At 37.7% G+C, this 230,686-nt stretch carries 201 protein-coding genes and 2 tRNA genes (1 of these 203 cut by a window edge); 138 read left to right on the forward strand and 65 right to left on the reverse strand.

Features of this window, described 5'->3' with window-relative positions; translation table 11 throughout:
- Window positions 1–408 precede the first annotated feature (408 nt).
- Window positions 409–1,131, forward strand: a complete 723-nt coding sequence (locus GAB14E_RS20175) for a class I SAM-dependent methyltransferase (RefSeq protein WP_033080631.1) — start codon at window positions 409–411, stop codon at window positions 1,129–1,131.
- Window positions 1,132–1,202: 71 nt separating this feature from the next.
- Here the strand turns inward: GAB14E_RS20175 and GAB14E_RS20170 are convergent, their stop codons facing one another.
- Window positions 1,203–2,156: a transporter substrate-binding domain-containing protein gene (locus GAB14E_RS20170; protein WP_231561965.1), complete on the reverse strand. Its 954-nt coding sequence runs from the start codon at window positions 2,154–2,156 to the stop codon at window positions 1,203–1,205.
- Between the two features lie 565 nt (window positions 2,157–2,721).
- Between GAB14E_RS20170 and GAB14E_RS20165 the strand changes: the two genes are divergently transcribed.
- From GAB14E_RS20165 to GAB14E_RS20155, 3 genes are all read left to right on the forward strand, one after another.
- A complete protein-coding gene (locus GAB14E_RS20165) occupies window positions 2,722–3,306 on the forward strand; it encodes a chalcone isomerase family protein (RefSeq protein ID WP_033080633.1) in 585 nt (194 codons plus the stop codon).
- A 138-nt stretch (window positions 3,307–3,444) separates the two neighbouring features.
- Entirely contained in the window at window positions 3,445–4,062 is a 618-nt protein-coding gene (locus tag GAB14E_RS20160) for a DUF5610 domain-containing protein (protein WP_033080634.1), read from the forward strand.
- Window positions 4,063–4,488: 426 nt separating this feature from the next.
- Window positions 4,489–6,987 carry a PilZ domain-containing protein gene (locus tag GAB14E_RS20155; protein ID WP_033080635.1) on the forward strand — a complete coding sequence of 833 codons (2,499 nt, stop codon included), beginning with the start codon at window positions 4,489–4,491 and terminating at the stop codon, window positions 6,985–6,987.
- Between the two features lie 104 nt (window positions 6,988–7,091).
- Here the strand turns inward: GAB14E_RS20155 and GAB14E_RS20150 are convergent, their stop codons facing one another.
- Window positions 7,092–8,201 carry a c-type cytochrome gene (locus GAB14E_RS20150; protein ID WP_033080636.1) on the reverse strand — a complete coding sequence of 370 codons (1,110 nt, stop codon included), beginning with the start codon at window positions 8,199–8,201 and terminating at the stop codon, window positions 7,092–7,094.
- A 468-nt stretch (window positions 8,202–8,669) separates the two neighbouring features.
- Between GAB14E_RS20150 and GAB14E_RS20145 the strand changes: the two genes are divergently transcribed.
- The 3 genes from GAB14E_RS20145 to GAB14E_RS20135 all read left to right on the forward strand — a co-directional run bounded on the left by GAB14E_RS20145 (window position 8,670) and on the right by GAB14E_RS20135 (window position 11,566).
- Complete coding sequence (locus GAB14E_RS20145) at window positions 8,670–10,232, forward strand: DEAD/DEAH box helicase (protein WP_033080637.1); 1,563 nt, start codon at window positions 8,670–8,672, stop codon at window positions 10,230–10,232.
- Window positions 10,233–10,502: 270 nt separating this feature from the next.
- Window positions 10,503–10,835, forward strand: coding sequence for a zinc ribbon domain-containing protein YjdM (locus GAB14E_RS20140; RefSeq protein ID WP_033080638.1), 333 nt, complete (start codon window positions 10,503–10,505; stop codon window positions 10,833–10,835).
- An 86-nt stretch (window positions 10,836–10,921) separates the two neighbouring features.
- Window positions 10,922–11,566, forward strand: coding sequence for a LysE family translocator (locus GAB14E_RS20135; RefSeq protein WP_033080639.1), 645 nt, complete (start codon window positions 10,922–10,924; stop codon window positions 11,564–11,566).
- Between the two features lie 48 nt (window positions 11,567–11,614).
- On the opposite strand, the gene GAB14E_RS20130 is transcribed toward GAB14E_RS20135, so the two are convergent.
- The 3 genes from GAB14E_RS20130 to GAB14E_RS20120 form a co-directional block, all read right to left on the reverse strand.
- The gene (locus tag GAB14E_RS20130) at window positions 11,615–12,763 is read right to left on the reverse strand and encodes an endonuclease/exonuclease/phosphatase family protein (RefSeq protein ID WP_081967685.1); all 1,149 of its coding nucleotides are present in this window, start codon (window positions 12,761–12,763) and stop codon (window positions 11,615–11,617) included.
- 117 nt (window positions 12,764–12,880) lie between these two features.
- On the reverse strand, window positions 12,881–14,164 hold the full coding sequence (locus tag GAB14E_RS20125; protein ID WP_033080640.1) for a lytic murein transglycosylase: 1,284 nt from the start codon (window positions 14,162–14,164) through the stop codon (window positions 12,881–12,883).
- Between the two features lie 256 nt (window positions 14,165–14,420).
- Window positions 14,421–15,095, reverse strand: a complete 675-nt coding sequence (locus GAB14E_RS20120; RefSeq protein ID WP_033080641.1) for a peptidylprolyl isomerase — start codon at window positions 15,093–15,095, stop codon at window positions 14,421–14,423.
- Between the two features lie 285 nt (window positions 15,096–15,380).
- Between GAB14E_RS20120 and GAB14E_RS20115 the strand changes: the two genes are divergently transcribed.
- Both GAB14E_RS20115 and GAB14E_RS20110 read left to right on the forward strand, forming a co-directional pair.
- On the forward strand, window positions 15,381–16,685 hold the full coding sequence (locus GAB14E_RS20115) for an inosine/guanosine kinase (protein WP_033080642.1): 1,305 nt from the start codon (window positions 15,381–15,383) through the stop codon (window positions 16,683–16,685).
- Between the two features lie 377 nt (window positions 16,686–17,062).
- Window positions 17,063–19,114, forward strand: a complete 2,052-nt coding sequence (locus GAB14E_RS20110; protein ID WP_033080643.1) for a tetratricopeptide repeat-containing sensor histidine kinase — start codon at window positions 17,063–17,065, stop codon at window positions 19,112–19,114.
- 73 nt (window positions 19,115–19,187) lie between these two features.
- Here the strand turns inward: GAB14E_RS20110 and GAB14E_RS20105 are convergent, their stop codons facing one another.
- Window positions 19,188–20,087 (reverse strand): LysR family transcriptional regulator, encoded by a 900-nt coding sequence (locus GAB14E_RS20105; RefSeq protein ID WP_033080644.1) that lies wholly within the window; start codon window positions 20,085–20,087, stop codon window positions 19,188–19,190.
- A 123-nt stretch (window positions 20,088–20,210) separates the two neighbouring features.
- On the opposite strand from GAB14E_RS20105, the gene GAB14E_RS20100 reads away from it, so the two are divergent.
- Window positions 20,211–20,696 carry a GNAT family N-acetyltransferase gene (locus GAB14E_RS20100; RefSeq protein ID WP_033080645.1) on the forward strand — a complete coding sequence of 162 codons (486 nt, stop codon included), beginning with the start codon at window positions 20,211–20,213 and terminating at the stop codon, window positions 20,694–20,696.
- 105 nt (window positions 20,697–20,801) lie between these two features.
- Window positions 20,802–21,416, forward strand: a complete 615-nt coding sequence (locus GAB14E_RS20095) for a LysE family translocator (protein WP_033080646.1) — start codon at window positions 20,802–20,804, stop codon at window positions 21,414–21,416.
- Between the two features lie 313 nt (window positions 21,417–21,729).
- Here GAB14E_RS20095 and katG read toward each other — a convergent pair whose 3' ends face one another.
- Window positions 21,730–23,952 (reverse strand): catalase/peroxidase HPI, encoded by a 2,223-nt coding sequence (gene katG / locus GAB14E_RS20090; protein WP_033080647.1) that lies wholly within the window; start codon window positions 23,950–23,952, stop codon window positions 21,730–21,732.
- Between the two features lie 203 nt (window positions 23,953–24,155).
- Here katG and GAB14E_RS20085 point away from each other — a divergent pair, with 203 nt between their 5' ends.
- Window positions 24,156–25,064: a hydrogen peroxide-inducible genes activator gene (locus tag GAB14E_RS20085; protein WP_033080648.1), complete on the forward strand. Its 909-nt coding sequence runs from the start codon at window positions 24,156–24,158 to the stop codon at window positions 25,062–25,064.
- Between the two features lie 351 nt (window positions 25,065–25,415).
- Here the strand turns inward: GAB14E_RS20085 and GAB14E_RS20080 are convergent, their stop codons facing one another.
- Both GAB14E_RS20080 and GAB14E_RS0122480 read right to left on the reverse strand, forming a co-directional pair.
- Entirely contained in the window at window positions 25,416–26,705 is a 1,290-nt protein-coding gene (locus GAB14E_RS20080; RefSeq protein WP_052093452.1) for a metal-dependent hydrolase family protein, read from the reverse strand.
- Window positions 26,706–26,978: 273 nt separating this feature from the next.
- Window positions 26,979–29,348 (reverse strand): CocE/NonD family hydrolase, encoded by a 2,370-nt coding sequence (locus GAB14E_RS0122480; RefSeq protein WP_052093419.1) that lies wholly within the window; start codon window positions 29,346–29,348, stop codon window positions 26,979–26,981.
- A gap of 168 nt (window positions 29,349–29,516) precedes the next feature.
- Here GAB14E_RS0122480 and GAB14E_RS20075 point away from each other — a divergent pair, with 168 nt between their 5' ends.
- Window positions 29,517–31,652 carry a winged helix-turn-helix domain-containing protein gene (locus GAB14E_RS20075; RefSeq protein WP_033080649.1) on the forward strand — a complete coding sequence of 712 codons (2,136 nt, stop codon included), beginning with the start codon at window positions 29,517–29,519 and terminating at the stop codon, window positions 31,650–31,652.
- Between the two features lie 72 nt (window positions 31,653–31,724).
- Here the strand turns inward: GAB14E_RS20075 and GAB14E_RS20070 are convergent, their stop codons facing one another.
- Both GAB14E_RS20070 and GAB14E_RS20065 read right to left on the reverse strand, forming a co-directional pair.
- Window positions 31,725–32,627 carry a radical SAM protein gene (locus GAB14E_RS20070; RefSeq protein ID WP_033080650.1) on the reverse strand — a complete coding sequence of 301 codons (903 nt, stop codon included), beginning with the start codon at window positions 32,625–32,627 and terminating at the stop codon, window positions 31,725–31,727.
- 254 nt (window positions 32,628–32,881) lie between these two features.
- Window positions 32,882–33,490, reverse strand: a complete 609-nt coding sequence (locus GAB14E_RS20065) for an acyl carrier protein phosphodiesterase (protein WP_033080651.1) — start codon at window positions 33,488–33,490, stop codon at window positions 32,882–32,884.
- 253 nt (window positions 33,491–33,743) lie between these two features.
- Between GAB14E_RS20065 and ribA the strand changes: the two genes are divergently transcribed.
- The gene (ribA, locus tag GAB14E_RS20060) at window positions 33,744–34,343 is read left to right on the forward strand and encodes a GTP cyclohydrolase II (protein WP_033080652.1); all 600 of its coding nucleotides are present in this window, start codon (window positions 33,744–33,746) and stop codon (window positions 34,341–34,343) included.
- 254 nt (window positions 34,344–34,597) lie between these two features.
- On the opposite strand, the gene GAB14E_RS20055 is transcribed toward ribA, so the two are convergent.
- On the reverse strand, window positions 34,598–35,806 hold the full coding sequence (locus tag GAB14E_RS20055; protein WP_033080653.1) for an acyltransferase family protein: 1,209 nt from the start codon (window positions 35,804–35,806) through the stop codon (window positions 34,598–34,600).
- 113 nt (window positions 35,807–35,919) lie between these two features.
- On the opposite strand from GAB14E_RS20055, the gene GAB14E_RS20050 reads away from it, so the two are divergent.
- Window positions 35,920–36,786 (forward strand): LytR/AlgR family response regulator transcription factor, encoded by an 867-nt coding sequence (locus GAB14E_RS20050; protein WP_033080654.1) that lies wholly within the window; start codon window positions 35,920–35,922, stop codon window positions 36,784–36,786.
- 122 nt (window positions 36,787–36,908) lie between these two features.
- Here the strand turns inward: GAB14E_RS20050 and GAB14E_RS20045 are convergent, their stop codons facing one another.
- The 3 genes from GAB14E_RS20045 to GAB14E_RS20035 form a co-directional block, all read right to left on the reverse strand.
- Window positions 36,909–37,985, reverse strand: a complete 1,077-nt coding sequence (locus GAB14E_RS20045) for a WD40/YVTN/BNR-like repeat-containing protein (RefSeq protein WP_156115647.1) — start codon at window positions 37,983–37,985, stop codon at window positions 36,909–36,911.
- 26 nt (window positions 37,986–38,011) lie between these two features.
- Window positions 38,012–38,938 carry a hypothetical protein gene (locus GAB14E_RS20040; protein WP_033080655.1) on the reverse strand — a complete coding sequence of 309 codons (927 nt, stop codon included), beginning with the start codon at window positions 38,936–38,938 and terminating at the stop codon, window positions 38,012–38,014.
- Between the two features lie 327 nt (window positions 38,939–39,265).
- On the reverse strand, window positions 39,266–40,774 hold the full coding sequence (locus GAB14E_RS20035; protein ID WP_231561966.1) for a dipeptidase: 1,509 nt from the start codon (window positions 40,772–40,774) through the stop codon (window positions 39,266–39,268).
- 455 nt (window positions 40,775–41,229) lie between these two features.
- On the opposite strand from GAB14E_RS20035, the gene GAB14E_RS20030 reads away from it, so the two are divergent.
- Both GAB14E_RS20030 and GAB14E_RS20025 read left to right on the forward strand, forming a co-directional pair.
- Entirely contained in the window at window positions 41,230–42,174 is a 945-nt protein-coding gene (locus GAB14E_RS20030; RefSeq protein WP_033080657.1) for a LysR substrate-binding domain-containing protein, read from the forward strand.
- Window positions 42,175–42,526: 352 nt separating this feature from the next.
- On the forward strand, window positions 42,527–44,131 hold the full coding sequence (locus GAB14E_RS20025) for an ABC-F family ATPase (protein WP_033080658.1): 1,605 nt from the start codon (window positions 42,527–42,529) through the stop codon (window positions 44,129–44,131).
- 199 nt (window positions 44,132–44,330) lie between these two features.
- Here the strand turns inward: GAB14E_RS20025 and GAB14E_RS20020 are convergent, their stop codons facing one another.
- Window positions 44,331–45,083, reverse strand: a complete 753-nt coding sequence (locus GAB14E_RS20020) for a substrate-binding periplasmic protein (protein ID WP_033080659.1) — start codon at window positions 45,081–45,083, stop codon at window positions 44,331–44,333.
- A 156-nt stretch (window positions 45,084–45,239) separates the two neighbouring features.
- On the opposite strand from GAB14E_RS20020, the gene GAB14E_RS20015 reads away from it, so the two are divergent.
- The gene (locus tag GAB14E_RS20015; RefSeq protein ID WP_033080660.1) at window positions 45,240–47,537 is read left to right on the forward strand and encodes a response regulator; all 2,298 of its coding nucleotides are present in this window, start codon (window positions 45,240–45,242) and stop codon (window positions 47,535–47,537) included.
- A 59-nt stretch (window positions 47,538–47,596) separates the two neighbouring features.
- Here GAB14E_RS20015 and GAB14E_RS20010 read toward each other — a convergent pair whose 3' ends face one another.
- The 5 genes from GAB14E_RS20010 to GAB14E_RS19990 form a co-directional block, all read right to left on the reverse strand.
- Window positions 47,597–48,265, reverse strand: coding sequence for a substrate-binding periplasmic protein (locus GAB14E_RS20010; RefSeq protein ID WP_052093420.1), 669 nt, complete (start codon window positions 48,263–48,265; stop codon window positions 47,597–47,599).
- Between the two features lie 248 nt (window positions 48,266–48,513).
- The gene (locus GAB14E_RS20005; protein ID WP_033080661.1) at window positions 48,514–49,119 is read right to left on the reverse strand and encodes a TetR/AcrR family transcriptional regulator; all 606 of its coding nucleotides are present in this window, start codon (window positions 49,117–49,119) and stop codon (window positions 48,514–48,516) included.
- On the reverse strand, window positions 49,116–49,982 hold the full coding sequence (locus GAB14E_RS20000; RefSeq protein WP_033080662.1) for an alpha/beta hydrolase: 867 nt from the start codon (window positions 49,980–49,982) through the stop codon (window positions 49,116–49,118). The genes GAB14E_RS20005 and GAB14E_RS20000 overlap by 4 nt, the downstream gene beginning before the upstream one ends.
- 287 nt (window positions 49,983–50,269) lie before the next feature.
- Window positions 50,270–51,655 carry an MATE family efflux transporter gene (locus GAB14E_RS19995; protein ID WP_033080663.1) on the reverse strand — a complete coding sequence of 462 codons (1,386 nt, stop codon included), beginning with the start codon at window positions 51,653–51,655 and terminating at the stop codon, window positions 50,270–50,272.
- 285 nt (window positions 51,656–51,940) lie between these two features.
- Window positions 51,941–52,693, reverse strand: a complete 753-nt coding sequence (locus GAB14E_RS19990; RefSeq protein ID WP_033080664.1) for an SDR family NAD(P)-dependent oxidoreductase — start codon at window positions 52,691–52,693, stop codon at window positions 51,941–51,943.
- 128 nt (window positions 52,694–52,821) lie between these two features.
- Here GAB14E_RS19990 and GAB14E_RS19985 point away from each other — a divergent pair, with 128 nt between their 5' ends.
- Entirely contained in the window at window positions 52,822–53,418 is a 597-nt protein-coding gene (locus tag GAB14E_RS19985) for a TetR/AcrR family transcriptional regulator (protein ID WP_033080665.1), read from the forward strand.
- Here the strand turns inward: GAB14E_RS19985 and GAB14E_RS19980 are convergent.
- The gene (locus GAB14E_RS19980) at window positions 53,320–54,336 is read right to left on the reverse strand and encodes a choice-of-anchor H family protein (protein WP_231561967.1); all 1,017 of its coding nucleotides are present in this window, start codon (window positions 54,334–54,336) and stop codon (window positions 53,320–53,322) included. The two genes, GAB14E_RS19985 and GAB14E_RS19980, sit on opposite strands and share 99 nt — an antisense overlap.
- Window positions 54,337–54,544: 208 nt before the next feature.
- Here GAB14E_RS19980 and GAB14E_RS19975 point away from each other — a divergent pair, with 208 nt between their 5' ends.
- The 8 genes from GAB14E_RS19975 to GAB14E_RS19945 all read left to right on the forward strand — a co-directional run bounded on the left by GAB14E_RS19975 (window position 54,545) and on the right by GAB14E_RS19945 (window position 63,709).
- Window positions 54,545–54,814, forward strand: coding sequence for a PepSY domain-containing protein (locus GAB14E_RS19975; protein WP_033080666.1), 270 nt, complete (start codon window positions 54,545–54,547; stop codon window positions 54,812–54,814).
- A gap of 31 nt (window positions 54,815–54,845) precedes the next feature.
- On the forward strand, window positions 54,846–55,523 hold the full coding sequence (locus tag GAB14E_RS19970) for a response regulator transcription factor (RefSeq protein ID WP_033080667.1): 678 nt from the start codon (window positions 54,846–54,848) through the stop codon (window positions 55,521–55,523).
- Window positions 55,524–55,609: 86 nt separating this feature from the next.
- Window positions 55,610–56,899 (forward strand): ATP-binding protein, encoded by a 1,290-nt coding sequence (locus tag GAB14E_RS19965; protein WP_156115648.1) that lies wholly within the window; start codon window positions 55,610–55,612, stop codon window positions 56,897–56,899.
- A 173-nt stretch (window positions 56,900–57,072) separates the two neighbouring features.
- On the forward strand, window positions 57,073–57,489 hold the full coding sequence (locus GAB14E_RS23850; RefSeq protein WP_052093422.1) for a hypothetical protein: 417 nt from the start codon (window positions 57,073–57,075) through the stop codon (window positions 57,487–57,489).
- Window positions 57,490–58,008: 519 nt separating this feature from the next.
- Window positions 58,009–59,907 carry a protein translocase subunit SecD gene (secD, locus tag GAB14E_RS19960; RefSeq protein ID WP_033080668.1) on the forward strand — a complete coding sequence of 633 codons (1,899 nt, stop codon included), beginning with the start codon at window positions 58,009–58,011 and terminating at the stop codon, window positions 59,905–59,907.
- Window positions 59,904–60,824 carry a protein translocase subunit SecF gene (gene secF / locus GAB14E_RS19955; protein WP_033080669.1) on the forward strand — a complete coding sequence of 307 codons (921 nt, stop codon included), beginning with the start codon at window positions 59,904–59,906 and terminating at the stop codon, window positions 60,822–60,824. The genes secD and secF overlap by 4 nt, the downstream gene beginning before the upstream one ends.
- Window positions 60,825–61,055: 231 nt before the next feature.
- On the forward strand, window positions 61,056–62,390 hold the full coding sequence (locus GAB14E_RS19950) for a DUF3300 domain-containing protein (RefSeq protein ID WP_081967689.1): 1,335 nt from the start codon (window positions 61,056–61,058) through the stop codon (window positions 62,388–62,390).
- Between the two features lie 194 nt (window positions 62,391–62,584).
- Window positions 62,585–63,709 carry a DUF3083 family protein gene (locus tag GAB14E_RS19945; protein WP_033080670.1) on the forward strand — a complete coding sequence of 375 codons (1,125 nt, stop codon included), beginning with the start codon at window positions 62,585–62,587 and terminating at the stop codon, window positions 63,707–63,709.
- Window positions 63,710–63,795: 86 nt separating this feature from the next.
- Here GAB14E_RS19945 and GAB14E_RS19940 read toward each other — a convergent pair whose 3' ends face one another.
- On the reverse strand, window positions 63,796–64,263 hold the full coding sequence (locus GAB14E_RS19940) for a DUF4442 domain-containing protein (protein WP_033080671.1): 468 nt from the start codon (window positions 64,261–64,263) through the stop codon (window positions 63,796–63,798).
- 215 nt (window positions 64,264–64,478) lie between these two features.
- Window positions 64,479–65,390, reverse strand: coding sequence for a LysR substrate-binding domain-containing protein (locus GAB14E_RS19935; RefSeq protein ID WP_052093423.1), 912 nt, complete (start codon window positions 65,388–65,390; stop codon window positions 64,479–64,481).
- A 174-nt stretch (window positions 65,391–65,564) separates the two neighbouring features.
- Here GAB14E_RS19935 and GAB14E_RS19930 point away from each other — a divergent pair, with 174 nt between their 5' ends.
- A complete protein-coding gene (locus GAB14E_RS19930; protein ID WP_033080672.1) occupies window positions 65,565–66,350 on the forward strand; it encodes an isocitrate lyase/PEP mutase family protein in 786 nt (261 codons plus the stop codon).
- 216 nt (window positions 66,351–66,566) lie between these two features.
- Entirely contained in the window at window positions 66,567–69,419 is a 2,853-nt protein-coding gene (locus tag GAB14E_RS19925; protein ID WP_033080673.1) for a DUF2339 domain-containing protein, read from the forward strand.
- 279 nt (window positions 69,420–69,698) lie between these two features.
- Here the strand turns inward: GAB14E_RS19925 and GAB14E_RS19920 are convergent, their stop codons facing one another.
- Together GAB14E_RS19920 and rtcR are read right to left on the reverse strand one after the other, a co-directional pair.
- Window positions 69,699–71,828: a di-heme-cytochrome C peroxidase gene (locus tag GAB14E_RS19920; protein ID WP_033080674.1), complete on the reverse strand. Its 2,130-nt coding sequence runs from the start codon at window positions 71,826–71,828 to the stop codon at window positions 69,699–69,701.
- 401 nt (window positions 71,829–72,229) lie between these two features.
- On the reverse strand, window positions 72,230–73,837 hold the full coding sequence (rtcR, locus tag GAB14E_RS19915; RefSeq protein WP_033080675.1) for an RNA repair transcriptional activator RtcR: 1,608 nt from the start codon (window positions 73,835–73,837) through the stop codon (window positions 72,230–72,232).
- A 255-nt stretch (window positions 73,838–74,092) separates the two neighbouring features.
- On the opposite strand from rtcR, the gene GAB14E_RS19910 reads away from it, so the two are divergent.
- The 10 genes from GAB14E_RS19910 to GAB14E_RS19865 all read left to right on the forward strand — a co-directional run bounded on the left by GAB14E_RS19910 (window position 74,093) and on the right by GAB14E_RS19865 (window position 84,116).
- Window positions 74,093–74,167 (forward strand) — tRNA-OTHER (locus GAB14E_RS19910).
- Window positions 74,167–74,236: transfer RNA gene (locus GAB14E_RS19905), tRNA-Pro, on the forward strand. The genes GAB14E_RS19910 and GAB14E_RS19905 overlap by 1 nt, the downstream gene beginning before the upstream one ends.
- Window positions 74,237–74,496: 260 nt before the next feature.
- Window positions 74,497–75,651 (forward strand): slipin family protein, encoded by a 1,155-nt coding sequence (locus tag GAB14E_RS19900; protein WP_033080676.1) that lies wholly within the window; start codon window positions 74,497–74,499, stop codon window positions 75,649–75,651.
- A 92-nt stretch (window positions 75,652–75,743) separates the two neighbouring features.
- Complete coding sequence (locus GAB14E_RS19895; protein WP_033080677.1) at window positions 75,744–76,967, forward strand: RtcB family protein; 1,224 nt, start codon at window positions 75,744–75,746, stop codon at window positions 76,965–76,967.
- A gap of 35 nt (window positions 76,968–77,002) precedes the next feature.
- A complete protein-coding gene (gene rtcA / locus GAB14E_RS19890) occupies window positions 77,003–78,037 on the forward strand; it encodes an RNA 3'-terminal phosphate cyclase (RefSeq protein ID WP_033080678.1) in 1,035 nt (344 codons plus the stop codon).
- A 32-nt stretch (window positions 78,038–78,069) separates the two neighbouring features.
- The gene (locus GAB14E_RS19885; RefSeq protein ID WP_033080679.1) at window positions 78,070–79,338 is read left to right on the forward strand and encodes a multifunctional CCA addition/repair protein; all 1,269 of its coding nucleotides are present in this window, start codon (window positions 78,070–78,072) and stop codon (window positions 79,336–79,338) included.
- 6 nt (window positions 79,339–79,344) lie between these two features.
- Complete coding sequence (locus tag GAB14E_RS19880) at window positions 79,345–80,160, forward strand: nucleotidyltransferase domain-containing protein (protein WP_052093424.1); 816 nt, start codon at window positions 79,345–79,347, stop codon at window positions 80,158–80,160.
- A 79-nt stretch (window positions 80,161–80,239) separates the two neighbouring features.
- Window positions 80,240–80,707, forward strand: coding sequence for a hypothetical protein (locus GAB14E_RS19875; RefSeq protein WP_033080680.1), 468 nt, complete (start codon window positions 80,240–80,242; stop codon window positions 80,705–80,707).
- Between the two features lie 43 nt (window positions 80,708–80,750).
- Entirely contained in the window at window positions 80,751–81,341 is a 591-nt protein-coding gene (locus tag GAB14E_RS19870) for a TrmH family RNA methyltransferase (protein ID WP_033080681.1), read from the forward strand.
- A gap of 198 nt (window positions 81,342–81,539) precedes the next feature.
- Complete coding sequence (locus GAB14E_RS19865; protein ID WP_033080682.1) at window positions 81,540–84,116, forward strand: AAA family ATPase; 2,577 nt, start codon at window positions 81,540–81,542, stop codon at window positions 84,114–84,116.
- A 234-nt stretch (window positions 84,117–84,350) separates the two neighbouring features.
- On the opposite strand, the gene GAB14E_RS25230 is transcribed toward GAB14E_RS19865, so the two are convergent.
- The 3 genes from GAB14E_RS25230 to GAB14E_RS19855 form a co-directional block, all read right to left on the reverse strand.
- A complete protein-coding gene (locus GAB14E_RS25230) occupies window positions 84,351–84,902 on the reverse strand; it encodes a low molecular weight protein tyrosine phosphatase family protein (protein ID WP_231561968.1) in 552 nt (183 codons plus the stop codon).
- Between the two features lie 81 nt (window positions 84,903–84,983).
- The gene (prfH, locus tag GAB14E_RS19860) at window positions 84,984–85,610 is read right to left on the reverse strand and encodes a peptide chain release factor H (RefSeq protein WP_033080683.1); all 627 of its coding nucleotides are present in this window, start codon (window positions 85,608–85,610) and stop codon (window positions 84,984–84,986) included.
- On the reverse strand, window positions 85,607–86,797 hold the full coding sequence (locus GAB14E_RS19855) for an RNA ligase RtcB family protein (RefSeq protein ID WP_033080684.1): 1,191 nt from the start codon (window positions 86,795–86,797) through the stop codon (window positions 85,607–85,609). Before GAB14E_RS19855 ends, prfH begins: the two co-directional genes overlap by 4 nt.
- Window positions 86,798–87,207: 410 nt before the next feature.
- Here GAB14E_RS19855 and GAB14E_RS19850 point away from each other — a divergent pair, with 410 nt between their 5' ends.
- The 18 genes from GAB14E_RS19850 (at window position 87,208) to GAB14E_RS19785 (ending at window position 100,543) form a co-directional block, all read left to right on the forward strand.
- The gene (locus tag GAB14E_RS19850; protein WP_033080685.1) at window positions 87,208–88,287 is read left to right on the forward strand and encodes a DUF2157 domain-containing protein; all 1,080 of its coding nucleotides are present in this window, start codon (window positions 87,208–87,210) and stop codon (window positions 88,285–88,287) included.
- Complete coding sequence (locus GAB14E_RS19845) at window positions 88,284–89,084, forward strand: DUF4824 family protein (RefSeq protein ID WP_033080686.1); 801 nt, start codon at window positions 88,284–88,286, stop codon at window positions 89,082–89,084. Before GAB14E_RS19850 ends, GAB14E_RS19845 begins: the two co-directional genes overlap by 4 nt.
- A gap of 9 nt (window positions 89,085–89,093) precedes the next feature.
- Window positions 89,094–89,999 (forward strand): DUF2199 domain-containing protein, encoded by a 906-nt coding sequence (locus GAB14E_RS23855; protein ID WP_081967691.1) that lies wholly within the window; start codon window positions 89,094–89,096, stop codon window positions 89,997–89,999.
- Between the two features lie 14 nt (window positions 90,000–90,013).
- Window positions 90,014–90,517 carry a metal-dependent hydrolase gene (locus GAB14E_RS19840; RefSeq protein WP_033080687.1) on the forward strand — a complete coding sequence of 168 codons (504 nt, stop codon included), beginning with the start codon at window positions 90,014–90,016 and terminating at the stop codon, window positions 90,515–90,517.
- On the forward strand, window positions 90,514–91,668 hold the full coding sequence (locus tag GAB14E_RS19835; RefSeq protein WP_033080688.1) for a saccharopine dehydrogenase family protein: 1,155 nt from the start codon (window positions 90,514–90,516) through the stop codon (window positions 91,666–91,668). Before GAB14E_RS19840 ends, GAB14E_RS19835 begins: the two co-directional genes overlap by 4 nt.
- The gene (locus GAB14E_RS19830) at window positions 91,668–92,141 is read left to right on the forward strand and encodes a DUF2269 family protein (RefSeq protein ID WP_033080689.1); all 474 of its coding nucleotides are present in this window, start codon (window positions 91,668–91,670) and stop codon (window positions 92,139–92,141) included. Before GAB14E_RS19835 ends, GAB14E_RS19830 begins: the two co-directional genes overlap by 1 nt.
- 25 nt (window positions 92,142–92,166) lie before the next feature.
- Complete coding sequence (locus tag GAB14E_RS19825; RefSeq protein ID WP_231561969.1) at window positions 92,167–92,595, forward strand: DoxX-like family protein; 429 nt, start codon at window positions 92,167–92,169, stop codon at window positions 92,593–92,595.
- Window positions 92,596–92,625: 30 nt separating this feature from the next.
- Window positions 92,626–93,012: a DoxX-like family protein gene (locus tag GAB14E_RS19820; protein WP_033080690.1), complete on the forward strand. Its 387-nt coding sequence runs from the start codon at window positions 92,626–92,628 to the stop codon at window positions 93,010–93,012.
- Complete coding sequence (locus GAB14E_RS19815) at window positions 93,009–93,449, forward strand: thiol-disulfide oxidoreductase DCC family protein (protein ID WP_033080691.1); 441 nt, start codon at window positions 93,009–93,011, stop codon at window positions 93,447–93,449. The genes GAB14E_RS19820 and GAB14E_RS19815 overlap by 4 nt, the downstream gene beginning before the upstream one ends.
- Window positions 93,450–93,715: 266 nt before the next feature.
- Complete coding sequence (locus tag GAB14E_RS19810) at window positions 93,716–94,369, forward strand: hypothetical protein (protein WP_033080692.1); 654 nt, start codon at window positions 93,716–93,718, stop codon at window positions 94,367–94,369.
- Window positions 94,370–94,378: 9 nt separating this feature from the next.
- Window positions 94,379–94,654, forward strand: coding sequence for a hypothetical protein (locus GAB14E_RS19805; RefSeq protein ID WP_033080693.1), 276 nt, complete (start codon window positions 94,379–94,381; stop codon window positions 94,652–94,654).
- Between the two features lie 276 nt (window positions 94,655–94,930).
- Window positions 94,931–95,521 carry a TetR/AcrR family transcriptional regulator gene (locus tag GAB14E_RS19800; RefSeq protein ID WP_033080694.1) on the forward strand — a complete coding sequence of 197 codons (591 nt, stop codon included), beginning with the start codon at window positions 94,931–94,933 and terminating at the stop codon, window positions 95,519–95,521.
- Window positions 95,522–95,818: 297 nt separating this feature from the next.
- Window positions 95,819–96,481 (forward strand): MlaC/ttg2D family ABC transporter substrate-binding protein, encoded by a 663-nt coding sequence (locus GAB14E_RS19795; protein WP_033080695.1) that lies wholly within the window; start codon window positions 95,819–95,821, stop codon window positions 96,479–96,481.
- Between the two features lie 39 nt (window positions 96,482–96,520).
- Window positions 96,521–97,156, forward strand: a complete 636-nt coding sequence (locus GAB14E_RS19790) for a hypothetical protein (RefSeq protein ID WP_052093427.1) — start codon at window positions 96,521–96,523, stop codon at window positions 97,154–97,156.
- 197 nt (window positions 97,157–97,353) lie between these two features.
- The gene (locus tag GAB14E_RS0122505; RefSeq protein WP_052093428.1) at window positions 97,354–97,908 is read left to right on the forward strand and encodes a DUF6795 domain-containing protein; all 555 of its coding nucleotides are present in this window, start codon (window positions 97,354–97,356) and stop codon (window positions 97,906–97,908) included.
- A gap of 42 nt (window positions 97,909–97,950) precedes the next feature.
- Window positions 97,951–99,114: a lipase family protein gene (locus GAB14E_RS23860; protein ID WP_052093429.1), complete on the forward strand. Its 1,164-nt coding sequence runs from the start codon at window positions 97,951–97,953 to the stop codon at window positions 99,112–99,114.
- A 48-nt stretch (window positions 99,115–99,162) separates the two neighbouring features.
- On the forward strand, window positions 99,163–99,336 hold the full coding sequence (locus GAB14E_RS24695; RefSeq protein ID WP_156115649.1) for a hypothetical protein: 174 nt from the start codon (window positions 99,163–99,165) through the stop codon (window positions 99,334–99,336).
- A 55-nt stretch (window positions 99,337–99,391) separates the two neighbouring features.
- Complete coding sequence (locus GAB14E_RS19785) at window positions 99,392–100,543, forward strand: helix-turn-helix domain-containing protein (RefSeq protein ID WP_033080696.1); 1,152 nt, start codon at window positions 99,392–99,394, stop codon at window positions 100,541–100,543.
- Between the two features lie 246 nt (window positions 100,544–100,789).
- Here GAB14E_RS19785 and GAB14E_RS19780 read toward each other — a convergent pair whose 3' ends face one another.
- Both GAB14E_RS19780 and GAB14E_RS19775 read right to left on the reverse strand, forming a co-directional pair.
- Window positions 100,790–101,521: a hypothetical protein gene (locus GAB14E_RS19780; protein WP_033080697.1), complete on the reverse strand. Its 732-nt coding sequence runs from the start codon at window positions 101,519–101,521 to the stop codon at window positions 100,790–100,792.
- A gap of 177 nt (window positions 101,522–101,698) precedes the next feature.
- The gene (locus tag GAB14E_RS19775) at window positions 101,699–102,625 is read right to left on the reverse strand and encodes a CE1 family esterase (RefSeq protein ID WP_033080698.1); all 927 of its coding nucleotides are present in this window, start codon (window positions 102,623–102,625) and stop codon (window positions 101,699–101,701) included.
- Window positions 102,626–102,751: 126 nt separating this feature from the next.
- On the opposite strand from GAB14E_RS19775, the gene GAB14E_RS19770 reads away from it, so the two are divergent.
- The gene (locus tag GAB14E_RS19770) at window positions 102,752–104,875 is read left to right on the forward strand and encodes a winged helix-turn-helix domain-containing protein (protein ID WP_033080699.1); all 2,124 of its coding nucleotides are present in this window, start codon (window positions 102,752–102,754) and stop codon (window positions 104,873–104,875) included.
- Window positions 104,876–104,910: 35 nt separating this feature from the next.
- A complete protein-coding gene (locus tag GAB14E_RS19765) occupies window positions 104,911–105,552 on the forward strand; it encodes a DsbA family protein (RefSeq protein ID WP_033080700.1) in 642 nt (213 codons plus the stop codon).
- Window positions 105,553–105,607: 55 nt separating this feature from the next.
- On the opposite strand, the gene GAB14E_RS19760 is transcribed toward GAB14E_RS19765, so the two are convergent.
- Both GAB14E_RS19760 and GAB14E_RS19755 read right to left on the reverse strand, forming a co-directional pair.
- Window positions 105,608–107,869: a carbohydrate binding family 9 domain-containing protein gene (locus GAB14E_RS19760; protein ID WP_033080701.1), complete on the reverse strand. Its 2,262-nt coding sequence runs from the start codon at window positions 107,867–107,869 to the stop codon at window positions 105,608–105,610.
- Window positions 107,870–108,205: 336 nt separating this feature from the next.
- Complete coding sequence (locus tag GAB14E_RS19755) at window positions 108,206–109,489, reverse strand: serine hydrolase domain-containing protein (RefSeq protein ID WP_231561970.1); 1,284 nt, start codon at window positions 109,487–109,489, stop codon at window positions 108,206–108,208.
- Window positions 109,490–109,549: 60 nt separating this feature from the next.
- Here GAB14E_RS19755 and GAB14E_RS19750 point away from each other — a divergent pair, with 60 nt between their 5' ends.
- Entirely contained in the window at window positions 109,550–109,912 is a 363-nt protein-coding gene (locus tag GAB14E_RS19750) for a DUF2750 domain-containing protein (RefSeq protein ID WP_033080702.1), read from the forward strand.
- A 51-nt stretch (window positions 109,913–109,963) separates the two neighbouring features.
- Here the strand turns inward: GAB14E_RS19750 and GAB14E_RS19745 are convergent, their stop codons facing one another.
- Window positions 109,964–110,305, reverse strand: a complete 342-nt coding sequence (locus GAB14E_RS19745) for a GIY-YIG nuclease family protein (protein ID WP_033080703.1) — start codon at window positions 110,303–110,305, stop codon at window positions 109,964–109,966.
- Between the two features lie 307 nt (window positions 110,306–110,612).
- Here GAB14E_RS19745 and GAB14E_RS19740 point away from each other — a divergent pair, with 307 nt between their 5' ends.
- The 4 genes from GAB14E_RS19740 (at window position 110,613) to GAB14E_RS19725 (ending at window position 115,657) form a co-directional block, all read left to right on the forward strand.
- Complete coding sequence (locus GAB14E_RS19740) at window positions 110,613–111,179, forward strand: type II secretion system protein (RefSeq protein WP_033080704.1); 567 nt, start codon at window positions 110,613–110,615, stop codon at window positions 111,177–111,179.
- A gap of 151 nt (window positions 111,180–111,330) precedes the next feature.
- Window positions 111,331–112,266 (forward strand): ABC transporter substrate-binding protein, encoded by a 936-nt coding sequence (locus tag GAB14E_RS19735; protein ID WP_052093430.1) that lies wholly within the window; start codon window positions 111,331–111,333, stop codon window positions 112,264–112,266.
- A 333-nt stretch (window positions 112,267–112,599) separates the two neighbouring features.
- Window positions 112,600–114,153, forward strand: a complete 1,554-nt coding sequence (locus tag GAB14E_RS19730) for a glutamate synthase-related protein (protein ID WP_033080705.1) — start codon at window positions 112,600–112,602, stop codon at window positions 114,151–114,153.
- 178 nt (window positions 114,154–114,331) lie between these two features.
- Window positions 114,332–115,657, forward strand: a complete 1,326-nt coding sequence (locus tag GAB14E_RS19725) for a DEAD/DEAH box helicase (protein ID WP_033080706.1) — start codon at window positions 114,332–114,334, stop codon at window positions 115,655–115,657.
- Between the two features lie 148 nt (window positions 115,658–115,805).
- Here GAB14E_RS19725 and GAB14E_RS19720 read toward each other — a convergent pair whose 3' ends face one another.
- A complete protein-coding gene (locus GAB14E_RS19720; protein ID WP_033080707.1) occupies window positions 115,806–116,642 on the reverse strand; it encodes a mechanosensitive ion channel family protein in 837 nt (278 codons plus the stop codon).
- 255 nt (window positions 116,643–116,897) lie between these two features.
- Here GAB14E_RS19720 and GAB14E_RS19715 point away from each other — a divergent pair, with 255 nt between their 5' ends.
- Both GAB14E_RS19715 and GAB14E_RS19710 read left to right on the forward strand, forming a co-directional pair.
- Window positions 116,898–117,353: a YehS family protein gene (locus GAB14E_RS19715; RefSeq protein ID WP_033080708.1), complete on the forward strand. Its 456-nt coding sequence runs from the start codon at window positions 116,898–116,900 to the stop codon at window positions 117,351–117,353.
- A gap of 107 nt (window positions 117,354–117,460) precedes the next feature.
- Entirely contained in the window at window positions 117,461–117,643 is a 183-nt protein-coding gene (locus tag GAB14E_RS19710; protein WP_033080709.1) for a DUF3545 family protein, read from the forward strand.
- 214 nt (window positions 117,644–117,857) lie between these two features.
- Here the strand turns inward: GAB14E_RS19710 and GAB14E_RS19705 are convergent, their stop codons facing one another.
- Window positions 117,858–120,749 (reverse strand): M14 family metallopeptidase, encoded by a 2,892-nt coding sequence (locus tag GAB14E_RS19705; RefSeq protein ID WP_052093431.1) that lies wholly within the window; start codon window positions 120,747–120,749, stop codon window positions 117,858–117,860.
- 348 nt (window positions 120,750–121,097) lie between these two features.
- Here GAB14E_RS19705 and GAB14E_RS19700 point away from each other — a divergent pair, with 348 nt between their 5' ends.
- The 7 genes from GAB14E_RS19700 to GAB14E_RS24700 all read left to right on the forward strand — a co-directional run bounded on the left by GAB14E_RS19700 (window position 121,098) and on the right by GAB14E_RS24700 (window position 127,038).
- Window positions 121,098–122,207, forward strand: a complete 1,110-nt coding sequence (locus tag GAB14E_RS19700; protein ID WP_033080711.1) for a MipA/OmpV family protein — start codon at window positions 121,098–121,100, stop codon at window positions 122,205–122,207.
- Between the two features lie 12 nt (window positions 122,208–122,219).
- Window positions 122,220–122,651 (forward strand): DUF3019 domain-containing protein, encoded by a 432-nt coding sequence (locus tag GAB14E_RS19695; protein WP_033080712.1) that lies wholly within the window; start codon window positions 122,220–122,222, stop codon window positions 122,649–122,651.
- Window positions 122,652–122,739: 88 nt separating this feature from the next.
- On the forward strand, window positions 122,740–123,480 hold the full coding sequence (locus GAB14E_RS19690; protein WP_033080713.1) for a response regulator: 741 nt from the start codon (window positions 122,740–122,742) through the stop codon (window positions 123,478–123,480).
- 47 nt (window positions 123,481–123,527) lie between these two features.
- The gene (locus tag GAB14E_RS19685) at window positions 123,528–124,841 is read left to right on the forward strand and encodes a HAMP domain-containing sensor histidine kinase (RefSeq protein ID WP_033080714.1); all 1,314 of its coding nucleotides are present in this window, start codon (window positions 123,528–123,530) and stop codon (window positions 124,839–124,841) included.
- 65 nt (window positions 124,842–124,906) lie between these two features.
- Window positions 124,907–125,467 (forward strand): class I SAM-dependent methyltransferase, encoded by a 561-nt coding sequence (locus GAB14E_RS19680; protein ID WP_033080715.1) that lies wholly within the window; start codon window positions 124,907–124,909, stop codon window positions 125,465–125,467.
- A gap of 15 nt (window positions 125,468–125,482) precedes the next feature.
- Window positions 125,483–126,577, forward strand: a complete 1,095-nt coding sequence (locus tag GAB14E_RS19675) for a sugar-transfer associated ATP-grasp domain-containing protein (protein WP_033080716.1) — start codon at window positions 125,483–125,485, stop codon at window positions 126,575–126,577.
- 323 nt (window positions 126,578–126,900) lie between these two features.
- Complete coding sequence (locus GAB14E_RS24700; RefSeq protein WP_156115650.1) at window positions 126,901–127,038, forward strand: HAMP domain-containing histidine kinase; 138 nt, start codon at window positions 126,901–126,903, stop codon at window positions 127,036–127,038.
- A gap of 21 nt (window positions 127,039–127,059) precedes the next feature.
- Here GAB14E_RS24700 and GAB14E_RS19670 read toward each other — a convergent pair whose 3' ends face one another.
- The gene (locus tag GAB14E_RS19670) at window positions 127,060–127,557 is read right to left on the reverse strand and encodes a CreA family protein (RefSeq protein ID WP_033080717.1); all 498 of its coding nucleotides are present in this window, start codon (window positions 127,555–127,557) and stop codon (window positions 127,060–127,062) included.
- Between the two features lie 576 nt (window positions 127,558–128,133).
- Between GAB14E_RS19670 and GAB14E_RS19665 the strand changes: the two genes are divergently transcribed.
- Window positions 128,134–130,110 carry a S9 family peptidase gene (locus GAB14E_RS19665; RefSeq protein ID WP_414734052.1) on the forward strand — a complete coding sequence of 659 codons (1,977 nt, stop codon included), beginning with the start codon at window positions 128,134–128,136 and terminating at the stop codon, window positions 130,108–130,110.
- A 371-nt stretch (window positions 130,111–130,481) separates the two neighbouring features.
- Window positions 130,482–132,407, forward strand: coding sequence for a methyl-accepting chemotaxis protein (locus GAB14E_RS19660; RefSeq protein WP_033080718.1), 1,926 nt, complete (start codon window positions 130,482–130,484; stop codon window positions 132,405–132,407).
- Window positions 132,408–132,552: 145 nt separating this feature from the next.
- Here the strand turns inward: GAB14E_RS19660 and GAB14E_RS19655 are convergent, their stop codons facing one another.
- Window positions 132,553–134,556: a M13 family metallopeptidase gene (locus tag GAB14E_RS19655; RefSeq protein ID WP_414734053.1), complete on the reverse strand. Its 2,004-nt coding sequence runs from the start codon at window positions 134,554–134,556 to the stop codon at window positions 132,553–132,555.
- A gap of 472 nt (window positions 134,557–135,028) precedes the next feature.
- Between GAB14E_RS19655 and GAB14E_RS19650 the strand changes: the two genes are divergently transcribed.
- From GAB14E_RS19650 to GAB14E_RS19635, 4 genes are all read left to right on the forward strand, one after another.
- Complete coding sequence (locus GAB14E_RS19650) at window positions 135,029–135,565, forward strand: phosphatase PAP2 family protein (protein ID WP_033080720.1); 537 nt, start codon at window positions 135,029–135,031, stop codon at window positions 135,563–135,565.
- Window positions 135,566–135,605: 40 nt separating this feature from the next.
- A complete protein-coding gene (locus tag GAB14E_RS19645) occupies window positions 135,606–135,959 on the forward strand; it encodes a DUF2956 family protein (protein ID WP_033080885.1) in 354 nt (117 codons plus the stop codon).
- 76 nt (window positions 135,960–136,035) lie between these two features.
- Window positions 136,036–136,665, forward strand: a complete 630-nt coding sequence (locus tag GAB14E_RS19640; RefSeq protein ID WP_033080721.1) for a pseudouridine synthase — start codon at window positions 136,036–136,038, stop codon at window positions 136,663–136,665.
- Between the two features lie 592 nt (window positions 136,666–137,257).
- Complete coding sequence (locus GAB14E_RS19635; protein ID WP_033080722.1) at window positions 137,258–138,304, forward strand: PLP-dependent cysteine synthase family protein; 1,047 nt, start codon at window positions 137,258–137,260, stop codon at window positions 138,302–138,304.
- A gap of 257 nt (window positions 138,305–138,561) precedes the next feature.
- Here GAB14E_RS19635 and GAB14E_RS19630 read toward each other — a convergent pair whose 3' ends face one another.
- Window positions 138,562–139,041: an Lrp/AsnC family transcriptional regulator gene (locus GAB14E_RS19630; protein ID WP_033080723.1), complete on the reverse strand. Its 480-nt coding sequence runs from the start codon at window positions 139,039–139,041 to the stop codon at window positions 138,562–138,564.
- Window positions 139,042–139,218: 177 nt separating this feature from the next.
- Here GAB14E_RS19630 and GAB14E_RS19625 point away from each other — a divergent pair, with 177 nt between their 5' ends.
- Window positions 139,219–141,087, forward strand: coding sequence for an MOSC domain-containing protein (locus GAB14E_RS19625; RefSeq protein ID WP_033080724.1), 1,869 nt, complete (start codon window positions 139,219–139,221; stop codon window positions 141,085–141,087).
- Between the two features lie 52 nt (window positions 141,088–141,139).
- The gene (locus GAB14E_RS19620; RefSeq protein WP_269429095.1) at window positions 141,140–142,189 is read left to right on the forward strand and encodes a diaminopropionate ammonia-lyase; all 1,050 of its coding nucleotides are present in this window, start codon (window positions 141,140–141,142) and stop codon (window positions 142,187–142,189) included.
- A gap of 321 nt (window positions 142,190–142,510) precedes the next feature.
- Here the strand turns inward: GAB14E_RS19620 and GAB14E_RS19615 are convergent, their stop codons facing one another.
- The 4 genes from GAB14E_RS19615 to GAB14E_RS19605 form a co-directional block, all read right to left on the reverse strand.
- Window positions 142,511–143,119: a hypothetical protein gene (locus GAB14E_RS19615; RefSeq protein WP_033080726.1), complete on the reverse strand. Its 609-nt coding sequence runs from the start codon at window positions 143,117–143,119 to the stop codon at window positions 142,511–142,513.
- Between the two features lie 77 nt (window positions 143,120–143,196).
- Complete coding sequence (locus tag GAB14E_RS23865) at window positions 143,197–143,595, reverse strand: NAD(P)/FAD-dependent oxidoreductase (protein ID WP_052093433.1); 399 nt, start codon at window positions 143,593–143,595, stop codon at window positions 143,197–143,199.
- A gap of 405 nt (window positions 143,596–144,000) precedes the next feature.
- On the reverse strand, window positions 144,001–144,969 hold the full coding sequence (locus GAB14E_RS19610; RefSeq protein WP_033080727.1) for a dihydrodipicolinate synthase family protein: 969 nt from the start codon (window positions 144,967–144,969) through the stop codon (window positions 144,001–144,003).
- Window positions 144,970–145,770: 801 nt separating this feature from the next.
- Window positions 145,771–147,072 (reverse strand): NAD(P)/FAD-dependent oxidoreductase, encoded by a 1,302-nt coding sequence (locus tag GAB14E_RS19605; protein WP_033080728.1) that lies wholly within the window; start codon window positions 147,070–147,072, stop codon window positions 145,771–145,773.
- Between the two features lie 375 nt (window positions 147,073–147,447).
- Here GAB14E_RS19605 and GAB14E_RS19600 point away from each other — a divergent pair, with 375 nt between their 5' ends.
- The 7 genes from GAB14E_RS19600 to GAB14E_RS19570 all read left to right on the forward strand — a co-directional run bounded on the left by GAB14E_RS19600 (window position 147,448) and on the right by GAB14E_RS19570 (window position 156,510).
- Window positions 147,448–148,461 carry a 4-hydroxyproline epimerase gene (locus GAB14E_RS19600; RefSeq protein ID WP_033080729.1) on the forward strand — a complete coding sequence of 338 codons (1,014 nt, stop codon included), beginning with the start codon at window positions 147,448–147,450 and terminating at the stop codon, window positions 148,459–148,461.
- Between the two features lie 123 nt (window positions 148,462–148,584).
- Window positions 148,585–150,117 carry an aldehyde dehydrogenase (NADP(+)) gene (locus GAB14E_RS19595; RefSeq protein ID WP_033080730.1) on the forward strand — a complete coding sequence of 511 codons (1,533 nt, stop codon included), beginning with the start codon at window positions 148,585–148,587 and terminating at the stop codon, window positions 150,115–150,117.
- A 180-nt stretch (window positions 150,118–150,297) separates the two neighbouring features.
- Window positions 150,298–152,142, forward strand: a complete 1,845-nt coding sequence (locus GAB14E_RS19590; RefSeq protein WP_033080731.1) for an MFS transporter — start codon at window positions 150,298–150,300, stop codon at window positions 152,140–152,142.
- Window positions 152,143–152,241: 99 nt separating this feature from the next.
- Window positions 152,242–153,321, forward strand: a complete 1,080-nt coding sequence (locus GAB14E_RS19585; RefSeq protein ID WP_033080732.1) for a proline racemase family protein — start codon at window positions 152,242–152,244, stop codon at window positions 153,319–153,321.
- A gap of 73 nt (window positions 153,322–153,394) precedes the next feature.
- Window positions 153,395–154,546 (forward strand): M24 family metallopeptidase, encoded by a 1,152-nt coding sequence (locus GAB14E_RS19580; RefSeq protein ID WP_052093434.1) that lies wholly within the window; start codon window positions 153,395–153,397, stop codon window positions 154,544–154,546.
- A gap of 27 nt (window positions 154,547–154,573) precedes the next feature.
- On the forward strand, window positions 154,574–155,524 hold the full coding sequence (gene lhpI, locus GAB14E_RS19575; protein ID WP_033080733.1) for a bifunctional Delta(1)-pyrroline-2-carboxylate/Delta(1)-piperideine-2-carboxylate reductase: 951 nt from the start codon (window positions 154,574–154,576) through the stop codon (window positions 155,522–155,524).
- Window positions 155,525–156,000: 476 nt separating this feature from the next.
- Window positions 156,001–156,510: a putative adhesin gene (locus GAB14E_RS19570; protein WP_156115651.1), complete on the forward strand. Its 510-nt coding sequence runs from the start codon at window positions 156,001–156,003 to the stop codon at window positions 156,508–156,510.
- Between the two features lie 685 nt (window positions 156,511–157,195).
- On the opposite strand, the gene GAB14E_RS19565 is transcribed toward GAB14E_RS19570, so the two are convergent.
- The 4 genes from GAB14E_RS19565 to GAB14E_RS19550 all read right to left on the reverse strand — a co-directional run bounded on the left by GAB14E_RS19565 (window position 157,196) and on the right by GAB14E_RS19550 (window position 162,326).
- Window positions 157,196–158,161 (reverse strand): collagenase, encoded by a 966-nt coding sequence (locus tag GAB14E_RS19565; protein ID WP_033080735.1) that lies wholly within the window; start codon window positions 158,159–158,161, stop codon window positions 157,196–157,198.
- Between the two features lie 81 nt (window positions 158,162–158,242).
- The gene (locus tag GAB14E_RS19560; RefSeq protein WP_033080736.1) at window positions 158,243–159,472 is read right to left on the reverse strand and encodes a M24 family metallopeptidase; all 1,230 of its coding nucleotides are present in this window, start codon (window positions 159,470–159,472) and stop codon (window positions 158,243–158,245) included.
- 216 nt (window positions 159,473–159,688) lie between these two features.
- Window positions 159,689–161,068, reverse strand: a complete 1,380-nt coding sequence (locus GAB14E_RS19555; protein ID WP_033080737.1) for an NAD(P)/FAD-dependent oxidoreductase — start codon at window positions 161,066–161,068, stop codon at window positions 159,689–159,691.
- 235 nt (window positions 161,069–161,303) lie between these two features.
- Window positions 161,304–162,326, reverse strand: coding sequence for a lipid A deacylase LpxR family protein (locus GAB14E_RS19550; protein ID WP_052093435.1), 1,023 nt, complete (start codon window positions 162,324–162,326; stop codon window positions 161,304–161,306).
- Window positions 162,327–162,681: 355 nt separating this feature from the next.
- Here GAB14E_RS19550 and GAB14E_RS25060 point away from each other — a divergent pair, with 355 nt between their 5' ends.
- The 3 genes from GAB14E_RS25060 to GAB14E_RS19540 all read left to right on the forward strand — a co-directional run bounded on the left by GAB14E_RS25060 (window position 162,682) and on the right by GAB14E_RS19540 (window position 164,715).
- Entirely contained in the window at window positions 162,682–162,819 is a 138-nt protein-coding gene (locus GAB14E_RS25060; protein ID WP_197061152.1) for a hypothetical protein, read from the forward strand.
- A gap of 284 nt (window positions 162,820–163,103) precedes the next feature.
- Complete coding sequence (gene efpL, locus GAB14E_RS19545; protein WP_033080738.1) at window positions 163,104–163,679, forward strand: elongation factor P-like protein EfpL; 576 nt, start codon at window positions 163,104–163,106, stop codon at window positions 163,677–163,679.
- Between the two features lie 130 nt (window positions 163,680–163,809).
- Complete coding sequence (locus GAB14E_RS19540) at window positions 163,810–164,715, forward strand: M14 family metallopeptidase (protein ID WP_033080739.1); 906 nt, start codon at window positions 163,810–163,812, stop codon at window positions 164,713–164,715.
- A gap of 152 nt (window positions 164,716–164,867) precedes the next feature.
- On the opposite strand, the gene GAB14E_RS19535 is transcribed toward GAB14E_RS19540, so the two are convergent.
- Window positions 164,868–166,043: a flagella assembly protein FlgT gene (locus GAB14E_RS19535; RefSeq protein ID WP_033080740.1), complete on the reverse strand. Its 1,176-nt coding sequence runs from the start codon at window positions 166,041–166,043 to the stop codon at window positions 164,868–164,870.
- Between the two features lie 242 nt (window positions 166,044–166,285).
- On the opposite strand from GAB14E_RS19535, the gene GAB14E_RS19530 reads away from it, so the two are divergent.
- Together GAB14E_RS19530 and GAB14E_RS19525 are read left to right on the forward strand one after the other, a co-directional pair.
- Window positions 166,286–166,930 (forward strand): FlgO family outer membrane protein, encoded by a 645-nt coding sequence (locus tag GAB14E_RS19530; RefSeq protein ID WP_033080741.1) that lies wholly within the window; start codon window positions 166,286–166,288, stop codon window positions 166,928–166,930.
- Window positions 166,931–167,023: 93 nt separating this feature from the next.
- The gene (locus GAB14E_RS19525; RefSeq protein WP_033080742.1) at window positions 167,024–167,491 is read left to right on the forward strand and encodes an LPP20 family lipoprotein; all 468 of its coding nucleotides are present in this window, start codon (window positions 167,024–167,026) and stop codon (window positions 167,489–167,491) included.
- Between the two features lie 104 nt (window positions 167,492–167,595).
- On the opposite strand, the gene flgN is transcribed toward GAB14E_RS19525, so the two are convergent.
- From flgN to flgA, 3 genes are all read right to left on the reverse strand, one after another.
- Window positions 167,596–168,042, reverse strand: coding sequence for a flagellar export chaperone FlgN (flgN, locus tag GAB14E_RS19520; protein WP_033080743.1), 447 nt, complete (start codon window positions 168,040–168,042; stop codon window positions 167,596–167,598).
- A gap of 49 nt (window positions 168,043–168,091) precedes the next feature.
- Window positions 168,092–168,400 carry a flagellar biosynthesis anti-sigma factor FlgM gene (gene flgM, locus GAB14E_RS19515; RefSeq protein WP_033080744.1) on the reverse strand — a complete coding sequence of 103 codons (309 nt, stop codon included), beginning with the start codon at window positions 168,398–168,400 and terminating at the stop codon, window positions 168,092–168,094.
- Between the two features lie 163 nt (window positions 168,401–168,563).
- A complete protein-coding gene (gene flgA / locus GAB14E_RS19510) occupies window positions 168,564–169,256 on the reverse strand; it encodes a flagellar basal body P-ring formation chaperone FlgA (protein WP_033080745.1) in 693 nt (230 codons plus the stop codon).
- A 206-nt stretch (window positions 169,257–169,462) separates the two neighbouring features.
- Here flgA and GAB14E_RS19505 point away from each other — a divergent pair, with 206 nt between their 5' ends.
- The 20 genes from GAB14E_RS19505 (at window position 169,463) to GAB14E_RS19415 (ending at window position 191,381) form a co-directional block, all read left to right on the forward strand.
- Window positions 169,463–170,392, forward strand: a complete 930-nt coding sequence (locus GAB14E_RS19505; RefSeq protein WP_033080746.1) for a chemotaxis protein — start codon at window positions 169,463–169,465, stop codon at window positions 170,390–170,392.
- Between the two features lie 97 nt (window positions 170,393–170,489).
- Window positions 170,490–171,320: a CheR family methyltransferase gene (locus tag GAB14E_RS19500; protein ID WP_033080747.1), complete on the forward strand. Its 831-nt coding sequence runs from the start codon at window positions 170,490–170,492 to the stop codon at window positions 171,318–171,320.
- 148 nt (window positions 171,321–171,468) lie between these two features.
- A complete protein-coding gene (flgB, locus tag GAB14E_RS19495; RefSeq protein WP_033080748.1) occupies window positions 171,469–171,867 on the forward strand; it encodes a flagellar basal body rod protein FlgB in 399 nt (132 codons plus the stop codon).
- Between the two features lie 2 nt (window positions 171,868–171,869).
- Entirely contained in the window at window positions 171,870–172,301 is a 432-nt protein-coding gene (gene flgC / locus GAB14E_RS19490; protein ID WP_033080749.1) for a flagellar basal body rod protein FlgC, read from the forward strand.
- On the forward strand, window positions 172,301–172,441 hold the full coding sequence (locus GAB14E_RS24705) for a flagellar basal body rod protein FlgC (RefSeq protein WP_414734051.1): 141 nt from the start codon (window positions 172,301–172,303) through the stop codon (window positions 172,439–172,441). The genes flgC and GAB14E_RS24705 overlap by 1 nt, the downstream gene beginning before the upstream one ends.
- Window positions 172,442–172,492: 51 nt before the next feature.
- Window positions 172,493–173,185 carry a flagellar hook assembly protein FlgD gene (locus GAB14E_RS19485; RefSeq protein WP_033080750.1) on the forward strand — a complete coding sequence of 231 codons (693 nt, stop codon included), beginning with the start codon at window positions 172,493–172,495 and terminating at the stop codon, window positions 173,183–173,185.
- A 156-nt stretch (window positions 173,186–173,341) separates the two neighbouring features.
- A complete protein-coding gene (gene flgE / locus GAB14E_RS19480; protein WP_033080751.1) occupies window positions 173,342–174,646 on the forward strand; it encodes a flagellar hook protein FlgE in 1,305 nt (434 codons plus the stop codon).
- A gap of 232 nt (window positions 174,647–174,878) precedes the next feature.
- A complete protein-coding gene (gene flgF / locus GAB14E_RS19475) occupies window positions 174,879–175,622 on the forward strand; it encodes a flagellar basal-body rod protein FlgF (RefSeq protein ID WP_033080752.1) in 744 nt (247 codons plus the stop codon).
- A 68-nt stretch (window positions 175,623–175,690) separates the two neighbouring features.
- Window positions 175,691–176,479 (forward strand): flagellar basal-body rod protein FlgG, encoded by a 789-nt coding sequence (gene flgG, locus GAB14E_RS19470; protein WP_033080753.1) that lies wholly within the window; start codon window positions 175,691–175,693, stop codon window positions 176,477–176,479.
- A 39-nt stretch (window positions 176,480–176,518) separates the two neighbouring features.
- Window positions 176,519–177,229 (forward strand): flagellar basal body L-ring protein FlgH, encoded by a 711-nt coding sequence (gene flgH, locus GAB14E_RS19465; RefSeq protein WP_033080754.1) that lies wholly within the window; start codon window positions 176,519–176,521, stop codon window positions 177,227–177,229.
- 131 nt (window positions 177,230–177,360) lie between these two features.
- Window positions 177,361–178,452: a flagellar basal body P-ring protein FlgI gene (locus GAB14E_RS19460; protein ID WP_033080755.1), complete on the forward strand. Its 1,092-nt coding sequence runs from the start codon at window positions 177,361–177,363 to the stop codon at window positions 178,450–178,452.
- A 145-nt stretch (window positions 178,453–178,597) separates the two neighbouring features.
- Window positions 178,598–179,737, forward strand: coding sequence for a flagellar assembly peptidoglycan hydrolase FlgJ (gene flgJ / locus GAB14E_RS19455; RefSeq protein WP_033080756.1), 1,140 nt, complete (start codon window positions 178,598–178,600; stop codon window positions 179,735–179,737).
- 138 nt (window positions 179,738–179,875) lie between these two features.
- Complete coding sequence (gene flgK / locus GAB14E_RS19450) at window positions 179,876–181,870, forward strand: flagellar hook-associated protein FlgK (RefSeq protein WP_033080757.1); 1,995 nt, start codon at window positions 179,876–179,878, stop codon at window positions 181,868–181,870.
- Between the two features lie 10 nt (window positions 181,871–181,880).
- The gene (gene flgL / locus GAB14E_RS19445) at window positions 181,881–183,089 is read left to right on the forward strand and encodes a flagellar hook-associated protein FlgL (RefSeq protein WP_033080758.1); all 1,209 of its coding nucleotides are present in this window, start codon (window positions 181,881–181,883) and stop codon (window positions 183,087–183,089) included.
- Between the two features lie 310 nt (window positions 183,090–183,399).
- A complete protein-coding gene (locus GAB14E_RS19440) occupies window positions 183,400–184,581 on the forward strand; it encodes a flagellin (RefSeq protein WP_033080759.1) in 1,182 nt (393 codons plus the stop codon).
- A gap of 364 nt (window positions 184,582–184,945) precedes the next feature.
- A complete protein-coding gene (locus tag GAB14E_RS19435) occupies window positions 184,946–186,124 on the forward strand; it encodes a flagellin (RefSeq protein ID WP_033080760.1) in 1,179 nt (392 codons plus the stop codon).
- 126 nt (window positions 186,125–186,250) lie between these two features.
- Window positions 186,251–186,673, forward strand: coding sequence for a flagellar protein FlaG (locus GAB14E_RS24400; protein ID WP_033080761.1), 423 nt, complete (start codon window positions 186,251–186,253; stop codon window positions 186,671–186,673).
- 62 nt (window positions 186,674–186,735) lie between these two features.
- Window positions 186,736–188,121: a flagellar filament capping protein FliD gene (gene fliD / locus GAB14E_RS19425; protein ID WP_331386592.1), complete on the forward strand. Its 1,386-nt coding sequence runs from the start codon at window positions 186,736–186,738 to the stop codon at window positions 188,119–188,121.
- 178 nt (window positions 188,122–188,299) lie between these two features.
- Window positions 188,300–190,309, forward strand: a complete 2,010-nt coding sequence (locus GAB14E_RS19420; protein ID WP_052093436.1) for a motility associated factor glycosyltransferase family protein — start codon at window positions 188,300–188,302, stop codon at window positions 190,307–190,309.
- A 163-nt stretch (window positions 190,310–190,472) separates the two neighbouring features.
- A complete protein-coding gene (locus GAB14E_RS19415; protein ID WP_033080762.1) occupies window positions 190,473–191,381 on the forward strand; it encodes a hypothetical protein in 909 nt (302 codons plus the stop codon).
- A gap of 204 nt (window positions 191,382–191,585) precedes the next feature.
- On the opposite strand, the gene GAB14E_RS19410 is transcribed toward GAB14E_RS19415, so the two are convergent.
- The 14 genes from GAB14E_RS19410 to GAB14E_RS19345 all read right to left on the reverse strand — a co-directional run bounded on the left by GAB14E_RS19410 (window position 191,586) and on the right by GAB14E_RS19345 (window position 203,999).
- A complete protein-coding gene (locus GAB14E_RS19410) occupies window positions 191,586–192,755 on the reverse strand; it encodes a DUF4915 domain-containing protein (RefSeq protein ID WP_033080763.1) in 1,170 nt (389 codons plus the stop codon).
- Window positions 192,756–192,988: 233 nt separating this feature from the next.
- A complete protein-coding gene (locus GAB14E_RS19405; RefSeq protein WP_033080764.1) occupies window positions 192,989–194,164 on the reverse strand; it encodes an N-acetyl sugar amidotransferase in 1,176 nt (391 codons plus the stop codon).
- Window positions 194,157–194,864, reverse strand: a complete 708-nt coding sequence (locus tag GAB14E_RS19400; RefSeq protein WP_033080765.1) for a HisA/HisF-related TIM barrel protein — start codon at window positions 194,862–194,864, stop codon at window positions 194,157–194,159. Before GAB14E_RS19400 ends, GAB14E_RS19405 begins: the two co-directional genes overlap by 8 nt.
- A 12-nt stretch (window positions 194,865–194,876) precedes the next feature.
- Window positions 194,877–195,497 (reverse strand): imidazole glycerol phosphate synthase subunit HisH, encoded by a 621-nt coding sequence (gene hisH, locus GAB14E_RS19395; protein ID WP_033080766.1) that lies wholly within the window; start codon window positions 195,495–195,497, stop codon window positions 194,877–194,879.
- Window positions 195,487–196,626 carry an N-acetyl sugar amidotransferase gene (locus tag GAB14E_RS19390; protein WP_033080767.1) on the reverse strand — a complete coding sequence of 380 codons (1,140 nt, stop codon included), beginning with the start codon at window positions 196,624–196,626 and terminating at the stop codon, window positions 195,487–195,489. The genes hisH and GAB14E_RS19390 overlap by 11 nt, the downstream gene beginning before the upstream one ends.
- A 5-nt stretch (window positions 196,627–196,631) precedes the next feature.
- Window positions 196,632–197,681 (reverse strand): pseudaminic acid synthase, encoded by a 1,050-nt coding sequence (gene pseI / locus GAB14E_RS19385; RefSeq protein WP_033080768.1) that lies wholly within the window; start codon window positions 197,679–197,681, stop codon window positions 196,632–196,634.
- A gap of 9 nt (window positions 197,682–197,690) precedes the next feature.
- A complete protein-coding gene (gene pseG / locus GAB14E_RS19380) occupies window positions 197,691–199,208 on the reverse strand; it encodes a UDP-2,4-diacetamido-2,4,6-trideoxy-beta-L-altropyranose hydrolase (protein ID WP_033080769.1) in 1,518 nt (505 codons plus the stop codon).
- Between the two features lie 8 nt (window positions 199,209–199,216).
- Entirely contained in the window at window positions 199,217–199,891 is a 675-nt protein-coding gene (pseF, locus tag GAB14E_RS19375) for a pseudaminic acid cytidylyltransferase (RefSeq protein WP_033080770.1), read from the reverse strand.
- On the reverse strand, window positions 199,888–201,048 hold the full coding sequence (pseC, locus tag GAB14E_RS19370; protein ID WP_033080771.1) for a UDP-4-amino-4,6-dideoxy-N-acetyl-beta-L-altrosamine transaminase: 1,161 nt from the start codon (window positions 201,046–201,048) through the stop codon (window positions 199,888–199,890). The genes pseF and pseC overlap by 4 nt, the downstream gene beginning before the upstream one ends.
- Window positions 201,045–202,046 (reverse strand): UDP-N-acetylglucosamine 4,6-dehydratase (inverting), encoded by a 1,002-nt coding sequence (gene pseB / locus GAB14E_RS19365; protein ID WP_033080772.1) that lies wholly within the window; start codon window positions 202,044–202,046, stop codon window positions 201,045–201,047. The genes pseC and pseB overlap by 4 nt, the downstream gene beginning before the upstream one ends.
- Before the next feature lie 295 nt (window positions 202,047–202,341).
- On the reverse strand, window positions 202,342–202,653 hold the full coding sequence (locus GAB14E_RS19360; RefSeq protein WP_033080773.1) for a hypothetical protein: 312 nt from the start codon (window positions 202,651–202,653) through the stop codon (window positions 202,342–202,344).
- 208 nt (window positions 202,654–202,861) lie between these two features.
- Window positions 202,862–203,245, reverse strand: coding sequence for a hypothetical protein (locus GAB14E_RS19355; RefSeq protein ID WP_033080774.1), 384 nt, complete (start codon window positions 203,243–203,245; stop codon window positions 202,862–202,864).
- Window positions 203,245–203,643, reverse strand: a complete 399-nt coding sequence (gene fliS / locus GAB14E_RS19350) for a flagellar export chaperone FliS (RefSeq protein WP_033080775.1) — start codon at window positions 203,641–203,643, stop codon at window positions 203,245–203,247. The genes GAB14E_RS19355 and fliS overlap by 1 nt, the downstream gene beginning before the upstream one ends.
- A 71-nt stretch (window positions 203,644–203,714) precedes the next feature.
- A complete protein-coding gene (locus tag GAB14E_RS19345; protein WP_033080776.1) occupies window positions 203,715–203,999 on the reverse strand; it encodes a hypothetical protein in 285 nt (94 codons plus the stop codon).
- A 525-nt stretch (window positions 204,000–204,524) separates the two neighbouring features.
- Here GAB14E_RS19345 and GAB14E_RS19340 point away from each other — a divergent pair.
- The 25 genes from GAB14E_RS19340 to GAB14E_RS19220 form a co-directional block, all read left to right on the forward strand.
- A complete protein-coding gene (locus tag GAB14E_RS19340; RefSeq protein ID WP_052093437.1) occupies window positions 204,525–206,030 on the forward strand; it encodes a sigma-54 interaction domain-containing protein in 1,506 nt (501 codons plus the stop codon).
- A 163-nt stretch (window positions 206,031–206,193) separates the two neighbouring features.
- Window positions 206,194–207,480: a sensor histidine kinase gene (locus tag GAB14E_RS19335; RefSeq protein WP_231561972.1), complete on the forward strand. Its 1,287-nt coding sequence runs from the start codon at window positions 206,194–206,196 to the stop codon at window positions 207,478–207,480.
- Window positions 207,480–208,820 carry a sigma-54-dependent transcriptional regulator gene (locus GAB14E_RS19330; RefSeq protein ID WP_033080778.1) on the forward strand — a complete coding sequence of 447 codons (1,341 nt, stop codon included), beginning with the start codon at window positions 207,480–207,482 and terminating at the stop codon, window positions 208,818–208,820. Before GAB14E_RS19335 ends, GAB14E_RS19330 begins: the two co-directional genes overlap by 1 nt.
- A gap of 212 nt (window positions 208,821–209,032) precedes the next feature.
- The gene (fliE, locus tag GAB14E_RS19325) at window positions 209,033–209,401 is read left to right on the forward strand and encodes a flagellar hook-basal body complex protein FliE (protein ID WP_033080779.1); all 369 of its coding nucleotides are present in this window, start codon (window positions 209,033–209,035) and stop codon (window positions 209,399–209,401) included.
- A 186-nt stretch (window positions 209,402–209,587) separates the two neighbouring features.
- Window positions 209,588–211,303 carry a flagellar basal-body MS-ring/collar protein FliF gene (gene fliF / locus GAB14E_RS19320; RefSeq protein ID WP_033080891.1) on the forward strand — a complete coding sequence of 572 codons (1,716 nt, stop codon included), beginning with the start codon at window positions 209,588–209,590 and terminating at the stop codon, window positions 211,301–211,303.
- Window positions 211,296–212,351 carry a flagellar motor switch protein FliG gene (gene fliG, locus GAB14E_RS19315; RefSeq protein ID WP_033080780.1) on the forward strand — a complete coding sequence of 352 codons (1,056 nt, stop codon included), beginning with the start codon at window positions 211,296–211,298 and terminating at the stop codon, window positions 212,349–212,351. Before fliF ends, fliG begins: the two co-directional genes overlap by 8 nt.
- 35 nt (window positions 212,352–212,386) lie before the next feature.
- The gene (fliH, locus tag GAB14E_RS19310) at window positions 212,387–213,178 is read left to right on the forward strand and encodes a flagellar assembly protein FliH (RefSeq protein WP_052093439.1); all 792 of its coding nucleotides are present in this window, start codon (window positions 212,387–212,389) and stop codon (window positions 213,176–213,178) included.
- Window positions 213,179–213,235: 57 nt separating this feature from the next.
- Window positions 213,236–214,597 carry a flagellar protein export ATPase FliI gene (gene fliI / locus GAB14E_RS19305; RefSeq protein WP_033080781.1) on the forward strand — a complete coding sequence of 454 codons (1,362 nt, stop codon included), beginning with the start codon at window positions 213,236–213,238 and terminating at the stop codon, window positions 214,595–214,597.
- Between the two features lie 54 nt (window positions 214,598–214,651).
- Window positions 214,652–215,095 (forward strand): flagellar export protein FliJ, encoded by a 444-nt coding sequence (fliJ, locus tag GAB14E_RS19300; protein WP_033080782.1) that lies wholly within the window; start codon window positions 214,652–214,654, stop codon window positions 215,093–215,095.
- Window positions 215,096–215,286: 191 nt separating this feature from the next.
- Window positions 215,287–217,311, forward strand: coding sequence for a flagellar hook-length control protein FliK (locus GAB14E_RS19295; protein WP_033080783.1), 2,025 nt, complete (start codon window positions 215,287–215,289; stop codon window positions 217,309–217,311).
- A gap of 137 nt (window positions 217,312–217,448) precedes the next feature.
- Window positions 217,449–218,009, forward strand: coding sequence for a flagellar basal body-associated protein FliL (fliL, locus tag GAB14E_RS19290; RefSeq protein WP_033080784.1), 561 nt, complete (start codon window positions 217,449–217,451; stop codon window positions 218,007–218,009).
- A gap of 97 nt (window positions 218,010–218,106) precedes the next feature.
- Window positions 218,107–219,171 carry a flagellar motor switch protein FliM gene (fliM, locus tag GAB14E_RS19285; RefSeq protein WP_033080785.1) on the forward strand — a complete coding sequence of 355 codons (1,065 nt, stop codon included), beginning with the start codon at window positions 218,107–218,109 and terminating at the stop codon, window positions 219,169–219,171.
- A gap of 62 nt (window positions 219,172–219,233) precedes the next feature.
- Entirely contained in the window at window positions 219,234–219,638 is a 405-nt protein-coding gene (fliN, locus tag GAB14E_RS19280) for a flagellar motor switch protein FliN (RefSeq protein ID WP_033080786.1), read from the forward strand.
- A gap of 7 nt (window positions 219,639–219,645) precedes the next feature.
- Window positions 219,646–220,209: a flagellar biosynthetic protein FliO gene (gene fliO, locus GAB14E_RS19275; protein WP_231561973.1), complete on the forward strand. Its 564-nt coding sequence runs from the start codon at window positions 219,646–219,648 to the stop codon at window positions 220,207–220,209.
- A gap of 95 nt (window positions 220,210–220,304) precedes the next feature.
- Window positions 220,305–221,063 carry a flagellar type III secretion system pore protein FliP gene (fliP, locus tag GAB14E_RS19270; RefSeq protein WP_033080787.1) on the forward strand — a complete coding sequence of 253 codons (759 nt, stop codon included), beginning with the start codon at window positions 220,305–220,307 and terminating at the stop codon, window positions 221,061–221,063.
- A gap of 100 nt (window positions 221,064–221,163) precedes the next feature.
- The gene (gene fliQ, locus GAB14E_RS19265) at window positions 221,164–221,433 is read left to right on the forward strand and encodes a flagellar biosynthesis protein FliQ (RefSeq protein WP_033080788.1); all 270 of its coding nucleotides are present in this window, start codon (window positions 221,164–221,166) and stop codon (window positions 221,431–221,433) included.
- A 61-nt stretch (window positions 221,434–221,494) separates the two neighbouring features.
- Window positions 221,495–222,277, forward strand: coding sequence for a flagellar biosynthetic protein FliR (fliR, locus tag GAB14E_RS19260; RefSeq protein WP_033080789.1), 783 nt, complete (start codon window positions 221,495–221,497; stop codon window positions 222,275–222,277).
- A complete protein-coding gene (flhB, locus tag GAB14E_RS19255) occupies window positions 222,278–223,408 on the forward strand; it encodes a flagellar biosynthesis protein FlhB (RefSeq protein WP_033080790.1) in 1,131 nt (376 codons plus the stop codon).
- 142 nt (window positions 223,409–223,550) lie between these two features.
- Window positions 223,551–225,653 (forward strand): flagellar biosynthesis protein FlhA, encoded by a 2,103-nt coding sequence (gene flhA, locus GAB14E_RS19250; protein ID WP_033080791.1) that lies wholly within the window; start codon window positions 223,551–223,553, stop codon window positions 225,651–225,653.
- Window positions 225,654–225,712: 59 nt separating this feature from the next.
- A complete protein-coding gene (gene flhF, locus GAB14E_RS19245) occupies window positions 225,713–227,242 on the forward strand; it encodes a flagellar biosynthesis protein FlhF (protein ID WP_033080792.1) in 1,530 nt (509 codons plus the stop codon).
- A 45-nt stretch (window positions 227,243–227,287) separates the two neighbouring features.
- A complete protein-coding gene (locus GAB14E_RS19240; RefSeq protein WP_033080793.1) occupies window positions 227,288–228,130 on the forward strand; it encodes a MinD/ParA family ATP-binding protein in 843 nt (280 codons plus the stop codon).
- A 43-nt stretch (window positions 228,131–228,173) separates the two neighbouring features.
- Window positions 228,174–228,893, forward strand: a complete 720-nt coding sequence (locus tag GAB14E_RS19235) for an RNA polymerase sigma factor FliA (protein ID WP_033080794.1) — start codon at window positions 228,174–228,176, stop codon at window positions 228,891–228,893.
- A 103-nt stretch (window positions 228,894–228,996) separates the two neighbouring features.
- Window positions 228,997–229,380 (forward strand): chemotaxis response regulator CheY, encoded by a 384-nt coding sequence (cheY, locus tag GAB14E_RS19230; protein ID WP_081967698.1) that lies wholly within the window; start codon window positions 228,997–228,999, stop codon window positions 229,378–229,380.
- A 72-nt stretch (window positions 229,381–229,452) separates the two neighbouring features.
- Entirely contained in the window at window positions 229,453–230,196 is a 744-nt protein-coding gene (locus GAB14E_RS19225) for a protein phosphatase CheZ (RefSeq protein WP_033080796.1), read from the forward strand.
- Window positions 230,197–230,209: 13 nt separating this feature from the next.
- On the forward strand, window positions 230,210–230,686 hold the 5' portion of the coding sequence (locus GAB14E_RS19220) for a chemotaxis protein CheA (protein WP_033080797.1). 1,683 nt of this gene lie beyond the right edge of the window; 477 of the gene's 2,160 nt are visible here — the first part of the coding sequence; it begins with the start codon at window positions 230,210–230,212; the stop codon falls past the right edge of the window.

The raw sequence follows: 230,686 nt of genomic DNA on the forward strand, positions 1-230,686 counted from the left end.
CGTTAATATTATGTTATTTCAATCTAAATCTCATTATTGAAAATATCAAAACGCTTTTTTTAGATACTTATCACGGTTGTTCGCAGGGTGTTTTTAATCTAATTATTATATCTTTCCTCAGCCAAAACTTGCTGGTGATTTTATATTTTGAATGTTCGCTAGAGTAGGGCACTCTAGCGGTTAATTATTAGCTTCATAAAGTTCAACTTTTCATGTAGTTGCCACAATGAGGCAAAGCAGATAAGCAAAACCTTAAATAAAAGAAGGCTAAAAATTCTATGAAATTTCTATAATGGCAAATTATAGATTTCTTATAAGACTATTTTTACTGAGCTTGCTTCAATTGACCCAAGTAAATTGTGTACGTACAGCAATTACCTTTATAACAATAATTGAAAGGAAGTATTCATGCGAAAAATATTTTTACCCTTAATAATGGCCAGCACATTATGTTCTACAACACTTATTGCTGTCGAGTTTTCACAGAGCATTAAACAAGCGATGTCATCAGACATTCGTACCGACAATGAAAAAGCGCGAGATCGCAATAGACAGCCTGAAGCAACGTTGGCATTTTTTGGTATAAAAGGTGATATGAAGGTATTAGAACTGGTACCTGGTGGCGGTTGGTATACAAAATTACTTGCACCAGCACTTCGCGATAACGGAAAATTATATTTAAGCCTTGGCACTAAAAGGCTTAAAGAGTCACTGTTGACGAAGAGTCCTTTTGATAAAGTTGAGTTAGTCGGTAGTGAAGCTTATGATTTTGAAAACCTTGACTTTAATTTAAACGACCTCGATGCTGTATTAACCTTTCGTAACTACCATAATTTTGATGAAAATGAACGTATCAGCGTTAACAAAGCAGCTTATAAAGCATTAAAACCAGGTGGTGTTTATGGCGTAGTTGATCATACTCGCAGACATATGCAAAAGAAGAATGATGAAAATGGTCGTCGCTTTGATCCGGTTCTAGCCATAAAAGAAGTACAACAAGCGGGCTTTGTTTTAGTCGATTATTCTAACTTACATTACAAAATAGACGACGAATTACGTTTTGAAGTTGGCCGTAAAACTGTTCGAGGTAACTCAGATCGTTTTACACTATTGTTTAAAAAACCAGAGTAAGCTCTTTTCTTTATGAATGGGGTCTGAGTAATTTAAATAAATAGCGTAAAAGGTTATTTACTCTGACTCCATTATTCATTCGTTGGATTTATGTATTTTGTTTCAGCGAAATTTTCAGATAAAAAATGTTGCAACCCGGATAACTGTTTGTCGGAAAACCATTTTTTGTGTGCTTGGTAATAGTCTTTAGTTTGATAAACTTTTGCTAATATCTTATTAATATCGTTAATAATACGCTGACCCTGTGCACTGTTTGAACAGTTGAAATGGGCAATAAGGTAAGGAGGCGCTCCGGCAATGGTGTATTGTTCTAATAAGTGCTTTTCCGACTTATCAGGGGTTATGTCGACAGGTAAAGCAAGGACAAAATCAACCCGTGATTTATATAACATTGACGCTAGCGCGACAACTCGCTGATTGCCACCACGGTAATAGATGTTCGCTGGATTTATTTTTTTTATTTGTTGGTCAAGAAAATTACCAAAAGATACATCCTGCGCTAGCCCTATCGTCTGTGACGGCAATATCTTAAATACGCTGGCAAGGTCCTTGATTTCTGCCTCATGATTAAATAATTGACTAGGCAAGGCCGATTTTTGATTAAAACGGTAAAGTTTATGGGTCAAGTAAAAGCTTTGCGGATCTGAAAAGAGTGAGTAGCCCCGGCGCTCTGGTGTATCAGCTCTGTTGGCTACACAGGCATTATCTTTGGTGTTAAGCGTTCGGTTTATTCGGGGCGCAGTCACTCGTTGTGTTCGAACGTCGTAATGCCCTAATTGTTTTAACTGTTGAATGATTAAATTTTCAATATAGGAAGCGGTTGAAGTTTCTGCAGAGTTTTTAGCTAATAGATCAATGTTTTCAACTTTGTCTTCGACTAACCAAAGGATTTTTTCCTTAGCCACTTTTTTATTTATTGGAGTACTTTGTACAGCGGCGCTATACGTTACACTATAAATAGCGCTTATCAAAAGGCTCAAGCAGATGAGCAAGGTCAGCATTGACGGTGAAGAAAATAGCTTCAAGGAAAATGTCTTCTGAGTGAAAATTGAGCTTATTCTAACTGTATTTTATTCAATAAAGTAGCTTTCGTAACTGCAAAAATGTAAATGTATGTTGTTGCATAAACTGCTTGTCGACTCAGTTAACCTGAACTCTGGATAAGCAGCACTTACTCAAGATTCCCCTTTATACTATTCTCAGCGTTAAAATGTCGATAAATACACCGTTATTCATATATGTTTTTTGCTGATAATCAAATAAATTGAAACATTGATAGGATTTGTCTATGTTTTTTTGTGTTGTAGTCATCATCGCGATGCTAAGCCATAAATCAAAATACCAAACAGTAGCATTAATCACTGCTTCTAACAAAATATAGCTTTCGAGATTGCAGTTTATTGAATTCATTACATTTTACAACGATTTAGCTGGAATACATTACATCGCTTCGCCATGAAGACTGTTAATCTCTATCTATTATTTTGTAATCCTCGATTGCCCTATTTATTTTAACGAGGAGTCTCGATTAGTCATTTGATAATAAGACTGTGAAGTTGAATTCATCAGTTCTGACCATAAGGAAAAATTATGAAGTTGTTGTTTAATTTAGTCGTCACTATTATTTTTAGTACTGTTATTAATGTCGAAGCTAAAACTTTGGGTGATGTATATATTTCTGAATCAATCAAGTTTGATGATAAAATACTGTTAGCACAAGGGGCGGGTGTGCGTAGTCGGTTTTTTATAGACCTATACGTGGCGAGTTTATTCAGTGAGCCAGATATTAATAGTAAAAGGTTAAGCGCAACTGATAGTTATGAAGTGCTTAATGGTCAAAGCCTTAAAGCCATTCGATTGAATATTGTTTCCGGTTTGATCTCTTCTGAAAAAATGCTTGTTTCCATAGAAGAGGGCTTTCAACTTGCCACTAATGAGAATAGTAAAGAAATAGATATTTATATCACTGAGTTTGTTTCAGTTTTTGATCAGCCAATAGAAAAGAAAGATCAATTCACTTTTATCAGTGAGCCCGGTGTTGGTGTGCATGTATTAAAAAACAATGTGCGTTTAACTAGCATTAATAATGAAGCCTTTCGCCGAGCATTATTATCTATATGGTTGGGTACTAGCCCAGTTGATAAGAGCTTAAAAAGAGATATGTTCGGAAAATAAAATTGTGCTTATAGATAATAGAATATCTATTATCAAACCAAAATAAGCTTGGTTGAAATATATACAGCTAAACACTTAAGTTATACTTCACAGTGCCGATACTTTTTATATTAGCTTTGAAAAATTAAGGTAGATATTATGAGCTCATCAATTAACTCAAATTCGACATTTAGCCAAGATGTTCGATCCTTAGCAAAAGTGCAAGATAAAACAGATAAGCAACCTATGGGTCAACAAGTATCGGAACTTGCCCATGAGAAAAAAATGACCGAAGTACAAGAGCCTATTTATGTTAGTCAAAAAAAACAACTTAATGCTGCAATTATTGAATCATCACTGAAGTTCAGTAATACCATTGGTGACCAGCCACTGTCACTCGTATTAAAAACCGCTTTGCAGGGAATAAATGAGGCACTAAAAGCGGGCGGTGTAGAAAGTAACGTTGAAGATGCATTTGAGTCGGGCGTTGATTTTAGTCCTGAAGCGACGGCAGAGCGTATTGTTGCTTTTAGTACTCAGTTTTTGGCTTCTTACCGAGAACAGCATCCAGAAATGGGGGAAGAGGAATCGTTAACTGCTTTTGTTGATATTATTAGTGGCGGTATCGAGCAAGGTTTTGCTGAAGCCAAAGATATATTAGGTGGTTTAAACGTATTTGCGGGAGATATCGCCACAAATATCGACAAAACCTATCAGTTAGTTCAAGACGGCTTACAATCTTTTATTGATGCATTTAGTGAGATAGATGAAGAATAATTTCCTAGTTACTTTCTTAAAAATAAAAGGCGAACCTGAGAGGGGTCGCCTTTTTACTAACATTATCAACAGCTATTCAAATATATTTGCCGCAGTTAGGTGTAATGTTGACGTAGAGTGATGAAAAGCTTAATCTCATTATAGAGCGATAACTAGTCAGTTTATTAAATAACTCGCTATACTTTTGAAACAAGTGGGTCATTCTTTTGATTTATATTTCCGGAAATCTTTAATTGCTTTGCAGAAAAAGGAATGTGAAATTGTAAATGTTATTCAATCTGAAATTACGATTTTAATGTATAAATAACAATGGATAAGGCTTGATTTATCGACGGTAAACATTAGAGTGACGCAACAGTCTAACCTAAGTATATGATTTTGAAGTTTTCAAATGTGGTTCATGTAAAAGATAAGGTATAACGACTAATGAGCAGTGTAATAAGTCCTCACCTCGTAAGGTTTAGTAAACAAATATTAAGTTTAGTTCCTTACGCAAATAACGACAGACTAGAATATCTTGTTCAAAAGCTCCTACCTGAAGAAAGCAGCGGTCAGCACCTTGCCGTTAAAAATGAAATAAAAAAACTTGCCCAACAAGCAACTAAATCAATAGATTTACGTTCACTATTTACTGATTGTGAAATTGTTACACATAATAAAATCACCCATTATCTTGATTCTGGGGGGAAAGAGCTCTTTAATCAAAAATTATTGGAATATCAAAACCTTTATACAATAGCTATATATCATGAAGTCTTTGAAGATGCTCAAGAGAGAGCCGCCGAAAAAAACAATAGTAAAATTGGCTATGACGATGAAAAATCGAATGAAAGTAAACCTTCAGCGTTTACCATAGATAAAGCTGAGCCTAAACCATTAGTCAATAAAAACCGAATAAATCACGAAGTAAAAAACCTTAACTCTTCTTGCAAAGTTTTCCTTAATCCAATTATGGGTATGACCTCTCAAGGAAAAAAGGCTGTTGGTATAACCGCTAGTATTGAAAAAATGAATAACAGAAAAATTGTTATTAAGACATTAAATGAAATAGCAGATATAAAAGCTAACAAAGTGTATTTATGGTTATATGATCACGATGAAGAAATAGGTTTTGATAAAGAACTTGAACTGGGTTTTGAAATAATAGATAGCCAAAGTTCCTCGGTAAATAGTAGCTTTGAATACTTGTTAAAGTTCTCTCACCCACTAACAGATAAGCAAATGCGTGTACTGTTTTTGCATTACTTAATGCAAAAAAAACGGGCGATAATAGGCCCTACAGAACTGTTTATTAAACCGCTATTTGACTCTATTACCTCTAAGGGGTACGAGCAATTATACCTAAATAAAACCCATGATATTCCGCTGCTTTGTTATAAAGATAACGACGCTTGGCATGCAAAAGTAGCCATGAAAACTTCTGGCAATGATGAACTATGGAATTTTTTCAGTGATGAACAGCAAAATTTCTATTTACCAGTATTACTGGGCAATAAGGATATCCAGCAGGCTTTAAACGAACGAAAAACCGTTGATAAGTATGCATTTATATTGAAGTCTAGTTATGAAAAAACGTATAGCTATTCACTTATTTGGTATGAGGATTTTGTAAATGATAAAGATGTTAAATCCGTCTTTAATCGTTATTTCAAAAAGGGACTGTTTAGAGTTATTAAAATTTCTTCATCAAGCATCAATTCAATAGAAGATGCTTATGTACCCTCAGCACTACCTTGTCATGTACATCCTAAGATGGCAGTTTTAAATAGGACTCCACCTAAAGCTGCTATTGATATGATTAGTGAATGTGATCATATGCTTACTGTCTCAGATATTAGCAGCTTGTACGAAATCGTATATCAACCTGTACTAGGTGATATCACTGAAATTGATAGTTTGTTACCAAAACGTTACCAACTTAGTGCTGTTGATGAACTTGCTGACACTGAAATAGTGACCGCGGAAAATGATGAAGCACGAAGTGAAGATCGCTTTGTCTTATCGTTTAAAGTGGCAGTAACCCGCAGTAATAATGTTATTACAAACATTACGGGTGAAACTCAAAATATTTCTATCCAAGGTTTATTAGTTAACCTCACCGAAGAAACTAAATTCAAAGCGGGCGAAGAGATTGAAATTGAATTAACTATACCTTTTTCTCAGCAAGAGCGTACGCTTAAAAAGCAAAAATATATTGTTTTAGGTTATGACGGTCAAGGGGCTGTTAGGTTATTAATGAACGCCATTGAAAGTAAACATTTAGCCTGTAGGGCTATTAGAAAGTACTTATATCAGCACATGGATGATATTGAGGCATGTGGTAAACGCGGCAGTCGTATTTATGGCTTGCAAAAGGCGATGAGAAATATATATGCTCATAACCATTTTTCTGTTCCGTTTTATTTAAAAGCAACTAAACATCAACAATATATTAATGCTGCAAGTTTTAGTGGTAATTCAGCGCTAAAACACCTTATTTATAAAAACGAAAGCAGTGAAGATATTATTTTAAACTTGTTAAGTAATAAGAAGTTTAGAGAGTCATGTTTATCGATTATTGCGGCGCTTTCTCACCAAGACTTGCCTGCACGTGCATTTTATATTCTTGTTTTACCTAAAGATAAAAGTGAAAGTGAAGAGTACTCATTTTGGTATCGAGACTTATCTGTTTTAAAAAAATCGTCGCAATTACAACAGTATATGAAGAAAGTTTCTAATCATGGTCAGCCAGCAATTTTAAAAATTGAATTGAAAAAGAGTAGTAAAACTCAGAATATGTATTATCGTGATGAGATTAGTTACTTAAAGAGTTTGGATAAAGATTTAGCTCATGATCTTGAAGTGCAATTAGAAAGTACTATCGGCATTGGGGAAGTTACCGACTTAACCGATATTGCCATTGAGATGATTAGCAATGCGGCATAAAAAATCATCTCAAATTATTAAGGGGGAAATGTGAGGCTGCCTTGCATTTAATAAATATTTAATGCGTTTGCTATAAGACAGAAAAAGGCAGCCTTTAAATTACCTTAATCAGCAACACCTTCAATATCACCACGCATTACTGGATAACCTAAATTCATCCAACCAAAAACCCCTTCCCATAACACTGCTGTACGGGTGTAGCCGCGATCTCTTAATTTTTTAATGGTGTAATCTGCTGCGGCGCGTGGGCAAGAGCAATAGGCAATAATTTGCACATCTTTTGGAATGCCTGCCACCGTTTCATCAAGGTCAGAGTAATATGGAAAAGGAATAGAACCCTCTATATGTGCGGTTTGCCAAACGGAAGTTACCCGTGTATCAAGCAATACCATTTTGTTTTTTGCTAATAAGGCGGCATTTAAATCTTTTGATGAGACGTACATACCATCTTGTAAATTAAAATTTGGATCATCACCCTTTTTGTTTATAACGTATTGATCAGGTGTTGGCAGGGCTTTTAAAATAGTTCTTTCTTCTTTCCAGCCAAGAGCCTTACTGCGCAAAAAAGCTGTGATGTTGTTGATATCTGCGGCTGATAGCTTATCTTTAAAGGCTTGCATGGGTGTATCTTGTCGGCCATTTTGTATGGCATGACGAATAAATTCATCGGTGTTGTGGGCAAGTGCTGATTGATTGCCCAGCGCCGGAGCTGTTACGCCTTCACCCTTAACACCATGACAAGTTGTACAGTTGGCTAAATAGACTTGCTCACCGCGTTTAATATCACCATGAACGGGGTTAGTTGATAGTTTTAAGCGTTCAACGCCAGCTTGTTCAAATAACCAATAGGTTAAATCCCATGTTTCATCTAACGTCATCGGCCCGCCGACTTCATCTAAGTATCCGCCCATGGCTGTGTCTTTTCTACCATAAGACATTGGTCTTAAAATAGCGTGTGGAACACCAGATTCAAATAAACTTTTACTGCGCAATGATGGTGCGTGATCATTAACATGGCCTTGTCGGTCTGCGCCATGGCATAAGGCACAGTACTTTTGGTAATTTGTTGAGGCAACCTCTGCTTGTTTTTCAGTAAGTTTTCTTGGCGGCGGTAAAGTACCTAATTCGTGTTCTTGGGCAAATAATTCATTAGGTGCAATAACCCCTAACGAGCAGACAAGGAGTAATGACTTTAGTAAAAATGGTGACATCATGTTTATTTTTTATATTGTTATATGGATGAGTTAATAGACTAACGAGCAAAAAGATAAGAAGCAATAGCTACCTCGTTGGTGAAAAGTTTAGTAACATTTTTTAGGTCGTTTATTCGCTAATTGATTCATGTGGTTCATTTTGTTGTTAAGAAGCCAAATTCACCGCAATATTTTGCCAAAATTTAATCTAACAACATAGCTAAGCAATTACGTTTACTGTTAAATAACACACAAAGAAAATACAAAACAAGCATAAATAAACAGTAACAAAACAACAAAAATGCAGAAGAAAAATTTGAATCCTGCATAAGTCGTCATTTCAGTATATAATGGTTCCCGCTTTCGAAAAGACTTGTGATGCAACCTACATGAATCTTATTTTTTGGCGGCTTGCGTGGTGAGGAAAATTACACGTAACACTTTACGGTTTAGCAGACCAATATTAGCAAGAATCCAGAGTAGTATTGCATGCAGATATTAGAAAAAGATTATCAGATTAACAGCGTTAATAAGGCTATTAACGCAGGAGAAAACTCCATTATTGCACTACCTACCGGTGGCGGTAAGAGTATCTGTATTTTAAAATTATGCCAAGCATTGTCCGACAAGAGAGTCGTGGTAAGCCTACGTAATGCCGCATTGGTTCCGCAATTATTAAATACTCTCACCAGTAATGGTCTGACGGTGAGTGTCGTTAAGTCTGGCTATCAGTACGTAGCTGGTGGTGATGTTACCTTGGTAATGGAGCAATCATATGCCAGACGAAAACATTTAAATATAAAGTGTGATGTATTGTTACGTGATGAATATCATGTCGGCTGCATGGGCGGCGTTTATATCGCCATGCGTGAAGAGCTAGCGCCAGACTTGATTATAGGGCTTACTGCTACACCTATTGACAGATTAGGCGTTTATATTGATAAGTCGATGAAACTGATTGAAGAGACTACGACTAAGGATCTGATCGAGTTAGGTGAGTTAGCCAAACCCGTTTACAAAGTACCTAGCCTTTCTCAAGAGATAGATTACAGTACAGTGAAGATGTATCGAGGCGACTTTAGTGTCTCAGGTTTAGATTGCATATTACTGGAGCATTGTTCTTTAGTGGCACAGCAGACCGTTGACGATGCGCTATCTCATGGCCGTAAAGTAATGTTGTTTGCTAACTCCATAAAACATGTCGAGTCACTATCTGAGGCCTTTGGCTTACTCGGTGTCCCACATGAGCTGGTACACTCTCAGCGCCCGAGCAGTGATAATGATGAAAGCATACGTAGATACAAGTCCAATGAGGTAAAGCTAATCATTAATATGTCTATGCTGACCATTGGCTTTGATGACCCGACTACTGATTGCGTTGTTTTAGCCCGACCTACCAAGATATTAAGATTGTATTTACAAATTATCGGTAGGTGTTTACGTGCATCAAAAGGTAAGGCGAATGCTTTAATACTGGATTTAGCTCAATGTATTTCGACCCATGGTTTTGCTGAAGATTATCGAGATTTTACCCGTAAAACAGCTAAGTCTGCTGCGATAATGTCTGAAAGATTAAGTGTGACCAATATAAGTCAGTTTGTCGATGGAGAATTTAGCTATAAAGAGTCAATAGAACGTAAAGTTGTTAAAAAGAAATCAGCTGTTAAGCGTACGCGTATCCGTAGTAATGTTGAGACTAAGTTAGTTGCTAATAAAGAGTTAGTTGATAGGGCAGCGAGTAATAGGGCTACGGCGTTACTTAGGCTTAATCCTCGCATGGAAAAACTTGTCAGCACTATTGAATTGGTTAATATCGTTTATGAACAGCAAGACGAAAGCAGTAAAATGCTTGATGAGGTAGCTATGGTGAAGATAGTTGCGCTGATAGGGTTTGCTTACAGTGATGCACTAGTTGATAGTTGTACTAAGTTAGTTGAAACGATGCACGCTGAAAATCAATCAATAAGAGGTTTATTGCTTAAGGTTAGTAATTTGATAACGGCTATCGCTATGCAAGACTTAGCTGTCAAGGATGTGGTTGTTGAGGTGTAAACACTCCTAATTAGAAAGGTCAGATTAAGTTTACCTAAACAAAGAGGAAATCAATTTACTCTGACCTTTAATTCTCCTTACTACCCCTAAACTTCCTCAATTACCTATGATCTAAATTTCATGACTGCAATTTCTCGTCAGCTTCATAATGTGAAACGCGAAACAAGCTGCAACGTTGTCATTAAGCCAATTAATCATAACAAGCAGCCTAATCACTGATAAAATAGTGACAGTTACTATTAACCTTACTCAATAGAAAATACCTAAATCATGAGCGAAACTATACCTCCTTGTCCTAAGTGCCAATCAGTTTACGTCTATCAAGATCAGTCTTTATTTATTTGCCCGGAATGTCATTGTGAATGGGATCCTACTGAGGTTGACGACGAGATCATCGTTAAAGATGTAAATGGTAATATTCTTGCTGTAGGCGATAAATTAACCTTAGTAAAAGATTTAAAAGTAAAAGGTAGCTCAATGGTACTTAAAATAGGCAGTAAAGCGACGATAAAACGATTGCTTGCTGGTGATCATCCCCTTGATTGCAAAGTTACTGGTTATGGTGACATGTTGATTAAAGCTGACAAAGTTAAAAAAGCTTAAGCAATTTTATCGCTGACTTTTACAATAAATTAAAACCGACCTGCAATATTCTAAGCAATACTAACTAACGCTAACTAAAGGAAATTATGGATTTAAATACTTGGCTGATCTTTATTGTCACTATTGCGGTGGTCATTGCTATACCTGGGCCATTAACCTTGTTGATGATTAATAACACAATTAATCAAGGCATGAAAAAATCACTGCCAATTATTGTCGGCGGCAGTTTTGCTTCTGCAATGTTAATTACAATTTCGGCGTTAGGTTTAGGCGCGATTATTACTGCCTCTGAAACTTTGTTTAATATTATTAAGTATTTAGGCGCAGCTTATTTGCTCTATCTTGGGATAAGTTTATGGTTTGCTGTAACAGCAAGGGAGAACCCCGCAGAGCTAACGTGGGATCAATCGTCAGAGTTGAGTGAGGAAAAGGAGCAGAAACCTAATAACAACTTGTTACTTAAGAGCTTTATGTTGGGTATTACCAACCCGAAAGATATTGTATTTTTTGTTGCTTTTTTACCGCAATTTATTAACAGTCAAAGTAACTATGCTGAGCAATTATTAACAATTGTAGTTACGTGGTTTTGTGTCGATTTTTTATGTAAAATTTCTTATGGGATCTTGGCTGATTTGCTCTCATCTCGTCTGAATACTGTCAGTCAAAGCAACTTACTTGATAGAGTTGCTGCGGTTGTTTTTGTTGCAGCTGGTTTAGTAGCAACTATTTAATATTTTATATTCAGGTTTTCTACGGGCTACTTTTTATCTAAGTAAGCATTATGATCTTAACGATAATGTTACTAAGACAATGCCATGATCGGTACTCTCGCCATCACGGTCGAAAATAGGGTTAATTAAATGCCGGTCGTAAGTTTCATAACTGCTGACTTGATAAAGGCTATCATGATAACTGGCATCAAATTCACATGACAATAAAATGTAATCGAGGACAGAGCCAGCGCCGCCAAAATAATGTGTTGCTCTACGTATTAATGGTAGTGCTTCACTCAGCGCTTGATTCGATTCAAAATTAGCTTCATTAATCTTACCCGTGTCATTTGTTTTGTTAGCCTCATTTGAAAGCGCAACTTTGTACAAATTCCATGCATCGTTTAAGCAGTATTTAGTAAGGTAGGCATCACGATCAATGCGTGATACAAAACGTAAAGTATTGGTCAGTAAGTGACTCAATACGCCATCGGTTAGAGTATTATTAAAATCGCCCATTAATACCATAGGCTGACTTGTTGCCTCACGTCTGGTAATCATCTCAATCATTAATAAGGTCGCTTCACTGCCACGTTGTATGGTTGACCCCCAACTACCAGCAACTTGTGCTTTAAGGCTTTCGATAATGGTTTGTTCTGCGGAGCGGTTTTTATCTTGCGCATCGAGTTCAATCATTGAACGTTTAGATTTAAAGTGCACCACATAACAATCGGTATTGCCCAAATGAGGTACATTGATGGTCGCTCTGATAACTTTTCGGCTAAAAGAGAAGTTCTCGGTTAATCCTAAAGTTTGGGCAAGCTCTATGTTTGGCTTTACCTCTGCTACAGCAACAATAGGGTAACGAGAAGCAATGGCGACTACAGGTTTTTTATAAATAAAATCATCAACTACTTGAGGTTGAGCAACCACTGAAAAATAACTATAACCTTGCGTATTAACTAATTCTTTTAATGACTCGATACTAAAAACTTCTTGAAAGCCAATAATATCAGGCTGATATTCATGTAAATAATCAACAATCCATTTTTGCTTTTTCTGCCATTGCTCGGCACTATAAATACGTTCAAATTCATAATAAGCATTGGGCGGCTCAAGGTAATTAAATAAATTGAAGGTGGCAATTTTAAGCGATAAATTAGTTTCAGCGGTGCTTTCATCAGCTAAAACTTTATCAGTAATGCTTTCCTCGGTCATTTTATTCTCGGCAATTTTGATAGTGCTACAGTTGATGCAGCTAACGAGTGGGCTAGCTGTATCGAAAGTTCATCTTTGTAATCACTACTATCACTTCTATCACTATGATTGATGATATTAACCCTCTTGATAGGTATGTGGCGCAATAGTATTGGTTTTACTCATGACTAACTCAACCGTTGAAAAAACCTCTGGGTTGGGATAACCGTCAGCAATAAGTTGATGTTGTAATTGAAACAAACGAATAGCATGCCGACTTTTAGGTCCCCAAATACCATCGGGCTCACCGGTTTCAAATCCTAATGAGTTAAGTTGGCTTTGTAGGTTTTTCATTTCAGTAACACTATAAGGTATTACTTTAGGTTGCTCTTTGTTAAAAGACTCAATGCCCTGAGCACCAACGAGTTTATTGGCCAATAGACCTACTGAAAGCGCATAACTTTTCGAAAGGTTCCAGGTCATAATGACATTGAAATTTGGATACAGTAAAAATGCTGGCCCTGTATGGCCAGCGGGTAGATAAAGTTCAGCTTGAATGTCATAGGTAGGTAATGCCTTATCGTTGGTCTTTTTCACGCCTAATCGCTGGAAATCATTAAGCGGATAATATTGGTCAAAAGCCACTTTATCAAAGGCAAAGTTTTCAGGTAACTTTACTTGTCTGCCCCAGCGTTCTTTGGTTTGCCAACCTATTTTATTTAAGTAATTAGCCGCTGTTGTTAAGGCATCAACCTCACTTTGCCAAACATCAACTTTGCCATCATTATCACCGTCAACGGCATATTTCAAAAATGCTGTGGGCATAAATTGCATATGGCCCATTGCACCAGCCCAAGATCCTTTCAGCTGGTCAACAGATACTTGTTTTGTTTCAATTAAGGTGAACAGGTTAAGTAATTCTAGGGTAAAAAACTCACTACGGCGTTCATCACAGGCAAGTGTTGCCAAGGCATCAAGTACTTCCATTTTACCTTTGTGTTTGCCAAAAACTGTTTCTAAGCCCCAAAATGACACTAAATACTGCCGCGGGATACCGTATTTATTTTCTAAGTCATCAAATAATTTTTTGTGTTTTTTTAATTTTTCTTTTCCTACTCGAACATGGTAATCCGTCACTCTCGCTTTAATATATTGCTCAAAAGTTTGATTGAATTCTGGTTGTTTTTTATCTAAAGCAATCACGAGTTCAATAGGAGATATTTCATCAATAACTGTTTGAGTGATAAAGGAAGAAAAACCGGCGGCTTGTGCACGTTCAGCTAAATTAACCTTGCACTGAAGAAAATTTTCATCGGCTATCGTTGCATTGGCAAGCATAGGAAACATTGAGCCGACGATGATTAATCTTCTAAAATTGAAAAATTTACTTATTTGTTTAACAAGAGACTTGGATGAGTTCATGAATGAGCATTCCTGGCTAAAACTGAAATTAAGGACTAAGTATAACTAGCAATAACATTGCTCGTTATACTTTACCTTAATTACACTCATGAAATCATCGATCATTTTGTAAATAATAATAGTTGATTTAGTTGCAGGGTAACTTAATGTTATATTGACGATTTTAGTCTAATAAAGTTAAGAAAAGGCCAAGTAGGTATACAGTGTCACTAAACTATGTTTATACAGTGACAAGGCTAATTTTAAACGACTCTATTTACTCTTTACTATTAGCTATTCGAATTGATGCTTTAATTATTTTAACTTCTTCTGAGGTTTTACCACTTCGACTACCTAAAGCTTCTATTTTAGTTAAGCTATTCTCTAGATCCGTAACTACTTTGCCAAACACCGTATGTTTACCATTTAAAAAAGGTGTCGCTTTAAAGGTAAGGAAGAATTGGCTACCATCAGTACCAGGACCAGCATTGGCCATACTTAATGTGCCTGATTCGTTATGACCTAACTCTCCCTCAAAGTTATCATTAAATTCACCATCGTACTTGTAACCTGGGTTACCTGCACCTGTACCTGTAGGATCCCCACCTTGTGCCATAAAACCAGGAATAACACGGTGGAATGTTAAACCATCATAGAAACCGAGTTTAGTTAAGTAAATTGTACTTGAAACATGCATAGGTGCTGATTCAGTTAACAGTTTAATTGTTAGATTACCTTGATTAGTTTGCAGCTCCCAAAAATAATCTTTACCTGGAGTAAAGCCAAGTAATGGCGGCTGATCTAACTTGGTTTTCCAAGCAGGATCTGCTTTGTCTATAGCCTGTTTAGTAATAAAGTTATTCACCTTTTCAATGGCCGCATCACCGCCACAACATGCTGTTAGGGTGAACATCAAAAAGAGACTAGTAATTATTTTTTTATGGTTGTTCATATAAATATCTTATTTTTATTTTAATTGGTTGAAAGTATGTGTTACTGAGCAAATATTATCAGGCTTTTGGTGTTAGGTAATAGCCTTACAGGTAAATTAAAACAGCAAATAAAAACAAGTTAATTAACTTAATACATTTGATGCAAGGTAATGTGCCCGCCATTGGTTAAGTGAGATAGATAACTAGGAAAAGCAAAAGAGTAAAGCGGTAATGTTTTATAGAAAAATGAAAACTAAATACGCTATAATCCACGCCTCGTTCATTACTCTGCTAAGTATATCTTCATGAAGTTTCCTGGTCGCCGTCAACATAAACACTACTTTCCTGTAGATAACAAAAATCCGTTAACAAATAAGCATGACAGTAATACGCCGCTATTAAGAAATTATATTGTTGGTATAGATCAAATTTTGGTAGATATAGAGGCGAAAATTGACCAAGCATTTCTTGACGAATTTTCTTTAACACGTGGCATGTCACAAATCATTTCAGATGAAGTAACTGAAAAACTCTACCAGCGTTTGAAAGATGAATCCCTAATTAATTATGAGTTTGCCGGTGGCACTATTGGTAATACCATGCACAATTATTCTGTATTGGCAGACGACCGTTCAGTATTACTTGGTGTTATGTCAGAAAATATTCATGTTGGTGATTACGCCTATCGGTTTATTAGTAATACTTCTTCACGGGTAGACTTAAATTACTTGCAGCCAGTAAATGGCCCTATTGGTCGTTGTTTCACCTTAATTGATGACACGGGTGAACGAACCTTTGGTATTAATGCCGGTTTAATTAACCAACTTCGTCCTGACTCAATTGATGAATCTTTAATTGCAGGTGCTTCTGCGCTGGTGATCAGCTCTTATTTAATGAGAACTGAGCCAGGTGATACCATGACAGAAGCGGCAGTAAAAGCAGTAAAGTGTGCCAATGCTGCAGGCGTGCCTGTGGTACTGACTTTAGGTACTAAGTTTGTAATCGAAAAAGAGCCAGAGTTTTGGCAAAAGTTTGTCAAAGAACACGTTAATATATTAACAATGAATGAGGAAGAGGCATTAGCTATTACGGGCATTGAAGACCCGTTACAGGCTGCTGACAAATGTTTAGATTGGGTAGATATGGTTATTTGTACTGCCGGCCCTGAAGGTTTATACATGGCGGGTTATGTTGATGATGTCGATAAACGCGAAAGTGAGTACCCATTATTATCTGGTGCTATTCAAGACTTTAATCAATATGAATATTCGAGGCCAATGTTATTGGAGTCGTGTAAAAAACCTATTCGTATTTATACCCATACAGCCCCTTACATGGGCGGCCCTGACAGTATTAAAAATACTAATGGCGCAGGGGATGCAGCATTAGCCGCAGTACTTCATGATTTAAGCGCTAATGTTTACCATAAACGAAATGTTGAGAACTCGAGTAAACATCAACAACAAGCCCTAACTTATTCGTCTCTATCTCAAATGAGTAAATATGCAAATCGCGCGAGTTACGAAGTATTAGTACAACATTCGCCAAGACTGTCACGCGGTTTACCTGAACGTGAAGATAGTTTAGAGCAAGTCTATTGGGCTAAGTAGCGCTAAGTATTTAAGTTTATTGTCTTAGTTCATTTATAGGCAACTGTGTTTTGTCAGTTCATTGATAATTTGAGCTAATTAACAATGAAGTGACAGCAATATAAAGAAGCCGGTTAATAATACCTTGCTGTTTTATTCACAAAAACTCACACTGTTTTGTCTCAGTTAGCAGACAAAATAATTCATTGCAATGGTGTGATTAAGTTGAACATAATCATGCTTTATATGTTTTGATTTATATCAGTGACTTCTTCTTTTGATTGTTTTCTTGCTACTTTAACATCGACAGAGCAGTTGAAAAGTTTGCTTTAAGCTCTCTATTGGCCAATTAATTACTATAATTATATTTTAATACAGTATCGAGTGGTGTATTACTAATGCTCAAGGCTAATCTAACACTGTTAGTTATATTACTTTTATTTGTAGTTAATTTTACTTGGGCTACTACCCAAGAAAGCCTTGCTGAAAGGTTAGCTAATATAGAGTCTTTGGTTGTTTCTCAGCCAGAGCAAGCTCTTACTGCAATAGACCGACTCAAAAAAAGTAAAATAGAGTTAACTTCTACAGAAAAAATTAAGCTTATTAGGCATGAAGTCGTTGCGAATACTTATCTAAATAATCATCAGGTCGCACTTTCTCTTATTGAAGAGGTTAAAGAGTTAGCCGAATATTCAAGTGATAAGAACTCTTTCTGGCACTACTACAACACTAAAGCCATTGTCTATTGGCATATGGATAATATTGAAGGCTCGCTGGAGTCAAACTTAAAAGCTTATAACGTAGTAAAAAGTATTGACGAGTTTAGTCAAATTCAAGCCATTAGTGAGGGTAATATTGGTTATGCTTTTATCAAGTTAGGTTTTTTTAAAGAAGCGGTTACTTATTTAGAGTCTGCTTTAGAGAAAGTGTTAACGGGTAATAATGCGGCTGTTATAGCGAGCACCTATAACAATTTAGGGGAAGCCTACTTAGGGGTAAAAAACTATCAAAAGTCTGCTGAGCTGCTAGAAAAATCTTTAGACATGAGACTTAAACATCAATTGACATTCCACTCATCATTTTCTTATCAAAATATAGGTTTACTCCTTTATCAACAAAAGCAATACCAACAAGCAGAAACTGCTTTTAATAAGGCGATTGAAATAAGAGAGCAAGCGGGTTTTGTTAAAGGGCTACTGGTTAGTAAGTTAGCTTTAATTCAAACCTATGTTGCCAGTAATCAATTGGCCATAGCAGAGCAAGAAGTCAAAAATGTCATCCTGGCAGCAGTAGAGCAAAAAAATAATACCAGCCTAGCTAAAGCTTATGACTTACAGCGGAAGATATTTGAGCATAAAAAAGACTACCAAAGCGCTTATCAAGCATTGTTGCTTTATCAGCAAACTATTGAGCAAGTGGTTTCGCGTAAAACAAGCGTTAAAGTGGCTAGTTACCTTAATACTTCAGAGGCAATTTCTAAAGATCTTAATATATTATCGTTAAAAAAGAACGCTGAAATTAAAGACCTACAGGTTAGCAGCGAACGGCAAAAAACTAACATAATGCTTATTTCGGGTCTTTGTATATTCGTTATATTGACTATCTTTTTATGGGTATTGCAAAGAAGCAAGCAAATCATCGCAAGATCTAATAGCAACCTCTCTGAAACATTAACTAAATTGCAGCAAACACAAGAGCAATTAGTTAAATCGGGAAAAATGTCTGCACTGACCACGTTAGTCTCTAGAATGGCTCATCAAGTAAATACACCTTTAGGTATAGCGGTTACTGGTGTGTCGCACATACATGAAAAAGTTGAAGTTTTTGGCCGGTTAATCAAGGGCGGTGAGGTTAAAAAATCAGAGATTGACTCGTTAATTACTGGTTTGAATAAAGGTTGTGAGCTTTCTTTAAACTCTATGAATAACGTCGCCAATTTAATAAGCCAATTTAAGCTAATTTCTGAAAGCTTGGAGGCAGAAAAACAGCAAGAATTTGAAGTGTTAGATCACCTGATTAAACAGACAGATCTAATGCTGATATTACTTAAGCAAGATAAACCAGTAATAAATGTCTATGGAGATAAGGTGCTGATATTAGGTTATCCAGAAGCCTTGAATAAAGTTATTAGTCAATTAATTACTAACTCTATAGATCATGCTTTTGAGGGAACTTTAGCCCCCCAAATAGATATTAAAATCGCTAAAACCGATACCCACGTTGAAGTTAAATATCAAGATAATGGCAAAGGAATAGACCCTACTATTGTGAATGATGTATTTGAACCTTTTTGTACCACTAAAATGGGAAATAAAAACTTAGGAATGGGACTAAGCATAGTATATAACCTAGTCGTTCAGCTGATGCAGGGAGATATTCAATGCTATGATAAGCAGGGAAATGGCATCATTTTTTGTATCACTCTACCCCTGAGCGTTAAGTCAGTTTAGATTAAAAATTAACGAAGCAGTATAGGTTTATATTCCTCAATTTTTACATCATTGCCTAGCCCTGAAACTAAAGTTATAACTGACTAATTATCTGGCTTAACCATCGGTGACTGGTTTTACTGTTGTTTAATTTGTGCCAATATAAATTGAGCTGATAGTTAGGTATGGCAATGGGTGGGGTGAAGATCTCAATATCGACAGTTTTGGCGACATGTTCGGCCATAAGTCGTGGAAATGTTAGCAGGTGATCTGAGTTTGCTATGATATATGGGGCAGCCATTATACTCGGTAGTTGCAAAGAAACATGACGGCTAAGCCCCAGTTTAGCTAGCTGCTGATCAACAATACCTTTTTTTTCAGCCCAAGGTGATAATCGAACATGAGATAAGTCCAAATAGGTATCTAGCGTTAAGCCATTTGTTAGTTGAGGGTGGTTTTTCCTTGCTATGGTGCAATAGCTATCTTCTAACCATGTTTGCCGCTCAATGGTGGATGATTTTTCAATTTCATGACTAAAACCTAAGACAAAATCTAATTCGCCAGTAACAAGTCTTGCTGTCGGGGACTTTTCTTCACATGGAATCACAGAGATGCTGATGTTAGGTGCTACTTTGCTAATATGGCTGATAAGTTTTGGTAATAAATTAAATTGAGTGTAATCGGTGGCTGAAAACGTTAATTCTATATCACTGGTGGCGGGATCAAACACTAAGCTACTATTTAAGCCACTATGAATTTGAGCTAAAGCAGGGGTTATATGGTTTGCTAATTCATGGGCGAAGGGGGTTGGCTCCATAACGTTATTGATACGGACAAATAAATCATCGGATAAACGTTTTCTAAGCCGGGATAACCCATGGCTGAACGCTGACTGACTAAGGAAAATTTCATTAGCTGCCATAGAAACCGAGCGGTAACGGTATAAAGCGTCGAATAAAAGTAATAGGTTTAAATCAATTTGATGTAGATTCATTATGAATTTAACACATGTTTATATGAATATAATGCACTGTTGTCATAGTACTACAGGCGCTATGATAGCGCCAATAATCAAAAGTAAAAAATCAATTAGCCATGAACAACAACGGAGTCATACGTGAATCAATTATCAATTCGTTCAGCTGTAGCTGCAGATAGCAAACAGGTTTTACATTTTATTAAAGAGCTAGCGGCTTATGAAAAAGCTGAGCATGAAGTGCATGCCACGGAACTAACTATCGAAGAAACAATTTTTTCAAAAGATAGTCATGTTAATGCATTGATTTGTGAGCAAGGAGGAAAACCTGTGGGTATCGCTATTTATTTTTATAACTATTCAACTTGGTTAGCAAAACCAGGCCTTTATTTGGAGGATCTTTATGTTTCACCTGAACATCGCGGCAAGGGGGCAGGTAAATTATTACTGAAAAAAATGGCACAAATTGCCTTAGAAAAAGGCTGCGGCCGGTTTGAATGGAGCTGTCTTGATTGGAATACCCCATCACGTGACTTTTACCAGTCCATTGGCGCCAAATCACAAGATGAATGGGTCGGCTATCGTATGTCTGGTCAAACGCTAATCGATTTTGCCGAGCAAAATTAATACGGCTTAAATGGTTTTATATTTTTTTTAATATATAGAATATCTCCTGCCACAGATTCAGTTAAGCCCAATTTTAAAAAACTCAACTCAACTTAAGGTAATGTTATGACCCTTATGTCAGGCATAGCGCTTTTTTTTGCGATGTCGATATCAGCCCTAATTCCAGGACCCAGTGTTATGGCTGTTATTTCACGCTCAATATCATCAGGAGCTAAAAATGGCTTAATGGTGACCTTAGGTATAGTGATTGCCGACTATGTTTTCATATGCTTAGCATTGACTGGTCTATCAACACTTGTCTCTTTGTTAGGCGAGTTTACTGCATGGCTTAAGTATTTAGGGGCCAGCTATTTGTTATGGTTGGCTTATCGTACTTGGCAAGCCGATATAGTGCTCACCCAAAGAGTAGAGTTTCAATCAGAAAGCTTAATCGCCAATATCTTTGTTGGTTTATGTATTGGTCTGGCTAACCCAAAGGCCATTTTATTTTACTTAGGTTTCTTCCCTGCGTTTATTGAGCTATCAAGTATTGGACTGTATGAAGTCGTTGTTATTTTGTTTATTTCAACCATTGCTGTTGGTGGTGTGCTGAGTGCCTATGCCTGTGCTGGCGGTAAAGCTGGTCATTTGTTTAAGGGATACCTGGCTCGGCGTGCTCTGAATCGATTATCAAGTAGTATATTAGCCACATGCGGTGTCTTGCTGGTGGTAAAAGCTTAACTAGTTTCATAACTTTTATGGCTACTTTCTTGATAACGCTATTTATAGGCGTCACCAAGACTAAAGAATACAGTAGTAGTTTCAACCTTTAAGTCACTTCGCCTACTTCTAAAATTAGTTAGGCCTCTTTATTTCCCTCTTCCTCTTAATATGAACTATAGATGGTTGTTAAATTTATGTCTTTAAAGCGAGTACTGTCAAGGCTGTTACTTGCTTTTTCGTTAGGCAATTTTTAAAGGAAATAAGTTAAGGTAAATTTTAATTATCCTTAAACTCATTTCAACTTTAATTTCATCCCGACCTTAGTTTAAACTCATTTTAAGTCAAAGCGATCTAACTGCATGACTTTAACCCAAGCGGCAATAAAGTCATTAATGAACTTCTTCTCGGCATCGTTTGAGGCGTACACTTCAGCGATGGCTCTTAATTCTGAGCTAGAGCCAAAAATTAAATCGACAGGGGTGGCTTGCCACTTTAATTTTCCTGAAACACGGTCATGGCCAAGATAAACCCCAACCTTATACTCATCTTTACTCCACACGGTAGCCATATCAAGTAAGTTTACAAAGAAGTCATTGCTCAATTTTCCCGGGGTATTGGTGAATACTCCGTAAGATGAGCCGTCATAGTTGGCATCAAGCGAACGCATACCGCCAACAAGTACTGTCATTTCAGGCACATTTAAACCAAGTGAGTTGGCTTTATCCACTAACATTTCTGCTGGTGACATGTAGCTTTCATCGGTAAAGAAATTACGGAAGCCATCAGCTTTCGGCGCTAAGTAATTAAACGATTTAACATCAGTTTGTGCTTGGCTCGCATCAGCACGACCAGGAAAAAATGGCACGGTTACTTGAGTACCAGCTTGCTTGGCGGCATTTTCGATTGCGGCAGCGCCAGCTAAAACGATTAAATCAGCCAGCGATACTTGGCTCGAAGACGATGTTTTATTGTATTTCTCCTGAATAATTTCAAGTTTAGCTAATACCTTGTTTAACTCTTTTGGGTTATTTACCCGCCAGTTGTTTTGCGGTGCAAGGTTAATGCGAGCACCATTGGCACCACCACGCATATCAGTAACTCTATGACTCGACGCTGCCGCCCAAGCAGTTCTGACTAACTCCGCAGTAGTTAAGCCGGAATTTACAACTTGCTGTTTAAGCTTGTTGATCTCTTTGTTGGTAATAAGCGGGTGTTTTACCGCCGGAATAGGGTCTTGCCAAGTTAATACTTCACTTGGTACTTCTGTGCCGACATACCTAGCTCTAGGTCCCATATCTCTGTGGGTTAACTTAAACCAAGCTTTAGCAAAGGCTTTATCAAATTGAGCAGGGTCTTTTCTAAAACGCTCAACAATTTTACGAAAGCTAGGATCTTCCTTTAAAGCAATATCAGTAGTGAACATAATAGGAGCGTTACGCTTATTAGGGATGTGAGCATCGGGCACTAAATTAGCCGCTGCTTTATTATCAGGAATCCACTGCTTTGCTCCGGCTGGGCTTTTTGTTAGTACCCAATTAAAGTTCATTAGATTGTCTAAGTAATTAGATGACCACTTTGTCGGGGTAACCGTCCAAGCGCCTTCTAAGCCACTGGTGATAGTATCTGCACCAACACCAGTGCCACATTTATTTTTCCAGCCTAAGCCTTGGTCTTCAATAGTCGCTGCTGCTGGCTCTGCGCCAACACATTTACTCGGTTTTTTCGCGCCATGTGCCTTACCCAAAGTATGACCACCAGCAAGTAAAGCCACTATTTCTTCATCATTCATTGCCATACGGCCAAATGACATTCTAATATCTTTAGCAGCTAACAGTGGATCAGGGTTACCATGTGGGCCTTCAGGATTAACATAAATTAAGCCCATTTCTACCGCTGCTAATGGGCCTTTTAGTTTACCCTTTTTATCGCGACGTTCATCAGTAAGCATGGCGGCTTCAGGTCCCCAATAAACTAAATCGGGTTCCCAATCATCGGTTCTACCACCAGCAAAACCAAAGGTTTTAAAACCCATAGACTCAAGGGCGACATTGCCTGAAAGTACCATTAAATCAGCCCAAGAAAGTTGACGACCGTATTTTTGTTTAACCGGCCATAATAAACGACGCGCTTTATCTAAATTAGCATTGTCTGGCCAACTATTTAGTGGATCGAATCGTTGTTGTCCGCCAGATGCGCCACCGCGGCCATCGTGCACGCGATAAACACCGGCACTGTGCCATGCCATGCGTATCATTAATGGACCATAATGGCCCCAGTCTGCAGGCCACCAAGCTTTTGAGTCAGTAAGTGTGCTTTGAATATCTTTTTTAAGTTGGGTTAAATCAAGGCTGGCAAACTCTTTGGCATAATTATATTTTTCGCCGTAAGGGTTGGATTCAGCGCCATGTTGACGCAGTGGCGATAGGTTTAGTTGTTCAGGCCACCAGAATTGATTAGTTTTTGTTTCACTGGCTGCCAATACTTGTGTCGGCAGTATCATTGATGAGAGCGCTACTGATATAGCCGTTGCAATAGGAAGTGTTTTCTTTAACATGTTTTTCCCCTGTTTTTAATTAGTGATAAATAAATTTATATAAATCATAAGGAAAGCCGCGGCATTTGAATATTTGATTAACTTGAAGATAAGCTTCTATTTTTCTCATACTAAAAATAATGACTAGTTTGGTATTTCTGATTAAAATCACTTTTATGTTCTAAAAAAATAGATATTAAATTATCACTAAGTACTCACAAAATATGATCTCATTAAAACAACTGCACTATGCATTAGCTATTGAAAAAACCTTACACTTTAAAAAGGCGGCAGAGGCATGCAATGTCTCGCAATCGGCTTTAAGCACCGCCATTACTGAGCTTGAAAAGCAATTAGGGGTAGCAGTCTTTGAACGTAATAATAAGCAGGTATTAGTCACCAATGACGGTCAATTGATACTTAATAAAGCCAAACAGGTGAAGCTAGAGTTAGACGAGCTTTTACACATAGCGCAAAGCAATAAAAAACCTTTTGTCAGCCCTATGACTATCGGGGTGATCCCAACAATTGGTCCTTACCTGTTACCTAAAGTATTACCTGAGGTTAGAAAGCAATATCCAAACTTTAAATTAAAAATCATTGAAGAACAGTCACATGTTTTAGTGGAAAAGGTGCGCATTGGCGAGATTGATGCAGCTGTTCTGGCATTGCCTTATCCAATTGAGGGGTTGATGAGTTTTGATTTTTGGCATGAGGATTTTTACTGGGTCTGTCATAAAGATGAATGCCCGGATAAAGTTCAGGAAATTAGCAGTGATGAGTTAGAAATAGATAAGTTAATGCTATTAAAAGATGGTCATTGTTTAAAAGAGCACGCCTTAGCGGCGTGTAGTTTGCAAAACAAAAAACAAGATACAGATTTTGACTCCGCCAGTTTACATACATTAATTCAAATGGTTGCTGGCAAACTTGGTACGACACTAGTACCACAAATGGCTTTAGATCAACTAACCTATAACGAATCAGAAATTAGGGCTATTCACTTAAATGAACCTGGCCCACATAGAACCATTGCCTTAGTGATCAGGCCCAATTATGTCAGAACCAATGAGTTAACTATGCTACAAGATATTTTTACTGAACAATTAACCAATAAATGTAGCTTGGCTTAGTTTTTATCTTAGTACCGATGAGCTAGTTCAGTTATATAGAACACTATCTTCAATATTGTTAAATTTACTGAAGGATCATGATGGGGCACACTAACATCATCATAAAAAAGAAGGTGAACTAAAATGAAAAATATCATTAATCATATAGTTAGTACTGTAATAAATACTTTTAAATCAAAGTTAAAATTAACTAGCACCAAAAAAACAGGACTTATTTGTAACTACTCAAACAACTATTATGGCGATCAATATTGTCAGACAAAGCTTAAATAAAGTTAATATATCGGCGAACATCTACCGCTACTTTCATTGGTGGATGTCAGCCTTTTTTAAGAGGAAATTTGATTAGCTTTAGTTTTTGACAATAACGCCAGATTTCATGACAAAATCGACACCCAGCAATTCTTTAATATCGATTAATGGACTGTTATCCATGGCAATAATGTCGGCCATTTTACCCGCCTCAATAGTACCTAACGAGTCTGATTTACCTATTAAGTCAGCGGCATTCACCGTTGCTGTTTTTAATATATCTTGTGGTTTCATGCCAGCGTTGAACATCAACACAGCTTCTTTACCGTTATTACCATGTTTAGAAACACCGCTATCAGTGCCGTAAGCTATTTTTACTCCGGATTTATATGAACGTTTAAAGTTCTCAATCATATCTCCACCGACGCGAATGGCCTTGGCACTAATCGCTGGCGACATAAAGTTGGTGTTTTTTGCTAAATTTACCACGGTATCACCGGCCATCAGGGTAGGCACTAAATAAGCGCCAGTTTCTTTGAACAGTTTAATACTTTCTTCATTAGCGTAACTGCCATGTTCAATACTATCAACACCGGCTCTTAACGCGGCGTTTATGCCCGCTGCAGCATGGGCATGACTGGCGACTTTTCTGCCTAAGGCATGAGCAGAGTCTATTACTTCTCTTAATTCATCATCAGCCATTTGTTGGCCTGTACCTGTGTCTGTATCTGACAATACGCCACCAGTAGAGGTTATTTTTATCACATCAGCACCAAACTTAATTGCTCGGCGAGTAGCACGACGACAATCATAAGGGCCATCACAGACAGTTTTAGCTGTATGCATTTCTAACAGAGCAGGGCTCATGCCATCAACATCGCCATGACCTCCAGTTACGGCAACATTACTGCCAGCGGCAATAATTCTTGGTCCTTGAAGGTAACCTTTAGCAATACCATCACGTAGAGCATAACTTTGCTCGGCGTTGCCACCTAAATCTCTAACGGTGGTAAAGCCGGCCATCAAGGTTTTTTTAGCAAAATAGGCACTTTTAACCAGTTTGTCTGCATCAGACATTTTTAGTTTTTCACTGTCATTGTTAGGACCTAATTCGCCTTGTAAGTGCACATGCATATCCATCAGCCCAGGCATTACAAAGCTGGTAGATAAATCAACTAATTGTGCATCTTTAGCGATTTTGTTTGCTGATATAAAGCCCGATTTAACTGCGGTAATTACGCCATTTTTAACGACAATTGTTTGTTTAGTTAAAGGCGCTTTACCCGGAATTGTTAATACTTTACCAGCATGAATTACCTGGGTTTGTGCAGAAATTTGAGTGGATACTAGGGTAGTTAATGTAAGCCCTATCAGCGTAGAGGTTTTCATTAATTTTTTACTTAATACCATATTTAATGCTTTCATGATGTTCCTATTGTTATTTTTCTCATTTCACTCACCATAGCAAGCTTATTAATCGTGAGAAATTCAAATACGTCTAATGAACGAAATCCATGGTTGAGTAGCATAAGTTGAGTGTTGGATAAGATTATTTTTTAGATAAACAGAATTATTGGAAAAAGGTTTTGTTGAATGACAACAAAAAGTGATGCTTTCAAGGCCTCACTTCTTCTCTAATTTTTAGTCGATTAAAGAGGTGGGTTAATCACCTGTCCATGGTTTTAAAGGAATATTAATTTTACTGTCGTTAAACCACTTTATTTTCAGCGGCTCTCCAGCATCTTTAAGGGTTTCTTCATTGACATATTTTCCTGATCCTAGGTTAACTTGCGCATCTACATTTTTATTGATGTTAAGCACAATGACTAATCGACTACCTTTGTTGATCAGCTTAGCCGTCATTCTGGCGTTGATAATTGGGATAGAGGTTTTCTTATTTGGTATCAATAATTTGCGTTTACTCATGTCGTTAGCAAAGCTTGCTCTACTTCGATAAGTATTGAAATGAAAAACTTCGCCATCCTTATCTATTTCATAAAAATTATAGCCAATATCAACATCTTTTTTATTCACTGAAATTTCAAAAGTTCCGGTGATTGCACCTGCTAGTTCTTGAGTCGATTCAAATGCTTCTGTTATATAGACAATGCCGTTAGGCTCATTTAACTTTTTTTGTATAATAGGCCAAGGTGCACGGTTATGCTCTGTTGTTCTGTTGGTCATATCGACAGTTTGTGAAACAAAAGTGCTTTGCTTTTCTGGGCTGGTTAATAAAGTAAAATGCCCATCATCATCGACAGATGATGCAAGATAAAAAGCGATTGACTGTTTATTCAGCTCATCCAGTGACTTGCTATGGCGCCATGTATTGCTGCCCATTAATTGATAATTAACTTTGTCTTGCACAAGTTTTGGTTGCTCTTTATTAAACAGTAGATGATCAAACCAGGCAAAAACCACTTCATCGGTATCTTTTTCTAAAGCGACTTCATCCAGTTGATAATTACTGTAATGTGAGCGAGGTTTTCTTTGTGCGCTAATATGGCCGTATGGGCCAATGAGCAAGGAATGGTTAGCATTTTTATTGTATTTATAATGCCGCTTTAAATAGTCTAACGAAGAAATCTGGCCGCCATCAAAATAGCCTGTCACGCTCAGTACAGGGATATTAATGTCGGTATAATCGGTTTGATAAGGCACCATTTTTTGATAATAACTATCGAAGCTAGGATGCTCTAACCATTTTTGAAACCAAGGATTAGCTTTACCGTCAATCTTGTCAATATCTTTAATGGCACGACCACTTTCAAACAATGTCTTTTGTAGATTTTCACTGCTTTGCCAATCACTATAAACACTATTATCCATGGTTTTATTATTGGTGACATGAAATGCCCAAGGGTAATTACCCGTTAACAGGATATTATTTTCATAAGGCAAACCAGTGATCAAACTTGCCGCGGCATAAGGTGCCATTGCTTTTAACGCGGGATGCATTTTTTTTGCCGCAGCCCACTGGGTAAAGCCATTATAACTGCCGCCGTACATAACAACGTCACCATTGCTCCAACTCTGCTTGCTGGCCCAATCAATAACACGTCTTGCATCTTCACCATCAAACTCCCAAGGGGATATTTCATTAGTACTTGAACGTTTACCTCTAGAGTTTGCCACAATGCCAACATAACCATGGGCAGCGGCATGAGTAGCTGTTTTTATATGGGCGGACTCGTCAGCATAAATAGTAAATTGCAGTGCCGTCGGCAGCTTACCTTTAGTATTTTTTTTCCTAACTATTGTCGCTGATAATTCAATGCCGTCCGGTGTAGTAATAAGGGTGTCAGCTTGAATGTCATAACGTTTATTATTCTCAATAGCCAATAATTTATCACTAACGGGCAGCACTTTTGAAAGTACGTGATAAAGGTGGGCATTAACAATTAAGTCTACCGCTTGTTTAACGTTAAGTTCAGCTAAATTCTGGTAGCGTTCAAATACATTATGAACATAATCTTGCGCACGTAATACCGACCAGTTTAATGCACTGGTTTTTTGAAATAATGCCTCATCATCCATCAACACTAATGACTGAGAAAAATCATTAGTTAAGGTTTTTATGAATGGATTTAGCTCTGATTTTTCAGCCACTAACTGTTCAAGTTTTAGTTGAGTTTTACTATGTAAAGCATAATGAGAATACGAGATAGCATTTTTATGTTCAGCGACGGTTTCAAGTAGAGTTTTGTGCTTTGTTAAAATGGATAGTAAGGCAATTTTATTAAACATACTTTGCTGATTTATTGTTGCAGCACTAAGTTGTTTTGCCAGCAATAAAAGCTGTTGATGAAATTGTTTTTTATTGAGTAAAGTTAAGGTGTCAGCACTGTTGCTAATATTTACTTGAGATAACAATAAAGGTGTCATAAATGTTTTTTTTATAGCTGTAGTTTCTATGCCTTCTTCTGCTTGAGCCTTTGGCAAGGCAAATAGGAACGTTAATAATATAACTATAGATAAATAACGAAACAGGGGAGGGGTTGCATACTCGATTTTTTGCTGTGCTTTGTTCATTAATAAGCCTTAGGATGATACCAAGTGTCTTTGAATTTATTAGGGCTAAAATGGTAGAGCAATGAGAGATAATTGACGTGAAAAGCCTGTGACTTTTTGTGACTTTTGATGACCAATACGCTGGTATATGCTATTTTCCAGCTACTTATCCTATTTATGGGCATTTGCATGCGTTGGCAAATAGCACAATTTGTTTTTTGTGATCAACAACAAACTTTAACATCGACAAACGAGTGTGTGCAATTAGAGCCGATGATGGTGGCTTTATTAAGCTACTTTTGTCAAAACACAGATCTAATTGTCAGTAAAGATCTGCTTATCGAACAAGTCTGGTTAGGACGAATTGTTAGCGATAATGCCGTGAGTAAGTTAATTACTAAGCTGCGTAAAGTTTTTAATGATGATGCCAGACAACCTAAATTTATCGCTACTTTTCCCAAAAAAGGCTATAAGTTTATTGCTAACGTGAAGCCAATAAATGAAGCCGATTTACAAGCTGTTCCGCCGGTAGAGACTAAGACTCAAATTCATGAAAAATCTATATCAATAGTACAGGAAGAGACTAACGCAGAGGTCTTATCTAAAGTTACTTTTGCAGAGCCAAACCCAACTAAAACTAAAGATCGCCGGACAACATATATCACTGCTCTGGTTATTATAATATTGATTATTAGCTTTTATAACCTGTGGCAGCAAGGTCAAAAATCGCCAACTGTTTCTACGCATACAAAAGTATTAACAACTGATGCGGGCGATGAAGTGTATCCGGACTTCTCTCCTGACGGTACTCGTGTTGCTTATATGTCGGTAAAAAATGACCAAATGCATTTGATCATTAAAAATGTTGTTGATGAGGCTATGATCGAAATTTCTCACGGAGAAAATATTGGGGTAGGGCCAGCAAGTTGGAGTAGCGATGGTAAATTAATTGTTTATTTAGCCGCAACGCCACAGCAATGCCAATATTATATTCGAACCGTAAACGGTCTTGAACTTGGAGAGCCACAGTTAATCCATAACTGTCCTGCGGGTAGTTATGGAAAAATAGCCTTTAGCCATGATAATAACCGCTTAATTTATGCTGAAAATTCCGGGGGGAATACCCCCTATTCGTTATTTGAACTTAATTTAACCAACGATCAGATAAAACGCTTAAATCAACCTGAAAGGTTTTTAGGCGGCAATTTTCAATTTGACTTGCACCCAACAGAAAATAAATTATTAATTTCATCCCCAGATAAACAACAATGGGAAGGCTTTTACTCTCTTGACCTAGAAACCGATGAGTTGACGTTATTATTTAAACAAAATGCTTATATTTGTTGTGGTATTTGGAGTCATTCAGGCGCTAGAGTTGTTTTGATGGGGGAGCATCCAGCACACCAGTTACTGAGTTATGACTTAACCGGACATGATAAACAAGTTGTGCACTCAGGTAGCAGACAAATAAGAAGTCCACGTCGGCATGTAAATGAAACTGATTATTTATTTTCATCAGGCAAAGATAATTATAATGTACATTTAATCGACTTATCGACTAAAAAAGAGCGAGTTATTGTTAATGATTCAGTCGATGAGCGTTTAGCCGTATTTGCCCATCATAATAATCAAATAGCCTATATTGGTTTAGCATCGGGCAATGAAGAAGTTTGGTTAACGGATAGTGAAAGTAAGCAACGCAAGAAGCTTACCCAGTTTAATGATAGTCGTCATTATGTTGATTTACTCTGGTCGCCCGATGGCAATTATTTAGTTGCGTTAACATTAAATGAAATCCACTTGATTAACTCTTCGACAGGGTTGTTTGAACGGCTTAAAATACCGCAGGCGCAGATTCAAGGTGTTTCATTTAAATCCGCTGAGACGATTAGTTATAGCATGAAGGTAAACGCTCAGTGGCAGGTCTATTATTACCAGCTAAATTCAGGTGAAGTTTTAGCTGAAGATAAAAAATGGCAATTTATTCAATATCAAATAACCGCAGATAATAACCTTTGGCTTGACCAAGAAAATAAACTGTTCTCTGGCGAGTTACCAATAGCCGTTATCAGTCAAAAAATATCCGCAAAAAACTTAATCAACGGTCGGCAATTTAATTTAGCTAAAAGAGGTCCATTGTGGTTTTGGTTTGAGCGTAATATTCAAGGACAAATACAAGGTTACTCTGAGATAACTAATGTTTTAACAACACTCACTCTCACCGAAACAGCACATTTTGATATAACAAATAATGAGCTGTTATTCGGTGATATAGAACAACTCAATTCGAATATTTATCAAACCCAAGCCTTACCTAGCAACTAATCGTTTTGAGTATTTACTACTAGTAGAGCTAGGTAGCACTCGGTGTCTTATATTTTCAAGGAATAAAAGTCTTTATAAACCTCGTTGCCACTCTTGTCTTAAATTGGCATCACTGGGCTGTTGCAGTGCATGTCTTACTTGGCCCAAAAGCGCTGCTTTATCATTGCCTAATACTCCCTTGAGTACTAGGTAGTTTGATGCATGATCAGAGCGAAAAATAGTTGTTTCTAAATCTAACTCTGATAACAGTACTTCCATTTCACTAAATAACTCTTGCTGGGTTAGCTGACGAAAAGGTTTTAATGATGCTTGAGTAAACTTTTCAGCAAAGCGTACTTCACCTAGTGGGAAAGACACTACTAATGTTGATAAAAAGTGAGGTTGCGCTTCGTTCATCAGTTTGGCTGAGTTGATGGCATGTTGCCTAGATAATTCAGGGCCGCCGAGACCATTTAAAATCATTACTGAACTTTTCATGCCCGCTTTTTTTATTTTATTAAGGGCGATTAATGAGCTTTGGTAAGTCTCGCCTTTTTCAATTAATGCCAGTACCTCATCGTCACCACTTTCACAGCCGATATACATTAACTTCAAGCCTAAGTTTTTAAGTTCAGCTAATTGTTCAACGGTTTTATTCCTGAGGTTTCGTGGCAGGCAGTAACTAGATACTCGAGTTACTTGCGGCAAGTGCAGTTCTATTAATTCGAGAATTTCTTTTAAACGCTTAAAAGGCAACATCATGGCATCGCCATCAGCAAGAAACACTCGGCCAGTTTTTATGCCTGATTCAGCCACTTTAATAATTTCTTGCTCTATCAAGTCAACTTTCTTAGGTTTGAATTTCTTATTTTCACTGGTGTACATGTCGCAAAATGAACACTTGTTCCATGAGCAGCCATTAGTGACTTGTAATATTAGACTTTTCCACTCACTTGGTGGACGAAATACAGGTTCGACATAATTCAAAGGATACATAGTATTTTCTACATTATTAGGACCTAGCTAGTTTATACCAAGTCGGTGTTAACTGTAGACTTAAAATGAATTGCCTTTTTTAATCATCGCTGTCATGAGGTTGTGTAAATGATGGAACTTAACCCTAAAAGCTTACCCGCAGTTGTTGTTGTTGTTGTTGTTGTTGTTGTTGTTGTTGTTGTTCTAGAATAAATGGTCTTTACATATGAATTTAACGTAGAAAGATGAAGAAATAGTGGCTAGATAGGTATTTGTTAAGCCGAGCTTCGGTTCAATGATTTAGTCTCTAGGCCATGTTTATTTACATGCTCAATCAAGTCAGGAAAAAAAGCTAAAAACACAAGCTCTAATTCAACATAGTGTCGAGTTATATCTTCAATGCTACCACTAAATTGATTAGCAAAGCGAATGCGCTTGGCAATATTATCTAGCGCAAAACCTATGCCTTCAATCGTTTCATATTCTTTAAACCAATCATTTTTTGTCATGCGCGTAACTACTTGCTGCATTTTACTAGGCATAAAGCTAATATTTTCATTGAGTAAGGCATAACTGCTTTGTTTAAACTGGCTCAAGGGTATTTTATGAAAGCTTGACCAATGCCGTATAAGGAAATGATCAAAAAGTACATCTAAGGCAATACCGGCAAACCTTCTGCGCGGTACTGAAAACAAATATTTAGCTTGTTTTACTAAAGCGTGGCTATCGGTAAATCTGTCAACCAGATAGTGGTTCTCTAAGCCTTTTTTCACTGCTGTAGATAACTGTTGAGCATGAATTTTGCCGCCAAAATCCCCTAACAGGTTACCGAAATGAGAATCTGCATTAGCTTGAGCGAAATATAGATGAGCTAAATAATTCAAAACGTTAAAGTACCTTAATTTTTATATTTTCTGAATGGAGTAGGCTGGTTGATAAATCAAGTTAATAACTATCGTATCTTGTCCTATCTTATCCTATTCGTGGTAAGCATAAGTAAGAGTAAAATTGTCGACAAAAGGTCTTACCAGTAAAGTGGTTTAGGGTATAATCTCTATAATTAAAGCCAGCGAAACTATTCGCTGGTATAATTGATAAATAAACAACTCATTTTAGGTTAGTAGATAAGTAATAGCTATGGCTGAAGTACGTACAAGAATTTCATTAAAGGTTGGTTCTAACAGTGACATCCCAGCAGAAATGGTGTCATTTAAAGCGCTTAATTCTGATAAAGAGCATGTTGCCTTAGTTTTTGCTCAGGCCGATAAATCACAGAAAGTCCCTCTGGTTAGAATTCACTCTGAATGTTTAACCGGTGATGTCTTTCATTCTTCTCGCTGTGATTGTGGTGAGCAACTTGATGAAGCTATTAATCTAATGGCTGCAGAAGGTGGTGTGATCCTTTATCTACGCCAAGAAGGGCGCGGTATCGGTTTATATAATAAGATTGATGCGTATAAGCTGCAATCTGAAGGCATGAATACCTACGAAGCGAATAACCATTTAGGTTTTGGTGATGACTTAAGAGACTTCACTGAAGCTGGACAAATGCTTGAAGCGCTTAAGATAAGTACTCTAAAGTTAATGACCAATAATCCAATTAAAGTAAAAGCATTGACAGATTATGGCCTGACGGTTGAAAAAGAAGTCAATACTTCTACTCATCTTAAAGACGGCAATGAAGATTATCTTAAAGCTAAAGTAGACAAAGCCGGTCATAAGCTTACTTTTGATTAATTTGTTTTAGTGCCTTTAGCCAAAAATCGTTGGCGAAAGGCACTGGGAGAGAATCCCAGAATAAGTGAAAAGTATTTTATACATCTACTACATCTTCAAAATATATTTGATAGGTGATAGGTAGGAAACCTGGCTTATAACTTACCAATGATTCACAAGTTCTTACTTTTAAAAGTAGGAACTCGTCTCTGAGCTAGTATAAGTTTAGTGTCTTTAGTTGACAACAGGCCTTTATTAGCGCTGTTGTCTTGTCGCTAAATAGACCGTTTACTTTGAAATCGCCATTGTATGGAGTACTTTTTTTTAACTGTTTTCATACCACAAAGCAGGCGTAAAATATTTACCCGTCGAATCACTTCATATCCAATCAAACAACCGGCAACTGTCATTGAAAGTAATAACATTGCTTCTAATAGCGAATTTAACAGCAAGGGTTTTAACCACCAGGCGAAAACAATAATTAAGGTCTGGTGCAAAATGTACCAGGGTAAAATAGCCTTTGTTGCATAACTTAGTATTGGACTTGGTCGGTTAAGGTAGAAACCGGCGAAGCCGACCACACAAAATAACCATGCCCAGTGATTTATTGAGAAAATGAAGCCATAAAATAGTTTAACTTGTAGGTTAGTCTCGAACTGACTCGCTAGAGCCGTAAAAGCATCGTGTCTGTCTGCAATGATGAGAATGTACGCTAAAATTGCTACTACCAGTAAAATTAGTCGCTTATCAATAACAAATTTCCACCAGAATTTCTGTAAGACAAAGAAATAACCTAGGGTGAAAACTAATAAGTATTTTCCGTGATTATACCAATCGTTAATTAATGCATTAGTGGGCGGATAGTCTTGTCGAAGCATAAACCAAACAAAAGTTAAGGCTAAAACAGCCATCGAAAAAGCTAATGTTGCTGGTATATTCTTAAGTAATTTACTATTGGCTAATTTATTAAGTGGTGATTTTAATATGATAAAGATAAGGCTATATACCCATAAATAAGGTAAAAACCATAAGTGATTCCAGGTGAGTAAACCTATTATGGTGTGGTGATCGCGTAGTAAGTCTGTATTGGGATTGATGTAGCTATGCCAAAAGCTTAAATACCCAGGGACTATTAAATTCTGACTTAGCGCTTCGTAGTAAATCTGGGGCACAACAATAACAAACATACCAAAAAGTAACGGAATTAATAATCGTGAGGTTCGTGATTTAGTCAAGTGCAAAGCCGAATATCGTGGTTGTACTAATGCCAAGGCAATGCCGCCAATAAAAAATAACAGCGACATTCGCCACGGATTAGTTAATATCATAATATCTTGTAATATTGTCGATGTTGCTTCGCTTTTTATATGCCAACCCCAGTCGGTTACATAGTACATACCAACGTGGTATAAAATTAATACGCCAAATGCCAACGTTCTTAACCAGTCAATATCATAGTGACGTTCATTATTATTGTAAGTCATGCCTTTCTCCATTAAGATTTTACCAAACAGTTTGACAAAAACCTTCTTGTTGAAAAACACCTAAGTGCTTATGATGACTGGCTTTAGGGATAAACGGTGGAATAGTGGGATAAATGAATAGCACTCAATTTGAACAAATAGAAAAAAATAAAACCCTCTACGGCTACTTTGTGGTGGGTGTCTACTTGTTTATCAATAGTATTATTAACGCTTCTACTGTTTGGATGGAACACAGCCGTCATGGCGAGCCAAGTATTTCGTTATGGGAACCTTTTACTTGGGAGTTCAGTAGTGCGTTAGCTACCTTGTGCATATTTCCGGCAATAATTTGGCTTTTTAAACGTTATCCTCCACGTCTTATAGAGATAAAAAAGCAACTGCTAACTCATTTAATTGGCTCAATACTTTTCTCTTTAGCGCACGTTCTTATCATGATTACCATTCGAGAGGGCGTGTATTTTATCAATAGTGGCAACTATGACTTCGGTTCTATATCTAGGGAGCTTTGGTATGAGTATCGAAAAGATGCCAGGGGCTATCTGTTCTTTTTCTTCATCTTTCATATGGTGCAGTACATCTATAGTCGTCTTAAAGGCGAAGCCAGTCCGATTGCTGAAAATGAAGAGCAAGCTGATAAAGAGGAAGGGAATAAAATCCCCAAACATTTTCTAGTAAAAAAATTGGATAAAGAATTTCTAGTTAAAGTCTCCGATATTGAGTGGCTTGAGTCCTGTGGCAATTATGTCAACCTACACAGTAAGGGGCGGATATACCCATTGCGGTCGACCTTGGCTAACATAGTCAATCGAATAGAAACCTTGGGTTTTAGCCGTATTCACCGTAGCCATGCTATTAATCATAATGAAATTGAGAGTATCAGCTACCTACCAAGCGGTGATGGCGAGATTTCTTTTAAATCAGGCACTAAGTTAAAGCTATCACGTAGTTATAAAGAGGCGTTTAAAAAGGTATTTAGTTAATATTAACTGGCGCGATCTTTAGCAGTGTCGCTCTAGATAGTCGCAACAGAGGTTAAAGCATGAATCACCTGCTAATTACGTGTTAGCCGATACTTCAAGAGAATAGAATTGTATTTATCTGATTATTGACGAAAGGAATAGATGGCTACATTTCCCTTGGCACCCGCGCCTAAAAACAAACCTTGATTACTTGCTAAGGTATAAAAGCCGTGGTTATTTTTTTCTGCCGAAGTATTGGCTAAAATGCGCCAGCTTAGCCCACCATCAAAAGAAATGTCATTGCTGTTTTTTCCGGTAGTAATACATACCAGGCCTTCACAGCGCATTGCTGTTCTTAAACCGTGTTGGCCAGTATCAACAATAGCCCATTGATCGTTGTGAAAAGTTGCCATGTTAGCGTAGTTGCCAGCCCTTTGTTTATAATCACCACCGATAATAAAAACCTGCTGTAAATGATTAATCGCTAAGCTATAGCCTCCAGCTGTTGATGTCTCGTTATATAAGGGCACACTTTGTCGTTGCCATGTTTCACCAAAATCTTCACTGGTATAAATGGAGGCAGAGTCTCCTCCTGTGGCAAACCAAGCATCGCCATGTTCACCAACTATTATGCTATTACCACTAGCCGCAAAGGCTGACTCATTAGTAAGTATTTTCGGAATGTTTTGGGCTTGAATACGTCGCCAGGTTTTACCGCCATCAATTGTTCTTTTAATAACATAATAACCATCAACAGGATCGCCCAAAAGCAAACCATTATCTTTATCCCAAAAAGCGATGGCATCAAAAAAACCTTGTTCATCTTGATTTTCATATAACAATGACCAACTATTGCCGCCATTAATCGTTTTATAAAGCACCGAGTCTTTGCCACTGCCAATGCCCATAACAATAGCCGTATTAGCGTCAAATAATTCAATATCTCTAAAGTCAGTGGTAAGCTCAATTGTTAAAGATTTATCCTGCCATGTTTTGCCGCCATTTTGACTGACAAACACCGAATTATTACTACCAGTTACCCAAAGTGAATCTTCTATTACCGCACTACCGCGAAATGAGGTTGTTTTGGGTAAATCCTGATATTGCCACTGTGGTAAATTGGCTATAGTGTCAGCAAAACTTACCGATGTGGTAAGCGTTATTGTGCAGGTAAGCGTGAATATCATACCTGTTAGTGCTAGCTTTATATTGTTAAACATAGGTCATTCCATTCGCTATATGTTCGTTATATATTGGTAGTTGTAGGCTTTGTTATTACTCGCTCTTTAGTGACTTGGTCGAGCTTAATCATATAAGAATTTCTCCCTATGCCAACGAACTCTTCATCGGTAAAGATGATGGTATTATCATCAGAAAAAGTTACTGCTTCTTTTTGAGTGACTATGCCTAAATCAATTTTATAGGCATCGCCTGAAAAAAAATTATCGTCTTGCCAGTTCTCAAATAACCATAATCGCTCTGAGTCTAATAATACTAGCTTTGTTCTGTCAGGACTTAACGCCGCAGAAGTTATCCAACAAAGTTTTGCATAGGTGGTACAGGTATTAAAATTACTAACAAAATCGGCTTGATAATTATCGGCATGGTCGCCAATTTTGTATAAATTAGTATCGCCATCAAAAGGCTCTGTACGGTTTTTTGAAAACAGGTATAAATGATTTTTGTAAAAAACAAAGGCTTCTAAATCAAAGTTTTTTTCTGAATCTTTTGGCGGGAAGTTTAACTGCTCAGGGAAGGTAAATTTAATTATTTCAGCCTGAGTTTCAGTGCCTTTTATATCGATGGGGTTTTCAATTTTATAAATGGTTAACCATTTACGTATATTGTCATTGTTACCAAAGTCACCAATAAAAAAATGGCCAAAATCATCTTGAGTCATATCCTCCCAATCGAGATTTTGAGCATTGGTAATGGTGATTGTTTTGATCACTTTACCATCACTTTGTATTTGATGTACTTGCGCTAAATTACCGCCATCATTAATGCCCCAAAAGTTACCCGCTTTGTCAACTTCAATGCCAGAAATTTCTTTAAGTTTACTGTCTAAAGTGACTAATTTACTGCTATAAAGCTGATGAGTTGCAGTCAAAGTAAGTACTAACACCACTAGAGTACATATGAGTGTTATTGCATAAACCGATTTTTTTATCATTAACTTTCCAAATAGAGTGATACTTTGACCAAGGAAAAATCTATAAAGACAAGCCAATATGGTGGGGTTAATTAACAACAGCAAAGTGATTGATTATTAACAGGCCATAGGCATGAATGTTTACTTAAATTCATATTATCGATTTACTGGCACGCTAAAATAGCACAGCTAGATTAATTTATGTGCTATTTTTTTTGTTACTCTGGGTAGGGATATAATGGGTAATCATTTTTAGTGGCCATTTTATCAGATATGCCGGTTAGCAATCAAAGTGCACTCTGAAACATGCATCTTGAATGGTTACGGGTATAGGTATGTTAATTAAACTTACTTTGCTAGTTCAATAAGTACAGCAGTGTACATTTTCAGGTTTAATACAAACTGTTCTTTGGTAATAAATTCGTGTTCTGAATGCCCAGTGTACTCTGTTCCTGGCATTGAAGGGCCAAAGCTGACAGCATTAGGGAAAAGCCTTGAATTAGTGCCTCCCCCAATAGAGATAGGCTTAGCATCGATGATGCCAGTGTAAAATGAAAATACCTCGAGTAAGGTGTCAATTTGTGGCGCATTGGTTTGCACAAAGGGTTCGTTGATTTCATTGCTAACATTTAATAGTGTTATTTGGTTTTCATGTTGCCATTTATCCAATGTAGAGCTAATTTCATTTTTTAACTGCTGGCTAGTTTTTCCACTAGGTCTGCGAATATTGATATTTAGCTGCATTCCCTTAGGTGTAGTTTTAAGCACGGTTGGTTGTACTGACATTGGTCCCATAAAATCATCGCTATAGGCGATATCACCAAATTTCTCACCATATAAGCCTGTACCTAGATGATCATTAAGAAAATTAACCAAGGCGCCGCTGGTATTATTTGGCCAATGATTGACTGATAATAAATCTGCTAGATGGGTAATGGCATTCACGCCATGTTCAGGCTTAGAAGAATGAGCTGATTTTCCTCGAGCGCTAATGCTTAAACGTTTACCCTGCCATTGGTAGTTATAACTCATACCAGTGTGGGACTTAGCGGCTCGTTTAATTTTTGTTAATAACCCTTGATTGGCATTTTCTATAGTTACTTGAGCATCTTCTGGAATTTGACTGCCAAAAAAGCCACCAGTAAATTCACTGATATAGGTTTTATTTGAGTTATAGCGTGTTTTTGGAAAAGTCATACTTATAGTGCCATAACCTTTCTCTGCTGTTACCACAGGGTATTCAGCATCAAGGGTTATGTTAACTTGTGGCAGTGAGTGTTGTTTGATGTGTTGGCGTAATGGCTCCCAATCGGACTCTTCCGCCATATATACATATAACTCAATACGTTTATTAAGCTTAATTTTTAAATCTTTAATAGATTTCATTGCATAAAGCGCGTTACTTATTGGTCCTTTATCATCCTCTGTTCCTCTACCAATCAGCTTTCCTGGCTCAGAAGTTTCATCAAGAATTAATGGCGATTGTGCCCATTTATTTGCATTAAAAGGTTGGATGTCACCATGAGTGATCATACCTACACGCTGGTCGCTTTCGCCAAGTCCTATCACAATTACATAACCATAATCGGTATAGTCAAAACCCAGTTGTTTGGCTTGTTTGGCAAGCTCGGCTTTAAATTGTTGGTGAATAGGGTTTTCGGTCGAGGCTAAGCCTGTTTTTGCAATGGTATTAAATGTCATTAATTGACGCAGACTTTCGGTCATTTCACTTTGGTAAGTTGCTTCAGCGTATTGTGCCGTCTTTTTAGCAATATCAGCTACACCAGCAAATGTTTGCAAGGGCAAAAATAAAGCGACTGAGGTCAACAAGTAAGATAAATAGTTAGTTTTTTTCACAGAGATGTTCCTATAGCTTTATATGTTCATTTAGCGAGAAAGAATTTTTTATTTAGCATTATTACTACTTTTGATAGATAGCTTTTGATAACCCTAGCTTATTTGAAATATTAGCAAGCCGCTGATTGAATGTACTAACCGAGTTAGTTATATTTTCGCAGCAGTTATCTTGCTTTATGTTGTTCGACGCTTCTTTATTGCTTTTTATGGCTGATGTAACATTCATTTTATTTACCCCTTTATGTAACTTAACGCTATTGTGCCAAGATAAATTTAGCAGAACCAACAATAATAATTTAACTCGCCCATAAGTAAGGCTTATACAAGTTGCTGACAGGATATTTTCTGATATTGTAGAGTTAGAGCTTATTTAGCTTTAAGTAAGTTTGACAGTAAGCTCTAAAGTGAAGATTCACACAAATATTATTATCATAATAAATCGCAGGAGAGTGAGGATGGATAAAAGGTTAAAGCAGCTAAACAATTTAAGAAGTTTTGAAAGTGCAGCTCGTCATCAAAGTTATAGTAAAGCAGCAAAAGAATTGTTTGTCACACAAGCCGCTGTCAGCCAACAAATGAGGCAGCTTGAAGCTGCTATGGGCAGTCAGTTGTTTGTTCGTAACGGGAGAAAAATGCAATTAACCGAAAGTGGTGAAAAGCTTTATACGGCGACTCATAAAGCGTTCGATACATTGTTAAAAGGTTTTAATAGCATTCAAACTGAAGAGGTCGCTGGCACCTTAACCATCACTTCCACCCAAGCGTTTACCTCGTTATGGCTTATGCCTAGGTTGTATAAATTTTCTATTAAACATCCTGAAATTAAAATAAAGGTGGTTGCCTCAAATTGTATTGAAGATCTCCGTCAAGGTCATATAGATCTTGCCATTCGTTTTATAACAACAGGTGAAGTCGATACTAGTGATGATATGGTTTATGAGTTTATCGCCGAAGACCATGTATACCCGGCCTGTTCGCCACAACTGGTCACTGAATATAATTTTAAAGAGCCAAGCGATGTTTTAAATTGCTGGTTGGTGAGTTTAGAACATCAAGGCCCCATTAATTGGCCTGCTTGGTTTAAAAAGGCGGGTGTTGAAAATTATCAATGCCATAAAAAATGGACTGAAGTCAGCTCTGGAGATATGGCATTAAGTGCAGTATTAAGTGGCCATGGTTTTACTTTAGCTTCACAAGCGTTATTTTCTCAATACGTAAACACTGGCCAATTGGTTATTCCTTTTAATATTAAACATCCAGTATCGTTTAAACGATATTTTGTTTTTGATCCTAATTCGGCGAAGAAAGCCCGCCTTGATGTCTTTATTGCTTGGCTCAAAGAGGAAACCCAGCTCGATGATCAAAGTACCATGGAAGCTATAAGTCAGGCTAATTTATAAGCTAGATTATAAAAAGACCGTATAACTATGTATTGCGCAGCAACTAATAAGTGCTGAAATTACGCATCTTGAAAGTTTAAAATTTTGTAAATATAGCCAATTATTATGAGGAATACATTATCGTTAATTACAATTATTGGCAAATAATTTTAAGATAAAAACCTAGCTGATTAAAAAAACATCACTTTATGGTGAAGATTATATTTTGTTCGCCTCGGTATTGCTGTATAATGCGCGACCTTATTATTTTGAGTCTTGTTGTTGATTACTGAGTTACTTCCCGCTTACGGAAAACAGTATTTTTAAACAATAAAACACTCAAAAAGCAGTTTGTAAAACTTAGGAATATCTTTTGATCACTACATCTAACATTACTATGCAATTTGGCGCTGAGCCGTTATTTGAAAACATTTCCGCTAAATTTGGCAACGGTCACCGCTACGGTTTGATTGGCGCAAATGGCTGTGGCAAGTCTACATTTATGAAAATACTTAGTGGTGAATTAACGCCAAGCTCTGGCAATATCTCGGTAAGTACGGGTAACAAAGTAAGTACCTTGGGCCAAGATCAGTTCGCCTTTGAAGAGTTCAATGTTATTGATACTGTAATCATGGGTGATATGCCGTTATGGAAAGTTAAACAAGAACGTGACGCTATTTACGCTCAAGAAGAAATGAGTGAAGCCGATGGTATGCGTGCTGGTGAATTAGAAAGTGAATTTGCTGAAATGGACGGTTACACCGCAGAAAGTCGTGCTGGTGAAATCTTATTAGAAGCAGGCATTGAGGAGTCTTTTCACTACGGTACTATGCAGCAAGTTGCACCAGGTTGGAAGTTACGTGTATTACTAGCACAAGCGCTTTTTGCTAACCCTGATATTTTGCTACTTGATGAGCCTACCAACAACTTGGATATTCATACCATCAGTTGGTTAGAAGGTGAATTGAACAAACGTAAATGTACTATGATCATCATTTCTCATGATAGACATTTCCTTAATTCAGTTTGTACTCATATGGCGGATATTGATTACGGTGAATTACGTATTTATCCGGGTAACTATGAATTCTTCCTAGAGCAATCGGCTTTATTACGTGAACAGTTATTATCAGGTAATGTTAAAAAAGCTGAAGAAATTGCCGAGCTACAAGACTTTGTTAACCGTTTTGGCGCTAATGCTTCAAAAGCAAAACAAGCGAGTTCTCGTGCTAAGAAAATGGATAAAATTAAACTTGATGATGTTAAGTCGTCGAGTCGTATCACACCAAAAATTGCCTTTGCGCCGGGTAAAAAAATGCATCGTCAAGCATTAGAACTTGAAAATCTAGGTCATGGTTTTGATGGCGAAGTATTATTTGAAAAAGGTGATTTATTGCTTAAAGCGGGCGATAAATTAGCTATTATCGGCGAAAATGGTGTTGGTAAAACCACCTTGTTACGCTGTTTAATGAGTGAATTAGAGCAAACTGAAGGTGTGATTAAGTGGTCAGAAAATGCATCAGTGGGTTATTGTCCACAAGATAGCGGCTCATTTTTTGATAATGACTTAACACTAATGGATTGGATGTCACAATGGCGTAGACCTTGTCACAACGATTTAAGTGTTCGCGGCATGTTAGGACGTATGTTATTTACTGATGATGATGCCAACAAAAAAGCGCGTAACTGCTCAGGTGGTGAAAAGAACCGCTTGTTATTTGGTCGCTTGATGATGGCTGATATCAATGTTTTGATTATGGATGAGCCAACCAACCACATGGATATCGAAGCAATCGATGCCTTAAATAATGCGTTGAAAGATTTTGAAGGTACACTTATCTTTGTAAGTCATGACCGTGAGTTTGTTTCAAGCTTGGCAACACGTATTATCGATATTAAAGATAAAAGGTTAGTTAACTTCCAAGGTTCATTAGATGAATACCTTGCTAGTCAGTTAGCAGCACAGAAAGTTGCTTAACTAATATTAAAATATATTAGGCTAGGTAAATATGAGTAAAATATTAAACTCATATGATTTTTAGCTGTTACAAACGTCTCGAAAACAAAAAGAGTGAATTTATTTCACTCTTTTTTTTGATCTCAATATTATTAATATGGAGATTTTTGTGCGCTACCACTGAACTGAACTTTAAATTAGTGGTGATATTTCCTGAGCATTAATACGCTTCGATAATCTTTTCTAAATTGCCTGTTTGATATAGTTTATCTAATGATTCTTCGAGGTGTCTTTGCAGCTCTTTGTCGAATTTAGGTGACATGGCTAAGTGCAAATCATAATTTTCGATGACTTTAGAAAAATTATGTAAATTATAATCTTTAGTGGCTAACTCTTCTTTTTTGAGATTGTATTTAATACGGACATCCATTTCGACAAACCCCGCTTTATCTTTTAACCTATTAACCACTTTAAACGCTGATTTATAGTTTTTTACACTGATTGCTTTAATGCGCTTTTCAGCAATATGTTCTTCTAAACCAGGATAATTAAAACCGTGTAATAAGATAACTGTTTTACCAAATAAATCCTCGGCTGAATTAATATCAAAGTCTTGCTGGGTGGACGTTAATAATGAATGTTGAACATTAAATACCGGTAGTTTTGATAAGTTAGCCGATTGTACTCCCGGCCAGTTTGGCGAACCGAAAGTAATCCAGTTTTCAATATCGCCTTTCTCAAGCATGCTGATCATTCTATTAAATGGCAGGGTATGTATTTTTAGCTCGTATTCAGGGCTAGAAAATATCTCTTTAACAATGTCGGTAATGATACCTGTATGGTGTTTTTTGTTTTGATGATTTTGAAATGGCTGAGCTTGGTCTTGAATTACCATGTAATTTATTTCAGTGGCGGCTTTGCTGCTAGTCGCTATAAATAACAGTATCAATGAAGCAATTTTGAGTATATGCATTTCACTACCCTGTGAGTAAGTTAGAAGTTTATTTAAATCTAGTTATAGATTGTCAAATTTGCAAAAAAACTCGTTGTTTACTAGCCTAAAAGTAGTAACTTAAAAGGTTTTTTAAGTATTTTTCGGTTTCTATTATGTAAAGGACAACATGCTAGAATGAAGTTTAAAAATTCAATCGCTAAACAGCTACTAATATGGATCATGTTATCTAGCTCTTTATTGACCCTAATTATTACATCAATCCATTTATTTGTTGATTATAACAATGATATGTCGGCACTTGACGAACGCTTAATCCAGATTGAAACTAGCTACTTGCCAGCAATAAGCAACGCGCTTTGGGTGGAAGATGATGAACAAATAAACGTGCAAATTAAGGGTATCAAGAACTTACCAGATATAGCCTTAGTACAATTAATTCGTGAAGGTGACATTGTTGTTGAAGAAGGTATAGATGATACTGAATATTCCCGGGTAGGTCGATGGCCGATAAGTTATCTTTATGAGGATCAGGCAACGGTCTTGGGTGAACTATATGTGGTTAGTGACTTATACCCCGTTTATCGACGCTTAGCTGACAAAGTTTTACTGACACTAATCACTCAAGGCGCTAAAACCTTTATTATTTCTTTTGCTATTTTATCCATTGTTTATCTTATTGTCGGTCGCCACTTAACCTTTTTGGCTAAGGCAATGTCGAAAAGTGCTAAGTCTGTTAAAAATCATCAGAATATCAAGTTGGAGGGTAAAGAAAATAAAGTTGATGATGAGCTGAATTACCTCGTTCGATCATATAATGATATGTGCCATATGCTAAAAAATTCCTTCGAAAAGTTAGAAGTCGAAAAAGAAAAAGCTGAAGAAGCTAACCGATTAAAAAGTGAATTTTTAGCGAATATTAGCCATGAGGTCAAAACGCCGATGAACGGGGTTTATGGTATGACAATGTTGCTGTTGCGAACCCCACTTGATAAGAAACAATATGAATTTGCTAAAACAATTGAGAAAAGTGCCAACCATATGCTGGATTTGCTTAACAGCATTTTAGACTTTTCTAAAATAGAAGCGGGTAGATTAGAAAAAGATGAGCATAACTTTGAGCTAAAGGAGTTTTTAAATGATGTAGTGGTATTATTTAACCCTACTGCTGAAGAAAAAAAATTAAAACTTACCTTAGATATCGAAACCGAACTAGATCATTATGTTATTGGCGATTCAACCAAATTAAAACAAGTCTTAACAAACCTTATTAGTAACGCAATAAAGTTTACTCAAGAGGGCAGCATAAGCCTTAAAGCCACAGTTACCCAATCAACGGAGCAATATTACCAAGTAGAGTTTTCAGTAACAGATACGGGTATGGGAGTTGCTGAAGATAAAATTGAAAGTATTTTTGATAAGTTTAGTCAAGCTGAGAATTCCACCACTCGAGTTTATGGCGGTACCGGTTTAGGTTTAGCTATATCTAATCGTTTGGTCGACTTTATGGGCGGAAATCTCATGGTCAAAAGCGAAGAGATGTTAGGCAGTTGTTTTTACTTTTCGTTGAAGCTTATCAAAGCTGAATCGACAGTAATGGTTCCAGCAGATGACTTGGGCTGTCTTTATAATAAGCGTGTCTTGGTGGTTGATGATCAACCCTTTAATACCCGATTATTATCAGAACTGTTAATCTCGTGGCAAATGAAAGTAGCTGTATTAAATGATCCTCTGTTAGTGGTTACCACCCTAAAAGAATTTGATAAAAAAAAGGAACATATTGATTTAGTATTTTTAGATAAGAGTATGCCAGAGCTTAGTGGTTATGGAGTATTTAAGCTCATCAAGCAAGATTCACTTAATAAAAACTTCAAAGTAATTATGACATCTGCCTATGCCAATGAAGCTGATATTAAGCATTGTCATGAATTGGGCATAGATGCTTTATTAGAAATTCCGGTGTCACCTGAAAAAATACATCAAACTATTTTAAAAGTAATGCTTAACAAGGAGGTCAAAGTTCAGCAAGAAAACTCAACGGAAGTAGAGTGCCAATTGAAAAAGAAACAGCTGGCTATTTTAGTTGTTGATGATTCACAAATAAATCGTAAAGTGTGTACCAATATGGTTGAGGGAATTGCCGGCACTGTAGTCACAGCTAATGATGGCAAACAAGCCGTCGAAGTCTGGCAGCGAGAGCGTTTTGATATTATTTTAATGGATTGTCACATGCCAATTATGGATGGTATATCTGCGACCAAAGAAATACGTAAACTCGAAAAAGAGAGCCCAAGGCATACCATTATAATTGCTATTACTGCGAGTGACCTTGAGATTGAACGAAACAGATGCTTTGAGGCAGGCATGGATGGTTTCATCGCTAAACCTTATAGCCCAAATGATTTATGGCAAGCTATTCATGAGAGTCTAAATGCCAAAGCAGGGACTGCGGAGCAAAATAAAATAACCTTTTAATGCTAATAATTGTATCGCCTTGCTTACCTCACCTGACAGATTATGAATCACTATCTGTATTATTGATGTTTTGATATTATTTCGTTAATTTTTCCTTGGTCAAGCAAACGCTGAAAACTGTTAAATATTTTGTTTATTAATTGTTCATCGACAGACTGCTTACTTAAGGCAAAATACACAGGGTTCTTATGAAATATTAACGGTGGAAACCAAACATTGCTAAATTTTTCATCGTTATTTATGCCATGAATAACATGACGCTTTGCTTCTAAAAAACCACTTATTCTACCGCGTTCGAGCAGCTTTAATTTTATGTCATTATTGGGAACATGGACAAATAACTCGGTATACTTTTCATTATCGATCAACCTTTGTATTGCCTCACCATAATAGGCGTTTCGTTGTATAGCTACTGGTTTATCTAATTTAAGAATATCATCAACTTTAGTTAAGTTATGTTCAACAGTTTTATAGGTGGCAAAAACTATCTCTTCATTGCGAATAGGGCCGATAAAGTAATATAGAGGCTCTCTTTCTGGCGTTTTAGAGACGTTAATCATTAAATCAATTTCACCTCTCGCGAGCATTAATAAAGCTCTTGCCCAAGGCGTTTCTAATATATTGAAATTACAATCAGCCTCATTCAAAAGAGCTTTTGTGAGGTCAATATCAATACCAAACCATTCATCATTGTGGCTTTTATGGGACTCAGGTGAAAAGTGCTCCAAGCGAATGTCCAGCTGGCAGCTATAAGCGTTAAATGTTATGAAACAAAGAAATAACAGGGAGCACTTTCTCATGAGTTTACTCAAATTCATTCACTCTTTTTCAGTATAGGTTGATAAAAGAAGATGTTCTAACAAAGCATTGGCGTAACTCTGTCTTGGTGATTGTAGGTAGGAATATATTACGATCAAATCGGAAAATTCTTCTGGCAATAAAAAATAGGGGGCTTGGTAGAGTAATGACTTTCTGTTTAGTGAGTTTTTATTTGGTATTGCTTTAATAATCTAGCAACACTTTTTTTAAATAATGCATCAGAGGCATTAATTGGCGCTGTGTGTTGCGTAATTGCATGACCCAAATATAAGCTGTAAAGTTCATAAGCAATGGCGACGCTTTCAATATCAGCGGTTAATTTATTTTGCTCAACACAACGTACAATTCTATGGGTGAGGTAGTTGATCAACCTATTTTGTTGATCAATAGTAAAAGTTCTTACTTTCGATGGCGGCCGATTTTGAAATTCAACAACGGCTTTAATAAAAGGGCAGCTTACTTGGTGTTCTTTAAACATTTCACTGGTCCAATCGGCCCAGTTTTCGAGCAATGTTATTACGTGATCAAGAGGATCTTCTCGCCATGCAGTTTTTATTACTCGTTCTCTAAATAATTCTTCACCAAATTCTAATATGGCAATTTGCATATCTTCTTTGTTTTCAAAGTGCGAAATAACCCCTGTTCTTGATAAATTACATAACTTAGAAACTGTACCTATAGTTATATCGGCAAGGCCATATTTACTGCTATGTATTATGCTTTGTTTAAGTATTTCTAAACGAGTGCGTTCGCCTTTGTTCATTGGGAAGAGAGAACCTGAGTTATATTATTAATGACGTTAGTATCGCTTAATATTCTTCTATGACCAAGTCCTTGTGTTTCAATTAAAGGAGTATTTTCTTGTTTTAAGAACTGTGTAACGTCTGCAAAGGGTGCATATCTGTCTTGGCGATCATGAATAAAAGTTAAATCGAAGGCTAACTTATCACGGTTACTTTCTGTCGTTAATTGTTGCCATGATTTACCATGCTTATGGCTGATACTCTCTAGTACTCGCGATAGCAACTTGCTTGAAATTCCCGCTTGTTCCACTTTTTCAAACATTAACTCGAAAAAATTAATGGGTGAGGAAATTAGAATGATTTTTTTGTTTGCTAATAAGTAACTAGGTAAATTTAATGTGGCAATCGCCCCCATAGAGTGGCCAATAACCGCGCTAACCTTGATACGCTCTTCATGAAAGTGTTCTATAAGTAAATCAAGAGATTCAATAAAGCTGAGTAAATGTGATTTACTGCCTGTTGATTTACCATGACCAATATGATCAATTGCGGCTATTACATAACCTTGCTCGGTTAATGCAATGATCATTTCCTCAAAACTATTACTGTTATCTCCCCAACCATGGCTGACTATAATAACTCGGCTACCAGTGCCAAATAGGTTAATGTGAGCAATGCCCATTGATGTTTGTAAGTTTAGCTCTTTTGTTGGCTTGATCTGCTGAAAGTCATACTTACGTCTACTATAAGGTTTCATTAATATATTCTCCCCTAGAAAAGAACTAAACCTAGGCGCTAACCTACTCAATGTTGCGGTCATGCTTCGTGCAATTGAAGCTAAACCAAACTTTGAACCAGCATTGTTAAAATAACTAAACTTCATATCCATTATCCGTAAATAAAAATAGTACGACTGTGTTTTTATAATAGTTAGACTGTACTATTTTGTAAAGGTTTTGTTGCTCGGTAAATGATATTTAGTAGGAAGGGTTTACTAGGCGATGATCATTGGCATATTAGTTTGAAGGGATAAAGGTTCCCGGGCTTCAGTTTTATTAGTAAGCATAATGTATAAATTATGCTTACTTTGATTGTTAACAAAGCAGATTAGTGTTCTAGCTAGCTGATAGCTTTACTTTTCTTTAGCGTATCATCAGGCTGGTTAGATACCTAATTATTCGCTGAATGGGTATTTATTGATAAATTATTGGGTAAATTAGTTTCCGGCAAGCGCTTGTTAAACTCTCGTTTTAAAAAGTAAAAACTTACCGATGCTTGAATACAAACAGTTAGCACTGAGACATACCAAAGTTGTTCTATCTGAAAACCATCTTGTTGTGATAACCATAAAGCAGGAATAATAAAAGTAATCAAGCGCGTTGCAGTACTAAATAATGCAGGCATAGTATTACCGAGCGATTGAAACATACCCGAGCAGGTAAAAACTATGCCTGAGGGTACAAAATTCCAGCAAATTATTTGTAAAAACATCACACTAATTAACAGTACTTCTTTGTCATCAGAAAAACCTTGTACCATTAATTCAGCTTGGCTTAAACACGCTAAAGTGAGCATCGCCATCAGCGAGCAAGTCATAATGGCAGACCAAGTAAAGGTTTCTCTCACTCTTCGATAATTTTTGGCGCCAAAGTTTTGCCCTGCAATAGCTGGTGCAGCGAAGGCTATAGCCATTGCCGGTAAAAATAATGATTGCATAATGCGTGATCCTAAGCCAAACCCAGCTTGTGCATCGGCGCCAAAAGGTTGAATTAACCAATAAATGGTGGCCATATATACAAACATCAAAAAGAATTCGCCACCTGCGGGTAAACCGATAGCGAGTAGTTTTTTAATACGGGGTAGATTAATACGCCAAAGCGTGAAATTAACGCTGACGTATTTATCTGAAACTCTAAAGTAATAACATAAGAGGACTACCGCAAAAATAACCGATATTGAGCTAGCAAAGCCAGCGCCAGCAATACCCATTTCATAACTCGTTCCCCAGCCAGCTATCAATATTGGCGACAAGATAATGTTCACCAAAATAGAGAGTGTTTGAATAACCATAGTTGGCTTAACAATACCGGTACCACGTAATGCTGCGCTAATAGAAACCATTAGAAACTGTAAAGCCATACAGGGAATAAACCAATGCAGATACGCTAAGCCCATGTTCACAGTATCTACGTCTTGTGATATTAAGCTAAGGTAAGCCTCGGCTCCTAAATAGCCAATAATACAAACCACAGCACCAGTGACAGTTGATATCATCATGGATTGATTAAAGGTTAAATTAGCGTCTGTTTGATCCTTTGCGCCCACAGCATGAGAGATAAGTGCAGCAGTACTAACATTAAGTATTTGGGTGAGTGCGAAGATTAAAAACATGGCATTACCCGCCAAGCTCAAGCCAGCGAGGGCGGCAGCTCCTAATTTACCAACAAAGTATAAGTCGACGATAAAATAGAGTGTTTGAATAAACATGCCTATCATCATGGGTAATGCCATGTTGATTAGGTGTTTAGGGATTGAGCCTTGGGTAAGATCTTTCATCTACTATGAAATCCATTGTTATGTAACTATTTGAAGAAAAGTAATGCCAGCCGCTAAAGCTCTAACCCGCTAACATAGCGCATCTAAGTACTTAAATATATTTTAATTGACTAGGCCATCGGGGAATAAGTAGTGCTATTTCGCTTAGCGTAAAAAGGGACTTGGTTTTTTAATTACTTTCTTAAGTGTAAGGAAGCTTTAACAGAGGAGTTATAGGTAATAAAAAGACAAATATTTAGCCCTATTAGGCCAAATATTTATATTTTTATTATGTTTTCAGCCTTATTATATAATTGGATTCACATTGATGCCGCCATCAATATTATATTCTGAACCTGTAATAAATGAAGCATCGTCAGAGGCTAAAAATGACACCAATTTAGCTATATCTTCTGGCTGGCCAAATCGTTTAAGTGGGATTCGACTTTCTATCGCAGCGGAAAACTCACTTAGCTGCTCTTCGGCCATGCCGGTTTTAGCAAATATAGGGGTGTAAACTGGGCCAGGATTAACAGCATTAACGCGTATTTTACGTGGAGCTAATTCTGTTGCTGCAGTACGAGTATATGAATTTAAAGCCGCTTTTGAGGCCGCATAAATTGCCGTGTTTGGCATACCCGTATAGGCATTAATCGACGAAAGATTAATGATAGAGCCGGAGTCATTAATAAGAGGTAAAAATTTTTCAATGGTAAATACAGCGCCCTTAAAATTTATGCCCATTTGATTATCAAACATTTCTTCAGAAGCTTGACCTACGGGAGCAGGGCTAAATATTCCGGCATTAACGAATAATATATCTATCTTGGCAAAGTCAGCTTTTATTTGTTCAACGAGATTATCAATAGCTGTTAAGTTAATTACATCAGCCACTATGCCAGTTACGCCCAATTCAAAAGCAGCGGTTGCAACTTTATCGGCATCTCTGCCTGTGATTATCACCTGAGCACCTGCTTCTTTAAACTGTTTAGCCGTGGCATAACCAATACCGCTATTACCACCTGTTACCACTGCAACTTTACCTGTTAAATCATTCATCTTTTATTTCCTTAAATATGTATAGTATTAATATTATTCTGTACCGATCGGTACGAATATTGACAATCTATACCTATCGGTACATAATTGCAAATGTAATTTAAGGTTTGTTTATTTTGGAAATATTTATGCCAGCAGGTCGTCATCGAAGTTTTGATAAAGAGTTAGCTCTGGAAAAAGCAATGTTAGTCTTTTGGAAAAATGGTTACCCGGGCACCTCATTAACCGATTTAACTACGGCAATGGGGATTAATAAACCTAGCCTTTATGCGGCATTCGGTAATAAAGAGAGGTTATTTAATCAAGCTCTGCTTTTTTATTTGACTAAACATGGCTCATATCATTCAGAGCACTTGTTAGTTATTAAACAGTGTTTAAAAAAGCGAGTGGAAAATTACCTGCTCTCCATTGCTAAGATGTTGACAGATCCCGATTTGCCTAAGGGCTGTTTTATTTGTCTGAGCACCTCTGAATTGGCGGGATCTTGTTTACCTCAGCAAACCTCCAGTGAGGTTAAAGGGATAAACCAACAAACTTTATCATTTTTACATGATTTTTTTGAGAAAGAAAAAATAGCTGGTCATGCCGATAAAGAAGTTGATGTGGGGGCAATGGCCAATTACTTGTTAACTTTGCAGTTTGGCCTTGCCGTTGCAGCAAGAAATGGCAGTGATTTGGCCGCGCTTAAAGAAGTTATAACTGTTTCTATTGGGATATTTAACTAATATTGTAAGAATCATCATCAATAAACCGTACAGTGAATAGCTACCACCATGAATGTATGCCTCTTCATAATACTCTACATATTCGACATCATAATCACTACTCTCTAAAGGCAAAGCATATAAACTATTGCTGTCATCACTGCTATAAGAAGCAACAATATTGGCGTAACCATCTTCATAAATATCAATGAGTACATCGTAATGATTAGGATTAAAGCCCTGACTTAAGGTGCTATAGACTTCAAATTCATCATCAGAGCTCTCACCATGAATTACAAAATTATCGGTAGTGTAATAATGCTGCCAAGGGCCACCATTTTCACTCAAATACAATTCGGCATAAATCACCGCTTCATCATGTGGATTATAGGTAATTAAATCGGCATCAAAGGTCACACTAAAGGTTTGGTAATAGCCATCGCTATCATAATCTTCTATTAATTGTGAGTAAGCTTCATAAATGACAAAATTGCCATCGGTAAAACTTTTACTAGTGTTATTACTGCTGGGTGTTGTCGTTATGTATTTAGCTAAATTAACTGCAGCCAGTTTTCGATATTTTTGACGCTTTTGATTATTTACTGCAGAGCGGGTGATGGCTAAGGCCTTATTTTGTTCTTGGTCACTATCGCCAACTTTTATTCTTTGTTTGATTTGTTGCAGTATTATTTCCGCGGACGACTTGCTTATGGCATTAGCGGATTGTCCGCTAGAAAAGCTTTTAATAACATCAGTTGTTACGCTATATTTTTCATCACCTTTAGCTATATCAGCTTGCTCTGCAAAGCTTGGTACAGTTATTAACGTTAGCGCCAACATCAAAACTAGCTGCATACTGGTAAGTATTATTGGCGATAGTTCTTCAGCGTTTTTGAAAAAAGATTCTCGGGATAAGTATTTGATAAATTGGTTCATCATGAACCCCTTGTTACGTTGATTTAACTCTATTAAAACGTAAGTTAGATGAACTCAAGCTGAACATTTCAGTTGCGACATACTCATCATAAAGCTGTATTCAGCGTCAGTTCAGGTAAGTTTTTGTATCATTCAGGGAAACTTAGTTTATTTGCAACAGACATTCTTTTACACTGACTGTTATATAGAGTTTCCTGCATTAGGGTTTTAGATGAAATTACCAGTTTTTTTATTAGTGTTATTAATGAGTGTGCTTACATTAAGTGCAGGCGATGCATGGTCAGTAGAAAAAACAGTAAATAAAAAGGTCACTAGCTCAAAACAAGCAGCAAAGATCGTACAAAATAAATATGGCGGTAAAGTGTTAAAAGTTAATAAACAAAAAAACAACGGCAGTTATAAAGTCAAAATTGTAAAACCTAACGGCCAAGTGGTTTCTAAAAAGGTCAACGCAAAGACGGGTAAAATAGAACAGCACTAAGGTAAAAGTTAACTTAAAAGGACAACTTGTTATGCGCTTACTTTTAGTTGAAGACGATCATGCCTTGCAGCAAGAACTTCAACAACAATTACAGTTACAAAACTATTCGGTAGATGTTGCTGCTGATGGCGAGGTTGCGTTGTTCCAGGGCATTGAATATGACTATGACATTGCTGTTATCGATTTAGGTTTACCTAAAATAGATGGAACTACCGTTGTGAGAACTTTAAGGGAAAAAGGCCGAAATTTCCCCATTCTAATTCTTACAGCTAGAGATAGGTGGCAAGATAAAGTTGCCGGCTTAGATGCTGGGGCTGATGATTACCTGACTAAACCTTTTCACGTTGAAGAGCTGAGCTCACGTTTAAATGCATTGATAAGGCGCAGCGCCGGTAAAGCGAGTTCGACCATCAATAATGGTCCTTTTATTTTAGACACTGCTACCTCACAAGTATTAGTCGAGCAAGTTAGCGTTAGTTTAAGTGCTCATGAATTTAAAGTGTTTAAATACCTAATGTTACATGTAGGAGAAGTGATTTCTAAAACCACTTTAACTGAGCATATTTACGATCAAGACTTTGATTTAGACTCTAATGTCATTGAGGTGTTTATCAGGCGGTTACGGAAAAAGCTTGACCCTAACAGTAAACATAACTTTATTGAAACTAAACGTGGCCAAGGTTATCGTTTAATTAACTTCGCTGTTTAGGTGTATTTTTGCTGTTATATTTTAAAAATCTATTAAGCAGTTTTTTAAACTCACTGAAACTTCGCTTGATCTTGAGTTTACTGGCGATGGTAATTATTATTTTACCAACGATTGCTTTTATCATCATGAACTCGTTTGAAAAGCACATGAAACGCAGTATAGAAAATGAGTTAAGTGCCTATAGTTACTCTATTTTAGCGGTTGCTGAAGTCGAACAAGCAGAGCTGATCATGCCTGAAGCATTAATTGAAAATCAGTTTAATGTCAGTGGCTCAGGTTTGTATGCTTTTATTTCAGGCCCAGCTAGCAACTTATGGCGATCTCAATCTTTACTGACGCTTAATTTACCGAATAAATTACCTGATACATTAGCGAGGCTGTCAACGGGAGATACAGCTTTCTCTAATATAGAAATCAATGGCTTATCCTTATTTATTTATAGTTATGCGGTAAGCTTTACTGAGGGTGACGTTAGCTTGCCAATGACGGTTCATATCATTAAAGACAAAAAATCTTTCTTGCAGCTGATTAGTGAATTTAAGCAGCAACTTTGGTTTGGTTTAGCAATACTGATGGTGATAATATTATTGTTACAACTGGTTTGGCTAATGTGGACATTAAAGCCCTTATCGACTTTAGAGCATGAAATAAAAGCGGTTGAGCAAGGTAAAGCAGAAAAGCTAACTAGCTTATACCCAAAAGAGTTGGCTAAGTTAACCACACAATTAAATCAATTACTGGCGACCGAGCAAAAACAAAGATTACGTTACCGCAATGCCTTATCTGATCTCGCCCATAGTTTGAAAACACCACTGGCAGTTTTGCAAGCGCAAAGCAATATTTCAGCAGTCAACCAAGAACAAATAAATCGCATCAATTCAACCATTGATCATCAATTAAAACGTGCACAAAGTGCTGGGCATTCTTCTTGGTTGTTGGGTATTGAAGTCAAACCTGTGCTAGATAAGTTGCTCAATACCTTGACTAAAATTTATCATGAACAAGAAAAAATAGTAACGGTCAAGCTAACGGGAAAACTTATCTTTAAAGGGGATGAAGCTGATTTACTCGAACTTTTAGGCAACTTATTAGATAACGCTTATAAAGCAGCAAAAAGCACAATTGTATTAACAGTAAACCAACAAAGTCATGTCTTAGTTATTTGCATTGAAGATGATGGCGTAGGTATAAAGCCGCAACAAATCACCCAAATATTAGAGCGTGGTGTTCGAGCTGATACATATCAAGATGGTCATGGTGTTGGCTTAGCCATAGTGCGTGATTTGGTCGCAAGTTATCAAGGCAAGCTAGATATTGGCAGCTCTAGTGCATTAGGTGGAGCAAAGTTTACTCTAACTTTTACTGACTTTGCTTAGAGAGTATTGGCCACGCTGGTGTAAAATACTCTAGATGAGCTTTTAAAAGAGTCACTTACCTAGTCAATTTTCACTAAATACTTAACTAAAGCCTAAATAAAGTTAAGAAAAACTATTGAAACAACAATAAATAACCCTATATCATTGTATATCTTAACGGAGTGATTATTCTCATGTGGCGTAAATTAGCAGTGATGTTATTTTTATTGGTATTAGCGCAAGCAGCTAATGCTTTGCCGATCTCAGAGAATAATGATAACTCTGCAAAGAATGTCTCCATTGCTCAAATTGAGCAGCAAACAGCTGCAACTCTCGATAACGATGAGCCTGAAGATGTCTTTAATGTACCAAGGTTAACTAGATTAACCCCTTCGATATTTACTGCTGAAATACAAACATCACCCAACTATGTATTAGTGGTAGAGTTTTTCAAAATAAAGCTAACGGCAGGTTTGTTTAAAAACCTGGCCAACCCTCCAGTAATTACTCATTGGTTTGAACAATTAAGTCATAAAACTAAGTCATCTCGACTTTCCGGCTGGAAAGACGGTAACTTCTTGTATGCATCCCGCGCTACTTACCACAGCTAATTCATTACTATACCCAAGCTACTTCAAGATGCTCGTTTCAGGACGCCTGAACGATTCATGATCAATACGTGTATTTTATTAATGGTTGTTCCCTTAATGAACTACGTAACGACGAACGTGATTTGATCATACGTCCCAGAAGGACTGGTTTAGAAGCGCTTTATCCTTCGTTATTGATTTCGAAAAGGACGCTACATGGATGTAGCTTCTGAGAGAATGCAGGAGCACATTCTCCTGAATAACTATTCTTTTTAATCAATGCCTTGTCTAAAAGCGCTTTAATTCCAGCTGAATCCTGCATCTTGAGCTTGCTTGGGTATATACAGTTTAACGAAATTTTAAATTGGTATTTTCTGAACTGTAAAAATCAACTATTTCCCCTTTTCCAATACTGATGGTAAACCATCGGTGACTTGCCGTATTTGCGTATTTTGATATCAATGTTGCAATTGAATCAAACTGATTAAGCTATAGCCATTGAGTTATCGCAACGCCGGTGAGTATTTATTTAGAGATTTTATGATGCAATCACGGACAACTCAGCAGGTAAAGCCTGCTAAATGGCAGAATCTTGTCATTATTTTTATATTACTATTTATGTTTATCAGCGCATTACCTAACTTATATACCGATAAAGTAAATATCCACCTTATAAACAACACTCATTCCCAGCAAGTTTCACCACATGGAACTTCAGCTCAAGGCATTTCACTTCAAGGTATTTCTCCTCAAGACCTTAATTCTTTGTTTATCGAACATAATTTTTATGTCGATGAGATTCGAACATCTACAGCAAGTACCTTGATTACTTTAGCTAATAAATCTGATCAGCAGGCTATTGAAAGTCTGCTAAAAAAAGAATTTGGTGATGACTATTTAATTGAAAGTACGATAGAAAACACAGCGCCAACATGGCTTAAATCCTTGGGTGGGCAACCGATAAAATTAGGTTTGGATCTAAGTGGAGGTGTTTTATTTGTGCTTGATGTCGATACTGACCGAGCATTGTCTGACAAACTAAAAGGTACAATTTTAGAAATTAGGTCTTTAGCTGTAGAGAGCCGCACTCGTATTCGCAAAATATCACAGCCGAATAAGCATTCTATTATGATTGATTTTGGCCAAACTTACGTAGGTGCTAAGCAAAACACTAAGCAACAAGGCAAAGCTGAACTGCTAAGCAAAATTAAGAAAAACTACGTTGAATTAACTCAAGAAAAAGTGAATGGAAATCAAGTCGTTTTGACTTACTCCCCAGAAGAGCAAAGCAAATTTCGTCAAGAAACAATGCAGCAAACACTTAAAACTATGAGAGGACGAATCGAGGAGTTAGGGATCACTGAAGCGGTTACCCAAAAACAAGGTAAAAATAGAATTCGTATTGAATTACCCGGTGTTCATGATCCAGAAGCAGCAAAAAGAATTATTGGTGCCACGGCTACATTAGACTTTTATCAAATGGCAGACAACTCAAATACTGTCGGTATTATCCAAATGCGTGATGACAGTGGTCGAAAACTGACAATGAATGCTCAGGTGGTATTTTCGGGTAGCCATATAAAAAATGCCAAATCAGGCAAAGATGAAATGGGCATGCCATTAGTAAACCTAACTTTGGATAGTGTTGGTGGTAAGAAAATGTCACTGTTCTCTAAAAAGAATATTGGCAAGCCAATGGTGACGGTATTTTCTGAGTTTTATCGAAATGCTAAAGACGAAATGGTGAAGAAAAGTAAGGTCATTAATGTTGCCACTATTCAACAGCATTTAGGTTCACAATTTAGTATTACCAATATGTCTAGTCCACAAGCAGCACAAGAGCTGGCTTTATTATTGCGAGCGGGATCATTAACCGCACCTGTAACCATAGTAAAGCAGCGCAGCATAGAAGCGACTCTTGGCGAGGATAATATAGAGCATGGTATTAAAGCGTTAACCATAGGCATTTCTTTTACTTTATTGTTCATGGCCTTTTGGTATCGCAGCTTAGGGGTTATCGCCAATGCAGCATTAGCATTAAATTTAGTTAGTTTACTTGGATTAATGTCACTACTGCCGGGTGTTGTACTGACACTTCCTGGTATAGCCGGATTAGTCTTAACGGTAGGCATGGCGGTTGATACTAACGTACTTATTTTTGAAAGGATAAAAGACGAATTAAAGCGAGGTCGCCAAGTTCTTTCCGCTATTGAGAGTGGCTATAAAAGCGCATTTTCAACCATTCTAGATGCCAATATTACCACCTTGATTACCGGGATAATTTTATATTCCATCGGTTACGGTCCGGTAAAAGGTTTTGCCATCATTTTATGTTTAGGCATATTAACCAGTATGTTTACCGGTGTATTCGTTTCAAAAATATTAACCAACTTAATAATTCGTGAAAATAAGACACAATTACTTGGAGTTAAATTATGAAAAATTTCATGTTCAAGCTAATAAAAAACTTGAGTAAGATTCGAATTGCCAGCGCTTATGTTGCTGTTGTATTGGTGCTAATTTCTTTACTGGGCTTATTTAATCACGGACTTAATCTGGGCTTAGATTTCACTGGCGGATATTTAACAGAATTTTCTACCGAACAATCGATATCTCAGCACAAAATGTCAGAGCTATTAACTTCCTATTTACCTGACTCATTTGAGTTATCTTCTGCTGATAAGGGGACACACTGGAGTGTGCAGCAAGCAGATAATGATATTAGCTTAAAAGGAAAAGCATGGTTAAGTGAGTTTTCGCAGCAAAGCGGATTAACCATCACCCCGCAAGATTCACTTTATATTGGTAGCCAAGTGGGGGAGGAGTTAATTAACCAAGGCGGGTTAGCATTACTAACTGCGGTGATAGTAATATTACTCTATCTATCGTTCCGGTTTGAATGGCGCTTGGCAGCAGGCTCTGTGATAGCACTTTTTCATGACGTGATTATTGTACTTGGACTATTTGCATGGTTTGATATTTCATTCGATTTAACCATTTTAGCGAGTTTATTGGCAATCATTGGTTATTCATTAAATGATTCTATTATTGTAGGTGACAAGGTTCGAGAGATAATGAAAAGAGGTAATGAAAAAAGTATAGATAACATTATTAATCAGGCGATTAAATCAACCATAGCTCGCACCTTGATAACATCAGGAACGACGCTGGCAACGATATTAGCAATATGGATTTTTGCTGGAGAATCATTATCTGGCTTTTCCATCGCGCTATTTTCAGGCGTTTTAGTGGGGACATTTTCCTCTATTGCTATTTCGGCGACTGTGCCACAGTTATTAGGACTTACAGCTGATTATTATCACAAAAAGGAACAGGAAATCTGTCAATTACCCTAATTGAGTTTAGGAAACGTTGTTAATTAAAGTATCTAGCTACTGACTTTATAGTTGATAGCTAGATTCTTTAATGCAAAGACTAACTGCCGATTATTTACCTCAACGAAGGAGGGCACTTTCGATTAAGAAAGTAGCTGGCTAGATCGTATTTGTTAAGCCGTTGTTCATGCCTTGTTCAGTTTCACCAGAGTACTCTAGTTACAATAATTAGAAATGCATACAGGTGATCTTATGAATACTCATACCAAGGCTTGGTTGAACAAATTGTCTATATTGAGGCTATTTTTTTTATCTCTTACCGTTATATCAGGCCTCGTTTTGTCGACTGCTGCATTTTCAGCAACATCGGCCGAGAAAGAACAGCAAGAGTCTGTCCTTTCTGAAGCTGAGCTTGCGCAAACTTTGGCGCCTATTGCCTTATACCCTGATACTTTACTCACTCATATTTTAATTGCCTCTACTTATCCCATTGAAGTAATAGAGGCAGAACGTTGGCTCAACAAACAGTCGCAATTAACGCCTGCACAATTAGAGAGAAAATCAGATAAAAAAGAGTGGGATGCCAGTATAAAAGCGTTACTAGCTTTTCCACGGGTCATGGCCCAATTGAGTGAAGACCTTATCTGGATGCAAAAACTCGGTGATGCCTTTTTACAAGATGAAGGCAGAGTACTCGCGAGTATTCAAACCTTACGGCGGCAGGCTGAGCAAGCAGGTAGTTTAGCTGATATGGATAATGTTCAAGTAATAAAAGAGCAACAAGTTATTATTCTCGAGCCAGCACAACCAGAGATAATTTATGTACCTTATTATGATAGCCGAGTGGTTTATGGGCGTTGGCATTGGTCACATTACCCACCAGTTTATTGGCATAATCCACATTATTATGCAGCGCATTATGGTCCTTTTTATTGGGGCCATGGCGTGCACATCAGTAGTCATTTTTACTTCAGCGCTTTTCATTGGCATAATCGGCATGTAGTGGTTAATCATTATAATCAACAGGGTTATCGTGCAAGACAAAAAATAGTGACAAGTCATCATGCAAAACGTTGGCATCATCAGCCACAACATAGACGTGGTGTCGCTTACAGTAGCGGGAGGTTAAAACAAAAGTATTATCGGGCGATTATTCACAGCAACTCAAATATTCACCGTAACAATCAACGTATAGTTGGTAGTCACTATAACTTGAAATTAAATAACAGCACTTCACAGGCTAATCGACACAATAATTTTAATGCGAAGTTAAAAGTACAATCACATCAGCAAAAAAAGCCCTATAACAGGCAAGTTAGCCATAAGAACAGTCAGCCAACAAAAAAATATTATGCTCAAAGCAACCATTTGAATAACAAAAGGGTTTACAAAGATAACAGTAATAATAACGGGCATAATGTGTATAAGACACATAACGTTAGCTCAAAATCAGTTCAGCAAAAAGCGACTAAAACAAAGGTTCATCAACCAAATAATCATCGCTCAAACCAAAGGCAATCAGCAAATAAAAACTCAGTGAGAAGTGGTGCCCAACATAAGCAGAAGTCGAAACATAGAGTTAATTAGTGATAATAAGAGGCATTTTAAGTTATAGGTGATATTGCATCAATAGTATTCGTATTTATTTAAATACAGGTATATAACATTTAAAATTTGTCTAATATCAAGAACAGGTAGTATGAGTTAAGTTCATTGTGTATGTTATAAATAGGTTAATCTATTTTAGCTGAAGCATAATTAACAAAAGGTTTTAAAGGAATATGAGAAGAACTTCATCAATTTTAAAGAAACATAGAAGCGGGGAGCGTGTATATCTACCCAGTGATTCACGTGATAATCAGTATATTTTGGCTGAAATACCCTTAACGGATAAGTTAATTAATTTAATTACTGGCGATGTTAATGAAACGTTAACTAAGCCCTATCAAAAGTTCTATCAAGCGTTGTCACATAAGATTTTTGAAATAGTTGAAGAACATGGCTTGTCTCATGTGAATTTTGTTGCCAATAATCGTCTTGTTAGAGTACGTTATAGCGGCGAGCAACAAGTATTACATACTGATCAGCAATCTTTCTTCTTTTACTGCCCTGAACATAACAGTACTTTTAAAGGTTACTTTGATGGCGCTATTCGAGCTAGAAAAATTAAAATATTGTTTTTAGCGACCGGGCAAGACCTTAGAGTTAACTCAGGTGAGTTTCATAATAAGGTTTACCAAGCGATAAAAGATATTTCAACAACGATTGGCTTAGCTGAAAATGAGATTAAATTACGTGATCATCAACATTTAACTTTTGATGTTTTTGCCAAAGACAAAGGTGGCACTAATACAGTCAGTCATACCTTTAGAGAAATCGCTGATCGTTATGAAAGTCAAAAACAGAGTATTACCAGTGACCACACCTCTATTACTTATGTAGTTGCTAGTGTGCCAATGGCACGTCGATTATTAAAAGGTGCAGATATTGATTATTTATCTGAACAGCCATTTACTCAGCTTTATCAAAAAATTGAAAAGGCTTTTAACAAATCGTGTCAGGCTAATCAAATTGATCAAGCCGCTTTACTTGCGAATGGAGTATCGCCCTTTGTTCGTTATGATGAAAATGAAGTGTCAGATATTTCTGGTGAGTTAATCTCTATCGGTGTTAATCCAAATAATCCTGAAACGCGTTTTTGCGTACATTGGGAAGCAGATAAGTTAGTTGATACCTTACGTTTTGTATTTTTTGCTGATAAAAGTGATGAAACACACCACAATTATGGCAAGTTTGTGAATCAAGCTATTGCAGCTGTCAGGGATTTTTCTGATGAAGTTGATTGGAAGAAAGAAAGTGACGATATTATTGTTAGGGTACATCAACATATTATGCTGAATGTATAAGTATTGTTAACATCACCTAGTCTAGAGTGGTGAACCTGCAGGTAACTTATTATAAAATCCAGCATTTACTTGCTGGATTTTTTTGCCTATAACTTTGCCTTTTTTCGGCGAATATAAAGTGTTCTATTGAGTTTAGCGACGATATCTCCTTGTTCGTCTTTTACGTACACTGGAATTTCAGGTAAGTATTTATCACCATTTTCAGTGTGAGTAATAATATCATCAATGAATTGTTGATTAATGGCAAAATCAGCAGTGACCTTACCCTTACCAGGTTTTATAAAATCAATGTCAGCTGATTTATCCCACACCACATATTGATCGCCTAACTGTGCCAGTAGCATCAACATATAAAACGGGTCAGTCATGGCGAATAAAGAACCGCCAAAATGACTACCAACAGCATTTTTATTCCAAGGACGTAATGTTAGTTCAACACGCGCCACTTTAAAGTCAGTTGATATATATTTGACGTGAATACCGGCAAAAAATAAAGGTGGCCAGAGGTTCATAATAAGGCGAAATAACCAAGATTTTTTAAAAAATAAATTCATATTTTATCACTTTTTTATCTAACTTTAGTAGTTTAACTACTTAGAATTGAACGATAATGTTAATCTCATCGTACCAGTTGTAAAGGAGTAATATAAACCTTATAGTTTTTAAAATCCAGTTTGTGCTTGTTACATTAATATCTAGAATGGCTACCTAGAAGAAATAACAAGATAAGCTGAAGGGTGATGTATGCATTGTTTGATCAACTATTGATTTAATTCGTTGAATCCATTTCTTCTTTTAACCAGCGAGTAAAAACGGTTAAACGGGCTATTTTTGCAGAATTTTCATGGTAAACAAAATAACGTTTTACTACATTCGGGTGAGGAATGTTAACTGGTATAACAAGTTGGCCAGCGTTGAGCTGCTCAATAATCAAATTTCGGGCAGCCAAAGTGAAACCGTGGCCATTTTGTACCGCATTAAGAGCCATATCCGTGCTGTGTACTTTTGTCCATTGCTGATGCGCTTGATAACCTTGGGTATTAGCATTTTCAAACCAAGATGGCCAATCGTAACAGCCTGGTTTATCTAAACTAACCAACCAAGTTTTCAGTAAATCCTCAGGCATGTTAAAAGCCGTTGATTTAGCAAGAGCTGCAGAGCACACAGGATAGACAGGAGCTTCACCAAAATACTCACAAGTAAACGTTGGGTCAGTATGCTTCACTACATTGTTGCCAAAGCGAATAGCAAGATCAATATGTTGCTCTTTAAGCTTGTCAAAATGAGCAGACGATAAAACCCTAATTGTTATATCAGGATATTGTGCTGAGAACTTCTTCAGTTTTGGCATTAGCCATAAAGCAGTAAAGGCTTGTGTGGAGCTAATCGTTAAACTTCCCGCTATCTCTTCAGCAGTGATCTCCTCGATACTTTTTTCTATTATTTTAAAAGCTTGTTGGCTAGCGACGAGTAAGGTTTTTCCTTGCTGGGTTAACAGCATGCTTTTAGCTTTGCGTATAAACAGTTGCTGGCCGAGGTTCTCTTCTAATTGTCGCATTTGCTGGCTAACTGCCGCTTGCGAAATACAAAGCTCGGTAGCTGCTTTACCATAACTTTGATGCCGAGCCGCGCATTCAAAGCTATGTAGTAAGTTAATATTCCCTAATGCTTTTTTAATCATGATGTGAAGGTGATGAAATTTAAGTTACATAAAACTACATTATAAGCATAGCTTATAATTATAGTCAGTTTTTATCGTTGGTTTTTAAAGAGCCTAAACTGCAAAATTGTTTTATCAAACATTTGTGACCGACTTATCGGGCATACTTATAACAGTTAACACAGAGATAAAATTATGAATACAACAGCATTCACATCACAACATCAACAAATCACACCATTATTACTTTGTAACGTGTGGGATGTAGCAAGTGCAAAAACAGCCGAGAAAATGGGCTTTAGTGCAATTGGTACTTCAAGCGCCGCTATTGCGCGCATGTTGGGTTATGCCGATGGCGAGCATATGCAATTTGCAGAATTACTCTTTATCGTTAAGCGTATTGCCGCCTGTTGTAAGTTGCCGCTAAGTGTAGATATTGAAGCTGGTTTTAGTGATGATCCTCAAGTAACCGCTGGTTATATTAAAGCGTTAGCAGAGGTCGGTGTGGTAGGCATTAATATTGAAGACAGTAAAGTAAATAAAGCTGATGGGCAGCGATCATTAATTAATGGAGATAATTTTGCCAAATTCCTTTTAGCAATAACTAGTGAGCTATTAAAAGACAATATTGACGTTTTTATTAACGTTAGAACAGATACTTTTTTACTTGGCATTGAGGGGGCACTTAAAGAAACCCAAAAACGTGCCGATTTATACCAGGTTGCTGGTGCTAATGGTTTATTTGTGCCTTGTATTGTTGACAAACAAGCCATTGAAACTGTGGTTAATTGCACAATATTACCCGTTAATGTTATGTGTATGCCCGATTTACCAGGCTTTAATAATCTGAAATTATTGGGTGTTAAACGCATCAGTATGGGGAATTTTATGTTTGATGTTTTGCAAGATGATTTTACAGCAAGACTTAACAATATTATGAAAGCCAACTCATTCAAGCCAGTATTTGAGCCAGTGCTATAAGCAGTATCTCAGCCAGTTCCTCAACCATAATTACATGGCTTTATCTCTCAATATTATTTGAAATCATGCATCGATGATGTTTTAAGTAATATTGAAAGGTAAGATGAAATGTCTAACAAAAAGTTAATTTAAATATTGTAGTCAATGGCTTATCGCATTACCTTAGGAGGTAAATAAAAATTAGTAAATTCGAAGCATAAATTACAGGATGTAATAATGAATGAAGAAGTTAAAGCGTTAAGGTCAGAGTTAGCGCTGGTTAAACTTCAATTTAGTCAACGACTTGGTGCGGTTGAAAATCGTTTGAATAACTTGCTGGCGCAAGAAGAAATATCCGCGGAACAATATCAAGAAATTAGCCAAGTTGAAGATAATAACTTAGCGCATACGCAGCCTTCTTCCTTAAGAGAAACTGCCGCGGGAGTCGCAGTACCTAAACCTGTGCCACCTAAATCAAAAATTGATGATGAGTATTCATCATCAAGTCAGGAGGTGTCTGCAGCAACTTTTGTCATTCCTTCATTTATCACGGTGATTATTCAAACTATATTATCATCTTTCTTTGACTGGCTTTCACCGGTTACTCAATTATATCAATCATATAAAGCTAGAGGTATGTTAGGCATATTTGTGCTCACTATCGTTGGTATAGGTTTAACCCTTGCGGGATTTGGCTATTTAATGCAGTTGCTTATCGACCAATTAGGCGCTGGCTATAAATCGTTATTAATGTGTTTAGCGGCATTTTCAGTGATGGGGGTAGGCATAGGTCTCAAGATTAAAACTCGCTTTGCTGAGTTTGCTACTGCCATCGTTACCTTAGGCATATTATTGGCTTACAGTACTGTTTATTTTTCAGGTAGTGTCTACGGGCTTATCCCCAATATGGTTGTGTTAATTTTATACCTAGCCATCGCCTTGCTCTGTCATACTTTGGCACAGTGGTTAGATACCAAAGTTGTATCTGCTTTGGGCATAATAGGCATAGCCACTATGCCTATGTTGTCAAATGTTATTAATATTGAGCCAGTGTATTATTTATTATCTTTGGCTTTTGTAGCGGCTAGCAGTTTAGTTCTATCTTACAAACATGTAGGGATTTGGCTTGCGCACTTAAGTTTAGCCTTCACTTTTCTGTCTATTGAGTGGATTATCGGTTTTGAAAGTATCCTTATATCTGCTTGGCTGGTAAATCTGTTTTATCTACTATTTTTTAGCTACGTTTGTATTTCATTATATAAAGAAAATTCCCTCATTAAGCAGAGGTTAACCTTTCTCGCTGCACTTGTGGGCACAACTATCTTACTATTTTGGCAAGCAACAAGTTTATTTACTAGTCAAATAAGCGTTAGTTTTTCCTTGAATACCTTAATTGCCGTAGCTGTCAGTGTATTCTTTTATAAAGTTAAACGTGAACTAACACATTTTTTCATTCTACTTGCTGCTTCTTGGGGCGTACTTACTATTGTAAGCGCTATTAGTGATGCTTATTGGGGCATAGTTTGGGCTATAGAAGGGATTTTTTTACTGGCGATTGGTCGTCGATATAATTTTTCAAACTCTATTACTCAGGGGCAAATACTCACAGCAATAGCACTGTTATATTCCTGGTCTGCGTTGCTTATGTATTTCCCATTACCGGCGCTCAAATCTGTTGATGGCTGGGTGTTATCACTGATGATTGCGGCAATAATTGCCATTTGGCAACGTCTTATCAATGATACAAAGATATTTGATCAGTTAAGCAGAAATAAAGTTAAGCCGTTCCTACAATTATTAGAAGCAATTTGGCTAAGTACTTTACTTGTTGTCAGCGCCGATATCTGGCTAGGGCAGTGGACTGGCGCTATGGTGATCTTTATTCAGCTAGCTTTATTATTTAGAGCGAGGAGCTGCCAACAAGTGAGCATAGAAATATTGGCAGCATTCCTTGTCATAGTGCCATTATTTTATGTCTACCAAGGGGGATTAATAGCAGATAGTTATCGCTTCATGATGCTGCCATTATTTGCGAAACTTGCCTTAATATCTGTATTTCTGCAACTTTGGTTATGGTCTGCTTTTTATCGGAAATGCCACGTTGATAGTAAAATGAAAAATGTTGCGGAAGCATTAAGAATTGTGTTTTATATGCTCATTCCTATTTGCTGGGTAGGCTCGGTTATCCGCCGTTTTGATGAAGAGTCACTGATGTTATTATGGGGTTCACCATTATTAGCACTTTTACTGGCAAGTAAAGTAAAGCACTTTTTACTGTATAAAGAGACACAAATATTAACCGGGTTAGCAAGTTTAGCTTTTGTTATCGCTATCGGAGAACTATCACTGATAAATAGCATTATTGCCTTGTCTGGTTTTACCGGATTTTATGCTTTCGCTTATTACTTGAATCGCAAAAACTCAGCTGATATACATCAATTTATTTGTAGCTGGGGAGTACTAATGTTTGGTTTTGCTGTGCCAAATATTGTTGGCTCTCAAACAGACAGTCTTTTTTATGGAATCATTACGGCAGGAGTATACTGGACTGCGGTGTTTACTGCTTTGAATCAATCAGAGCACTTAAAAAGAAATGAAACATTTATCACTGTGGTTAATATACTCTTGGTTGTTGCGGCGTGGTTACTGACCTCATCATCAGCAAGTTATGCAATAGTGCCTGCTATATTCATTTTTGCTTGTTTGTATCAAAAAGAACAAAGATTTGCTCGAAGTAAATTAGCTGAAAAATTAAAGTTTAATGGTGATTTATTATTACACTCTATCGCGGTTATTACCTATGTATGCATGTTTTATTCGCTTGAAACATATCGTTTAGAGCTATTAATTTCACCTGTATTAGCTGTGCATGGTGCGATGATTTTATTCTTAAAAGATAGACGTTTAACAACAGTGAAATTTAGTTTTGTATTGATTTTATTGGGCATTGTCAAACTTGCAATGATTGATGCTGCTAATGCATTGTTATGGCAGAAGGTCATATTATTTATGGGCATAGGTATATTTATTTTACTGGCATCATTTTGGTATCAAAAGTTAGTGAATAGTAGAGAAACATCAATAAGTTAGTTTTATTTTTTCGTTGGGATATTATAATTTGTGAGCAAGTGTGAAGATATTACTCTAGCTGTTCAATAAGTTATTGCTCAGTATATGGAGATAATTGCTCAAATACTTGTCATCCTTAACTAGCATTAACACGGTTAATCAGCCACCCATAATAACTTGCTCATATTTACTGTCTCAGTAGGAAACGAGCCTATTTAGCTAATTGATCGCTTATCATGAAATTAATGCCAGTCAATAAACCTTGACTGGCATTTTGTCAGAAAGACTAGTTAGGGAATATTATAGTGTTTTCATGTATTCAACTAATTCCCAGCGCTGTGTATCATCAAATGTTGGTGTTGTAGAACCGTCAGCGTGTTCAAACATAACAGGGCCGTAATTGTGACCTACGTTGGTATCACCTTCTCTGAATGTTTTGAATTTAAAGCCGTTATAACCCTCAGCCATAAATCCTACTTTAGTGGTATCAAATTCACGACTACCTACCATAAAGGTATCTGGACGGAATTTATCACCAACATCTCCTTTACGCTTTTTAGGTAGAAATAAGTCGTATAACGTTGGTACCGAGCCATTATGTAAATAAGGAGCCGTTGCCCAAATACCGTTGAGAGCACGACCTTTATAAGCTAATAAGGAGTTATAGGGGTTAGCTGTAGTATCTACTCGGTAATTCCCCGACTTGATTGTATTGGGAATTTTATTCTCAAAAAAAGATGAAGCTAAAACATAAAGTCGGTCTAACCAGCGACGAATAAAAAACTTATCAGGGTCTGGTGTACCAATTACGCCTTTGGTGGCCGATGTTAATATTTGCACCACAGGTGCATTTTCACGAATAACGACATCTCCAACATCGGTTGACTGCACTGTGTGTTTAAAGTTACCCGATTTTCCAATTGCCATTACCCCATTCATGGCAGCTTTTTTATCTGTTTGAATGACGTTTATGTCAGTCATGTTGGCAATAATCATACGATCAGCATTATTACGATCAACCACTTCATGGCAAGACTGACAGTGTTTTGCATAAAGAAGTTCACCATTTTTTGCTTTACCTTGGTCAATATCACCTAATGTTTGTTGTGGCCAAACTGGAGATTGTAATAATTTTAGCTGCGCTTCTAAACGATGTAAATTTGTTACATCAATAGAAGATTTAAAATTAACGACTTCGTTTTTATTTTCTTGATCGGTTAAGGTTGTGGATAAATCAAAACCACTTTTTTTATGAGAGGTCCAATCTAACTGACCAAATACGCCAATGACTTCACCGGTATTACGACCTAATGGACCTACACCGCTGTTATTGGCTAAGCCATTCCACTGGGTATAATCGGATTGTCCTACATCCCAAATAAAGGGATAACTAACGGGTGCATTGGGTTCGTTAAATATTGCGTTGCGCACGCGTAATAAATCACGTTTATTAAGTCCAGGGTAGCCGTCGTTTGGTGAGGATAAACGCTTTAAAATTAAACCAAAATGTTTGTCGACAATAATATTTTCACTGATATTGTGCAATACAAGGTCAATTTGCTTGCTGGTTAATACTCTACGACCACCAGGGGCCGTAACCATCGACATTGCTTGTGCTAATTGTGGTTTGTTAATCATGTGCTGTAATACACGATTATAAATACGGCCAAAGGCATCTAAACGTGCGTAACCATAATCGATATGACTGTGGTTAACAGTGTTATAGAGTTTTATGGTGTTGAACCACTGCATCAAGTCTTCCTCAACCGCAGCTACATTTTTATAATTATTTTTACGCGCAATAACATTTTCAACAAAACGCCTTTTTTTAACATCGTCTGTTATAGTCGCTTGCATTGATTTTTCTAAAGCGGTTAAGAAACCCACCATGTCGGCCATTGATGGACCGCCATCAATGCGAATAGCATGCGTGACCCCGTTCTTTGTGATGTTTACTTGACTGGTATGACACGCAGCACAGGTATAGCCAATGTAGTCTTTACCTTGATAAGTGTCTTTTACAATGCCCACGGGTAATCCATCAGGATTTAAGAAGGTTGGCTGTTGAGGAAGGTAGCGATATTTATCAATATGTTGATTATCGCGAAACAGTGTTGCTGAATCAGCTTGCTCTAACACCATAAATAAATCATAAGGCATTAAATCTGAGCCTTGCGTGGTGTTATAAAACCACAATGATTGTGCTTCTGTCCAACCTTGATCTAAATAAGTTGGCGTTTGATAACTTTCACCAAAGGCTCCATTATTAATGGCGATAGCCCCACGTTGTGGGTCGTCATCCCAATTTTGGTAAGTTTTACCCGTAATAATGGCAATAACCATCAATCCTATAACAAGCCCAACAAAGAGCCTGATATGTTTGAATAATTTTCGGAAGGTTGAATAGATGAACGTGAGTAGCGTCGCCATATGAAGGTCCTTTTCCATGCCTGTTCTACGAGGACATGATGCTGTTAAAAGTTGTTTTATTATTATAAGTACTAAAATAGCCGTTTATATAGCCAAGCCAGATGAAAATAGCATCTTCAAGTGGCTTGAGTATAGATCGAATTCTACAATTAATTGTTAAATATAAACAGAGAGTTTTTGGTTAAGTACCTATTTTGTCTGAAAATTTCACATGAAAAAGGCATCTGAAGATGGTTTTTGATCGTATTGGTTTGAATAGATACGTGCTAATGGGTAAGGTTGATTATTTGCGTGAATATAAAAAAAAATATCACAGCATATTAAATTTTAAGTATTAATTACTATTTCAAATATTGCTTAACCAGCAAGCTCCATTCAAAAAAGCAATTTATCTCTTACTGTCAATTAGATATTTTTGATAAATCCTTCCATTTTAAGTCAAATTTATTCAAGTATTTTTGCAAACGGCTTGAATCATTTGGTTGAGATTTTAAGGTACGGCTAACATCAAATAACTCTCTACCTGCTGATGCCATGCTGTTATGACGCTGACACGTTTCAAGGACATAACTAAGCTGACTAGCATCAAACCTATCCAACTGTTCTACTTGTTCTTTTTTAAGGTATTTGTATAGGTTATTGCTAGTTGATTGTTGACCTGAAGGGTTCCAAGCGTGCTTTAATCTCTCTACTTCACCTTCGACATCATCTATTGTGATTCTGGAAGAGTCAGCTAGAGTACAAAGCCTAGTAATCGCAGAACTCAAATCGCGAAAATTGCCTGACCATAACGCCTCATTGGAGGTAGAAAAGCCAATAAAGGTGCTTTTGGCCTCCTTGTTAAACTGCACACGATGACCTGTTTTTTGAGCAAATAAATCTATCTCATAGTCAACGTTGGCGGGTATGTCTTCTTTCCTATCCTTAAGTGCTGGTAGTTCATAGGTCCAAAGGTTAATTCGGGCGAGTAAGTCCTCTCGAAAAGTGCCTTGTTCAATCTCCAGTTTTAGATCTCTGTTGGTGCCAGCAATGAGTTGAAAGTTACTTTGAGCTGGCGTATCACTTCCTACTGGATGAAAGGTTTTGTTTTCGATAGCATGCAGTAACATCGCTTGTTCTTCTATACCAAGTTCACCAATTTCATCTAAGAATAAAACGCCATCATTAGCGGTAAGTAAAAAGCCATCTCTCGATTTTTGTGCACCGGTAAACGCTCCTTTAGTATGACCAAATAGAGCAGCCATGGCATTTTCACCTTTTAAGGTGGCACAGTTCACCGAGACTAATGTGCCTTTTAACATCGAGCGCTTTTTCTTTAATTGAAATATACGTGTTGCTAATTGGCTTTTACCTGCACCTGTAGGCCCTGTTAGTAACATGGGATCTTGTGAACGAATTGCTACCTTTTCTATCTGAGTAATTAATCTGTTGAATGCTTTGTTTTTAGTCTCGATACCACCTTTTAAAAACTCTTTACCTTCTTGGTGTTCTACGTCAAATCGTGTTGCTAATTGGTCATACTTAGATAAATCCAAATCGATGATTTGTACACGTCCAATCGACTTGTTTTTGTTGTTGTGATCGGGAGATGTCTGAACGAGGCGGCCCGGAAAGTGACGGCTTTCTGTAAGCAAGTAACTACATATCTGAACAACGTGAGTACCTGTTGTTATATGAAATAAATAGTCATTTTTATCAGTATCGAATTCTTGTTGTTGGCACCAATCAAATAGCTTGGCATAAACTTCTTCGAAATCCCATGGGTCGCGAAAATTGACTTGATGTAATGCAACATTAGTTTCAGGAGAAACAGATTCAATATCTACCGCAACATTATTAGCAAGGCGACTGCTATGGTTATCATGCAACATATGAAGCTGATTAACTATTAAGTCTTCCTGACTACACAAACTGACATTGGGTCGCCATTTTGCCCATCTATCGACTCTTTTACCAACATAGTCTAATTGGGTACCAATTAAACTTACGATAACTATTTTCTTTGTCATTATGTATCCATACAGATAGATTGAATATCTTAAATGGTATCTGTTAGTGGTTTTCTATTCAACTCTAAATTCGCACAAAACAATAAAAACATCAATTTATCTATTAGTAAACAATATGTTAATAATTGTTTTTGTGTTTTTTAACTAACTTGGCACGTGACTTGTAATAACTTAAGTGTCTGATTAATAGGATGTGATTCAAAAAGTCACCCCGGTGCGCTGAACTATGTGACTGCGTATGCCTAATCAAACAAATATTAAGTAGCTCAGTAGGTAGAGCAGCGAACTAGCGTTCGTCAGTCATGGGTTCGATTCCCATCTTAATAACCATTTAAGTAGCTCAGAGGATAGAGCAACAGCTTGGTGCTGTTGGCGAAGGTTCGAATCCTTCCTTAAATACAGGTAGCTCAATTGGTAGAGCAGCGGCTTTAACCCGTTTGTTGTGGGTTCAATTCCCATCCTTTATACGATGATATGTAATGAAACGTTAGTAAGTAGTTAGTACCAATGTTTGATAAACGCCAAGAACGAATAAGGTCTGGCAAGCAGGATGCTCCCCATAACAGTGAAGTTTTGGGCCTTTATCAAATAAGTATTCAACCCTTACTAACACCTCCTCCTCTTGATTATGAGAGCAGGATTAAATAAGGAAATTAAAGATGTTTAGAAAAACTAAATTAGTAGCAGAAAATCAAAGAGTTTTGGTGTTCAAAAATCAAGAATTAAATAATGTATTAACACCAGGCAAACACAAAATTTGGGATATCAAGAATGAACTAGAGTTTGTCACTTTTGATATCAATACGATGTATTTTTCAGAGAAAAATGCGGAAAGATTATATAGAAATAATAAAGAACTAAGAGAGCATATTTCTCACTGGAAACTAGAGTGTACTGAAGTTGGATTGTTGTATGTTAACGACTTACTTAGAGGTGTCGTTGCGCCAAGTGAACACTTATATCTGTGGAAAGATGCTGGCGAAATACGACTAGAGAAAGTTTCTATTGATGAAAACATAGAGGTAGATGACAAAGCTCTATTCTTAATTAATCGCGCAGGTGCCAATACATCAACACGACTAATAAAAAGTGAGCGTACTGTCGCGATTAAGCCAATTGCTGATTTGAATGTAGTAAAAGATCATGTCGGTTTACTGTATGTTAATGGCCAATTTATTAAAAGGTTAGCGCCTGGTCAGCATGCTTTCTGGCAGTTTAATCATACAGTAGAGTTAAAATCTTTTGATTGCAGAACACAGATGCTTGAAGTTTCAGGACAAGAAATTCTAAGTAAAGATAGAGTCAGTTTACGCATTAATTTAAGTGCAAGTATTAAAGTAAATGATGCAGAGCTTGCAGCGAGTAGTGTCGAAAGCGTAGATGACTTTGCTTATAAAACGCTGCAATTAGCACTAAGAGAAGCCGTTGGTACTAAATCATTAGACGATATCCTTTTGGATAAATTGTATGTCAATGAAACGGTAAAAGAGCTAGTAGTAGAGCGCTTGTCAGATATCGGTGTTTCTCTTTTAAGTGTCGGTGTGAAAGACATCATCTTACCGGGTGAAACGAAAGCAATATTGAATCAGGTAGTTGAAGCCCAAAAAGCCGCTGAAGCGAATGTAATAAAAAGACGAGAAGAAACGTCAGCAACAAGAAGTCTGCACAACACAGCGAAGGTCATGGAAAACAATCCCACCTTGATGCGGTTAAAAGAGCTTGAAGCGTTAGAAAAAGTATCAGAAAAAATTGGTAGTCTAACGGTATATGGCGGCCTGGAAGGTTTGATGAATGGCGTAGTAAAAATTGCCTAATACCAATACATAACTCCAACATAGACAAAAGGGCTACAGAAATGGCTGTAGCCCGATTATTGAATGAATATTAAAGAATTAAGGAAAAGATAATGTGTAAAAACTACAACGTTATTGAGAATGAAGGAAGAGCGACAATCAAAGCATGGACCAAAGGTGTTCCATTTGAAGAACAAGCTCAACAACAGTTAAGCAATATTGCAACTATGCCATTGATACATTCGCATATAGCAGTAATGCCAGATGTACATTTAGGTAAAGGCGCGACAATAGGAAGTGTAATTCCATCAGTTAACGCGGTAATTCCCGCAGCAGTTGGTGTAGATATTGGTTGCGGAATGGTTGCGACTAAAACAACGTTAACGGCTAGTCAGTTACCTGATAATTTATTAGCGATTAGACACGCTTTTGAAGCTGCCGTGCCTCACGGAAGAACAAGCAGTAGAGGAAAACGTGATAGAGGTTCATGGCACAACGTGCCTGATATTGTTGCAGGTGAATGGTTGAAATTACAGGCAAGGTTTGAGCGAATTTGTGAAAAACACCCTGCAATCAAGAAAAGCAATAATGTTAAGCATTTAGGTACGATGGGAACGGGAAATCACTTTTTAGAACTTTGCTTAGATGAAAATGATGCTGTTTGGATCATGTTGCACTCAGGAAGTCGTGGTGTAGGAAACCGAATTGGTACCTACTTTATCGAATTAGCTAAAAAAGAAATGCAACGTCATCAAATCAATTTGCCAGATATGGATTTGGCTTATCTTGAGGAAGGTAATGATTATTTTGACGACTATGTTGAAGCTGTTGAATGGGCGCAGGACTTTGCAGCAAAGAACCGTGAAATCATGATGTTCAATGCAATTGTAGCATTAAGAAAGCAATTGCCGATTGAGTTTTCAACTGCCGAGTTAGCAGTAAATTGTCATCATAATTATATTTCGCGTGAGCATCATTTTGGTAAAGACTGTTTTGTAACACGAAAAGGTGCAGTTCGTGCTGAAAAAGGCGAAATGGGTATTATCCCCGGAAGTATGGGGGCTAAATCATTTATTGTGAGAGGTTTAGGAAACCCTGAAAGCTTCAATAGTTGTAGTCATGGTGCTGGTCGAGTAATGTCCAGAACCAAAGCAAAAAAAGTCTATAACGTAGAAGACCAAATTGCAGCTACAGAAGGTGTTGAGTGTAGAAAAGATGCATCAGTAATTGATGAAATACCACATGCATATAAAGATATTGAAAAAGTGATGGAAGCACAGAAAGACCTTGTTGAAGTCGTCTATACCTTGAAGCAAATAGTTTGTGTTAAAGGCTAGTGATGGCAGACATGGAGCATAAGTAAGGACAAATTATGAAATACATGATAATTGATGGTTCACAAGGTGAAGGTGGTGGTCAGGTGCTAAGGACGGCACTTACTTTGTCCATTATAACTCAACAAAATATTGAACTGATAAACATTAGGGCGGGCAGGAAAAAATCAGGATTGTTACGCCAGCATTTAACTTCCGTTTTAGCGGCACAAGAAATTTGTGGTGCGACTACGGAAGGTGTTGAGCTTGGTACTACCCGCATTCGTTTTTCACCAGGAAAAGTGAAGTCGGGTAACTTTCACTTTGCCATTGGCACGGCAGGTAGTACGGTTTTAGTGTGTCAGACGATATTGCCAGTACTGGCTTTAGCAAAAGAAAGCTCAACAGTAACCTTTGAAGGAGGCACACATAATGGTATGTCACCTTCATTAAGTTTTTTACAGCAGTCATTTTTACCTGTATTAAAAAGTATGGGCGTGAACTGTAAAGTAAATACTTCCTCGTTAGGTTTTTATCCTGCTGGAGGAGGAAAATGGCAAATAAGTATTGAGCCAACTAAAGCATTAGAGCCAATTCATTTTAATGACGCAGGCTGCGACTTTGCTAACGATATGGATAATTGCTCACTTAATGCTTTGGTTAGTTTACTGCCTGCAAGTATAGGACAAAGAGAAATTACAACGGCTAAGAAAATTCTTGATTGGCATGATGCTTCAAGCCAAGTACAGGAGGTAGTTACCCCTGGCCCTGGTAATAGTTTTCAGTTATGTATCGATAGTAATACACATAGTAGTGTTTTTGAGGTTGTTGGCGAGTTGGGTGTTTCGGCAGAACGAGTTGGCAAACGTGCTGCTGGACAAGTGAATAAATTTATTCATGCTAAAGCCGCTGTAGAGGAGCACTTAGCAGATCAGTTATTGTTGCTGGTTGCATTGGCAGGAAGTGGCAGTTTTACCACAACAAAGCCTAGTATGCATACAACAACCAATATTGATGTTATCAAGCAATTGTTGGGAAAAGAGATCCTGATGAAGCAATTAACTGATACATTGTGGAGTGTTTCTCTGGAGTAGCGTAATACGCAATAAGTGTGATGGAAATAGAAATGAAGAACAAATTGGAAAATGTCTATTTAGTGGGAGGCGCAGTAAGGGACTCGTTATTAGGTCACGAATCAAAAGACAAAGATTATGTTGTTGTAGGCGCAACAACTTCAACAATGTCATCCTTAGGCTTTCAATCTATAGGTAGCGACTTTCCTGTCTTTTTGCACCCAGAAACTAAAGATGAGTATGCCTTGGCACGTACAGAGCGTAAAAATGGCAAGGGATACACTGGTTTTTCAGTTGATGCCAGCACATCGGTTACTCTAGATGAAGATTTAGCAAGACGCGATCTAACAATAAACTCAATGGCATTAGATGTTAATGGCAACGTTATCGACCCTTTTAACGGTCAAGTCGATTTAAAAAACAAAGTATTAAGGCATACAACTGAAGCATTTGTAGAAGATCCAGTGCGAGTGCTGCGTGTTGCTCGATTTCTTGCTCGGTACGGTGAAGAATGGACAATTCATCCTGATACATATGCGCTGATGAAGCAGCTTAGGGATATTGGCGAATTAACTCATTTAGTGTCTGAGCGTGTATGGAAAGAAACTGAGAAGGCACTTGGTGAAAAGTATCCGCAGTTATTTTTTGAAGCGCTTAACGGATTGGGAATATTCCCAGAAATCGAGGCGATGGTTGGTGTACCTCAACCTGAAAACCATCACCCAGAAGGCGATGTTTATAAACATACAATGCTCGTTGTAAAGCGATCAGCAGATTTAAGTTTTGATATTGAAACTCGGTTTGCAGCATTAACTCATGATTTTGGTAAAGCTTATTGCCACCAAGAACGAGGTAATCTAATTGGTCATGAACAAGCAGGTATTGCCGTTATTGAAGCATTTTGTGAACGACTAAAGGTACCCAATCGTTTTAAAGCGTTAGCTACTTTAACCAGTGATAACCATACAAGATGCCATAAGTTATTTGAGCTTACGCCAAAGAAATTGCACAAATTAATTATTGAAAATATGAATGCATTAGAGCATCCAAAGCGTTTTCAGCAGTTTCTTCAAGCATGCTTATGTGATGCGCAAGGCCGAGGAGAAACCTTTGTTAATAGAGCGTATCCACAATTGTTATTAGCGCAATCATTGCTAATTGCGTTAACTCAGTTGGATAAAAAAGCCGTTGTACAATTGGCAATTTCACAAGGTAAAATAGGCCCTGATATAGGTGGTGCTGTACGTGAAGCTGAAATAAAGTCTTTACGTGTTTTTTTAGCAGAGAGTAAAACAGAAAATGAGCGGATAGCTCTTAGGTAGATGAAAATGGAATCTAATAACTCACAAAAGCAAAATAATAAAATAGACGAAGATGTTCAAAAAGAAATCTTACGTAGAATAAAAGAAGCAGAAGCAGAGCATGGAGTCAAAATACTCTATGCAATTGAGTCTGGTAGCCGCGCATGGGGATTTGAATCTCCAAATAGCGATTTTGACGTTAGGTTTATATATGCTCATCCTAAAGACTGGTACTTAGCGGTTAACCTTGAAGGCAAACGTGATGTTATCGAATATCCGATTGTTGATGAGATAGATATCAATGGTTGGGATATCCGAAAAGCATTAAAGCTTTTTTGGAAATCAAACCCTGCCATAGTTGAATGGTTACAATCGCCAATCGTATATGTTGACGATAATCATTTTGCCGCAAAAGCTAGGGACTTGATAACAAGTGTCTATTCAAATGCAAAAGGTATTTATCACTACCGCAGTATGGCTAAGACGAACTATCGTGGTTATTTGAAAAACGATATGGTACCTCTAAAAAAGTACTTTTACGTACTACGACCGTTATTAGCTATAAAATGGATAGAGAAGTACAACGAGCCTGCACCTATAGTTTTTGATCAACTGAGAAAGCTGGTTGCTGACGATAATTTACTTGATGCCGAAATATCTAACTTATTGGAACGTAAGCGAGTTAGCTTAGAGAAAGAAGTGGCACCAGCAATACCACTACTCAATAAGTTTATTGAATCTGAACTAGAACGACTTGAAAGTTATGGTGAAAAGTCTAACGAAAGAACTGTTGGGTTTGATGCTTTAAATGAGTTATTTCTTGAGGTCTTACAGTCAAACTAGAAACCACCCGCCACATGCGGGTGGTTTGTTAATGGTTTTGATGTGTTCGAATGTGTGAAATTTATTGTAAGAAGTAGCTATGAAAACACCTAAAGTAATTAAAGATTTATCTATTCAAAAATACAAATCCATTGAAGATGATAAAGCGCTGATAATTGGGCAAAAGTGGCTCACTATTTTTTGCCCTTCAATTACTTCTTTTCGAGGCTTAAAGCACTGTATGAATACTTTGTGGGAGAATATGACTGGAGATTTCTTTCAAGAAGAAGCGCAGGAAAAGTATGAACGCCATGCAGCACCTAGCTACTACATTATGGAAGACAACTTTGGTGAAAATGAAAAGGTAATTTACGAGTCAAGAACCAAGCCTATTAAAAATTGTCACGGGAATGAAGTTCATATATTTCCTAAAAACTTCGCATGGTGCATGACATATAGTCATGAAGACGGGTACATCACGCCCATATTTTCAAAGAATAAAAATTATGAAAAGCTGGAAAAAATGAACCTTAAATCAATGGCAGAAATGGAACGCATTAGATTGTAGATATTGCTTTCTGTTTGGCTCATCGCAGTATAACCGAGAGAAAATGAATAATTCAAAAAGTACCATTCGCAAAAGAGCGGATGAAATTAAAGAATACCAATGTAAAAATTTAATCGCTGTTCTAGAGAATCCTATGGATATAAAAAACATAGGTTCTGTGATTAGAAATGCCAATGCGCTTGGCGTAGAAAAAATTTATGTTGTTGATTCTCGACAATCCCTACCCGATGATTGGGAAGAATTGAGAGAGCGTAAGTCACTTTCAAAGATATCTGTTTCAGCTTCGAAATGGACTTTTGTTAAGCGCTTCAACAGTACTGAAGAATGCTTGGAGCATCTTGAAAAAAATAGATTTACATCTGTAGTGACCTCGCCTCACATCAAGGGAAAGGAAAACTATGTGCTTCATGAGGCTGATTACACCCAATCAAAACTTGCAGTTTGGTTTGGTAATGAATCTCGTGGTGTAAGTGATATCGTTGTAGAAAGAAGCGAATCCTGCATTTCAATACCAATGTTCGGCATGATTGAGAGCTTAAACTTGGCTACAACCACGGGTATAGTTCTGTATGAAGTTACAAAGCAAAGACGTGAATACCAAGCTAAATATAAACGAGCCAATAGAAAACCGTAATAATTGACTATTTACCAATGACGGCTTAATAACGTTATATAAGCCTATTTCATTAATAAGTTACATTATAAAATCCATGATTACTTCAATATATTGATTTAGCGAAATTTATCGCATTTTCGTTAGTTTTTTAGTATATAAATTCACTCATTACTGCTTTAGAATGATTCTTTACTTTGAATATTAAAGGATTAAATTATGACTCCAGTGGAAAGGATAGTTGATTGGGTTTCAGACAAGCCAATTTGGTGGCACTTAGCTATCAAAATTACTCTACAAAATGGCAGTTTAACTGATGATAATATTCAGTTTCTCTTTAACACCGCGCAAGGCGAATACGGTCTAGTCCCAAAACACCTCAAGTATGATTCTTTCACCTCCCCTATAGATATTACGGGTTTTACATCAGAAGAATATTCAGTAAAGCTAAATACCCTGAGTGGTGTTGAAGGTGTGGCGGCTCTGGCTGAGCAACAGAGCCTTGCTTTTGAGCCTAATGGCTTAACTATTGGTTATGGTGATAATGGTGCTGGAAAGTCTAGCTATTCAGCCATTTTAAAACATGCATGCTTAACTAGGGGATCTTTAAAGCCTATTGTCGGTAATGTCTTTTCTGCCAATAACAAGCAACCTCAAGCTTTACTAACTGTCGAGGTAAATGGCGCTAACCGAAGTATTAACTGGACTCCTGATTCTAAGCCAGATAAAGATGCCAAATCGATTAGGGTATTTGATACTGCGTCTGCTCATCATTACTTATCAAGTGAAGATACATTAGGCTATAAGCCAGTTGGCTTAAACCTTCTAACTGAATTGACTAAAGCTGCTGATGGTATAAAAAGGCTGATCGAAGAAGATACCATGGGGACTAATGGTTTAGTATCGATATCTCCCCTACCATCAGGTAGTCCTGCATCTGTATTTTTAAGTAAGCTATCAGGCTTAGAAACTGAGCACGAGGTTAATACTCATTGTGCAACTCAAGAAGAGATAGATTCTATTGAAACTCGAAAAAACGAGTTAATTCAATACAAAGCTCAATCAGCAGCTCAAATTAAGGCTGGTTTATTAAGTAAAAAGCAGTTGTTGACTCCTCTAGCTAACTTTTTTTCTTCACCACTAAAATTACTAAATGTACAAGAATTTGACCGACTTAAGCAACTTGAGCTTGATGCTATTGCTAAGCAAGAAATTGTAGATAAATTGAGATTAAAAACACTATCTAATCTACCTTTTGAAAATATTTGCAACTCTGAATGGAGTCAGTTGTGGGCTGCTGCAAAAGCGTTTATCCAAAAAGAAGGTAAGGATCTTGAATTCCCGCCAAATACAGGAGACTCCTGCCCATTCTGTTTGCAAGATATAGGAGTATACAGCGCCAGCAAGTTACAAGAGTTTGAAGCCTTTATACAGAATAGTGCTGCAAAGGACGCAAGGGCGGCATATCAAGCACTGACAATGGCTAAACAAGCAGTAAACACGGTAAATCTTAATGTTAGTCAATATGAAGCGGCTCTTAATGAGGCGGAACACATTAAAAGTGGACTTAAGGTTAGATTAGAGGAACTTGTAACTCAATTAACCGATAGAAAGAACATTTTTTTAATGAAGAGGCTACCAACCTCTTTAGAGGGGTTTGGTCTTTCGCCATATACAGATTTAATTACTGAATTGGATCAAGAGATTGGCAAAATTACTAACGATGATAGCCAAGCTAAATTCATAGCACAAAAAGATGCTGATCTGATTACCATACAAGACAGGAAATACATTGCAGACCACCGAGAGAATATTCTCCGTAATATAAAAAGGCTTCATACTGTAACGATGCTGCAACAAATAAAAAATGAGTGTAATACTCGTAGTGTATCTACTTTATCCTCTAGCATTTATTCTGATGGGGTAATTGAACCATTAAAACAATCATTCCAATCGGAGCTTAATGCCTTCGGTTTCAATAGGTTTACTATCGAAGTTAAAACTAGGAATAAGGGTGGCCATCAACAGTTCAAGCTACATCTATCTAACTCAGGAGAGTCAGTAGTAGCAAAAGTTGCTAGTGAAGGCGAGCAACGATGCATCGCTATTGCTAGCTTTTTAGCTGAAATGAAAGCTGATGCTAGGGAATCTGCGGTAATATTTGATGACCCGGTAAACTCCTTGAGTCATCAGTGGAGCGCTAGAGTAGCTGACAGGTTAGTAAGGGAGTCATTAGAAAGGCAGGTAATCATATTTACCCATGATATTGTTTTCTATAAGTTACTACTAGAAGCTTCTGAAAGGTTGTCGCAAGATAATCTCGGTTATATAAGCCTTGAAAGATCAAGAGATTACGCAGGCTTGGTTAGAACAAATCCCCCTTGGGATGCTTTAACGACAAGCAAGCGTATTGGGGTCTTAAATACTAAATTACAAAACTTGAGAAATATAGATGCTAGTGGAACTGAAACAGAGTTTAGGGATGCTACTCGGCCATTTTATAGCTTGCTAAGAGAGGCTTGGGAAAGGTTGGTTGAAGAAAAGTTACTCAACAAAGTAGTTAATCGTTTTGAGCGTGGTATACACATTCAGCGACTAACTCGTCTAGACGATATATCACAGATTGATTTTGATACGATAAATTCAGCTTATGATAAATGCTGCAACAACTTTAGCGGTCACGACACACCTACTGGTATGGGGCATCCATTTCCTACAATTAATGAAGTGGCTGGAGATCTAGAAGCCATTAAGGCTTACTTAGCTCATTTGCAAAAAGATAGAAAGCGAACGTAATCTACTTATTTCAGTGTAGCTTCACAGTCGCGATATATAGAGGTATTCTCGCGACCCATTTTATCTATATGTGAAGTTGAGCTAGAAACTCAACTTTTCAAAAATTAATTAGACACAGCAAGTTATATCTCCATTTTGAAATCCTGAAACTTGAACTTGCCGTGTTGAGATGGAATTACATTTTTTTATCCTCTATTTATTTTGATTATTTTTGTCTTACTAAAGAGAAGCTATTCAGGTTATTCCTAAATAGCTTCCAACCGTTTGTTTCATAATCTCTACTAGCTGAGTATCCATATACTGATACTCATCGGGAATATCGAGTAATTGAATATCTTTGTAATCTAATAGCCTTGTAAACTGTGCCTTCATGCGACTTTTATGTTTTTCTTCCATTACAAAAATCACGTCAGCCCATTGAATATCTTTAGCACTGACCGTTCTCTTAGCTCTTGGGCTAGTGCCCGCAGATCTAACGGATAGTTCAGGATGATTTCTCCAAACCTGTTCACCCGTTGGACTACGCCATTGGTTTCGACTACATATAAACAATATATTTGTCATATCCATATCCTTAAGAGGCATTTCATCATCTAATGTTTGCCTCAATGTCTTGTTTGGGTAATCGATACCCAATTGTTTAGCTCGTTTTAACTTTTCTGATCGGATGTACATTAATTTCCAGTTTTTTTCCGGTGTATATTTCCGAACAGATTGCTGTTTTGCTTTAACCTCTTTAGCTTTGCTTTTCGCCTGTCTCCAAGACTTTGTTCTATCATTTTTCATATTAAACTCTCTTTATTTATCGGGTTTAGCAGCCGCGATAATACGAAGAGGTTTAACTAACTTGTTGTGAGTGAATTTGCTTTAGTTAACTAAAGCAAATCTTTCACCCTTAAATGTTTTCACTGGGTTACCACGTTCAACTTCCCAGTGCTGTTGCCAACGGGCTTTTTCCTGCTGTGTCATTTGCTCAAGTTTTGTTGCTTCCAACTTCTGGAATAACAATGCTCTCGCTAACCGCTTATTAGCATGTTGGCTTCGTTCACTCTCCACACGAACTGAAATACCTGTTTCTGTATGAGTAGCTCTTACAGCCGAGTCAGTTGTATTGACGTGTTGACCACCAGCGCCAGACGCTCGACATGTTTGAAATGTCACACCTTTATCTAGTTGGGTTTCATTTATTTCATACATTTGACCACTGAAAAACCAGTTTTTACGTTTATGCTTTGGCCTGTATTGGCTTTGACAAACCCACAACATGGCTCCTTGCCATGATTGTGCTAATTGTTTAGCCAAGTCACTTTTAGGAGAATCAAATTGTAAAAGAGCAGACTTAAAGCAACCTCGTTCTTTCAATTCAATAGCTTCCACAATATCTAACTTTATGCCTTTTTCTCGGCATTGCTTCTCAATTGTTTTTAACGCTAAGCCAACAGCTTTACTGCACTCAACAGGCCCTTGGCCTGCTGATAATTGTAGTAATATCATGATGAACAATCTCCATTTGTTTTAAAGGTTAAAACGGGACGTAACTTCGCCACGACTTCAATTAACCCAGCATCAACCATATCGCTGATCACCGTTTCACATTTCTTGTATGCTTGTGGCGCTTCATCGTACAAAAGCTCTTTATTGCCACAAACTACTCGGCTGCCTAATGCTGTCCGATATAAGTCTTCACGCTTATATTTATGGCCTAATCGACCATGACACTCACCACGTTTCCACTTTCTACCTGCACCATGCGCTAGTGAAAACAAACTCGTATTAAGGTTTTCAGCATTTGCTTCATTATCAGACTTTTCGTTCAACGTAATGGGTTTCACTAGATAACTATAATCACCACGTGAACCAGGAATAACAACATAGCCATGATCACTTGGTGTTGCGCCTTTTCTGTGTAACCAACCATCACAGCCATCAATACTTTTTGACGAAACCAAGTTGTGGTTAATGTCTAGTGCGCAGTCACCATTCGCTCTAATTGCTTCCAAAAAGCGTTTGGCAATCAATTCACGATTTAGCTCAGCCCAACGAACAGCTTCATCATGTTTGGCTATGTAATCCTGAAAATCTTTATCATTAATAACTAATCCATCATGATTGTGCTTAGTTATATGCTCAACCAAAATCGATTGCCCTAAACCTCTAGAGCCTGAGTGAACAAGCAGTTGGAGGTGTTTTTTATTAAGTCCCAACTCATCAAGCGCTATTTGGTCATAAACTTCGTCAATCGCCTGAAATTCAGCAAAATGATTACCACCACCAATAGTGCCAAGAGCACGGTCATAGCCATTATTTGTAATACCTTTGTCATGCTTTCGGTTTTCAATAATTGAAGACCAACTTTCATCTAATGGCTGTTCAACGTGCTCAAACTTCTTGGCCAGTTTATCTAAGTTTACTTTGGATACTTTTGCTGAGGTTTGCCATAACGACATGCCACAACCAATATCATTGCCTACAAGCGCTGGATAAATTTTGTTTGTTGTAAAAAATGCAGCACCGATAGGATAACCTCTTCCAGGGTGCAAATCAGGCATACCCGCAACGCGATGCATACCCGTTAATTCTGATGTTTTGATCAACTGATCTATCGCTAGCCCTTCAATCCAAGTTTCTTTGGATGCAATAAGGCTAACTTTGTCAGTAATTTTTTGGACGGATTTGTCCATAATACCAATTCCTTTCTCTTTATAGAAAATGAGGATTTAAAACGTAATACGTATTGGCAGGTCTGGATTTCTTTAGAAATAAAACGAAGGAAATTTTTAAACAAGTAACTTTAATAGTTTGAGTTTAAAGTGCTTAGGCTTTCTTGATTTAACTTTTTACTTTAAGAGAGCGTGGCTAAACTAGGTATTTCTTATCGGATAAGACCTGCAAAGAATGTTGATGTAATTGTCATAATATTATCTCCTTTACAGTTATTTGATGAATTCACCTATTCAAAATGAAACGGTGATTAATTGAACGAGCGCATATTAATCACTTTATTTAAATAAAGCAAATGGTTAATACTTTATTTTGTTTGTTTTTATTATTAAATACGGCAGAATGAGGCTCTACTAAGGAGAATGAACACATGGAAGAAAAGCAATTTTCTCAAGCTGATGCGCAGTACCGCGTTGATCAAATTCATGCATTTCAACAGGAAATGGTTGAGCTGGAAAATGACGGTGTCTTATCTATTTCAGCAGAGCAAGCAACTAAGGTTCAGGGGTATCATTATCAGCTACTACAAAAGTTATCTGCTACTTATGACGTGGACACCAGTACTCAATCCAAAAAATTAACACTAGGTATGAAAATAGCGTCGCTGTTTGGTGCTTTAGCGATGGCGATAAGTATTTTCTTTTTGTTCTATCAGTTTTGGGGATTCATTAGTACTCCAATTCAAGTGAGCATTTTAATTATTTCACCTGTTTCATTATTTTTGTTGTCATTACACCTTTCTCAAAAAGAGAAAAGTTCTTACTTCTCCAAAATTGCAGCATTGGTGAGCTTGTCCTGCTTTGTATTAAACCTTTCTATGCTTGGACAAATCTTTAATATTACCCCATCACCGAATGCTTTTGCTGTCTGGGCTGTTTTTGCTTTCTTACTCGCTTACGCTTGTAATGCTCGATTGTTGCTGTTTTTCGGCATAATGAGTATCAGTAGCTTTATTGCCATGAAAATTGGTACTTGGGGTGGTATGTATTGGATCAGCTTTGGCGAAAGACCAGAAAATTTTTTCATTCCTAGTCTGATCATATTTATGATGCCTCAATTAGTTAATCACAAACGCTTTAGTAGCTTTGAAGTTATCTACCGAGTTATGGCAATGATTATGGTATTCCTGCCAATCTTGATATTGTCGAATTGGGGAAAAGTAAGTTATTTAAGCTGGTCTTCAGATACCGTTGAAGGCTTTTATCAGCTTATTGGTTTTGTACTGTCGGTAACGGCAATTTGGCTAGGTATTAAGCGTCACTGGAAGGAAGTTACCAATACAGGTAATGTGTTTTTTATCTTATTCCTCTATACAAAACTCTTCGATTGGTGGTGGGATTGGATGCCCAAATATATCTTCTTTTTCGTCTTAGGTTTATCTGCATTGCTTGCATTAATTGTATTTAAACGAATTCGTTTAAATAACTTAGGCGAAGGAGGCACCTCATGAAAAAACACTTATTAATCGGCTTAACGATTCTTATTGGCACTAATTTAGCTGCTTTAGGTGGGGTTGTTTATAACCAAATGAGCGATGCAACAGCACAATTAACATTGACCGAAAGAGAGCTTTCTCTACCGTACAATAGTGGTGCCCAAAAAGAAAACTCTGGTATATCACTTTCCATTAATTGGCGAACGCCTACTGGGGAAAACGAAACCTATTATCCTTATAACTCAAGAGACGTAAAGTTGACCATAGCTGAATTATTAGCCCTTGGCTTTGCTCAAACTGATATTAAAGACAATTACTGGGTTGAGTCGCGTGAGCTGTATTGGGCATTTGAATTTGACGGCGCTCTGCATAAAGCAGAAATCATAAAAGCGGAAGATAAATATCAAGCAGCAATAGCGACATATGAAGAACAACCAAACGACACAAGTAGTCGCAAGAAAAACGAATATAGTGAAAGCTTAGAAAGAGAAAAAACAAATAACAGTCGTTTGTTTTTTATTGAAGCATCTGCCGATTATGAGTCATTGGCCGATAAGTTCTCTGGTCAAAAAAATATACTTATTGTTAAAGGTTTAGCTAAGCCTTATTACAACAATGACAAAACGTATAGCCTGATGTTAAAGCACTTATCAGTAAGTAATATTATGGTTCCCTTAGAATACTCAGATGCACTGTCTCATTTAAAAAGAGTTGATAGACGGGATATTACCCCACCTCGTTATGCTGTTGATATCAGCTGGGGAAGTCGCTTAGAGCCATGGATTACAAATATTAATAAGACTGAAGAGTAATTAGAAATAATGAGTGAATTAATAAAATGCTCTTGTTGCGACAAGATGTTACCCGCAAACCAAATGGAATTAACTTTTGGTTTGCCAGATGAAATATTCTCCTTATCAAAAAAAGACAGGGAAGAAAGAACAGAGGGCTGTACAGACCTTTATACCCTAGACGACAATCGTTTTTTTGTCAGAGGATTATTGCCTTTACCTATTAAAAACCAGAACGATTATTGTCTTGGTGCTTGGGCTGAGGTTTCAGAAAAAGATTTCGAAAGAATAGAAGACCTATGGGATGTAGACGTAGGAGCTGATGAACCTCGAATCAAAGCTACACTTTCGAATAGTATGCCCTATACACTATCTAATGGGCTAACTGAATTAGAAATCCAATTACAAGATAGTAAGTCTCGTCCCTTATTTTATGTTACTTCCACGAGCTGTACTTTGTATGATGAACAATTAAAAGGGATAACAGCTCACCGAGCTTATGAATATACCACTTATACAAAAAGGGATAAATTTTCGGTATTTGAGGAAGAGGAACTAGAGTCTTCGTCATGTGACTGCTGTGAGACTGAAATCAAACTTTTCTGTGGACGAGTTGAAAATCAACTTGGTGATGTAGAAGCTGATTATTGGTTGCGTATTCCAACGGGTCATTCAAATAAATTCACTGTAGCTATTTCTATCTCTAAAAATGATTCACCTCGTGTTGCTGTTTTATATGGTGAAAACAATGAAGAAAACCTGACTTATTGGATACAAGATCTCGATAACTCTCCATGGGAAGACTTTGGTGATTATGGTGAAGTGATTTCTCGTGGCGATGTATTAGCTGATCAATATAAAGCATTTTATTTTGATGTGGTTGATAAAATTTCTGCGAATGACAGTAGACTTAAAGCCCAAATTGGCCGAGCTTAATTGGACTTATAACAATGCCATTTACGCCAATACATATAGGGCCTGGAATCCTACTTAAATCATTACTGCAAAGCAGCTTTAGTTTAATGGTATTTGGTTGGACTCAAATTGTTATGGATATCCAACCGCTCATCGTTTTGGTTTCAGGCGAAGGCCACCTTCATGGTTTTACTCATACTTATATTGGCGCAATATTAATTGCTATTTTTGCCGCATTATCAGGAAAATACTTATCTGAAATCGGCTTGAAGTTACTGAGAATATCCGAAAATAAAAAAAATATTTCAATTGCTTGGTGGATTGTGTTTTTAAGTGCATTTATCGGCAGTTTTAGTCATGTTTTACTTGATAGTATTATGCATCCTGATGTCGAACCTTTCTTTCCTTTTACCTTCGACAACCCGTTATTAGGTCTGATTTCAGTGACGATGTTACACAAAGTATGTTTATATAGCGGCTTAGTTGGTGCAGCTATGTATTATGGAATAAATTGGCGATTAAAAGGAAAAGTTAAGTGAAAAAAGTAGTTGTCCTTGGCGGATATGGAAACTTTGGTAAACGAATAGTTGAAAACCTTGCAAACATTGAAGGTATTACCATCTTTGTGGCAGGTAGGAGTTCAGATAAAGCGATATCTTGTATCGATGGCTTGAAAGGTATTTCAGTTGCTAAGCTCGAGCCTTTACTCCTTGATATTATCGCTGATAATTTTAAAGATCAATTAGCTAGCCTTTCACCTTACCTTGTTATTCATACTAGTGGGCCTTTTCAGAGGCAAGACTACCGTGTGCCAAAAGCGTGTATTGCATGTGGCGCACATTATATTGATTTAGCAGATGACCGACGGTTTGTCTGTGATATTGCCGAACTAGATAGCCAAGCAAAAGAATGCGGTGTGTTAGTTGTTAGTGGTGCTAGCTCAGTACCTGGTTTATCTTCAGCGGTTGTCGATCATTATCAAAATCAGTTTAGTGATATAGAGTCGATAAATTTGGCCATAGCTCCAGGAAATAAGGCTGAACGAGGTTTAGCTACAGTGGCTGCTATCTTGTCTTACACTGGAAAACCGCTGAATGTATTTAAAGACGGTCGTTGGCAAGATGTTTATGGTTGGATGGATTCTAAGGTAAATGACTTTGGTGGTTTTGTCGGTAAACGTCACTTGGCTAATGTCGATGTGCCAGATTTAGAGTTGTTCCCTAAGCGTTACAGTGTATCACAACAAGTTAGCTTTCAGGCTGGCTTAGAGCTGTCGTTATTACATTTTACAATGGTAGCTATGGCTTACCTAGCGAAAATAGGTCTAGTAACAAATTGGGCCCCTTTATCAAAAGCTATTGTAAGCGCGAGTAATATTTTTCTTCCCCTTGGAACTGACAAAGGAGCTATGGAAGTACTCATTTGTGGTAAAGATAACGATGTCAGAGCGAAACAAGTGAAGTGGACCTTGTATGCACCTAAAGGTAACGGCCCTTATATTCCTACGCTTTCAACAATAATTTTAGCAAGAAAGCTATTGAGTCTTGACGGTAAAAACTCATCATTAGAAACAGGTGCAAAACCTTGTGTAGATTTATTGAAATTAAGTGATTTCACATCGTACTTTGATGCGCTGAGCATATTTACTGAGGAAAGTTCGTCTCTTGAAGTACAAGAGGAGGGAATGTAATGGAATATTACCTAGCCTTTAAGTTAGTACATATTCTATCGGCTGTTGTTGTCACAGGTACTGGAGTGGGCATTGCCTTTTTTATGTTTATGGCTAATCGCTCTAACAATGCTCAAGCCATTTATATTACGGCTAAACACGTAATATTAGCTGATTGGATATTTACTACACCTGCAGTTATTACCCAGATAATTACTGGAATAATACTAATGAACTTACAAGGATATTCATTCTCATCACCTTGGTTTTATTGGGTGATGGGGCTATTTGTATTCGTTGGCGTATGTTGGTTACCGGTTATAAATATTCAATACAAATTACGTAGCCTAGCCAACGTTTCTATAGATACTAATGAGGTAACACCTGAATTTAAATCGCTAATGAGAACATGGACCCTGCTAGGTATTCCTGCTTTTCTAGCCATATTAGTTATCTTCTGGTTAATGGTTTTTAAACCATTTTCTGTGGCATGATCTCCAAATACATAGAGGACGAAGTGTGAGCATTATTAAGCAAGATAGGTTGATAACATCTGCTAAGTATTCGTTAGCTTTTTTATGGATTTTTACAGGGCTAACTTCAACCTTTATCTCCCCTGATATTGGTTATGAAATATTATCTAATGCCAAAGTCACAGGCTCACTTGCCGATACTGCAGTTTATGCTGGCGGCATGTTAGATATAATATTAGGGCTTTGGTTAATGACCTCATTTAAGACCAAGTTATGTTGTATTGTGCAAGTAACAGTAATAGCACTTTATACTTTACTGTTAACTCTTGTCGATGCGAGTTTTTGGTTACATCCTTTTGGCCCGATAACCAAGAATATTCCGATCATTGTTTTGATTGCTTATGTATATACAAGTGACGCAACTCGAGTTAGTACTATTGCAACTAAAAGCACCACAACTAAAAATTTAAATTAAAAACTCACACCAATAATTAAGAGGTTTACCTTGTCATCAATACAAATTGCACGATTCATCATTTCCTTTAGTTGGTTATATCACGGCATATTTCCAAAACTTATCCATATAGCACCATTAGAAAAGTTGATGACGGCTAGTTTGGGTTTGTCAAATGAGCTTTCTTACTTACTGACAAAATCAGCAGGTGTAGGTGAGGTTATTTTCGGCTTAGCTTTCTTTATTTTATATCGTAATAAAGCCATTGTTTTATTAAATATTATTGGACTCACTGGCCTATTAGCTTTTGTGGCTTTAATGCAGCCCCAGTTACTTATAGAAGCATTTAATCCCGTTACCACTAACATTGGTTTGATTGGCATTAGTCTGATTTTACTTCTCGAATTAAAAAACGAAATTAAGAAGGGGAAGGCATGACTATTATTAAATATCCACCGAACGTTGGCGAAAATGATTGTGTGATTTTATTTGATGGTGTCTGTAAGCTTTGTAATGTTTGGAGTCAATTCATCATTAAGTATGATACACGACAACGCTTTAAACTATGTACCGTACAATCACCTGAGGGGCAGAGCATACTAAAGCATTTTAATATGCCAACTGACCATTTTGATACCATGTTATATGTAGAAGGTAAGCAATATTTTGATAAAAGTGATGCCTTTTTAAATGTTGTAAATAAGCTCGGATTTCCATGGCGTTTATTATACCTGTTCAAAGTAATTCCTCAGGGGATAAGAAACTGGCTTTATGATCGAATAGCGCTTAATCGATACTCTTTGTTTGGTAAATACGATAGTTGTATCTTGCCTAGCAAAGAAAGTGATAATAGGTTTCTGAAGAGCAAAGCTTAATCAAATCTGCAATTTGTAGTTGCCAAAAAGGAATGAAGAATAAATGGATTTATCAATTAACCCCAACATGATGAGCAGTGACGTATGGTATGACTCAAACAGATCACATCATTGTCTCAAAATATGGAACTTTCATTGCATTCGAATGTTGTGGCTCAGAGCATGGAAGTGCAGTGGTAATCTACTTGCCGACAATTCAATCAATATATATCGAAAAAATTGTTTATTGGCACAACAAATAGAAATTAAGATACGGAGATTTAAAAATGCGTAATTACATCATGATAGTCATTTGCTTAATAGCAGTATCCGGCTGTGCCACTATTCCCCCTGAAGCTCCTATGTTATCTAGTGAGTTAGGGAAAAGAATCTCTGCATTGGAAAGTGCCAATATTACATTATTAAACCGATATTTTGATCAGAAGAGAGTGGAAGTTGATAGGTTTATTCAAGAAGTTTGGTTGCCAGAGTTTGCAAAACAATTTTTTGAGAAACCTTTCATGGTTAATGCATGGAATACAATTGTTTCTGAAGATAATAAGAAACAGCGGTTACTGTTTTTGATGAAAACAGGACCAAAATTACAAGAGGCAGTTAATAAAAAGCGTATTGAATTAATTCAGCCTCTTGATGAATTAGAAAGGCTTATTTCGCGTAATATTAAAGCTGAATATGAACAAGCAAGAAGCATTAACAATAGTATTACTAGCTTTTTACTTTCAGCAGCAGAGGTGACCGAGAATAGAGGTCGCTATTTGGACATGGTTGGCGGAACTAATGACAAACTTTCAACGCTTATCGATGAAACAGACAGTGCTGTATCGGATTTACTCGCAGAAGCGCTTAAAGCCGATGATAAAGTTAACTCTGCGAAGAAGTTTGTAAATAAAATTAAAAATATTAAAGAATCAATTAAATAAGGGACTTTTATGCCTATTAACTGGGAAAAATTTGACAAAAACGTCGATCAAGCTATCACAGAATCGGTTGATACCAAACTAGCATCGCAAATTTCATCCATCACCAGACTAACTGATGATGAAGTGAATGAACTATTTCCTGAGCCAGCAGACCTTAAGAAATTAGGTGAATTATTGAAAATAATTAAATCAGCAGAAACGCGAAATAACAAAGTAAATTCAATAGCTAATAATTCTGAAGAATTTGCAGGGGTTGTTCTTACGTTATTAACAAAACTTACATAAAGGTAGGTGAATAGGACGATTTTAGTAAATGAGAGTAACGAAAGTATTCTCATTTCTGAAAACATTATTTACATCAATAAATAGAAGCTCTCTGCATCAAAGATCAGTCATGGATTTCAGCGCTATGTCTATCCCTGAAAATGATCCCAATCCATTAGCAACGATCTAACTCTATATTGGAATGATCACACATTTGTACAATGAATAATCTCTAACTCTTGCAACATACCAAGCGGTCGGTTATTATTTTAATGTAACAAAATATGAGAAGTACCTATGAGTGATGCAGAATTAACACGCCAAAATATTTTAACCGTGGCAGCCGATGAAATTCATCAGCATGGTTTTAAAGCAACCAGCTTGTCGATTATTCTCAATCGTTGTGAAATATCAAAAGGGGCTCTTTACCATCATTTTACCAGCAAAATAGAGCTAGGTTATGCTGTTTTTGAAGAAATATATACGCCAATGTTTCTAGATGTTTGGCAGTCGGCGTTATCAGCGGATGATCCTGTAGAGGGGCTTTGTGAGTTTTTTACCTCAATGACAGAGCAAATGTCATGCAGTGAAGTGGTTTGTGGTTGCCCATTAAATAACTTGTGTGAAGAAATGGCTAATGCAGATGAGGGCTTTCGTTTACGTATTTTATCAATGCAAGAGCAACTAAACCAGTTAATCGTTAATTCGCTAGAGCGAATTCATGTTGATTTACGAACAGGTTTAATACTTAGCCAAGTAGGGTATTTTATTGTTGCCACACTCAATGGTGCCACCACCTTAAGTAAAAGCTCACGTAATAAAGAACTGTTTCAGCAAGTTATTGCTGAGTTATGTCTTTATATTCGCGCGTTAAAAGTAGTGGCTTAATTGTTATTGAGCCGTTTTATTTCTATTTTTTTACTTGCCTTAATAACTTATCAAATTAATTAAAATTATTTTAATGTCTATTTGTAAGTAATACCTCATTGTTTTATAAAGCTTAATCCTACTCTTATATCCATTTACACTTTCGTAAACTTTTTTATTCTTTAAATTATATTTAACAAACCGACCGGTCGGTGATATTCTCTACACATAAACTTACATACCGCTCGGTCGGTATGTTTGGTCAGGTATTTTAATAAATAATTAAATAGATATTTTACATTTAAGGATCTCTTTTACATGCGTTTAATCTTAGCAAAAAGCATTTTGACTTTGGCTTTGTTTTCTCCGTTTATTACTGAAGTATTAGCGGCACCAACGGTATCCGTATCGGCTAGCTCAGCTTCTTCTTTAGCTTCATCAGAGGTCATTTCACCTTATGTAGTTTTAAAAACTGCGGGCACTAAGCTGTTTTCACGTATATCAGCTAATCAGCAGGCCATTAGTAAATTTCCACATTTAATGCGCGATATTGTTGAAGAAGAGTTAATGCCATCGATAGACTATCGTTATGCTTCGTATCGTATTTTAGGCAAACACTTGAAGAAAATATCAAAAGAGCAACGTGCTGACTTTGTTGAAGCCATGCGTCACTATTTGGTAAGAACTTATTCTATTGCTCTATCAAATTATAAAAACCAACAAGTTATATTTGAGTCTGACAAACCGACTAAAGGCAAAAGAATCATTGGTATTAAAACCCAAATTATTGAGCAAGGTGCGCCAACCATCAATATAGTTTTTCAAATGCGACAAAATAAAAAAACAAAACAGTGGAAGGCTTTTGATATTACGGTAGAAGGCATTTCATTATTAAGCACTAAGCAAGCTGAGCTTAATAAAAAAATAGCTAAGCAGGGTATAGATCACGTTACTTTAGAATTAGCGGCTTTAGCTAAGTAGTTTTCTGCCTATTTCATCTTATCGCAAACGGAGTTTGTTGTGTTTTTATTATTTAAAGAATTAGTATTGCCCTTTATTTTGGTTTCATTGTTGTCAGCAGGTGTTATTACCACTATTAATATAGACTTTTTCTTCTTAGAGAATAATTTGTCTGAGCGTTCACTCACTGAATTATTTCAACAGTTATTATTGTTAGCTAGTATTGCTATTTTTATCTGGTCATCAATTAAAGTTGAAGAATCACGGACATTGTTTGTGTTGGTAGCGGGATTTTTTGGTTGTATGTTTTTACGAGAGCTCGACTATTATTTTGACATGATAGTGCACGGCTTTTGGCTGTATCCAACATTATTATTAGCAAGTTTAGTGATAACCTACAGTATAAAAAACAACAAACATTTAATAAGTTCTGTTCGGTCATTTAGCCAAACCAATGCTTATTTCAATATTTTGGTGGGTCTAGTGATTATCATGATTTTTAGCCGGCTATTTGGCTCGGGTACACTTTGGAAAGAAGTGATGAATGATGATTATCACCATATTTACAAAACCATTATTCAAGAAGGTTTAGAACTATTTGGTTATGTATTTGTATTTATTGGTTCTTTTCATCAGTTAAGAAACGTTAAAAACAATCATCAACTTGAAAGTAACTATTTACCTCTAACTAGCTAATAGGCTTATCACCAGTAGTACATTTATTGCTAGTCGTTGTTACCTTAACGACTAGCAATTTAACCTCCTCAATTTTCCCTTGCTCGATACTCTACCTCTTAATTTATTCTTTGGGCATATTGCTCAATAACAAATCATTGTAAATATAATGTAAAAGCTTTAATCTTTTATTTACGTAATAGCCGTGATAATTGTTAATGAAATTTTTAATAAGTTTATTGAGTATTATTATACTTTTGGGCTGTTCTGGTGAAAGTACTTCACAGGATAGAATAGCCGAGCAAAGTCCCCAAAAAGAAGTGGTAAAAAAGGAATCAGAAATGTTAGGGATATTTGGAAAAGATGAACAAGTAAAGTATGTCATTTCTTCACCATTAAATGGTGTGCTTGTAAGGGATGGGAAGGCACTCGCTAATGCTAAGATTATTCGTCGTTTAAGCTGGAGTGGCAATGATGTGGGGGTAATTGATGAGTATTTAACAGATGATGAAGGGTATTTTGATATCCCGATGCATGAAGAGTCTTTATCACTAGGAAAATTAACTGAGTTTGTTGGAAGCATAACTTTATATATAGAGACTATTGATGATGACAATTTTTTTTATCATAGCTCTAAAAGAAGCCCTGAAATATATTCAGATACAGAAGCTCATTTAGAAGATTTAGTGTGCGATATGGCGCAAGAAGAAGAACTAGTAGATATATCGAGAGTTGGCATTTTTTCTCGTTGCAAATGGAAAGGTATGCCTTAGGAATTTAAAGAGAATAAAATCAAATAAATTAAAGGATTAATAATGAGTAATGAATTAAAGCCAGAGTTAGCGGCAAGCGTTGCAGATAAAGTTTATGCGGTAAATAGCGGTGACTCGATCACTTATAAAGCTTTTTTAGCGAATAAAATATTTTCTTCAATTACAGATTCTAAAGTGACCTTAAACGCTACTGTTGGCGGGAAACTTTTGCTTTCTGCTAAAGATGGCTTTGGTATTTGCTCAATGGGGGGAAAGGGATATGAAGATGATTTATTTCTAATTTTTCGTGGTACTACAACTGCTAACAATAAAGCTGACTTTGTTACTGATGGCAATATAGGCTTAACTCGTTCAGGTACTGGTCATATGGTTCATGTTGGCTTTAATGACACCTTCAACAGTATGTTACCGCAAATAAAATCATTCTTAGCAAAAAATAAAGTTACTGGCACTGTGCATTGTATTGGACATAGTCTTGGTGGTGCGGTTGCCTCATTAGCGGCAGATTGGCTAAAGAAAAAGGCCGGTAAAAGTGTCAAACTTTATACCTTTGGTGCGCCAAGAGTTGGCACCTACTTTTTTGCTAAAAGTACCACTGAAAACCTTAACCTTGCAAATATTCATCGGGTTTATCACCAAACCGACCCTGTGCCTATGGTGGCATTATTTCCTTTTATGCAAGCTCCTTATAATTCAAGTGGGCACTTTCTCCCCTCAGCTGAGTTAGTATTTAGTGGTGCAGCACACAAAATGGGTAAGTATCTTGAATCTGTTAACAATAAAAGTTGGAGGGCGTTAAATAGCGTTCCGGATGAACCTTACGATGTTGAGTGGGCCATTGAACAGTGGTTGAATTCTAAAAGGTATACCAGTGCAGATTCCGCTACCTTTTTACGCTGGGCAGAGTCAGCGTTAATTTATGTGTTGAAAAAAATTGGTATTAGTATTGTTTCCGCACTACAAGGAGCTGTTATGGGGGTCGCGACACTTGCAGATAAACTTGCTTATATTCTTTCTAAGGGAATAGATTTAGCAGATAATATTAGTTATTGGGTTATACGTTTTATGAGGCGTATTATGCAAGCTTTAGGTATGAAAGTTGCCAAGTCAAAAGATGAATTAACCAGAAGTATAATTAGAACCGCTTTATTACGTTTAACTCGAAAAAACTATGATAATGCACAACGTGCAATTAGAAAGCTTTAATGAATCAATTACAGTTCATTAATTTAATACTGAAAGTAGGAGAGGTTAATGTTTATTGTTAAATTGTTTGCCTCTTTTCTGCTGCTTTGCTGTATTTTTGTTGGTATTAGAAAAGCGGATAAAAGATCTCATAATCCAAACCATCACGCAATAGCTGAATATATGACTGGCTTTATTTTTGTGCTTTTACCACTCTGGGGATTTTATTACCTTTGGTGGTAAGTTATTGTAGCTATTAATTCAAGCCATTCTTCAATTAATGAATATCTCCTTAACAATGAATACAAAGCCATTATTTATCACTGAAGCTGTCAACAAACTCTTAACACAAAGTGATGTGCCAGCAACACTTACCATAGACCAATGTGCAATAGCGTTGGCTATGAGCATGACTTCCTTTCGCCGTAAACTTAGTAAAGAAGAAACTACCTTTAAACTTATTCAGCATAAATTTTTGAATGAGTTGTGTGTACATGCCTTATTAACCAAAAATATTAGTGTGAACGCGTTAGTGTTAAAGCTAGGTTATTCAGAACGAGCCACTTTTGAACGCGCATTTCGCAGTAAATTCGGCATTACCCCTAAGCAGTTCCGAGAACTATCCCTTGTTGGTAATAACAATAGTAATCAACAAAGCTTAAGTGACATTGCTAAACATCTGCCACCTTTGCCAGATAGCTGTCAGCAGTTATTAAGCGAAAAGGATAAGCACAGCTTTGATGTGCAACAAGTGATAGTCATTGTTGCTAAAGATGCCATTTTCACCGGCCGTTTAATGGGGCTGGCCAGTAAAGCTATTTATGGGAAAACCCCCAACAATATTCAGGAAGCCATTAGCCGTAATTTAGGCATCAATACCGTGGTAAATTTAGCGGTTATTTATTCAGTTAAAGACGCATTGGCATTACATGTTGATCAAGGAATTATAAACCAATGTACAGATGCATTTATAACCGCGCCTAAATTTTTTCAATTGATACGAAAGTCAGCAGGCATTGATGTTAAGTTTGATATTGCGATTATCGAACAAGTGTTAGTATTTGCGTTATTAGGTTTGTTATTGTTGTGCCATAAAGATGCAGAAAAACATCAATTGATAGTGCATTCACTTCAGGGGATTGATGATTTACATTTATTAAATAATCATATCTTTGACGTTATGGATATTAGTATTTTTGGCGCTTCAAGTTTGATGTTATCTTTATGGCATATCGATGCTAGCGTGATAAAGCAACTTAACCATTTAGATAAAGTGACTAAACAACAAACTAAAGCTAATAGGCGAGATGAATTGTTATTATTTATGTTGTCTTGTTTGTACGCTTTAGCAACAGGGAGAACTGACCATAGTGACTTGCTGGAAAAAGCAGAGCTGTTAAACCTTGACGGTTTTGCTGAGGTTAAAGCGCAGCTATTTTCTGAGAGTTAGTTTTTTTGAGCACTAGTTTTAGTGGAACTGGTTTAAGATAAATTAGTTTAGCCGTAGTTAGTTGCTAAGTTTATCTTATTTTGAGTAGGAAACTTTCTCAGCCACTCATATACAAGAGGGGGGCTGACCGAGAAAGTTATAATGGGCGAGCATTATTTTTTTACAGGCGAATTACTGCGAGGTAAATTATTACTAAGTAAGTTACTACGGGTAAATTCGAAAGATTTGATACCGAGTTATCTTCAGTTATTTAGATTTATTATGCTGACGACGTACTAACAAGGTAAAAGCTAACATTGATAAGGCGAATACAGAGGGCTCTGGAATATCAGTTACGAGACCATTATTGACCTTTACTAAAGAAATATTATCAAGTAATCCACCTAGACCATTTTGTTTGCCAAAGGCACCAAAACTTAAAGCCATTGTTTCAGACTGAGCCGTTAATAAAATGGATTGTACTGTCCAGTTTTTATTTTTTTTACTTCTGCCATTAATCGCAAAGTTAGCTGTCATATCTAGGTCAAAATTTGTTGCAGCATCATACCAAAATACATTAATACCGTTGTCGTTTTTCTTATTGGTACGAGGCTTGTAAGAAAACTCTAATAAATAGTCAGCGCCAATGGTGAGTGAATTAAGTGTTTGCGTCATTACCGTATTTGATGCACCTCTGCGGTGAGAGTCAAGTTCAACATGTTGTTGACCATCGGTTGATTTAGTAACGATGTTTTTCTGCAATTCTATGCCATTACCAGCGGTTGTTACCCAACCTGGTAAGGTAGTAAAAACATCCCAGCCACGCTTTTTTCTTGCAAAATTTTGTAAATCTGTTTGATGAACTATACCTTGAGAAGTGGAGTTATCTGCAAAGGTTACTTGCTCAAAACTACCATTAGTGATTAAAGACGCACTTGCAATCGAGCTAGCCAGTAACAGGGCAATAGATAAAATTATATTGGTTAGTTTTTTTAACATTGGAAGCCATATAAATCACATTAATTTGACGCTAGTATAGAGTCTAAAAGGCTTTCAAAGTATGGCTAAAGTGTCCATATTTAATGTTCACTCATAGTCAATAATATTCACTCATGTTAACAATAGCTGAGCCTTTTGTTATGCAAGGCAACAACGAAGCACTGCCTTGCCGTTTAGTTAGTTATTAAAAATAGATTGATAAATTTGATATAAATTCTCGCCAATATAGTTTGCTTCATGGGGAACATCAGCCATCTTTGATAACGTCACTGAAGCAAGGCAATTATTGTAAATAGAGGTAACAGTTTTACTACTGCTTGAAGTCACTCTAATATGCTCTTGGCTGCTAATACTTTCATCACAAGCATTTTTTTCGCGCCAAAGTTGAATGGTTTGATCAACAGACTTTATGCTCGTTCTAGTTCTGCCGTTGTAGGGCACTTCTTTATCAGAAGTACTGTGAAAGTGATGAATTGCTAAAGGCGTATTATTTTCACAAGCCAAAAGACTGCCTCTATATTGGCCCGCTAATGAAACAATAGCGCTGATTTGTTCTGGTATAACGCATGCCAGTTTATAAGCCATAAAGCCACCAGCAGAATAACCAAAGATATAAAGTTTGTCTGAGTTAACATTATGCTCAGCCCTTACTTTTGTTAGTAACTCATTTATATATTCCACATCGCTGACATCATTATTGATTTCGGTGTTATTACTCAACCAACCCCAGGTGCTATCTAATCCCTGTGGGCTTATTGCCACGAGGTTCTGTTTACTTGCTATCATTGGAGCATCAAAAATCCCCATCACCTTACTGGCCTCTCCCGGAGAGCCATGTAGGAAGAGGGCTATGCCCTCTTTTTCATTATTGTCTTCTTTATATAAAATAGCTTTACGAGAATTTATCTCTACACAGCTTGTTTTATCGCCTAGTTCAGTGCCTAAACACTTGCTCCCTCTAATTACCGGCCCCCCATCAACGGGTGTTGTATCAGTTGATGAACCACCACATGCTGATAAAAGCGTGCTAGCCAATAATACGGGGATAACTGTTTTCATGGAGTCTGTCATTAATTGTTTATAAATTTTATAGATATTTTTCATTGAGTTAGCCAAGTAAAGTAAATGTAACCCTAGCTTGAGAATAAGCCCCTAAAATGGCAATATACAAATGATAATGGAATGGTGATTTTTTGGTAATATTTAATTTAATCAGGATGTTAGTTGGGTATGGAATATGTTTTTAATGATTTTGTTCTTGATGTTAAGTCAAGCTCATTAAGTCAGGGTAAAGTAAAGTTTAAGTTAGAGCCACGTGTTTTACAGCTATTACTGTATTTTTGCCAGCGGCCTAATCAAGCTATTACCAGAGATGAATTGATTAAAGCTGTATGGCAGGATCGCATTGTTGGTTATGCAGCAGTTAATCGTGCGGTAAGTGAGTTAAGAAAGGTCATTGAAGAAGAGGTTAGCGATCCTAAAGTTATTGTTACTGTCAGTAAAGTTGGCTACTTGTTTGACAGTCCAGTTAAAGTGCTAAATAGCTCAGCGCTTTTGAGTGATGAGAGCATAATATCTACGGAGCCAAGTAATCATACTTTTGCAGATCAAACTATCTCTTGTGTAGAACATACTGCGGATGTTCTTAATGTTGATAACGACCAAAAAGGTGTTAATCCACAAAGGTTTAAGTTAACAGCAGGTATTGTCGTTATTGTCTTTATTAGTATCCTGTTTTATTTTTTATCAAGCACTGCTACGACATCAACTCAGCAGATGAGTTTAACTATTGAAAAGCCGTTAACCAGCTTAAAGGGCACTTCTTTTAAAGGCGATTTATCACCAACAGGGCAAGATTTAGTCTTCTTGTATAAAGAGAAACCTAACGATGCTGTGCAAGTCTGGCTGAAAAAAAGTAAACAAGCTGCAGTGCCACTAACCCTTGATAATTATTATTATACCTATGTTATTTTTGCTGGCGTTGATTTTGTGCTCGCTTCTCGTTTTAACAATTTAAACGAAAGACAATGTGAAATAGTTAAAATATCGCTACGTAATAAAGGTGTAGAAAGGCTATTCAATTGCGCAAAACGAGCCATAACTAATTTAAGTTACCAGCAAAGTACCAATACCGCGTTTTTCAATTACCGCCGTAGCATCACTAGTGCATTTAATATTTTTTCTTATCAAATAGATAGCAAGAGTCTACAACAAATAACTTTTACCGATATAACAGCTGAGCATGGAGATTTTTCTTTAGCTCTATCTCCTTCAGGTGAAAGCCTTGCCGTTTTAGAGTATAGAGATCAACATCAAGCTTTATTGAAGTTTATTGCTGTAAATAGTAAAGCTAAGCAAGTGACCTTTGGACCTAAGGTTTCAGCCAATTCTCGTATTTCTTGGCTAAGTGAAGAGCAGTTATTACTAGCCGATGGCGATCGCTTACAAACTTTTGACTTAAATACTCAACAAATTTCAGTACTCGGTGTGAATACTAGTATTGGCTTTGCTAAAGCCCATGCCGAGAGTAAGCAAATTATTTTTGATAAAGGTAAGGTAATTGCCAACATCTATCAATACCCGCTGGCAAATGAAAATACAGCCGGTAAAGCTGCAGTGACAAACTCTAGCTTTATCAATTATCAAATGCAGTTTGCTAATTTATCTAAGCAGATTACTTACTTTTCTACCGACAGTGGCGACTATGAAATTATGGTCAAGCCGGAGGGGGGGAATGCATTTAACACCGATTTCCCAGAGAAAATTAGTGTTATTGCTAATCTAGATTGGTCTAGCAATGATGACTTTTTATTGGCAGGTATTAACCAACAATTATATCTATATGATATTAACAAAAACTCATGGCAGTTATTATTAGTTGATGAAACTAGTATTCATTATGTTCACTTCATTGATAAAGAAAATATTGCCTTTAGCTCAAAGCAAAGTGGTCAATGGCAAATTTGGAAAATGGAATTAGCGACAAAAGCGTTGACTCAGCTAACGACAAAAGGTGGTTATAGCGTGCAATTTTCAAATGATGCTGCTTATATCACTAAATATAATTCACTCGGAATTTTTAAGCTGAATTTACTAACGGGTGATGAACAATTGATATTGCCAGAGCATAAGATAACAGCCTGGAAAAAATGGCAGTTACGGGATGGAAAACTTTATTATATAAACCAACAAAACTTGCACCAGCTGGATATTGAAACGAAAAGTGATAACTTACTCACTACATTTGAATTAAGAGCACCGGCCTCTTTTAGCATTTCTTTTGACCATAATCTTATGCAAAGAGAGTTACTCGAGTCTTCAAGTGCTAATATTTGGCTAACAAAATTTGAATAAGCTAATAACAACTACCCCAAAAAATAAGGAGTCACATGAACGTAAAATTATACTACATCCATGATCCCATGTGCAGTTGGTGTTGGGGGTATCGCCCTGTTTGGCATGCATTACTACAACATCTTCCGGCTTCAATATCTGTAGAATATGTTGCCGGTGGCTTAGCGCCAGACTCAACTAGTCCAATGCCTATTGCCCAAAGGCAGATGATTGAAAGCCATTGGCATACGATTGAAAATAAACTAGGTACTCGGTTTAACTATGATTTTTGGACGGATAATATACCAAGACGTTCCACGTATAATGCTTGTCGTGCGGCCATTTCCGCCGATAAACAAGTTTGTCAAAAGGCGATGATAGATGTTATTCAGCAAGGTTATTACCTACGTGCTTTAAACCCTTCAGATCTTGAGGTATTAATCGGCTTGGCAAAAGAAATAAGCATGATGCAACCTGAGTTAGAATTAGATATAGCACAATTTATTGTTGATATTAGTTCTGCGGAAACTGAAAAAGAATTAACACGACAAATTAGGTTAGCAAGGCAGTTAAGTCAGCAAGGTTTTCCTTCACTGGTGCTTGAAATTAATGGTATTCAGCAACAGATACCGGTTGATTACAGTAATTATCAGCAAACACTGGCTGAGATAGTTGCAGCAATAAAAAAGCGATGTTAAACATCGCTTTATAGTTTATCTATGACCTATGTAGCTAGATACTTGGTCAGTGAAGCTACATCTGCCAGGCATAACTAAATTTGGTAAATACCGAACGCTTATCTCGGGTAAGTTGCGCCAAGCTATCGTCTTGGTAACCACCATCAGAATAACCAAGGAAAAATAATGTTTGCGGGTTTATTTTATAAGAATAAATTAATTGGCTAGAGAAATACCTATCTTGTGCATCAGGAAGGTCTTCAGGGACTTCCTCAGTATATAAATCTACATCTCGGGCAATACCTGTGTATTGCACCACAAGTTTAAGTTTACTGCGCATATTAAATTGATAACTTAAGCGAACATCAGATTGATGAGCAGTAAATAATCGGCCATCATCCACGTCTAAGTGAGAGTAGTTATAGTTAATGCTGGCATTAATATGCTGATTAACATCCCACTCGGTAAATGCTTCTAAATAAACAACATCACCTAATTGGGCATTAGCAAAATCAATTTGTTTACCAAACTTGAAAAAGGTTCCAACAATGATATTTGCTATTGGTCTTATTTCAACAAAAGTTTTAAATTGAGTTTCGGTAAAGTATTGCTCTTCATACAGCTTTTCACGGTGCACTACACCAAAATTAGTGAAAAATTGTTTTTTTCCTTGCATGGTGCCATGTACTTCATATTCTTCTTCTAACACTTTACCGTCTTGGTCGTAAGTTTTATCCCAATCACCAAAATAACCCCATTGCGTTAAGGTGCCGTCACTTTCACCATAGTAAGTCCTGCGACCACCTAGAACAACTCGTTCTATATTACTTCTTGATTGGAAGCCTAAATCCGCACGAAAGTCCTCACCAATATTGGTGTATCCGGCTTTTAAATTATAATCCCTGGTATCACGAGAGTAATCGACGCTAAAGGCAGTATCTCTTTGATTTTCACTAACATCGAATTCGTCCATCACATCAGCAGTATTTTTAGTGTCCGATTGGGCAACTTGATATTGAATACTATCGTTTTGGCTTAGCCAATAGGTGCCATCAAATGATGCTAAGGTATTGTGATAATTGTCAGACTGCCTGTGAGTCATTAAAACGCCGACATTATTACGTTCACCAACATCCATTTTATAACGAGCGATTGCTACATTCGACTCTTCATCAAGGGTAGCAATGTCAGAGCCTTGATTACCAGGCATTAAAAAGGAAGTATTATTATCATTGGCAATCATTAAACCGTAACTATGCTCATTAGTTTTACCGGTTAGTTTAATGCCACCATCGGGATCGGCAATATTACGAGTATGGACAAAGTTAAAATTCGTGGTATCAAAATATGAGGCGCCATCTAAAAAGAAAGGTCTTTTTTCTGGGTAAAATAATGAGTAGGTATTGTTAACATCAAGTTGTCCTGCATCGGCTTCAACTTGCGAAAAGTCGGGGTTTAACGTGGCATTTAACACTATATCTTGAGTTAAACCCCAGCGAACATCTAGACCAGGCTCAACGTCTATATCACCGTTTTGCCATTCTCCCGGTACATCTGGTTTTTCGTCTGCACGTGACACTGTTAGTGTTGGTGTTAATTGAAAGTTATTACCTGATTTAATCTCCTCAAAACCAATCAGTTGGTGAAACTGACAGAGGTTACATTTTATATCGCGGTCAAAGATATTGGTGGTCATTTGTATCTTGACATCACGAGGGTAATTGCGCCAGCCAGTAATATTCCATACTAATTCTTCATCCGTGTCAGGAAAGCGCAGTGCACTAAAAGGAATACTCATTTCGACAACATAACCAAAGTCGGTAATTTGTCCGGCACTGTCCCAAATTGCATCCCATGAATCGTCTTCATCCCAACCATCGGTATCGTCCATACGAACATCAGCCTGTGCGCCGAGTGGATTGACAAAAAATTCATAACCGCTACGTTCATCGTTAAAAGTATCGACGATTATGGCAACATTATCATCAGCCCATAGATCATCTCGATCGCGTAAAGAGGCTCTTATTTTTTCCGGGTTTGGGTCATAGGCAATAAAGGCAACATTGAATGAAGTACCATTTTCATAGAAAAATACTTCAGTTTTCACTGGCGAAGGAGTGCCATCACCGGGATTCTTTTCATATTTCAATTCCATTTTTGTCGCCGTTTTCCATACGGCTTCATCCATGCGACCATCAACTTTAATTACTGCCTTATTATGAGTTAATTCAAAGCGTTCTCTATCGCCTTGCTTGGCAACAAGGCTGAAGGGCTGTGTTGTGATAACAAAAAATAGTAGGGTATTAGTGAGTTTTTGGCTGTTTTTTATAAAGGACATAGAGAATTATTCGGTTTTATTATTTATATTTATTAGTATTATTGTCGCTTGAAAGAAAAAAATGGTTTGTTACTAGTTGTAACAAAAAGTAACAAAAGGCTGTTTCGTTAGTGGGATTGTCCTGTATATACAATAGGGCTACGACTTGCATCCTAGCCCTATTGTTTTATTTTTTTTTCATATTGGTAACTAATCACCTGAAATAATAGTGTTTTTTGATAGGTTTTTATCTGATTTTTTGGGGATGTTAATAAAGCCAGATGATTTTTTACATATACATATACATTAACAAATGTAACCAGCTCTGTAACAGATGAGTTAGCTTCTGATGGTTATTTATAATGGTTCGGCAAATAAGTTATTTGCTTGTGACCAAAATTGGCTTGATATTTTATTAATGGCATTGGACTCGGCGTTAATTACCATGGCAAAGCCAATATTTAAATCGGGAGAGTAACCTATATCGGCGCGAAATCCGGCAACCCAGCCTGAGTGGTAGATAATTGGCTTACCTTTAAATTGGTAAATTCGCCAGCCGTAACCATAGTGAGCATCGGTTAAGTAGTCACGCCAAAACCGTCGCCGTAAATCTTTTTTAGTTCTAATTCTAGGTGTGGTGAGCTCTGTCAGTAGAGTGGGGGTTAATACTTCTGGATTGTGACCTAAATTGGCAATTAACCATTTAGCTAAATCGGTAATACTGGCGTTAACACCAGCAGCAGGTGCGACTTTATAATAATCTTGGGTTACTTTGACTGTCCGCCAAACATATTTTTTAATCTCCTGACCTTGCTGATCTTTTTTACCTGTGTTGATGCGTTTTCTTAGTATATGCGGCTTAGCTGTATTTTCTTGCTCTTTATAAACATTAATGCCCACGGAAGCATGTGTCATTTTAAGTGGGTTAAAAACTCGCTCTTGTAATATAGCGGCATAACTCTTGTTTTGGCTAGCCTCAATTGCAGGCTGTAACATGCCATAGGCTATGTTTTGGTAGCCATAACATTTCTGTGGTTGGCAAATAGGGGCAATACGATTAAATCTGCCGATAATTTTTTCCATGTCCCAGTTTTCATGAAGAAGATTATCAAAAGCATTAGGCATTAACCCCGTTGAATGACTTAACAGGTGTTTGAGTTGTATTTTTTGTGCTGCGCCATCTGTGGCTAGAACAAAATTAGGTACATATTTGGTAATAGGGTCTGATAGTTTTAATTTCTGCTCTTGTGCAAGCATAGTGGTGATTGTTGCGGCAAAAGTTTTAGATACAGAGGCTAAGCGAAACACTGTATTGTTATCGACATGGTGAGATTTTTTCTTATCCGTATGGCCAAAGTTTTCTAAAGCAATTATATTGTTGTTTTGTACAATGGCATAGGCGGCACCAGGGATATTATAGTGCTTTAGTTGTTCTTTTACTTGCGCAGAAAACTCTTGGTTGAACTGACTAAGAGTACTAGCCGACGAAAGAGATGCGAAACAAAAGGCTAATAAAATGCTGTTCACTCGAGAAAACATAGTAGGACTCAGTATGGGAAAGGCGACAATTCTATAGATTAACGGCGAAAATAAAAAGTCTTTAATGTCATCAATAAGTCTGAGTAAGTCAGACAATAACATGAATGTTGCTGGCAATTTCGCTATAATCGGCGCATTCAATTAATGAGAAGTAATTATTTTATGAGCGATAGCAAAAGTATTCTAACCGCCTTTTTGGCTGAAACTAAACCTACACAAGTTATGTGGGCGCTACAAGATAAAGCGAGTGAAGATTGGGTAGTACTCGACTCGCCTAGCTTTGAAAACACCGATGTGATGCCACTTTGGTCAAGCGCTGAGTTAGCTCAGCAACACTGTATAGACGAGTGGAAAGACTATGTACCTTGTGAAATCACCCTAGCAGATTGGTTTGAATTTTGGCTAGAAGACTTAAATGAAGATGGTGTTATTGTAGGTATTAACTGGCAAGGTGATGATGAGTGTATTGAAGTAGAGTTAAGTGACTTTACCCAGGCACTTGCTGAAATTGAGTCATTAAAATAAGATATTATATCAAGCTAAACTGACTACTCTCGTGGTTAGTTTAGAATAGTATTATAAGGCCGTTAAACTCGGTATCTTCAAGGTTTCTCTTCTAAGTAACTTTGCCGCAACCTCTGCAGGGACTTGGTAAAACTCTTTAGTATATTCCTGAGCCTTCAAATAGGCTTTTATTTGCTTTTTTACTTTGCACGGATTGCTACATTGTAATGAAAAAGCAACGCTATATTCGCCAATAGTTTTTACCGACAATGATTTAGCGTAATTAATTGGATCTTCAGGAGTACAACCAATTCTGACAACATCAGAGAAAAATGAATGGGTCATCACATAAACATTGCCTAAGGGGACATTGTCTGTGTTTGTTGATGATTTGGTGACTTCATTGTTGTTCATCGGTCGATAATTCCAGTTATCTTGAGCATTACTCGTTGTTTACTTTCATTAGTATACCGCAATTTATTCGATAAAGTCATATGCCGCTATGGTTACTTGCCTATTAAGACCTAAAAGGGTTAGTGGTTTAATTAGCTTCTAAAAAAGTATCTAAACTTTTATTAGAGCACTTTTAACTCCGGCCTCCATCATTAAAATACTGTTAAGTTACCTAAGTAGCTACAGTTTACGATAAACATTGCTTCAACTATTAATTTTGGGGTATATCGTATACAATATTTGCGTTGTAATTTTGAGGTATACAAGCATGAAAGCCAAAGGTTTCACTTTAATTGAATTAATCACTGTCATTGTTATTCTTGGCATTTTATCTGTTACCGCTTTGCCGCGCTTTATGAACTTAACTCAAGACGCTCATGATAGTGTCGCCCATGCCACATTTTCTTCCTTTGAAAGTGCAGTGAACTTGTATCATAGCTGCTGGATCGCTAGTTCAGCACCAGGTCATGTAAAAGATCTAACTTGTTTTGGTAGCGGGGAAATGGATTCAACTATTACCGGCTATCCGTTGGGGCAGGATACTGCAACTTCAGGTAGTGATATTGATGGTGAGGTATTAAAGGGCTCTAACTGTGAAGAGCTTTGGCATGGTTTACTTGATGACAAATTTCAACTCGCTATTCATAGTGATGCTGCTTTTACGGCTGAAAACGATATTATCTATTGGTATAGTGCTAAAGATGTAACGTCGCCAGATACACATTGCTATTATAATTATATATCGGATAACCCTGCAAAAGGCCAAGAAAACTGGCAAATGCGTTACTACCCAGGTACGGGCGAAGTTACTGTAGGTAAGGCTACTTTAGGGTAAGTTTTTACTTCATTTTACTAAGAATATTTAACTCCATTTTTGGCTCATAATTATTTTTTAGCATAATTCTATTTCTGGGGGGAATTCATCCCCCTTATTTAACCTCAGCGCTATACTTATAAAACTGTATTGCTTTTTAAGGCCGCTAGAAGTGCGTGTTTCGCTATTAATTATACTCATACTTACCTCTACTAAATTATATTCTTCAGCGGATGAGTCGATAGTTTTGCCGGTAAATCACTGGGCTAGTCAGAGATTGTTGATCAAGATTGTCGGTAATAAAATTGAGCAGTTAGGCTACACCGTTGATTATTTACCAATGAATTCCTCGCTTGAGCTTGCAGCTTTAAGAAAAGGAGTAATTCATTTTCAAATAGAGCTTTGGCAAAGCCATGATGATGGTCCTTTTATGAGGGCTGTAGCTAAAGGACATGTTGAAGATATGGGTCTACACAGTGCTATTGGGCGAGAAGATTGGTGGTATCCAGCTTATGTGAAAGAATTATGTTCTGGTTTGCCTAAATGGCAAGCATTAAAGAATTGTTCAGCGATTTTTAGCCGACAGGGCAGTGGTTCAAAAGGAGTCTATTTTACCGGACCGTGGAATTATCGAGATGCGGAACTTATCAGGGCACTAGAGTTAAACTTTACCATTGAGCGTTTAGACAATGCGCAACAACTTTGGGACGAATTGCGCGCAGCTGAGCAAAATTTACAACCAATAATCTTGCTTAATTGGCGGCCAAATTGGATTGATGTTCGCATCGCAGGAGACTTTATTGAGTTTCCTGCATTTGAAAAAGCTTGTGAGCAAGACCCTTCATGGGGAGTCAACAAAGAGATGACTTTCGATTGTGGTAATCCCAAGGTAACTCTTATCAAAAAAGCAGCTTGGCCAGGGCTTAAAAAGCGGTGGCCTTGTGTTTATCAATTGCTAAAAAAAGTTAATTTAACCACTGAAATGATAGCAGAAGCTTCGGCGGTTAATAGCGTAGATAAAAATACTGAGCAGCAAGCTATAAAAGCATGGCTGGCTAGGTTTAGCGACAAAAGCCAAGACTGGTTAAGCTTTACTTGTCCTAAATAAGTGCTCGGTAGTTACCGTTTATCTTAGCTCTATTTACACACCAGCCTGTGCTTGAAGCTATTTTTGTCTATATTTACCTATATGTTTATTTGATTCTTCAAACTAAGATTTTGATATTCTCTTAGTTTATTTATATCGGCTAACCATTTTTAACGAGTAATGCCAATATCATTAAGTTTGTGATCTTGTTGTGCTTAGAAAAAACAAATCAAAGCAAGATGATCGATTGACTAATTAGCTGGCTAATGGGATTGAGATAACGTCGCTCTGAGGTATTTTAATTAGCACAAATAGGCAATAATTTAATGGAATTGGTATAAATAAGGGCATCCCATGGCAAAAGTAATTATTGCTGATATTAAACCGATTAAAGTGAATTTAGATAAAGGGCAGGAATATTATTTTTGTGCTTGTGGGCGATCACAGAGCCAGCCCTTTTGTGATGGCTCTCATAAAGGCAGTGGCCTTAAATCACAACGCTTTATTGCACAACAAGGCGGCGATGCTTATTTATGTCAGTGTAAACAAACCAGTAATGCACCTTATTGTGATGGCAGCCATAAAAAATTAACAGCTGATAAAATAGGCAGTAAAAAAGAATCGACACTAATTCCCATCACAAATATGCCGATAGCGAGTGAAACGAAAGAAGAGCCAACGGTTGAATTTATTCATCAACTTGCTAAAGAAGGCTTAGCCGGTTTTAGCCAGCATGGTCCAATGACTTCAATGGGCGTGCCCAGGTATCAATTACCGCACTGGGATGATTTGCAAATAATGGTGGCGCAGATGGCGACAAAGCCATTAATGGAGAATATTTCTGTGACCACCGAGCTAGTTATAGGTCCACAAACGAAAAAGCCATTAAAATTAAAAATCCCCTTATTTGTTTCTGATATGAGTTTTGGCGCATTATCCGAAGAAGCGAAAGTTTCTCTAGCATTAGGCGCACAGCTTTCAGGTACCGGAATTTGTTCAGGGGAAGGAGGTATGCTGCCTGAAGAGCAGGCAGCTAACTCTCGTTATTTTTATGAACTCGCCAGTGCAAAATTTGGTTTTGATGAACAGCAGTTGAAAAAAATTCAGGCATTTCATTTTAAAGGTGGTCAAGCCGCAAAAACTGGTACTGGTGGTCATCTACCCGCTAGTAAAAATGTTGGTAAAATTTCACAAGTTAGAGGGCTCACCCCTGGTAAAGCAGCGGTATCACCACCAACCTTTAAAGACTTGGTTAGTGTCAGCGATTTTAAAGACTTTGCCGATCATGTTAGACATATAACTGGCGGAATTCCCATTGGTTTTAAATTAAGTGCTAACCATATCGAGCAAGATATTCAATTTGCCTTAGATGCCAGTGCTGATTACATTATTTTAGATGGTCGCGGTGGTGGCACAGGCTCAGCACCAGAGATGTTTCGAGACCATATCAGTGTGCCAACTATTCCAGCGCTTGCTAGAGCGAGACGCTACCTTGATAAAGTTGGGGCTAGTGGCCGAGTTACACTCATTATAACCGGTGGTCTTCGTGTACCAATGGACTTTGTTAAAGCGCTTGCACTGGGAGCCGATGGTATAGCAATAGCCAATAGCGCTATGCAATCAATAGGTTGTGTTGCGGCACGAATGTGCCATACCAATAATTGTCCTGCGGGTATTGCCACACAAAAGGCCGATTTACGCCAACGTTTAAATATTAAAAAATCATCGCAACAATTAAGTAATTTCTTTGATGCCTCAACACAGCTGATGCAAGTAATGGCACGTGCCTGTGGTCATCATGACTTAAACCAATTTAATCTAAATGATTTATCGACTTGGCATCGTGAAATGGCGTTACTTAGTGGCGTACATTATTCAGGAGTGCTTGCTCCAAGGGATTTATCCTGAAATAAATTCAAAAAGTGAAGGTTAAAATTAATACACTTTTTATAACCATGAGCTTTGCTTCTAGGCTTTGTTGATTGCTGCTATAATGCAGAAATTATTATGCTGTCAGCCGATAACCTATCAGTTAGTTCATTAAATATACTGAACCAGACAGTTTCTTTTGCTCTCGAGACACCTTATGTCCTTCTCTACACTTAAATTATCCGCGCCAATTTTAACCGCTTTAGCTGATTTAGGTTATGAAAAACCTACCGCGATTCAAAACAAAGCCATTCCTCACGTTTTATCGGGGAGAGATATTATTGCCGCCGCGCAAACCGGCACAGGCAAAACGGCTAGTTTTGTTTTACCTTTGTTAGAGCAACTTAATAGTCGATATAAAAAAACTAACCAAAAGCTTCGTGGTAAACGTATTCGTGCACTTATCCTCGTTCCTACTCGAGAATTAGCAGTGCAGGTTGAAGCAAATGTCGTTCAGTATGCTCAGCATTTAGATATTAGCTCGATGGCAATGTATGGTGGTGTTGATGCACAAGCGCAAAAGCAACGTTTGATTTGGGGCATAGATATTCTTGTTGCTACACCAGGAAGACTGTTAGATATGGCGCATCAAAGGGCGTTATATTTTGATGAACTAGATATGTTAGTGCTAGATGAAGCCGATAGAATGCTTGATATGGGCTTTATTGATGATATTAATAAAATCATTGAACGTTTGCCTGAACAACGTCAAAACCTATTGTTTTCTGCCACCATGTCAGAAGATGTTCGAGGATTAGCTAAAAGGACCATCCATAAACCCGTTGAGCTTAGCATTGCTGGCGATCAAGCATCTAAACCTAAAATACAGCAATGGTTAGTTACTGTAGATAAAACGAATAAGTCGGCATTGCTGAGCCATATGATTAAAGAATTAAGCTGGCAGCAGGCACTTGTTTTTATCGAAACTAAACATGGTGCAGCCAAACTTGTTAGTCAGCTAGAAAAACGTGGCATTACCGCAGAATGCATTCATAGTGGCAGAACACAAGATATTCGTGAAAAAATACTTAGCGATTTTAAGTCTGGAAACATTAAATTTTTAGTGGCAACTGGTATTGCTGCACGCGGACTTGATATTGGTGAGCTCAGTCTTGTGGTAAATTATGATTTACCTGCACAAGTGGATGATTATATTCATCGTATCGGCCGTACTGGCCGAGCAGGCGCGACAGGGGAAGCGGTATCTTTAGTGGCTAAAGATAATTTTAGAGAGCTTTGTGCTATTGAAAGTCGTTTAGGTCATATTATTGAGCGTAAAGAGTTTAGCGAATTTCCAGTGAAAAAGGTGGTACCTGTCTCTGTTTTAAACTTTGTGCCTAAAAATGTTAAAGCTAAAAATAGTCAATCAAAAAGCACTCAAACACGCAGCTCTAAACCACGAAATTCATCACCTAGAAGTACCTCATCTCGAAGTAACCCGGGCCAAAACCCTCGGGCCAGAAGTCCATGGTCTGCTAAATAAGACTTTAAATCGAAAGCGTATTTCAGTTAAATAAAAGCCGCCTCAATGCTAGTATTGAGACGGCTTTTCTCTATTCTACTTTGCTATGCAAGCTGCTGTTGAACAGTGGTAAGCAGTAGTCAGTAACTTAGACTACGATAAATACTTGTTATGACTGAATCAAATGTACATCGCGTTGCGGGAACGGAATCGTAATAGCATTTTTATCAAGGGCTTTTTTGATGCCTTCATTAACTTCAAAGTAAACATCCCAGTAATGCTCAGGTAAACAATGTGGTCGAACAGCAAAGTTAACTGAGCTGTCAGCCATCTCAGATAAACCGACAAATGGCGCGGGTTCCTGCAACACTTTGTTATTGTTAACCAATACCTGCATTAATACCGCTTTGGTTTGATCAATGTCTGCGTCATAAGAAACACCAGCGCTTAAGTCGACCCGAATTTTACCTTCAACTGTATAGTTAACCACAGAGCCATTAGAGGTAGAGCCATTTGGGATGATAATGCGCTTTGATTGTGGCGAAAGCAAAATAGTATTAAAAATTTGTACTTCCTTAACAACACCTAAATGACCTTGAGACTCAATCAAATCACCTACTTTGTAGGGCTTGAATATCATAATCAATACACCACCCGCAAAGTTGGCTAAACTGCCTTGTAATGCTAAGCCTATCGCTAAGCCAGCTGCACCGAGTACCGCAATAAATGAAGTAGTTGCTATACCAATCATAGAAGCAACAGAAATAAACAGTAGTAATTTAAGTAACCAGGAAACTAAGCTACCCATGAAAGGTATCAAGGTTGGGTCAACCTTTGAACGCTCCATCGATGCTTGAACTAGTTTACTAATACCACTTATGATCCATAGGCCAATTAGTAAAGTAAGAATCGATAAAACGAATTTTGGCGCATAAGTTAGGCCAAGTTCATAGGCTTTCATGGTGAGGTTTTCGAGTTGTGTGATAGAGCTATCCATTGTACTCATTGAATTTCCTTTATTAACAATGATTAAAGTCGATTATATTTTATACTTACTAGTAAAAAATACAATCTATGCTTTTTTTAAATTGGGATATTATTTTTTATAACTTAGCTAATTCCACTTTAGTATTAGCAAAATTCATTTTTTCAATCAAAGCACGCTTATCAGCGCAGAGTCAGTTATAATGTCGGCATCTTTTGAAAGTTATTTCAAACAGCTATACATAACTATTTAAGCAACGACACTTTAGGTTTTTTAATGATTAATAATGACATCCTACGCCGCCTCAGTAATATTTTTGACTTAACGGATGAAAAAATCCGCACTATTTTTGCTTTAAGCCAATGTGAAGTTACTGAAGAGCAGTTAGCAAACTATTTCAAAGAAAAAGATGATGCTGCCTATCAAGAGATACTTGATGTAGAGCTTGCTAGTTTCTTAAATGGTTTGATTATTGATAAAAGAGGCCCAAGTGATGGTCCTGTACGCGAAACAGAGGAGCAATTAACTAATAATATGATTTTTAATAAAATTAAAATTGCTTTGTCTTTGAAAGCCGAAGAAGTGATCAGCATTCTCGAACTTGCAGATCTAAGTTTAGGTAAATATGAGTTAAGTGCTTTCTTTAGAAACGTTAACAATAAGCATTATAGAGATTGCTCAGATGACGTTTTATCAACCTTCTTAAAAGGTTTGAAAATAAAAGCTTCCTAGCTTTATTTAAACAGTCATTAAACTGTCACTTTTGTTTCATATTACTTTCATCTATCTCCCTTACATTGCCAATTAACGTTAACAATTAGCAATGCAAGGGAGATAGTATGAAAGATAACTACTGGCAGGAAAGTGAAATATTAGATGATGTCGACGAGCAAGAAACAGCTGATCGAAGTAGTAGGTCTAAAGGTAAAGTACGCAAACGCAAGTGGCGCGAAATTGAAGCAATAAAAGAGCAGCGACGTTTACGCAGAAGTTTAGCTGATTTCGAGCAGTATTCGTATTAACTAATGTTGACACTGATATCGACATTGCGGGATTTCGGTTTTTTATTCATTAATACAACCACATTGCTGATAATCTACCCGCTTTAAGTCATGTAAAGATACACTTGAGCTACATTACGGTGTGACCCTAATAATTGTTGTTTAATGTCATGTTTTATTGATAATAGTTAAAGCACCATCTATTGATGATGCTTTAAATTGTGCAGTTTTATCACTAAAGCTTAATTACAGTGGTCGCGCCTAAGCCTGGACCGTAAACAATTGCATTGAGTAGTAAACGGGCAGTACCTTTAGTTGCTCCGCGAAAATTAGGCTTATTGGCAAACATAATAATTTGCCCATTCCCTTTTGGCTCTTGCGTTAAATAAGCTGCATTGGCAAGTCGCTGCGAAGCTTCAGGCCAAATTAAACCACTCATACGAATATATAAATCATTACCTTTGGGGGTCGTGCTCCAACCAATTTGTTGGGCTTTAGCTTTTTTGTTTTTAGTTAATACACCATAACGAACCACGGCATTTGCGCCATCTTTCGCCATAAATAGTGGAGCATTACTGGTTAATATAGGTAACTGTTTCTGTACACCAAAAGTTAACCAATGTTTTTGGTCAGTTCTTGAGGCTACCATAGCCCCTGAAGGCATGAAGTTTTTACTCCAATCATCCCAAGCTGTCAATTGCTCTTCTTCCATAGGTTTTAACGCTTCGTTATCACTCCATGGAAACCATAAATCAGTGGCAACTTTATGAGCATTTATCTTATTGTTATTGGTAATGGTTTTTTGTTGCGCTAACCATTCTCTATATAAGGCGGTGTTATAGTCAGCAGCGTGTTCAAAAGTATCACTTAACAATTTAACTTGTGAAAAGTCTTCTTCATTGGCTAGTTGTTTGGCTGAATTACCATTAACGATTAATGAACCGCCATTTTTGACCCAATTCTCAAGTAATGAAATATTCGATTTTGATAATGTACCGTAATAACGACTTGGTACTACAATGACGTTGTATTGGCGCAAATCCATGTCATTGAGTAGTTCATGACTTAAATGGGAATGACGAACGCCTAGTTGTGTATCGATCATGTGCCAAATAGAGCCTAAATCCTCAACATTAATACCATTTTGCGATAGTAGTGCTATTTGTGGTTGTTCGAGTAGCTTAAAATATTCGCCGCCAATATCAGGTAAATCACTTTCTCCTAAGCCTTGGTTGATCGCTTTAACTTGCACGCCGGTATCTTGAGCTGCTTGTTTAATTAGCGTCAGTAGTGATTTTTCTTCTAAGGTATTGTCGTATAAATACACCACAATTGAACCACGATTAAAGCTGTGTTTATTAAACAAACCTTGTTTGTCTAATATTCTCACTTTAACATTTTGTTCCATTAAACGAGCGGCATAACCTACTGAAGCATCACTGGCACCATCAACAATGTAAGCGATAGCATTATCAATATTTTTGATATCCCCTGAAGCGGGCTTTACAAAGGCGACTAAATTTTTTGTCATGTGTTGAGGTACTTCTAGCGCCGCTAAGCCGTACATCATGCTTAGGTTCCAGGCGGTAGAGTCATACATTATCGAGCTTCCATCACGTAAGGTTTTTTGTCGTTCTTCTAGCAGCACCTTGTCACTAATTTTGGCGTCAAATTCTAAAATAGCTGAAATAAGTGGTGCTTCATATTGACGGTTTTGAATAATAATTGAGCCTTTGGGGACTTTAGCCTCTTCAATTGTTTGCCCTAAATGGTTAACAGCGTCATCAACGGTTTGTGCTTTCGATGTTTGCTGGTATTCAATACCTTGTAAGTCTAATAAATATAAAAAGTCATTTAATCTGCTGGTATTATCAGTCGGTAAAATAACAAAACTTTTATTGGCGTATTTGCCTTTGCTTGCGACATGCGACATACGATTTTTTACAAAATCATTAAAAATATCCCTACTATGCCTTTGTAATGATTTTAAGTTAGCGATAGCACTGACAAATTGATGATCAACGGACTCTTTATAGGTGCGAATGTTACCATTTTGCGTTTTAATACCATCTTCAGCCGTTCTTGCTTGTTCATATAAAATATTAATAGAGCCACGATACTCAGAATAATTGGAATAACCAGGGTATAAATTTTCAAACCATTCGCCTGTGTAATATGGCCATTGTTTTTGGTCATAAACACCAGCTTGCTCTTGTGCAAATATATTACCCCAACGTTTTAAGCTCGCTGGAATGTTACTATTAATAGGCTCTCGTGCGGGACCAAAAAGGTAGGTGTCATGTGCACCCATTTCATGGCCATCAATCATCAGTAACGGGTACCATTGATTAATTGCTTCTATTCGGCCTCGAGATTCCGGGTTTACCGCAAAATAAAAATCACGATTTAAATCATATAGGTAATGATTACCACGACCGAAGGGCCATTCACCACTGTGTAGCAATGATTGACTATCTACATTTGGCGCTGCACCTCGGTGCTCTTGCATGCTTTTAGTAAAACGTGCTCTACCATCAGGATTCATCATCGGATCAACCAAAATGACTAAGTCATCTAACAATGAGGTAACATCAGCATCTTCTGAGGCGAGTAAATGATATATGAGTGCTAGTGAACTGTCGGCGCCAGAAGACTCGTTGCCATGAATGCTATACGCCATCCAAGCGGTGGCCGGTGTTTCATTAATCAGTGATTTAATTTTATTGGCGTTAAGTGATTTAGGTCGACTTAGTTGCGCAATATTATTTTTTATTTTATCTAAATTATTGAGGTTTTTTGCCGAGCTTATTACTAAGTAATTTAATGCTCGCCCTTCATAAGTGCGAGCATACTCAACAATATTGGCTTTGTTACTTTCACGGGCCCATTTATTTACTAAAGCATTTATTTGTTCAGGGGTTGCGGTTTTATGGCCGACCTCAAAACCAAGTACTGATTTTGGTGTGCTTATTTGGCTGTTATAATTACCCATTAATAAACTTGGGTAATTAAGGTTCTTGTTGGCGGTTGGTTTCATCAACACAGTTGCAAAAGTAGTAATTGATAACAGTGAGAGGGATGCACATAACACCCCTGAGAGTAACTTATTAAATGGTGAACTCTTCATAATCATCCTTTTTATCGTTATTTTTCTGCAACCACTATAACCAGAAATGAACAAATGTCATCTAGGTTGTTCACTGCATCTTTATTGACGTAATATTGGTTAAATGTTACTGGCTCAATTTTGCTTTTTATCTAATAAAGTGAATCATTTATTAAACGACTATTCAGCTTCTTTTTAAAACCCCCCATCCTTAGTTACGTTTTTCTTTATTTCGGAAGGTGTAAGGCAATGTTATCATTGCGTTAGAATATGATACAAATTGATACATTAGCTTAATTTGTGTTACGTCTATTTTTTCAATGCTTAGTTAGTATTACGGTAACAAACAAAGACGTTCACAGGGAATTTATGAAAAATATAATTAAAACAGCCGTAGTCAGCTTAGTTGCCAGCAGTGTTATGCTAACTTCATTTACCGCTAGCGCAAATGAAAAGAGTGAAGAGAAAAAAGTTATAACAACAGAGCAAGTTGATACTAAGAGTAGTGATAGCAATCAAGAACAAAATGCTAAAAATCAGGTTGCAGACAATAGTGAAAATTCAGTTACATCAGCGGTAAAAGAGGATAATCAAGCAGTAGCTAAAGAAGCCATGCAAGAAACCTCAAAAGACACAGTGGCAGATAAAGAGAGTCATGACGGTGATGACAGCTCATTTTGCTTCGGCGATTGTGATGATGAAAAACATCAATCACATAGTTGTGATGATGACGATGATGATTGTGAAACTATTCATCGCTTTTTTGAAAACCGTCGCGATGGTTTTTATGTTGATGTCAGTGCCATAAGCAGTGTTGGTGATGATTATGCCTATGCGGCTAATGTTGATACCGAATCAGAATTTGATGTTGCCATTAGTTACCGAGTCCAGTTATTGGGCTTATTTATGGAATCACCAGGCATTAGCACTCGCCGAATTCAAGGCATGTATTCAATGCCGGCTTGGGGAGTAAATTTTTATAATAGTGAAGATTATTCTTTTGATTTATTTTACCAATACAGTACTCGAGGCATTGAAGGTTTAGAAGGTATTCAAACCCGTAATGAAGATGAACGTGCAGGCCTTAGAATGACAGGCTTTTATGAAAACTCTCAACTGCAAATGATATATTCACCAGTAAGTCGTAATGGCGAAGGCAGTGATGGCATCGAAGCTTCTATTTCATACAGTTATAATTTGCAGTATAGAAATACAAATTTCTATACTAATTTAGGTGTTCAGTATCGCTCAAAAGAAGTAACTCCTTATGGTGTACAAACCTGGGTTGAAGATGATTTATCAACCTCTGCGGGTATTAGTTACTCGGCTGAACTCGGGGTAGAATACCCATTAACTACAGATTGGGTGATAGGCAGTTATGTTGGTTATAACGCATTGTCTGATCGTAGTATAGCTGCACGCCAAGATACTGTGGAAGATGGTTACCGTGCAGGCCTACTACTAACGTTTGTTTTTTAGAGGACCATATATATGCTCTCTATAAAAATGAAAAAGCGGCTACAACGGCTGCTATTACAAATAAAAACCACCAGCTTATTGATGTTATTACTCGTAATAAGCTCGGTGGCAAATGCCACTGATATTCAAGCGAGTATGCAGGTAAGTCCTGAGCAATGTGTGGCAATGCGCCAAGGTCAGGCTTGTTATGTTTCAGTACAGTTAACTTGGCAAGTTTCAACGCCTGGGAATTATTGTTTATATACAGCGGGTACTGCTAAGGCACTGAATTGCTGGGAAAATACCACTACGGGTGAATTGAAGAAATCATTTGATAGTAAGGTCAATTTAGAGTTTTCATTAAGGCGACAAAATGAAAGTTTATCGGTAGCTACCGCCGTAGTCAAAATGGCATGGGTACATAAGAAAAAAGGTCAGCCAAGAAAGTCATGGCGTATTTTCTAATTACAGAATGAAAGCTGAATTAATTGTCTAATGAACCATTTTAATTTAGCTAAAAAAATAGCTGAAACAAGCAAAGGGAAGAGAGTAGATGGTAACGCAAACCGGCTCGCATATTTTATTAGTGGAAGATGATATCGATCTTGCTGAATGGATAGCGGACTATTTAACTGCACGTGATTTTAATGTAACAACATGCCATCGAGGCGATGAGGCCGTAGATCTTATTGGTTCACTTAATCCTGACATTGTTTTACTCGATGGTATGTTACCAGGGTTGGATGGACTTGATGTTTGTAAAGCAGTGCGAGCAAGCTTTACTAACCCCATCATTATGATCACTGCACGTGATGAAGAAATTGATGAAGTGTTAGGTCTAGAGATGGGAGCAGATGACTATATCACTAAGCCCGTTCGGGCAAGAGTCTTGCTTGCTCGGATTCGAGGTTTACTTCGCCGTGAAGAAAAATCTCGCTTTGAAAGTAGCTCAAATCAACTCAATGTTGATGCACTTGAGTCTAATGGTTTGCTTAAATTTAATGGTTTAGTAATAAGTGAGCAGGCCAGAAGTGTCATGCTTGATGGTCAGTTAATCAAAGTATCTTCTAATGAGTTTGATGTTTTGTGGTTTCTTGCCTGTAAAGCCGGACAAGTGGTGTCGCGAAAAGAATTGGTCAGCCATTTCCGTGGCTTTGACTATGATGGTTTTGACCGATCAATTGACCTACGCATATCAAGGTTACGTAAAAAACTTAAAGATGACTCATCAGAGCCTTTTCGTATTAAAACCATTTGGGGTAAAGGTTACTTATTTGCCAATGATGTTTGGTAGTTAGCGATACATGTTTTATTTTATGAACTTTTCAGGGTTAACTATTTATGCGTAATTTAACGCTTTCTCTACTAGCAGTAGTACTTATTGCTACTATTGGTTTAGGTTGGATGTTTGATGGTATTTATAATCAATACCTAAATCAAAATGATGAGCAAGATCAACACCACTCTTCGACACAGCAACAAGATGCCATCAGTGTTTTAGAGCAAGTAGGTACTCACTTGGCCGTTGCCCTGTCGACACTCGATAATCGTCAAGAGTTTATTGATAAATGGCCAACTGAAGACACATTATCATTACGCTTACAGCCATTAAAAAACTTTCCGTTACCACCAGCTTTACTTAATGATTTAACTGCCGGTCAGCCGTTATTGCTGGAAACCGATGACAGTATCGCCTTGCATTTTTATCTTGCTCGTACGGATGAACTTCTGGTGTTATCCACGCCGCCACAAATAACGAGCCAGAATAACTCGTTATTGCCTATTTTTTTGACCAGTTTATTTTATCTGGCGGTATTATTGTTGATGTTACTTTGGTTATACCCACTTGCAAAAAGGTTGATGACTTTAAGACAAACTGCGAAATGCTTTGGTGAAGGTAATTTAAACCAGCGTATTAATGTCGGCACGATTTCATACATCCGTGATTTAGAATTAGAATTTAACCGAATGGCACAACGTATTGACGATTTAGTTACTGATATTAAGTTACTCAGTAGTGCAGTTTCTCACGATTTACGTACGCCCCTTGCACGCATTCGTTTTGGTATAGACACTATTGCTGAAGAAGATGATCCGGTATTACGTAAAAAGTTTGAGCAAAGGATTAGTGATAATGTAGATGAAATGGTCGACTTAGTCGAAAGTTTATTGAGTTACGCTCGTTTAGATCAAACCTTAATTACGCTAAACAAAGCGCCTGTAGATTTTAAGGCACTGATTAGTAATTGTATAAAGAACAAAAGCCAAGATGATATTGATCTGACTTTTCATGCACCACAACAACGGGTAATGGTTGATGGCGATCTTCCTTATTTAACTGTATTGATCAGTAACTTATTACAAAATGCTTATCAGTATTGTCACAGTCAAATTCAAGTCACGGTAGTCGAACTGGGCAATGACATTGTTGTCACTGTTAGTGACGACGGTCAAGGCATTGCCGTCGAGCAAAGAGAACAAATTCTGAAACCCTTTATTCGCGGCAATGGTAATGAAAAAAAGGTAAAAGGTTACGGTATGGGTCTAGCCATAGTGAAACGTATTGTTGAATGGCACCATGGCAATATCACCATTGATAATTCAGAAAGTTTGACTGGTGCACAATTTAGCGTGACTTTACCTAAGCCTTTATAAAATTTGATTGTTATTAGTTATTCATCTACTTTTTTATTAGAGTCTAATTATTATTTGGTTTAGCGATGTTCTCAACCTACAAAGATATTATTGATCAACGGGCTGAGTCTTATCATAAAGCCATGACGCTTTCCCCACTTGCTCGACAGCAAGAACTTAACTGGTTAATTGAATATTTAGCTTCTTATAACCCGGTTAGTACTAACAGCACCGCTCAAGTATACCTTTTTGATCAGTTGCCAATTAAAAGACATAGCATAGATAGGTTAGTTTTTTTTGCTGCTATTCATCATATAGGTAACAGAGAACAAGTTTTTTCAGAGTTTATACGGGTATTTAAGTCCCAGGAAAAAATCATTAATGAGGCGGGGATTAATCACCTTTTATTTAATAAAATGGAAATTGACTCTATTAATCGACTTAACATATACAATTATTTCAATGGTATAACTTACACTGTGTTTTTTTGTCGTTTGTTATTTGGTTTAGATCAGGCAAAGAATGGAGATATATTAGCAGGTATCGACACCCATTTAATTATTTGTTTCGAAAGTGGCAAGGTCAAGTGTGAATGGCAATTAGTATATGTCGTCAAATCCCTCCAAGCACTCAAAGTGTGTAATTAAATTTTGGCATCTTTATTGAAAATACCTAAACCTGTCTCCTATAAAAATAGCATGCTTGATAAGGTCATTTATGTTATCCGTTTAAGTCGTTATATTTCTCAGCGTGAAAATATTAGCCTACTAACTTTATTCTTAGAAATGTTAGTGCTTTATATAACGAAGCGCCTTGGACCTTTACTTTATTTTGAGGCTAGGCTTTGGAGGAAAGGGCTGTCATTACGCAAGAAAATGCGTTATTTCAATGAAAGCCAATATAAGCGACGTATTAATGAGCTTAATCCAGAGGCTTATCGTAAGTTTTCAAATAACAAATTGGTTGAAAAATCCATTTTGACCTTATTAGGTATCCCAACAGCAGAGTTTATTGGTTACTTACACTCAGCGACAGGATCTGATTGTGAAGGAAATCAGCTGATAAATTGTCAGCAATTTAAAGATTTTTTACTTCTTCATGATGGTGAGAAGTTATGTTTTAAATTAACCGAAGGTTGGGGGGGGACTGGTTTTCTTGCTGTCCTCGTTTCAAAAGGTGAAAAAGGTTTGTATTTATCTTCGTTAGTTGAAAAAAGTAAAAAAATACCTGTCAATAAATTTTTTGATATGTACTTATTAAATAACATTCATCACGGTTTTGTTATTGAGTCTTATATAAAGCAGCATGATATTTTGGCTAACTTGAATGAGAGTAGTGTAAATACCTTAAGAGTTTGGGTTATTCAACAAGACGAAAAAGTAAAAGTTGTTGGCGCTCTCTTACGGCTGGGACGTGAAGGGCAATTAGTAGACAATAGTAATCAAGGAGGGATTATTTGTTTACTAAACTTAACTACAGGAAAAATAAAGCAAGGTATGACTACAGGTATTATTCCTTGTGAATTTGATAGGCACCCAGATTCAGGGGCACAACTTTCAGGCGTGCAATTACCCTTTTGGCGAGAAAGTATGAATCTTGCAAAGTCTTGCTTGAGAGTTTTTCCAAATACAAATTTTGTCGGCTTAGATATAGCTATTTCAGTTTCAGGGCCTATCATAGTAGAGCTAAATCAAGAGCCTGATAAGGTTGGTGCTAGAAGTTTTGATCAGCCACATGCAGACTTATTAAGATATTAAGATATTTGTTTAATTACTTTCATGTGATGTCGCAAGCAGTATTTTAAAAACTGGTTAGTAATTGTATTAAAAATAAAAGCCAAGATGATATTGAGCTGACTTTCCATGCACTACAATAAGTAATGGATGATGGTGAACTTCCTTATTTAACTTATTAATCAGTTGTTTATTATAATATTCTTATCAGTATTCTCACAGTCAAATTCAAGTCACGGTAGTCGAGCAGGGCATTGATCTTGTTGTCACTGTTAGTAGCGATGGTCAAGGCATTGCCCTTGAGCAAAGAGAACAAATTCTGAAACCCTTTATTCGCGGTAATGGAAATGAAAAAAGGTAAAAGGTACTGTTTGGGTCTAGCCATAGTGATACGTATTGTTGAATGGCACCATGGCAATATCACCATTGATAATTCAGTAAGTTTGACTGGTGCACAATTTAGCGTGACTTTGCCTAAATCCTAAGTCACACCTTGGGTTGTCATGCTAATTATTTATTTTAATTACCTCGTCAACATAGGCCTTTGTTCCCCACAATGGTACAGTCGACAGGCTGTGCTTGTAACTACCATCTGTTTCTTTGGTTGTGTATGAAAGGTAAAGCAGAGTTTGGTTTTCAGCATCATAAATACGTCTGACTTTCATGGTCTTGAAGAAGATACTTTTCGACTGTTTGAACACTACTTCACCAGATTTACTCTTATCTATTGTCGATATCATTGCAGGGGTTATATCACCTGTTTGACGGCAAGATATTGAACTATCACTGGGGTCAGACAGACTTAAATTAGCTTCAATTGATGCTATGTGACAAGTTACTCCTGAAATTTTATCGTCATCTAAAGACGACACTTTTATGTCCTTTAGCGTAAAGAACCCTAGCGATACATCACCAACTTCACTCTTCGATAAGCTTTTAAATATGAGTAATGCGATAACTAATAAGATGATGATTGAGCTGTAAATTTTTATTTTTTTTAACATGTTAATTTCCATTTTAATTGTTATTTTATCACTGTCACGGATGGTTGAAGTGACAATAAAATGAATAAATGACTTATTGAACCTCAAGGTTGGCTAAATATTAATTGTCATAAGCCTTATCTAAACTAAAAGGTCTTATAACTGCTTAAATTTATAGTGGACAGTATCATTACTGTTATTCGCTTTTCTTATTGAAACATATTTTTAGTAGTCTAATTTAATTGATCTTCAAGGGCTAGCTAGTATTGTGTGTATTACATCAGTTAACAGCCCTTGCCAGAGTGGTTTGGTGGTTTTGGTTACAGTTTTTAATAATAAGTCACACTGTTTAGTCAATGCTTGCGACTAATGAACCAAGATACAAGGTAGAACCCCATGGGAACTCATGTGTAAGCGCGTTATTTTGTATACAATGTTAGCCTTAATAAAACCCTTAATCAGATCAAGGTGAGTTTATCTCAGGCGCACCTTCTGTCATGGAGTAAACCAATGCGTTTTTTGTCACGCTTTTCTTGTCAATTAGTTTTGGCTGTTAGTGTAGTAAGTACACCATTCATTACCGTAGCTAATACTGCGATGAACAGTCTTTTCGAAGCTAAAGATATTTTTTCACTCGAATATGCCAGTGATCCGCAAATTTCACCCGATGGCAGTAAAATTGTTTATATTAGAAATTCTAACGACATCATGACTGATAACAAGAATAAAAACTTGTGGTTGATTGATGTCGACTCTAAAAAGCAGGTACCTTTGTTCTCTGATGATAACCAATATTCCCAGCCGCGCTGGTCAGCCGATGGTGAAAAAATTGCATTTATCAGTAACCTAACTGGCAGCTATCAAGTACACGTGCATTATCTAAAGCAAAACCGCACAGCGCTAGTTAGTCAATTACAAGCTGGTATTGGTAGTTTGACTTGGTCACCGGATGGAAAATGGTTAGCGTTTACCCAACTTGTTGCTGAAAAAGCAACAGTGATTGCCAAAATGCCGATAAAACCTAAAGGGGCTAAATGGTCTAAACCTGTAATAGTAATTGATCGAGCGTACTATCAAGCAGATGGTCGAGGTCTAGTTAAACCTGGTTATAAACATATTTTTGTTTTACCGAGTGAAGGTGGTACGCCGCGACAGCTTACTCAAGGTGATTTTCATCACAAGGGGAAATTGACCTGGAGCAAGGGCAGTGATGCTATAGTCTTTTCAGCAAACCGCATAAAAGAGTGGGAATATAAGTCACTTGAAGGTGATTTATATCAGGTAAACTTATCAGGTGGTGAGCTTACGCAGTTAACCTCAAAACCAGGTAAAGAGTTTCATCCAGTATTTTCACAAAATGGTAAGAAGCTTGCTTTCTTATCTACATCAAATGCACTAAATCCATACCGTAATGCCAAATTAAACATTATGGATTGGCAAACTAAAAAAGTAATGACTGTTGCCAGCGACTTTGACCGTTCGATTAGAGATCCACAATGGTTATCTAGTTCTTTATTAGCAATAAGTTATGATGATTTTGGTAAACGTAAACTGGCGACAATAAGTACTAAAGGAAGAATAAAGGATCTCACCAATACCCTTGCAGGTTCTAGCATTGGTCGCCCTTATATTAGTGGTAGCTTTACTGCTTCAAACGAAGGTTACATGGCCTTTACGCAAGGTAGCTCTTCACGTCCTGCGGATGTTGCGGTAATTAATACTCGTAAAAAATCATCGAAGTTAACGCAATTAAATGAAGATCTATTTGGCCACAAAACCTTAGGTAAAGTACATGAAGTCAACTACAAATCGTCATTTGATGGTGAGCCTATTCAAGGTTGGTACATTACCCCACCAAACTTTGATCCTAAGAAAAAATACCCGCTGATATTAGAGATTCATGGTGGTCCACATTTGGCCTACGGCCCACATTTTTCAGCTGAATTACAACGCTTTGCCGCACAAGGCTATGTGGTTTTCTATGATAATCATCGTGGTAGTAGCTCTTATGGTGAACGTTTTGCCATGTTATTAAAATATAAATATAGCTCTAAAGAAGACTTTGCAGATCATAACTCTGGTGTAGACGCCATGGTTGCCATGGGCTTTATTGATGACAATAACTTGTTTATTGCCGGTGGCTCAGCGGGTGGTATTGCAACGGCATACGCTATTGGTTTAACTGACCGTTTTTCTGCCGCCGTAGTGGTTAAACCTGTAATAAATTGGTTAAGTAAGGTACTTACCGCTGATAGTGGCTTAGGGCAAATACCGACACAGTTTCCGGGCATGCCATGGGAACACGTTGAGCATTACTGGAAGCGTTCACCTATGTCATTGGTTGGCAATGTTACTACCCCAACCATGTTAATTACGGGCGAAGAAGATTTACGTACACCTATGGCGCAAACAGAACAGTTTTATCAAGCACTAAAATTGAGAAAAATTGATACCGTATTGATTAAAGTACCAGGAGCGCCACACGGTATTGCTGGTAAGCCATCAAGAATGATAACTAAGATTGAGCACAGTCTTGCTTGGTTTGATAAATACAGTAGCGACTCAGAAAAATAACCTATAGTAGTTTCATTTACTTCGTTATCATTTTCATGATGACAAAGTAGTAGATAACTTAAAAACCAAGCTGCAAATGCTTGGTTTTTTTATATCTGCTTTTTATTATAGAAATCCCTATAGCTGTCGATAACACTCTATAACTATTGATTATTTCATAATATGAAATTAACAAGCCAACTATGGAAATTTATTAAAAGAAAGATTCTAATTGGTCTATAGTTAAATTGGCTTAGTCATTAAATTAAATGAGCTGAAATTATTCATAGTAAGTGTATATAGTCGAATATTTTTGAGTTACTGTAAATTTTAACTTCTTGTTTTAGCCCCTATACCTGTTCGCTTTTTACTTCAAAGGAAGATATTTATCTATGCTGAATTTAACAATTCGCCGTAAAGTTGTACTTACTACCTTAACAGCCGTAGTGTTATCTATATTAATCGTTAGTGCTTTTGCCCTTAACTCAAGTCGAGCAATTATTTTAGAGGCAGCTATTGAAAGAGAGCTACCAGCAGCATTGGGTGAAGTAGCTAATGATTTGGATGCTCATTTGCTGTTACCTATTACGGTTTCGCAAACTATGTCGAGTAATCTTTATGCTCAGCAGTTTATTGCTAACGGTGAGCAAAGAGATGAACATCAACAAGTGATATCATATTTGAAAAATATTCAAAGTGAATTTGGGACAATTAGTGCATTTTTAGTCTCAGCCAATACCGGACATTACTTCACCCCAGGTGGACTTTTTAAAACCTTGTCTCCACAAGATAATAAAGATCAGTGGTTCTATGGTTTTATCAATAGTGGCAAGCAATACGAATTGAGTTTAGATGTTGATGAAGAAACAAATATCCCAACTTTGTTTATTAATTACTTAATGCGTGTTTCAGGGGAGGCCAGCGCTGTAGTCGGTGTAGGTTTATCACTAGAAAATATGGCTAAAACAATTAGCCAGTACCGTATTGCAGAAACAGGTAAAGTATTTTTAGTTGACCAACAAGGTACAATTAAACTCCACCCTAAAACACAACTCATTGGCAAGACGCTGTCTGATATCGGTGTCAATGATAAGCAAAACCTGCTTTCAAAAGCACAATTTAGCTCTACTGAATTTAGTCGAGACGGTACTAAAACACTTATAGCTAGCCGCTACTTAGACAGTATTGGTTGGTACGTTATTGCTGAAGTACCAAAAAGCGAAGTACTAGGTGGACTTACTCAGGCTACTTGGGCACTGGTAATGATGGGCCTTATTATCGCGGTAATTTCTGCTTTTGTTAGTACTTGGATTATTTCGCGATTAATTGCTCCTTTTGGCCAATTAGCTGATATGTTGGCTGAAATTGGTAAAGGTGGTGGTGATTTAACCCGCCGTTTAGATGATTCTCGTCAAGACGAAGCCGGTACTATGGCAAGAGGTTATAATCAATTTGTTAGCCATTTGAGCGAGATACTGCAACAGGTTTCTAATACGGGTAATGAACTTGCTGTGGCCATTGAACAAATAGATTCTCAAGCTAAATCAATGGAAGCTGAGATTAATGAGCAAGTGAGTCGAGTTGAGCAAATTGCCACGGCGATGCATGAAATGGGCATGACGGCAGAAGAAATTGCTGGCAGTGCTAATAATGCTGCACAAAGTGCGCAAGCCGCTGACTCCACAGTACAACAAGGTAACGACTCAGTGGTACAAACCATATCGAGTGTTTCAAATATGAGCGACCAATTAAGATCAACCAGTATTATGATCACGCAATTAGCTGAAGATGCACGCTCAATTGATACCGTTGTTGAAGTAATACGTAGTGTTTCAGAGCAAACTAACTTGTTAGCGCTTAATGCCGCTATAGAAGCTGCCCGAGCGGGTGAGCAAGGTCGAGGTTTTGCTGTGGTCGCGGATGAAGTTAGAACGTTAGCATCAAGAAGCCATGACTCAACAGAAGAAATTAGAAACATTATTGAAAAGCTGCAAGCAAAAACTGAAGAGGTTGTTGCCGCCATTTCACAAAGTACTGAGCTGAGTACAAACAGTCAAACTGAGGCAGGCCATTCAGGCAAACATCTAGAGAGCATTTCTGAAAGTATTACCATTATGAATGATATGAACTTACAAATTGCCACCGCTACAGGCGAGCAATCTAACGTCGTTGGTGAAATTAACCCTCATGTTACCGCGGTTGCCGATATTTCACGTGCTAATAGCGAGATAGTTCAACAAACCTCGATTGCTTGTACTGAATTAAGAGATAAAGCAATGCACCTAAATGAACTTGTCTCTCGTTTTAAGTTCAGCTAGCACAAAATATTGGCAACAAAAATGCCAGTTGGTTATCCCAACTGGCATTTTTATATTTTGCTGTTCCTTATCGATTAATAGTATCGATTCAAGGAGTCAATAAAGGATAAGCTGAGCCATTTGAAATACTCAGCTCATTTTATCTTTACCAGATACGAACACGTTCATCTTCTGGTAAATAAAGTGCATCACCAGGTTTTACGTCAAAGGCTTTATACCAAGCATCATGGTTACGTGGTGCTTGAGCGCGGAAACGTCCTGGCGCATGTGTACCACTACGTAGCTGGTTTAACATACTCTTTTCAGTGCGCTTTTCTTTCCACACTTGTGCCCAAGCTAAGAAGAAACGTTGGTCGCCAGTAACGCCGTTGATAACTGGCGCTTCTTTACCGTTTAAACTGAGCTTGTAAGCGTGATATGCCATTGCTAAACCACCAACATCACCGATGTTTTCGCCTAAGCTATTACGGCCGTTTACGAAGTTATCTGGAATCGGTTCATACTTATTATATTGTGCGACTAATTGATCCGCTTTGGCATCAAAGGCATCTCTGTCTTCATCAGTCCACCAATTACGTTGAATACCATTGGCATCAGACTTTGAACCTTGATCATCAAAACCATGGCCCATTTCATGACCAATTACCGCACCTATTGCGCCATAGTTAACGGCTGCATCGGCATTAGGATCAAAAAATGGTGGTTGTAAAATTGCCGCAGGGAAAACAATCTCATTAAATGAGCTGTTGTAGTAGGCATTTACACGCTGTGGTGTCATACCCCAACGATTACGGTCTGTTTTCTGTAACTCTTGGGCAACGCTATCGGCTTGAAAAAATTGACGAAGGTTTTTAATGTTACCGACAAGATCAATTTTAGAAATCGTTACACCGTCGAATTCTTGCCATACATCTGGGTAACCAATTTTAGGGTTAAATGCAGCCAGTTTAGCGTGGGCGTTAACTTTAGTTTCTTCACCCATCCAATCTAGGCCGTCGATTCGTTGGCCAAGTGCGGTGCGTAGATTTTCAACCAGTTGCGCCATTTGTGTTTTGGAGCTTTCAGGGAAGTAGCGTTCGACATACACTTTGCCAATGGCAAAACCTAATGATTCGGTATCAGACATTTCACCAATAGCACGTTTCCAACGAGGACGAGGCTCTTGTTGACCATTCAACTCTTTACCGTAAAATGCAAAATTAGCAGCATAAATGTCTTCAGACAGTAAATCTGCATTACCGCTCACAGTATGGAAAGTTAGATAGTCTTGCCAAACCGCTAAAGACTCTGAGTTGATTAAGGCGATCATTGCTTTAACAGGCTCAGGCTGAGAAATATTTAATTGTGGTACTTTATAGCCAGATTGTGCGAAGTATGTATCCCAGTCAAAGTCAGGGTATTGTTTGGCTAAGTCAGCACGCTTCACTTGATTTAAAGTTAAGTCGCGATTACGACGTTTCTCACGAGGCCAATGTCCTTGTGCTATTTTTGTTTCTAGTGCTAAAACTTGCTCAGCACGTTTTTGACCATTTTCAACACCGGCAAAAGCTAGCATGGTAGCAATGTGTGCTACATAAGCATTACGTGTCTTTTCAAAGCGTTCACTTTCTTCTAAGTAATATGAACGATCAGGAAGGCCTAGGCCACCGGCACCAAGAGACATTTCATATTGGTTCGGGTCTAAACGATTAAACCACATGTAACCACCAATTGGAGACTCAGTACCTGTTAACCATGCTTCGCCAAATACCTTGGTTAAATCTTTGGTATTTTTAACTGCACTAATTTGCTCTAAAGTCGCTTGAATCGGACTGATACCTAATTTGTTAACGGTTTGGGTATCCATATAAGCCTGATAAAAATCAGCAACTAATTGCTCATCAGTACTCAGGTCAGTACGGCTAGTAATATCATCAATGATTTCTTTTACTTGTGTCTCACTACGTTCAGCTAAACCAGTAAAAGCACCATAACGAGTTTTGTCTGAAGGCATAACAAAATTGTCATACCAAGTACCGCTGGCATACATAAAGAAGTCATCACCTGGTTTTATTACTTCATTACGAGCCGATAAATCAACACCAAAGCTACCTAGCTCTGCTGTACTAGCGACAAGACTTTTATTGCTGTCATTACTCGCTTCAAACATGCCACAACCACCAAGAAAGGTAGCTGCCAAGGCAATGGCTATCAAAGATTTTTTCATGAATTTGTTCTCTTTAAAGTTAATTGGTTGTAGTTAATCGGATTTAGTTAAAACAAGCAGTTAGGGTTTCAGTTTTATTTTTGTAAGTTATGGTGATATCGACTGCTTTATAACTGTTGTGGTATGTACTCTTTATTTGTCAGCACATATTTATCGATTTACTTTAGTATTCTTAACCCATTCATTTTCAAGCATGTAAAAAAAATGTCAACCAAGATACGTTTAACGGTAGTGTTTAATAGACGAAGACATTGTCACTGCAACTTTACAAACGTCTACCTTAAGGCTACTAAAACAACTTTATTATCAACAAAAGTCCTTTTATAAATATTGTTATCAGTCAGAACTACTTTGCAATTATAGGTTTTGCTAGGTATAAAGACGGCCACGATTTGTTATTTTATGGAGTAGCTTGATGAAAGCACTATCATTTATCCTTTTACTCAGCATCTTACTTATTAATTCAGCCCCGACACTGGCAAAGTCGAATTTAGAAAAGTCAGGTGATATTATCCATTTACTTTTACCTGCTGCAGCTTTAGGTACAACGCTTATTGTCGAAGATGATTATCAAGGTAGCTGGCAGTTAATCAAAACTGGTGTAGTATCTCGTGTGGCGGTTGAAGGGTTAAAGTACGGAATAGATAAAGACCGCCCCGATGACTCTGGAGATGATTCATTTCCTTCTGGTCATACTGCAGACAGTTTTGCCGCGGCTACCTTTATGCAACAACGTTATGGTTGGAAATGGGGTGTGCCTGCTTACATAGCTGCCACCTTTGTTGGATACAGCCGAGTAGAAAGCGATAAACATTTTATTGAAGATGTACTCGCTGGTGCCGCTATAGGTATTATTTCAGGGCTATATTTTACTGAGCCTTACTCTGGTATTACCATTTCACCTACCGCTGGCGGTGGACATTATGGTTTGAACTTTAGTGGCACATTTTAACAATTATTTGGCCGAGTCAATTAAGATAGAGAATTTAGCTATGAATACAAAAACATCCAAAGAATTAAAAGTATCAAAAGAAACGCAAGAGCAAGCACTGAAGATGGCTAAAGCTACTCAAAAAAAAGGTCAAAACAAAGAACAAACCAAACTCATTGCTCAAGGTATTGAAAAGGGCATCAGTGAGTATAAAAAGCAGCAGAGTAAGAAGTCTCGTGAGCGAGATAAAGACCGTAAACAGCAGGTGAAAAGAAAGCAGCGTACTGCCCAAGAGTTAGCAGGAGATAATGAACCAACAGCAAGTAACCACTCTAATAACCTACCTTGGCTTTTGTTAGGGCTAAGTTGGTTGGGCTTTATTGCTTATTTGTTTTTGAGTGATTTCCTAGTTTAACTCTTAAACTGCATCTTTAAGTTGAATCTGTATATAATGTGATACCACTCAGACTGTACGTTCAAGGCTATTTTTAATGCCAATCACTAACCAAATCAGTTTAACAGCACTCGCTGAGCCAAGGCCAAATCACCAGCACTTCAAAATATTTAAGCCATATGGTTTTTTAAGTCAGTTTTTACCAGAATCACGAAAGAAAAAGCGACTCCTAGGCGAGCTATTTAATTTCCCTGATAAAACGATGGCGATTGGCCGTTTAGATCACGACTCCGAAGGTTTATTATTACTGACAACCGACGGTATGATGAGCTATAAAGTCAGAGATAAAAGTATAGAGAAAGAGTACTACGTGCAAGTTGATGGAGTGATCACTGCGACTGCAATGTCACAGCTGAAAAATGGTGTTGAGATAGGTATCAATGGCAATAAATATCTAACCTTGCCCTGTAAAACGTTTAAGTTAGACGGTGAGCCTGAACTGCCCACTCGTGGCCGTAAAATCCGCGATCCGAAACATGGCCCTACTAGCTGGATCTCTATCACTCTGTCTGAAGGGAAAAATCGTCAGATCAGAAAAATGACGGCAGCTGTGGGCTTTGCCACATTACGACTAGTAAGAGTTCGGATTGGCAATATCCATATTGATAACTTGATTGCCGGTGAGGTTGTTACGCTACCTAATTTTGACGCCGTATTTATTCTCTAACTTCAAAAGCTTAAGCCGAAAAATACAGTGTTGAAATAAATAATTATCCTATTAAAATTGCATTACTTATTAAGTAATCTGAACTCTGGATAAGCAGCATTTGCTCAATATTCCCCTTTATCCAATTCTCAGCGTTAAAACGTCGATAAATAACCCGTTATTCATAAACGTTTTACCTTGATAATCGAATCAATCGAATCAATTGAAACATTGATAGAGTATATCGCTATTTAATCAGGTAAATTTTATTCTTAATAACCGTAGGTTGTTGTTTTACTTAAACACCAAGCACTCATTACCCAGAGTTCAGGTTAAGTGTTTGGCTAACAATGGTTTTAATAAATATTACCTTTTAGCTAGCAGCAACTAGTGCTACGATTTAAAAGATATTAAAGTGAGAGCAAGGATTGAAGCTGGAAAAGTGATTTGTCAGTGTAAAATAAATCAACAAGTCTTATAGCCCATGAATCGCTATTTTAATCGAAAAAAAGACTAAAATAACAAGGGGATTAGTTTAGGAAGGCTTATAAACTGAAATCTATAGCTACCGAAAAGTAATTACTTTTATCTTTAACAGCCAAGAGAATATCTTATGAATAAATGGGTAAAACATAGTGTGCAAAAAATTGAAGCTGACTATAATCGTTCAGCAGATACTCACCTCTTAAAAATAGATATCCCTAAAATTCCCTCTATCCATTTATACCTTAAGGATGAAAGTACTCACCCTACTGGTAGCCTTAAGCACCGCTTGGCTCGTTCACTTTTTTTATATGCTCTGTGTAACGGTAGAATTAAAGAGGGTACCACTATTGTCGAGGCATCCTCTGGCAGTACCGCGGTATCTGAAGCATATTTTGCACAAATGATTGGCGTGCCCTTTATTGCTGTTGTGCCTAAATCAACAGCGAAGAGTAAAATAAATAAAATCGAGTTTTATGGTGGAAAGTGTCATTTTGTTGATTCTGCGCCAAAGATGCACGACGCTGCGACAAAACTGGCAACTGAAATTGACGGCTACTTTATGGATCAATTTACCTATGCCGAGCGAGCGACAGATTGGCGTGGCAATAACAATATTGCCGAAAGTATTTATGCTCAAATGGAAAAAGAGCCTTACCCTATACCAAGCGCCATTGTGATGAGTGCAGGTACTGGTGGTACGTCCGCTACCTTAGGGCGATATATCCTTTATCGAGGCTTTGATACAAAACTTTTGGTAGTAGACCCTGAGAACTCGGTTTTCTTTGATAGCTTTAATTCAGCCGACCGTACACTGACAAACAACAAATCAAGCCGTATTGAAGGAATCGGCAGACCTAAAGTTGAGCATTCTTTCCAACCCAATGTTATAGATGAAATGATGCAAGTACCTGATGCAGCAAGCGTAGCAACAATGTTATGGCTAGAAAAAATAATTGGTAAAAAAGCAGGTCCCTCAACAGGTACAAATATATGGGGGGCATTGTGCCTAGCCAAAGAGATGGAGGCTAATAAAGAGCCTGGCTCAATAGTGACCTTGCTGTGTGATAGTGGAGAACGTTATTTAGACTCATATTATGACGAAAATTGGGTTAAAGAGCATATAGGTGATATTCAACCTTACGCCGATGAATTGAATGGTTGGCTTTCAAAGTAAGATAATACTCTACGTTATTGAGTTAAAACGTTTTTATAATTGAATGTCCGGTTTCGGTATTTTTAATCAATTTTGAGTTTTGATTCTCTAAGTTTAAAGATTAAATTTAGGAAAGCTTAATTATCTAATGTAGGGCCGGTTTGAATCTAAAGCGGCCTAGTTTGGTTTAGTATAACTTGGTTCAGTAATGAGTCATAATGTGAAACGTAACTAAGAAATACAAAATATAGGGTCTAGTGAGTATCATCTAAATAGCCTTAACTTATTCTTTCTTCAGTTGTTATGGTTAGTCCCACTTTAGTACGCTCCATCACAACCGATGTTCTAAAGCGTCTAACATTCGTGTTTTCAAAAAATAAACGTCTAGTAAGTTCTTCAAAATCAAGCATATCTTGTGCTGTACAAATTAAAGTAAAATCAGCTTCACCAGTAACGTAATAACACTGCTGTACTTGTACCTCTTTCCTAACAATTCGGCGAAAAGCATCCAGCTGATCAATACGTTCACGCTCCAATTCAACCATCACAATAAAGGTCATGTTTTGGCCCAATGCGCTTGGATTCAAAATAGCGACTTCGTTCTCAATGATATTAGCCTCACGTAAACGTTTTATTCTACGTTGTACCGATGCTGATGATAATCCACAAGCATCTGCTAACGCCTCAAGGCTTAGCCGAGCATTACCTTGTAAATGGGCAAGGATTATGCGATCTAATTTATCTATTGTTATGTCCATAATCAGATCCTGTCATATTTATTACAAAAATGAAAAATAATACTCATAAAAACCTCAATAATGCCAGATAAAGATCACTCATTGAATATAAACTACTTAACTACGCTATCTCAAGAGATATATAGCATACGATAATTTATGGACATAACTGATGGTAATTAGCACAGGAAGATATTTATGAAAAACCTAGTGGGCAAGCTATTGCGCATCATGCGTTACCCAATCAAAGGGTTTTGTGGTGAAGAGATAGTTCAAATAAAGCTAAAAAAAAATCATGGTATTGCTCATGATAGACGTTGGGCGATTCGAAATGGCTCAACCCCCCAAGATTCAGCTCACGACTGGCAAGCCTGTCAGACATTTGTCAGGATGACTCAACATGAAGATTTACCGTTATATAACGTTGAGCATTGTAAGAACTCTCTTTATTTAAGGCATCCTAACGGAGAAAGAATAGCCATAAAAAAATATAAAAATCACACCGAACAGCTATCCTCATGGTTTTCTCATAACGATATGGGCTTATCAAAATCAAATGATAGTACTGCATATTGGGATCATAAAGATGCGCATATTTCTATTATTAATATCAGTACCGTTAAAGCAATAGCCAAAACTGCAGGCATTGATTTTGATCCTCAACGGTATCGCGGAAATTTATTAATTGAGACAAAAGAACCTTGGTCTGAGTTTGCTCTAGTTGGCCATAGAGTTTCTATTGGGAGTGTTGAATTAGAGGTTTTAAGACCAATAGAACGCTGTAAATCGACATCAGTGAATCCAGCGACTGGCGTGTCAGACACTAATATTCCACACCTATTATCTAGTCAATATGGTCATGTTTATTGCGGTGTGTATGCGCGAGTAGTGAGGGCAGGAGTAATAGAAAAAAACGATAACATTTATGTAGTATCTCCCGCGAAAAATGCTATAGAAGATGGTTCAAGGACAAGTACTGCTCCATCTCCAGAGCAATGGCCTCGTTTTATGCAGTTAGTTAAAAGAGTTAAAGAAAGTCACAACGTTGAAAGTTTTTGGTTTAAAGATCCATTAGCTAATGTGATTGGTGATATCGTTCCGGCAAGCTATTTACGACTACATATACAAGGCGATTATGGACCGATAACACGGTCATATACTATTTCAAAGAGCAATATCAGTGATGGGACTTTACGACTTAGCATTAAAAAAGAAAGCGGAGAGGCGCAGTTTTCGCCATGGATTCACTCAATGTTACAAGTAGGTGATACTCTTTTGGCTAGTGGCCCATTTGTAGACCCTGCTATGACTTGGCGTCCAGATATAAAGCCACACAAAGAATTACTTATTATCACCGCTGGCATTGGTATTACGGTGGCAACATCAATAATAGCAAGGTTAAAAAAGTCTAACTACTCATCAACAGTCAATATAGCGTACAGTGTACGATACAAAAAAGACTCTGCTCTATGGCAAGAGATTTTAGAAGATACTTGCCTGTTAGAAACAGTTACGCCATTTCTTTATGTTACTCAGGAGCAGGGTTTAAGACAAACTAAAGATAAAAAAAATGGTCGTATAAACGTATCAAACATAACAAAAAATCTAACGTTAGATAATATTCAAGTATTTCTATGTGGTCCAGCAAGCTTTAGTAAATCTATGCGTGACTCACTTAACCATAAAGGCGTTAGCAATGACGATATACATGAAGATGTATTTTATTCTCCGAAATCTTTTTCAGCAGGTATGTATAACAAGCCTGCCAATAAAGAGCCATCGTTATCAGAGACCAGCCCAATCAGTTTTGTACATGCATCTGGGGAAATATCAAACCTTCTTTGGAAGCCTGAACATGGCACTTTGCTTAACGCGGTAGAGCAAAGTGGAATTTCTATTTCGGCTAACTGCCGAAGTGGCGCTTGTCGTTCATGTCTTTATCGTATTGAAGGGGATATTGAAAACCTTATTCCCCCCGTTTCTCCAGCACCTAAAAATTGGGCTTATCTTTGCTGCGCTGCACCTTTGTCTTCAGTAACGATAAAGGGAAAGGTTAATAGCCAATAAAGTTGAGCTAAGCCCAACGTTTTCTAAAATAACTCACAATATAGGCGGCATGATGACTGAATTTAAACCTAATTATACTAAGCCCCTGGACTTATTAAGCGCTTGCCCAATGTATAAGGTATCTCCTCTTATAGATATACAAACGATTGCTGAGTTAGATCTTCTAATTAAAGACGAGAGCCATAGAATGGGCTTAGGCTCTTTTAAAGCATTGGGTGGTATTTATGCTGTAGCAACGTTATTAGCAAATAAATGGTTAGCCGAAACGGGGACAAAATTAACCCTTGAACAATACTCGAGTAGTGATTTCAAAAACTTTTCCAGCGCGACAACTTTTATCTGTGCTAGTGCTGGTAACCATGGTCTCGCTGTTGCTAGTGGGGCAAAAATCTTTGGGGCAAAAGCAAAGATCCATTTGTCAGAGCAGGTTCCTGAAGAGTTTGAAAAGCGATTACTTGAAAATTTAGCTGTTGTTGTTCGATCAGGGAAAACATATGAAGAAAGTGTGAAGGCGGCAAATAATGAGACTAAAAATGGCAATGGTGTTCTACTAGCTGATGGATCTTGGCAAGGCTATACCTATCCTCCTTCGCTAGTTATGGAAGGTTATACGGTTATAGCAAGTGAGCTGTGTGAGCAGTTTACTCAATTAAAAAAATGGCCAACACATGTTTTTATACAAGCAGGGGTTGGCGGGCTCGCAGCCTCAATGGCCTATATGATCAGAGAGTACTGGAAACAGCAACCAGAAATTATTATCGTTGAATCCGAATTAGCACCTTGTTTGCAAACGAGTCATCAAAACGGGGGGTTAACGACTGTAGAAGGGGATGTATCAATTATGGGAAGACTTGATTGCAAAGCACCTTCATTAGTCGCCTTTAATACTTTGGAAAGTGCTAAAGTTGATTACATAACCATCAGTGATAAACAGTCACTAGATGCAACTTGTATCCTCCAAGAAAATAATATTTTAACAACACCATCTGGGGCGGCTGGGCTAGCAGGGTTATTAAAAATCTATAAAACAGAGAAAATCAAAAAATTACTTTCTAAAGGTAATTTTAATCCCCTCATTATTGTTACTGAAAATAAATTATAAGGATGATGTAATAACGGTCATTAGTGAAGCAACCGCTAACGACAGTTTTGTTGCCTAATATCAGTTGTCAGTTTTATTTAACCCCTTCAATTCTGGTTAAATTCTAACGACTAATAAATTCATATTCGCTATTTTGTCATTAGAGATAAAGACGATAGCTACAAAGGTATTAGTGAAATGTCGCAATATATTACAGATAATTCAAAAATAGAAGGGCAACAGCGACTGCTTGATTGGGGGAGTTATTGTATTAAGCAAGTTAACGCAGAATGAAATTTAGTTTCTTTGCGTTAACTATCTAATAAAAGTATGGTGTCATATTTATGTTTTATTTATTATCTTTAAAAGAATAAAGTTATCCTTAGGTGCTTCTACTCTTGTGATTTCTTCTAAATCAAATAACTTTGAGGCGGTTTCAACAAAGTCATAATGATTAAAATCATCAATAAATAGGTAGCCGGATTTCATTTTGTTTTTTAATAACAAGTAGGCAAAATTACGTCCATTGCCATGTGGACCATCAATAATAGCAAGGTTATAGTTGTCTTTAAAATTAAAAGCAGAAATATCGTAAAAACAGTTTTTTTGTCTGGTTTTAGGTTTCCACCAACGCTTCTTGAATAAACTCCAATCAATTTCCCCTTGCTCAAACATCTTTCGGTAATTCTTGTCATTACACTGAATTAGCGGGGCAAGTACAGCATCTTTGTGTTTGTATTTTTTGTCATTGTCAAAAGAATCAATACTCATGTCTTTGTTACTAACATTAGCATAATCCAGTAAGAATTCAGTGGAAAACCCAGAGCCGAACTCAATAGCTTTGACTTCTGGTAAAGAATCCATTGCCTCTATTAACCCCGTCAAGGCTTTAAAAGAAAGTCCCCAGCCATCATTTTTATACTTCTCTAAATCAACAGTTGTAGCGGTCATATAATTATCCTTATGATATGAAATAGGCAATACATCAACCGACTATATCAGAAATAATTAAGTAAGCTAAGACGACTTCAGTAACTTTTAAGCACACATTTGTAATGTAAGAGTGTAAAGTTAAAGCTACTTATGCAAAAAGCGCTTACGTCGATTTCGGTTGCTTGCTTAGTCACTAGCTGGTCAATAAGTTTGCCCGTATTAGCACCTTGCGTTAAGCCTAAATGTTGATGACCAAGGGCAAAGCATACTTTGTCATGGTTTGGTACTTGGCAAATAACAGGTAAAGAGTCTGGTAATGATGGACGACAGCCTATCCAAGATTCTTGCTCAGGTTTTTGTTCGCTTTCCTGTTTAGGAAGCGTCTTTAAAATAAAGGCGGCATTATCTTTTAACACCTCAGCGCGTTTATAATTTTCCGGTGCGTTCAGGCCGGCATATTCAACCGTATCTGCTAACCTTAAGGTTTTCTCCATCGGAGTAATGATAAAGCTGCGTTCAGCGGAAACTACGGGGCGAGATAATAGGGTGTATCTTGTTCGTTAATAGGTAACTCAAGCTATACCCATGCTCGGCTTCAATAGGTAGATGATAGTTAAGGCCCTTGAATAACTTTTTTGACCAAGCCCCACAAGCAATAACACAATGATCAAAAGTTAAGCTTTCTTGCTCCGTTTTAATCGTAACACCGAAATCACTCTGAGCTACTTATGTGACTGAGAATTTAACACTACCTGGTCAAATGTTTAGAAGAACCCAGTCAACCCAGCCTGACATAGAATCATTGCTACCTTGGGATCTAAAAACTCGATGCCAATCCGGAGACGGACACAAAAAGCCCCGTAAAAACGAGGCTTTATCTTTTTGAATATTTGAAAGGATTAGTCTAATAAATCCAGAATTTCAAGCCTTTCTTTTGCTAGACTATATCTTGCGCGGACATCATCAATTTGCTGTTGAGTTAATTTCTTACCAAGGGTACGAAGCCCTCCATCAGCATCATTATGATGAATTCCCATAGCAAACTTAAGGTATTCCATAAGCAACGGTTGAGCATCAAGATATGATATAGAATTCATAGCTTGAGAAATTTTGTTTGCCTCAGCCCACTCGCCTTTTAAAACATGCTCCTGCATAGTAACACTAGCTTTTGGGAAGATAGTACCTACACCTGTAATCCCGCCGCATGCTCCAGCAAGTCCTGCATGTACAGTTACAGTGTCAACACCAGCCAATATTTTTAAATCTTTGTTCTCTAACATCAGCGTTTCAATAGTTGAAACATCTGTAGTCGATATTTTAAGAGCGGTTACTTCAGGTAAAGCAGCAAGTCTTCTAAGAATATCTGTTGAAATTGCATGATATCCGGCAGCATCAGGGTTGTTATAAGGCATAATTGTTACGCCTGCCTCTTTTGCCGCTATTGCAGCAAGCTCATAGTACGCATACATTTCTTCATCAGAAGGAACCGCCTTAGTTTTTGGCGGCATCACCATGACTGTATCCACTCCAACCGTTGCGAGTCCTGCAATGATTTTAGCAAGCTCTTCTTTAGTTTCTGCTACAGCTCCACTGATCAACGGGACATTGTATTCTTTAGCAACCTCAGAAAGGGATTTAAGTAAAGAAAGACGCTGTTCGGTGCTCAGGTAGCTATTCTCTCCTAGAGTACCAGAAGCGACAAGTCCGCCCATTCTGCTTCCGCCCTTTCCCTGAGCTTTTAAAACACCAGCGGCCTGTTTTTGTGTTGTATCAAAGTCAATTTCAAGGGCACCGGATTCTGACTCTTTTAGCCATGTAAACACGGCCGGCATAACCGTATATCGCCAATCTGAATTATTTGTTTCCATCATATTTCCTCTTATTTAAATTTTGTCTAAAACCATATTGTATACATTATACCATACAAATTTCCTCCGGCAAAGCCGGAGGCTTATTGAGTTACTCCTCAAAGGCTTAAGTTAACGCTCAAAGCGTATTACATGCCAAACTTCAGTTGCTCCCTGCACTCATCATTTATACCAATCCATCTAAAGAAGTGACCACTTAGAACGGCATTGGCGAAATGAGAAAAAGCAAAATATGTGTTGATATAGTTATTCTACATCAAACAAATTTTGTGCATTTAGCATGATGCCAATCTGTTCCCGAAGGGCGAGGATTAAAGGCTTATATGCTGCGGTAAATAATCAAAACATAGGGTGACTATGCTTGAATTATTCTCCTTGCCTAAAGGCATTTTAATTCCCACTGAAATCGAGCACTTTGAATGGTAATGGGTATATATAACCAACAACATTTGAAACTGAAAATTTTGGTGGAATACTAATATACCCAAGCTACTTCAAGATACTCGTTTCAGGACGGCTGAGAGATTCATAATCAAGGCGCGTATTTTATTAATGGTTATTCCCTTAATTTCGACCAGGGAGTAACCATTATCTTCAATCAATGCCTTGCCTAAAGACGTTTCTAATTCCAGCTGAATCCTGCATCTTGAGGTTGTTTGGGTATACACATGTGAACATGATCCTTCATTAGATGCCCCTCTTCGATAATGACACCTTACGTTTAGCTAATTCATGAAAAGTTTCACCTAAATGTTTTCTTATCGCACCATAAATCAATTTTTACTGTCGCAGTTGCCTGAGTTAATACTTGTTAAAGCGACTAATACAAAAAGGACTAACGTCAATTTCTGTCTTTTTCTTCGTAACTAATTGACCAATTAGTTTGCCGGTAATAGCTCCTTGGGTTAGACCTAAGTGTTGATGGCCAAGAGCAAAAAATATTTTATCGTGATTTGGCGCTTGGCAAATCACAGGTAAAGAGTCAGGTAATGACGGGCGACAACCCATCCAAGATTCTTGCTCAGATTTTTGTTCGGTTTCCTGTTCAGGAAGCGTTTTTAAGATAAAGGCAGCATTATCTTTTAACATCTCGGCGCGCTTATAGTTTGCCGGCGCATTAAGTCCAGCATACTCTACGGTTCCCGCTAGTCTTAAAGTATTATCCATTGGAGTTATGATAAAGCGACGCTCAGCGGAAGCTACTGGTCGAGAAAGAGTCGGGTTTGTGTTATTGGGCAAAGGCAAGCTCAAGCTATAACCGCGTTCGGCTTCAATAGGTAAATGATAGCTTAAGCCTTTTAATAATTCTTTTGACCAAGCACCACAAGCAACTACACAATGATCAACGGTTAAACTACCCAAATCTGTCAGCACGGTAACTCCAGTCTCTGCTTGAGTTATTTCAGTAACAACACTTTGCTGGAAAGTCATGCCTTTACTTTTGGCAAATTCGCTTAGGGCAACACTCAACGCTAATGGGTCAACAGTATGAGCTACATCGGTAAAAAATAATGAATAATTAATATTGTCGTTTAAGTTTGGCTCAAGCTTAATAGTTTCTGCTCTATCTAATAGTTTTACTGCAACGCCTTCATTTTTATAATGCTGATACATGGCATCAACTTTATTGTAATCGGTCGTTTCAAAAACAAGCAGCGAACCTTGTAAGGTAATGAGGTGATCTATATTTGCCTCTTTTAATACCGCATTATAGTGACTGATGGCATCTTTATTTAATGCTTTTATCGCCACTGTATTTTTGTCGCGCAAACTTGGTCGCATATTATTAAAAAACTGCATAAACCAAGGAATGGCTTTAATAAAGTGTTTGGCCGATAAAGAAACCGGCCCAAGCGGGTCGAGTAATAGTTTTGGCATTTGCCATAATAATGATGACTCAGCCAAAGGAAACACTTGTTCTGTAGCAAAATGTCCGGCGTTCCCTTTAGAGCAACCCAAACCTATGCCTTCTTTATCAAGTAAAGTGACTTGATAGCCCAAGCTTTGCAATTCTAGGGCACAATTTATACCAATAATTCCGGCGCCAATAACAGCAACTGTTTGCTGTTTTTTATTCTGTTGTTTGTTTGTTGCTGTATTCATTAATTTACACCTGGTGATGACTAGAGGTCTAAGTCGTTATTATTGCTAGGTATTACTTCTGTATTTAAAGTAAAAATAAATTATACTTGCCATATTCTTAGGATTGTATACAATATACCTAAACTTGACTAGTAATAGTTTTAACAAAATCAATTGTGGTACCAAAACAGACTAAAAGACTAGTAAATAGGTACATAAAAATAATTGGTATTTAATCACGAAAAATGAAGCGGTTGCTAACCGTATTTATTTAAGTAAATTCAACTTAGATTAATTGCTTTATTAGCGATTAAAGGGGGGAGCATAGGAAGTTAATTCCCGTGCTTCCCCTTAGTCGGTTAAAACAAAACATAAAATATTAAGCATGGGGATATTATGGTTAAGGGCACATTTTTTTGTATTGACGCACATACATGCGGTAATCCGGTTCGGTTAGTTACCAGCGGTCATCCTAACTTAGTGGGTAAAACCATGAGTGAAAAGCGCCTTGATTTTCTCGAGCGTTTTGATTGGATCCGTAAAGGTTTGATGTTTGAACCGCGCGGTCACGATATGATGTCAGGTGCATTTTTGTATCCACCTTGTAGTGATAATGCTGATGCAGCTATTTTATTTATTGAAACCTCAGGCTGCTTGCCGATGTGCGGTCATGGCACTATCGGTACTATTACAGCGGGTTTAGAAAGTGGCCTGATTACCCCGAAAACCCCGGGCAAGCTTATTATTGACGTGCCTGCAGGGCAAATAATAATTGAGTATCAAGAAGAGGCTGGCAAAGTATCTAATGTTAAAATATTTAATGTCGCCGCTTACCTAGCACATCGAGACATCACCCTAGATATTCCCGGTCTAGGTCAACTAACCGTTGATATTTCATACGGCGGTAATTTTTACGTTATTGTTGAGCCGCAAACCAATTTCCCTGGTATTGACCAGTGGACTGCCGCAGAAATATTGCTGTGGAGCCCTATTGTTCGTGAAATAGCAAGCAAGTCGCTTGACTGCGTTCACCCAGAAGATGCCAGTGTTAATGGTGTCAGTCACGTTTTGTGGACAGGTGTACCGCAAACCCAAGGCTCTGATGCCGCCAATGCGGTATTTTATGGTGATAAAGCCATTGACCGCTCACCTTGTGGTACAGGAACGAGCGCTAGAATGGCGCAGTTATTTGCCAAAGGCGAATTAGGTGTAGGCGATACCTTTGTACATGAGAGTTATATTGGTAGCCAATTTACCGGTAAGATTGAAGGTGTAGTTGAGATTAATGCCTCTGGTAAAACCATTACCGCAATTATGCCGAGCATTCAAGGTTGGGCAAAAGTATTTGGTAAAAACTGTATTACCATTGATGACGACGATCCTTATGCCTTTGGTTTTAGCGTTAAGTAACGTAAATAAGACAGAAATAACAAAGCATAAGATAAATTTTTTCTTTGTTTAGATACATATTATATCCAGTGCTTTTATTCGCTAAAGGCGCTGAGCAACACATGAAACATAAGTGAGTAAGAAATGACAATAACAGGACAGAATTTAATTGCTGGCGAATGGTCAGGCAATACTGAAGGTGGTTTTAAAGCATTTAATGCCCAAACACACAAAACTATTGATATTGAATTTGCTGATGCAACTGATCTTGAAGTAAACACAGCTATCGAACGTGCCAATGACGCTTTCACATCTTATAGCCAGTTAAGCGCAGCCAAACGCGCTACTTTTTTACGTGCTATAGGTGCTGAAATTCTTGCTTTAGGTGATGAACTTGTTGAAACCGCTTGCGGTGAAACAGGTTTACCAGCAATGCGTATTCAAGGTGAACGTGGCAGAACAATTGGCCAGCTTGGTTTATTTGCAGATTTATTAGAAGCAGGTGAGTACCAAGGTATTGTTGAGCAAGCAAACGCAGAGCGTCAACCATTACCAAAACCTGATACACGTTTAGGTTATTTACCATTAGGTGTGGTTGGTGTATTTGCGGCAAGTAACTTCCCATTAGCTTTCTCTACTGCTGGTGGCGACACTGCTTCTGCGTTAGCTGCAGGTTGTCCTGTTGTGATGAAAGCGCATGCTGCTCATCCAGCGACTGCTGAATTAGTAGCAAGAGCTATTTTAAAAGCGATTGATAGCTGTGAATTAGATCGCGGTGTGTTTTCGCTTATTCAAGGTAAAAACTATGCTATAGCTACACAAATAGTTACTCACCCTTCAGTTAAAGCAGTTGGTTTTACTGGATCTGAACGTGTTGGTATGATTTTACAAGCGCAAATTCATCAACGTGCTGAACCTATTCCTTTTTATGGTGAGCTAGGTAGCATTAACCCGCAATTTATAATGCCTAATAAAGTTGATCAAGACGGCGCTGAAATCGCACAAGGTCTTGTTGCTTCATTAATGATGGGCCAAGGACAGTTTTGTACCAGCCCTGGCGTTTGGGTTGTGGTAGGTAGTGAAGACAGTGCTAATTATCAAACCTTTATTACTTCAGCAAGCGAAGCATTAACGCAGCAAGCTGCTGGTGTGATGTTAACTCCGGCAATGTGTGCAAGTTATAATAATGCCGTTGCAGAGCGTAAATCACTTAGCGGTGTTACTTTACTTGCTACAGGTCAAGCTGGTAACGAGCAAGAATGTTCAGCCTCTTTGTTTGCAACAGACTTAGCAACATTTGCTAAAACGCCATTACTACAAGAAGAAGTATTTGGTTTTAGCGCCTTAGTTGTACGTTGTGATAATGAAGCACAAATGATGCAGTTTGTTACTTTACTTAAAGGTAACTTAACCGCGAGCATTCATGGCTTAGATAGTGACTTATCTACATCGAAAGAGCTAAGCCTAAGTCTTGCTCATAAAGTGGGTCGCTTGATTTATAATCAAATGCCTACCGGTGTTGAAGTGTGTGCTTCTATGAACCATGGTGGTCCATTCCCAGCATCAACTAATATCAGAACAACGTCAGTGGGTAGTGAAGCAATTACCCGCTTTAGACGTCCTATCTGTTATCAAAATATGCCGGCAGAGTTATTGCCGAGCTTGTTAAAAGACTAAATAATGTAAATTTAAAGCCAAGTGCAGACAATGTACTTGGTTTTTTTTTAACTTTTTTTTTTGACATTCATGCTGTTGATTTATGCCATATGTAGTATTACGTAAATCAACAGGATTAATGTTGTTCGTAGACAGACCAATAATAATAAAAATCAATATTAACAAATGGTGGATAAGATAGTGAGCCTAACCAAACGAAGTCCTTTTCAACAAGCATTTTATGTTGCTAATACCATGGAAATTTTTGAGCGACTTGCTTGGTACGGTATGTATACCTTACTCGCCAGTTATATCATGACGCCCGCTACGCAAGGTGGTTTAGGTTTAGGCAATACCGAACGAGGCTTGATTATGGGCGTGGTGCCTTTCTTTCTTTACCTTTTTCCTGTGGTTTCTGGCGCACTCGCTGATCGATTTGGTTATCGCAAAATGTTTTTGCTGTCTTTCACTTTGATGGCACCAAGTTATTACTTCTTAGGTTATGCCAAAGACTTAGGCAGCTTTATGAGCATATTTATGTTGATAGCGCTCGGAGCTGGCATATTTAAACCGGTAGTCACCGCAACCATTAGCCGAACAACCGATGATACTAACCGCGGTTTGGGTTTTGGTATTTTCTATATGATGGTTAATGTTGGCGGCTTTTTAGGCCCGTTATTGGCACCCATTATTCAAAAAAATTATGGCTGGCAGTGGGTGTTTATTTTTGCCTGCATTTGGATTTCAGTGAACTTTATTCCTGCGTTATTTTTCTATAAAGAGCCTGAACGTCATGGTAAAAATAAACCTTTAAAGCAAGTTTTTCATGAAATGCAGCAAGTGTTGGGCAATATGCGTCTCGCCTTATTAGTGGTGCCTTTGTTGATCATACTTGTGGCTTTCTATGCGGGTTATATAGGCGGTGAATTCACCCTAATAGCCACAGTTTTATTGATTGTTGCTGCTTTTATTTGGGATCTTGCTGTTGCAAAATTGGTTATTAAAGACAGTCAAACCCAAGCGTCAGCCTCACGGGTAAATCAGCAAGGCACACAGCCATGGTATTTACAAAAAATGAGCATAGGAAATAAACCGTTTATGGCATATTTATTAATACTGTCGGGTTTTTGGACTGTTTACTTCCAAATTTTTATTACCTTACCTGTCTATATTCGTGATTTTGTTGATACTTCTGATCTAGTTTCATTGCTTCATAGCGTTAGCCCTTGGTTACATGATGTTTTCACCGCAGTGAATATTGAAACTTTAAGCGATGAAATTATGCGCTTGGTAACAAAATTCAACGAGCTTGATGCCTTGAAAAGCCAAGCGGCATTAAAAGAAATTACCAGTACACTTAGCGCGTTGGATGTTCGTATTCCTGAGCAGCAAATTGTTAATGGCTTTAGTCAAATTAGTCAATCAATGCTCGCTAGCGATATGACAGCTGCGCAAGGGCTAAGTAAAGATATTGCTGAGCAATGGTCAATACAGTACCGACAAGTGAATCCTGCCACTATTTTAAGTTTAGATTTTCTGATGATCATTATTTTTCAAATTGGTATTAGTCACTTTATCGATAAGTTCAAAGCTTTGCCTTCTTTGATTGTTGGTACTGCTATTTTATCACTGTCGATGTTAATGCAAGGTTTTGCTCATGGCATTATTTTTGGGGGTCTATTGGTGAGTTGTTCGGTCATTGTATTTGCTGTCGGAGAAATGACAGCAACACCGAAAAGCCAAGAGTATGTGGCAAGTTTTGCCCCGAAAGATAAAGCAGCCATGTTTATGGGCTATTACTTTGTCTCTATGGCATTAGGTAGCTTGTTTGCCGGTTTACTCTCTGGTTGGTTATATGGTTACTTTGCTGTTGAATTAGAGAGCCCGGAACTGATGTGGGGCATAATCACCTTGCTTGGTTTCGCCACCTGTATTGCCTTTTATTTGTTTAATAAACATTTTGTCAGCGATATTAGAAAACAGCAGTTAGCACAAAAAGAGCAATTACCAGAACAATCAACTGAGCAGTCAACATCGGTAGCTTAAGGAAATAGCTATAAAGCCACTGTTGCTAGAAATAGCAATAGTGGCAAATAAATGCAGGATAAATAGAATATTAAAGAGTAAAAGCAATGAGTCATATCTATGAGTAATAATATAGCGCAAGCCGCTGAAAAATTTGAACAGTGGCAGCCTAACGATAAGCAAGAAAATTTTTTAAAGATTAATACACTTGAATGCCATACCGGTGGTGAGCCATTACGTATTATCACTAGCGGTTTTCCAGACCTTAAAGGCAATAGCATTTTAGCAAAAGTCGAAGAGTGTAAAGAAAACTATGATGATCTACGCCGAGCATTAATGTTTGAGCCACGTGGTCATGCTGATATGTACGGCGCAATTATTACGGGTGCTGAACGTGAAGACAGTCATTTTGGCGCGATATTTATCCATAATGAAGGTTATAGCACAATGTGTGGCCATGCGGTGATTGCCTTAACAAAAACCGCCGTTGAGTCGGGTGTCGTTGCTAGAACAGGTGACATTACCAAGGTGGTGATTGATGTGCCTTGTGGCCAAATTCATGCTTTGGCCTATAGCGAAGATGATGTGGTAAAGCAGGTTAGTTTTAAATGTGTGCCTTCCTTTGTTTATGCTAAAGAGCAGGAAATTGAAGTAGACGGTATTGGCACCGTTGAATTTGATATCGCTTATGGCGGCGCTTTTTATGCCTACGTTCAAGCATCAACTCTTGGTTTGTCATTAGTGCCAGCGCAGCATGACAAACTCATTGATTATGGCCGTAAAATTAAACAAGCTATTATTGATTCAACAGTACCTGAGCTAACTATTACCCATCCGACGACCACAGGGTTAAGCTTTTTATATGGGGTGATTTTTATTGATGATTCGCCAAATAAAGACGTTCATTCACGTAATGTGTGTATCTTTGCTGATGGTGAGCTAGACAGAAGCCCCACAGGTAGCGGTGTTAGTGGTCGTATAGCTCTACATTATGCTAAAGGGCAAGTGGCCTTAAATGAAGCGATAACTATTGAGAGCATATTGGCCAGCCCTTTTAGTGTTAGTGCTGTGGATACACTCGATTTTTGTGGCTTTGATGCTGTTATACCACAAGTCACCGGCGATGCTTATATTTGCGGTAAAGGTGAGTGGCTGATTAACAGCGCTGACCCGTTAAAATATGGTTTTTTATTAAGATAGCTAAAAGTTAACAAGCGATTATTCAACTTAGTATAAATAATAAAGTTTCGATTAGAAATTTTTGAGGAGTATTATGAACTTAACAAAATCACTGGGTAAATCACTGGGTAAATCACTAGAAACTTCACTCGATAAGTTACGAGATAAAGTCTTAAGTAAGGCGAATAGTGCCATGCTGATCTTTAGTGACATTAACATCAGCTACCTTTCTGCTTTTACTGGCCATGCGGCAACAATATTATTAACCAGCAAGGCTAATTATCTATTAACTGATTACCGTTATTTCGAACAAGCTAAAGAACAAGCAACGGATTTTAAGGTGATTTGTCGCGATAGAGCTAATCAGAGTTTAGCGTCACTGATTGAAGAACTGCTTTTTCATGATGATTGCCAGACGCTCTTTTTTGAGAGCGAACATATTAGTGTAATGCAATGGCAGCAAATTCATCAGCAGATTAGTCAACAGACAAAGCTTAGTGAAATAGAGCCGTTGAGTGGCGCGGTTGAAGCGCTGCGCTTTATTAAATCAGATACTGAAATAGCGTTAATGGAGCAAGCCGCCAAAATTGGTGATACCGCATTAGCTACCATGCTTAACTCAGTTAAAGTGGGTGTTACCGAAAGAGAGCTAGCGATTGAACTTGATTATCAAATGGCGTTGCTTGGCTCTGAAGAAGTGTCTTTTGCCACCATTTTATTGTTTGGTGAACGTAGTGCTTTACCGCATGGGATTCCAGGTGACAGACAATTAAAGCTGGGTGATATTATCTTAATTGATTTTGGCGCTGTGGTTAATGGTTATCGCTCTGATATGACCCGTACATTTGTTTTTGGTCCAGCAAGCGCTGAGCAAAAACATGTTTATCAATTAGTACATTCTGCACAACAAGCAGCCATTGATGAAGTCGTCGAGGGGGTCTTAGGTAGTCACTTATATCAACAATCAGCAAATATATTACTAAACAGTGAATATAAACAATATGCAGGTGAGGGCTTAGGACATGGTGTTGGCCTAGTTTTGCATGAACAGCCTTTTATTGGTCCAGATTGCCATACCGCCATTGAAAAGGGCTGTGTTTTTACCATAGAGCCAGGTATTTACATTCCAGGTTGGGGTGGTGTGCGTATTGAAGATGATGTGGTATTGACGGACGATGGTTTGAAAATCATCACCAAATCACCCAAAGGACTAATTGAGCTTTCTGCGGCCAAGTCTAATACCTAAAAAATGAATTATAAATAAGAGTAAAGAATGAAAATTATTAGCGCACAACAAGTTCACCAAAACCTTAACTTTGTCGAGTTAGTCCCGTTATTAAAAAATAGCTTCAGCAAACCTTTTCATATGCCACAGCGTCAAGTATTTAGCTTAGCGCCAGAAGACAATGACAACCATGATGCTTTTGCCTTATTGCCTTCATGGAATGATAAAGTAATTGGCAACAAAGCTTTTACTTATTTTCCAGACAATGCTGCTCAGCATGACTTACCTGGTTTGTTTTCTAAAATTATGTTGTTTAAACGCCAAACGGGTGAGCCATTAGCATTGGTTGATGGCACTAGTGTAACTTATTGGCGTACAGCGGCTATCTCAGCTTTAGCCAGTCAGCTTCTTTCTAAAGAAGATAGCCAAAATATGATGTTATTTGGCACGGGTAACTTGGCGAGTTATTTGGTTAAAGCACATTTATCTGTGCGTAATCTTAAGCAGATTACTCTGTGGGGGCGTAATAGCGCAAAAGTGAATGACTTGATTGGCGAATTTAGCGCATTGTACCCAGAGATTACTTTTAAGGCCAGTGTTGATATTAGTGTAGAAGTTACTAATGCAGATATTATTTGCTGTGCTACGGGCGCTAAAACGCCATTATTTGACGGTAATCTTGTTAGTGCGGGTACTCATGTCGATTGTTTAGGTAATCACATGAAAGATGCCCGTGAGTGCGATACTACAACAGTAACTCGCGCTAGAGTATTTGTTGATAGCCTAACTAACACTTTAAATGAAGCGGGTGAATTACTAATGCCTATCGCTGAAGGCGCTTTTAACAAAGACGATATTGTTGGTGAATTAGCTGATATGTGTAGAACGCCATCATTGTTGCGTCAATCAAATGATGAAATAACGTTATTCAAATCTGTTGGTACCGCAATAAGTGACTTAGTTGCTGCACATCGCGTAGTAGAAAAGTTAGCTGACTAGTTTATTATTATTTTTCTTTAGCAACTTAGTCTGTTTAGTCAGCTTCGCTAGTCAAAGTTCAACATTATTAATGATAAATAAAAAAGGCGCTACCTTCATTAAAGGTAGCGCCTTTTTTATGAACAGTATTTTATGCTGTGCACATATTTACTCATGTGAATACATATTAGTAGTCACATTGTTTCAATAATAGGAGAGAGTGTAGTCAATAATGGTGGTTGACGTACTCCTTGATATTAAAGAGGACTTTGTGCGCTAGCTGACATTAGCAACAAGGATGTTTTCTAATGGACAACTTCTTTACTGTTTAATAATAAACTGACTAATGATTTGGTGAGATTTGTAACTTTTGTGTTAATTCAGTATAAAATTTTATTCCGCTTTACCTCTCTAGCTTGCCTTGAATGTTGTATGATATTTGCTCTCATCATCACACTTTAATTGTGATGAACGATAAGTATCTAAAAAGGAGCATAATGATGACAATAGTTTATCTTCACGGACATGGTAGTTGGAAACCATCAATGGGCTACACAAAAGTACCCTCAAATTGTTCACTAACCTTTTATACCCACTTTGCCAAATTACTTAATGCAACAATGGTAAAACAAATTATGGCAGGTACATACACGAAAACAGAATCAGAACATAGCGCATTTAAGACTGTCCCTAATTTACAGATATCATCTCTCACTCAAGGACAGGTCAATAACGCCCATAGCTGGGGTGGGGGCGTTTCTCCCTATATATTGCATACTTTGCCTGTAGCTCCCAAAACACGTATTTCATTAAGTGATGTCATGGCCAATTGTACTGCAGTTTACGGAAAAAAACTGGATTTTCACTGGCTTTGCTGTCAATCGTTGGGATTGTCTAAAGTGGGTGGGCGAGAATTTGGTTTAAACGCATCAGATCGTACAGCTCAAGCAGGACATAATGGGCAATATCTTTTTAAATGGAAGGATGTCAACGGTGTTCAACAATAAAAATGGGTCAAGAGTAATAATTCTATGCATAAGTAGTTTATTTCAAGAACAATGGAATAGAGTGAAGTATTAGTCTACTAATAGCACTTATTGTACCCGTAACATCTTAATAAAAGACTCAGCCCCTTCTTAAGGTGTTATGTAAATTTAGTTGGTAAATGTTGTTCAATTATTCCATTCATTTATAAATTATTTTAAGATATTAATATTGATCCCCTAATAGAAATGATCAATGCCCTTGTAATAGGGTAAAAATATAAAAATTCTGTTTGATATTTAGAAATAATGAACCTAGCTGGTTTAATTCTTCACTTCCAAAAGTGAGTTTGCGGGTTAAAGTTAGAATGCTTCCCTGTACAGGCATTGTAGTCGGGGCGTTATCCTTATTTTCTGGTGTACGTGGAGCTTATAGAGCATATGACAGTGTAAATTGGCGTCTTTTTTCATGGGGTTGTTACATCATCTGCCTAAATACTCTAAGCCTCATCCCCATAGTTTAATCCTCAAATAGCAAGGGCAGGAATAATTGCTTACCTTCGTTATTGAATTTTCTGCTGAGTAAGATATTAAGGGATTCCAATACGAGGTGAGGCGTTATATAGCCCCTTGTATATTCATTACAATGACGCCAAACAGAGAAAAACCTCTAAGCTTGGCGGTTCATTATATGAAAATTAAAAAAGTATTATGGCGTTGTTTTAGCTGACTTGTCAGCATTAGCGGCAAGAGAGTCTAACCAAATAAACCATTCTTTATCCATTGACGTTGACCAAGATCGCATTAAATCTTGGTAGCCAGTCCAATCACCTTTACGTGATAAAACTAAGCTCTTCTCTACTTCATCTCGATGATTTTCCATCATAAAACGTACAGCTAAATAACCCCAATGGTATACACGCTCACTATCGTTGTTATTGTTATAACTGGTATTAAATAACTCGCTTAATGGGAATTTTTTACTGCCGGCTACTTTTACTGCTTTGCCATTATCTTTGCCCCAGGCAATATACTCAGCAACACCTTCTGACCACCAAACACCATGTGGGTATGAAGCGTTAGGTTTTGGACAAAACTCAGGACCAGCATGGTCATCATGTAAACCATTGCAATAATCACCATAACGGTTAAAGCGGCCATCAAGGTAATGTATATATTCATGGGTTAAATTCCATAAACCACCATTGCGCTCATATGCAACAAACTCGGCATGGTTGCCTTTTTTATCAGGGTAACCCTCTAGGTACATACCGCCATTGTTGGTGGGCATATTAAAATGTGCTGTAGCATATTTTACATACTCTGCATTTGAACTGTAAAAGTTAGCGCGCAGGCTAGTATTATTGTCATTCTTAACTGGTTTATTAAGCGTATTGAATATTTGATGAAATTTTTCTTCTTGGGCAATAAGATCCTTACAAGACTCGGCAATTTTATCACTTGATAAAGCTTGTGAGCGGATGGTAATAGACTTATTACAATGATGAACTTGTGTCAGTATTTTCTCAATGCTTGCCAGTTTCGAGTTATCAGTGGTTTGTATTTTGGCGGGAGTTTCAGCCTGACCGGCCATAACTGAATCGGCAATAAGGTAAGCCCCCAAAGCAAAAGTGCCACTCAGCACTGTGATTATAGCTTTTTTATTATTACTCATTGATACCTCGAATTTTTATTATTTTAGCACTGGGAAAGTTGTTCTACTGAGCATTACACTCAATAGAACGACCTAACTTACTTACTCTTCATAACCAAAAGGGTTGTCAATTGAGTGAGCCGGCTCACTAAACCATTTTGGTCCAGCTTCTGTCATGTAGAAGTGATCTTCTAAACGCACACCAAATTCACCGTAAAGGCATAACATCGGTTCATTAGAAAAACACATACCGGCAGCTAGTGGGGTTTTATCACCACGTACTAAATATGGCCATTCATGAATATCTAAACCAACACCGTGACCGGTACGATGTGGCAGACCAGGCACTTGGTAGTCTGGGCCATAACCTTGCGTTTCGAGATAACCACGCGCCGCTATATCAACTGATTCACAAGGAGAGGTGATTTTAGCTGCCTCGAAACCTTGCACTTGTGCTGTTCTTTCATGTAACCATACAGCGCGTTGTTTCTCACTCGCTTCACCAAACACGTAACTACGGGTAATATCTGAGTTATAACCTTGTACTAAACAACCGGTATCAATTAATACCATGTCGTCAAATTCAAGAGTTTTAGGCTCTTTGACACCATGTGGGTAAGCTGTGTCTTGGCCGAATAAAACAATACAAAAAGATGAACCTTTAGGAGCGCCTAGTTTGATATGAGCCTGATTGATAAAGTTAGTTACTTGTGCAGTAGTGGTGCCGACCGTTAGAATTTTGGCTACGGCGCGGTGTACTACCATAGTCATATCTTTAGCACGCTGTAATAAAGCGATTTCACTGGCAGATTTTATCATTCTACATTCGGCGGTAATGCTCTTGCTACTCGTAAAGCTAAGGTCAAGGTTTTGAGCTTTTGCAGCATTTATCATGCCATCAACAGCGAAGAATGCGGTTGCTTCATCGATGGAAATTGTACCTTGTGCGCAATTATTTTTCTTCAGTACATCGATAACAAGTTCATAAGGTGACTCATGTTCGTGCCAGCTAGCGACTTCAGACTTTATTTGCATAAAGCCTGATAGTGTACTTACTTCGAACCAAGGCGCTATATAAACTAACTCACCTTCTGCTGGTAATATTGCGCCTACTAAGCGCTCTGAAGCATACCAAGCAGTGCCAGTAAAATAGGTCAAATTAGTGCCAGCATTAAGGTATAGGGCGCTGATGTTTTGCTCACGCATTAGTTGTTGCGCTTTCGCGATACGTTGTTGATATTCTGCTACTGAAATAGGTGAAATATCACCTGTCATATCAGTTAATTTACTTAATTCAATTTCGGCTGTGGAGCCACCAATACCAATGGTCATATAACTTTCCTTCAGGACATTTTACTTTGTTTGGGTAATTACTCAAAATTCCAGCAACTAATTAAGCTGAAAAGTAACAAGTGTAGGTATATTGTATACAATTAATTTATTGAAACAAGTGTTAATATTAGGCCATTCTTCACTCTAGACCCTAATGCTGAAAAGGCCTAGTTGAAGCAGGTATAGTTATTAATTTCAGTTAAAACTTATTCTACCCTAAAACCAACGATCTTTGACTTTACCGTACTGGAAATAACTCCATTGACCAACACGTCTTAATGGCGCAAAGGGAAATGTTGTTAATGGTGTTTGGTAAATGGGCAAGTTGGGAACAGTAACTCCAGCAACCATTTGCGCTAAACGTTTACCTGCTTGCACAGAAAAAGATACACCACTACCACAATACCCCATAGCATAAAAAACACTTTGCTGCTCATTTTGATAAATATGTGGCATGTCGTCTAATGACATACACAACCAACCAGACCAAGCGTAATCATATTTTAATGAAACTAGGGCAGGGAAGTTGGATTTTAATACTGAGAGCAATCGATTAGCATAATAGGGGTCTGTAGCATTCTTGCCCGTTATAGCTCCGCGACCGCCAAACAAAATACGATTGTCAGGTAGTTTTCTATAGTAATATTTTAATGCGCGAGTATCCATGATGACATTACTGGTTAAAAAGTTACAAGCGGCTAATTGCTCATCGGTTAAGGGCTCAGTGACAATAATTTGTGATAAAACGGGTAGGGTTTTACTTTTGATTAATGGGTGAAAGTTTTTAGCGGTATAACCATTAGTAGCAATAACGACTTTTTTAGCTGTTACAATACCATTGGGTGTGTGCAATATATGTTTGCTTTGGCTTTGCTGACCAGACTTTTTAGAGTAGTCCTGCTGGATTTTATTTACTGGGCTATCACAATGAATGGTGACACCGGTTTTTCTTGCTATGTCCTGATAACCCCAAGCAAGTTTTAATGGGTTGATGCCAAAGCCATCTTGATATCGAATAGCCCCATAAGCATTTTGATCTGCCATATAATCTTGGTGTAATTGCTCACGGGATAACTCTTGTACGTCATAACCGAACATCTGTTTTTGCAGCGCTGCAGCCTCGAGTAAACTTTTGAACATGCTGGGTTTGTGAGCGACACGAATATAGCCATTGTCTTGAGGATCACAATCAATGCCTTCGTTAATCAAACTTTTGACGGTTTCGACACCAGCGCACATCTCTTGGTAAATACCGCGCATGACTTCTTCTCCCCATTGCGATTGCATGCTTGCGTAAGACTTCCGACCAGAGGATTTTAAAATAAAGCCCGCATTTCGGCCACTTGCCCCCCAAGCGGTGCGGTTAGCTTCTAGTACGGTTGCTTTGATACCGTGCTCTCGTGCTAAATGCAGTGCGGTTGATAAGCCGGTATACCCCCCACCGATAATGGCAACATCTACATTGATATCCTTATTTAGTTGCCCATCATCAGCTGGCGGTTTTCCGGTAGTATTAGCTTCTGTAACAGAAGCCCAATAACTATTAGGGTAAGGCGAATTAGCGGAAATTGATTCATCAAGCAGGGGATCGTACATGTATATCCTAAGTGTTTTTGTGTAATTAATTTATTGCTGTTCATAAGGTTATACCTTATACAACCGATAAATTTAAATCATTAAAAAAATTGCTAAAAAACACTTTCTCGACCTAGTGTCATAGTATTTACTCGATTATTCTTGAATATAGTGCAGCAGGAGTCAATATTGATTACCCTGACGATTAAGACAAGTATTTATTTTTATATAAAAAATAAGGCTTTTGATGAGGAAATTACAAAGCGCAGCTTAAAGTAAGTGAGCCGTAGCTATGCCAAGGTTTGGTATCACTTTGGTAAGTGCGAGTATAGGTATTAAGGCTCCAGGTGAGGGCTAAGTTATCAAGTGACCAAGTGAAGCCTGCAGTTGCTTTCGCTTGTTTATGTTGAAGTTCAACTAATGACTCATAGGGTAAGTTACCTTCAATAGATAAATCATGAAACCGATAACCAAGGGCAAGTCTTGCATGTATGGTTATATGACTATCAGGAATAACTTCCGTTAAATTTCCTATATGGCCGAAGTGACTGCTGAGACGGCCGAAAGAGCTAGAAAGCTCGGTTCCCCAGCGGAACAACAAACCAACAGCTGCTTGGGTCTCTAGATTACCCAAAGCGATATGGCTAAAGCCACTGACATCCCATTGGCTTTGGCTGAAATATGTTTTATTTCTATAGAGTAGGCTGTCGACTTCATAGGCAAATTGTGCGGTTACTTGTTCTTGTACTTGATACTGCCAGCCTTGAGGCATGGTCGAGCCGGTAAAGTTATGTACTTTTGTTTGTACTCTTTCGGCCCTTGCTTTCGGGCCTATTATGCCCAAAGTTAACCAGTTTTTTTGTGCAAAGGATGAGCTGTAATCTGCGGTATGACTTTCTAACTCGACTAAACCAACATAAGGCCTATCATTACTTTGCGAATATGTTATGCCAATATCACTAGGTGTCCACATGCGCTGGGATACTTTTACTCCCCAAGCACTTTGCTTGTTGTTTACCGGTAAACGTAGAACATATTGCCACTGAAGCAATAATGGCATGCTGAGTGTGAGGTGTTGGTGATAAATTTGTAATGGTTTACTTTCCCAAGCTAAAGAAAAGCCATTGGTATAGTTACCATCACTGGCAAATAGGCCATCATTTTCAAGCTGAACACTTAATTGCGCTGCTTTTGTTGGACTTAAAGTGAGTAATGCAATTGTTAATAAAAAACTGACTGAATAATAAGTTTCCTTATTGATAGCAAGCGCTTTAATCATAGCAAGCTCCTATTCCTTCAATACTATATAGTATAGTTCGGCTACATATAGTTGCAGGATATGGGTAGTTTCACTTACTACTTCTTTTGGAATCGAAATATAAACTTTCTTAATGAAACCAATTAAGTGTTGAGAGAATTAATATGAGTCTATTTTTTTTATCGTTTTATTAATTATTATTCAATTGGTTATGTGTGTTCTTGGTGCAGTTGTGTATTAAAAGTTTTACTAAAGTTTATATCCTGATAGATCAGTTTTTTTGCTTCGAAACTTACAAATGAAAGTTATTGTGTAATACTACAGGTGCAGTAACAATTTTTTGGAGGCTATTATGGCCCATGAGGAAAGACGTAATATGTCAAAAAGTACTGATGCTAGTGTAGATAACGTTAATAATGAACAAAAATCAACGCTGGAACAATTAGCCGATGCAAACCATGAAATTGAAGATTTAAAATTACAAATCGCTTGGCTTGAGCGTTCTTACGAGTAGATTTATAGTATTCATTCCATGATTATCAGCACCTATGTGAACGAATAAAAGTACAAAAAAACTCAAAGATTGAAAAGGCAAATATAGCTAATATATTTGCCTTTTTTGTTTTCTATGACAAATATAATGAAAGTCTGCCCGTTATCTTTCATTATGTTTGATCTTTATTGAAATAAATCATGATTCGCTCGATAAGTTATTTGCATATCTATGGGTTCATGCTATTTTCCCTGCATTGTGTTTAAAACCAGTATATTTATAATAAATTCAGAGGACGCCATCTTATGCCAAAGGCAAGTGATATAAAGAAAAATGCAGCGATAGAGCACAATGGTAAAGTGTTAATTGTTAGAGATATTGCCCGCTCAGTACCGCAAGGTAGAGCCGGTGGAAGTTTATATAGAATGCGTTTATACGATGTAGTAACGGGTGGTAAAGTTGATGAAACTTTTAAAGCTGATGATATGTTGAATTTTGCCGACTTAAGTCGTCGTCCATCGATGTTTTCTTATATTGATGGTGATGAGTATGTATTTATGGATAATGAAGATTACACACCGTATAACTTAAATAAAGAGTCAATAGCTGATGAGGTTCTGTTCATTAATGAAGAAACTCAAGGCATTTCTGTCATCATAGTTGATGATTCACCCGTAGCAATTGATCTTCCTCCTAGTGTTGAGTTAGTGATTACTGAAACTGATCCCTCTATAAAAGGTGCATCCGCGAGTGCTCGTACTAAGCCTGCTACCCTTTCTACAGGATTAACGGTACAGGTACCTGAACATATTTCAACGGGTGATAAAATCAAGGTTAATACTGAAGAACGTAAATTTATGGGGCGTGCAGACTCGAAATAAAGTCTCCCTGTATAACGACTAAATGAGTCATCCGTAATCCAATGCCCGAATTTTCGGGCATTTTTTATGGTGACAAAAAATTTTAAAGTAGTAGTTATTATATGGCTACGATAAATAATAAGGTTAAATCATGAGTGAATCAGTTTATTCTATTGGTAAAAAAGGCCAGCCATGGACAAATGAAGAGAACGAATTGTGGCTTTCTAAACAAGACATTAAACGCTCTTATCAAGATGAAGTACTGGCAAAGCTTGAATTATTAAAGTCTTCATTTGATATGATTCAATACGGCAGTTTATCTGTTGATGAAAGCCGTTACCCTTTATATGTTATGCAAAGCAAAAATTGGCAAACGAACAATAAAACCGTGTTAGTAACGGGTGGCGTTCATGGTTATGAAACCAGTGGTGTACAAGGCGCTATACGTTTTTTAGAAACTAATGCTAAGGACTTTAGCGAGCAGTTTAATATTATTGTTGCGCCTTGTGTAAGCCCTTGGGGCTATGAAACAATTAATCGCTGGAATAATAAAGCGATTGATCCAAACCGTTCATTTTACCCTGATAGTCCGGCACAAGAATCGGCAGCACTGATGTCGTTTATCATGGATCTTGATGTCGATATCGCTATGCATATTGATTTACATGAAACTACTGATACGGATAATAGTGAGTTTAGACCTGCACTTTCTGCCCGTGATGCAATTGAACAAAAAAGCTGGAATATACCTGATGGCTTTTACTTAGTTGCCGACTCAACTAAACCTGAAGCAGACTTCCAATGTGCCATTAACCAAGCCGTAGCCGAAGTTACTCACATTGCCCCAGCAGATAATAATGATAAATTGATAGGTGTTGATATTGAGCAGCATGGCGTTATAAATTACGCCGCAAGAGATTTAGGCTTATGTATGGGATTAACCGATGCAGCATTTGTTACTACCACCGAAGTCTACCCCGATAGCCCTTTGGTTGACAATGAAAATTGTATTAAAGCACAAGTTGCCGCAATAACTGCCGCAATAGCGTTTATTTAATACTTAACCTGAAATAAAAACGCCTACTAAGTGAGTAGGCGCTTTATTTTATAAATTGGACTTATCTTTCTATAATCTTTAACTTTCTACAACCTTCAAATACCTTACAATAATCGCATTAATAGTCGGATTCATAGCTGTTATATAGACTATTAATTTTCATAGCGGACAGCTAAATCATCCACTTGAATATTGCCAAATAAGCGTCCATCTGGTGTAGCTGCCGTGGCAGTTTGCCTGGTTAGTTTAGTCACTTTAACTTTATAAGGGCTTAAGTTAAATCCGGCGTAAGATTTCCCTGAGTTATTGGTGAAGTGGGTAAGGTGTAACAAACTGAATTCATCGCCCATTTTTAAGCCATGCTCTCGACCTAAGTTAATGGTAACCTGATTACCTTGCACTTGAATTATTTTGCCTCTGCTCGGCTCACACATAATATTCTCATCAATATCTTTTATCACTTTATCGAGAATATTATCAATCATCAGCCCATATTCACTATGCCAAAAAGCGCTACCACCTACATCGACTTTAATGCGCTTGGTAAATGTCCATGGTGCAGTGTTTTGATAACTGTCTTGCCAAACTAATTCACCATTTAGGCCGTTATATAAATAGAAGTTAATGGCGAAATTTCTTGGGTAAATACCCTGTTGCCAGAATAACCAGCTATTAGTGGCTTGTTTGTCAAAAGAGGTATTAGTGATTTCACTAAACATAATATATTGGCTGTCGGTACTTTCACTTAAAGACTGAGTTAATTGAGAAACTTTATTACTGGCTAAGCTGTTATTAAGGCGTGAAAATTCAGTTTTATTATTAAGAATACTGCTGGTTTTAGTAAAAGCACTTTGAAGATTTAGTTGCTGACCAAGTTTACGGATAACTGCTTTATCAATGAGGTATATCTCACCGACATTAGCTTGCTCTCTATTTATTAAATGGCTGCGTGTTAATAGTAATGATTTTTTAAAGTTTACCGCAAAGCACTTTCGTTCTTGAGGAAATATATCAGCACGAATTGTAACCGTGATTAAGTTATCGCTGTGTACTTCGTCAACTAATTCAATTGAATTAACACTACCGCTTGCTCTGATACTTATCTGATCTTGTGTTAGTAAGCCATTAACCACTTGTTGAACACTTGATACACTAGCGCCAGATACAAGTAAGGCCTTTTTAAGAGCATTCTCCATTGCTTTTGTACGAGCAAGCTCTACGCTTGTATCGTTGGTGCGCGCATGTCCTTGGGTCTCGTACCACTGGCTGTTGGCTGAAAAACTGCATAAAAAACTAAATAGCGATAATTGTATAATGAGTTTGTGCATAGTTACTGTCATATTCCTAATTTAGCTTTATCCCAATTTCATGAACAAGTGGGAGTAGCAATTTTATTGACTTAACACAGTTATGCATTTTTCATGCCTGTCGTATTCTTGTTGATGTCGGCGGTTAATGATTGTTGGCTTAGAATGTGCATTGTTATAAACAAGATCAATCACGAATATGAAAATGAATACAATATCGCAAGTGGTGATAATTGTAGTACTTAGTTTGAAAGGGGAATACCATGAAAAAATGGCTTATACCATTAATTTTACCTGCTTTACTTTCTTGTGAGGCAACTAATGATGATGGCTTTTATCAATTAACTCATAAAGAAAAAGGAGAGATTGATAGCTATGAGCTACCACGTCATGCCATAAATGATGTGGTTAAAGGGCTAGCCTATCAAATGCTAACAAGTAGTAGCTTTGTCAATACAAAAACCCCTGTTGCTGTAGCTTCGTTTGTAGATTTAAAAGATCTTGAAACTACTAACTGGCTTGGTAATCAGCTAGCTGAAAGTTTTGTTCATGAACTTCAACGTCATGGTTTAGTTGTTATAGACTTTAAAACTACGGGTCATATACGGGTAACAAAAGAAGGCGATTATGTTTTCAGTCGTGACTGGCAGGAGCTACCTGAACGTCAGATAATTGACTATGTGGTATCTGGCACCATGGTTGAACAAGAAAATGGTGTTTTAGTGAATGTCCGTATGATTGGCATTCAATCTAAGGTTGTTGTTGCAACCGCACAATCATTTATTCCGGCTTGGGTTTTAGGTGATGAAATGAGCCATAGTGAAAAAGTTAAAATGAGAGACGGTATGATTATTAGAGATAACGCTATGTTGCATAATGATGAACGTGCTGTTGTTATACAGAACTAGCGCTGATTGTAATTATTTACTATGTCGTTATCCCATTAATACAGCTGGTATCAGTATGTTACTTATCAGCTTTAAAACTGTAAAGGAGTATCTATGCATAATTCATTGACTCGAATCATTCTTATTTTGAGCTCACTATTTTTTATCAGTAGTTGCTCTCTCATTTATGATAAACATGTGCAATGGCAAACAGTGAAACCTGAGGTTTTTCCTGTGTTATATGCCACAGGTTTTGCACCTATTAGCATGCAAAAGTCGACACATGAAACTCAGCGGATGTTAATGGCCATTAAAGCGTCAAAAATTGCCGCTTATGCTGAACTTGCTGAGCAAGTATACGGTCAACAAGTTAAAGGGAAGGTAACTATGGCTGACCTACTTATTGAAGAGCAACAGTTAACAGCTTCTATACAGGGGGTTATTCGCGGCGCTAAAGTGATTAAAAGCTATCCGGTAGGAGATGTATATACCACGGAATTACAGTTAAATTTTGAAGATGTATATAATATTTATCAAGCAAATCAGAATAGGAAAGAAATTAAAGACGTAACACATTTCTAGTTTTAAATAAGTATGAATTAAAGGCATTAATCTAATTGATTAATGCCTTTTTTAATTTTAATGATTGATTAGATTAATGTTTAGTTCTTTATATTTAATTTGAGCTATGCTTTTAGCCCTATACTCGAAAGCCCAGCACTTTTCTTGCCTGTACTATCATAGGTAATTGCATTCTTATTATGATTCTCTAACAGACTCGTTTTCATGCGCTCTACAGCGAGTTGAGATTGTTGGATGATTTGACCATTGAGCAAGTTTTTTTGCTGGCAATGTGTTAACAACTCAGTTATTTCAGATAGCTCTTGGCTTAACTTACCTGCCGCTTTATCTTGAGCAAACTGCTGATCTTGGCCAATTTCTTGGTCAAGTTGTTGTATTGCTAACAACAAGGTGTTTTTTTCTTGGCTGATACTAAGCAATGCTTGTGGATCATGTTGCTGCAATATTTGCTGTTCGTTAGCAATTATTTGGGCAAGCGAAGTTAACTGTTGATGTTGCTTTGCTAACAATTCGCTGGGGGTTAATCCCTGAGGTGTTGAGCCTGATAACATAAAGTTTGCCTTTGATTTTACTCTAAATAACGGACTTTACAGTTTATAGCTAAACAAGCTTAAATTCAAAGTTAGCAATGCTGGCAGCTAATTTCTCTGGATTAATTTTATAATCACCAGCGCTTATAGCTTTTTTCAACTCATCGATTTTCTTTTGGTTAACCACAGGGGCATCTACTGCTTTTTTTTGTAACTCATTAAGCTGTTTTGCCTGTGGAGTAATCGACACTGAGTCTTGCCCCGCATTTTTTACTTGAGAATTACTTGATGCAGTTTGAGCAGATTGCTGCTGTACTTGTTTTTGCTGAGTTTGCTGTACTTGATTATTGCTATTCAAGTTATTGATATTTATGGCCATAATTTCATCCTTTAACAATGAAATGATATTTTAAATGGATTCTGTTACCTTGTTATCGGCCATCTGCGTAATAACTTTAGTTAAAAATACATTAAAATATAAATAACATCATGCGTAAGTTAGCCGTAAAATTATTTGCTAACTTCGATTGTATATATTTTGATTATAGATGAATTATTACTTGGTTAATAGCTTTGATACGCGGGGTTATGACTTTATTTGACCGTGTGTTTTTAACTTTAATTTGTTCATTAATATTTCCTGAACTTAAGGCAACCCCTTGAGTTTTGATGGTAAAGGTATTTGAGGAGGCAATAATTGTCACCACATCACCTTTACATATTAAGCAAATACTCTTTTTACTAATCGTTTTACCTTTACCTATGCGTCGCTTTGCTTTGGCGCCAAAAACGATAGCTTTATCGGTTAGTTTTTCGCCACGGATTTTGTTAATGGCAATGTAAGCTAGTTCGATATTACTCTCGTCAAGTTTGTCTCCCTGGCTTATTGTATTTTTTGCAATTAAAACAGCTTTAGTTATTTCAACTTTTGCCGATAAATATATTTTCCATGGTATTGATTCATCGCAACTAATTTTTATATTTACATTTCTAGCACCACTTTTTTCAGGTATATTTGCTGTTAAAGGTATTTTGCACGGTTTAATAATGATTCTAGGGTCTAAACGAGCAATTGAAATACGCACCTTTTCGTCGTCACTAGAAGGGAAATATTTTGCTAAATAAGTTTTTGCAAAACGCTCAATAAAAGCACTGTCTAACTCGGTTGCAGCAACAATTGGCTGCTTAATAAGCAATAATAATGAAAAAAATAAAAAATGTTTGGTATGTCGCATATATTTTGTTATCTATCTATAAGTAAATGCAAAAATTCGTCTATGCTTAACCTAAGTTAGCAGTATGAAATGAGGTTAAATCATGCGTCAACGATCAGGCGCTTAGTGTGATTATCAACTCTATATTTTAAATACAATTCAAGAATTGTGCCTTAAGTGTTTTTTCTTTAAACATATTAAATGGTACGGTGTTACATGAGGTTTATATGGCAGGCATACTCGATTCGGTAAATCAGCGCACGCAACTTGTAGGTGAGAACAGATTAGAATTGTTACTCTTCAAACTTATCGGTAGGCAGCGCTTTGGTATTAATGTATTTAAAGTACGTGAAGTAATGCCTTGTCCGAAATTAACTATATTACCGAAACAAGATTCATATATTAAGGGCGTTGCTCATATTCGCGGACAAACAATCTCTGTCATTGATTTGAGTAAGTCTACCGGTGGGCCTGCAATAGAACAAACAGCAGAAACCTTTATTATCATTGCTGAATATAACCGTAGCGTACAAGGTTTCCTTGTTGCGGGTGTTGAACGAATAGTGACCTTAAGTTGGGCTGACGTCATGCCGCCGCCAGAGGGGGCAGGCAAGTCGAGTTACTTAACCGCGGTAACTGAAATTGATGGTCAAATGGTGTCAATTTTAGATGTTGAGAAGATCTTAAATGAAATTAGTCCAGTCTCAACGGATGTTAGTGAAGATATTATTGATCCAAATGTTGGTGCAAGTCTTGGTGATAAGCTTGTTATGATCGCTGATGACTCAACGGTTGCTCGAAATCAAGTTAGAAGAGCATTAGAGCCGTTAGGTATTAATATGGTCTTAGCTAAAAATGGCCGAGACGCGCTCGATCAGTTAAAGGCTATAGAGGCTACCTGTGAACATAGTATTACTGAAAAAGTTGCTTTAATGATTTCTGACATCGAAATGCCGGAAATGGATGGTTATACCTTAACCGCAGAGGTTAAAGGTAATGAACGCATGGCCAAGATGCCTATTATTTTACATACCTCGTTAAGCGGTGTATTTAATAATGCCATGGTAGAAAAGGTAGGGGCAGAAGATTTTATTCCAAAATTTCACCCTGATGAATTAGCTACAGCTGTAAAAAAATGGCTAAAACTAGACGATTAACGCTTCATTAAAACTTGATAGCCATCGAATAATTTTGATGGCAGCCTCCATTTTTGGATGGATAAGATGAGTACTTCGAAACTAACAGGAAGCTATTGTGTCAGCAAGACAACTTGATGAAAAAAGTTACAACCAATTTAGAACCTTTTTAGAGCAACAATGTGGCATTGTGCTTGGTGAGAATAAGCAATACTTAGTAAAGAGCCGACTAGCCCCATTAATGGCTAAATTTGAACTTAGTTCTCTGGGAGAGCTTGTTACTCGGACACTTTCTCCGGTAGAGCGGCAATTGCGTGCCGCAGTCATTGATGCCATGACCACCAATGAAACTTTATGGTTTCGAGATGATTATCCGTATAAGTTACTTCAAAGTAAATTATTACCAGATTTTGCCAACAGAAGAACCCCGGTTAAAATTTGGTCCGCTGCAAGCTCATCTGGACAAGAACCTTATTCCATTGCGATGTCAGTACTGGAATATCAACAAAAAAATCCGGGTGCATTTCCCCGTGGTGTACAGGTCATTGGTACTGATATTTCAACAACAATGCTCGATCATTGTAAATATGGTCATTATGACAATCTGGCTCTTGCTCGAGGTTTATCCGCAGAGCGTAAGCAGCGTTTTTTTGAAGCGGGTGATAATGGCATGTTAAAGATAAAAGACCAAGTTAAGAAAATGGTAAGTTTCAGGCCGCTGAACTTACTTAATAGTTATAGTTTAATGGGTCGGTTCGATATTGTCTTTTGTCGGAATGTTTTAATATATTTCTCACCGGAAATTAAATCACAAATAATTAGTCAAATTCATGGCGTTTTAAACAATGATGGTTATTTATTTCTAGGTGCGTCGGAATCACTGTCAGGAATAAACCAAGACTTTACTATGTTGCGTTGTAATCCAGGCATTGTTTATCAGAAAAAATAACTGAGCGCTACCTTGGCTAATAGCTATTGTTAATCGTTATTAGCCAATCCCCTACTAAAACCTTCCTCGTTTATACTGCCATTCAATACTTATCTGGCATAAATATTGAATATCACTTACCTATAACGTAAATCGACGTGAGGCTATTATGGCTATAGGATTTGATCAAGGCTTTCAACTACACTCGCAGGGCATGCAAATTCGCTCGCAACGTGCTGAAGTGATCGCTAGTAATATTGCCAATGCAGATACCCCTGGTTACAAAGCTAAAGGGCTAGATTTTAAACAAGCGCTAGCAAAAGCGGCAAATAATCAGCAAATGGGCATGTCACGTACTAATGAAAAGCACTTTGATGTTCGTACCGAACTAAATAATTCTGTCGATTTTCGTGTACCAAATCAACCTGATACTGGCGATGGTAATACCGTAGATGTACAAGTGGAACGAAACTTGTATCTAAAAAACTCATTAGAGTATCAAGCAAGCGTGCAATTTCTTAATGGCAAAATAAAAGCCATGAAGAAAGTAATAAGCGGAGGTCAGTAATTATGAGTCTTTTCAACGTATTTGATATCACAGGTAGTGGTATGAGTGCACAGTCAGTGCGTTTAAATACTACCGCCAGTAATATTGCTAACGCAGATAGTGTTAGTAGCAGTGCAGATCAAACTTACCGTGCCAGACATCCCGTTTTTGCCGCAGCCATGCAAGAAGCTGCCGCAGGGCAGGGAGGTAAGGATGGCAGCGGTGTTGGTGTCAACGTTTTAGGTATTGTTGAAAGTGATAAGCCATTAAATGTTGAATATGCACCTAGTCATCCAATGGCTGATAAAGACGGTTTTATCTATAAGCCCAATGTTAACGTAATTGAAGAGATGACTAATATGATATCCGCATCGCGTTCATATCAAACTAACGTGCAGTTGGCTGAGTCAGCGAAGAATATGCTCAATAAAACATTACAGTTAGGTCAAAGGTAGTGATTAATTTTGTAGGTGAAGAAATTAGCTATGGCACTAATAAGGTGATCTTAGCATTACGCTCTTATCAAACTAATGTTCAACTAGCGGAATCAGCCAAAAAGATGCTGAATAAAACATTACAGTTAGGTCAAAGGTAATGAACCATTTTGATATTGTATTTAGTCTATTGCAAAACGCAGGAGTAGATAATGACATCCGTTACTAATACCAATCCTTTAGATGGGATTCGTTGGCAGGAAGAAAAATATAAAGAGGCTGAGCAGGATAAAGGCATGCTCACCCAGGCTGACTTTTTTGCACTGTTAACTCAAGAGTTAGCGAATCAAGATCCAACTAAGCCCGTTGATAACAATGAAATGATCTCGCAGATGACTGCTTTTTCCACCACTGATGGTGTACAACAACTGAATGATTCTTTTGACAGTTTTTCCAGTTCAATGACTTCTAGCCAAGCACTGCAAGCTTCATCGCTTGTTGGACGAAATGTTTTGGTCGAAGATAATGTCTTTGGCATGGAAGAGGGTGAAAGGGTAAAAGGCAAACTGGTTACCGACAGTGCGGCCAGTAACGTTAATATATATGTTGAAAATATTGCCGGTGAAATTATTCAAACGGTTCCTGTAGGGAGTGTTGCCGCCGGTGGTATTACCTTTACTTGGGATGGTCAAACAGATCAGGGCGAACCTGCCCCCGAAGGCGCTTATCGTTTCCGTATTGTTGGTTTGGTCGACGGCCAAGCCTCTGAAATAGAGGCAATGACATTCCGTAAAGTCGATAGCGTTACTTTAGCCGGTGCTGGCGGTAGTATCATACTTAACCTTAACGGCGGAAGCTCTATGGCATTATCAGATGTGGTAGAGATATCCGATGGGGACAGTTAAATTTTAATGAATTTTATCGTGTAATTAAGTAAAAATATAGGCTTACTTGGCCGAGCATTAAGCGGTTTGTAACCGTGAAGTATTTAAGCTGGTTTACAACACTAGCATTATATTAGTTTTGTTGTTGCCGAACGGAATTTTTAAGAGGATTAAACTATGTCATTTAATATTGCATTAAGTGGGCTAAATGCCGCACAAAAAGACTTAGATGTTACATCAAATAATATTGCCAATGTTAACACTGTTGGCTTTAAAGAGTCTCGTGCAGAGTTCGTTGATGTTTATGCCGCATCATTACTGGCTTCAGGTAAAACTAAAGTAGGTGATGGTGTTTTAACGGCAGATGTGGCTCAGCAGTTTTCCCAAGGTAGTATTCAATTCACCAATAACGCCCTTGATTTAGCCATTACTGGTAATGGTTTTTTTGCCACTGTACCTGAAATTGACAGTTTAGAGACTTCTTACACCCGTGCCGGTCAATTTAAATTAAATGACAGTAATTTTGTTGTTAATTCATCCGGTGGTTTTTTATTGGGTTTTCCAGTCAATGCTGATGGCTCTTCTTCATCGGTTGCGCTTAGTACCTCATCACCAATTCAAATACCGACAGCTTCAGGCGCACCAACACAAACAAGTGAGGTTGATGTTAAGATGAATTTACCTGCGGGTGATGCTATACCCGCTTTTACCTTTGACCATACTGACCCACTAACTTATAACAATTCAACCTCGGTAACCATTTTTGATTCGTTAGGCGACAGCCATGTGATGACTTATTATTTTATAAAGGAAGCAGCGAATACTTGGAACATGTACGCAGCCGTAGATAATCAATTGGTCGATATTCCTGGCGGACCCGTTAATAATGGTGCGGGTATTAACGCCGCACGATTAAGCTTTAGTGCAAGTGGTGATTACAATGCTCAAGATCCCGCTCTAATCCAAACCGCAGCATTAGGCGCGGGGATATTAAGCAATGGCGCCGATCCACTTCAGCAGGTTATTGTCGATTTTAATTTTGATAACACAGGACCAAATTCGAATGAACCAACCCAGTTTGCTTCTAATTTTGAAGTAACCTCGTTAAAGCAAGATGGTTTAGCTGTTGGCCGTTTAACCGGTATTAATATTGGTACTGATGGTCTGGTACGTGCAACTTACAGTAATGGTACCGAGCAGCCTTTAGCACGTATTGCCTTAATTAGCTTTGCCAATAATCAAGGACTCACGCAAGTAGGAAATACTTCATGGAAAGAGAGTATTGTTTCCGGTGAAGCGTTAGCCGGTGAAGCGGGAGCCGGTACTTTTGGTACCATTAACTCCTCGGCATTAGAGCAATCCAATGTTAATTTAACCACCGAATTAATTGATTTGATTTCTGCACAGCGAAATTTCCAAGCCAACTCACGCGCCTTGGAAGTTGATAACCAGTTAAACCAAACTATTTTACAAATTAGATAGTGTTGATAACCGTTAACGTTATTGGTAAAGAGCATATACCTGTAAGTTAATCATAAAGCTGTTAGTGAGGCGTTTTTCTAGACGCCACTAGCAGCTTTTTTATTTTATATACTCCTTATATATCTACCACTAGATGAACCACTTTATTTCTTCCGCTCAACCAATGCTTTTATGATAGCTGGCACCCTCCTTGCATTTACTAGATATAACCTTTTATTTTTGGAAAATCATTATGGATAAGTTGCTTTATATCGCCATGAGTGGCGCTAAACAAAACATGCAAGCCTTATCAATAAATGCCAACAACTTGGCGAATGCTAAAACCACTGGCTTTAAAGCCGATTTAGCACAAGCGCGCAGTATGCAGGCATATGGCGAAGGGCAGCCTTCCCGTGTTTTTTCAATGACAGAACGTGCTAGCCAAAATTTTGACTCAGGCTCAGTGCTTCATACCGGTCGTTCATTAGATGTCGCCATTGAAGGTGATGGTTTTTTTTCCGTACAAGCTGAAGATGGTCAAGAAGCTTATACCCGTGGTGGTCATTTTCGTTTAACCGAAACAGGCGCCTTAGAAACTAATGATGGTGAACTCGTTATTGGTGAAGATGGCCCTATTACCTTACCGCTACCGGTAAATAACATTCAAATTTCTCGTGACGGCACCATCATGGTTCAGCCAGAAGGTGCACCAAGTAGTGTGCAAGAAGAAGTAGGCCGTATCAAGTTAGTGAATCCAGATACTCGTTTAGTTGAAAAAGGCAATGATGGTCTTTTTCGCGCCAAAAATGGTGGGCAATTACTTGCCGATGTTAACGTTAATGTTCTCGGCGGCGCATTAGAATCAAGCAATGTTAATCCCATTAATGAAATGACCGAGATGATTGCATTACAGCGACAGTTTGAAATGCAATTAAAAATGATGAAGACCGCAGAAGAAATTGATGCAAGCGCTGCTTCGTTATTACGTGCTTTCTAAATATTAACAAAAATTAAGAGTTGTTTGTTTTATATTACAAACAGTTATGGCTCAATCAGAGGTGATGTATGAACCCAGCATTATGGATTAGTAAAACCGGTTTAGATGCGCAAAATAAAGATATTGCGGTAATTTCTAACAACTTAGCTAACGCTAGTACTATCGGCTTTAAAAAGAGTAGAGCTGTTTTTGAAGACTTGCTTTATCAAAATATTAATCAGCCTGGTGGCAGAACTGCACAAGATACTGAAGCACCGTCAGGATTAATGCTAGGTGCAGGTACCAAAGTGGTTGCTACCCAAAAAATTCATACTCAAGGTGACATGATCACCACAGATAACGCCCTTGATTTGATGATTCAAGGTGAGGGTTTTTTTGAAATACAAATGCCAGATGGTAGCTCTGCTTATAGTCGTAATGGTCAATTTACCATGGACGATGAAGGTAATATGGTCACCCCAGGTGCGGGTTACCTTATTCAACCACAGGTGACTATTCCTGAAGATGCCTTAAGCATTATTGTCTCTCAAGATGGTGAAGTTTCAGTGACACTGCAAGGGCAGGCGGATCCTGCCGTGGTAGGTCAAATTAACTTAATCAACTTTGTTAACCCAACAGGTCTTCAGCCAGTAGGGCAAAATTTATATATAGAAACTGCGGTAAGTGGCGCGCCACAAGAAGGCGTTCCCGGTCTTGAGGGGTATGGCATGTTAGTTCAAGGTGCATTAGAAACATCCAATGTAAACACCACTGAAGAGTTAGTTAACTTAATAGAAAGTCAACGCGTGTATGAAATGAACTCAAAAGTGATTTCAGCTGTTGATGAAATGCTTAGTTATATTAATCAGCAACTTTAGCAATAATTTTTAAATTTAAAGAATAAATAGGAGGCGGTAATGAAAAGTAAAAATATTTTGAACATACTTAAATTAACTGCGGTTAGCTTACTCATTATGGTTACTACGGCATGTAGTAATACCGTCGAACTAACTAAGGCACTGCCTAACGACCCCAATTTTGCACCCATAATGCCAGAAGAAGAAGAAGAGCGTATTGTGCCATCGGGATCTTTATTTAAGCCTAATTATGTTAATAATATATATTCAGACTCAAAGGCACACCGTGTTGGCGACATTATTTCAGTTATTTTAGATGAGAAAACTCAAGCAAAGAAAAATGCTAAAACAGAGTTGAAAAAGGAGAACTCTACTAAATTAGATGCAGTAACCGGCCTAGGGGGATTACCCGTTACCATTGGTGGTGAGTCATTACAGTTTGGTATGAGTCAGAACTCTCAATTTAAAGGTGACTCAAAAGCTGATCAAGGCAACAGCTTAAGCGGTAATATTTCAGTTCATGTACTGAGAGTTTTACCCAACGGCAATTTAATGATCCGTGGCGAAAAATGGTTAACGTTAAATAATGGCGATGAGTATATTCGTTTAACAGGGGTTATTCGCTCTAAAGATATTAATTCAAACAATACAATACTATCTAATAAAGTAGCCAACGCCCGGATTCAATATGCCGGCACAGGAAGTTTTGCTGATGCTAATGAACAAGGTTGGTTGGCTAAATTTTTTAATAGCACTTGGTGGCCATTTTAGTTGAACGTTAATTTAAGGTCTGATGCAAAATTTTCTATATAAGATATTAAATCAGATCTTAGCGCTAGGATCATGCTCTAGTCATTAATTTTAGATATTAGTTCAACGTATTACTTTAAGGTACAAACCTAATGAAAGCAGTAATTAATACATTTATTCTTTTTTCTTTACTGGCATCAATGTCAATAAGTGCACAACGTATTAAAGATCTCGCTGATGTTGCTGGCGTGCGTTCAAACCAATTAGTTGGCTATGGTTTAGTTGTGGGTTTGCCTGGCACAGGTGAGCAGAGCCCGTTTACCGAACAAAGTTTTAAAACTATGTTGAGTAATTTTGGTATCACCATGCCTGAAAACTTAAAGCCAAAAATTAAAAACGTTGCTGCTGTAGCTGTTCATGCCGAGTTGAGGGCTTTTACCAAAACAGGCCAAACGATTGATGTAACAGTTTCTAGCATGGGCAGTGCACAAAGTTTACGCGGTGGTACTTTATTGCAGACTATTTTAATGGGCCTCGATGGTAACGCTTATGCGGTAGCCCAAGGTTCATTAATTGTTAGTGGGTTAGGTGCTCAAGGTTTAGATGGCTCTCAGGTGTTAGTGAATATACCCACGGTTGGCCGTATTGCTAATGGTGGTATTGTTGAGAGAGAAGTTAAGTCACCTTTTTCGTCTGGTGATCATATTACCTTTAATTTACGTCATTCAGATTTTACTACAGCGAAACGTTTATCTGACACCATCAATGAGTTAATTGAAGGCTCAGCCAAAGCAATTGACGCCACCTCAGTTCAAGTGAGAGCGCCGCGTGATATCAGTGATCGAGTGAGTTTTTTATCTGTGCTCGAAAACCTTGAGTTTGAACCAGCATCGCCGGCAGCAAGAATTATTGTTAATTCACGTACCGGTACAATTGTTATTGGCTCTGAAGTGAAACTACTTGCTGCAGCCATTACCCATGGTGGTATTACTGTCACCATTAATGAAGTGCAAGATGTCTCACAGCCAAATGCTTTTGCCGAAGGCGAAACCGTGGTTACTAATCAATCAGCAATCAATGTTAGCAACTCCGATGCTCGTATGTTTGTTTTTAAACCAGGGGTGACCTTAGAAACCTTGGTTCGAGCTATCAATGAGGTTGGTGCTGGTCCTGGCGATGTTATGGCTATTTTAGAGGCGTTAGATCAAGCGGGCGCAATACGCGGTGAGCTAATTATCATTTAATTTATTATGTAACTTGTCGCTATATCACTTAACTTAAGCGTCAAAGTACTGGTTGATAGTTATCAACTCCATGCATTTCACTTTAATTTGAGCGATACAGCTTAAAGTTAAATAATAAATACGTTAACTACAGGTTATTAATATTATGGATATCAATTCAAGCCAAAATCATAACTTTGATCAAGCGCGTAATGCCCTTGACCTTAATGGTTTGAATGCAATTCGTGAACAATCTCGAGCAACCGATGGTGAAGCTAAAAAAGAGGCGTTAAAAGAAGCGGCGCAACAATTTGAAGCCATCTTTATGAGAATGCTGCTTTCAAGTATGCGTAAAGCACAAGACGTACTTGAGTCTGACAGCCCTTTTAATTCTGAATCAACAAAATTCTACCGCGATATGCATGATCAGCAAATGGCGGTTGAACTCTCTTCCAATGGCTCGTTGGGCTTAACTGATTTAATTGTTAGACAACTGGGCGGTGACAGTGGCGATTTCAAACCTAGCTCTGTGCTGCGTAATGATGGTAATTTGACAGTAACCAGCAATGCTGATGATAAAAGCAATAACAAGAATAAAGCGAATACAAACAAGCAACATAACTCTTTAGTTGAGAAAATGTTAGGGCATAAGAACCAAATTAAGCCTGATATTGATATACCTTTCGCCGGAAATTACCAAGCGCAAAGCATTACTAGTGCCCAAGCGAGCAGTGCCGCAAGCCAGTTTACTTTACGTGAATTAGACAAAAAATCTAATAAAGATGTTAGCCAATCCCAAAGCGTCAATAGTTCAGCACTTGTATCAGAGCATAACTTTAATGAACCAAAAGGCTTTGTCAGTGCTTTAATTGCACCAGCCCAAAAAGTTCAACAAACCTTAGGTGTGCCTTTTGAAGTGGTTATTGCCCAAGCAGCACTTGAAACCGGTTGGGGACAAAAGATAATTAAAGGCCAAGATGGTACTAGCTCAAATAACCTCTTTAATATAAAAGCTGACTCTCGCTGGTCTGGCGATAAAGTGACCAAAGAAACCCTCGAGTTTGAGCAAGGCGCTATGGTCAAAAAAGCAGAGCCATTTAGAATGTATCAATCGATAACCGACAGCGTTAATGATTACATAAACTTCCTCTCAACTAGCGAACGCTACCAAGATGCATTGCAAGACTCCGGCAATGTGGAACACTTCCTGCAAGGTTTACAGAAAGCAGGTTACGCAACTGATCCTCAATATGCCGATAAAATACTCGGTACCTTGAAAACCGTTACTAACCTTTTAGCTAAGTAAATTATCCAAGTAAATTAGCGAAGAGTTAGGCCTCAATGTTTTAATTGCGGCAACCTTCATAAAACATATTTATAGCAAACATACTGTTGGTCTACGCTCTAGCGCTACCTCATATGCTTTGTTATCGGAGACAATATTATGACAGTGAGTTTGTACCAAACAGGTGTAAGTGGCTTACTGGCCGCCCAACAGCAGCTGGCAACAACAGGTCATAACATTGCTAACGTAAATACTGACGGCTATAACCGCCAACGTGCCGAGCAAAATGCTTCCTTGGGCCTTAATAATGGCAGTAATTACATTGGCTCAGGCACCTATATTCAGGATATCACTCGTCTTTATGATCAATTCTCACATAAAGAGCAGCTTTTAAATCAAAGTAACTTAGGTAATGCTGATTCACTCCAGGCTCGACTTACACAGCTTGACCAAGTTATGTCAACTTCGGGCAATGCTGTTGTTGGCTCCTTAGATAAATTTTATCAAGCACTGAATGGCGTTGCCGATAATCCTAACGATACCGGATTACGCAGCATAGTGATCAATCAAGCCAATATTTTAAGTAATGACTTCAATGAGCTAACTAATAACTTCAATAATATGACCAATGCGGTCAATGGTGAAATCGAACAAGTTGCTAATAGAATTTCTGAAATATCAGTAGAGTTAGCCAAGATCAATGAAACCATTATGTACTCAAAAAACACGTCGCAAGGCGGGCAGCCTAATGATTTACTTGATAAACGTGATCAACTCATTGGTGAATTAAGTCAGTTTACCCGAGTAACCACCATACAAGATGCTAATAATGTTATGACGGTTATGATAGGGCAAGGTACTACATTAGTTGCCGGTATTACGCCTATGACCCTGCAAGTAACCGCAGGCGACCCAGATGCTCAACAAACTCAGCTAAGTCTAGTAAGTAATAATAATAGTGTTGCGATAAAGGCTTCTACTCTCGGTGGTTCATTAGGCGCTAGCTTTGAATTTAGAGATGAACACCTTACACAAACTCGCACTGAAATAGACCGTTTAGCCATGGCTATATCGTCTACCTTAAACGATAGTCAGGCCAGTGGTTTAGATTTAAATGGCTTGCAAGGTGCTAATATTTTCACCGATATAAACACCAATGAATTACAACAAGGTAGAGTATTAGTACCCGCAGGTAATACCGGCACAACACAAGCACAAGTTGCTATAAATGATGTGTCGCTACTGCCTACCGATGAATTTGAAATACGCTATGATGGCGCAAATTTTACCCTGTATAATTTAACTTCCGGGGCGAGTGAAAATTTAGGTGCAGCTGGTGCGGGTGTGCCAGCAGGTACCCACACACCGACTTCACCGGATTATGGCTTTTCTTTTGTTGAAACTGGTGTGCCCGTTGCGGGAGATACTTTCACCATTATCCCCACAAAAGATAGTGCCGCGTTAATGAAAACCACATTAACCGATGGCAACGCTATTGCTGCTAGTACCGCAATTGGAGTAACGCCATCAAGTAACAATGTTAGTGAAGGTAAGGTAGAGATCACCAATGTTATTAATCCGGTTGCGGCTAGAGGTTATGACGTTACTGTCGATGTTTATGAAAGTGCGCCAGGTACCTTTAGTTACCGCGTTTATAATACGGCAACACCGCCACCAGCGCCAACTATTGCCGCAGGAACTTATGCACCAGGCGCGAGTGTCCTTGTGGATATACCAGCAGGTACCCCTGATTTTCAAATTGAAATCAGCGGTGATCTTGTTGGCTCAGGTACCAATGCACGTGAAACATTTACCTTAGGTGACGCCTTTGGCGTTGGTAATGGTAATAATGCCGTTGTTATGGCTAAAACCCAAGAGGTAGGTGTTACTAATGGCGGCAAGGAAACCTTTAGTAAAAGTTTAGCGGTATCAACTTCTGTAGTGGGCGCTAAAGCCAGTAATGCAGATTTATCAGCCGATACAGCTCAGGCTCTCTTCACTCAAGCTTATAACCGTAATCAAGCCACATCAGGGGTTAACCTTGATGAGGAAGCCGCCAACCTAATGAAATATCAACAGGCATACCAAGCCGCATCGCAAATTATTTCTACGGCTAATACGCTTTTTGACACCATTTTAGCGGCCGTTAGGTAAGGGAGGTTTTATGCGCGTTTCTACAGCTCAATTTTACTTACAAAGTGCTCAATTAATGAGTGAAAAGAATTCAGATGTTAATGAGCAGATGGCTTATTTGTCCAGTGGTAAACGGGTGCTAACGGCAAAAGATGATGCCGTATCCTACGGTACCTTAGCAGGATATAAAAATGACTTAGCTAACATTGAAAAATATAAACGTAATATCAATCAGGCTGAAAGTCATAACAGTTTACAAGAAGTTGTTTTTGCCGATGTAGAGCTTATCTTAAATAATGTTAAGGAGGCCATGCTACAAGCAAATAATGGTTCTCTGTCTGATGAAGACTTACAGACACTAGCTAATCAGACGCGAAATAGCCTTGATCAATTGCTTGATCTCGCCAACAGCCAAAATGAAAATGGCGACTATATTTTTTCAGGCTTTCAAACCGAGCAACAACCCTTTAGTCAACAATCTGACGGTTCTGTCACATACAGTGGAGATACAGGTGTTAGAGAGCTACAAGTCGCTAAAAATATAAAAATACCTACCAATCAAACAGGCGATGCTTCTTTTATGAGCGTTGACAACGCTATCGGTGATTTTAGCGCTAACTATGCCACTAATACCTCAGGTGTAGCCGTTGAGAGTGCTAACGTAACCAATCTCGGCGTGTATAACACTAGCGCTATGCCACATGATTATACCTTCACTTTTGGTCCTGGTGCCGCCGATTTGAATGTACTCGATAGTGGTGGAGCTAATGTCTTCACTACTGGGGCCTATGTTGCGGGGCAAACAGTTACCTTTGACGGAATTGACGTTACCTTAAGCGGCAATCCATTGCCGGGTGATAGCTTTACTATCAGTGAACAAGAGGAAGTAAGTGTCTTTGACACCATTAACGAGGCTATTTCCTGGATGGAACAAGGCTCTGTATCAACCACTCAAAAGCAACATCAAGTCGATTACAACGCAATACTTAATCAACTTAACTCTTCCATGACTCATATAACTTCAAGGCGAGTAGATTCAGGTATTCGCTTGCAGGTGCTTGAAAGCCAGAAGGATAGACATCTAGATTCAGAGTTAAGTCTTTCATCAGGCAGAGCCAATATTGAAGATTTAGACTTTGCCAAAGCTATTGCAGAGTTTGAGCAAGCTAAACTCGCTTTACAAGCATCGCAGCAAACCTTTAGTAAGGTGCAGGGCTTGAGTTTGTTTAACTATATTTAGCCTATGTTTGTTGACTTTCACAAAAAATAAAAAATGTGGCATGCATTTCGCATTTATTTTAATAGGTTAGAAAAAGTAAGAAATGTCATTTCAAGATTCGATATTTTGTGAGTGATAGTTAAGAAAGTGACTTTAAATTAAAAGTAAACAGAACAGAGGCTTCAGTTAGTTGTATATAATATTGATTGATTTATATCCACTAATTAATAGCAGGCTTCTAATAACCAAGCGTTATCGTCCGGTTTATGGACAGCGCTACAACTATACATAAACAGGCGTTAACATCAGTTAACACATTAGGAGTTTTATTATGGCTTTATCAGTAAATACCAATATATCATCACTAAATGCGCAACGTAACTTAACCAAATCAGGTGAGGGACTTGCTACATCAATGCAACGTTTATCATCAGGTATGCGGATTAACAGCGCAAAAGATGATGCTGCTGGCTTGCAAATCTCTAACCGTCTAACCTCTCAAATAAATGGTTTAGGTGTTGCTCAACGTAATGCTAACGATGGTATTTCAATGGCGCAAACTGCTGAAGGGGCGATGCAAGAATCAACTAATATATTACAGCGTATGCGCGAACTATCGTTGCAATCGGCTAACGGTTCAAATTCATCTGAAGATCGTGCAGCACTGCAAAAAGAAGTATCAGCATTACAAACAGAATTAACCCGCATTGCAGAAACGACTTCTTTTGGTGGTCAAAACCTTCTTGATGGCACCTTTGGTACCAAAGCCTTTCAGGTCGGCTCTAATTCAGGTGAAACAATCTCGGTTGGTCTTAAAAATATCAGTGCTGATGTTCTTGGGGATACCGATACCCATGCCGTTAGTGCGGGGGCAGTTACCGCCGGTGAACTATCTACTGCTGAGATTGGTAATGGCGGCACTATGTCTGTCTCATATGTAACAAGTACCGGCGCTACGGCAAAATCAATTGAAGTTGATATGAGCGCGGTAACGGCAACGGGCACTACAACTGATATGGCCAGTCTTGATTCGGCCTTGAATGCCTCACTTAACGGTATTGGTGTCACATCTACTGCTGGTGTACTTGGTGGTAGTATGATTTCTTCTACTGCAACTTTGACTATTAACATGGAAGATACTGCAGGCGGTGCTACGGCAGCTGCAACGGTTGGTATTTCTGTATCTGCGGCAGTAACTACGCAAGTGGATGATATCGATGTTTCAGACGTGCTTGGCTCTAGTGCTGCGGTCAGAACAATTGATAATGCATTGGCTGAAATAAATAATAGCCGAGCAGATTTGGGTGCAGTGCAAAATAGATTTAGCCATACCATTAACAACTTAGCAAATGTTCAAGAGAATGTTTCTGCATCGCGTAGTCGAATTCAAGATACAGATTTTGCTAAAGAGACAGCGCAGATGACTAAGAATCAGATATTGCAACAGGCAGGTACTTCAATTTTAGCTCAAGCCAATCAGGTCCCTCAAGCTGCACTAAGCCTATTAGGTTAGATTAGTTAATTTGTTAAAATAAAGTAAAATACAAACAAAGGCTGAATAAGAAATTATTCAGCCTTTTTATTTGATAACTATTCACCGATTGTCAATCTTATGATGTCTTTATTGTGGATTCCAGAAAGATGTCAAAACTCCGTCCTCAATGAGTAACTACGAGAATGTTGAGAAATTAGAAAAATAACTCACACTTAAGTTGGTAGGGTTATTTTGTTATTTATTAAACTTTTTCAAAAAAAGATTAAAGTTAATTTTTAAGCTGCCGTTAGAGTGTTTAGAACGGGGACTTGAAGCACTACTGATAGTTCCATATCTAATAACTAATTAACGCATTACATTTTTTGTAAGCAGGAGTTTTATTATGGCTTTATCAGTAAATACCAATATATCATCACTAAATGCGCAACGTAATTTAACCAAATCAGGTGCGGGACTTGCTGAGTCAATGCAACGTTTATCATCAGGTATGCGGATTAACAGCGCAAAAGATGATGCTGCTGGTTTGCAAATATCTAATCGTTTAACTTCACAAATAAATGGTTTAGGTGTTGCTCAACGTAATGCTAACGATGGTATTTCGATGGCACAAACCGCTGAAGGTGCGATGCAAGAATCTACTAACATCTTACAGCGGATGCGTGAACTATCATTGCAGTCGGCTAACGGTTCAAACTCTTCAGACGATCGCGCTGCACTGCAAAAAGAAGTATCAGCATTACAAACAGAATTAACTCGTATTGCAGAAACGACTTCTTTTGGTGGTCAAAACTTACTTGATGGCAGTTTTGGTACCAAAGCCTTTCAGGTAGGATCAAATACAGGTGAATCAATTTCGGTTGGCTTAAAAGATATCAGTGCTGATGTTATTGGTGATACTAATACCCATGCTGTTAGTGCTGGCGCAGTTACCGCTGGTGAGTTATCTACCGCTGAGATTGGTAATGGCGGCACTATGTCTGTCTCATATCTATCAAGTACCGGTGCTACAGCAAAAGTAATTGAAGTTGATATGAGCGCGGTAACGGCAACGGGCACTACAACGGATATGGGCACTCTTGATTCAGCCTTGAATGCCTCACTTAACGGTATTGGTGTCACATCTACTGCTGGTGTACTTGGTGGTAGTATGATCTCTTCGACTGCAACTTTGACTATTAACATGGAAGATACTGCAGGCGGTGCTACGGCAGCTGCAACGGTTGGTATTTCTGTATCTGCGGCAGTAACTACGCAAGTGGATGATATCGATATTACTAGCGCTGTTGGCTCTAGTGCTGCGGTAAGAACCATTGATAATGCATTGGCTGAGATAAATAATAGCCGAGCAGATTTGGGTGCGGTACAAAACAGATTTAGCCATACCATTAGTAATTTGGCTAATGTTCAAGAGAATGTTTCCGCATCGCGTAGTCGTATTCAAGATACAGACTTTGCCGCTGAAACCGCACGAATGACTAAGAACCAGATATTACAACAGGCGGGTACTTCGATTCTTGCTCAGTCTAATCAATTACCTCAGGCAGCATTAAGCTTGTTATAATAACGATTAGGTTAATATCGAGAAGCAAGCAAAAAAGGAAGGAGTGGTAACACACTTTCCTTTTTTGTGTTTAAGTTAGTCTTAAATTTTTAGAAAATTTTAAACTAAATAATTAAGGGGTAAATAATGAGCGTAGAATTTACAACAATGGCAACAGATACTTTGCCAGTTAACCCCAAAACAGCTCAGGGAAATAATCAGCAAACGATAAACAACCTTGCTGATACTGATCAAAGTATCGAAAATAAGTTCATGACAGCTAAAGAAACTTTAGAGGTTGAACAAATTAGCAACAAAGAAATACAAGATGAGGAAAGTGCACTGTCTACCCCTCAACTTGAAAAAGTGGCAAAACAATTGCAAGAGTTTATAGGCAAGATGAACCAAGGGTTAGAGTTTTCAGTAGATGAAGATTCTGGGCGTGATGTGATTAAAGTGATAGACCGGAAGTCGGGCGAGGTTATTAAGCAATATCCATCGGAAGAAGTTCTATCGTTGGTAGCAAAACTTTCTGAAGCGACAGGAAATTTTGTTGATTCAAAGGTATAATTGTACCTTAATCAAAGTTATCGGCCGTATTGATTTTTATTATAAAGTAAGTGAGTATTATTATGATTACATTTCAAGGGCTAGGCTCTGGTTTACAGGTTGGTGAAATTGTCGAAGCGATTGTTGGTGCAGAAAAAGTCCCTTACGAATCTCGTATGAATCAACAGCAAGCGATCATCAGTGCCGATATTTCTGCGGTGGGTGCACTCAAGTCTGCTTTAGAAAAAGTACAAGAATCGATTGCTAATTTGGCAGATGTAGATAAATACCAACAGCGCACCACTGCTGGTGATGATGACTTTATTTCATTAAGCTCAAGCAAAGAAGCAAGTGTAGGAAGTTATTCAGTTAAAGTCGATGCGCTTGCCTCATCACATAAATTGTTATCGACAGGCATCGACAGTGAAGAAGCTATAGGTGAAGGAACATTAACCTTTAATTCGGGCACTAATAGTTTTGATGTGACAGTTTCTGATACCGCCACATTAAGTGAAATTCGTGATTCAATTAATGATAATGAAGATAATGATTCAGTTATTGCCACCATCATCACCGATGATAATGGCCAACACTTGGTCTTAACGAGTAAAGACACCGGTGTTGCCAATACTATAACCGTGACTGCCAATGATGTTGGTGACGGCGACCATACTGATAATATAGGCCTTTCTCGTTTAGCCTCTAATAATTTAACCGAAGTTGATGTTGCGGCTGATGCTCAGATCACTATCGATGGCACGTTGGTCGTCACTAGTAGCACTAATGAGTTTAGCAACGTCATTGATGGCATCGATATCACAGCAAAAAAAGCTCAGGATGTTGATGATGACCTGAGTCAGGTGAAAATTAGTGAGGATAATAGCAATATTAAAGAGACCTTGGATGAATTTGTTAAAGCATATAATGAACTTGTCGACCTGAGTAGTAATTTAGGTAAAGTCGGTGATGGGAATAGCGGAATTTTATCTGGAGATTCTCTATTACGAGGGGTAATGTCTAAAATTCGCAATGAAATAAGTTCAAGTTTTGATTTTGGTAACAATGGTGAGAGCTCGCTTACTCAGCTTGGCATAGAGACAGATAAATACGGTAAACTGAGTATTGATGATAGTAAATTAAATGATGCTATCAAAGAAAATGTTGATAATGTTCAAAGCTTCTTTATTGGTACCGATGCTAAACCAGGCCTTGCTGGTACAATAAATGAAATGCTTAATTTTTATACTGAATCAGATGGCCTTATTCAGGGGCGTATAGACAGTAAAGAAAAACAACTTAGTGGAATTGATGTCGATAGAGCTAATTTTTCCAGAAAGATGGACTCGTTAGAGGCTCGGTTATCTGCGCAATATAATAGTATGGATTTACTGGTTGCGAGCTTGAATTCAACTAGTAGTTATTTAATGCAACAATTAGATAACATGCCGGGCGTAGTTAGGAAGTCTTAATAAGGCTTTTAATGCATTTTCTATATGGCTTGATTGTTGCTTCTATATTACATTGTATAGTGAATGTTTCTGCTCATTCGAGAAAGGCGCCAAAAAAATAGCGTAGTTAATACCTAGTTGTAGCCTGTAGTAAAATCATGGAAGCAGAACTTCTTTTCCTTTATTCCGTGGAGTAATAATGTTGGATACCTCGTCTTTCGCCCTAGAAAAAATGATCTTATTGGCAACCTTGCAAGCTAATCTTGATAGCCTAAAAGTATATGTCCCTGAAATTTACCAACAATTTAAATCTTATACTCCAGAAAATACTTGGGTCGTTATTGATGATGATGGCAACCCAAATTTATTTAATAATAATAAGTGTGTGTATGAAAATAATGCACGTGAATTTTGTCGTGCGCAAGTAGAGCAATATATGGCGATGCCAGATGTGTATGTATTAGATATACCTGTCGAACAAAGGCTTCTTAATCGTTATGATCATACCAGAGTATTAAGTAAAATTAGTGAAAAAAGAAAAACAGAAAACCCGATAAGATCTCGGCATTATATGGATGAAGAAAGACTCGATTTACTCCTCATATTAGGAATGGGTTTAGGTTATCAGGTAGAAGAACTCATACAACAAAAAAAAATTCAGAACTTATTACTCTGTGAACCCTCTTGCGATGTTTTTTATGCAATGCTGCACTGTTTAGAGTTAAAGCCTATTATTGAAAGTTGTAAGGCCTTAGGAGGGACAGTCACCTTTACTATTGGTGGTAATGCTCTTGATCCTGTTAACGCAATAAGTCAATTTTTTCAAAATTATGGTCATGGACATATTGGACGGTTTTATATATTTAAACATTATGACAGTGTGACCAATGACGAAACCATTAAACAATTGAAACAACTAGGTTATCGCTTACTGTTTGGTTGGGGTTTTATGGAAGATGAAATAAATGGCTTAAAACATACTTTAGCAAATATCCAATCAGGTTATAAAGTATGTAAGACAAAAAATGAATTTACCAATAAAACACCTCAACGGCCTGTGTTTATTGCTGCTAATGGTCCATCACTTGATTATTGTATGGGTTTTTTAAGGGAAAACCAAAATGAATTAATCATTATCAGTTGTGGTACAACATTAAAAGCGCTGTTAAAAAACAACATAACTCCTGATATTCATGTTGAAATGGAACGTCAAATATCTCTGGTTAAGTACATCGAGGGCATTGAACAACAGCAAGAAAAATCTTTAGTTAAGCTTAAGGATATTCAACTTGTTGCACTAAATACGGTACATCCTGAAGTCTTAGAGAAATTTAAATCGCCATTACTACTGACTAAAAATGCTGATGTGGGTGGAGTTTTCATTGAATCAATTGATAAGTTAGGTCTATACGCTATAACTAAGTACCCTAACCCAACCTGTGTAAATTCGGCGATGGAGTTGGTTACATTATTAGGTTTTAAAGAAATATATTTATTAGGTACGGACTTTGGTTACGCATCTAAAGAGCATCATCATTCTAAAGACAGTGTTTATTACGACAAAGAATATGAGTTAAAAGATACTATTGACGCAAAAATGACTGATGATTTATCACGTAAGGGTAACTTTAGGGAGTTTGTTCATACAAACGCTGTGTATGACTCTACTAGAATTAACCTAGAATTTTTATTATCAAAAAATCGTGATGTAAATGTTTATAATACCGCGGATGGAGCTTATATAACGCTCACAGAACCAAGAAAAATTGAAAATATTAAATTTTCAAGTAAACAAGAAAACAAGCAAGAATTTTTAAAAAGGTTATTGGATGATGCATTCGATAACCAACAATTAGAGCTGAGTAATGTTGTCCAAACTTTGAAAGAAAGTTCTCACGTACTTAAAGTAACGCTAGAGCAATTTGTTTTGAAAATGGATAAACAAGTGAGCTCTAGAGAGGAGCTTGCCGATATATTTGCTGATCAATATAGTCTTTTAAAAGAGCTATCTAAGCGCGAGGAATATAAATTCAACTATTGGCTTATTCAAGGTACATTTAGATATTATCAATCAATGATTATGAGCCATAGTTACCTCTATGGTGATTTAAATACCCGTAATGATTTTATGAATTATTGCTTGCATGAATTTAAAGAACACCTTACATATCTTTATAACGAATTCTTAACTACGTACAATAAAGTGTAATCGCACAATTAAACATTATATATCAGCTTTAATAGTTAGGGGATTGCATTGTAATTCCTTTTAAAGCTTGAGTACTAAGGGAGTTAAGCCCAGATATTAATTTTTAAGTCTTACCTTAACGAATGATAAATAAAACCCAAATTTAAAGGGGTAGGATTTAAATATGTGCAAATTGAAGAAAATTGATAGTATTGAAGAAAAGATTGAGCTTTATCAAGTAGCAAAAGAGGCTTTGAGTAAAGGTCAAAATATGGTTAAAACCTTGATTGATAGAGGCGCTTCAAAATCAGATAGTATTGAAATTTCCTATGAACTTCAAGCTGGAGAATATACTCGAGGTTTTAACGAAAAAAGTTTACGAAGAAATAAAGAACTTCATAAAATAATAGATAAATATTTAGCGCTTGATGGGATAGATAGTGTAGGTGTATTTGGTGTTGGAGAGGCTAAAAACTGGATCGGATATGAAGGGAAAATCAAAAGTCTTTTTGGTGTTGAATTATCCTTTTCAAGGTTAAGATTTGCTTTTGATAATATCTCTAAGTTAAAGGGAATTAATTCATTTCAGTTATTTAAAGGTGATGCTTCAGAAGTTACTTTTGCAAATAACAGTTTTGATTTGTCCATAACCCTTCATTCTATTGAGCCAAATGGTAATGAGCAGGGGGCAAAAATTCTAGAAAATGTTATCAATAGCTCGTCTAAATACATTATTTTATTTGAGCCAGATTTCTCTACTGCCCATGATGTCATGAAAGAAAGAATGATAAAGAATGATTATGTTCGCAATATAGCTGAGAAAATCTCAAAAAATGACTCGGTAAATGTTATTGATTGTTTTGTTACTGAGATTCAAGAAAATGAAAATAATAAGACTACGTGCTGGATTCTTGAAAAGGTAAATAAAGTAAAGTTATCGGAAATGAAATTAGTTTGTCCGTATACAAATGATGCCCTTGTCAATTATAAGGAGGGATTATATTCGCCGCAGGCAGGGTTAATATATTCTAAAATAAACGACTTTTTCTTGTTAAATAAACGAGATGCCATTTTTATCGGTGAAAAGCAATAAATAGCACGCTAACTAAATTGATCCAATAACAAAACCTGCGTAGCAACCTATGTCGAATACCCATATAGGATTTAAGCTAGCTTGTGCTGAAAACTAAATATCAGAAGGGGTTACTCCCCCCGAAAGATATTTACGTTAACCGATTCTCACTAAATGTCCTCATAAACACCAAACATTATTGACCTCCCGCTAATTCTTTGAGTACTATATTTGTTTAGTATTCATATTTTTTAAAAGAATAATTGCGTGAAGTTCTGATATTCTTGAGGGCAATTGAATAGAACGCGAGAAACCAAATTCTTTATTCATAATAGTGATTCGTGTATCTATTGATACTGGTTTTCGGCCCGTATCGAGGCGAGAGAAGTTTCTATTTTTACTTTCTCCAAGGTAATGATAGCTTTCATCAGAATCATAACCTCTTAAAAAACCGGGTAATTTTGCTTGTTCAGAAAAATTTGAAGCAAGTAGGGTACCTTTAAAAGAATTGAGAATGGTTAACCCTTGTTCAGGGGTGTAAGAGATGCTATGGGGCATAGTGAGATTGTTAATAATAGTCGTCATCGATCCATTGATTAGATTTACTTCAATAATGCCACCGTCAAAAACGTTTCTTTTCCAATTTCCTGTTACTGAAAACATTGATACATAGGCGATATCACCTACGACTTCAATGTCATTACAGTGATGCTGAGGGCTTTCAAATAATGCTAACTTCTTACTAAAGCTATATTCAAAGACCTCTTTACCGTTATCATCTACGGCAAGAATGCAATCACGATTACTTGATACTAGGACCCATAAATCTTTATACCTCTTTAGTCCGTGAGGACGTAAGCCCTTTCTCAAAGGAATTGTTTTTACCACCTTTAGATTATTATCTAGGATCTTTATCCCTTCACCTTGACAGGTAAAAGCATAATAACCATTTTCCAAGGAGATTAAACCATGTGTATTACCTTCATAAATTTTACTTATTTCAGGGTAATCTTGTTTTTCCGTTATTTTATAAATACCACCACCAGAAAAAGATTCGGCAGATGAGGGAAGGCCACTACTGATTAAAAAACTAAACGAAGCTTCCTCTAAGTCACTTATTTTAGATCTTTCAGCGAGTTGTTTAGCTATATTAGCTGTTTGCCCCCAAATAAAACCATAATTAGTTAATTGCTTTTTTACTTCTCCAACTGAAGTGGTGCATACGACGATCTGATAAATAGTGCTTTTATCTTTCAGTACATCAGGCGACTTTATATCGAGTCCATGAAATTTAGACCCTATAATGTCGGCATTGTTGTCAACTATAAAGTCAGGCTTTAAGGCTAAGTTTTGCTCCGCTACTACGCCACTACCAAATAAAACTATTTTTTTCATATGAGATACCCTTGTATCATAATTTTTGTAGGTTTTGATTTATGGTCACTATGATATTTATCAACCAAACGCTAATCCTCGTTTCAATAACTTTGTGATCTTGCTATGTAAAGGAAAAACAAATCAAGGCAATGTATTCGCCTGGCCGATAGCTGGCTATTGGGGAGAGTAACGCCGCCTTGGAGTATTTTAACCAGCAAAAGAGGGCAATATTTAATGAAAAGGGTATACATCTAAATCCCTTTCCCAAAATAAATAAACTCATTAATAGAACAATAAGCCTGTTCAACTAAAAAGGTTAATTTTTCAGGTAATATTATGTTTTTTTTCTCAACATCTGTTTCGCAAATTAAATTTTTTACATCATTGAGACGATGTAATTTAAACCACTCATAACCACTTTGGCTAACATCTAACCAATTGAAGAATCCACGAATATTTACCTGAGATTGATTGTATTGACTCTCTATTGCTGATGCTTCATCTCGAGTAATTCGACCATGACGGATTTCTCTGACCAAATGATCTCTAATTTTCCTGTAGCCAACTCGCTTATATTTAAGCAGATCATGAAATTGATAATAAACAGAGTTACCGGCTCTTTCATAGACATCAAAACTTGATTGATTTCTTTCTGGACGGAATCCGTGTACCAGCATTTTTTTATTCTGTACCAAAGGATCCCATCTAAAATAATTACTGAGGTAAAGCCCTTTAATACCTCGGCGAGAAAGTTTTGCTATATCAGGATACTGGTAATAATTTAAATCTCTAGTATTTACTTGAGCACCATTACCTATCAATGTATCTATATCTGTCTCAAACAGGTCATGCTCCTTTCTGCTCCATTTACTCATCTCGACTTTGTCATAATGAGAAAATTTACCTGATTGCTCGATTGCTTGATGTTGTCCCCAAATGATAAGAGGGATTTTTCTTTCATAGGCAATATGCACAGGAAAGGAAGTATGCAATGATAAAAATGGTAAAAGTATATGATCAAATTTTCGAAGAGATGTACGCACTAAGTCTTTGTATACTCTGATATCAGGATTAAAGATAACAGAGTCAACATCAAAATTTGTGATTAATTGGTGTAAATTATGCCAGCCAATATCATTTTTAAAATAATCATTAACAGCAACCACTAAGGGGGATAAGCCAAGTTCTAATACTTTAGATAAGACAAAATAGTCTTCGGCATCGCCAGTAACAGGTACAACACAATCATATCCTTTAGTTTTATTTTTAACTGTTTGTACGATTTCTTGTAATTCTTGATACCTTTTTTGCCAATTTATTTCGTTCTTTTCTTGATGTGTAGAGCAACCGGAGCAGCCTGATTCATAAACTGACAATCCAAAGGGATGTTTGGTGCTATATAAGCATTGATTACAATATTTATGCATGTTTATAGCTCTTGATCGAATATTCCTGATGTAATACTTTGTTGTCAATAAGCGCGCAAGCAAGTTTTATTTCTTTAGCCCATTTTATAACACCGTGTGAAATTCCTCCGGATATAATTAGCTTACTTTTATCCAAAGGCATAACTTTAATTATATCTTTTTCGAATTTATCGTGTAGCCCTTCATTTTGAGTATCAAATAAGATGACTTCGTTTGCGTGCCTATTAATATAATCAAAATCTATATCACGTAAAGGGATATATGTACCTTGTTGGCAATTAAAAATGTCAAGGTTACCATGTGTATATCTAACAGGGAGTAAACACTGAATTGCCTGATGGCCATAGAGATTGCATGCATGATTAAGTAAGTTGGTATTTTTATTGATAAAAATGGAAGAGAATATAAGCCGCTCTACGGGGAGGTTTGTCAGTAAGTTTAAATCTTCAGCCACTCTTATTCCACCACCAAAACTAATAGGGGTCATAGTATTTATCTGCTGAAGTAACATTAAGTCGAGATTTAGAGCCTCCCGGTTATCATTTTGTCTTACCGGTCTAATTATCGCTATTTCATCACATTGATATTCTTCAAGTGAGTCTATGACATTTTGTAATGAGCCCAGCGGTCGCATTATATTCCATTGATATGATTGGTAACATAGCCCATCTTTTAATAGTATTGTCGCTCCAGTTCTCATTTTACAGTTACCTCAAAGGATCATAGAAATTAGATCAAGACCAGTGTTCTGGCTTTTTTCGGGATGAAATTGCATACCAATAATATTATCTTTAACAATCATCGAGCTATAATTTTGAAAGTTTTCGGATATTGGTTTGCTAAAACAATGATCGTCTTGATTTATAAACCCATACTCATGGTTAAAAAACACACGCCCTTGAATCATTTTTTTTCGGGTTAATTTACACTGAGAATGAAATGATTGACTACCCATTTCATCTTTTTTAAAGTTGAAGTTTTCCCAGCCGTTATGGGAGCTATTTTTATCGAGTTTCTTAACATAACCTTTCATCAAATTAAGGCCTTCGACGCCTCCATCCTCTTCTGATGATTCAGCCAGAATCTGAAATCCAAGGCATATGCCTAAAAGACGATTACCTTTTTGTACATGCTCTAGTATTGCTTGATCAAATGAACCCTCCTTTATTCGTTTCATATACGATCCCGCGGAGCCTACCCCCGGAAGAATTAAAAATTCTGATTCAATTTCTGTTGCCTTGGTGACAATACGCGTTGCAATATTTACTCGCTCTATCCAGTTTCGAATTGAGCGGATATTACCACTACCAATATCAAGAATATCAACAACCATAATCTGTACCCACAGTAAATTTTCTAATGGGGCGCTGACCTTTCTTTATTGTAAAAATATTTTTATTAACCCATTTATTAGCAATATTCCAGAATTCAGTTTCAGTAATATCGACGTATTTTGAGTAACTTTGGATTATGCTATCGTCACAAACGCCATCGTACCTTTCAACAATTTCAATACCCTGCTCTCGAGTTATGTGCTGACTTCTTATTTTTTCATTAACAGTATCGGTTGCTCGACCGAAACCAAATTTATAATACTTAAGCATCATATTTATATTGGTAAACTCTTCATCTAACATGGATGCATTTGAGAGGTCACCAGTAATATTCTCTTCCCCAGGTCTTAAGGTAAGCCCCTCTAATGCTGCATAGGTTGAGTTATCGTCATTGCTCCAGTCATCCCAAGCAGGGCCTAAATAAAATATATTAATATCTTTTTTATCAAATAATATTTCTTCAGGATATAAATAGTGTTCTACTAAATAGTCGTGTTTTAAAGCGCTATTAATCCACTCTGTACCTCCAGCCGTTAAAGTATTGAGTTTTCTTAAGTTATTACCATCAAATTCATCAAAACCTTCAACAGCAGCATCCCCTACTTGCAATGCTGGGTTTTCACCCCAAAAAATCGTATTAACACCAAGTTCAATCGCTAACCTTGGTACAGTAGAAAACAATGACATTTCGGTTGATTTACATACATTACCGAATAATTTAAATGACTCTAACGCAAGTTTAGCTGCGCTCTTAGGTGCGGGGGTTGCTGTAATCATATCAAAGCCCATTTTAATCAAGTTTGATAAATTATTTGCGCCAACCTCAGTCATTTGTTTTGGCGGATAAGCGCAGCATATTAATAATGGACGCAATCCCAGCCGGTCTCGAACCCAATGTGCTTGTCTTGTGCTGTCTTTTCCTCCGCTCACACCGACAATGCAGTCGTATGCACCTTTGTTTCTTTGTTTTTGTCGACTAGATTTTATTTTTTCCTGAAGTATCTTTAGCTTTAGTGAAGAGCTACTGATTGCTTGGCTATCGGAATAATGGCATGCAATACATATCCCATCTTTAAAAGAGGAATTAGGCCTTAAATTGGTTGTTAAGCAGCTTTTGCAGTATTTCATAATGTTTAATCCTCAATATACTTCAAGGTTAATGCTGTACCACGAACTAATGCTTTTTTTGCCTTCTTATCAATTATTTTGTGGAGAAATTTAGGCGCTAAACCAAATCCTGGACGAATACTCTTCACATTTTCTGATGTAAATTTTTCACCCGCTTTAATATCTTTAACTACATATAATGAACGACGAAAACTTACATTACCTTGTTCCGATGCTGTTCGCTCATAATTCACGTTTCCTTTTGCAGACCATGCGGTTTTTGAATCGCGACATAATTGGGCTAATTCTTTAGGCTCCAATGAAAAACTATCGTCAGGACCTCCGCCATCTCTATTTAAAGTAACGTGTTTTTCAATGACAGATGCGCCCAGAGCTACAGCAGTAATTGCTGTTGTGTTATCTATGGTATGATCTGACAAACCGGTTAGTACGCCAAATCTTTCAGCCATATCGGGTATGGTAGCTAGGTTATATTCACAAGCTGGCGCAGGATAGCTACTGACACAATGCAAAACAACTAACTGTTTACAGCCTGCATTTTGCGCTGCTTCAATGGCTTCTTTTATTTCCTCTTCGCTTGCCATACCCGTAGATATAATCATTGGTTTACCCGTTTTGGCAACATACTCGATGAGTGGTAAATCAATAGCTTCAAATGAGGCAATTTTATAAGCGGGTGCACCTAAGGCTTCTAGCATATCTACTGCTGTGTGATCAAAAGGCGAACTAAAAATTGTGATTCCTAATTCTTTAGCTTTATCAAAGAGTGGTTTATGCCACTCCCACGGAAGGTGAGCCTTTTGGTAAAGTTGATATAAAGTTTGGCCACTCCATAGGCCGCCATGTATTTGAAAGTCTTCTGAGTCACAATCTATGGTGATAGTATCTGCAGTATAAGACTGTAGTTTTATCGCATCGGCCCCTGATAATTTAGCTTCTTCGATGATTTTAAAAGCTCTATTTATATCTCCGTTATGATTAGCTGAAAGTTCGGCGATGATATAAGGGGGATGTTTTGGCCCAATTTGGCGGCCGTCGATAAAAATATCTTTCATTTACTAATCCTAAATAATCGGTGGACGGATAAAGGTATTTGCTGAGCTTCTTTGATAATCTGCACCAGCAAAAAGTTTTTGTGAAGCGATATTCTCTGGCAGTACAGTGGCATTAATTTTAAATGTCGGGTGGAGCCTATCAAGGCTGGATAATGCTTTTTTTGCAATGCCACGACCATGGTAAGCCGGGCTGATAAATATTGATATCAGGTATTCATTTACTCGAATATTTTCTAACCGAATAACACCAACAGCCTGTTTGTTGATTAAGAGTTCAATAATGTAGAAAAAATCGCATTGATTAACTAATTGTTTAGACATCCATTTTTTATGCTCTGTCCACGATGGGACCTCTGAATTTAGTGAAAACTGACGAGTCTTAGGATGCGATTGCCATTCATAAACTTGTTCTATATCCATTGTCTTGGCTTGGCGTAGTTTTAATGTATTGTCGGCGTTATTAACTAGTTGTTCGACCTGACTTATCACCCTTTTTAGACCTAAACCATCACACAGTGATTTACTTGCATTGTGGAACTTAGTCCAGTGGACGTTTAACTCAGATATTGCCGCGGGTAATTTATCAGCAATGTCTTCAAGTACCACTTTGATTGCTGCTTGTGCTTGGACAAGGCTCTGACTTATGTCTTTTTGGTTTTCAGCTAGAGGAATAATAATACTAGGGATGCCAATACATGCACGCTCCCATGACGTTGAACCAGGTGCACCAATAGCTATAGTGTGCTTTGTCATTAACCGAGCCATATCATCAATAAAATCAATATGGGTAACCCAATCACTATTTTGTAAACTAAAGTTTTTAACTTGTTGATAATGTGGTGCTTTAAAATTAAGTAATACAGTAACTTGAGGGTGAGGAAGTGGCGACTGTTTTAATGTTTGGAGTACTTTATGGGTGGCATTTGGCTGATCAACTCCGCCCATGCTGAGTAAAATACGGGTGGAACGTTCGTTATGGATTTTGTTGCAAGCCATCCCTCGATAGACAGCAAATATAGGAGCCAGTAGAGCAAACTTACACCCGGCCAAAATCTTCGCATTTGGGTTTCTTATACGGTAATTTTTTTCGGTGCGCATTAACGTTTGATCGAGAATTAAATCGGCGTGATGCGTTCGGCTCAGGTCGTCTATGGAGAATAACTTACAATTAAGTTGCTTCTGTACATATTCTTCCCACTCCTCGTTGATACCGTAGTGATCCACTATCACTAAGTCAATACTATCAACACATTCAAGTAAACTCTGTGCATCTTCCAGCCAAGAAACCTGAAGCCATGCTGAATAATCAGCATCGCTTTTTGGTATCAACCACTGCTTAGGTTGTTCAAGTTGGTAAACATTAAAGCCTTTACTTTCTATAAAGTCTATCATATCGCCATGTTGTGGGCGTGAAGCAAAGCTAACATTGTGTCTTTTCTTTTTTAATCCTTTTGCCAGCACCAAGCAGCGCATAACATGTCCGCTTCCTATATAAGATGATGCATCGGTACGAATCATAATATTCATTTTATTCTCTAACCTAAGTTAAACAACATCTCAGCAAGCCGCCAGTCATCGGGGGTATCGATGTCCTTTACTTGTGTGATGGGTAAAATGATAGGTTTTGAGGTGTCGCCAAAAATAGGGGTTTTAAGTAAAAATGAGGATACGCTACCCCAATAAAATTGTCCCGCGTCGTGATAGGCTTGTTCTAGATCTTGGGAGCGACTATTAAAATGTTCAGGCTGGAACATTTCAACGTGACCGTTAGTTGAAAGTTTAAATGCCCTCTGAATAGGGTATGAAAACTCGGTAGCACTAAAAACATAGTCTAATCTTGATGCGTTAAAAATTGCTAAACCCTCAGATAATTTATCGCTAGAAATTAAAGGCGCTGTGGCGTATATGCAGCATATTTTTGTATTTTTAGGTAAATTTAGCTCGGTAATAGCGTGTGCAATAACATCAAGCGTTGACGCATAATCGTCTGAGATATTATCAGGTCTGGTAAAGGGAACTTCAGCACCATATTGTTTAGCAACGCTGGCTATTTCACTATCATCAGTAGAAACTATTATCCGTTCAAAACAACCCGATTTTTTTGCAGCTTCAATAGAATAGGCAATCATCGGTTTGCCGCAAAAATCTTTTATATTTTTACGAGGAATGCGTTTGCTACCACCTCGGGCAGGAATAATGGCTATATTCATAGTAAAACATCCTTAAGCGCCTGAACCACAGTTTCTTGTTGCTCATCGGTCATTTTATGAAACAGTGGAATACTAATCGCTTGTTCGTAGTATTCTTCAGCGATTGGAAATTGTCCTGCTCTAAACCCTAATGCCTGATAGTAAGGCTGAATGTGTATAGGGATATAATGTAAGTTTACGCCAATTTTTTTTACACGTAGGGTGTCAAAAATTTGTTTATGAGTAAGCTTGGTCTCAGCTAGCTTGAGTTTGATGATATAAAGGTGGCGTGCGGAATAACTGTCTTTAATCTGTTTTGGTAAGATAATGGGTAAATCACCTAATATATCATCATAACGTTTGGCAAGTCGGTTACGATCATCAACAAATTCAGCGAGTCTTGTTAATTGGCTAACCCCTAACGCTGCTTGTATTTCGGTCATACGGTAGTTAAAGCCCAACTCTATTTGTTGATAGTACCAAGCACCATGGCTTGGCTCTGTCATAAAATCATCGTCGCGAGTAATGCCGTGGCTTCTAAGTAATGCCATTTTTTGCGCTAACTTGATAGTGTTTGTAGTAGCAACACCACCTTCGGCCGTTGTAATGATTTTTACGGGGTGAAAGCTAAATACCGTTATATCGCTATATTCACAATTACCTATTGGTTTACCTTGGTATTTTCCACCGATGGCATGTGAAGCATCTTCAATGATAGAGAAGCCATATGTTTTACTTAGTGCATGGATCTTCTCCATATCGCACGGTTGACCACATAAGTGAACCGGAATAACGATAGTAGGTAAAGGCAAATTATGCTGTTGAGCATAGGATAACTTTTTTTCTAGCTCACTCGCGCTTAAATTATAGGTACTAGGGTCAATATCAACAAAGTCTACGTCAGCGCCACAATATAAAGCACAGTTCGCGGTTGCTACAAATGAAATCGGCGTGGTCCATATTACGTCGCCTTGAGACAGTCCTAAAGCTAAACATGCTAAATGCAATGCTGATGTTGCAGAGTTTACTGCAATGGCATGATTAGCCTGTGTAGCGGATTTTATTTTTTTTTCAAATAACGGAACTTGCGGCCCTTGAGTTAAAAAATCAGATTTTAAAACCTTAATTACCGAGTCAATATCTTGTTGTGAAATAGCCTGTTTACCGTAGGGAATCATTGGTCTGCCATTTGATTAAACGCTAATAATTGTTCGTTAGTTAAAAAGTCAGGGTTATTTTTGGAATTATATTCAAAGCCGGGTGATACAGGACGGCCTGTTTCCATAAGGGCATTTGCGGTAAAATCATTGCTACGGCTATAAAACTTAATACTTGGAGCTATCACAAAATGGTCGTCATATTCAAAGGTATGATAAGAGTCGTCATCAGGACACATTATTTCATGTAACTTCTCGCCAGGCCTAATACCAATGATTTTTATTGGTAAATTAGGAGCCATCGCTTTAGCTAAATCCATTATTCTCATGGACGGTATTTTAGGAACAAAAATTTCTCCTCCTAACATACGTTCAAAGTTTTTTAAGACAAAATCTACACCGCCTTGCAAAGTGATCCAAAAACGAGTCATCTCATTATGGGTAACAGGTATTTCATTTGCACCTTCATTAATTAATTTGTCAAAAAATGGCACTACTGATCCACGTGAACCAACAACATTGCCGTAACGTACTACTGAAAATGTGGTGTTATGACCACCTGAAATATTATTAGCAGCAACAAAAAGTTTATCAGATACAAGTTTTGTTGCGCCATATAAATTAATAGGATTGGCAGCTTTATCAGTTGATAGGGCAATTACTTTTTCTACATTATTTGCAAGGGCCGCAGATATTACATTTTCGGCACCATTAATATTGGTTTTAATACACTCCATAGGATTGTATTCTGCCGCCGGTACCTGTTTTAGTGCAGCAGCATGGATAACAAAATCAACGCCATTCAGCGCTTGAGTCAATCGTTCTTTATCTCTCACATCACCAATAAAATATCGCATGCAGGTCTGATTGAAATCTTGCTGCATTTCAAACTGTTTTAGTTCATCTCTAGAATATATGATGATCTTATTTGGGCTGTATCTTTGTAATAGTGTTTTGACATATTTTTTTCCAAAAGAACCAGTTCCACCAGTGATGAGAATGTTTTTATTGTTGAACATTACTTTAGATCCCTTTTGGGTTATTTAATCAATGATTATATATGTTTAGATTAAGCACATAATATACCAATTTAATATTTAATTGGATATAGAGTATTAGAACACGGTTATGCACAGGTAATAAATTAATAAAAAGAATGACTAGTATAATACTCAGTTCAGATAGCACTTTGCTTTTTGCTAAAGGTATTACTCTGCGAGGAATTAAGGAGGTATTTTATTTTGCAAACATCTTTAGCTTAATTTTGAATGGGGTTAATACTCTTTTGAGTAAACATGGCTTTTTTACTGTTATTCAAAGTAAACCCGCAATCTTATTATAAAGGTTGGTCGCTTCATTATGGGTTAGGTTTCCTGTAGCTTTTGCTTTACCTATGCTTGAACTGATTCTAATCACTTCATTAGCAATACCTTCAATACTTTTTGATGACTCAACTTGTATTTCTTTTTGTTGTTTTTCAAGTCCGAGCTTTGATATCTCTACAATATCTTTAGCATAAACACCTAAATCAGGCTTTAGCGGTTTTTCTCTGTCAATTTTTTCCGAACTAGGCATAAACGCGCGCTGTATCGTACTACTTGCCGTCAATGGATTTGCAATTGACATAAGATACTCCAGAATTATTCAATAAAGTTAGCCATAGGGCACTTTATTTTGTTAATGGCTTAAGTATAGTTTGTGTTGTACAAAAATTAAACGTATACGTTCTGGGCTTAGTTCAGGGGGGGGTTCTATAAATAGTTTGTCAAAGATATAAAAAAATTAAAATGTGACTATCTCTTTTTATAGATGTTTTTGGCATTGAGCTTTTGGATTAATACTGCTGATAAGTTTTCGCTACTTTTTTACTTTTTTTTAGCCTTAATACATGTTCAGCTAATATTTGCTTGCACGCTTGAGATTCATTTGATAATTCTTTATCAAGTGCAACCATTTCATTTAATAAGGTAAGCTCAACTGTTATTTCGTTGGTTGTTTTTTGTTTAAATAAAGAACGAATTAGTTTATCTCTTTTTGACATTAACTCTGTCAGCTTATTATCTATTTTTGAGCTACCAGTATTAGACTCATCGTTATAAGGTTCATTGGTAATGGTTGTGTTTTCTTGGTTATTTTTTTGCACCGTAAGTATCTGCGACAGAAGCTGCCGCGATACTTCATTTATTATTTCAAGTAATTGCTTAGTATTATTAGGCACTAAAAGCTAACCTGAGTTTGATTTTCTAGTGGGATAGAATCCCAACCGGCCTTAATCGGCAGAAGAATTTGAATGATTTCTTCTAACTTGTCAACATTGTTATCGGCACTAGCCGCAAGTAATTGCTCTGAGCAAAAGGTATAAAGTGATGCTAAGTTATTTGAGATTTCACCTCCTTTTTCAAAGTCTAACGATCCTTCTAAAACACCAATGATAGCGATAGCATTAGATATCTCGCCACCTTTTTTTGCGAAATCATTTTGTGATATAGCACCTTTCGCGGTAGCGATATTCCCTAATAATTTTTGAAATAACATAGCAACCAACTGATAAGGTGAAGCCTGCTCAGCAGTACTCATATTAGTTTGTTGGTACTTTTTAAGTGATGCATGTGTCATAGACACCTCCAATATTTCTATAGTTTAAGTATAGAAAATTAATAAAATTGAAACAATAGATTTAGTTATAACTAAGCTAATGGTTGATTATTAACGGTTACGGCAAAGCCTTCTTTCTCAGCTTTTTGGAAAGCTTGTTGCAATACCTTATGAGTGATCTCTTTTATATTATTAACAACGCCATTATTTAATACTTCAATATTATCCCAACCGCGAGTGACTAAATATTCTTCTATTTGTGTGAGTTGCTGTTCAAATGGCATCTCCCTTGAGAACATATTAAACTCATGTCGAGTACCTTTTGTGAACTCTTGCTTATCACGCATTAATTCAGCAGTGCCTTTTATGATCAACATTTCATTATCCTACTTTACTAAAATATGGTTATACACTTACTATCATCTATTATGCTTTTTTTATGCCACTTATGATTATAATAATTAAGTGTACTTTATCTATTTGATTTTACTTGTTTTAAACTTTGTTTTTTTGATTTTATTTATCGGGTAAGCGTTAATCAATTATTTGTTTAAGTTACTTTAACTACTTATATCAACTTTTTGACATGTTCATTAGGATACCGTTTTGCTCATGAAGAGCCTTTTATTAATGAATATAAGTGTTGTATTGATGTTTAGAATACTCATTGAAAATGGGTCTTGCATTTTAATATCTCTTTATCGGCAAAGGACTAAATACCTTTACTTTATTTGTATTAAACTAATTAGGTAGGAATGGATGAAATTGTAGTCTATGACAAATAAATGACTATTAGGCGTCAACTTTTTGTTGCTTAAATTTAATTTACGGCTAAGATTGCTACTGTCGCTATAAAACGACATTAAAAATAATAAGTTAGCATTAGCAGTGAAGAATCAGTTATGAATGAAACAGCAACATTAATTGGCCACAAGCAAATTTTAGTGGTAGATAATGACGCAGCGAGAAGTCAGCAGCTTAGTACGGTACTTGCCTTTGTCGGTGAGCATTTTATTCATTGCCCACAAGAGCAAGCGATAGGAAAGCTCAAGGATCATAGTCATATTCTTACGGTAATATTAACCGGCAATGTTAGTAGTGACTGTGCTAATTTAATTAAAGCTTACCCCAGTGTGCCTTTTATTCTTCATGATGTATTAGATACCGATGAGTTAGCGACAAATATTAATGTTATAGGTACGCTTTTCTCTCCCCTTAACTATGCCCAGCTGACCGAGCTTATTCATCATTGTCATCAATACCATAATAAATTACCACGCAGTGGCATGAAGCCTGGTAGCAGTGCCTTATTTCGCTCCCTAGTCGGCAGTAGTGAACTTATGGCGCAAGTACGATTTTTAATTGAACAAGTAGCGAAAACCCCGGCCAGTGTTTTAGTACTTGGTGAATCAGGTACGGGTAAAGAAGTGGTCGCGCGTAATATTCATAATTTATCTGAGCGCGCTAAAGCGCCTTTTGTACCACTCAATTGTGGTGCAATTCCTGCCGAGTTATTAGAGAGTGAGTTATTTGGTCATGAGAAAGGTGCTTTTACCGGTGCGATATCTACCCGTAAAGGGCGTTTTGAACTAGCAGAAGGAGGCACACTTTTTTTAGATGAAATTGGTGATATGCCTCAACCTATGCAAGTTAAACTGTTGCGAGTTCTACAAGAGCGGACCTTCGAGCGTGTTGGTGGTAGTAAAAGCATTAAAGCTGATGTGCGTATTATTGCAGCGACTCATCAAGATTTAGAAGAAATGATCAAAGAGGGCAGTTTTAGGGAAGACTTATTTTACCGTTTGAATGTTTTTCCAATAGAAACCCCAGCGCTACGTGAAAGAAAAGAAGATATCCCACTGTTATTGAAGGAAATACTGACTCGTTTTGAACACGAGCAAGATAAAACTGTACGTTTTACTGAAAAAGCGATTGAGTCACTAATGGAACATCCTTGGGCTGGAAATGTTCGAGAGTTATCAAATTTAATTGAACGTATGTTGATAATGTTTGGTGAACAAATTGTTGATGTCGCTGAGTTACCTTATAAATACCAGCATATTGATGCAGACGTTTATAATCCTGAATACCCAGAAGAATTACAAGAGCAAGACGCTATAAATGAACTTTTTTCTGGTTTTGATTATGAAGATGATGAAAGTAGCGAAGATGCATTAGTTGACATTAATAGTGCTGTTGAGAAAGTAGCTGTAACTGATTCTACATTATTACCCAGTGACGGCTTAAATTTAAAAGAGCATCTTGCTGATCTTGAAGTATCTTTAATCAAGCAGTCTTTAAATAAACATGACTATGTTGTTGCTAGAGCTGCTGAAACCCTCGGCATGAGAAGAACAACCTTAGTAGAAAAAATGCGTAAATATAATCTACAAAAACCGAGCGAATAACTTCTATAACATTTAATATAAGGTCAATAGATTGACGGGTTGCTTTCATATACATACCTCGGAATAAAAGTTAACTAAATGATTTTAAAATGAAAAATAATGGCATAGTAAATGCTTTATAAGTACTAGATAGTTTTTTGAGTACCTATGTATGGCACAAGTTATGGCACAAGCAATACCTACCTCAGGCTCGTCAATGAGAGAGCGAAGCGCAAATTCAGTATTTAACTCTGCTAATATTGCACGGGAGAATAAGCCTTCTTTACTTGAGCAAGAAGGATTTCCTGGTGAGTTAGCTGCTTTAAGAGCGCAAGTAACTCAAAATAAAGCACATCGACTTTCCCCACTTGCAGTGTCAAATGTTAGCTCCTTTCAAACTTCGATTGCAGATAAACCAAGCGTAAATGATAGTTTGTTAGCAGATCAGCTAATAGAGGTCATGCCAACTGGCTTAGTAATGCTTGATGGTAATGGTATTGTGGTGAAGATAAACCAAGTAGCGAGAAACCTACTTGATGAGCCTATACTGGGCCAACCTTGGTTTAACGTTATCGCTCGCTCATTTAATCCACGGGAAGATGATTGGCACGAGATTTCACTTAAAGATGGTCGTCGAGTCAAGTTAGAAATTACCAGTTTAGGCGCACAGCCTGGTCAGCTAATCATGATAACTGACTTAACCGAAACACGTTTATTACAAGATAAGTTAGCGCAAATGCAGCGCCTTTCATCACTGGGGAAAATGGTATCTACCCTTGCTCATCAAATTCGTACTCCTCTATCTGCAGCTATATTGTATGGCGAAAACTTAGCAAGTGCTAAATTAGCGGAAACGGCTCGCCTTAAGTTTCAAAGTAAACTCAATGATCGCTTGCACGATTTAGAGCAGCAAGTAAATGATATGTTACTGTTTTCTAAAAGCGGTAAGGAGCAAGTTGTTGCTCCTCTAGCCGTAAATGAGTTAATTGATGATACGGTTGCTTCAATGGATGCACTGTTAACTAAAGCAGGGGTTAAAGTCAAAATTCAGCTATCGGGCAGTGATCTTCATATTTTAGCGAATAAAAGTGCCTTAACAGGGGCTATTCAAAATTTATTGCACAACGCCTTACAAGCCATAAGCACATTGTCAGCTAGTAATGGTGCGAGTGCCGTTCAACCTTTGATTAATATCCAAGTGTATAGTCAAGGCAGTCAGTTATACCTTAGCGTTAAGGACAATGGTCCAGGAATTGACGCTAAGATTATCGACAAAATTTTTCAACCATTTTATACCTCCAGCAGCAAAGGCACTGGGCTAGGTTTATCTGTTGTTAAATCAGTGGTGAATGCTCATCAAGGTGAGGTTAGCTTGCTAAACCAAACTGATACAGGCGCACACTTTGTTATTACCTTGCCTTTATTAGAGCAGGGTAATGTGATGGGTAATACCCTAATGGGAGAGAGCTAATGACTACACATAAAATTCTGATTGTTGAAGATGATGCGGGTTTACGTGAAGCTTTGGTGGATACTCTATCATTAGCAGGTTATGACTGTGTTGAGGCTGATTCTGGTGAGGCGGCCTTATTAGAGTTGAAAAAACAACAAGTTGATATTGTTATTAGTGATGTTCAAATGGGCGGTATGTCAGGCTTGTCTTTACTTAAAAGTATTAAGAGTCAGCACACGAATTTACCCGTGTTATTAATGACAGCGTACGGCACTATTGATGATGCTGTACAAGCTATGCAAGATGGCGCTTGTAACTATATTGCCAAACCATTTGCACCACAAGTACTTCTTAATATGGTCAGCCAATACATTCCGCTAAAAACGGTTAATAAAAAGGATCCGATTGTCGCAGACAAGCGTTCGTTAGATTTACTTGTTTTAGCTAAAAAAGTGGCTAGTACTGCTGCATCTGTAATGATTTTGGGCCCAAGTGGCTCAGGAAAAGAAGTGCTAGCGCAATACGTACACAATCACTCTAAACGAAGTGCTCAGCCCTTTATCGCTATTAACTGTGCAGCAATCCCTGAAAATATGCTGGAAGCAACATTATTTGGCTATGAAAAAGGCGCTTTTACCGGTGCAATTCAGGCTTGTCCAGGAAAATTTGAACAGGCTCAAGGCGGTACTATTTTACTTGATGAAATAACCGAAATGGACTTAAGTCTACAAGCAAAAATTTTGCGGGTGCTACAAGAGCGTGAAGTAGAGCGTTTAGGCGGTAGAAAGACAATAAGTCTTGATGTTCGTGTTATTGCTACGAGTAACCGGGATTTGAAAGCCGCGGTAAAGGACGGCCTATTTAGAGAAGACTTATACTATCGCTTGAACGTTTTTCCGCTTTCGTGGTTACCGCTAGCTCAGCGGGTCGATGATATATTTGTGCTTGCACAACATTTAGTTGCCCGTCATTGTCAAAATAATGGCGATAATATTCCTGAGTTTACAGCTGCCGCGCGCAGTAAGCTTAATGCTTACCACTGGCCTGGCAATGTTCGTGAATTAGATAATGTTATTCAACGAGCACTAATCTTACATACCGATCAGCTTATTGATGCCGGCGACTTACTGATTGAGAATTTCGATACCGCATTATTAACAGAGCCTGAAGACGTTAGTTGTAGTGATGATAAACTTGGCAGTGAACTTAAATTGCAAGAGCATCAGATTATTCTTGATACCTTGCATGCTTGTCAGGGAAGCCGCAAAGCTGTTGCTGAACGTTTAGGTATAAGCCCACGTACTTTACGTTATAAAATTGCGAAAATGCGTGATTCAGGCATAGAGATTCCGGCCTAAAATATATTACCTTTTATTACTAATATTTCTTAAGTTATAACCCTTTTCATTTGATGTATCTCAAGCAAAGTAAAGTTAATATTAAATTATTTTTTGTTTTGCTTGGTCGTATCTCCCACCATTTTTAAACTAAATAACGCTTTGGCACTATGCTTGCAACCTCACTGATAACCCTTGTATAACGTAAAAAAATTGACAAAAGTGAGCGCACCATGGATATCAAAAGCAACTCTCTCTATAGCCAAATGCAAAATATGTCACTACAAGCTATGGGTAATAAATTACCTCCAGTTGGCACTGATGCCATGGGTGTTAATGGTCTTGCAGACAACGGTATTGGTAAGGTTAACGATTCAACGAGTAACTTTGGCAGTATGCTTACCGATGCGTTAAAAAGTGTTAATGAATTACAGAAAGAATCAGGTGATAAAAAAAGAGCATTCGAAATGGGCGACTCTAACGTTACACTTGCAGAGGTTATGATTGCTTCATCTAAATCAGGTATCGCTTTGGATGCTACCGTGCAAATACGAAATAAATTTGTTGAAGCATATAAAGAAATAATGAGCATGCCAGTCTAATTTAGTAGGTCTAAATGTAACAATAGCTTCTTACTTTCAATCGTAATAGCTAGCTATTTCTTATTTAAGTGCCTTGTCCTTGATGGTTTATCCTCAACTAAATAACAGAATTATAGGTATTACTCGTCAATAAAATACCTTATAAAAACAGTACAATGGAGAAGTAAAGTGGCAGATACAAACGCAATGGTTACAGCAGATGGTGGTGATATACTTGCCAGCGAAGCTGACAGCGCGGGAATGGGAGAGCAAAAGTCAGGATTTGCTGCCTCGTTAGGCAATGTTGATATATTAAGACAAATTACCATCGTTGTAGCCTTAACTATTTGTTTGGCTATTGCGGTATTTGTTATCATGTTGGCTAATGAACCCGAGTATCGATTCTTGTCGAAGTTACCTACCAAGCAGCTGATTACTACTATGGACTTCCTTGATGCTAATCAAGTGGAGTACCGTCAAGAAAACAACACCATTTCAGTACCTACCGATGAATATCAAAACATTAAATTATTATTGGCTCGCGAAGGCTTAACTGATGAACCTTCACAAGGTGAAGATATTCTAATGAAAGATATGGGCTTTGGCGTTAGCCAACGTCTTGAACGAGAAAGATTAAAATATGGCCGAGAGCAACAACTTGCTAAAGCAGTAGAGCAGTTACAAAGTATTAGCCGTGCTAAAGTTTTACTGGCCATCCCACGTGAAAATATTTTTGCTCGTCGCGAAAAGAACCCTTCAGCTACTGTTGTATTGACGATGAGTCGAGGTAAGATATTATCTGACGAAGAGGTTGATGCAGTTGTTGATATTATAGCATCGGCAGTACAAGGCTTAATCCCAAACCGCGTTACGGTTACCGATCAAAATGGCCGACTTCTTAATTCTGGTTCGCAAAATTCTATTTCATCTCGTTCACGTAAAGAGTTTGAAATTGAGCAAAAGCGCGAACAAGAGTACATGAATAAAATTGATAGTATTCTTATTCCAGTGGTTGGACTTGGTAACTATACCGCGCAAGTGGATGTTACCATGGACTTTACCAATGTAGAGGAAACACAGCGCCGTTATAACGCCGACTTACCAGCATTGCGCAGTGAAATGACTGTTGAAACCAGCAATATAGGTGGTGCATTAGGCGGTATTCCAGGTGCGTTAACTAACCAGCCACCGGTAGAGTCAGTAATACCTGAAGATGCTGTTGGCGGTCAAAAGAAAAGTATGCCAAGTCGTAAGCATTCAGAGTCGACTAAAAATTATGAGCTAGATGAAGCAATTAGTCATACCAAGCAACAGGCGGGTATAATCAGACGGGTAAGTGTTTCAGTGGCGCTTGATTATGTTGCTGGTGCTACGACCGCTCCTGCTGAAGGAACTGCAGATTCTACTACACCGGCTATAGCACCGCGTTCGGCTGCTGAGCTTGCTAGTATTCGTCGATTATTACAAGGCAGTGTTGGTTTTGATCTACAGCGTGGTGATGTTTTAGAAGTAGTTACTATTCCATTTAATCGCCCAGATTTTGGTGTAGCGGTAGAACTACCTATTTGGCAACAACCATGGTTTGTTAAAGTACTAAAATTAGTACTAGGTGCTTTGGTTATTATTATTTTGATTTTAGCGGTTGTTCGCCCTATGCTGAAACGTCTAATTTACCCAGATCAAACGCCAGATGATTATGGTGATAAGTCACTAGATAGTCATATTGATTTAGGTGATGAAACCATGGACATGTTAACTTCAGATTTTGATGCTGGCTCAGTAGGTTTTGCACCAGATGGCAGTTTACAGTTACCTGATCTTCATCGAGATGAAGATGTATTAAAAGCGGTTCGTGCCTTAGTCGCAAATGAGCCAGAATTATCATCGCAAGTAGTGAAAAGTTGGTTGAACGAAGATGAGTGATGAACAAGAAGTCGGCGAATTAGCCGCAGCCCCAGTAGGCTTTGATGTAGACAAATTAGAAGGTGCTGAAAAAGCGGCAATCTTATTGCTTAGCTTATCTGAAGAGGATGCGGCACAAATTTTAAAGCACCTTGAACCAAAGCAAGTACAGCAAGTGGGTACTGTTATGGCGGCAATGCAGGATTTTACTCAAGAAAAAATCACTGCCGTGCACAAACTGTTTATTCATGAAATACAAAACTTCTCTACTATTGGCTTCCAAAGTGAAGAATTTGTCCGAAAAGCGTTAACAGCAGCATTGGGTGAAGATAAAGCGGGTAATTTAATTGACCAAATCGTTATGGGTGGAGGCGCTAAGGGCTTAGATTCATTGAAGTGGATGGACTCGAAACAAGTAGCCAATATCATTCGTAATGAGCATCCTCAAATTCAAACTATTGTTTTATCATACCTTGAACCAGAGCAGTCAGCTGAGATCATGGGTCAATTCACTGATAAAGTTCGTTTAGATTTAATGATGCGTATTGCCAATTTAGAAGAAGTCCAACCGGCCGCCTTGCAAGAACTAAATGAGATTATGGAGAAACAGTTCGCTGGTCAAGCCGGTGCACAAGCAGCTAAAATGGGTGGATTAAAAGCGGCAGCTGATATTATGAACTACCTAGAGAGTAATGTTGAAGGTATGTTGATGGACTCAATCCGTGAAAACGATGAAGAAATGAGTCAGCAAATTCAAGACTTAATGTTTGTCTTTGAAAACCTTGCCGATGTTGATGACCGTGGCATGCAAGCAATCTTACGTGAAGTACAACAAGAAGCCTTAATGAAAGCGATAAAAGGCACTGATGAAGCATTAAAAGATAAGATAATGAGTAATATGTCTAAACGTGCCGCGGAAATGATGGCTGATGATTTAGAAGCGATGGGACCGGTTCGCATCAGCGAAGTGGAAGCTGCGCAAAAAGAGATATTGTCAGTTGCTAGGCGGTTATCTGACGCCGGTGAAATTATGCTTGGCGGCGGCGGCGGCGGCGATGAGTTTTTATAATATGAGATTAGCATAGAGTCGTTAAGGGGATATTAATGTCAAAAGTACCAATCCGTATAATAAAAGCGTCGTCAGAGGGGGCCACAGATGTTTGGGATTTACCCAATGTCCAAGGGCAACTGAGTCAACAAGATAAAAATAAAACTAATGCCTTCGGAAAAAAAAGTAATTGGGTTTACGAACCTCCAGAGCCCCAAGAAGCAGAGCCTCAACCACTAACCGCTCAAGAAATTGAAGACATTCGATTAGCTGCCAGCGAAGAAGGTTTTAATCAAGGCAAAGAAGAAGGTTTTACTAAAGGTTATGAAGAAGGAAAAACTAAAGGGCTTGAAGAAGGGAAACTGCAAGGTATTGAAAAAGGTACTGAGCAAGGGTTAACTGAAGGAAAGGAACAAATTGACCAACAAAGTGCTAACTGGGAAAACTTAATTACACAATTACACCAACCACTAGCTAGTGTTGAAAAAAATGTCGAAGAGCAGCTGCTGAATTTGGTTTTACAGTTAACAGAAGCTGTAGTATTGCATGAAGCTAAAACTAATCCTGATATTTTAATGACGGCAATCACGACAGGCATTAAAAGTTTGCCTAGTAATGACGCACAAACACAAATATGTTTAAATCCAAGCGACATTAAATTAGTAGAAGCTCAATTTGGCGGGGAACATATTGCCCAGCAAGGTTGGCGTTTATTACCTGCACCTCAATTACCTCAAGGTAGTTGTCAAATAGAAAACAGCACCTCAAATATCGACTTGCAAATGAAAGCAAGGTTAAAGCAAGTGCTCGAACCTTTCTTGCAGGAAGCTTTACATCAAAGTTCCTAACCTATTAGAGTTTGATACTTTTTAGTTTGAAATTTTTATTTTAAGGTAAACCAATCTATGGTTGATAGCTCACGTTTAACTGAACGCTTTAAAAACAGTCAACAATTTATTCATGATTTCAAAGCTCCAGTTGCCGGCCGCTTAGTGCGTGTAGTAGGCTTAACACTTGAGGCTGTTGGCGTCAAAGCACATGTTGGTAGTCAGTGCCTAGTCGAAACTGCGCATGGCGATTTACTGGCTGAAGTTGTTGGCTTTGCTCAAGATATTACCTATTTAATGCCAGAAGAAAGCCTGCGTGGCGTTATGCCAGGCGCGCGAGTCCTGCCCATTTCTAGTAAAGCAAAAATACCTTTATCTATGGACTTACTCGGCCGAGTAATTAATGGTGTTGGCAAACCACTTGATGGTAAAGGGCCGATAAAGTCAGATAACGATTATCATGCTGATAACAAACCAATGAACCCATTATCCCGCCGAGCAATTACTGAAGTACTTGATGTTGGTGTTCGTTCGATCAATAGCTTTATCAGTATTGGTAAAGGTCAGCGCATGGGGCTTTTTGCCGGCTCAGGTGTGGGTAAAAGTGTACTTATGGGGATGATGACTCGTGGTACAACGGCCGATGTGGTCGTTGTTGGTTTAGTTGGTGAGCGTGGTCGTGAAGTAAAAGAATTTATTGAAGAAATTTTAGGAGAAGAAGGTCTTAAACGGGCGGTAGTAGTCGCAGCACCAGCAGATAACTCACCGCTAATGCGTCTTAAAGGTTGTGAAACAGCAGTACAAATTAGTGAGTACTTTCGTGATCAAGGTTTAAATGTACTGCTATTACTTGATTCCTTAACGCGTTATGCCCAAGCACAGCGTGAAATTGCCTTAGCAGTAGGTGAGCCGCCAGCAACTAAAGGTTATCCGCCGTCAGTGTTTTCAAAGTTACCTCAGCTTGTTGAGCGTGCTGGCAATGGCGGCGAAGGACAAGGTTCGATAACCGCATTTTATACAGTGTTAACTGAAGGTGATGATTTACAAGACCCTATTGCCGATGCTGCGCGCGCTATTTTAGATGGACATGTGGTGTTATCTCGAGAGTTAGCGGATGCTGGGCACTACCCCGCAGTAAATATTGAAGGCTCTATTTCACGGGTTATGCCTATGGTAACAAGTGACGACCATCAAGAATTAGCCAAACAGTTAAAACAAATGTATGCCCTTTATCAGCAAAACAAAGATCTTATCGCTATCGGTGCTTATACCAAGGGTAACGACCCGCGTATTGATCAGGCAATTAATGTATTGCCAGTGATTAACTTCTTTTTACAACAAAAAATTAATGAAGTTATCCCTTATGATCAAAGCATTGCCCAGCTACAAGAAATTATTGCTGCCGCACATGCCCATAATCAACAGCAAACACAGGGCTAGACTTAATACAGATCTAAAATATCTATTAAAAGTTCGACTTAAAGAGTACTTATTATGGCAACGAAGCAACTTGACACAATCTTAAAATATGAGCTAGACAACGAAAAACGCTGTGCCGATCAATTGAAAGTTGCCGAAAATGAATATCAACAAAATATTACCCGCTTGCAGGGGGTTGCCGACTACCGCTTAGAATATATGAAACGATTAAGTCAACGAGCAGAGCAGGGCTTAGATAGCGCGACTTACAGTCATTATCATGCCTTTATCGCCAAACTTGATACCGCTTCAGCGCAGGTGGAAATAGCTATGCGACAAGCCAAGGCACTGGTTGAGCAAAGTAAAAGTATCTGGCTTAAACAACGACAAAAAGTAAAAGCGGTTGAGTTATTACGCGATAAACGCTTGAAAAAAATAGCTGTCGCAGCAGATAGAGCAGAACAAAAAATGTTTGATGAAATAGCCACACAGCAATACATTCGTCGACCTGTGCGTTAGTCGTCTTCCAACAAAATAAGTTTAAAACTTAGTAACTGGAATGATTATTGCTCTATTTCTCTAATAGATAATTAATAAAGTGCTATTAAATAGCTACAACAGCGAATATCTAAATACACTCAGGCGATTAACAGCAAAGCAGTGCCGTGATAATTTTATTATTTTAGCTAAATTCAACTATTGGGATGACTATGCAGCCAGTAAATGTGTTACCTACTTTTATATCGCAAGATACTGATTCAAAAGCTAAAGATTATTTAGGCTCTTCTGATGGGCAGGATAAAGATGATGGCTTTTCGCGCTTAGTTGAACAACATGTTAGTGAAGAAAGTAAAACAACCATTAATAAATATTCCCAAGAACAAGTGACATCAACGACGGCAAATAATGGTAATACTATTGCTGAAAGCGACAAAAATGACACGGGTGAACTAAGTGGCCGCCAAGAAAGTGACTCGTCGGCTCAAGATAGTACTGGCGATGAAGGTAATACCAACCCAGAAAGTGCTGAGAATACTTCCTCAAATAACGCCCAAGAAAACACAAGTGATAGTGAAAACTCTCCTAACAATGAAGCATTAACGGAGTCTGAACAGTTTATTTCTCTGCTTTATAATAGCGATCAGACGTTAACGAATACACTTGATAGGTCAAAGCAGTCCGATCAAGTAAAAACAGCCAACTCTGCTAATAAGCAAACAGTGGTGGTTGATACTGAGGATGTTGTTGAAACTAGAGGTAAAGTTAATCAATACGGTGTAGAGGCTAATGAAAATGGCAAATCAAATGGTCGAAACTCTGCAGAGATGACCTTTGATCATAAGCTTAAGGCCTTTTCAAAAGATGAGTTACTTATCCGAGCACAGTTAAAAGAAGGTGCTGTAACCCAGCAAGCTAGCGGTCAAGTGCTAAAAGATTATCAACAATCATTGCAGTCACAGCAGAGTCTTGTTAAAAATCAAAGTATTACTAGCGAGAAGTTAATGAATACTCAGCGGGTAAATGGACAGCTTAATAATAAAATATCTGATTTAGCTCCAAGTATTTCACCAGCAAGTAAAAGCCAATTTACTGAGCAAGTAGATTCTGGGTTATACCAGCTCCCTGTTGAGCCTATTGGTAAGGGAGAATTAATGGATGAAGAAGTACCCACTTTACTAAAAGAGCTGGCGACTAAAAGTAATAGTCAATTGGCAACAGATGTAAGTGACAAGGTAAAAATTGCAGAGAGTAAAATCGCTAAAAATGCTGTGGAGGCGGTAAATAACAAAACCAGCAAGAGTGAGCCAAAAACTGCACAGGTTAGTAATGTTAGTGATTTGCAACCAGGTAAAGCCAATATAGATAAAGTCATAACAGAGCGAAATTCAGCTGTCTCTCTTTTGGCCGAAAACATAACCAAGGCCCAGTCTGTGCAAGGACAGGAAAAGCAGCCAGTGATGAGCAGTGCACAAGTGCAGGCATTACAACAAGCTCAGGCGCAACAAAAAACTCAATCGATAGTTAGCGAAACAGAGTCGGTAGAAAATGCTGGTGAGGACTTTATAGATGCTATGTTAATGGCTGAAGATACACCATTAGAGCAGAGCGTCAAAACAGTCAGTAAGCTTGATAATACAGCCACTCGATCGGTAGCTGAGGCACAAGCACTATCGATACAAGCCACACAAAACAAGCAAAGTAATGATGCCTATAGTGAACATCAAGTTTCTGAAGTGCTTAATCATAATGTTGCTAGCGATATTGCTCAGATCCAAAAAAGCAATGTTCAACTTCAGCAAGAAACCATTGCCATCTTTAGAAAAGATTTTGCCGATGCAGTAAAAGATAAAGTGATGATAATGATCAATCAGAAATTACAACAATTTGATATTACCCTTGATCCCCCTGAATTTGGCAATATGCAGGTACGTGTTAATTTACAAGGTGAGCAAGCAGCAGTTAATTTCGTCGTACAAAACCAGCAAGCTAAGGAAGCGCTAGAGGAAAATATGCACAAATTAAAAGAAATGCTTGCTGAGCAAGGTGTTGATGTTGGTGGCGCAAATGTTGAGCAACAAAGTCAGCAACAAAGTAATGATGAAAATAATATGAAGCAAAATAATGATAACGCATCATTGTTAGCTAGCGAAAATGAAGGCGCGGATAATGTCGAACATGTTTTATCGGCTCGGTTGTTCGATTCTTCTGCAACTGGCGTAGATTACTATGCTTAATTGGCTAAAATGAAGTTAAGTTGATGAAAACACATTGGCTCAAAGACTATTCAAGGATATAGTCTAACAATAAATACTATGTCATTCATTAGTCACTATTAATTTGATTGTTTTGGCGGTAAATCTAAAGGATTCTCATGGCAGACGAAAAAGAAAATGCTAAAGAAGGTGAGTTGGAGCTAGACAACTCAGGTAAAAAGAAAAAGATGATAATCATCATAATTGCCGTGGTAGTTTTACTCGGTGGTGCTGGGGCTGGTTATTTCTTCTTTATGGGGGGCAGTGACAAAGCCACAAGTCAAACAGATATTGATGCTGCGTTAGACAGTGATTCAGGTGAGGCTGCAGCGCCTGAAGTAGATGCCGGTGCACAATTAGGTTCCGCCTTGTATGTACCAATGCCAAGACCCTTTCGTTTCAATGTACCAGGTGCTGCACGCGATCGTTTTGTCGAAATACGTGTACAACTATTAGTTCGTGGTGGCGATAATGAAGAAAATGCAAAAATGCATATTCCATTAATTGAAAGTACTTTGCTGGGAGTATTCTCTCAAGCCAATGCCGATGACTTGGCAACTAGTGCTGGAAAAACCTCTTTAAAACAGAAATCACTAGCTGCAGTACAGAAAATAATGACAGATATAGAAGGTGATAAAACCATAGAGAAAGTTCTCTTCACAGGTTTTGTCATGCAGTAGTTAAGTTTGCATGCCTGTAGAAGCTAACAATATTAAAGTCATGCTAACTTAACGTTTAAATAGATACTTAAATAGAAAATTATAAAGAGACTATCGAGTGAGTGATTTATTATCCCAAGACGAGATTGATGCCTTATTACATGGCGTTGATGATGTTGAAGAAGAAGAAGAAGTTGAGGATGTCGTGCAATCGAAAGATGGCACCTCTGATTATGACTTCTCTTCACAGGATCGTATTGTCCGTGGCCGAATGCCTACCTTGGAAATGGTCAACGAACGTTTTGCTCGCCATATGCGTATTAGTTTATTCAACATGATGCGCCGAACAGCTGAAGTTTCTATTAATGGTATTCAAATGATTAAGTTTGGTGAGTACATACATACCCTGTTTGTCCCCACTAGTTTGAATATGGTACGTTTTCGTCCGTTAAAAGGTACTGCGTTAATCACTATGGAAGCTCGTTTGGTATTTATCCTTGTTGATAACTTTTTTGGTGGTGATGGTCGTTATCATGCCAAAATAGAAGGCCGCGAATTTACCCCGACAGAGCGCCGAATAATTCAAATGTTGCTAAAGCTTATTTTTGAAGATTACAAAGAAGCTTGGTCACCCGTTATGGATGTCTCTTTTGAATACTTAGACTCAGAAGTTAACCCTTCAATGGCCAATATTGTTAGCCCTACGGAAGTGGTTGTTATCAGCTCTTTTCATATTGAATTAGATGGTGGTGGTGGTGATTTTCACATTGCGTTACCTTATTCGATGCTCGAGCCTATTCGTGAACTGTTAGATGCCGGCGTACAAAGTGATAAAGAAGACACTGATATGCGTTGGTCAAAGGCATTACGCGATGAAATAATGGGTGTGCACGTAAATATTAATACTAAGTTTATTGAGGTTGATCTTCCATTAAGTCAAATCATGGAATTGCAAGCTGGGGATATTATCCCTATTGAAATGCCAGAGCATATTACTGTACTCATTGAAGACTTACCCACGTTTAGAGCTAAGTTAGGGCGAAGCCGAGATAATATAGCTTTGAAAATTGAATCTAAAATTAGACGACCTGAATCGGCCAAGTCTGAATTAACTATTTTAACTAAAGGTGGTAAACGCCTTGATAGTGATGCAGAGCTGCATCTGCTCGAAGACGACTTATAAGCTGTTTTGGGAATAAAATAAGTCTAAATATTTGAATAAAATTATAAATTGAGGCCAGTGGTATGAGTAACGATAAAGACGAAGACCTGAGTATGTGGGATGAGGCGCTAGATGAGCAAGCCGAAGCAAGAGTCGCAGGTGAAGGTGCAGAAACGGTTGAACTTGAAGAGTTAACCGAGGATGAGGCGCCGATTACCGGAGAGGAAAAGCGTAAACTAGATGCTATCTTAGATATTCCAGTAACCATTTCTATGGAAGTTGGCCGCAGTAATATCAGTATTCGTAATTTATTGCAATTGAACCAAGGTTCAGTGGTTGAATTAGACCGGGTAGCGGGTGAGTCACTCGATGTTTTAGTTAATGGCACTTTAATTGCTCATGGTGAAGTGGTTGTGGTTAATGATAAGTTCGGTATTCGGTTGACCGACGTTGTTAGCCAAGTAGAACGTATTAAAAAATTAAAGTAGCTCAACTATGAACGTTACCCGTAGCAGGTTCAAAAACATTCAATCAATGACAACAAAAACAATGCGCATATTTTTGGTTACCTGTTGTTATCTACTGTCATGGGCGGCGTTAGCACAAAGCAATACAACAAACAGTATTGCTGGGCAAAATATTGTTACTGAAAATAGCTCTGGTCAAAACGTAGCAATTACAGAGGTTATTGAGCAAGAGAGTACTGCTGAGAACAGTCCTCAGGTGGGAAAACATGTTAGGTCTAATATGAATGCCGGTAGTATGATTTTATCTTTGCTAATGGTTTTAGCATTAATTATTATCTGTGCTTTTGTCCTCAAGCGTTTTAAATTTACTCAGCAAGGTATTAGTCAGCTTAAAGTGATAACCAGCTTATCGTTAGGTACCAAAGAGCGAATTATGGTAGTACAAGTGGGAGAGCAGCAATTATTACTAGGGGTCACCGCTGGGAAAATCACCTTGTTAGATAAATTATCTGAGCCATTAGTCAGCCAGAATATCACGACTGGGGATTTACCAAAAAACATATTATCCTTTTTATCAGCTAAAAGGTCGTAACTAGAGTTATGGTCAATAACCAGATAGAACTTTCAGGGTAATTAATTGCAATTCGGGTTATAAACTAGGTTTACATATAGGAAGCTCAGGGAACCATGAAAAGAATTTTGTTCTTCATCATCATAGCTATATCTATGCTCAGTGTGAGCTTTGGCGCTTTTGCCGAAGACTTATCATTATCAGCATTAAAGCTCACTACCAACCCTGATGGCTCGCAAGAGTATTCGGTAAATTTACAAATATTAATTTTCATGACGGCGCTAAGCTTTATTCCTGCTGCTGTCATCATGATGACATCATTTACCCGAATAGTAGTAGTAATGGCTATTTTACGACAAGCTTTTGGTCTTCAGCAAACACCATCTAACCAAGTCATTATCGGTTTAACGCTGTTTATGACATTGTTCATTATGACGCCAGTCTATAATCAAATAGATAAAACCGCCATTCAACCCTATATATCTGAGCAGCTGACTTCTAGTGAGGCCATCGATCTTGGCAAAATACCACTGCGTGCTTTTATGTTGGAGCAAACTCGTGTTAAAGACCTTGATACATTAGCAGGCATGGCTGGTATTGAATCGGTGGATAAACCAACCGATTTACCAATGACGGTAATAATCCCAGCTTTTATCATCAGTGAATTAAAAACGGCCTTTCAAATAGGCTTTATATTATTTATTCCTTTTTTGATCATTGACTTGGTTGTTGCCAGTATATTGATGGCAATGGGTATGATGATGTTATCGCCTATGATTGTATCTTTACCATTTAAATTGATGTTATTCGTTTTGGTTGATGGTTGGAACCTAGTGATTGGTACTATCGCTACCAGTTATGGTATGGGTAGTTAGTCTGATGTTAAGTTATTAATACGGCAATAGCGTTTTAGTCATATTTTATTTGTATTTTAAAATATAGTGTTTAATAAATAGGGTAAAAAGAGAGTAAATTATGGGACCTGAAATCTATGTAGATATGTTAGGCGACGCTTTATTACTCGTTATTATATTAGTCTGCGCTATTATTTTACCTAGCCTTGCTGTGGGGTTGATGGTTGCTATATTTCAAGCAGCGACATCAATTAATGAACAAACATTAAGCTTTTTACCAAGATTAATTGTTACCTTATTGGCGCTAATTATAGGTGGTCATTGGCTGGTACAAAAGGTGATGGATTATACCATTCGTCTCATTTCTAGTATTCCCAGTGTTATTATTTAATGGTTAGTTTTGTGTTATTTCTAGTTCTGGCTATTAAAACAATTGTTATCGGTACTTAGTCATGGAATTTACAGCCGCTGTTATTAATCAGTTTGTAGCAGACTTTATTTTGCCATTTAGTCGTATATCTGCATTAGTTATGACTATGATAGGCTTTAGCGCCAAAACTATTCCAGGGCGGGTAAAGCTGTTTTTATCCTTCTCAATTACTTTTGCTATTCTGCCTGCAATCCCACCGGTACAAGATATTGATTTAATGTCTATTACTACGGCAATATTACTTGGGCAGCAGATGATTATTGGCGTTATGATTGGCTTTGTAACCGTTATGGTAGTTAATACATTTACTTTGGCTGGACAAATTATTGCCATGCAATCAGGCCTAGGTTTTGCGTCCCTAGTTGATCCTGCCAGTGGTATGAATGTTCCCGCTATTGGGCAGTTTTTCCTGATCTTATCTTCATTGCTCTTTTGGGTAATGGATGGACACTTAGCTTATTTGCAGTTTGTTGTCGCTAGTTTTGACACCCTTCCAATTCCCACTGAACACCTATCAAGTATTAAATATCGAGAAATTGTTGAGTGGGGCAGTTGGATGTTTGCTACCGCGTTATCTCTTGCTTTAGCGCCGATCACCGCAATGTTATTGATTAATTTTTCTTTTGGTATTATGACCAGAGCTGCGCCGCAACTAAATATTTTTGCTATTGGCTTTCCTATCACCATGATGGCCGGTTTACTTATTATGTGGCTAACTTTTGGTAACTTCTTTACTCATTTTGAATTGCAGTGGCAACGTGCACTGGATTTTAGCTGTTACCTCATTGATTGTAAGATGGCATAAATGGCTGATTCTGATAGCGGTGAAAAAAGTGAAGAGCCCACGGCGAAAAAACTCACCGACGCCCGAAAAAAAGGCCAAATTGCTCGCTCCAAAGATTTAGGTACCTTTTTTGTATTGGTGGGCAGTGCCTGCGCTATGTTACTTATGGGCAAAGCATTAGCAGCGTCAATGGCAAATATGATGAGCCATATGTTTACCTTAAGCCGTGAACAAGCTATGGACGTTAATGCGCTTTTTAAAGTGATAAACGATGGTGTCTACCAGATCATTCCCCCATTAATGTGGATCTTTTTTATCGTTATGTTAGCAGCATTTGTTGGTAATACTTTACTTGGTGGCATGAGTTTTTCGTGGGAGGCGATGATGCCAAAAGCAAGTAAACTATCCCCTATAGCCGGATTTAAACGGATGTTTGGCGTTCAAGCTGCGGTCGAGTTGATTAAATCTATTTTAAAATTTTTTGTTGTTTTCACCGTAGCTTTTTTACTACTCAGTGGTTTATTTGAAGAAATTTTAGGTTTAAGTCGGGAAACCAGTCCTGCTAATTTTGAACATGCCACCACCATGTTACTGTGGATGTTTCTGGTGTTAGCTTTATCCATTGGTATTATTGTTATTATTGATGCGCCTTATCAGGTTTGGAATCATAACCGTCAATTAAAAATGACCAAACAAGAAATTAAAGATGAGCATAAAAGTAGTGAAGGTAGTCCAGAAATAAAGGGACGTATTCGTAGAACTCAATATGAAATGTCACAACGACGCATGATGCAAGACGTTCCTGATTCTGATGTGGTGATAACGAATCCAACGCATTTTTCAATCGCGCTAAAATACGATGCAGCGGCAGGTGGTGCTCCAGTTATGTCAGCAAAAGGTGTAGATGAAATGGCACTACATATTCGTACTATCGCTAAAGAGCATCAAATTGAAATAATTCAATCACCGGCTTTAGCTCGGTCGCTCTATTATACCGCCGAGGTAGGTGATGATATTCCGGAAGAGTTATTTGCTGCGGTTGCTCAAGTCTTAGCGTTTATTTTTCAACTTAATGAACATAAAAAAGGCAACGCTAAAAAACCTATTCCTGTTGCAAAAGAATTACCAATTCCCGAAGATTTTAGATATTAATAAAAATATTGGTATAAAGTGAATTTATTGTAATAGTGTAGCAATATTATTCATTAAAACCTTGCCAAAGAGAGATAGTTCATCTTTTGGTATAAGAATTGCTAATTCATCAGTACTGTCAAAAAAACATCATGAAGTAGTAATGCAACTAGCCGCTTATTTTAATCAGTTCGATAAATCAAAACTACGCCATTTAACTGGCTTAGGTACCCCTTTATTGGTTATGGCTGCGTTAGGTATGATTATTTTACCTATGCCAGCTTGGTTATTAGATATTTTATTCTCTTTTAACATAGCTCTTTCCCTCGTTGTTTTACTCATTACTGTATACACCTTAAAACCGTTAGAGTTTGGCTCTTTTCCGGCCGTATTGTTAGTGGCAACAATTCTACGTTTAGCGCTGAATGTTGCTAGTACACGAGTCGTATTATTAGAAGGTCATGAAGGCCCAGAGGCTGCCGGTAAAGTTATTGAGGCATTTGGCTCCGTGGTAATCGGTGGCAATTATGCTGTCGGTTTAGTGGTATTTCTTATATTAATTATTATTAACTTTGTCGTTGTTACTAAAGGTGCAGGCAGAATTGCAGAAGTTACCGCACGATTTACTTTAGATGCCATGCCAGGTAAACAAATGGCAATAGATGCTGATTTGAATGCTGGTTTTATTACTCAAGAACAAGCAAAAGAGCGCCGTACTGAAGTAACTAATGAAGCCGATTTTTATGGCTCGATGGATGGTGCTAGTAAATTTGTAAAAGGTGATGCTATTGCTGGTATTCTCATCTTATTCATTAATATTGTTGGTGGCTTGATTATTGGGATGGTACAACATGATTTATCTTTTGACCGCGCTGTTGAGATATATACCTTACTAACTATTGGTGATGGCTTGGTTGCACAAATACCTGGGTTGTTATTATCGGTAGGCACTGCAATTGTTGTTACTCGTCAAAATACTGCCCAAGATATGGGCGAACAAGTAAGTAGTCAGCTAGGTCAGGAAAAGTCACTATATATTGCAGCAGGTGTGATGTTTGTTATGGGGGTAATTCCCGGTATGCCGCATTTTGTCTTTATTTTATTTGCCGGAATTATTGCTGCAACTGCCTTTATTGGCGCAAGAAACAAAACGAATAATGCAATTGAACAAGAAAAAATAAGCCAAGATGAACAAGCGCAACATCAACAAAAAGAAGACGAAGTCAAAGAGCTAGATTGGGATGATGTCAATCATGTTGATATCATTGGTTTAGAAATTGGCTACCGTTTAATTCCTCTGGTAGATAAAGCCCAAGGTGGTGAACTACTCAGTCGTATTAAGGGGGTTCGCAAAAAGTTGTCTCAAGAGTTTGGCTTTTTAGTACCCGCAGTGCATATTCGCGATAATCTAGACTTAGATCCAAATAGTTATCAAATATCCCTAATGGGAGTGGTTGTTGGCAGTGCACAAATACGTCACGACCAAGAGCTTGCTATTAATCCGGGACAAGTTTTTGGCACCCTTGAAGGTGTTGCTACTAAAGATCCTGCTTTTGGTCTTGATGCCACTTGGATTAATCAAAACCAACGTGAGCAGGCGCAAACACTAGGTTATACCGTGGTGGACTCGGCGACGGTACTAGCTACTCATTTAAGCCAAATTTTAACCAATAATGCCGCGCAGTTATTAGGGCATGAAGAAGTTCAAAACTTGTTGGACTTACTTGCTAAAAACTACCCTAAGTTAGTTGAAGGCTTTATTCCTGATACCTTGACCTTAGGTACGGTTGTTAAAGTATTGCAAAGCCTAATGAATGAAGGTGTAGCTGTACGCGATATGCGTTCTATAGTGCAAACCCTAGTTGAGTATGGTCCAAAAAGTCAGGATGCTGAAGTTCTGACTGCTGCTGTGCGCATTAGTTTGAGAAAGTTTATTATTCAGGACCTTGTTGGTGGCGCTCAAGAAGTGCCCGTCATAACTTTGGCTCCAGAATTGGAACAGATGTTGCATCAGTCAATGCAAATGGCAGGAGATGATGGTGCCGGTATTGAGCCGGGGTTAGCGGAGCGCTTACAGAAATCATTAACTGAAGGAGCAAACCAGCAAGAAATGGCTGGTGATACACCAATATTATTAACATCAGGTATTTTACGTCACGTTTTAGCTAAGTTTGTAAAACATACGATCCCGAGCTTACGTGTTATTTCTTATCAAGAAGTACCTGATGATAAACAAATTAAAATTGTTAGTGCCATTGGGCAATAACCTGTAGTTATAATCATTTGGTGTATTGTTGTAATTTATAGCGAAAATAGAGGCTGGATATGAAAATTAGACGTTTTGTTGCCAAAGATATGCGTACAGCATTAGCACAGATAAAAGAAGAACTTGGCGTTGATGCGGTTATTATGTCCAACAAAAAGATTCCGGAAGGTGTGGAGTTAATGGCTGCGGTTGATTACAACCAGGCAGTACCGCCTGCGGAATTTCCTCAAAATAATATTCAAGCGACTGAAGTACAGCTAGGTTCGCCAAATTCGAGAGAAGTAAGTAGTGATGTTGTTAGTATTGGCCAGGCAAATCAGCCACAAGGCGGCACTCAAGCATCGATAACAAATGATGGTTTAAGCGAACGTATTCCCGCTGACAGCTTATCTGCATTACTTAATCGTCAAGTTCAGCAACCAGCTCATCTACAAGAAGCTCATCAATCAGCTGAAACAACAGCTAATGCGGTTACTATCGAGCAGCAACTTAAAGATTTTACTGATCGACTAACTCATTCCAAACCCAATAATTCAGTCCCTAGCCAAAGTGAAAATGATCATATAAGTGCTAATATATCGACAAATATAGCTTATCAGAGTATTGCAACTTCAAGCCCTTTAGTTGCTGATGTAAATAATGACGTGCAAGTGTCTTCACATGACTTATCGAAAATGCAACAAGAGATGGCTTCTATTCGTTCTTTACTTGAGCATCAAGTTTCTGGCTTGATGTGGCAAGATATGGCTCAGAAAGACCCACAACGAGCTGTTTTAGTAAACCGCCTACTTGCGCTAGGGTTAAATGAACAAATAGCAGATCAAATTGCTGGCTATGTACCTGAACAATCTCATGAAAAGCAAGCATGGTCACAAGCAACACAGCTCATCGCTCAACAAATTAATACTACACAAAATGATATTATTAATCGTGGTGGCGTCGTTGCCTTAGTAGGGCCCACAGGTGTAGGTAAAACCACTACCATAGCGAAACTTGCGGCTGGTTTTTCTCAAGTACATGGCAGCGATCAGGTTGCACTTATTTCTACTGATACTTTCCGTATTGCAGGTTTTGAACAATTGGCAACCTACGGAAAAATAATTGGTTGTCAGGTAAGCCTTGCTAAGAACAGTCAAGAATTAGATGTTTTGTTACAACAATATACTAAGAAGAAATTAATTCTAATTGATACTGCTGGCATGGGACAACGTGACATGCGTTTAGCTGAGCAATTAACCGCATTAGTTTCTAACGCTCGAGTAAGAATTAGGAATTATTTAGTTTTAGCGGCTAATACCCAGCAAGGTGTGATGCAAGAAAACGTCGATCGCTTTAAAAAAGTACCATTATCGGGTTGTATTTATACTAAACTTGATGAAAGTATCAGTATTGGTGAAATAATTACAACTTCGATTCAAAATGGTTTACCAATAGGGTATCTTACTGATGGACAAAGAGTTCCAGAAGATATTAAAGTTGCAAATGCTGAGAAATTAGTTACTCTTGCAGATAAGATGGCAACTAAGTCAGTAAATAACAATGTTAGTGTATTGCGGCCAATGCCAGTTGCGCCCGCCGCAATCATATAAAATGCTAGCTATTAGCTAAATAGACATGATTAGAAGTATAATTAAATGATAGATCAAGCGAGCGGCTTAAGAAAGATGCAAGACTTACAGCAAGTTAAAGTAGTAGCAGTTTCGGGCGGGAAAGGTGGGGTTGGTAAGACTAATACCTCCCTAAATACAGCTATTGCATTAGGACAACTTGGTAAACGAGTATTAGTGCTTGATGCCGATTTAGGCCTTGCTAATGTCGATGTGATGTTAGGGTTAAGGGTAAAACGTAATTTATCTCATGTATTATCTGGTGAATGCGAACTTGATGATATTATTATTGAAGGCCCAGCAGGCATTAAGATTATTCCTGCAACATCAGGGTCGCAATCAATGGTGGACTTAACCCCATCAGAGCATGCAGGGCTCATTCGAGCCTTTAGTGAAATGCGAACTCAATTTGATGTGTTAATCGTTGATACCGCTGCAGGTATTTCCGATATGGTGCTAAGTTTTACACGGGCGGCACAGGATGTCATGTTGGTGGTTTGTGATGAACCAACTTCTATAACTGATTGTTATGCTTTAATGAAATTACTAAGTCGTGATCACGGTGTCTTTAAATTTAAAGTTGTTGCTAACATGGTTCGTAGCCCTAAAGAAGGCCAACAACTTTTTGCAAAATTAACTAAAGTGACCGATAGATTTCTCGATGTCGCCATCGAGTTGGTTGCAGTAATACCTTTCGATGAAAATGTTCGAAAATCGGTACGTAAACAACAAGTTATTGTGGAAGCTTATCCGCAATCTCCAGCATCCTTGGCTTATATAGATTTAGCTAAAAAAGTTAGCCAATGGCCAATTCCTAAACAAGCGTCAGGGCACTTAGAATTCTTTATTGAGCAGTTATTGGCAAATTAAATAACTGTTTAATTAAGCATATCTTTAATGAGAGCGATAATACGTGGTAAAAGCAAATAGCTACAATAGTCAAATTGATAAAACAGCTTTGCTTGAACAACATACTGTTTTGGTTAAGCGCATAGCCTATCATTTACTAGCAAGGTTACCAGCGAGTGTTCTAGTCGATGATTTAATTCAATCAGGTATGATTGGCTTATTTGAAGCCGCTAATAATTTTGATAACAGTAAAGGTGCGAGCTTTGAAACTTTTGCTGGGATTAGAATTCGTGGTGCTATGTTAGATGAAATACGTCGAGGGGATTGGACCCCACGTTCTGTTCATAAAAATAGCAGGATGATAAGTCGTGCGATTGAAGAACTTGAAGCGCAACTTGGCCGAGATGTTTCTGATATTGAAGTTGCTGAAAAACTTGATATTTCATTAAATGACTACCATCATATATTAAGTGAAGTTAGTACTGGCAAAATACTAGGTATTGATGATCTAGGCGTTAATGAAGATGCTATTAAACTTGGTGATGATTGCCTTGGCGATGATCCATATCAAAGTATTGAATATAGTGCTTTTAAAAAAGGTCTAGCTCAATGCATTAAGTCTTTACCCGAGCGAGAAGCTTTAGTACTGTCTCTATATTACGATGAAGAATTGAATTTACGAGAAATAGGCCAAGTTCTTGATGTAAGTGAATCACGTGTGAGCCAGATACATAGCCAGGCAATGCATCGTCTAAAAGCACGCATGCAATCTTGGCAAACGTAACTAGAGTTGTCTGCGGATAGTTTGTTAAAAGAATAATTACCTTGTTAGGTAAAAAATAATATAAAGAAAATTAATTAATTTGAATGTTTCGCCGGAGGGTGCCTTGGATAAAAATATGAAAGTGCTTGTTGTTGATGATTTTTCAACAATGAGACGTATAGTGAAAAATTTGTTGCGCGATTTAGGTTTTACCAACATTCAAGAGGCAGATGACGGCAGTACAGCTTTACCTATGCTTCAAGGTGGTGATTTTGACTTTGTCGTAACCGACTGGAATATGCCTGGCATGCAAGGTATCGATTTACTTAAAGCAATTCGAGCAGATGCTAGTTTATCACATATCCCTGTATTACTGATTACAGCAGAAGCTAAAAAAGAGCAGATTGTGATGGCAGCCCAAGCAGGTGTTAATGGTTATATTGTTAAACCTTTTACAGCCGCAACATTAAAAACTAAGTTAGATAAAATTTTTGAGCGCTTAGCTTAATGTGCGAACTTTAGCTAGCATATTGATGTTTAGCTAATAAGGTTTTGATAAATATTGTATTAAGGACTTTGCATGAGTATAGCTATGACGGGGCGGATCTCATTAGAGCAAGCGAAATCTGTGGTTGAATTTTTAGAATCAGGACAGCAAGAAGCTGCAGATGCTGTTATTGCTGAGATTCAAAATCCAATCAATTCTGAGCTTTTTGCTGAAATTGGTAAATTAACACGCCAACTTCATGACTCTTTGACAAATTTTCAGTTGGATTCTAGGTTGAGTGATTTAGCTACGGCAGATATTCCCGATGCCAAAGAGCGGTTGAATTATGTTATTACCAGAACAGAAGAAGCTGCTAATAAAACCATGGATGCTGTTGAGGCTATTTTTCCCGTTGTAGACACAATTGCCGAACAAGTAGCTGCTGTTAATCCTTCATGGACTAAATTGATGAACAATGATTTAGATTTAACTGAGTTTAAATCATTGTGCCTTGATATCGATACTTTATTAAAAAATACGGGTAAAGAAACTCAACATATCCACAGTTTAATGACTGATGTATTAATGGCGCAAGACTTTCAAGATTTAACCGGCCAAGTAATTCGAAAGGTTATTGAATTAGTTCGTGAAGTAGAAGAAAGTTTAATAAACATGTTAACCGCTTTTGGTATAACTGCTGAAGCAGTGCAAGCGAACGCTCTGCCTAAAGTTGGCGAAAACCTCGTTGAGGGGCCAATTGTAAATACAGAAAATAGAGATGATGTAGTAGAAGATCAAGACGATGTCGATGATCTTCTGTCAAGTTTAGGATTTTAATGGGAGTTACTGCATGTCTTTTGAAGCAGATGAAGAAATTTTACAGGACTTTTTAGTCGAAGCGGGTGAAATCTTAGAGTCGCTTTCAGAAGAGCTGGTAGAACTGGAAAATGACGTAGATAATGCTGAATTATTAAATTCAATATTTCGTGGCTTTCATACAGTCAAAGGTGGCGCTGGTTTTTTAAACTTAGGCGCACTAGTTGATGTATGTCATTGGGCTGAAAATATATTCGACCTTTTGCGTACAAGAAAACGCTCGGTTAACCCTGAACTAATGGATACCATTTTATCTGCACTAGACACTGTCAATGACATGTTTGTGCAGGTACAAAGCCGTGAACCCCTAGCTCCAGCAGATGATAATTTACTAGCTGAACTTAAAAAATTGAGTCAACCAGAAGGCGTGAAAACGGCTGAACCAGCTAGTATTTCTACCCCTGAAGTTGTTGAGCAGACAAGTCTATCAGTGGCTGAAGAATCAAACTCA

It is taken from the genome of Colwellia psychrerythraea, assembly GCF_000764185.1.
GTDB lineage: Bacteria > Pseudomonadota > Gammaproteobacteria > Enterobacterales > Alteromonadaceae > Colwellia > Colwellia psychrerythraea_B.

Excerpts from the sequence above, each read along its gene's own strand:
- GAB14E_RS20175 (WP_033080631.1), top strand. The coding sequence starts at position 409 with ATGCGAAAAATATTTTTACCCTTAATAATGGCCAGCACATTATGTTCT.
- GAB14E_RS20165 (WP_033080633.1), top strand. The coding sequence starts at position 2,722 with ATGAAGTTGTTGTTTAATTTAGTCGTCACTATTATTTTTAGTACTGTT.
- GAB14E_RS20160 (WP_033080634.1), top strand. The coding sequence starts at position 3,445 with ATGAGCTCATCAATTAACTCAAATTCGACATTTAGCCAAGATGTTCGA.
- GAB14E_RS20155 (WP_033080635.1), top strand. The coding sequence starts at position 4,489 with ATGAGCAGTGTAATAAGTCCTCACCTCGTAAGGTTTAGTAAACAAATA.
- GAB14E_RS20150 (WP_033080636.1), bottom strand. The coding sequence starts at position 8,201 with ATGATGTCACCATTTTTACTAAAGTCATTACTCCTTGTCTGCTCGTTA.
- GAB14E_RS20145 (WP_033080637.1), top strand. The coding sequence starts at position 8,670 with ATGCAGATATTAGAAAAAGATTATCAGATTAACAGCGTTAATAAGGCT.
- GAB14E_RS20140 (WP_033080638.1), top strand. The coding sequence starts at position 10,503 with ATGAGCGAAACTATACCTCCTTGTCCTAAGTGCCAATCAGTTTACGTC.
- GAB14E_RS20135 (WP_033080639.1), top strand. The coding sequence starts at position 10,922 with ATGGATTTAAATACTTGGCTGATCTTTATTGTCACTATTGCGGTGGTC.
- GAB14E_RS20130 (WP_081967685.1), bottom strand. The coding sequence starts at position 12,763 with ATGACCGAGGAAAGCATTACTGATAAAGTTTTAGCTGATGAAAGCACC.
- GAB14E_RS20125 (WP_033080640.1), bottom strand. The coding sequence starts at position 14,164 with ATGAACTCATCCAAGTCTCTTGTTAAACAAATAAGTAAATTTTTCAAT.
- GAB14E_RS20120 (WP_033080641.1), bottom strand. The coding sequence starts at position 15,095 with ATGAACAACCATAAAAAAATAATTACTAGTCTCTTTTTGATGTTCACC.
- GAB14E_RS20115 (WP_033080642.1), top strand. The coding sequence starts at position 15,381 with ATGAAGTTTCCTGGTCGCCGTCAACATAAACACTACTTTCCTGTAGAT.
- GAB14E_RS20110 (WP_033080643.1), top strand. The coding sequence starts at position 17,063 with ATGCTCAAGGCTAATCTAACACTGTTAGTTATATTACTTTTATTTGTA.
- GAB14E_RS20105 (WP_033080644.1), bottom strand. The coding sequence starts at position 20,087 with ATGAATCTACATCAAATTGATTTAAACCTATTACTTTTATTCGACGCT.
- GAB14E_RS20095 (WP_033080646.1), top strand. The coding sequence starts at position 20,802 with ATGACCCTTATGTCAGGCATAGCGCTTTTTTTTGCGATGTCGATATCA.
- katG (WP_033080647.1), bottom strand. The coding sequence starts at position 23,952 with ATGTTAAAGAAAACACTTCCTATTGCAACGGCTATATCAGTAGCGCTC.
- GAB14E_RS20085 (WP_033080648.1), top strand. The coding sequence starts at position 24,156 with ATGATCTCATTAAAACAACTGCACTATGCATTAGCTATTGAAAAAACC.
- GAB14E_RS20080 (WP_052093452.1), bottom strand. The coding sequence starts at position 26,705 with ATGAAAACCTCTACGCTGATAGGGCTTACATTAACTACCCTAGTATCC.
- GAB14E_RS0122480 (WP_052093419.1), bottom strand. The coding sequence starts at position 29,348 with ATGAACAAAGCACAGCAAAAAATCGAGTATGCAACCCCTCCCCTGTTT.
- GAB14E_RS20075 (WP_033080649.1), top strand. The coding sequence starts at position 29,517 with ATGCGTTGGCAAATAGCACAATTTGTTTTTTGTGATCAACAACAAACT.
- GAB14E_RS20070 (WP_033080650.1), bottom strand. The coding sequence starts at position 32,627 with ATGTATCCTTTGAATTATGTCGAACCTGTATTTCGTCCACCAAGTGAG.
- ribA (WP_033080652.1), top strand. The coding sequence starts at position 33,744 with ATGGCTGAAGTACGTACAAGAATTTCATTAAAGGTTGGTTCTAACAGT.
- GAB14E_RS20055 (WP_033080653.1), bottom strand. The coding sequence starts at position 35,806 with ATGACTTACAATAATAATGAACGTCACTATGATATTGACTGGTTAAGA.
- GAB14E_RS20050 (WP_033080654.1), top strand. The coding sequence starts at position 35,920 with ATGAATAGCACTCAATTTGAACAAATAGAAAAAAATAAAACCCTCTAC.
- GAB14E_RS20045 (WP_156115647.1), bottom strand. The coding sequence starts at position 37,985 with ATGTTTAACAATATAAAGCTAGCACTAACAGGTATGATATTCACGCTT.
- GAB14E_RS20040 (WP_033080655.1), bottom strand. The coding sequence starts at position 38,938 with ATGATAAAAAAATCGGTTTATGCAATAACACTCATATGTACTCTAGTG.
- GAB14E_RS20030 (WP_033080657.1), top strand. The coding sequence starts at position 41,230 with ATGGATAAAAGGTTAAAGCAGCTAAACAATTTAAGAAGTTTTGAAAGT.
- GAB14E_RS20020 (WP_033080659.1), bottom strand. The coding sequence starts at position 45,083 with ATGCATATACTCAAAATTGCTTCATTGATACTGTTATTTATAGCGACT.
- GAB14E_RS20015 (WP_033080660.1), top strand. The coding sequence starts at position 45,240 with ATGAAGTTTAAAAATTCAATCGCTAAACAGCTACTAATATGGATCATG.
- GAB14E_RS20005 (WP_033080661.1), bottom strand. The coding sequence starts at position 49,119 with ATGAACAAAGGCGAACGCACTCGTTTAGAAATACTTAAACAAAGCATA.
- GAB14E_RS20000 (WP_033080662.1), bottom strand. The coding sequence starts at position 49,982 with ATGAAGTTTAGTTATTTTAACAATGCTGGTTCAAAGTTTGGTTTAGCT.
- GAB14E_RS19995 (WP_033080663.1), bottom strand. The coding sequence starts at position 51,655 with ATGAAAGATCTTACCCAAGGCTCAATCCCTAAACACCTAATCAACATG.
- GAB14E_RS19990 (WP_033080664.1), bottom strand. The coding sequence starts at position 52,693 with ATGAATGATTTAACAGGTAAAGTTGCAGTGGTAACAGGTGGTAATAGC.
- GAB14E_RS19985 (WP_033080665.1), top strand. The coding sequence starts at position 52,822 with ATGCCAGCAGGTCGTCATCGAAGTTTTGATAAAGAGTTAGCTCTGGAA.
- GAB14E_RS19980 (WP_231561967.1), bottom strand. The coding sequence starts at position 54,336 with ATGATGAACCAATTTATCAAATACTTATCCCGAGAATCTTTTTTCAAA.
- GAB14E_RS19975 (WP_033080666.1), top strand. The coding sequence starts at position 54,545 with ATGAAATTACCAGTTTTTTTATTAGTGTTATTAATGAGTGTGCTTACA.
- GAB14E_RS19970 (WP_033080667.1), top strand. The coding sequence starts at position 54,846 with ATGCGCTTACTTTTAGTTGAAGACGATCATGCCTTGCAGCAAGAACTT.
- GAB14E_RS19965 (WP_156115648.1), top strand. The coding sequence starts at position 55,610 with ATGGTAATTATTATTTTACCAACGATTGCTTTTATCATCATGAACTCG.
- GAB14E_RS23850 (WP_052093422.1), top strand. The coding sequence starts at position 57,073 with ATGTGGCGTAAATTAGCAGTGATGTTATTTTTATTGGTATTAGCGCAA.
- secD (WP_033080668.1), top strand. The coding sequence starts at position 58,009 with ATGATGCAATCACGGACAACTCAGCAGGTAAAGCCTGCTAAATGGCAG.
- secF (WP_033080669.1), top strand. The coding sequence starts at position 59,904 with ATGAAAAATTTCATGTTCAAGCTAATAAAAAACTTGAGTAAGATTCGA.
- GAB14E_RS19950 (WP_081967689.1), top strand. The coding sequence starts at position 61,056 with ATGAATACTCATACCAAGGCTTGGTTGAACAAATTGTCTATATTGAGG.
- GAB14E_RS19945 (WP_033080670.1), top strand. The coding sequence starts at position 62,585 with ATGAGAAGAACTTCATCAATTTTAAAGAAACATAGAAGCGGGGAGCGT.
- GAB14E_RS19940 (WP_033080671.1), bottom strand. The coding sequence starts at position 64,263 with ATGAATTTATTTTTTAAAAAATCTTGGTTATTTCGCCTTATTATGAAC.
- GAB14E_RS19935 (WP_052093423.1), bottom strand. The coding sequence starts at position 65,390 with ATGATTAAAAAAGCATTAGGGAATATTAACTTACTACATAGCTTTGAA.
- GAB14E_RS19930 (WP_033080672.1), top strand. The coding sequence starts at position 65,565 with ATGAATACAACAGCATTCACATCACAACATCAACAAATCACACCATTA.
- GAB14E_RS19925 (WP_033080673.1), top strand. The coding sequence starts at position 66,567 with ATGAATGAAGAAGTTAAAGCGTTAAGGTCAGAGTTAGCGCTGGTTAAA.
- GAB14E_RS19920 (WP_033080674.1), bottom strand. The coding sequence starts at position 71,828 with ATGGCGACGCTACTCACGTTCATCTATTCAACCTTCCGAAAATTATTC.
- rtcR (WP_033080675.1), bottom strand. The coding sequence starts at position 73,837 with ATGACAAAGAAAATAGTTATCGTAAGTTTAATTGGTACCCAATTAGAC.
- GAB14E_RS19900 (WP_033080676.1), top strand. The coding sequence starts at position 74,497 with ATGTTTAGAAAAACTAAATTAGTAGCAGAAAATCAAAGAGTTTTGGTG.
- GAB14E_RS19895 (WP_033080677.1), top strand. The coding sequence starts at position 75,744 with ATGTGTAAAAACTACAACGTTATTGAGAATGAAGGAAGAGCGACAATC.
- rtcA (WP_033080678.1), top strand. The coding sequence starts at position 77,003 with ATGAAATACATGATAATTGATGGTTCACAAGGTGAAGGTGGTGGTCAG.
- GAB14E_RS19885 (WP_033080679.1), top strand. The coding sequence starts at position 78,070 with ATGAAGAACAAATTGGAAAATGTCTATTTAGTGGGAGGCGCAGTAAGG.
- GAB14E_RS19880 (WP_052093424.1), top strand. The coding sequence starts at position 79,345 with ATGGAATCTAATAACTCACAAAAGCAAAATAATAAAATAGACGAAGAT.
- GAB14E_RS19875 (WP_033080680.1), top strand. The coding sequence starts at position 80,240 with ATGAAAACACCTAAAGTAATTAAAGATTTATCTATTCAAAAATACAAA.
- GAB14E_RS19870 (WP_033080681.1), top strand. The coding sequence starts at position 80,751 with ATGAATAATTCAAAAAGTACCATTCGCAAAAGAGCGGATGAAATTAAA.
- GAB14E_RS19865 (WP_033080682.1), top strand. The coding sequence starts at position 81,540 with ATGACTCCAGTGGAAAGGATAGTTGATTGGGTTTCAGACAAGCCAATT.
- GAB14E_RS25230 (WP_231561968.1), bottom strand. The coding sequence starts at position 84,902 with ATGAAAAATGATAGAACAAAGTCTTGGAGACAGGCGAAAAGCAAAGCT.
- prfH (WP_033080683.1), bottom strand. The coding sequence starts at position 85,610 with ATGATATTACTACAATTATCAGCAGGCCAAGGGCCTGTTGAGTGCAGT.
- GAB14E_RS19855 (WP_033080684.1), bottom strand. The coding sequence starts at position 86,797 with ATGGACAAATCCGTCCAAAAAATTACTGACAAAGTTAGCCTTATTGCA.
- GAB14E_RS19850 (WP_033080685.1), top strand. The coding sequence starts at position 87,208 with ATGGAAGAAAAGCAATTTTCTCAAGCTGATGCGCAGTACCGCGTTGAT.
- GAB14E_RS19845 (WP_033080686.1), top strand. The coding sequence starts at position 88,284 with ATGAAAAAACACTTATTAATCGGCTTAACGATTCTTATTGGCACTAAT.
- GAB14E_RS23855 (WP_081967691.1), top strand. The coding sequence starts at position 89,094 with ATGAGTGAATTAATAAAATGCTCTTGTTGCGACAAGATGTTACCCGCA.
- GAB14E_RS19840 (WP_033080687.1), top strand. The coding sequence starts at position 90,014 with ATGCCATTTACGCCAATACATATAGGGCCTGGAATCCTACTTAAATCA.
- GAB14E_RS19830 (WP_033080689.1), top strand. The coding sequence starts at position 91,668 with ATGGAATATTACCTAGCCTTTAAGTTAGTACATATTCTATCGGCTGTT.
- GAB14E_RS19815 (WP_033080691.1), top strand. The coding sequence starts at position 93,009 with ATGACTATTATTAAATATCCACCGAACGTTGGCGAAAATGATTGTGTG.
- GAB14E_RS19810 (WP_033080692.1), top strand. The coding sequence starts at position 93,716 with ATGCGTAATTACATCATGATAGTCATTTGCTTAATAGCAGTATCCGGC.
- GAB14E_RS19805 (WP_033080693.1), top strand. The coding sequence starts at position 94,379 with ATGCCTATTAACTGGGAAAAATTTGACAAAAACGTCGATCAAGCTATC.
- GAB14E_RS19800 (WP_033080694.1), top strand. The coding sequence starts at position 94,931 with ATGAGTGATGCAGAATTAACACGCCAAAATATTTTAACCGTGGCAGCC.
- GAB14E_RS19795 (WP_033080695.1), top strand. The coding sequence starts at position 95,819 with ATGCGTTTAATCTTAGCAAAAAGCATTTTGACTTTGGCTTTGTTTTCT.
- GAB14E_RS0122505 (WP_052093428.1), top strand. The coding sequence starts at position 97,354 with ATGAAATTTTTAATAAGTTTATTGAGTATTATTATACTTTTGGGCTGT.
- GAB14E_RS23860 (WP_052093429.1), top strand. The coding sequence starts at position 97,951 with ATGAGTAATGAATTAAAGCCAGAGTTAGCGGCAAGCGTTGCAGATAAA.
- GAB14E_RS24695 (WP_156115649.1), top strand. The coding sequence starts at position 99,163 with ATGTTTATTGTTAAATTGTTTGCCTCTTTTCTGCTGCTTTGCTGTATT.
- GAB14E_RS19785 (WP_033080696.1), top strand. The coding sequence starts at position 99,392 with ATGAATACAAAGCCATTATTTATCACTGAAGCTGTCAACAAACTCTTA.
- GAB14E_RS19780 (WP_033080697.1), bottom strand. The coding sequence starts at position 101,521 with ATGTTAAAAAAACTAACCAATATAATTTTATCTATTGCCCTGTTACTG.
- GAB14E_RS19775 (WP_033080698.1), bottom strand. The coding sequence starts at position 102,625 with ATGAAAAATATCTATAAAATTTATAAACAATTAATGACAGACTCCATG.
- GAB14E_RS19770 (WP_033080699.1), top strand. The coding sequence starts at position 102,752 with ATGGAATATGTTTTTAATGATTTTGTTCTTGATGTTAAGTCAAGCTCA.
- GAB14E_RS19765 (WP_033080700.1), top strand. The coding sequence starts at position 104,911 with ATGAACGTAAAATTATACTACATCCATGATCCCATGTGCAGTTGGTGT.
- GAB14E_RS19760 (WP_033080701.1), bottom strand. The coding sequence starts at position 107,869 with ATGTCCTTTATAAAAAACAGCCAAAAACTCACTAATACCCTACTATTT.
- GAB14E_RS19755 (WP_231561970.1), bottom strand. The coding sequence starts at position 109,489 with ATGTTATTGTCTGACTTACTCAGACTTATTGATGACATTAAAGACTTT.
- GAB14E_RS19750 (WP_033080702.1), top strand. The coding sequence starts at position 109,550 with ATGAGCGATAGCAAAAGTATTCTAACCGCCTTTTTGGCTGAAACTAAA.
- GAB14E_RS19745 (WP_033080703.1), bottom strand. The coding sequence starts at position 110,305 with ATGAACAACAATGAAGTCACCAAATCATCAACAAACACAGACAATGTC.
- GAB14E_RS19740 (WP_033080704.1), top strand. The coding sequence starts at position 110,613 with ATGAAAGCCAAAGGTTTCACTTTAATTGAATTAATCACTGTCATTGTT.
- GAB14E_RS19730 (WP_033080705.1), top strand. The coding sequence starts at position 112,600 with ATGGCAAAAGTAATTATTGCTGATATTAAACCGATTAAAGTGAATTTA.
- GAB14E_RS19725 (WP_033080706.1), top strand. The coding sequence starts at position 114,332 with ATGTCCTTCTCTACACTTAAATTATCCGCGCCAATTTTAACCGCTTTA.
- GAB14E_RS19720 (WP_033080707.1), bottom strand. The coding sequence starts at position 116,642 with ATGAGTACAATGGATAGCTCTATCACACAACTCGAAAACCTCACCATG.
- GAB14E_RS19715 (WP_033080708.1), top strand. The coding sequence starts at position 116,898 with ATGATTAATAATGACATCCTACGCCGCCTCAGTAATATTTTTGACTTA.
- GAB14E_RS19710 (WP_033080709.1), top strand. The coding sequence starts at position 117,461 with ATGAAAGATAACTACTGGCAGGAAAGTGAAATATTAGATGATGTCGAC.
- GAB14E_RS19705 (WP_052093431.1), bottom strand. The coding sequence starts at position 120,749 with ATGAAGAGTTCACCATTTAATAAGTTACTCTCAGGGGTGTTATGTGCA.
- GAB14E_RS19700 (WP_033080711.1), top strand. The coding sequence starts at position 121,098 with ATGAAAAATATAATTAAAACAGCCGTAGTCAGCTTAGTTGCCAGCAGT.
- GAB14E_RS19695 (WP_033080712.1), top strand. The coding sequence starts at position 122,220 with ATGCTCTCTATAAAAATGAAAAAGCGGCTACAACGGCTGCTATTACAA.
- GAB14E_RS19690 (WP_033080713.1), top strand. The coding sequence starts at position 122,740 with ATGGTAACGCAAACCGGCTCGCATATTTTATTAGTGGAAGATGATATC.
- GAB14E_RS19685 (WP_033080714.1), top strand. The coding sequence starts at position 123,528 with ATGCGTAATTTAACGCTTTCTCTACTAGCAGTAGTACTTATTGCTACT.
- GAB14E_RS19680 (WP_033080715.1), top strand. The coding sequence starts at position 124,907 with ATGTTCTCAACCTACAAAGATATTATTGATCAACGGGCTGAGTCTTAT.
- GAB14E_RS24700 (WP_156115650.1), top strand. The coding sequence starts at position 126,901 with ATGAAAAAAGGTAAAAGGTACTGTTTGGGTCTAGCCATAGTGATACGT.
- GAB14E_RS19670 (WP_033080717.1), bottom strand. The coding sequence starts at position 127,557 with ATGTTAAAAAAAATAAAAATTTACAGCTCAATCATCATCTTATTAGTT.
- GAB14E_RS19665 (WP_414734052.1), top strand. The coding sequence starts at position 128,134 with ATGAACAGTCTTTTCGAAGCTAAAGATATTTTTTCACTCGAATATGCC.
- GAB14E_RS19660 (WP_033080718.1), top strand. The coding sequence starts at position 130,482 with ATGCTGAATTTAACAATTCGCCGTAAAGTTGTACTTACTACCTTAACA.
- GAB14E_RS19655 (WP_414734053.1), bottom strand. The coding sequence starts at position 134,556 with ATGTTTGAAGCGAGTAATGACAGCAATAAAAGTCTTGTCGCTAGTACA.
- GAB14E_RS19650 (WP_033080720.1), top strand. The coding sequence starts at position 135,029 with ATGAAAGCACTATCATTTATCCTTTTACTCAGCATCTTACTTATTAAT.
- GAB14E_RS19645 (WP_033080885.1), top strand. The coding sequence starts at position 135,606 with ATGAATACAAAAACATCCAAAGAATTAAAAGTATCAAAAGAAACGCAA.
- GAB14E_RS19640 (WP_033080721.1), top strand. The coding sequence starts at position 136,036 with ATGCCAATCACTAACCAAATCAGTTTAACAGCACTCGCTGAGCCAAGG.
- GAB14E_RS19635 (WP_033080722.1), top strand. The coding sequence starts at position 137,258 with ATGAATAAATGGGTAAAACATAGTGTGCAAAAAATTGAAGCTGACTAT.
- GAB14E_RS19630 (WP_033080723.1), bottom strand. The coding sequence starts at position 139,041 with ATGGACATAACAATAGATAAATTAGATCGCATAATCCTTGCCCATTTA.
- GAB14E_RS19625 (WP_033080724.1), top strand. The coding sequence starts at position 139,219 with ATGAAAAACCTAGTGGGCAAGCTATTGCGCATCATGCGTTACCCAATC.
- GAB14E_RS19620 (WP_269429095.1), top strand. The coding sequence starts at position 141,140 with ATGACTGAATTTAAACCTAATTATACTAAGCCCCTGGACTTATTAAGC.
- GAB14E_RS19615 (WP_033080726.1), bottom strand. The coding sequence starts at position 143,119 with ATGACCGCTACAACTGTTGATTTAGAGAAGTATAAAAATGATGGCTGG.
- GAB14E_RS23865 (WP_052093433.1), bottom strand. The coding sequence starts at position 143,595 with ATGGAGAAAACCTTAAGGTTAGCAGATACGGTTGAATATGCCGGCCTG.
- GAB14E_RS19610 (WP_033080727.1), bottom strand. The coding sequence starts at position 144,969 with ATGGAAACAAATAATTCAGATTGGCGATATACGGTTATGCCGGCCGTG.
- GAB14E_RS19605 (WP_033080728.1), bottom strand. The coding sequence starts at position 147,072 with ATGAATACAGCAACAAACAAACAACAGAATAAAAAACAGCAAACAGTT.
- GAB14E_RS19600 (WP_033080729.1), top strand. The coding sequence starts at position 147,448 with ATGGTTAAGGGCACATTTTTTTGTATTGACGCACATACATGCGGTAAT.
- GAB14E_RS19595 (WP_033080730.1), top strand. The coding sequence starts at position 148,585 with ATGACAATAACAGGACAGAATTTAATTGCTGGCGAATGGTCAGGCAAT.
- GAB14E_RS19585 (WP_033080732.1), top strand. The coding sequence starts at position 152,242 with ATGAGTAATAATATAGCGCAAGCCGCTGAAAAATTTGAACAGTGGCAG.
- GAB14E_RS19580 (WP_052093434.1), top strand. The coding sequence starts at position 153,395 with ATGAACTTAACAAAATCACTGGGTAAATCACTGGGTAAATCACTAGAA.
- lhpI (WP_033080733.1), top strand. The coding sequence starts at position 154,574 with ATGAAAATTATTAGCGCACAACAAGTTCACCAAAACCTTAACTTTGTC.
- GAB14E_RS19570 (WP_156115651.1), top strand. The coding sequence starts at position 156,001 with ATGATGACAATAGTTTATCTTCACGGACATGGTAGTTGGAAACCATCA.
- GAB14E_RS19565 (WP_033080735.1), bottom strand. The coding sequence starts at position 158,161 with ATGAGTAATAATAAAAAAGCTATAATCACAGTGCTGAGTGGCACTTTT.
- GAB14E_RS19560 (WP_033080736.1), bottom strand. The coding sequence starts at position 159,472 with ATGACCATTGGTATTGGTGGCTCCACAGCCGAAATTGAATTAAGTAAA.
- GAB14E_RS19555 (WP_033080737.1), bottom strand. The coding sequence starts at position 161,068 with ATGTACGATCCCCTGCTTGATGAATCAATTTCCGCTAATTCGCCTTAC.
- GAB14E_RS19550 (WP_052093435.1), bottom strand. The coding sequence starts at position 162,326 with ATGATTAAAGCGCTTGCTATCAATAAGGAAACTTATTATTCAGTCAGT.
- GAB14E_RS25060 (WP_197061152.1), top strand. The coding sequence starts at position 162,682 with ATGTCAAAAAGTACTGATGCTAGTGTAGATAACGTTAATAATGAACAA.
- efpL (WP_033080738.1), top strand. The coding sequence starts at position 163,104 with ATGCCAAAGGCAAGTGATATAAAGAAAAATGCAGCGATAGAGCACAAT.
- GAB14E_RS19540 (WP_033080739.1), top strand. The coding sequence starts at position 163,810 with ATGAGTGAATCAGTTTATTCTATTGGTAAAAAAGGCCAGCCATGGACA.
- GAB14E_RS19535 (WP_033080740.1), bottom strand. The coding sequence starts at position 166,043 with ATGCACAAACTCATTATACAATTATCGCTATTTAGTTTTTTATGCAGT.
- GAB14E_RS19530 (WP_033080741.1), top strand. The coding sequence starts at position 166,286 with ATGAAAAAATGGCTTATACCATTAATTTTACCTGCTTTACTTTCTTGT.
- GAB14E_RS19525 (WP_033080742.1), top strand. The coding sequence starts at position 167,024 with ATGCATAATTCATTGACTCGAATCATTCTTATTTTGAGCTCACTATTT.
- flgN (WP_033080743.1), bottom strand. The coding sequence starts at position 168,042 with ATGTTATCAGGCTCAACACCTCAGGGATTAACCCCCAGCGAATTGTTA.
- flgM (WP_033080744.1), bottom strand. The coding sequence starts at position 168,400 with ATGGCCATAAATATCAATAACTTGAATAGCAATAATCAAGTACAGCAA.
- flgA (WP_033080745.1), bottom strand. The coding sequence starts at position 169,256 with ATGCGACATACCAAACATTTTTTATTTTTTTCATTATTATTGCTTATT.
- GAB14E_RS19505 (WP_033080746.1), top strand. The coding sequence starts at position 169,463 with ATGGCAGGCATACTCGATTCGGTAAATCAGCGCACGCAACTTGTAGGT.
- flgB (WP_033080748.1), top strand. The coding sequence starts at position 171,469 with ATGGCTATAGGATTTGATCAAGGCTTTCAACTACACTCGCAGGGCATG.
- flgC (WP_033080749.1), top strand. The coding sequence starts at position 171,870 with ATGAGTCTTTTCAACGTATTTGATATCACAGGTAGTGGTATGAGTGCA.
- GAB14E_RS19485 (WP_033080750.1), top strand. The coding sequence starts at position 172,493 with ATGACATCCGTTACTAATACCAATCCTTTAGATGGGATTCGTTGGCAG.
- flgE (WP_033080751.1), top strand. The coding sequence starts at position 173,342 with ATGTCATTTAATATTGCATTAAGTGGGCTAAATGCCGCACAAAAAGAC.
- flgF (WP_033080752.1), top strand. The coding sequence starts at position 174,879 with ATGGATAAGTTGCTTTATATCGCCATGAGTGGCGCTAAACAAAACATG.
- flgG (WP_033080753.1), top strand. The coding sequence starts at position 175,691 with ATGAACCCAGCATTATGGATTAGTAAAACCGGTTTAGATGCGCAAAAT.
- flgH (WP_033080754.1), top strand. The coding sequence starts at position 176,519 with ATGAAAAGTAAAAATATTTTGAACATACTTAAATTAACTGCGGTTAGC.
- GAB14E_RS19460 (WP_033080755.1), top strand. The coding sequence starts at position 177,361 with ATGAAAGCAGTAATTAATACATTTATTCTTTTTTCTTTACTGGCATCA.
- flgJ (WP_033080756.1), top strand. The coding sequence starts at position 178,598 with ATGGATATCAATTCAAGCCAAAATCATAACTTTGATCAAGCGCGTAAT.
- flgK (WP_033080757.1), top strand. The coding sequence starts at position 179,876 with ATGACAGTGAGTTTGTACCAAACAGGTGTAAGTGGCTTACTGGCCGCC.
- flgL (WP_033080758.1), top strand. The coding sequence starts at position 181,881 with ATGCGCGTTTCTACAGCTCAATTTTACTTACAAAGTGCTCAATTAATG.
- GAB14E_RS19440 (WP_033080759.1), top strand. The coding sequence starts at position 183,400 with ATGGCTTTATCAGTAAATACCAATATATCATCACTAAATGCGCAACGT.
- GAB14E_RS19435 (WP_033080760.1), top strand. The coding sequence starts at position 184,946 with ATGGCTTTATCAGTAAATACCAATATATCATCACTAAATGCGCAACGT.
- GAB14E_RS24400 (WP_033080761.1), top strand. The coding sequence starts at position 186,251 with ATGAGCGTAGAATTTACAACAATGGCAACAGATACTTTGCCAGTTAAC.
- fliD (WP_331386592.1), top strand. The coding sequence starts at position 186,736 with ATGATTACATTTCAAGGGCTAGGCTCTGGTTTACAGGTTGGTGAAATT.
- GAB14E_RS19420 (WP_052093436.1), top strand. The coding sequence starts at position 188,300 with ATGTTGGATACCTCGTCTTTCGCCCTAGAAAAAATGATCTTATTGGCA.
- GAB14E_RS19415 (WP_033080762.1), top strand. The coding sequence starts at position 190,473 with ATGTGCAAATTGAAGAAAATTGATAGTATTGAAGAAAAGATTGAGCTT.
- GAB14E_RS19410 (WP_033080763.1), bottom strand. The coding sequence starts at position 192,755 with ATGAAAAAAATAGTTTTATTTGGTAGTGGCGTAGTAGCGGAGCAAAAC.
- GAB14E_RS19405 (WP_033080764.1), bottom strand. The coding sequence starts at position 194,164 with ATGCATAAATATTGTAATCAATGCTTATATAGCACCAAACATCCCTTT.
- GAB14E_RS19400 (WP_033080765.1), bottom strand. The coding sequence starts at position 194,864 with ATGAGAACTGGAGCGACAATACTATTAAAAGATGGGCTATGTTACCAA.
- hisH (WP_033080766.1), bottom strand. The coding sequence starts at position 195,497 with ATGGTTGTTGATATTCTTGATATTGGTAGTGGTAATATCCGCTCAATT.
- GAB14E_RS19390 (WP_033080767.1), bottom strand. The coding sequence starts at position 196,626 with ATGAAATACTGCAAAAGCTGCTTAACAACCAATTTAAGGCCTAATTCC.
- pseI (WP_033080768.1), bottom strand. The coding sequence starts at position 197,681 with ATGAAAGATATTTTTATCGACGGCCGCCAAATTGGGCCAAAACATCCC.
- pseG (WP_033080769.1), bottom strand. The coding sequence starts at position 199,208 with ATGAATATTATGATTCGTACCGATGCATCATCTTATATAGGAAGCGGA.
- pseF (WP_033080770.1), bottom strand. The coding sequence starts at position 199,891 with ATGAATATAGCCATTATTCCTGCCCGAGGTGGTAGCAAACGCATTCCT.
- pseC (WP_033080771.1), bottom strand. The coding sequence starts at position 201,048 with ATGATTCCCTACGGTAAACAGGCTATTTCACAACAAGATATTGACTCG.
- pseB (WP_033080772.1), bottom strand. The coding sequence starts at position 202,046 with ATGTTCAACAATAAAAACATTCTCATCACTGGTGGAACTGGTTCTTTT.
- GAB14E_RS19360 (WP_033080773.1), bottom strand. The coding sequence starts at position 202,653 with ATGTCAATTGCAAATCCATTGACGGCAAGTAGTACGATACAGCGCGCG.
- fliS (WP_033080775.1), bottom strand. The coding sequence starts at position 203,643 with ATGACACATGCATCACTTAAAAAGTACCAACAAACTAATATGAGTACT.
- GAB14E_RS19345 (WP_033080776.1), bottom strand. The coding sequence starts at position 203,999 with ATGTTGATCATAAAAGGCACTGCTGAATTAATGCGTGATAAGCAAGAG.
- GAB14E_RS19340 (WP_052093437.1), top strand. The coding sequence starts at position 204,525 with ATGAATGAAACAGCAACATTAATTGGCCACAAGCAAATTTTAGTGGTA.
- GAB14E_RS19335 (WP_231561972.1), top strand. The coding sequence starts at position 206,194 with ATGGCACAAGCAATACCTACCTCAGGCTCGTCAATGAGAGAGCGAAGC.
- GAB14E_RS19330 (WP_033080778.1), top strand. The coding sequence starts at position 207,480 with ATGACTACACATAAAATTCTGATTGTTGAAGATGATGCGGGTTTACGT.
- fliE (WP_033080779.1), top strand. The coding sequence starts at position 209,033 with ATGGATATCAAAAGCAACTCTCTCTATAGCCAAATGCAAAATATGTCA.
- fliF (WP_033080891.1), top strand. The coding sequence starts at position 209,588 with ATGGTTACAGCAGATGGTGGTGATATACTTGCCAGCGAAGCTGACAGC.
- fliG (WP_033080780.1), top strand. The coding sequence starts at position 211,296 with ATGAGTGATGAACAAGAAGTCGGCGAATTAGCCGCAGCCCCAGTAGGC.
- fliH (WP_052093439.1), top strand. The coding sequence starts at position 212,387 with ATGTCAAAAGTACCAATCCGTATAATAAAAGCGTCGTCAGAGGGGGCC.
- fliI (WP_033080781.1), top strand. The coding sequence starts at position 213,236 with ATGGTTGATAGCTCACGTTTAACTGAACGCTTTAAAAACAGTCAACAA.
- fliJ (WP_033080782.1), top strand. The coding sequence starts at position 214,652 with ATGGCAACGAAGCAACTTGACACAATCTTAAAATATGAGCTAGACAAC.
- GAB14E_RS19295 (WP_033080783.1), top strand. The coding sequence starts at position 215,287 with ATGCAGCCAGTAAATGTGTTACCTACTTTTATATCGCAAGATACTGAT.
- fliL (WP_033080784.1), top strand. The coding sequence starts at position 217,449 with ATGGCAGACGAAAAAGAAAATGCTAAAGAAGGTGAGTTGGAGCTAGAC.
- fliN (WP_033080786.1), top strand. The coding sequence starts at position 219,234 with ATGAGTAACGATAAAGACGAAGACCTGAGTATGTGGGATGAGGCGCTA.
- fliO (WP_231561973.1), top strand. The coding sequence starts at position 219,646 with ATGAACGTTACCCGTAGCAGGTTCAAAAACATTCAATCAATGACAACA.
- fliP (WP_033080787.1), top strand. The coding sequence starts at position 220,305 with ATGAAAAGAATTTTGTTCTTCATCATCATAGCTATATCTATGCTCAGT.
- fliQ (WP_033080788.1), top strand. The coding sequence starts at position 221,164 with ATGGGACCTGAAATCTATGTAGATATGTTAGGCGACGCTTTATTACTC.
- fliR (WP_033080789.1), top strand. The coding sequence starts at position 221,495 with ATGGAATTTACAGCCGCTGTTATTAATCAGTTTGTAGCAGACTTTATT.
- flhB (WP_033080790.1), top strand. The coding sequence starts at position 222,278 with ATGGCTGATTCTGATAGCGGTGAAAAAAGTGAAGAGCCCACGGCGAAA.
- flhA (WP_033080791.1), top strand. The coding sequence starts at position 223,551 with ATGCAACTAGCCGCTTATTTTAATCAGTTCGATAAATCAAAACTACGC.
- flhF (WP_033080792.1), top strand. The coding sequence starts at position 225,713 with ATGAAAATTAGACGTTTTGTTGCCAAAGATATGCGTACAGCATTAGCA.
- GAB14E_RS19240 (WP_033080793.1), top strand. The coding sequence starts at position 227,288 with ATGATAGATCAAGCGAGCGGCTTAAGAAAGATGCAAGACTTACAGCAA.
- GAB14E_RS19225 (WP_033080796.1), top strand. The coding sequence starts at position 229,453 with ATGAGTATAGCTATGACGGGGCGGATCTCATTAGAGCAAGCGAAATCT.